Origin of the sequence: Flavobacterium sp. 5 (assembly GCF_002813295.1) — a bacterium.
Lineage (GTDB): Bacteria > Bacteroidota > Bacteroidia > Flavobacteriales > Flavobacteriaceae > Flavobacterium.
Map to the genome: position 1 here is coordinate 2,537,545 of NZ_PHUE01000001.1, position 230,686 is coordinate 2,768,230.

Here is a 230,686-nt window from a genome sequence, read left to right on the forward strand (position 1 = left end):
ATACTAGTGAAATTTATTTAACTCCTGCTGAAATACATCTAATTGAAATTTGCGATTTATCCTCAAAAAAACAGTATGAACTAACTCGATGTATGTTTCTTTTCAGTTGTTATACTGGAATGCGTTTTAGCGATGTGGTTGCTCTAAAAAAAGAAAATTATAAAAATGGAATTATTACACTAAAACAAGTTAAAACTAACGTTGATTTAAAAGTACCTGTTAATTTACAAGCTAAAAAAATTATATGTAGGTTTTATAGCAAGAGGAAAGAAGACGAAAATATTTTTCCTAAAATTGAAAACCAAACTGTAAATCGATATTTGAAAAAAATTGGTGAAATTGCTAAAATAAAAAAAGAGCTTCATTTTCATATTGGTCGTCATACTTTCGGTACTACTCTTCTAAATAATAATGTAAACGTTTTTTATATTTCTAAAATGATGGGGCATAAAAAATTAAGCCAAACTTATGCTTACACTGGTGTAAATGTTGGTAAAATGAAAGATATAATGACTAACGTAAATTTTAGTTCAAAAAAATGAAAGCAACTAATTTAAAAAATTGCAAGAGCTTTTAAGATTTAAAATACTGACTAGAATTTTACTAATATTTTTTCAAATAATAATAAATGGAAAGGTTTGAAATTATAAAAAAATTCAACTAAACAAAGGCAAGCTAAAATAAATATAAAGCGGAATTAGATAACACGAAGAAAGTTATTTAGTCCGCTTTATTAGTTTAACTTTGAGAAAATTACCTATATTTATCAGTTATAACCTTATATTGTAAAAAAATGAGTAAAGCTGTTAAAACTATATTGATAATTATTAATATCGTAATGATTCTACTTTCTATAAAGTGGTATTTAAAAAATTATGAAGACGAACCTTTAATTTCGGCTTTAGGTCAACTTTCTACCCTAATAGTACTTTTACTAGAAGGCAAAATAAATTCTGCTTTAAAAGTTAATAAAAATGTTAGAACTAAATTAGATATGGATGTATCTAAAGGTGATACAATAAAAGCTAATAAAAATAAAGATTCTGAAATAAAAATTAAAACAAGAGATTAAGTTAATGGATTTGAATTTTTTTAAGAAAATAAGATTACCAAATATTAAAATAATTAATATTAATAGGAACAAAAACTCTAAAATTACTCTTGTAGAAAATCAAACTATAATTGAGAAAAGAATAATTTTGAAAGATGAATTAATTTCTGCTTTGAGAAATCAAAACGAAGCTCAACTTGATGCTCAAATTAATTCTGGTAAATACTTAAAAAATACTTTTTTGGAAGTTGGTAATCAAAAAGATTATTTAAGATATTCCTGTTCCCCAATTTTTTATTTAGATAAAATATTTGACGTAATTGAGGTTTTAGACTTTAGGTATTTGAATTTAATTCTTGAAAAAAAATCTGAGCCTCCTTTTTCATTAGAGATAGAACATTTTTTAAAAGAAAAGGAGAATTTAGAAATAAATAATTCACTTGATTTTTTTAATCGCTTACATCAGCATTTGGAATCGAAAAAAGACTTCATTGGAAACCATCTCAGATTAGGAAATATAAGAAGTCAGTTTGAATCTAAAATAAGAGATTTAGTTGATGATTTAATATATTTTAAATCTAAAGTAATTCTGATAATCGAAATGGCTGGGCAAGGAAAAACTAATTTCTTATGTGATTTTGTAGAGAATTTTCTTTTGAAAAAAAATGTCCTCACTGTCTTTTTAACTGGTATTGAAATTAAATCTGATGATATAAGGCAATCAATCATTAAAAGGATTTTCCCTGATGACGATAATATTACTTTTTTAGATATTTTAGATGTTGCGGAAGAAATTTGTAAAGAAAAGAATGAATATTTTGTAATTATTATTGATGGAATAAATGAAAACTACAACACCAAAATTTTCTCTACTAGTTTAGAATTGTTTATTTCTGATATGCAGAAATATGAATTTGTAAAAATAGTTTTAAGTTGTAGAAGTGAATATTACAAAGATAATTTTATAAACCTCGAAAATTCTAAATTTTCTAATACTTTAACCATTATAGATTCACTTATGGAAAGAAATCTTGATGGCAAAATATTAGATAAATTCTTCAATAATTACATTGACCATTTTAATATTAATTATCAACATATTAATAAAGGTGTAAAAGGGCAATTATTATCAAATTTTTTATTATTTAGAATATTTTGTGAAACATACGAGAATAGTGATTTAGATATTATTGACAATATATACAAAGAAGAACTATTTAATAATTATTATACAAAAAAGACTGCCGAAATTAATAATCGTTTAAATAATTCTAATGGTTCAAGTCTTATAGGTTCGTTTGACATTAGAAACTTTATTAAAAAAGTTGTAAAGAGGATGATTGAAAAAAAACAATATACAAATATTGTTTTAGATGAAATTTTAGACTCTCGAGATGATAAGGAACTATATGTTCGTTTTTTGGATGAAAATATTTTAATTAAACGTGATTTGATTGATTATGGTAATTCCATTTTTGGTTCTAGTGAAGTTGTAAATTTTACTTTTGATGAATTTAGAGATTTTTTAATTTCTGATTTCCTAATCCATGATGTATATGTTAATTCTAAAAAAGAATTTACCGACTTTCTATTAAATGAGGTAAAAAAAGATTCTCCATTAATGGAGGGTTGTAGTACATTTTTATTTTATAAATCAAGAAAAAGTACTAATTCCGATTTAAAAAGTGCCATAAGTGCTCAAATATGGTTTAAAAATGTGTTTGCTAAATGTATTTTCAATGTAAACGATGAGGATATTTCTGTAGAAGATAAAGACACCCTAAAAGAAATGTTATTTGATGCGTCTATTCCAAAAAAGAAAATTATTATGAATCTAATAAATAATGGAAATGTGAAAAATTTAAACATTGATTTTCTATTTGATTCATTATTAGAAATGAATGAAGACGAGTATAGACTAAATTTCTCAGAAAATTTTGGAACATCAAATTATAGATATGATAAAATTGACCAAGATGATATTTTAAGTTTTTTAACGGAGAAATTATATTCAGGATGGGTTAATAATGAAAATAGACATAAGCTATTTGAATTATTAATTTATATGTTTTTAAACGATAGAAGTTATAGTGTAAAAGAACTTTTTGAGAAATATTATTTTAAGAATGTTGAAATAGCTACTCTTAAATTGAGAAAAATAATGAATGCTAAAAATGAAGTCTTAAAAAATGAAATAACTAAATTTATTGAAAGATATGGTATTAGCTTATGATTTTTATAAAGCTTTTTGGTTATTAAATCCAAAATTATCAAAAGAAAAATTCTTAGAAATTGTTGGAGCGAATAAGGGGTATTCTCTTGATATGTTTACAAGAATTCATAATTCTATTTATTCTGAATTAATTGATGTAGAAAATGAATATGAGAAATATTATTCTTTTGAATATAAAACTTTTGAAGTTTATTTATTCAAAAAATATAACTTAGAGTTTAAGGAAATTAAAAAACTTATTAAAAAGAAAAACAAATTTCCTAATTGTAAAATATATAGAAAGGATGACCATTCCTATGGGGATTATTCAATACCTACATTTATCACTTCCGAAACTATGTATAAAAGAATTACTAAAATTTTAAAGCAAGAAATATGAAAATAAGATATGATTTTGTAACTAATAGTTCATCTACTTCATTTGTAATTATTTCTGATGGAGAATTCAATCTTAAAGAATTTATTGAGGCTGTAGGTATTAATAATGATTCTGAATTTGTAGATATATATCGAGAATTATTTTATTCTTTTAAAAATGATATGACCCCAATAAGAGAACTTTATGAAAATCATCATAAAAGTTATGATACTTTTGAAGAATTTGTTAAAGGTTATTTTTGGAAAAATGGAGAGGAAATGCTTCCTTTAATTTTGGAGGCTGAATCTAATGATAAAAAAGTATATTCAGGGCAATTAAGTAGTGACCATAATGATATAGAGAGTTTCTTTTGTACTGATGAATTTATTATTGAAAGCAATAACTTATATATAAATGCACAAGAAGATGGTTGGTAATCCAAATGTAGTTTTTAAAAAATATCCAAAACAAAACTATTCAGTAATTTTTAATAAAAAAACTGGCTATTTTGTTAGAGCTGAAGATAAAGGCTTTCCTGAACCTCTTTGGGCTGAACATGGACCTGAACTTTTAGATATTAGTATTACTAATTGGTGTGATCAGGGATGTAGTTTTTGCTATAGAAATTCTACTCCTAAAGGAAAACATATGCTTTTAGAAGATTATGAATTAATAATGAAGCAAGCTAAAGAACTTGATGTTTTTCAAGTCGCTCTTGGCGGAGGAAATCCAAATCAACATCCTGAATTTATAAAAATATTAGAGACTACTGTAAAATATGGTATTGTTCCTTGCTATACAACTAATGGTAGAGGGTTAACCCCTGAAATTCTTAAAGCAACTAAAGAGTTATGCGGTTCTGTTGCTATAAGTGCTTATGAACCTTATTCAGATTTTAGAAAATATCTTGAAAAATTATTTGAATATGATATTAAAGCTAATGTACATTTCGTAACCGATAGTAAAACTATTGATATAGCAATTTCTTGGTTGGAAGAGACACCTAAATTTCTTGAGGGTATTAATTCACTAATTTTTTTAAACTATAAGCCTATCGGCAGAAAACCTGATTTATCTTTATTGCTGAAAGATACTGATAAGATAAAAAAGTTTTATGGTCTCGTAAAAGAAAATAAGAATGTATTAAAAATAGGTTTTGATAGTTGTAGTATTTCGGGAGTTGTAAAATATTTAGATGTAAACTCTAATTTTTATGAGGGTTGTGATGCTGGAAGATTTTCTGCTTTTATAGATGAAAATTTAAGGATGATGCCTTGTTCGTTTATGACAAATAATAATTGGTTTGGAGATTTAAAAGAACATAGTATGCTAGATATATGGAAAAATAATGAATTTTTTAAAAAGTATAGAAATAATATTCTAGATAATGGATGTAATTCTTGTTCCTTTCAAAAAACTTGTATGGGAGGTTGCCCATTTATAGAAGAACTATCTCAATGTGATTGGAAAGATGAGAGATTAGGATTTGACTTCAAGAATAATAAATAATTACCCCTATAAATAAAAGAATATTTTGATTGAGTTACAACACTAAATTTAAGAATTATTTTTCCTAAAACGCTTGAAAACCCGCTAATAGCGGGTTTTTTATGGATATTATTCGACTTTAATGGTCAATAATAGACACTTAAATTCCTCCTATAATTCTACTTTGTAAATAAAAAAACGTTTATAAGTCATTAAAGAAATCTTTCAAGGATATTTTATGTATTTCTAATATTTTGATTAAAGTTTTTAAAGTTATATTTCTTCCTGATTCTATCCTCCAGTACTGTACTCTATTTAATTCATTTTCGTAGGCAAATGTTTCGTAGCTAGTATAACCCTTTGATAGTCTGATTTCTTTTAGCTTTTGTGAAATCTGATTGATTTTTAATTCGATATTTTTATCTAAATCTTCCATAAGCGGAAAATTGTAAATAATACCGCTTAAAATTTACCGCATATATTATACAATTTTATTATTTTAGCTGTTAACTAACTTATAAATAAATTATAACCCAAATCCTTATGGAATACACCGAAGTAATAGTTAAATGGGGAGCTTTGCTCCTAGTACTTTTTGTAATTATTTTTATGATAATCCCTCTTTTCATTATTGCGGAAATAGCAAGTAAAAAGGGAAGAAATACCACATTATGGATTTTATATTCCCTGATAGTTTCTCCTTTATTAAGCATCTTTTTTCTACATGTACTTGGAGAAACTGACGAAAAAAGAGAAGAACGAATTATTGAAGAAGAAAAATTAAAAAATCTATACCGAAATCCTATTAGTCAAAATCCTGAAAATAAATTAGAAAAATGGCTAATTGAAAATCCTGGAAAAACTGTTAATGATTATTATAGGTAGTTTAAGTATGAAAAGCAAAAATATTGTATCCGTTTTTATTTTTTTAATCCTATTTACGGCTTGTAAAAGGGAAGATGCTACAAAATTTCTCGAATCCATTAAATCAGCAAAATCTACACTTGTTAATAGCGATACGCTTGTTGAAAATAGTTTTAATAAAACTATTTTTAATGATAGAGCTGAAGAATTAATCTATATCAGAGAATATTTAAAATATAAATTACCCTTATTGTTAATAAAAAAAGACCTTGATTTGGTAAAAAAAGCTCAATATACATTAATCGCTAATGGAGAAAATCCAAGTTCAACTGACGCTGCTAAAAGAACTATTGTTTATAGCAATAAATATGAAGGTTATATGTCATTAATTACGTCTGAAAATATGAGTTTTAAAGAAGTAAAGAATCAATTGGAAAGTAAAGGTAAAATTGATTTTAATTTAGAAACTCTACCTACTAATTTCATTAGAGTAAAAAATGAAACTGTGAATGAGGAAGACACTTTAAACGTTGTAAATTCTAAATCTAATTATTCTTTTCCTAATTATTTAATTAACTTAAATCATTATTCTCCTAAAATTAGTGGTATTTGTGAAGACCAAGGTTATTCGGATTGTTTTAGAGACGTCACTAGTTTCGTAAAGGATTTAGTCGATATAAGAAAAACACATCTAAACAATAAATATAATGAAGATTATTTATCATTTTATAAAACGAGCAATGCACTTAAAGATAATCGGAGTTGGGGGAAAGACGCATTAGACATTGATAAATATATTGTTGAAAATATAAAAAGATATGATGATGCAGTAAAAAGTTGCGATTGTGATGATTACGATTGGTTTAAAAAGATGCCAAAAGACCTATACCAGTATTTTAATTTGAATAAAAAAGAACTTCTTAATAGTATTGAATATTGATTAATTAAAAAAATATTTTTTCATACAGCGACCTAGAAATAGGTCGCTTTTTTTGTCTCAACAACTACGTGATTTGCTGATGATTGAAAAAAATTTGACTTTTTCCAATAAAAAAAAATAGCTGGCGCCTATTATGTAAATATGTAACAACTAAAATATAAAAAACATGAATGCTAAAATTATGGTAGAAAGACGAGTTTATAGTAACCTTATAAAATTTGTCATTGAAACAAGAAAAATGTTGGCGGATTATTCTGAGAGACCAGAATTTAAAAAAGAATGGTTATCTATATCTGATATAGAAATTGAATTTGGATTAAGTCGAAAAATTATAGACGGATTTAGAAAAAAAGGTTTAAAGGCAAATCAAAAAATAGCTAATGGAAAAATTCTAATTAGTCGAATCGAATTGGAAAAATATATAATTAAAAAGTAAACCGTCATGGATAACAACACAACATATATTGATAATTATGTTACGAATAGGATTAATGTTGAAGAATGGATTCAATACCATCCTAAACCCAAAGAGGGTAAAAAAGCTTTACCTAAAAACTACCATTACTTTAGAAAAAAATTGTATGCTGAAAAAAGTAGAAGCTTTTTGTTACTATCATTGCGGTATGACGATGAAGAAGATATATTTAGATTAAGAATTAATGGAAGTTTGAAAAAATGGTATTTAAATGGAAATACTCTCGAAGAATTAACTAAGCCACAATATGAGGAATGCTATAAGAAAATAGCTAAAAAAATTGATGTTTTATATGAAGATTTACTTTTAGGACGAAATACTAAAATAGAATCTGGTATAACAATTCGCTTAAAGATTAAATTTAACGATTTATTGAAATGTTTTGTTTGGTACAAAGATTTTGAAAGAGTCGAAGAAAGTGATACTACTCTTTATTTTAGAGGGAAATATTACAGCTTTATTCTTTATGAAAAAGAGATTGAAATTAAATCAAAAAACCGTTATCATAAAGGCAGATTTATTAAAGCTGATAAACCTATCCAAGTGACGAACTCATATTTAAGATTTGAAGTAAAAGTAAATTCTGTTTGCGGTGTTTCTTTTTATAAAGAGAAAGCAAACACTGTTGGGAAAATAATTCAACATTGGGACGAAATTATCATCCAAATTCAGAAATTTTTTGAACGTATTGAATTTATTAATTTTAATGAAGCCAAAGTAGAACTTGAAAATATGACTTTCTCAGAATTAAAAAAATTCTTTATGACTGAAGGCTTTAAAACTTTTGGAATTTATAAAATAATTGACTTGCTAAATAAAATAAAAACTGGAACCAATAAGACAAAGTACCGTAATGAAATTTTTAGTCTATTAAGAAGTCATATATCTACAAATCTCAGTTTGAGAGAAGAACTTTTATATGAATTTGAGAAGAAAATTAATAATTTAATTTATAATAAGCTTAATACTTATTCTAATAGTAATAAACTTTTGATAGAGGATTCCTAAACATAAACAAGGTAAACTATAAGCAATAGAACCCAAATAAGCCAAAGTAAGCTGATAAATAAAGTAAAGCGGAATTAAATAACACAAGGCAAAGTTATTTAGTCCGTTTTATTTGTTTTATAAATGAAGTGTTAGTGATTATTATTGGCTGTATGGTAATTAATAAGCAAAATATTTGATTTAAGAAACTTTACTCGATTATTCTTAAAGTTATGAGTCAACTTAAATTTAAATGCTTTAAAACGCTTTGTTTATTATTATTTATTTTCGATTAAATAAACCAATTCCAATTTATTTTCGATTTGTAAAACCCAAGGTAACGGATTAGGGGATAGAATATGGGCGAATAATGGCAAAAGAAGTAAAAAGAATTTCTCCAAAATTAAAAATTGAAAATTCTATAATACAAAAAGGCTTTATTTATTTTAAGGACATTTTTCATTGTCTAAATGCTAAAAGTGAAATATTTAAAGCTGTACTCTAAACAATACAAAGAATTTAGAAAACTTATATCCATAAAAAAAGCCTTTCCATTACGAAAAGGCTTTCCCAATTTAAGCGGTCTGGACGGGACTCGAACCCGCGACCCCATGCGTGACAGGCATGTATTCTAACCAACTGAACTACCAAACCCTGCTTTATTGCGGTTGCAAATGTACAATTAATTTTTGTTTACGCAACTATTTTATAACATAAGATTTTAAAAAAAATAATCTCTTAAAAATCAAAAAAGCCATCCGTAGATTCCGAATAAATTCAGAAGCATTGGAAAGCTTTTCATTGGTCTAACTACAAACCGATCTCGTTCTAAACGAGAAAACAACACAACTAGCTTTAGATACCGTATTTGGGCAAAAAAGCCTTTCTGTTACGAAAGGCTTTCCCCAATATTGCGGTCTGGACGGGACTCGAACCCGCGACCCCATGCGTGACAGGCATGTATTCTAACCAACTGAACTACCAAACCTCTGCTTTATTGCGGTGGCAAAGATACAATAGATTTCCGTTTACGCAAGCCTTTTAATAGAGAATTTTAAATTTTTTTTAGTTCGTTTATCCAAAGTTTTGTTTTTCAACTAAGTATGCTGTCAAAATTTTGTCAAAACTTTCGTCAACCCCAACAGGAATGTACTTTATTTTGTTTTGAGCGCAGGTTAAAGCAAGCTTTTTGAAGTAATCACCCACTCTTTTTTCGTATTCTTCCTTTACATTATCTGCAAAAAGTACTACTTCATCACCTGTTTCGACATCAATAAACTTCCTTGGTGAGTTGTCAAAATCAAATTTTAGTTCTGTTTCCTTATCAATGACATGAAATAAAACTACTTTATGCTTGTCGTGTTTCAGGTGTTGCAAGGCATTAAACAGCGCTTCTTCATTTTCTGACTGAAACATATCTGTAAACAAAATAATCATCGAACGCCTGTGAATCTTCTCTGCAATTTGATGTAAATAGGTAATAGTATCCGTATTCTTTTTCTCTTTTGGCTGTTCCAGAAGTCCTTCGAGAGTATTCAATATCATTCTGTGGTGACGGTCACTTCCTTTTTCGGGAGCATAATACTCATAACTATCCGAAAACACACTCAAACCAACAGCATCACGTTGTTTCTTCAATAAATTCATTAAAACAGCAGAAGCCAATACCGAAAAGCCAATTTTACTTTCATAAAATTGCTGATTCTCCTTCAGTTTAGGATAATGCATCGATGAAGAATTGTCAATAATAATATGACATCTCAAATTCGTTTCTTCTTCAAAACATTTTGTATACAATCGATCCGTTTTGGCAAACAACTTCCAATCGATATGTTTGGTGCTTTCTCCGGTATTATACACTTTGTGCTCAGCAAACTCAGCCGAAAATCCATGAAACGGACTCTTATGCATGCCCGAAATAAACCCTTCCACCACTTGATTGGCTAATAATTCCAAGTGCTGAAAACTAGCTATTTTTTTTATTTGCGTTTCAATCTTCATCTCCCAAATGTATTAAAAGATTAAATGATTTAAAAATTTAAAAACACACACCATAAGTTCTTATAGTATATTCCATAAAAAAAGGCCCGACTTTCGCCAGACCTTTTTAAACTTATTTCAATTTAGATTACAACAAAGCATCCAAACTATCTGCATACGTTTGTTTTGGAGCAACTCCAACTTGTTTTCCAACAACTTCTCCGTTATGAAAAACCAAGACTGTTGGGATATTTCTAACACCGTATTTTGCAGCAAATTCTTGGTTTGCATCAACATCAACTTTCCCTACAACAACTTTTCCTTCATACTCGCTGCTTAGTTCGTCAATGATTGGTCCTACCATTCTACAAGGTCCACACCATGCTGCCCAAAAATCTACCATTACCGGTTTATCTGATTTCAAAACTACTTCATCAAAAGTAGCATCTGTTATTGCTAATGCCATACTATTTTTATTTTATGTTTAAATGCTTATTTCTTAAAACTAGAGTACAAATTTAGAAATTTAAAACCAACCAAACGTCATTACCAAATTAGTTTTCATTATAAATGTATTACTAATTGTTATTCTCAGTTAATTTGGAAGCTATTCCTGCTGTCATTCCAATCTTTTTATTTTTAAAGGAAAAATAAAAAGGATTTTCCCTTCCATCAGGGCTAGGGCATCTGTCTTCATAAGAGGAATTGGAGTTTTTTTAGTTTTTTAAAAATGGTTTTTAATTTTGTAAACTAGCCGACCTATTTATCTTTTTTTAATTACGTCTATATTGTAAAGTTTAAACATTAACGATGTTAAAATCGATAATTTGATAAAAAGGTACGTTAAAAAATAGGTTTTCATTAAAATTCTAGCGTTTTTTTGTATTTTGTAAGCTGCAAAGTACTCTAAAAGATCATCAAATTAGATCTAAAAATCGCTAAATTAAGCCTTGTTTTTAATTTTTTCTAGTTTAAACAAGAAGCGAAATCGATAGAAATCACTTGTTATTTATTCTCTAAATAAATTATAGGTTTAACTGTCAAATATCAGTCTTTTTGAGGTGCTAATTCGTTAAATTTGAGAGTAAAATTAACAATTACATTTATATGGAAATAGTTGCAAAACCAAACAAATATGAACTGGGAGAAATGCTCCTAGAAATAGGTTCTTTACTGATAGTAGCTGGAGCTAATACCGAACGGGTCAAGGTCACCATTAATAGAATATCTGGAGCCTTTGGATGTTGTTCAGATTTAATGATCACCAATCATGCCTTAATGATTACTTTAACGTATAAAGATCAAATTAAAACGTTTACTAGTGTAAAATGGGTACCCAACATGCATCTTAATTTTAATCTCATCTCTGATATTAGTACCATGAGCTGGAAAATTGTGGAAGAAAAATGGTCAGTAGAGCGAATAAATAATGAACTAACACTACTTGATCGAAAAGCCTTGTACCCAAGATTTGTTGTTTTGTTTTTGGTAGCTTTGGCAGGAGCTTCCTTTTGTAGATTGTTTGGTGGAGGATTAACCGAAATGATTCTTTGTTTCTTGGGGAGTTTCTTAGGGCTTTTTGTGAGACAGGAAACTATGAAACTTAAATTTAATTTTTACCTGTGCATCTTTTTTGCATCCTTAACGTCTTCTTTCTTGGTCGGTTTGTACTCTTTTTTAAATCCTGATAGAGAATTTATACATGCATTATCGACTTCTGTTTTGTTTTTAATTCCTGGAGTGCCTATGATTAATTCTTTCTCCGATTTTATTGACGGAAATATATTAAATGGAACCACCAGAGGTGTAAATGTTTTGGTTATTGCTTTTGCTATTGCACTAGGGTTAATGGTTTCATTATTAATTTTTAAATTACACTAAAATGGATTTTACATTACTAGAAAAAGGAATATGGTTAGGTTGTGCAGGGATTGGTTTTGGGGTATTGTTCAACGTTCCTCGTCGTACTTTAGGAGCTATTTATATCATGGCAGCACTTGGTGGATTGTTGAAGTTTTATATAATTTCGCTTGAATTTGGATTAGTTTTTGCGACTTTGTGTGGTGCAAGTCTTGTTGGGTTTTTAAGTGTTTTTGCGGCTCATTACCGTAAAGCCCCGCCAATAGTTTTTTCAATTCCCGCATTAATCCCTATGATTCCAGGGTTTTTTGCTTACAAAGCAATGGTAGGGGTTGTGAAATTAACCGCTGAAAAGAATCCTGATGTTTATCCTAAGCTTTTTTTCGAAACAGCAAATAATGGACTTTCGGCTTTGTTTATCATTTTGGCGTTATCAGCTGGAGTTGCAATTCCATTATTGATTGCTAGAAAAGAAACCGTTAAAAGAATTAAAACCGATAAAGCTTTAGAAAAACAATTTGAGGGTTTAGAAGAAGAAAGTTAAAATAAACCTTTTCATTTTATAATGTTTTACTAAAAGAGGATGGTATTCGATAATAATTTTTAACTTTGAGATATAGCCAAAACGCTATAAAAAAAATAATGTGAAATGAGCTGTTAGAATGCTGGTTTAATCAAACCATTTATGATAAGCAAGTTCATATGGGACCTCTAATAAATAAATTTTTATAATTATGAAAGTACAAATCAACACAGACAAGAATGTAGAAGGTAGCGATAGATTGGAAACTTATTTTTCTAGTGAAATAGAAAGAGTATTATCCCGTTTTGATGATAAAGTGACTCGTATAGAAGTGCATTTTGGAGATGAAAACAGTGCTAAGACTGGTTTTGGCGACAAACGTTGCCTTATTGAAGCAAGACCAGCAAATATGCAACCAATTGCCGTTACAGAACATGCCGATTCTATCGAAAAAGCCTTTCATGGTGCTTTGGATAAAATCAAGAAAGCATTAAATACGACATTCGATAAACAGAAAGTACACTAAGTAATAAATATAAATCATAACAATATGAGGCTGTCTTTTGGGGCAGCCTCTCTTGTTTTTATTTCTTTTCTAAATATATTTAAATCATTTTGAAAACTGTATAGTATGATAGTTTTATGTTTTACGTTTAGAATAAACATAAAAAATGCCTTAAAGCAATAACTTTAAGGCATTTTTCAGTAATAATAAATTTAGTTATTTTTCTTTAGAATTGAAAAGCAGCTCCTATTTGAAAAACTTGATTTTTACCTGAATCAAAAGTATTATTTAAACCATTCTTTACTTCGAAATTATCGTTTAATGCAGAAATATATCTAGCGTTTATAGATAATCCAAGAGGAAGATTAAGAGATGCTCCAAAAGCCCAAGAAGGCACAAAGTCCTTTACATCAGCAAAGGTTTTATTAATATTATCACTAATTTTAAACCCAAACTGAGGTCCAGTTTCAAAACTTACTATTTTGGCAACATAAATTTTTGCTAAAATAGGCACAGTTAAATAATCTATTTTCGTATCCTCAACCCCCTTAGTTTTAAAACCCTCTTGAGAATATTGTACCTCAGGCTGGATAAATAATAAACTTTTTATTAATGGAATTTCTTTGTAAATACCAACATAAAGTCCTGTTTTACTTGAGGTGTCCAATCCATCTACATTAACATCTGAAATGTTGGCACCAGCTCTAATTCCCCATTTTTGTGCTGAAACTGTATTAGAAACTAACATTATAAAGGCACCTAGTAATACGATTTTTAATGATTTCATATTTTTTCGTTTTAGATTAAAACCTCTTTTTGAGGTTGATTGTTTCAAAAGTACTACAAAATTTTAATTCTTAAATAATCATAATGCAAAAAAACAAGAAACAAATGTTTAAATTTATGTGAAAAATACTGTTTAATTGTTTTGTTTATAATTAAGTAAAGAACTAAAACATTTAATATAACGTCGATTTTTGTAAATATATTATGTTAACTTTGAAAAGAAGGAGATCTATTTGGTTCTCAATTCAGTTTTTTAAATTCATAATGCAAACATTTATTTAGTCATAAAACAATAAATATCTACACATGAATAGACTTATTCAAAGAGTGAATGGATTTTTAAAAACAAAAATCTTCAAACTAATTAAAATTTTCTTTATTTCATTATTAGCATTACTTCTGGCTCTTTTTATTGGCTTACGTATTTATTTTGAAAAGAATAAAGCCGATATAATGACTGATATCAATCAAAAAATTAATGAAAATATTTCCGGACATGCAAATATTGGTAATGTTGGATATAAATTTTTGATTGGTTTTCCCAATTTTACTGTGGTTTTAAATAAAGTAGAATTACAAGATAGTTTATATGCTATTCATAAAAGAAGTGTTCTTAAAGCTGGTGAAATTGAGGTACGCTTGAATGTTCTTAGCTTGTTGCATAAAAAAGTCAAAATCGAAAAAATTGTATTGATTGATACAAAAATTGATTTGTTCAAAGATAAAAATGGAGTTTCCAATTCAAATATTTTAAAGCCAAAACCAAAAACAAATAAACCAAAGTCTAAAACAGATACCGAAATCAATGAGATAGATTTTAAAAACGTGGTATTTATTTCTCAAAATTTGCAAAGAAATAAACTGTTTCATTTTGAAGTTGCTTCTTTAAAAAGTAAAATAAATTATACAGATGATGGTTGGGGTACTAATTTGTTTCTTGATGTTTTTGCCAAGAGTATGGCTTTTAGTACCCTTAAAGGTAGTTTTATAAAAGACAAAAGAATAAAAGGGAAGTTAGCGGTACAATTTTCTAAAGCAAAAAATAAAATTGAAGTACTTACAGAAGGATTAGGAATAGGTGAGGATGATTTTGATATCAAAGCGAGTTTTGGTTTAGAAAAAGAACATCCAATAATGAATATCAATATTACTACTAAAATTTTGTGGTTAAATGCTGCCCGTTTGTTAGATCCACACTTGTTTAAAATACTAAATCATTTTAATCTAACAAAACCATTAGAGGCAAATTGCAGCATCATAGGTGACATGAATGCTGCGGGTGACCCCGAAATCATTGTAGTAGGAAAAATAAAAGACAATGTATTGGTCTCAGGAGAAGGCGAAACCACAGATTGTAGTTTTGTTGGGAAATACACCAATAATTTTAAAAATGGTTTAGGAAACGTTGATGCTAATTCAGCTGTAATCATTAAAGATTTCAAAGGAATTCATGAAGGAATTCCAATAGAAATTCCAGAGGCTGCAATTATTAATTTGGAAAAGCCTATCGCAACTGGAACATTACATTCCAAATTTGAAGTGGAGAAATTAGGGAATGTTTTTGGAGAGGATTTTATTAAATTCAATGGAGGTACTGCCAATGTTGATTTGAAATTTAATGTTGATATTGTTTCTCTACGTATTTCAAAACCTCGTTTTACAGGAAAAGTCAATATAGAAAAAGCGAATATGCTGTTCAAAGCTAAAAACCTAACTTTTCAAACGAATGTTCTTCTTGATTTTACAGAGGAAGCCTTGTTTATCCGAAATATTAAATATCAAAGCAATAAAAACATTGTGTTTGTGGATGGGAAAATAGATAACTTCCTTAATCTCTATTATGATCAGCCCGAAAAAATGGTTGCTGTTGTCAATATAAAAAGTCCTTATATGGATGTTAAGAAGTTTATGGGAGTTTTGGCTTATAAGGAAAAGGGTGCAGAGGTTAAAAAAGCACCGGCTAAAAAAGTTGATACTAAAAAAAGAATGGCTCTAGTCAAAAAATGTCAAGTCGTTTTAAATTTGAATCTTGACAAAATGGTATATTCGAATTTAACGGCCAAAAATGCAAAAATCAATATAGTACTGAGTAATAGACGTGCTTTTATTAAGCAAGGTGTAATTGAAACTTGTGGTGGCAAGATTACATTCAATTCTCAAATGATTCCTGAGGGAGAATCATTTAATGTAAAAACAAATGTAAATATCAGTACGGTCGACATTCCTCAGTTTTTAACTTCTTTTAAGAATTTCGGAATTACATCTTTTCAGCCTAAAAATATTAAAGGAAATCTTTCAGCTAAAGCCGATTTGAATATAAAAATGAATCAGAATGGTGATTTGGTGGATGAATCTGCTAAGGGAAATTTATTTTACGAAATTAAAAATGGATCATTAACTGATTTTAAACCAATTATGAAAGTTGGAAAATTTGCTTTTCCTAATCGCGATGTAAAAAATATTGTTTTCAATGATTTGTCTGGGCAATTAAATATAAGCGGAAGTATTGTGAATGTTGACTATTTTAAAGTGAGTTCGAATGTGTTGAATTTTGATGTAGAAGGAATTTATTCATTTAAAAAAGGTACAAAATTAGGCTTAGTTATTCCATTAAGAAATCCAGAAGATGATTTTAAAATAAAAGATAAAAATGAACGAGAGGCTAAACGTTATAAAGGAATAGTGGTTCGTTTGCTAGTCGTGGATGGAAAAAATGGGGAGATGAAAATAAAATTGGGAAGTTTGAAGGATAAAAAATAAAAAGTATGAAAGTATTTATTCTAAGTTTAGTAGCGTTAATCTTAATTAGTTTTCATCCTTTGCAGTATAAGGAATCTGATGAAAAAGAACAAGTAAATAGAACACTAGATGCCTGGCACAAAGCGGCGGCAGAAGCTAATTTTAATAATTATTTCGGAATGATGACCGAAGATGCGATTTTTATTGGAACAGATCCAACTGAAAACTGGAACAAAAAGGATTTCAAAGCCTATGCAAAGCCGCATTTTGATAAAGGAAAAGCTTGGGATTTTAAAGCAATTGAGCGTCATGTTTATTTTGATAATTCTGGTAAACTTGCTTGGTTTGATGAACTTTTGAATACGCAAATGAAAATTTGTAGAGGTTCTGGTGTCCTTGTAAAAATAGGAAAGGAATGGAAAATAAAACAGTATGTTTTGTCTATGACCATTCCAAATGATAATACTAATGAAGTGATTAAAATCATTGCACCCATAGAAGATGTTTTACTTCAAAAAAGGGATTCTAAATGATAATTTTTGATTTTTTCGATACTTGAGCCATCATTCTTATATAATTCCTTAATTTTGCCGAAATCGTAATCATATCGTGGGAAGTAAAAATAAATTAAAAAGGTTCAAAGAAAACGAAACATTCAATAATGTTTTTCAACCAACAAGAGAAGAAGTCGTTGGAGATTTATTTCCACTAAGAGGGAAATGGAATTCAGATTTTTTTAAAAATAATAACCCATTAGTACTTGAATTGGGTTGTGGAAAAGGAGAATATTCTGTTGGTTTGGCTGATAGATACCCTAATAAAAACTTCGTTGGAATTGATATTAAAGGTGCTCGTTTTTGGCGTGGTGCAAAAACGGCTGTAGAAACAGGACTGCATAACGTGGCATTTATTAGGACTCAAATCGAATTAATCAATCATATTTTTGCCGAAAATGAAGTTGATGAAATTTGGATTACTTTTCCAGATCCTCAAATAAAATACAAGAGAACTAAGCATAGAATGACCAATTCTGAATTTCTACAGTTGTATAAAAAAATCCTCAAAAAAGAAGGTGTTGTTAACCTGAAAACCGACAGTGAATTCATGCATGGTTATACACTTGGGTTGTTACATGGTGAAGGACATGAAGTTTTGTATGCCAATCATAATGTATATGTTAATGAAGGAAGTCCAGAAGAAGTTACTGCTTTTCAGACTTTTTATGAAAAACAATATTTGGAAATTAACAAAGCAATTACGTATATTCGTTTCAAGATAAAATAGTATTTGGATTACATATTTATTTTTATTTGCATTGGTAGATAACATTGGATGAAAATTGAAATCTAAGACTAAAACCGAAGCTTTGTTTAGGGATTGATTAAAAACAAAAGATGGCATTATTATTACCTTTTTTTCTCGGATTTATTGTTGCGGCTATTGGTATTACACCTCCTGGTTTGATCAATATGACGGCTGCAAAAGTAAGTTTGAAAGACGGTAGAATTGAAGCTATTTTTTTTGCAATTGGTGCCACTGTAATTGTTTTTTTTCAAACTTTTTTAGCTTTATTGTTTGCAGATTTTATTAATAGTCATCCTGATGTAATTAATAAATTGCAAGAAATTGGATTGTTTATTTTTATTGCCCTGACTATTTATTTTTTCTGGAAAGCCAAAAGGCCAAAGTTACCCAAAGAGGAAATTAAAATACGTAGTAAGACGAACCGATTTTTTTTAGGAATGTTACTATCGGCTTTGAATTTATTTCCTGTTCCGTACTATGTTTTTGTATCTATCACACTTTCTACTTATGGCTATTTTTATTTTATAGATTCTTTTATTTACGCATTTGTATTTGGTGTAGTAACGGGTTCTTTTTTAGTTTTTTATCTTTACATCGTATATTTCAAAAAAAGAGAAGCCAAATCTTCTTTTTTGATGAACAATGGAAATTATATTATTGGAGCCATTACCGGACTCGTCTCTATAGTTACACTCTTTAAACTTGTTAAAGGATATTTTTGAATAAGAGACAATGGAGGCAAATGAAAATTTTTTTGAAAAAGTCTATGCTGTCGTTAAGCAAATTCCATATGGAAAAGTTACTTCATATGGAGCTATTGCCAAAGTTTTAGGTGCTGCAAGGTCTGCCAGAATGGTTGGTTGGGCTATGAATGCTGCTCATAATTTAGAAGATGTTCCAGCTCATCGAGTGGTAAATAGAAAAGGATTACTCACAGGTAAACATCATTTTGATGGAACCAATCTCATGCAACAATTACTGGAAAGCGAAGGGGTTGTTGTTGTAAACAATCAAATTATGAATTTTGAGACTGTATTCTGGGAGCCAGAAATTAAAAAGGAACCCTGAATTAGAGGGTTCCTTTTTTAATTTTAGTCTAAATGTAATGTTTTTGCAAGGCGTTCGTCTCGGCTGTAAATATCGTTGTAAAAACTTATTTGTCCGTCGTCATGTACCCAAGCGGTATAATAGCCAATGTAAATTGGGATTTTATTTTTAAGAACACAAGGTGTTTCTACTTTCCCGCTCATAGCTTTATTAATTTTGTCTACTGGCCAATCTGGATCATCTTCTAAAAGGACAATGGCTAATTCTTTTGCCTTTTGTACATTTATACATCCGTGACTAAAGGTTCTGGATTCAGAATCGAACAAGCTTTTGTCAGGAGTATCATGCATGTAAATATCGTTAGGGTTTGGAAACATAAATTTTACTAAACCTAATGAGTTATTCGGACCTGGTTTCTGTCTGTAATGACCATTATTATTTTCTAAATTATTTTCGGCAAGGTAATTTGGGTCTTGTGAGGCTTTAAATTTTAAAACATTATTTACGATGCTTGAAGGGACATTCCAGTATGGACTAAACACGATTCGTTCAATTTTACCACTAAAAATAACTGTTTCAGTCATTCGCGTACCGACAAAGACATTTGATTCAAACCTATATTTACCATCTTTAACATAAATCAGATGGAAAGATGGAATATTAATCATTACATACTTTTTGTCTTTCTCTAAAATTGGAGGAATCCAGCGACAGCGTTCCATATTGACTAAAAGGGTACGGATTAGGTCGCTTATTGGAGTGTTCATTAGGCTGATATGTTGTGGTTCAATGGTACTGTTCATTGTTAAGCCATTACGTTTTTTGAAATTTAAGACTCCAGCCATTAATTCATTATCATATATCGGTTTTTTCGAGTCTTCTTTTAAATCACCATATATAAATAAACGATTTCTTATTTGAGCAATAGTAATTGAGCTATCATTTGGGTTGAATTCTTTGTAAACTGATGCTGAGTCAATCCTTTTCCATTCGTAATCCCTTTGGATAGTTCTGTATTTTTTTAAAGCATCTTGTAGTTTGTAGTATTGGCTAAAAAATGCAGATTTGTCCTTGTTTATTAGGGTTGGTGTAATAAGTAATGAATCTAGAATTTTTTCATATGAGATTTCCTTTTTAGGTAAATACCATCCTAATTCTTTTACTTTTTTTTCATCAAGACCATTATAAACTTTGTCTGCATAATAAATATACATACAAGTGAGTAGGATTTCGGAATCTTTCTTTGATGGTTTTTTGTCAGCAGTTTCATTAAAGATAAGATCAATATCGTTTAGATAAGGAATGTCGGATTTTATATCTTGATCTTCTGCTAGTAATTTTGCTTTATTATATAAAAAATGCCCTAATTCTCCAATAGATCTGTCATCATACCAAATAGTACTGTAGTTTCTGTTCTTGTATAAAGTTTCAGTAGCTGTTAAGTAGTTTTTATATTTGGGATATTTTTTTAAAAAAACATCAAAATAAGTTTTATCTAGATGAAAAGTTGAGTCTTTTCTAAAAGTTATATTTTCAACATTCATAAAAATAGAGTGTTTGTTTATATGCTCTTTTACTCTTATTGGCTTAAACGAACAAAACGCAAAAAAAGCCAGTAATATATTTAGTGTTAAAGTGATTTTTTTCATTTTTTCATTTTTAGATCTAACTATAGGTTTCATTTTTCCGGATTCTAAAAGCTTAAATAGGAATATAGCTAAAATTAGTAGTATAAATGTATCTAAAAAAATATTAAACGCACAATGTTTGTAACGTTTTGAATCATTTTTTTGATGAAAAAATGCAGATATCTATCTTTTAATGAAAAATATACAAGTTTTAAATTCAAATTTTATAAAATCTAGATCATTACACTTTTTACTCGGTGTCATAATTTATTTCATAAAAGAGAAACTAAGTTTTCTTTTTTGATGAACAATTGAAATTGTATTATTTGGTGCAACTCGATTAATTCCCATGGCTAATTCTTTCAAACTTATTCAAAATCTATAAAACTGTTTAATCCATTACGACACTAGTGTTTTGCAATTGTTCAGTATTAATATCTTTACCGTAGATATCATCAAAAAAACTAATTTCTCCATTATCATCGCTTACCCAAGCTGTAAAATATCCGATATATACAGGGATTTTATTTTTCAATTCATAAGTTGTTTCTTTTTCACCACTCATTGCATTATCTATTTTTTCGATTGACCAATCTGGATCATTTTTTAAAATGGACTGTGCTAAACCTTTGGCGTCTTTTATATTTATACATCCATGACTAAAAGTACGTTTCTCAAATAAAAATAAACTTTTCGAAGGTGTATCATGCATATAAATATCATATTGATTTGGAAACATGAACTTAACCAATCCTAAAGAGTTTTTGGGACCTGGTTTTTGTCTAACGCGACCTCCGTTCCATTCCATGTTGTTTTCTTCCAAATAATTTTTGTCTGCAAAAATCTTTAATTTTAATTCATTATCTATTATACTTTGTGGAATATACCAATAGGGACTAAACACAATTTTGTCCATCATACTAGTGAAAGTTTCAGTTTCGGACCATTTTGCGCCCACAAATACATCTGATGCAAACTCGTTTTTCCCATCTTTAATATAAAATAATCTATACGAAGGGATGTTTACCATAATATACTCTGATGCATTTGCAAGGTTTTCGGGTATTTCACGACAGCGTTCCATATTTAGTTTTATGGTTTTTATTCGATTACTTATAGGTTCGTTCATTTGATTTATGTGTTCTAAGGTTAACTCATAATTTAAGGTCAGTCCATATCTTTTTTTGTAATTTAAAACACCTGCCATCAATTCTTCATCATATATGTTACTTTTAGAGTCTTGTTTCAAATCACCAACAATAAATAAACGTTCTCTAATTTGTTTTACAATTGTTCCACTGTCAGTAGGTTTTAAATTTTTGTAGTTTGCAGGATTTATATCAATTCTTTTCCATTGATTGTTTTTTTCAATAGTTTGATATTTTTCAAGAACTTTTTGGAGTTTGTCAAATTGAGTTGATAAAACATATTGACCTTCTTTTAGAACTTCAGATTTTGCTTTAATTGAATTATTACTTAAAGGCTGAACTGTAAGTGTGCTATCAAGAAATATTTTAGAATAATTATTTTCAAGATGTAAAGTGTTTTCTTTTGAAGATAAATTATCATTAATGGATTTTATTTCTTTACTGGCATAGCAAAAAGGTGAGAATAAAAAACCAATCGCTGTAATAATTAATAAGGAATTAAGATTTTTCATGACTTTATAATTTTAAATATTTTTCCAGAATGACTTTAATATTTTAAAAAAAGAGTGAAAACAGATTAACATATATGTAAAATAAGTGTCCATTTTCTTTTTGTAAAATGCTATGAATCAAAAATTTATGATATTCAAAGTTATTAAATACTGATAGCAGTTGATTTATATAATATTGTCAACGTATATCAAAATTTACATGTAATAGGAAGAAACTACAGAAACTAATAAAACCAAAACAGACTACTTTGTTAGAACATGAAGAGAGCCCAAATGAATAGTATCATTTTGAATAATTTCAATATCAACAAATCCAATACAAATCCTTTAGAATAAGAACTTAATGAGTTATCTTTGCAATCTAAAATTAGTTTAAATAAAACATGCTTTTTAAAAGCATAAACAGATAGAAGATTAAAAATGAAATTAGATAAAAATAACATTCTTAAAGCATTAGAAACGATTACTATTGCTGGTGAAGGTAAAAATATGGTAGAAAGTGGTGCTGTTACAAACATAGTCACTTTTGGAGATGAGGTTATTGTAGATTTGTTATTGCACACTCCAGCAATGCATATTAAGAAAAGAGCCGAAGATGATATCAAAAAAACTATACATGACTTGGTTTCGGCAGATGCCAAAATTAAAGTAAACATAAAAGTAGAAGCTGCTGCGGCTGAAAATCCAAACCAAATCAAAGGGAAAGCAATTCCAGGAATAAAAAATATTATTGCTGTTGCTTCTGGAAAAGGTGGCGTTGGAAAATCTACTGTTACGGCAAATTTAGCAGTAACATTGTCAAAAATGGGTTTTGCTGTTGGTGTTCTTGATGCCGATATCTATGGTCCTTCCATGCCAATTATGTTTGATGTAGAAAATGAAAAGCCTATTTCTATTGAGGTTAATGGAAAATCAAAAATGAAACCTGTAGAAAGTTATGGTGTTAAAATGCTTTCTATTGGATTTTTCACATCTCCAAGCCAAGCTGTTATTTGGAGAGGTCCAATGGCTTCTAAAGCATTGAATCAAATGATTTTTGATGCAAATTGGGGAGAATTAGACTTTATGTTAATTGATTTACCTCCGGGAACTGGTGATATTCATCTTTCGATTATGCAATCTTTGCCTGTTACAGGAGCTGTTGTGGTAAGTACCCCTCAAGCTGTTGCTTTGGCAGATGCAAAAAAAGGTATTTCTATGTTTTTATCAGAAGCTATAAATGTTCCTGTTTTGGGAATTGTAGAGAACATGGCCTATTTTACACCAGAAGAATTACCTAACAATAAATATTATATTTTTGGAAAAGAAGGAGCTAAAGATCTTGCACAAGATTTAGGAGTTGCTTTCTTAGGAGAAGTTCCAATTGTTCAATCTATTCGCGAAGCTGGAGATTATGGTCGTCCTGCTGCATTGCAAACAGGTTCTGTTATTGAAAATGTTTTCGATGAGATTACACGTAATGTTGTAAGTGAAGTTGTTAGTAGAAACGAAAATTTAGAGCCAACTGAAGCTATCAAAATTACGACAATGGCTGGATGTTCAGCTGTTAAGAAATAATTATGAAGCTTGAATATTAATTCAAATGCTATCGATGGATAAAATTGAGTTGAAATTACATCTAGTAATTTTGATAGAACTAGAAGATAGCAAACAATAGATACCAATTTATGAAAACAGAAGAATTAACAAATAATGTTTTGAAAGCGCTAGATGAAATCAGACCTTTTTTGAATTCAGATGGTGGAGACATTAAGCTCATTTCAATTGATGAAGGAAAACATGTAAAAGTACGACTTGAAGGAGCTTGTACTAGTTGCAGCGTTAACCAAATGACTTTGAGAGCAGGGGTAGAAACTACAATTAAGAAGTATGCTCCTCAAATAGAAACAGTTATTAATGTTTTGTAAATAACATTAGCGTTAAAAGCAGTTAAGTTTCGTGTTTAAGAAGTTTTGGAGTGTTTTTTAGTCAAAGAAAAGTAGTTATTGTATTATAAGAATCGCTATTTGGTTTGTCAAATTAGAATCTCTTACTTGTTAAAATGCAATAAAAAAGGGTTTTTTAAAAGAATATTATTAAGGAATTGCCAATAAAACAGCTGTTTTTTTTGTTATGTATAAAAAACAGTGTAAATAATTCAAATTATTTTTATTTGATTTTTCAAATAAAAATTTACATTTGTAACACTAACTTACAACTTTGAATTATGAAAAAACTGTATTTATTACTCGTTTTATTTTTATGTCTTTATAAAACTTATGGACAAGAACCAATACAAGAAGCATTTGTTACTAAAACTTATGTGAATGTTGATGAGACATGGAGTGAAATAAATTTCAGCAAAATGGTTGATATTTATTCTAACAGAAATGGTCAATTAAAGATTTCTAATGCCGAATTTTTGACTGAACTTAGCGGTGGTAAGGCAAATATGTTAGACAATAGTGCCTATGTTACTGCCGAATTTACTTCGCAGATACAAACCAAAAATAAGACTGATAAAAAAGGCTTAGTAAATTTAACCTATGAAGGAAAGTTGGTGTTTAAAACCCATGACGGGGCTTATGCACCAAATGCAGTAGTTACTTTTATTATCAATCAGGCAGATATTATTGGTTTAAGAATACTGAATAAAGAAAATCATAAAGAAATGGCCGTTGACCTTGAAATAAAGGGGTAATACGATTTGGAACGGCTTTTTTTAATAAAATAAATTAGCACAAAATAAAATAATAAATGGACGTTTTAATAAAAATTAAAGATAGAGAAGGAGTAATTCATGATTTACAAGCGCCTACTGATATGGCGATGAACATAATGGAACTTTGCAAGGCTTATGAGCTTCCTGTTGAAGGAACCTGTGGAGGAATGGCGATGTGCGCATCTTGTCAATGTTATGTTCTTAATGATGTAGTTTTGCCAGAAAAGGGCGATGATGAGGAAGCTATGCTTTCTGAAGCATTTTATGTAAAATCAAATAGCCGTTTGGGTTGTCAAATTCCTATCACTGAAAGTCTTGATGGATTAGAATTAGAATTAGCTCCAGAGAATTAGAGTCTTAATTTTTACTAAATGAAGATTAGAAACAATAAAAAATGGGGTCTTTAAACCCCATTTTTTTATTTAAGCCATTTTTCTAATTTGGATTAAATTATTTAAATTACGATTATACTTTTTCTGGCTAAACCATTTCAGGTTTTAGAATAATTTGTTCTTCGATAGCATCCCAAAGCGCTATTCTTTTTTCTAAAGCTAAGATGGAGATGTTTTGTACTTCTGACCATTTTTTTTGGTCATCTCCGCAAAGTTCATTTATCATAGTCATTGCCATTGGACCATGTTCATCTGCATCTAATTCAATATGTCTTTCAAAATAATAAAGAAGTTTGTTTAATTTATACGCTGGAAATTTGGATTGAAATTGTTTCAAAATTTCAGTAAACATATTTGGAATCAGATCTTCTCGACCAAAAGTAAATGCCGCTGCTATTTCATGAGGCTTTCCTTCTTCAATAACTTTAAATGTAAAATCGAGAAAGGCTTTGATATTTGGATGTAAATTACTTTTTTTAATAGCTACAAATATATTCTGAAGTGAATCAACCTCTCTTAAAAATTGTTCAATATGAGTTGTTTTTGCCGCACAATCTTGCATTGCTTCCAGGTACATTTCAAAATGGCTCAAACGTCTGCCATCAATGTTTAGATCGCTTTCTTCTGCTAATACAATTTCATTGATTAAGTATCGTGTTTCAGGATATGGGGTGGCAAACCAAGGTGTTGTTGTGCATGTTAGTTTGCTTTGCAATGCTTTTAATAGTGACATAAAATCCCAAACAGCATATACGTGATTTTCTAAAAAGCAATGTAAATCATCAATGGTATTGATTTTTTTGTATAATGAATGATTTAATAATTGTTGTTTTTGAGTTTGTATGTTAATGTTGATTGTTGCGATATTCATAAGGGGGTATTTTTTTGTAAAAATAAAAAAGCTTCCTGTTTTCAAGAAGCTTTGATATCAATTTTATAATTATTTTAGTATTTGTATGATTTTTATTTAAAAGCTGGAATTCCGGTTACGTCCATTCCCGTTATTAATAAATGGATATCGTGAGTTCCTTCATAAGTAATTACAGATTCCAAATTCATCATGTGACGCATGATTGAATATTCGCCAGTTATTCCCATTCCACCAAGCATTTGTCTGGCTTCACGTGCAATATGGAGAGCCATATCTACATTATTTCTTTTAGCCATAGAAATTTGAGATGTTGTTGCTCTGCCTTCATTTCGTAAGACACCAAGTCTCCATGTTAATAATTGTGCTTTGGTTATTTCAGTGATCATTTCTGCCAATTTCTTTTGTTGCAACTGTGTGCCTGCAATCGGTTTGTCAAATTGTATTCTTTCTTTAGCATATCGCAAAGCTGTATCATAGCAGTCCATTGCGGCACCGATTGCTCCCCAGGCAATTCCGTATCGAGCCGAATCTAAGCAACCAAGAGGCGCACCTAATCCAGATTTATTTGGTAATAAATTTTCTTTAGGGACTTTAACATTATCAAAAATCAATTCCCCAGTCGATGATGCTCGAAGGGACCATTTATTATGGGTTTCTGGAGTTGTGAAACCTTCCAGGCCACGTTCTACAATTAATCCGTGTATTCTTCCTTCCTCATTTTTAGCCCAAACTACTGCAATATCTGCAAAAGGAGCATTGGATATCCACATTTTGGCACCATTCAAAAGATAATGGTCTCCCATGTCTTTAAAGTTGGTAATCATACTTCCAGGATCTGACCCGTAGTTAGGTTCTGTTAGTCCAAAACAACCCATTAATCCTCCTGTGGCTAATTTTGGCAAATATTTTACTCTTTGTTCTTCGTTACCATATTTCCAAATTGGATACATTACTAATGAAGATTGAACTGATGATGTAGAACGAACACCAGAGTCCCCACGCTCTATTTCTTGCATGATTAAACCGTAAGAAATCTGATCTAAACCAGCACCTCCATACTCGACTGGAATATAAGGGCCAAAGCCACCTATTTCTCCCAAACCTTTTATGATTTGTTTAGGGAATTCTGCTCTTTGTGCATATTCTTCTATAATAGGTGAAACTTCACGTTTTACCCAAGCTCGAGCAGAATCACGAACTAGTTTGTGTTCCTCACTTAATAAATCATCTAGATTGTAATAATCTGGGGCTTGAAATAAATCGGGTCTCATGTTATCTTTTTTATTATTGATACAAATCTACGTAAAGAAATATAACAAAACTAATATGTATTGTTGTATTTTCACAATCTAACATACTGGTTTGATACTAATTGTTACCTCTTGATTATTGTTGAAATATTGTATTTAATATATTATTTTAAATATTCACTGAGAGACAAAAAAAAATAGTTTGATTGTTCTTTTAGTTGTTTTGTGCTTAATGTTATTTAATACAGAAAAGCGTAATAAAATATTTGATTAAATGCAGATTATTTGTTTTTACCATATCCACCATTCTACTTTTGCTCCTAAATATTGTCCCCAGCTTTTGCTGCCACTTTGTGCGAGATAGGGAGAATAGAGGTTGTCTGTTGCAAATTTATTGTAATGAGCAACACTATATACTAATCTAAAGTGAGGTCTAGCCCAAACATCTCGAACGGCAGTTGGTACAAATGTAGGTGCAATAGTAAATTTTGTCATCTGACCAAAGTCTTGTGTGCCATCTTTTCTCCAGGTTAAATCTAATTCATGCAGTAAATGAAACCAGTCTTTGATATACCACGTTCCTCTAGCTCCAAATGCAATATCTTGTTTTCGGTTAAATAACAATTGTTTGTTTAGGTAATCTGGAGCTTTATTTAGGCTGTCACTAGCTCCTCTGCTTTTAGTGTAAATTGCATAACCATTTAGTGAATAATTTTTGCTGAGATTAAGTAAAAAAGTTTCTGTTATAGCCAAAGAATAAGCTTTCTTAAAACTGTTGGTTTCTAGATTAGGTGCTCCATATGTGACGTAGGTTCGGCTGCTACCGCCATCTCCTCCATTGGCAATACCAGTACCATAACGAGCACTCACGGCATTAAAAGATCCAGGAAGTTTAGAATTGATGTTTTTAAAATATTTTGCTCCAACAACATATCCGTTATCAGCAGGATAATTATAAAAAGTATCTGCGCCTTGAGCCGTGCCTGAGGGTAGACGCTGATATTCACCAAGTAATTTCACGTATCCATTGTTGGTTGTTATTGTGTGTTCTATGATAGAAACGTATCTATTACGTAACCCTAAAGTAGGAGTGCCATTTACGATATTGAGGTAAAAGTTTGGTGGTAATGTTGATGTTGTGTCAATTGAACCAGTAAAAATTTCTGAAAATTGTGTGTTTTTGTATTTTATACCAACTCCTTGCCCTGAATGATCATCAAAATAATAATGATCAATAATATGAATGTCATCGCCACGAAATAGTCTTGCTCCCATCCATATACTCCAATCACTACCCATTATATTGTTAGCTTCGGCATATAGTTCAGGTAGAGCGGTTGTGATTCCGCCTATTGACTTATTAGAAACGTTACCTATTAATTGGCCTTGAGTGGTATAAAAGGAAAAGCGAGCCTGTACATTGATTTTAGTTTTTTCTTCACCCGCAATAGCTGGATTGAAGTGTAAGGCAGTAACTAATTCAAAATAGTCATTTTCTTCAAAACGACCTCCAATGGACCCCATTCCATTTAAATTTAGTGATTGTGGGAAATCACTGTTTGAAGCTCCTAAGGCATAAGCTATTCCTGCTCGGCCATAGCTACCAATAGAAAAATTTTTGTTAGATATTGTTGGAGACTGGGCTAATAAATTTAATGAAAACAGAAAAAAGAAGGTGAGGGTAAATACGTGTTTCATAGTTTCAATTTTTAAAGGTCAAATCAAATGTGTTTAATTGAGCGTAAACGCATTAATTAACTTAATTTGATAATCAAATTTAATTATTTTTTTGTAATATTTTTAGCTTTAATGTAATGAATAATATTTGCTTATATTTTTTTGTTGAGCAGCCCTTTAATTGCAAAATTTAATCTTTAAAATTTAATTTTCTTGTTGAATTTTTAATCTAAAGGTTTTGAGTCTATTTATTGTTGTGATATTACGGATATGCGGTATTTATTATTTTTTATGATATAGCAATAATTATTATTTTTTTTGATTTTCGGGAGGTTTTTAGTAGTGTTTATTGTATTTTAGAATCACTTTTAAAGTAAATTAGTATTGATGTTATCTTGTATTCAAAGATAAAACTGACAATAAATTGAAGTAAGAAAGTGGGTCATTAGAATTGGATAGAACTATGTAATTTTGTAATATTGTTGACTAAAATAATAGAACCCAAATCAACCTTTATTTATCACATTAACAAAACTTCAATTATGAAAAAACAAGTACTATTTCTTTTTATTTTATTATTTATAACTGTATTGGGGCATTCACAAGCTTTAGATTGCAGTAAATTAAAGAATATCAAAGCATTTGATCCAGACTATCCGAATAGAACCTTTATATTAAAAGGAGCAACTCAAGAAAGCTATGAAAACGGTGTACTTCGCTTGGTTTGGAGTGTTAAAACGATTAGTGACTGTGAATATGAAATCACTTGCGTTAAAAAACTGGGAGAATCACAAATGGAAGTAGGTGACAGGATTACTATGACTGTCGTGAGTATTGATGACAATTGTTTTACTGTTAAGAGGACATTTTTTTGTAAAAATTTCCCAGAGGGAGATATTGATCCAGGAAGTACCTACTGTATAGGAAAGTAATTTGTAGCTAAATTTTAAGATTTATACCAGCCAAATTAGTCATTTTTACTGATGATTAATTTGGTTTTTTTGGCTTCTTATTAAAATATATTGTACTGAAAATGATTTAAGTATTTATAAATCGTGTAAAATGTGAATTACATCTTCAAATAAAAATCTTTTGTCAGTTCAATATATTCAGGAGTGTAAATATGTCGTTCTGTTTCGATAGTCAATTCATCAATATGGAAGTGATGATTTTCTTTTCGATTAAAAGCTAAGAGAGAACGTTTAATTTCGGTTGTTGGTGTCCCTTTAACTCTGGTGATTTTTATAGGATATAATTCGTATTCTTTAGCAATAGCTATAAAATTTTCTTCTTCTTTAAAAGGGATAATAACGGAGAAAATTCCGTTTTCAGAAAGTAATAAATCTGCAGCTTCAATCAATTGTCCAAAAGGCATAGAATCTTGAAAACGTGCTAAATCGCGTTGATCGTCATTTGATTTGTAATCTTCACTATAAAACGGAGGATTGGAAATGATTAAATCATATTCGTCTTCTGGATCTTCTACAAATTCATCTAAACCAGCATGGAAACAAAATAAGCGATCGTTCCAAGGGGAATTTTCAAAATTATCGGTAGCTTGTTCGAAGGCATTTTCTTCAATTTCTAAGGCATCAATTTGTTCGGCTGAACTTCTTTGTGCTAACATTAGTGCAATGATTCCGGTTCCGGTCCCAATGTCTAAAATGCTAAATGTTTGATTGTTAATTGGAGTCCATGCTCCTAATAAAACGCCATCGGTTCCAATTTTCATTGCACATCGATCTTGCTCTATTGAGAATTGTTTGAATTGGAATTTTGACATGCAGATTTTAGATTGTTAAGAAATAATCAAATAAACGATTAATCGAATAAGCTTATCTTATTAAAGGTACATTTCAATTAAGCCTTCAGGTAAATCCATAATGACTTTTTTATTTTCTCTGTCAATTTTAACTAAGAAATGATCAATCATAGGAATTAGTATTTCGGCATCTCCTTTGAGAACTTCAAAAAGAGGCTGTGCGGTGGTGTCGTTGATAGATTGGATTTCTCCAACATAACCAAGACGTTTGTCTTCTACTTCAAAACCAATTACTTCGTGAAAGTAGAATTTGTTCCCTGTAAGTTTAGGTAACATTTTTAAAGGTAGATAAAGGTCGTTGCCTAAAAGAGCATCTGCATCTTCTTCTGTATTTATATCTTCAAAACGAATTCGAAGAAAATCGTTTTTGTGAAGAGAACTGTTTTCAATAAAAAAAGGAACCAAGTGTTTGTTGCATTCAACAAACACTGATTCCAAGTTTTGATATAACTCAGGTTCGTCTGTGTCTAAATAAGCTAAGACTTCCCCTTTGAAACTAAATTTTTTGGCAATTTTACCTAAATAGAAACAATCTTCTTTACGCATCGTCGCCTACTAAAATTATGCTTCAGTTGTTTCGTTATTTTCTTCTGCAGCAGGAGTTTCCTCAGCTTCAGCAACAACTTCTTCTTCAACAGCAGGAGTTGCAGCAGCAATTGCATCAGCTTCTGCTTGAGCAGCATCAGCTAAACGTTTTGCGTTTACAGCTTGTTCTGCTTTAAAAGCTTTAGCTTTAGCATCAGCTTGTACTTTAGACAAACCATCTTTTTTAGCATCAACTTTTCCAGCTTTAGCTTCTAACCAAGCAGCTAATTTTGCATCAGCTTGTTCTTGAGTTAAAGCACCTTTACGAATACCTCCATCAAGGTGGTGTTTCAATAAAGCTCCTTTGTAAGAAAGAATAGCTTTTGCTGTATCAGTAGGTTGAGCACCATTGTGCAACCATTTTACTGCGCTATCCAAGTTTAATTCGATAGTTGCAGGGTTTGTGTTTGGATTGTAAGTACCAATTTTTTCTAGGTATTTACCATCTCTTTTTGAGCGTGCATCTGCAGCTACAACCCAGTAAAAAGGTTTTTGTTTTTTACCGTGTCTTTGTAATCTAATTTTTACTGACATAATCGTATGATTAAATTTTGAGGTACTCGACCTCGATTAATTAAGGGTGCAAAGATACATTTTTTATCCAAACAATCTAATAAGTTTATTGTTTTAATGTGTAATGGATTGTTAGCTATGTTTTTGCAGTATTTTGAATAAGAAAATACATTGATTAATTTGAAAACCTTTATTTTTGTGTTCCAAAATTAAATGATATGCGTAGTTTTTTTTTAGTTATAGTTCTGTTTTTTGTTTTGACTTCTTGTGAGGATCAGGTAAAGTTTAATAATCCTGCGTTTCAAGGATTAAAAGATAATGTACTTTGGAGATCTACTTTGTTTAGTGCAGTTCAAGCTCCCGATGGTTCGTTGGAGATAAAAGCTTATCAAAACAGGGACATTTTATATTTGAACACCGTAAGCACAGCAGTTAAAACTTATAAGTTAGGGATTGACGATATTAATAGTGCTAAATTAGAAGAAATACAAGGAGATATTGCTACTTTTTTTTCAACTGGGGAAAATAAAGGAGATGGTCAAATTATAATTACAGAATTTGATGCTGTAAATCATACTATTAGTGGCGAGTTTAAGTTTAACGCCGAAGGGATACCAATACTTCCTTTATCAGAACCTAATGTGAGTTTTACAAAAGGAATTTTTTACAAAGTACCAGTCACTATTGCTACAAAATAGTTGATTTATTTTATATATTTTTAAAGGACAATTAAAAATATATTGAGTTGTATTTTTATTCAGTAATCCTAATTGAGTTGATTCTTAAATTAATAATACTGAAAAAGATGTTTTTTATTGTTAAATTGAGAAGAGAACAATATAATGAAATAGCATGTTTTCATAAATTATCTGATAAATAAGCTAATTTATAGTTGATTAGAAAAAAAATAGAGTACATTTGTTTCAATTATTATAAATAAGTACTTATGAATATTTTTGTTGGAAGCCTTCCATTCAGTATTGAGGAAGCAGATTTAAGAGAGTCTTTCGAGGCTTACGGAGCAGTTGATTCAGTTAAAATTATCACAGATAAATTTACAGGAAGAAGTAAAGGATTCGGTTTTGTTGAAATGACAAATGATGATGAAGCTCAAAAAGCAATTGACGAATTGAACGGAGCTACTGTTCAAGGACGTGCAATCGTTGTAAACAAATCTGAACCAAAACCAGAAGGCGAAAGAAGAAGTTTTAACAACAACCGTGGAGGTGATTCTCGTGGTGGTTATGGTGGAAACAGCCGTGGTGGAGATAACCGTGGTGGTGGAGACAGAGGAGGAAGATATTAATATTTTTTTCAATCATATATTAAAAAGGTGTCAATGTAAATTGACACCTTTTTTTATTTCCAAAGAAATATATTTTACAAATTAGCAACCAACCAGTCACCAACTTCGCTAGTTTTGTATGCTTTAGCACCTTTTGAAGCTAAATCTTCGGTAACAATTCCTTGTTCTAATGATTTGTTTACAACGGCTCTGATTGCTTCAGCTTCTTCTTTTAATCCAAAAGCATCTTCAAACATCATAGCTGCAGATAAAACAGTTGCCAATGGATTAGCAATATTTAATCCTGTAGCTTGTGGGTAAGAACCGTGAATTGGTTCATACAATGAAGTGTGCTCTCCAACAGATGCAGATGGCATTAATCCCATAGAACCTGAAATTACAGACGCTTCATCTGTTAAAATATCTCCAAATAAATTTTCAGTAATCAATACGTCATAAGAGTTTGGCCATTGTACCAAACGCATAGCAACTGCATCAACAAATTCGTAAGAAACAGTAACTTCTGGATAATCTTTTTCCATAGCCTGTACAGTTTCTCTCCATAAGCGTGAAGTTTCCAAAACGTTTGCTTTGTCTACACAACATAATTTTTTAGAACGTGTCATTGCTAATTCAAAACCTTTTTTTGCTAAACGCTGTACTTCAGCTCTAGTGTAAACACAGTTGTCGAAAGCAGTTTCTCCACCGTCTTTTCTTCCTTTTTCACCAAAGTAAATTCCACCCGTTAATTCTCTTAAGAAAACTAAATCTGTTCCTTCGATTCTTTCTCTCTTTAATGGAGAATTATCAATCAAAGAAGGAAAAGTAAAAGTTGGACGTACGTTAGCGAACAAACCTAATTTTTTACGCATTAGCAATAAACCTTGTTCTGGTCTAACTGGTGCACTTGGATCGTTATCATATTTTGGGTGTCCGATAGCTCCAAAAAGAACAGCATCAGCAGCCATACAAATGTCATGAGTATCATCAGGGTAAGGTACTCCAACAGCATCAATCGCACAAGCTCCAGTAAGTGCAGGTGTCCAATTGATTTCATGATTGAATTTTTTAGCAATGGCATTCGAAACTTTTACTGCTTCGTTAACTACTTCTGGTCCGATTCCGTCTCCGGCTAAAAGGGCAATATTGAATTTCATTGTTTTTTATTTTTTAATTATATTTTTAATTGAAATTTATTTTTTAAATAGACACTACATTCAGCATTTTTTGTGTTGCAATAATTGCAGCTACTGTTTGGTCTGAATCTAATCCTCTTGTTTTAAATTCTTTTCCATTGTTTGTCCAGGTGATAATGGTTTCGCATAATGCATCCGAGCTGCTGCCAGGAGGTATACGAACTGCATAATCAATCAATTTTGGCAAAGTCATTTTTCTGCCTTTATATATTTTAGAAAGTGCATTCATAAAAGCGTCAAATTGACCGTCTCCTTGAGCATTTTCTTCAAAAATTTCACCGTCAATTTTTAAACAAAGAGTCGTAGAAGGGCGTAATCCTTTAGCATGAGATAATAAATACGATTCCACTGTAATTTTTTCTTCATAAGTCTGACTGTCCAAAACATCCGAAATGATGTATGGCAAATCTTCTTTGGTAACTGTTTCTTTTTTGTCGCCCAGCTCAATGATTCTTTGAGTAACTAATTTTAAATCTTCAGGGTTTAGTTTTAATCCTAATTCTTGAAGATTTTTTTCGATATTAGCTTTACCGGAAGTTTTTCCTAAAGCATATTTTCGTTTTCTTCCAAAACGTTCTGGAAGCAAATCATTAAAATACAAATTGTTTTTGTTGTCACCGTCAGCATGGATTCCTGCAGTTTGTGTAAAAACATTGTCTCCTACAATTGGTTTATTGGCGGGGATTCTGTAACCAGTAAAAGTTTCAACTAGTTTGCTTACCGAGTATAAAGATGATTCTTTGATGTTGATTTCTACCTCTGGCATAAAATCATTGATTACTGCAACTGTACTTTCAAGAGGTGCATTTCCAGCGCGCTCTCCCATTCCGTTTACCGTAACGTGTAATCCGCTAATGCCCGCTTTTATTGCTTCCATCACATTGGCAACACTCAAATCATAGTCATTGTGTGCATGGAAATCAAAATGAATAGTTGGATATTTTGTTGTGATTTTAGAAATAAATTCAAAAGTATCAGAAGGTATCAATACACCCAAAGTATCAGGTAATAATATTCTTTTAACAGGTTGAGTTACTAAAAAATCCAAATATTGAAAAACGTATTCAGGTGAATTACGCATTCCATTACTCCAATCTTCTAAGTAAACATTGGTAGCAATTCCGTTTTCATTTGCTAAAGCAATAGATTGGGCGATTTCGGAAAAATGCTGTTCTGGTGTTTTTTTTAATTGATGTGTCAAGTGATTTAAAGAACCTTTGGTCAATAAATTTTGAACTTTAGCTCCTGCTTTTTTCATCCATTCGATAGAAACGCCTCCGTCTACAAAAGATAGGACTTCGATTCGATTGGTATAGCCTTTTGTTGATGCCCAGGACATAATCCCTTTTACTCCTTGAAATTCACCCTCACTCACACGAGCTGATGCAATTTCAATACGATCAATATGTAATTCTTCAAGCAATAATTGCGCAATGGTTAATTTTTCTGCTGCCGAAAAGGATACTCCCGAGGTTTGTTCACCATCTCGAAGTGTCGTATCCATTATTTCAATTTTTCTTTTTTCCATTATTGTTTAATTATTGACTTATATTTTTTGTGTCAATTTTGGTTGTCAAAAGCTTATATTCTGCCTCGTACTTCATTTAATTTCATAGTCATAGAAATTGCTTCGGTTTCTATCCATTGGTTGTATTCTTCAATGGCTTTCAATCGCAAATCATTTTCTAAATAGCCTTCTTCCACCATTTGAAGCGAACCAGCTACTTTAGACCAAATACCTATTTTCGATTTATAATCTTCTTTTTCTTCATTATAAAATTCATCAGAATTGATTTTTTCAATAGAATGAAAACCTATTTCCTCTAATAAACTTGGTAAATCTTCTGCAATTTTATTGTTCATTCCTGCTTCTTGTCTCCATTTTAAGAATGTTTTGTAAAACTCTTGCATGCTTTCAGGAGGCAATGGATTCCAGTTTAAATTGGTGTGATCGTAGTCCAAAATCGAAATTTGACCGTTTGGTTTCAGCAGCGATTTCATTTTTACTAAAGCCTCTTTTGGATTGCTCAACCATTGTAAAACTCTAGCCGAAATAACTAAATCAAATTTTTCTTCTGGGTTAAAGTCAAATAAATCAGTATGGATTAACTCTAAATTAGGTACGTTTTGATGTGATTCTTTTCCGCTCAGAATTAAACTTTCGGTATTATCAATTGCCGTAACTTTTCCATTTTCACCGACTAATTTTGCAATATCTTTTGAAATAAAACCAGTAGCACATCCAATATCTAGAACTTTCATTCCAGGTCTTAAAATAGAAGACAAATGTCTGTAGTCATTTGCTAAACTTCTATCATCATATATTTTAGTTGCTTCTTGTCCGTCTCTTTGAATGTGTTTGTTTGCTTTCATCTTTTGCGTTAAAATTATTTTTTATTTTCAAAAACCATTTCATAATGTTCTACAACTGGAAACGGATTATAATAATGATGTAACAATTTTTTCCATTCTAAATAGGCTTCAGATTCTCTAAATCCTACAGTATGATTTTCTAGTTTTTCCCAGTTAACTAATAATAAATATTTGTTTTCTTCCTCTATACATTTTCTCAAACTATGACTTGCATAACCTGGAATGGATTGTATAAATTGACTGGCGATTGCAAAATCTTTTTCAAAATGAACTTTTTCTCCTTTTATTACCTGTAGAATAGCCATTTCTAAAACCATACGTATTTTATTTATAAACCCGACAGATCTTTTTAAAACCTGTCGGGTGTTATTAAAATTAACTTGTAACCTTTATTGTTTTAGTAAGGAAGTTTGTCGGCAAAAGCTACAATGTCTTCTTTAATGTTTTGTAAATAATCAATATCATCAAAACCGTTGATCATGTTGTTCTTTTTGTATCCATTGATATCAAAAGATTCTTTTTCACCAGTACTTAATAAAGTAATTGTTTGATTAGGTAAGTTGATTTCCAATTCTGTTTTTGGATCAGCTTCGATTGCTTTGAAAATAGTTTCTGCAAATTCGGGGCTAATTTGAACTGGTAAAACACCAATATTCAAACAGTTTCCTTTGAAGATATCTGCAAAGAAAGAAGAAACCACAGCACGGAATCCGTAATCATAAACTGCCCAAGCAGCATGCTCACGAGATGAACCAGAACCAAAGTTTTTTCCTCCAACCAAGATTTTTCCTGAGTAAGTTGAATCGTTTAAAACGAAATCTGCTTTTGGAGTATCATCTCCATTGTATCTCCAGTCACGGAAAAGATTATCTCCAAATCCTTCACGCTTCGTAGCTTTCAAGAAACGAGCTGGGATGATTTGGTCAGTATCTACGTTTTCTATTGGTAGTGGCACTGCACTACTAGTAAGTATATTAAATTTATCGTATGCCATTTTTATTTGTTTTTGGCAGTCGGCTTTGGGCTTTGGGCTTTGGGCAAAAACTGCACTAATTTTATTGATTTAATTTTAGTCTTAATTGATAAATCTGTTTTCTAATTTGAATTACTTTGCTTTCTAAATTTTGATGAATTTCAGGGTTTAAATATTTCAAGTCAGAAGTCAGTAATAATAAATATTCAACTTCTGAACAGGAAGCAATTGCAATATTCAAATATCTTCCAAATTCTTTTTCGGAATTAGAGCCACAACCTTCAGCAAAATTTGTTGGAATAGAAGAAACTGCTCTTCTCAATTGACTTGTTAATCCAAATAACTCTTCTTTTGGAAATTCTTTCGTTGCTTGATAAACTTCAAGTGTCAACAAATGACTTTCTTGCCAAACATTATAATTTCTAAAATCTCTCATCTTTGGGCTGTCGGCTATGAGCTTTCGGCAGTGGGCTCATAGCCGACAGCCGACAGCTCAAGGCTTTCTAAAACAATTCTCTTGGATCAGTTAATTTTCCTGTAACCGCTGCTGCTGCTGCCATAATTGGAGAAGCTAACAATGTTCTTGAACCAGGACCTTGACGACCTTCGAAGTTTCTGTTTGAAGTACTTACTGCGTATTTTCCAGCAGGAACTTTATCATCATTCATTGCCAAACAAGCAGAACATCCTGGCTGACGCAATACGAAACCTGCTTCAGTTAAAATATCCAAAATACCTTCTTCTTTAATCTGTGCTTCAACTACGTGTGAACCTGGAACTAACCAAGCTGTAACGTTGTCTGCTTTTTTGCGGCCTTTTACAATTTCTGCGAAAGCTCTAAAATCTTCAATACGTCCATTAGTACAACTTCCCAAGAAAACATAATCGATTGTTTTTCCAATCATCACATCATCTTCGTTGAAGCCCATGTAAGCTAACGATTTTTTATATGTTTCCGCACCACCTTCAACTTGATTGGCGTTCGGAATATGTTTAGTGATACCAATTCCCATTCCAGGGTTTGTACCATAAGTAATCATTGGTTCGATATCTTCAGCTTTGATATTTAATTCAGTATCAAAAATTGCATCCGCATCGGTTTTCAAAGTTTTCCAGTATTCAACTGCTTTAGTCCAAGCTTCACCTTTTGGAGCATATAATCTTCCTTCAAGGAAATCAAAAGTAGTTTGGTCAGGAGCAATCATACCTCCACGAGCACCCATTTCGATACTTAAATTACAAACAGTCATACGGCCTTCCATTGTCATTTCTTCGAATACATTTCCTGCATATTCAGCAAAATATCCTGTACCTCCAGAAGTAGTTAATTGAGCAATAATATAAAGAGCAACGTCTTTTGGTCCCACACCTTTACTTAATTTACCATTTACGTTGATACGCATTTTCTTTGGTTTTGGTTGCATGATACATTGTGTAGCCATAACCATTTCAACCTCAGAAGTACCAATTCCAAAAGCAATCGCTCCAAAAGCACCGTGAGTAGAAGTATGTGAATCTCCACAAACAATAGTAGCACCAGGCAAAGTAATTCCGTTTTCAGGACCTACTACGTGTACAATTCCATTCTTTTGATGACCTAATCCCCAGTGAGAAATTCCGTATTCTGCTGAGTTATCTTCTAATGCTTGTAATTGATTAGCAGAAAGGGCATCAGCAACAGGTAAATGTTGGTTTATAGTTGGTGTGTTGTGGTCGGCAGTAGCAAAAGTACGTTCTGGGTATAAAACCTTTACGTTTCTAGATTTTAATCCTAAAAAAGCAACTGGGCTCGTAACTTCATGAATGAAATGACGGTCAATAAAAAATACATCCGGTCCATCTTCAATTTTACGTACAACGTGTGAATCCCATACTTTGTCAAATAATGTCTTACTCATTTTATTTTTTTTTAATTGTAATTTCTATAACCACAGTAACTTCATGTCATTATAATAGAAGTTCAAAATTAAAAAAAGATATTAAAGTGTCAATTTCGATATTTTGTTTTATACGATACCCAAAAGAATTATGTTTTTTGGATCGCAAACAGTTGTTCTTTATTTTAAAAAGAACAATCGATGGGAAACACATTTTTTTTTTAATTAGAACAACAGAAGTTTATTTTACGGTTGTTTTTAATAATTTGCAAATTTACCGCTATTGTGCTATAAAATAAAGGTTTTTGGTTTAAAAAATGTAACAATTTGATTTGAAATAGTAATTATTGTTAGATTTTGATATTGGATTTCACCATGATTTAAATAAAATTTGTTTCTTTTATTTGGATTAATTCTAGTTATAAAAAAGTATTTTTTTTATAGAAATACTACGACATCCAAAAAATGATATTTAGATTTTTTAAGAAAAAATGCCCTATCACCTTTTTAAAGAAAAATGCCCTTTTTTTATTTGCTCATCGCTAAATTTTGCCTCAAACCAATAATCATCAGAAGGTAATGAAGCATTATTATAGATTCCGTCCCAAGAAGGATTATTTTGTGTTAGTTGCTTTAAAAGTTTTCCATATCGATCAAATATATTTATCGAATAATTTTTGAAAGCTGAACCTTTCAATTGCCAAGTATCGTTGTATCCATCACCATTTGGTGTGAAAAATTTAGGATAATTTAGGAATGAAATTTTTTCTTCAAGAAAGCCACATCCGCTTGTTTCTTTAGCAAAAACTGTATAATCTCCTCCTGGCAAATTATTAAATATGTTTTCTTTTTGATAATTAATACCATCTAATGAATATTTATATTGCAAGGTCGTATTAATTAGGACCTCAATGGTATTATAATTATCAAAATCAGTTGTCTTTATTTTGTAATCTGGAATAGTGGACTGTTTTGTAACAAGTACCGAAATTTCTGCTGAGTCACTACCGCATTTTTCATTGTCTAATTTATATATATAGGTTCCTGGATTATCAATTGTGGGATTAAATAATCCCGTTCCACTTGATAAACTCGGACTCCAAACACCTCCTTTATCTGGATTTTCTTTTAAATAATCTAATAAATCTATAGGGTTACTCTCTACACAAATTGATACATTATTGTTTTTACCTGCATTTGGCAATTTAGACACATTAACAATTACTTCAGAAAAATCACTCTGACATGATGTATTAGTAACGGTGTACTTATAAGTTCCAGAAAGATCCGTATTAGGATTAAAAAATCCTGTTCCGCTTAATAAATTTGGACTCCAAGTTCCTCCATTATCAGGAGAACCTATTAAAATATTAAATAAATCAAATGACGCATCATCTTTGCAAACTGATAACGTGTTGTTTTCTCCAGCATTGGGAAAAGAATCTACTTGTATTGTTATTTTGGCATTGGCGTTTCCGCATTGTGCATTTGAAACAGTATAGGTATAAATTCCAGAAACATCTATTTTAGGGTCAAACATTTCATTACCACTTGATAGATTTGGGCTCCAGACACCTCCACGATTAGGTATTCCTTTTAATTTATCAAATAAATTTATTGGAGCGCTATCTATGCAAATAGATATACTGTTATCTTCTCCAGCATTCGGTAATAAATCTACATTGACAGTCACCTCAGCAACATCAGTTTGGCAAGATCCATTTGTAACGGTGTATTTATAAATCCCTGAACGATCAATTTTTGGATCAAAGAATGAAGTCCCAGTTGATAAAGACGGAGTCCATTTACCTCCATTGTCGGGTGTATCACTTAAAATACTCAATAAATCAATAGGATTATTATTAATACAAATTGATAAAGTACTATCCCCTCCTGCATTTGGAGTTACATCTATATTTACAGTAACTGTAGCGCTTTTGTTGCATTTACCGTTAAAAACGGTATAGGTATAAATTCCAGACAAATCTATTGTAGGGTTAAATACTCCGTTTCTACCTGATAAAGTTGGAGTCCAAGTCCCTCCGATATTTGGAGTTCCTTTAAGAGAATCAAATAAATTTACAGGAGCACTAATATTACAAATAGATAAATTTCCATTTTCACCAGCATTTAAAATATTTGCTGTCTGAAAATCAAAAACACCATCATTGTTAATGTCTATTGGAACTATATAACCACCTGTATATCCAGTTATTAAGCCATTTAAATCAACTATGTCAGGAGAGTTTCCTAATGTTCCATTTTGATCATTATCAGTAAAACCAGCCTCAATTACATCGGAACAGCCATCATTGTCACTATCTAAATCTCGAGAGTCAGAAAGTCCATCTCCATCAGTATCTCTGTTTAGAGTTCCATTATCTTCTACTGTATCTAAAATGCCATCATTGTCATCATCAAGATCAAAATCGTCAAGAATACCATCTCTATCAAAATCGGGTATGCATTGTTGTTCAAGTTCAAATTGACTACTGCATTTAGAAGGGTTATCAAAAATTTTAATTATACCCATATCCCTATCTGACGATAGTAAATTACAAATAGCTGAACAGTCAGTTAATGAAGAATTACTGTCGATTTCGAGTGATGGGTCAGATAATGATGAAAAGTCTATGGTTGTAAGAGATTCTAGACCCGTTAGGGAAATTAAGGAAGAGTTGCCGCCAATAATAAGTCTTCCTACACTTAGCAATTGATTAAAACCTTTGATGTTTTGCAATTTAGTATTTACTTTAATATCTACCACTCCATAAATGTGGTTCAGATTATTAAAACCATCAATTGTGGTAAGTTCATTATTTTCATACATTATAAACCATTCTCCTATTGATTTGAGATTATTGAAACCTGATATACTCGTTAAACTAGATCCCGAAATCGTTAATCCAGCTCGAATTAATTCTAAATTGTTAAATGAAGGCATGATTTTCAATGAGGGACTAAGTATTTCAAAAAATCGTGTAATTTCTTTTAATTTGTTAAAACCTTGCATTGAAATTAATGAGGAATTACCAATTTTTAAGTCCCATCCTATGGTTTCCAATGCATCAAAACTATCAATGATTTCTAGAGAATCATTGTTTTCGATTACTAAACTGTTTCCAAGTGTTTTCAAACTTTCAAATTTTGGGAATGTAATTAATGATGGATTTCCAGAAATTGAAAAATATTTTTGAACCTCAATCAATTTATTAAATCCAATAATGCTTTTTATAAAATAATTACTAATTTGAAAATCACCCATAATACTTTCTAAGTTTTCAAATCCACTAATCGTTTCTAACGGGCCTCTATAGTTGTTTTCATGAATTTCTAAACTACCATTTATTGTTTTTAATTGACTAAAACCGTTTAAATTTTTAATTGCAGTGTTTCTAATTATTAAATCGCCTCCAATAAATTCTAATTTAGAAAAATTAGACACATCAGATATATTAGAGTATTGCATGGTAAGACTACCCTCTATTCTCTTTATAGATATAAGCTTTGAAAAATCATTAGCATCGCCAGAAATAAATAAATTACCAGAAATAATTTCGCAATTAGGATATGTTGCTACAAAATTGTCAACACTTAATTGACTACTTAAGGTGATATTGCCTGATGGACATTGAGAAAAAACTAAGTTGCAAAAGAAAAATAAAGACAAAAAAAATATTTTTTTTAACATGTATAGGTTTACTTAGATGATTGCCAAATATAATTTTAAATACTACGACATCCAAAAAATCATATTGGTTTTAAAAATTTAAAAAAAATCAAAGTTTTCAGAATTGTCTGAACCTATTTACTGTTGATAAATTAAACTGAATTACCTCAAAAAAATCCCTAATTTTGAAATTCACTTTTTGTAATTTTAAAAAATTACAATCACTTCATTTGCAATTATGTACTTAATATTCGATACCGAAACTACTGGATTACCCAAGAACTGGAATGCTCCAATAACCGATTCTGACAACTGGCCTCGTTGTATACAAATCGCTTGGCAGCTGCATGATGAGATGGGAACGCTTATCGAACATCAGGATTATTTGGTACAGCCAGATGGTTTTAATATTCCGTATGATGCTGAACGTATTCACGGTATTTCGACCGAATTGGCTCAAGCCGATGGTATTTCTTTGGCCGAAGTTTTGGAGAAATTCAATATTGCATTGAGTAAAACCAAATTTATTGTAGGTCAGAATTTAGGTTTCGACGTCAATATTATGGGAGCTGAATTTCATCGTGCTGGAGTAGATTCGCCAATGAGTTCGATGCCAGTTTTGGATACGTGTACCGAAGTTACTGCTTCATTATTAAAATTACCCGGAGGTCGTGGAGGAAAATTCAAATTACCAACATTGACCGAATTACATAGTTATTTATTCAACGTTCCTTTTTCGGAAGCGCACAACGCAACTGCCGATGTTGAAGCAACTACACGTTGTTTTTTAGAATTAATAAGAAGAGAGGTTTTTACCAAAGAAGAACTTGATGTACCAAAGGATTATTTTCAAACTTTTCAGAATAAAAATCCTCAGGAAATACCTTTAATTGGATTAAAACACATCAATCTTAAGAAAGCTTCAGATGCCATTAGAGAGCAATTAAAAGCATTAGTTTCTGATGATGTTCAAACTGTTATTTCTGATTCGGATAAGCAAGGTTTAAGCGAAGCGAAGTTTGCACATTTACACAATCACACACAGTTTTCGGTTTTACAATCGACTATCGGAATTGGGAATTTAGTTTCGGCTACAGCCAAAAATAAAATGCCAGCCGTTGCAATGACTGATACAGGAAACATGATGGGAGCTTTCCATTTTGTGAGTGCGGTAATGAATCATAATAAAGGGGCTTCCGCCAAAAATAAAGCTTTAGTTGAAGAGGGAGCAGAACCAACTGAAACAGAAATCAAACCAATTGTAGGGTGTGAGTTTAATATCTGTGAAAATCATAAAGATAAGTCCAAAAAAGACAATGGTTATCAGGTTGTTTTATTGGCTAAAAATAAAAAAGGATATCATAATCTTGCTAAAATGGCTTCCATCGCTTATGTGAATGGTTTTTATTATGTACCAAGAATTGATCGAGCCGTAGTCGAGCAGTATAAAGAAGACATCATGGTGTTGTCTGGAAATTTATACGGAGAGATTCCGAGTAAAATTCTAAACATCGGTGAAAACCAAGCCGAAGAAGCTTTGATTTGGTGGAAAGAGCAATTTGGAGATGATTTTTATCTCGAAATCATGCGCCACCAACAAGAGGACGAAAACCGAGTTAATAAAACCTTGATTGAGTTTTCACAAAAGCATAATGTTAAGCTGATTGCAAGTAATAATACTTTTTATTTAAATAAAGAAGATGCCAATGCGCATGATATTTTGTTGTGTGTAAAAGATGGTGAAAAACAGGCTACGCCAATTGGTCGTGGTCGTGGTTACCGTTATGGTTTACCGAATCAGGAGTATTATTATAAATCGCAAGAAGAGATGAAAAAACTCTTTTCCGATTTGCCTGATGCGATTATCAACATTCAGGAAATTGTAGATAAGGTCGAAATTTACTCGCTCTATCGTGATGTATTGCTTCCAAAATATGACATTCCTCAAGAGTTTGTCAATCCCGAAGACGAAACTGACAATGGGGTTCGTGGAGAAAATGCCTATTTGAGGGATTTGACCATGATAGGCGCCAAAAAACGATATGGAGATATTACAGAATCTATTCAGGAACGTTTAGACTTTGAGTTACTTACGATTTCGAATTCAGGGTATCCAGGTTACTTTTTGATTGTTCAGGATTTCATTGCCGAAGCTCGAAAAATGGATGTTTCAGTAGGACCAGGCCGTGGATCGGCTGCGGGTTCTGCGGTGGCTTATTGTTTAGGAATTACCAATATTGACCCGATTAAGTACGATTTGCTTTTTGAGCGTTTCCTGAATCCCGATCGTGTGTCGATGCCCGATATTGATATCGATTTTGATGATGAGGGTCGTGGTCGTGTAATGGATTATGTAATCAAAAAATACGGTGCCAATCAGGTGGCGCAGATTATCACTTATGGTAAAATGGCAACCAAATCGGCTATTCGTGATACTGCTCGTGTGCTAGATTTACCTTTGTTCGAAGCGGATAGAATTGCCAAATTAATTCCTGCAATGATGCCAGGGAAATGGAATCTAGCTCGTTTCCTTTCTGAATCAGAAGACGATGTAAAAAAAGCATTAAAAGGTGCTGATGAATTTGAACTTGTAAAAGAATTAATCGCCATTGCCAATGAAGATGATTTGGCAGGAGAGACGATTCAGCAGGCAAAAATTTTGGAAGGCTCGATGCGTAATACAGGTATTCACGCTTGTGGGGTGATCATCACGCCATCGGATATTACCAACTATGTACCTGTTACTACCGCAAAAGATTCTGATTTATATGTGACGCAGTTTGATAACTCCGTTGCCGAAAGTGCGGGATTACTAAAAATGGATTTCTTGGGTCTTAAGACCCTTACTTTGATAAAAGATACAGTCAAATTAGTAAAGTATCGTAACAACATTGATCTCGATCCAGATACTTTCCCGATTGATGATGTCAAGACGTATGAGCTTTTCCAACGTGGAGAAACGGTTGGAATCTTCCAATACGAGTCACCCGGAATGCAGAAATACATGAAGGATTTGAAACCTACTGTTTTTGGAGATTTAATTGCCATGAATGCTTTGTATCGTCCAGGACCAATAGAGTATATTCCGTCTTTCGTTCGAAGAAAAAATGGGGAAGAGGAAATTAAATACGATTTAGATGCTTGCGAAGAATACCTAGGAGAAACCTACGGAATTACTGTTTATCAAGAGCAGGTAATGCTTTTGTCCCAATCTTTAGCGGGGTTTTCAAAAGGTGATGCCGATGTTTTGCGTAAGGCAATGGGTAAGAAGCAGATTGAGGTTCTAGATAAAATGAAACCAAAGTTTATTGCGCAAGCTGCAGAGAAAGGACATGATGCCAAAATTTTAGAGAAAATTTGGAAAGACTGGGAAGCCTTTGCGAGTTATGCCTTTAATAAGTCACACTCTACTTGTTATGCTTGGATTGCCTACCAAACGGCTTATCTAAAAGCTCATTATCCTGCCGAATATATGGCGGCGGTACTTTCGAATAACATGAATGATATCAAACAAGTATCATTTTTTATGGAAGAATGCAAGCGTATGGGATTACAGGTTTTAGGACCTTGTGTGAACGAGTCGTTTTATAAATTTACGGTAAACGATGAATATGCAGTTCGTTTCGGAATGGGGGCTATCAAAGGGGTAGGTTCTGGTGCGGTTGCGACCATTGTTGAAAGTAGAAAAGATGCCAAATACAAATCTATTTTTGATTTAGCAAAACGCATTGATTTGCGCGCAGCCAACAAAAAAGCCATCGAAAACTTAGCTTTGGCAGGAGGTTTTGATTGTTTTACTGACACACACAGAGCACAATATTTTCACACTGATGGTGATGGAATTACCTTTTACGAAAAAGCCATCCGTTATGGTTCGAAGTTTCAGGAAAACGAAAATTCATCGCAGGTAAGTCTGTTTGGAGAAAGCAGCGATGTGCAAATTGCAGAACCTGTTGTACCTCCTTGCGAAGACTGGAGTACGATGGAGAAACTTGCCAAAGAGAAAGAAGTTGTTGGTATTTATATTTCTGGGCATCCTTTGGATGATTATAAATTTGAGATGAAATATTTTTGCAACGCCAGACTTGAAGCCTTGAAAAATATGGAACAGTATGTAGGTAAGAATCTAACTTTTGGAGGAATTATTACCAACGTACAACACCGTGTAGCGAAGAACGGAAAAGGGTGGGGAACCTTTGTCTTGGAAGGTTATGATGAGAGTTTTGAGTTTAAAATCTTTGGAGAAGAGTATTTAAAGTTCAGACATTTCTTCATTCAAAACAACTTTACCTTCATGAAGATTTTGATAAAAGAAGGTTGGGTAAATCAGGAAACAGGCAAAAAGACCGATCCTAGAATGCAGTTTGTTTTGGTACAATATTTACAGGATGTTTTGAGTACGTTTGCCAAAAAGCTAATCCTTCTACTAAATATTAAAGATATTGAAGCTGAGTTTATTCATAATCTGAATCGTTTGTTTCAAGAATACAAAGGCGATAATACAGTGTCTTTTGAAATCATGGAACTTGAAAAAATAAAGAGGATTGTTGAAACAACTCCCGAATTTGAAGAAACGGATGATACTTTTGTTGAAGAAACGGATGAAACTGCTGAGGTTGTAGAAACGAAACAAGTTACCGAAGTGGAAGAAATAAAAGTAGTTACCAAACTAGCCATGCCAAGCCGAAAATTGAAAGTTCAAATTTCTAATGAATTATTGTTTGAACTGGAAAAAATGCAAATCAATTTCAAGTTGAATTAAATTCAATGTTAAGAACTCATTTGGTTTGTGAATAAGTCAATTAGACAATCTCAATAAAATTTCTCCACCTTTGTTAAATAGAAATTACAATTATGGGGGGAATTGCAACTAATGTAGAAATACAAATTCAAAAGCTTACTGATAGAGGTCTGGAATTGGATTGGGGACTGGAGAAAACAAAAGAAATTTTGCTAGATATTGGTTACTATCGATTAGGTTTTTACTGGAATCCTTTTGAAATTGACAAAAATCATAATTTTAAAAAAGGAACAAAATTTTCGGATGTAGTTAAATTGTATTATTTAGATGTAGATTTAAAAAATATTTTAAACAAAGCAATTAACAGAATCGAAATTAATTTAAGAACTCAATTAATATATAGTGTTTCAAATAAGTATCCTGAATATCCAACATGGTTTGCAAATAAAAAGGTAATGTATCCTAATTTCGTTGATGATTTCCCAAAATATTATACTACTAAATTTAAAGAAAATAACAAACCAATTAAAAAACATCATGCTAATTATCCAAACGATATTTATGCACCTGCTTGGAAAACTTTAGAATTTTTATCATTTGGAAGTATTTACACTATGTATAATGCCTTACGGAATGAGGATTTAAAAATACAAATTGCAAATTATTATGGTGTCAAAAAAGTAAAAGTGTTTTTAAATTATTTCAAAACCATTATTTTTATAAGGAATATTTGTGCTCATAGTGGTTTGTTATTTGATTGTAATACTCCAAAAGAGATAGAGACTACGCCTTTAATTCAATTTAACAACAATAACAGGCATTCGTTAGATTCATCAATAAAAGTAATTTTATATTTTCTTGAAATAATTTCAACTGATAGGAAAATTAAAATTGAACAAGAAATTATAGACTTATTTAAAAGCCATGAAGACAATGTTTTGATAATAAGTATTATAACTAAAAAAATAGGGTATGTGAAAAAATAAATTTGATTGTTTTGATTTAATAATTTAAAAGCATTACTTTTGTACCATAGTGCCCAGCTAGTCATTTGCATTAGTGCTGCACTCAAAAAAAGTAAACATAACCCAGACAAGCTCTGGGTTTTTTTATTCCCAAAAGTGAAAATAAAAAAATATAATATAACCTGTTCGTTCGAATAGCTATCTTAGGCAAGTGCGAGTTTCTGGTTTGTATTCACAACAAGGAATGCATAAAACAAATTATAACCCTAAAAAATGTAGTTTTTTGTTTTGTAGATATTTATTAGAAAGGTAAAACTGTAAAAATGGAGTATAACAACAATAATATAGAGATCCCAAAAATAGACTTCGATGCAAACGGAGAATTTATAATTACAGCATCAGCAACATCTTCAAACCGTGACTTTGACTTTTTTGAAGGGAAGTGGAAACTTCGCAATAAAAAATTAAAATCAAAACTAAACAATTGTAAGGAGTGGATAGAGTTTGAATCGACACAGGAAATGTATAGTATTTTGAATGGGATAGGAAACATTGACAATTTCCTTGCGACATTTGATGGAGTACCATTTGAAGGAATGACGGTTAGACTTTTTAACCCAAAAACAAAATTGTGGAGTATTTATTGGGCTGACTCAAATGAAGGGATTTTGCAGCCACCAGTTGTTGGCTCATTTGATAATGATGTTGCGCATTTTTTTACTAAAGATACTTTTGAAGGTAAAGATATTTTAATTGTTTTTCGTTGGGATGCCAGAGACAAAGAAAATCCAATTTGGAGTCAAGCGTTTTCTGACGACAACGGTAAAACTTGGGAATGGAATTGGTATATGTATTTTAGTAAATTCCACAAGGAGTAAAATAAATCCAATCAATCAGTTCTTAATAAATTATAAAAAGCAAGCCTCGTTTTAAGCAATTAGAATGAGGTATTTTTGTTACTAAGTAGCCCCATCAAAATCATGGTTTACCATGATTTTGATAGGCACGCCTACCCAAACCATAGGCACGCCTACCCAAACCATAGGCACGCCTACCCAAACCATAGGCACGCCTACCCAAACCATAGGCACGCCTACCCAAACCATAGGCACGCCTACCCAAACCATAGGCACGCCTACCCAAACCATAGGCACGCCTACCCAAACCATAGGCACGCCTACCCAAACCATAGGCACGCCTACCCAAACCATAGGCACGCCTACCCAAACCATAGGCACGCCTACCCAAACCATAGGCACGCCTACCCAAACCATAGGCACGCCTACCCAAACCATAGGCACGCCTACCCAAACCATAGGCACGCCTACCCAAACCATAGGCACGCCATACTAAAACTATACCGCGCCTAAACAATTAATATGTACTACCTACCGAAATTAAAGGCAAACCTTTAAAAAGACTAGGTTTACCTGCCTTTTTTAAAGGGGAGACCTATTAAATCTAAAGGCTCGGCTGCGAATGTTAAAGGCTTGCTTAGCCAAAACGTAGGCTATACCTGCAAAATTGAGAGGTGAGCCTTAATATTAGTATGGCTTAGTATTTCATACAAGAAAAAGTAATTGATTTTAGTGTTTCGATTTAAATACTTTACATCTTTAAAAAGTAATAATATGCGAGTATTTAGTACTCATTGAATTAGTTATCTTTTAACGTTTTTTGATGTTATCATAATCCTTTAGTAACGTGTACTTTTCTTGATATTCTCAATTTTACAGAAAACTATAAATAGATATGGAAGCATCAAAAAATGGCAGAAGACAGTTTATTCGAAACACATTATTGGCAACTGGAGCAATTATTTTGGCTCCAAACTTTATTAGTTGTAGTGATGATAACAACGATAATGAGGAAGATAAAATTAATGCTGCCGATTATACAAAAATAAATTTTAATCAGGGAGTGGCTAGTTTTGATCCTACAAAATCTAAAGTAATCATATGGACTAGATACAATAGCCCTGACAAAAAAATACTTTGGGAGGTTTCGAAAGATATTAATTTTAGTAAAATCCTTAGAACTGGTACTATCACCACAGAATATTCGCGAGATAATACTATTGCTGTCGAGTTAACAGAACTTGAAGAAAATCAAAAATTATATTACCGTTTTAGTAATAAAGATGACAAAGCGATTTCGGTTATTGGAGAAACCATTACTTTTCCAGAAAATGCTTCTAGTATAAAGTTGGCAGTTTGTTCTTGTTCGAATTATCAGGCGGGTCTTTTTAATGTTTACAATGCTATGGCAAAATCTGAAGCTGATGTTATTGTGCATTTAGGAGATTATTTTTATGAATATGAAGCTGGAGGATATGGGGCCAATACTCAAAATGCATCTTTAAACCGTTTTCATCAACCTACACATGAAATTCTTTCTTTAGAAGATTATAGAACCCGATACAAACAATATAGATCGGATACCGATTTGCAATTAGCCCATCAGAAAAAACCATTTATATGCGTTTGGGATGATCACGAAGTAGCAAATGATGCGTATAAAGAAGGAGCAGAAAATCATTCGGCAGACGAAGGCAGTTATGAAACTAGAAAGCAGAATGCTTTACAGGCTTATAGTGAGTTTTTACCATTTTCGAGATTAGAAGCAAACAATCAAAGTCTGATTTATCGAAATTTCAATTTAGGAAATTTGGTAAATCTTACGATGTTGGATACTAGAATTATTGGCAGAGACAAACAGTTAAATATGAATGATTATATAACTGCTTCGGGTTTTGATGCGGTAAAATATCAAACAGATATCACCAATCCATCAAGAGGCCTATTAGGGACAACACAACGCAATTGGCTGGCACAAATAGTGGATTCAAATACGGCTAAATGGCAAGTATTGGGACAACAAGTATTAATGGCTAAAATGTATGTTCCTGCAGAAATGTTAACTGCTTTTGGATCACCAAATTTCACTTCTATTTTGACCGAATTGGTTACCCTAAAAGTAAGATTGCTGAATAATGACCCTTCACTAACGCCTCAAGAAATAGCGAGAATTAGTACTGTATTACCCTATAATTTGGATGCTTGGGATGGATATCCTATAGATCGTGAATTGATGTATAATACATTTGGTAATAAAAAAATCATAAGTTTTGCAGGTGACACTCACAATGCTTGGAGTAGTAAATTAACTAAACAAGATAAAACAGAAGTAGGGATTGAATTGGCAACTTCTGGAATTACTTCTCCCGGTTTTGAAGTCTATTTAGGAAATCCTAGTGCAGAAACTCTTAAAGCTTTTGAGGGTGCTTTAACAACTCTGGTTGACGATTTAAATTATTTTGATGCCTCCCGCAGAGGTTATATTTTAACAACTTTTACCAATAGTAATGTAAAAGCAGAGTGGGTATTTGTAAGTACTATTTTGTCTTCTTCATACTCAACATCAATAGGTCATACGGTTGTTTATTCTTAGTGGTTAAACTTGTGATTTGTAAATATAAAAAAGGGAAACTACTTTAGTTTCCCTTTTTTAATAGTAGTGTTCTTTTCTTAAAGAATGATTATTGTGTATTAAAGAGTCTGTTTTTGTCTTTCTAAAAATCCATTAGATTGGAGTTCCAGTAATTCTTCAGCATTTTTACGTTGCAAGTCGTAGAGTCTTTTGTCTTGTACAATGTCTTCATAAACCTTATCATGCATCAAAGCACTGGTTTTAATCAACAACTCACGTTGGTATTTATTTTGATCTAAAGTAGCTTTGAGAGCCGTTTCCAAATCTTCTAGTTTAAAATCATATTCTCCTTTGGGAGATAATAATTTAGCAATAATAGGCGAAGTTTCTATCGCTAAAAACAATAGCATTATGAAGAATGAAGGAATCCAAGGTAATTTATTCAAAGCATTTATTCTAGCCATCAAACCATCAAAACCATCAATAATAGGCTGAGTATCGGTTACTTTTTTGTCTAAATCAGTTTGTAATGTTTTGGTGCTTTTTTCCAGAACAGCAATTTTAGCCAAATTGTTTTTTCGGATAGTATCGAGTTCGCTGGAAGCTAAATTGTATTTGGAAATTTTTTCTTTAAAAATAGGACCTTTACCCATTTTTTTGGTGCCAGCTGTTCCTTCAGCTTCTTGAATATAGGCTTGATAAAGTGTGCTTAATTCCTTTTCTTTATTGGTAATCTCAGTTTTTAGATTTGTGATTTCAGATTTGTTTTTATCTAAATCAGATTTGAAAAAACTAGCAACTTCCTTCTTGTTATTCAAAGCCATTGCATTTTTTTCTTTCAATAAAACAGTATTGATTTCCTTCTCGAAAATTTTAATTTCCAATGGTTTCGAAATTACAATAGCAATAATGATGGCTAGAATTATTCGCGGAGTCGCTTGCAGAAATTCACTAGCAAAATTGTTCCTTTTTCGAATAGTAGAAACGATAAAGCGATCCAGATTAAAAATAAGTAAACTCCAAACGAACCCAAAAAGGAGTGCGGGAATAACATTGTCGAAAACGGTAAAAAGAGCGTAAGCACTGGCAATAAAAGCCATAACTGCAGTAAAAAAAACAGTAGCGCCAATACCAACATATTTTGTTTGTTCGCCTTCGGAACAACCTTCCAGGAGTGGTTTGTCAGCGCCTGAACACAGGATAAAAAATTGTTTTAACATGATTGAATGATTTTTGATTGATTGATGATGCAAATTTAACGCCAAATTTTTGATTCTCAAACTAATAGTTATTTTGTTTTTATTGGTTTAAAATATCCAGCAGGCTATAAATGTTATTTTAACATTAATAAGTTCGTCTTTTACTGATAAATCATAACACTATGTTAATTTTTCTTGATGAATTTAGTAATACTTAGGTTCTAGTTTTGCAACCAAATCAAACAAAAAAACAATGAAAAATTTTTATTTAGTAGTAACGCTCTTTTTATTAACGGCATCAGGTTATGCTCAGAAATCAATACTATCCGGAAAAGTATTAGATGCCGATGACAAACTTTCTTTGCCAGGAGCAATGATTCAAATTGTAGGCGAAAACAAATACACTACATCGGATTATACTGGTCATTTTGAATTTCTTAATATTAATGCAGGTACTTATCAAGTAACAATAAAATATATTGGTTATACATCAATAACCCAACAAATAACTGTAGAACAAGGGAAAAATAATGTACTTGATTTTGCTCTTAAAGTTTCGGGAACTGAGTTGAACGAAGTGGTTGTTGGAGACAATTTAAAGGGCCAAGCTAAAGCATTAAATCAACAAAAAAATAATAAAAATATTGGAAACGTAATCTCGTCAGATCAAGTTGGACGTTTTCCAGATGCCAATGTTGGAGATGCACTAAAGCGTGTTCCAGGTATCACGATGCAAAATGATCAGGGTGAAGCCAGAAATATTATCATTAGAGGTTTGGCTCCATCATTAAACTCAGTTACTTTGAATGGTGATAGAATTCCATCTGCCGAAGGCGATAACAGAAATGTACAGATGGATTTAATTCCGTCTGATATGATTTCTACAATACAAGTTAGTAAAACTCTAACTCCAGATATGGATGCAGATGCTATTGGAGGTTCCGTAAATCTAGTAACAAGGTCATCTCCAAATGGTGAAAGAATCTCTGCAACTCTTGCGGGTGGTTATTTACCAATACGTGATCATGCAAGTTTAACGGCGGGATTAGTATACGGGAATCGTTTTTTTGACAAAAAATTAGGAGCAATTTTCAGCGGTTCATATAACAATGTGGATTATGGTTCTGATAATATCGAAGACGAATGGACAAAAGATGATTTTGGAAATCAATATTTACAATCTTCAGCAATCAGAGAGTATGATGTACAGCGTATTCGTAGAAGTGCTTCTGTTGCTTTAGATTATAAGTTTAATGAAAATAACACCATTTTCGCTAACGCAATTTACAATTGGAGAACGGATAGAGAAAATCGTTTTGCGACTGTTTACGATGATATCGAAGCTGTTTATGATGCTGCTGATGAATCAAAAATTCTTCGTTTTGAGGGTCGTGGAAGACGTCAGACAAAAGGCGGTGTGGATAACGATAAAAACAAAAGCAGAAGATTAGAAGAACAACGCGTGCAAAACTACTCGCTTCGTGGTGAGCATTTAATTGGTTCAAATTTAGATTTAGATTGGTCTGCTAATTATTCGAATGCAAGCGAATATACTCCGGAAGAACGTTATATTGAATACCGTCAAAAAGGATTAGATTTGACTCAAGATTTATCTGATTCGAGATTTCCTTTAATTACGTCTAAAGGGGAATCATTGGATAAATATAAATTTAGTTCTACTACTGAAAATACTGATGATACAAGCGAAAGTGAGTTTGGAGCAAAAGTAAATATTCGTTTTCCGTTTACTATTTTTCCATCAGAAAAAGGAAGAATTAGAACAGGGCTTAGACTTCGAATGAAAGAAAAAAATAGAGATAATAATTTCTATACTTATACACCGTCGAACAGTGATATTGCATTACTTTCACAAGTTCCGACAACTTATTTTGACGGAAATGGATTTAATCCAGGTGACCAATATGTTGCAGGAGCTCTTCCTTCGGCAAACTTTTTAGGAAATTTAGATTTGAATAATGCCTCATTGTTTGATAAAGAATCTGATCCATCAAAGTACTTAACAGATAATTATAATGCCAAAGAAAATATCTATGCAGCTTATGTAAGATGGGATCAGGATTTTAATGATAAATTATCTATGGTTGTAGGTTTCCGTGTCGAAAACACTCATATAGATTATACTGGAAACCGTGTTTTAGATGAAGAAGAATTAGAATCAACAATCAACACTACAAATTCGTATACAAATGTATTACCAAGTCTTACTTTGGAATATAAAGCAACAAAAGATTTGATTTTAAGAGCTGCAGCAACGACAGCTTTGGCAAGACCCGATTATTTTTCACTAGCACCTTATGTAAACAATATCGCTTCTGATAAAGAAATTACGGCTGGAAATCCAAATCTGGATGTTACTTATGCATACAATTATGATTTCATGGCTGAGAATTATTTCAAATCTGTTGGATTAATCTCAGGTGGTGTTTTTTATAAAAAACTACATGATTTCATTTATAATTATAGCGATAATCAATACACAACTGAAAAGTTTGCAACTGATTTCCCAGAGCAGATTAATCCAATTCCAGCTGGTGAAAAATGGTCGTTTGTTCAGCCAAAAAACGGAGATAGTGTTAATGTTTATGGTTTCGAATTTGCCTTCCAACGTCAGTTAGATTTCTTTGAAAGTAAATTTTTAAAAGGATTCGGAATTTATTTAAACTATACTTTTACTAAATCTGAAGCTAAAGGAATTGCTGATGAAGATGGAAACGAAAGAAAAGATATTAGTCTTCCAGGAACTGCTCCACATATGTTTAACGGATCTTTATCTTGGGAAAATAAACGTTTTTCTGCTAGAGTTTCTACAAACTTCACATCAGATTATTTGGATGAATTGGGTTCTGAGTCTTATAACGACAGTTATTATGACAAACAGTTTTTTCTAGACGCAAATGCTTCTTATAAAATCACTTCCAAACTTCGTGTTTTTGCAGAAGCGAACAATTTAACAAATCAGCCATTGCGTTACTATCAAGGTGTTAAAGATCATACTAAACAAGCCGAATATTATCAAGCTAAATTCAATTTAGGTTTGAAGTTCGATTTGTAATAATCAATTTATATAATTCTTAAATTAGACAGAATGCAACGGTTCTGTCTAATTCTATTAAAACGAAATCATAATGAAAAATAAATCTATACTGACTATTTTACTTTTAAGCGTTTTATTCGCGGCTTGCAAAAGTTCTAAATTAGCTCCAGTTGCCAAAAGTGCTGTAAAACCAACTATTGTTACCGAGACTTTACCTCACGACACCGATGATCCTTCTATTTGGATTAACCCAACGGATGCTTCAAAAAGTATTATTGTGGGTACTGATAAAGATACTGATGGTGGTTTATATGCTTTTGATTTGAATGGTAAGATTCTAAAAAAATCAATTCCGTTAAAACGTCCAAACAATGTTGATATCGCTTATGGTTTAATAATCGATGGAAAAAAAGTAGATGTTGCTGTTACTACGGAGCGAGAAAGTAATAGAATAAGAATTTTTAGTTTGCCTGATTTGGAACCAATAGACAATGGTGGAATTCCTGTTTTTGAAGGAGAAACTTTGCGTGATCCGATGGGTATTGCTTTATATACACGTCCAAGCGACAAGAAAATTTTCGCAATTGTTGGAAGAAAATCGGGGCCTTCAGGAAGTTATCTATGGCAATATGAAATTTCAGGTTCTGGAAAAATCGCTACAGCAACTGTTGTTAGGAAATTTGGAGAATATAGCGGTAAGAAAGAAATTGAAGCTATTGCGGTTGACAACGAGTTAGGAACAGTTTTATACTGTGATGAGCAATTTGGAATCAGAAAATACATTGCCGACCCAGCTTTAAATGATAATAAAGAATTGGCTCTTTTTGGCAAAGGTGATTTTAAAGCAGATAATGAAGGAATAGCTATTTATAAAACGACTGGAACAACAGGTTATATTTTGGTGTCCAATCAACAAGCCAATACTTTTATGGTGTATCCAAGAGAAGGAGCAGATGGTAATCCAAACAATTATCCTTTATTAGCAGAAGTTCCAACTTCTACCATTGAATGTGATGGAGCAGATGTAACCAGCGTAAATTTAGGGGGGGCATATAAAAATGGACTTTTTGTAGCAATGAGTAACGGAATGACTTTTCAGTATTACTCATGGGATTTGATTCAGGAAAGAATTAATCAGGCAAAAAAATAAATTTTAAAAAACAAAAAAGCTGTTCATAACGAACAGCTTTTTTTTAGTTGAATTAGTAAATTAAAATTAACCTATGCAATTGGCGCTCCTGCTAATATTTCAGTATTGGCAAATTCTTTAAATTTTGTAAAATTCTCCTCGAATTTATGAGCTAATTCGATAGCTTTTACATCGTATAATTTTGGGTTTTCCCAAGTATTTCTAGGATTTAAAATTTCTGATGGAACTTCTGGACAAGATTGTGGAATTGCAATTCCGAATACGTCATGGTTTACAAATTCTACTGAATCTAATTGTCCTTTCAAAGCTGCAGTAATCATCGCACGAGTATATTTCAATTTCATTCGGCTTCCAGTTCCGTAAGGTCCTCCTGTCCATCCTGTATTGATTAACCAAACTTTTACATCGGCATCTTTCATTTTTTTACTCAACATTTCTGCATATTTTGTTGGATGCAAAGGCATGAACGGAGCACCAAAACAAGCCGAAAAATTAGGTTGAGGTTCCGTAACACCTGCTTCAGTTCCAGCAACTTTTGCAGTATATCCAGATATAAAATGATAAGCAGCTTGCCCAGCGGTTAGTTTAGAAATTGGAGGCAAAATACCATAAGCATCTGCAGTTAAGAAGAAAATGTTTTTCGGGTTTTTTCCAATAGAACCAGGTTGAATATTATCAATATGATCAATAGGATAGCTTACTCTTGTGTTTTGAGTTATAGAGATATCTTCAAAATCTACTTCATTAGTACCTGATTTAAAAACTACATTTTCTAGAATAGCTCCTTTTTTGATCGCTCTAAAAATGTCTGGTTCATTCTCTTCAGTAAGATTGATTACTTTGGCATAACAACCACCTTCAAAATTGAAAACAGTATTTTCATTTGTCCATCCATGTTCATCGTCACCAATTAGTTTTCTGTCTGGATCTGCAGATAAAGTAGTTTTTCCTGTTCCAGATAATCCAAAGAATATAGCTGTATCTCCATCTTCTCCCACATTCGCACTACAGTGCATTGGTAAGGTATTCTTGAAAACAGGTAAGATGAAGTTCAATGCAGAAAAGATTCCTTTTTTCATTTCACCAGTATAGCCTGTTCCTCCAATTAATGCTATTTTTTTAGTAAAATCCAGGATAGCAAAATTACTTTGACGTGTTCCATCAACAGCAGGATCTGCTAGAAATCCAGGGGCACAAATAACAGTCCATTCAGGAGTAAAATCCACTAGTTCTTCATTAGTTAGTCTCAAAAACATGTTGTGACAAAATAAATTGGCCCAAGCCGTTTCAGTAATTACACGTACATTTAGTTTGTAATTTGGATCAGCACATACATAAGAATCCCTAACAAAAATTTCTTTATTCGATAAGTAGGCAGTCACCTTTTTGTAAAGTGCATCAAAAGTTGTTGGTTCAAAAGGAATATTTACTTTCCCCCACCATACTTTGTCCTCTGTAATACTGTCTTTAACTATAAAACGATCTTGTGGAGAACGTCCAGTAAACTCGCCAGTATTTATTGCTAATGCGCCAGTATTGTTTTCAAGTCCCTGTCCAGATTGGATTGTAATTTCGTGTAACTCATTAGGGGTTAGTTGATACTTAATTTTTGCATTTTCAATTCCTAGTTCTTTTAACGAAATCGATTTCGTAAACAAAGCGTAATTGTCCATAAAAATAAATTTTTGTGAGTGTTGTTTATTTCACCGCAAAAGTATAATTTTTTTTTACAACCACATTATATTTTATATTTCTTTTTTAAAGGTTTTATTAAGTCAAAAAATAGTAAGAACCATGAAATAATAAGAAATACCCCGCCAATTGGAGTAATGAAGCCAATTACTTTAAAATCAAATGAAGTCAATGAATTGGTTGCCAAAAGATAAATAGATCCTGAAAAAAATAAAACACCAATAATGGTCAAATTAAGGATAGTCTTTTTTAATTTTTGATTGATTAAAGTAGTTGTTCCTATAAATAATAAAAACAAAGCATGGTACATTTGATAGCGTACTCCTGTTTCGAATGTGGCAAGTTGTTCGAGAGTGAGAACTTTTTTTAGAGCATGTGCTCCAAAAGCGCCTAAAATTATTGCAATCATACCAAAAACAGCTGCCGTTGAAATTATTTTCTTATCCATTTCGTTTTATTTTATATAAGACAAAAGTATTTCATAAATGTTTAAACTGAAAGCATTTTTTATATGACTTTTGCAGTACTTTTTTAGTAATTAAATTCGCTTAAATTTTTATTTTAAAAGATATTTCGATCTTTAAAAGATAAAAGTTTTCAAAACACTTGTTATAAATAAAACAATATCATAAGTTTGTGTTATATTTTTTTATTTCAAAATATAACGCGCGCTTAAAATAAAGATAAAAATATCTTGTTTAAGTAGAAATTATACTGAAATGTCAACTGTTTGGATTTTGAATTAAAACAACTTATGAGAACAATTCTAATTATAGGAGCAGGTAGATCCGCTTCATCTTTGATACAATACCTTTTAAACAAATCGGTAGCTGAAGACTTGCATCTTATTATTGGAGACCTGTCTTTGGCTTTAGCTGAAAAAAAGACAAACAATCACCCCAATGCAACTCCTATTGCTTTAGATATATTTGATGAAAATCAAAGACAAACTGCTATTCAAAAAGCAGATATTGTTATTTCGATGTTACCTGCTCATCTGCATATAGAGGTAGCAAGGGATTGTATTGTATATAAAAAACATCTTGTGACGGCTTCATATATAAGTGATGCGATGCAAGAATTAAATGAAGCTGCTAAAGCAAATAATTTAATCTTCATGAACGAAATTGGTCTTGATCCTGGAATTGATCACATGAGTGCCATGAAAGTAATTGATGAAATTAGAGAACAAGGAGGAAAAATGTTGTTGTTTGAATCTTTTTGTGGAGGACTTGTAGCACCAGAATCAGATGACAATCTATGGAATTATAAATTTACCTGGGCACCAAGAAATGTTGTACTTGCGGGTCAAGGAGGAACTGCCAAATTTATACAAGAAGGAACTTATAAATACATCCCGTATGTGAATTTGTTTCGTAGAACCGAATTTTTGGAAGTAGAAGGATATGGTAAATTTGAGGCCTATTCTAACAGAGATTCGCTGAAATACCGAAGTGTTTATGGTCTTGATGATGTACTTACTTTATATAGAGGAACTATTCGAAGAGTTGGTTTTTCTAAGGCTTGGAATATGTTTGTGCAACTTGGAATGACAGACGATAGTTATATCATGGAAAACTCTGAAAACATGAGCTACCGACAGTTTGTTAATTCGTTCTTACCATACCACCCAACGGATTCAGTCGAAATAAAAATGCGCTTGATTCTAAAAATTGACCAAGATGACATCATGTGGGACAAACTTTTAGAATTGGATTTATTCAATCGCAATAAAAAGGTGGGATTAAAAAACGCTACTCCTGCACAAATTCTTGAAAAAATACTTAGTGATAGTTGGACTTTAAAGCCACATGATAAGGACATGATTGTAATGTATCACAAATTTGGATTTGTCCTTAATGGTGAAGAAAAACAAATTGACTCAAAAATGGTTTGTCTTGGCGAAGATCAAACCTATACAGCGATGGCAAAAACCGTGGGATTACCGGTAGCTATGGCAACCTTACTAATTTTGAATGGAAAAATAACAACTCCAGGAGTGCAATTGCCAATTCGTAAAGAAGTGTATCTCCCAATTTTGAAAGAGTTAGAAGAATATGGTGTTGTATTCAATGAACAAGCAATGCCTTATGTAGGATATAATCCTGACAAGGTTTTTAATTAATTTTTTTTAGATTTTTATTTAAAGCCGTATTTTTCAATGCGGCTTTTTTTTTTAAAATATTAATCTGCTGTTTGAATTGTTATAGGAAGACTGTATAATGTCCTAACGGGTTTGTTCTTGATTTTTCCTGGATTCCAATTAGGGCATAATTTTAAAACTCTAATAGCTTCTTCACCTGTTCCATATCCAATATCCCTTATAACTTTTAATTCTGATAACGAACCGTCTTTTTCTACTACAAATGTCACATAAACTTTTCCTTTAAGACCTTCTTCTTCTGGGGCTTTATAATTTTCACCTACAAATTTGTAAAACTGTTCAATTCCACCAGGAAACTCTGGTTTTTGTTCTAATCCAGCAATACTTCTTACAGTGTCATCTTCATCAGGAAATGTTGATTTTTCTTCTACACCAACACTACTTTTTTCAGTTTCACTTTGTTTTTTTGTGTTATTTTCTTCAGGATTATCTTTACAGCTAAATACAAATAATAATAAGCTGGAAATAATTCCAATGCTAAATACTTTTAGAATTATTCTCGCGGGTGATTCTTTTTTTGTCATCATAAGAAAACGTTTTTTAGTTATTAAATAGTTAATGTTACTTGCTAAAATTATATTTGTTTTATTAGATGCAATCTCAAGTAACAAAAATTGGTATTTTTTAACTTCTCCAAATTGGTTGTTTACCGCATCATCTGCTAGGAATTCATGATTAAGTTTAATAGCTTTTTTATAAAGAACTACTAATGGATTAAACCAAAAAATGATTTGAAGAAACTCAATAAACAGAATGTCTAAAGTATGTTTTTGGTCTAAATGTGCTTTTTCATGGGCAATTAATTCAGATGAGATTTTTCCATTTTTAAATTCCTCTTTATTAATAAAGATGAAATTCCAGAAAGAATGTGGTAAGGTAGATTCATTGACCAAAATGATTTTTTCTCCATTTATAAATTGCATTTCGCTTCTTTTTGCTTTTTTATAAAATGAAAGCAAATTCAAAAGAAAACGAATAGTAAGTACTAAAACGACTATTGAATAAATAGAAAGTATGATATTGCCTAAATTTAGATTTTCAAGTATAGATTTTAAGTTTTCACTACTTTTCTGTATTACAACTTCGTCTAATTGTACTGTTATTTTTCGAGTAGAATCATATGATTGAAACGAAATAAGTTGCAATGGAACTACAAGACTAAAAACAAAAGTTGTAATTAAATAGACACGATTAAAACGAAACATTTTTTCGTTTTCTAGCCATAATTTGTAAACTGCATAAAAAACTAAAAGCAGTAATCCTGATTTTAAAAGATAGGTTATCATTTTTTCTTTTTTTGAATTTGTGAATCAATTATTTTCTTAAGTTCTTCTAATTAGGATAAATTGGTAAGCTAAAACGTCGTGCTGATATGCCATTATTTTTTTATGAATTCAAATATTTTATTTGCAATTTCATTTTGTCCATTTTGGCTTGTTATGTAGTTCCGGTCATTTTCGTTCGATAAATAACCAATTTCCACTAGTAATGCAGGGCATTTTGAGTTTCTCAGTACAAAAAAGTTTGCCTCTTTAACTTCTCCTTTAGCCAGTTTTTCGTTTGAGATTTCATCAACTAACTTTTTAGCACTTTCCAATGACTTTTCATAAAAGACATTTTGTTTTGAAGCATAAGCATTTACTCCATTTTCATTTATATTTTTTGAAGTATTTATATGTAAAGAAATTACTAAACTCGGATTTATTTTGTTTATTTCCGATACTCTTTCACTTTGAGCAATAAAACTATCATCTTTTCGAAGTAAAATAATTTCAATTTTATCTTTACCATTCAGTAAACTTATTTTATTTGCAATACTTTCTACAATTTTCTTTTCTTGCTCGGCACCAATTTGTGCTCCAGAGTCCATTCCTCCGTGTCCAGCATCAATTACTATTGTTTTTTTGTCTAACTGTACTGGTTTGAATGAAAAGAGCAAAAAGATTGCTAAAACACCAAAAACGGCTAAAAATTTTATTGCTGTAGTTCTTGATTTTGAGGTAATTTTTGTCATCATAATAAGTCGTTTTTTTGTTGCTAAAAAATTTAAATTACTAGCTAATGAGAAAGGTTTGGAGATGCTTATTTTGTTTAATAAAAGGCTTTGATAAAAAGTCAGATCCCGATGTACTGCTATTACGTTTTGATCTGCTAAAAATTCATGATTAAGCTGAATGGCTTTTTTGTAAAAAATAAAAATAGGGTTGAACCAAAACAATGTTTTCAAAACTTCAACTAAAATAACATCGAGTGTGTGTTTTTGTTTCACATGGGCAATTTCATGTGTAAATAATTCTTGTTCGATTTCTCTATTTTCATAATCGTTCCTGTTCATGTAAATTGTGTCCCAAAAAGTATAAGGCAAAGTATCTTCTGCAAGCAAAACTATTTTTGTGTTTTTGTGTGTGATAACTTTAGATGCCTTAGCTTTAGAGATAATTATGTATATGTTTCGAATAAACCGAAAGCTTAACACTAATGTAATTACGACATAAGTTAACCATAAAAGCGGGAGCCAATAATTGATTTGTTCTAAAGTATTTATATTTGTCACTTCGGTTTGAATAGAAAGATTGTCTGCAGTTATCACCTGTTGTGGGATTATTTTATTGGTGATAATTGGAATATCTTGTTCAATTTCAAAAGATGTAAACGGAACAGCTAATGAAAACAATAGACTGACTAATAGAAAGTATCTATTGAAATGGAACATTTTTTCCTTTTCTAATATCAAATGATAGAAGATCAAAAGAGCCAACAGGCTAATGGAAGATTTGATTAAAAAGTCTATCATTTTCTCTTTTTTTGAATTTGAGAATCAATTATTTTTTTAAGTTCTTCTAACTCGGATGTTGATAAATTCGTTTCCGTAGTAAAGAAAGAAGCAAACTGTGAAGCCGAATTATTAAAGAAATTACTAATCAATCCGTTTACGTGTTTCGAGAAATAGTCAGTTTTTTTGACTAAAGGATAATATTCTCGTGAATTTCCAAATTCATTGTATGCAACAAATTTTTTGTCAATCATTCTTTTTAATAAAGTAGCGACTGTAGTTGTTGCTGGCTTTGGTTCTGGATAGGCTTCAAGTAAGTCTTTCATAAAAGCTTTTTCTAGCTGCCAAAGGTGTTCCATTAATTGTTCTTCTGTGTTGGATAGCTGCATATTGTTTCTTTTCAGTTTTTTATTTTTGTTTCTGATATAAATTCACCGTTTTCATATTTTTTTATAGAAATGAGTTTTCCATTTTGATCGTAATATTTCCAATCTCCAAAATAAAACCAATGGGCGTATTTATCATTGTTTTCCAATTTGGTATTCCCTTTTGATTCTATTTTACCATTTTCATGATATACTTTTACGAGACAGATTCCGTTTTTGTATTTTTCAATTTTATACTTTTTTCCGTTTATATACGATTTCCATTTCTTTATTGGTTCATCATTTTTATAAAATTCAAATGATTTGTATTCAATACTGTCCTGAATATTAGTGATAACCCATTTGCCTTCTTTCTTTTTGTCAATTTTTTGATTAATTAATTGTGGCTTACATGCAAAAAATGAAAGTATCATTATTATATAAAGTGTTTTTTTATTCATTTTGCTCTACATTTATAGATATTGCTCTACAAATGTAGAATAAAAAATAACATAACCAAATTTTTCATTACTTTTTTTAATGATATCTTTAGAAAATCAGTCACTTATGAAGACAAAATCCCTAGCCCTGATAGAAGTGGAAATCCTTTTTATTTTATTTTTTAAATAAAAAGATTGCAACGAATAGCGGGAATTAGCTCCAAATACTTAGATAAAGGATAAAAAAAATCCGCTCATTACTGAACGGATTTAGAATTTTATATAACCTGAAGCTATTTTGAAAGCTCTACAAAATATTTGTAAAACAACGGAATAGTTTCAATTCCTTTTAGGTAATTAAAAATCCCGAAATGTTCGTTTGGTGAGTGAATTGCATCACTGTCAAGACCAAAACCCATTAAGATAGTTTTGCTTTTAAGTTCCTTTTCAAATAAAGCCACGATAGGAATACTTCCTCCAGAACGTACTGGAATTGCAGGAATTCCAAAGGTTTCTGTATACGCCATATTGGCCGCTTTGTAACCAATGCTGTCTATAGGAGTGACATAACCTTGACCACCATGATGTGGAGTAACTTTTACAGTAACGCCCGCTGGAGCAATACTAATGAAATGCTTGGTAAACAAATCGGTTATAGCTTCCCAATCCTGGTTTGGAACCAAACGCATAGAAATTTTTGCAAATGCTTTGCTGGCAATAACAGTTTTTGCACCTTCTCCAGTGTATCCTCCCAAAATTCCATTAACATCCAATGTTGGGCGAATCGAATTTCGTTCGTTGGTTACATATCCTTTTTCACCATAAATATCATTTAAGTCTAATGCTTTCTTATAATTGTCAAGATTAAAAGGAGCTTTAGCCATTTCAGCTCTTTCTTCAAGAGAAAGTTCTTCGACATTATCATAAAAACCAGGAATGGTGATATGATTATTTTCGTCGTGTAATTGGGCAATCATTTTGGCCAAAATATTAATAGGGTTGGCAACAGCACCTCCGTATAAACCAGAATGTAAATCACGATTTGGTCCAGTCACTTCAACTTCTACATAACTCAATCCTCTAAGACCTGTAGTAATAGATGGCTGTTGATTGGATATCATTCCAGTATCCGAAATCAAAATCACATCGTTTTTTAGCTTTTCGGTATTGTTTTCTACAAACGTTTTAAGATTAACACTTCCCACTTCTTCCTCGCCTTCAATCATAAATTTCACGTTGCAGGGCAGAGTATTGGTTTGAATCATGTATTCAAAAGCTTTTACATGCATGTACATCTGACCTTTATCATCACAAGCTCCTCTTGCAAAAATGGCGCCTTCAGGATGAATATCCGTTTTTTTGATAACAGGTTCAAAAGGAGGAGAAGTCCATAATTCTAATGGATCTGCAGGCTGTACATCATAATGTCCGTAAACTAGAACAGTAGGTAGTTTTGGGTCGATTGTTTTTTCACCATATACAATTGGATACCCTGCAGTGTCGCAAATTTCGACAAAATCGCATCCGGCTTTTTCTAAACTTTCCTTTACGGCTTCGGCTGTGTCAAGAACATCTTGAGAAAAAGCAGAGTCTGCACTTACAGATGGGATTTTTAAAAGTTCTATTAATTCGTTGATAAACCGATCTTTGTGTTTTGTAACGTATTGTTTTATATCTTCCATTAAATCAAAATTTTTTGTGTATCAAAAATACAAAAAATAGAATAAATATTTTTTTTAAAAAATCCTTTGTAAATTGGAAGATATGATTATCTTTGCACCCACAATTACGCGGATATGGTGAAATTGGTAGACATGCCAGACTTAGGATCTGGTGCCGCAAGGCGTGTAGGTTCGAGTCCTATTATCCGCACAAAAAAAGCTTCTCAATTTGAGAAGCTTTTTTGTTTTAGTATCATTTCGTTCTTGAAAGATACATTTTTTGCAAAATCCTTTATATCTTAGTGTTACGTATTTTAGCATGGCTAAATAGAGTTAAAACTACCTGCATTTTTGTTCAAATTGAAATGGTAATTACATGAAAGATATAGCAAAACGTTTTCCCGAAAACCCATTACTCTCCCCCTCAGATATTCCGCCTAGCCATAAAGACCTGCAAATAGCCTGTATTCTTAATCCAGGCGTGTTTCAGTTTGACAACAAAACATGGATGATTCTTCGTGTAGCCGAAAGACCAGAACAAAAAAAGGATGCAATCTCATTTCCAATACTAACAGAGACAAGTAGCGAGGTTATAGAAATTTCTAAAAACGATCCGGAATTAGATTATACAGATGCAAGAGTCATCAATTATAAAGGAGCCGATTACCTAACGACACTATCACATTTAAGATTAGTTTGCAGTGACGACGGGATTAAATTTTATGAACCCGAAAACTATCCTCTATTAATAGGTCAAGGTATATTCGAATCATTTGGAATTGAAGATTGCCGCGTGTCCTATATAGAAGGAATTTATTATTTAACCTACACCGCAGTATCTCCCAATGGCGTTGCAGTAGGTCTTCGAACAACTGGCGATTGGAAAAACTTTCAATCGCACGGAATCATTTTGCCACCACACAATAAGGACTGTGCAATTTTTGAAGAAAAAATCAATGGAATGTTTTATGCCTTGCATCGACCAAGTAGTGTAGCCATTGGAGGAAATTTCATTTGGATAGCCTCCTCTCCCGATGGGATTCATTGGGGAAATCACCAATGCATTGTAAAAACAAGAAAAGGACTTTGGGATAGTGCAAGAGTTGGGGCAGGAGCGTCGCCTATAAAAACCGATAAGGGATGGCTCTCAATATATCATGGAGCCAACGAAAATCATCAATATTGTCTGGGAGCATTTTTAATGGATCTCGAGAATCCAACAAAAGTAATTGCCAGAACCCATGAACCTATTATGATGCCAATCGAAGAATATGAACTTTCGGGATTTTTTGGCAACGTTGTTTTTACAAACGGCCATATAATGCATCCTGACAAAAATACTGTGACCATTTATTACGGAGCATCAGATGAATTTGTTTGTGGTGCCGAATTTTCAATAAAAGAAATCTTTTCGCTTTTACAATATAGTTAGGAGCTATTTCCTGCTATCCGCTCCAATCTTGTGGGCCGAACCCCGGCCCACAAGGATTTCCACTACTATCAGGGCTAGGGCATGAGGTTTCATAAGAAAGATTTGTCTTTTAGATATACCTATTATATATGTATAGCATCTTTTTGATGCAAGCCCCCCATATTCTGAACCCTTCAGAATAACAACCCAACCATATTTTAGATTAAAAAGCAACCACCGCATCTAAAACCAATGATATTATACGTTTTATATATAACATTTATATAAAACATATAAATGATTTGTATAAAAAGTATAATTGTTTTATACAAAACGTATAATTGTTTTATATAAAAAGTATAATTGTTTTATATAAAAAATATAAATGATTTATACGAAAGGTATAATTGTTTTATATGAAAAGTATAAATGATTTATACAAAACGTATAAATGATTTATATTAAAGGTATAATTGTTTTATACGAAAAGTATAATTGTTTTATATAAAAAGTATAAATGTTATATACAAAAAGTACATTATATAATAAGTACAGCCAAAAACGATGCTTCTATGTACTTAAAACAATAAAAATTTAGAATCACCACTCAGTACCTATATATAGTATAGCGAATAAACCCTGTATTATTCCCAAAGAAACCTCCAAAACCCTTCAAAATCCCATACTCAAATTCAAAAATCATCAAAAAGTGACTTTGTAACCTACCTTAAACCAGTGTATTAAAAAATAAACAAAAAATAGTTAAGAAAAGCCATTGCAGAAACGAATAAACGTGGTACTTTTGCACCCGCAACAGCGAATAAGTTCTTAAAAAATCTGGCAAGTAATTCAAAATCAAAACGAAAATTTATTTTCAAAAAAGATTCAGAAAAGCTTGTGAGAAACAAAAGAGTTAGTTACTTTTGCGCCCCGCTAAATTAGCAACGATCTTTGAAATACTGATAAGAAAACGAGAAGCAAACGAAAAAGAAATTTTTCTAAAAAAACTTCAAAAAGTTCTTGCCAGTTAAAAAGAAATTGCTACTTTTGCACCCGCTTTGAGAAACAAGCGAAAGACAAAAAGACACGTTCCTAGACATATTGAATTGACAGCCGTTTTAAGAGAGATCTTAAAACAAATAAAATAAGAGTAATAGAATCGTATAGATTTGAATAAACACCGATAGAAACTGAGTCGAATAATAATTAGAACTTTTAAAGTTCAAACAATATACGATGAAGAGTTTGATCCTGGCTCAGGATGAACGCTAGCGGCAGGCTTAACACATGCAAGTCGAGGGGTATATTTCTTCGGAATTAGAGACCGGCGCACGGGTGCGTAACGCGTATGCAATCTACCTTTTACAGAGGGATAGCCCAGAGAAATTTGGATTAATACCTCATAGTATTATGAAATGGCATCATTTTATAATTAAAGTCACAACGGTAAAAGATGAGCATGCGTCCCATTAGCTAGTTGGTAAGGTAACGGCTTACCAAGGCTACGATGGGTAGGGGTCCTGAGAGGGAGATCCCCCACACTGGTACTGAGACACGGACCAGACTCCTACGGGAGGCAGCAGTGAGGAATATTGGACAATGGGCGCAAGCCTGATCCAGCCATGCCGCGTGCAGGATGACGGTCCTATGGATTGTAAACTGCTTTTGCACAGGAAGAAACAACATTACGTGTAATGTCTTGACGGTACTGTGAGAATAAGGATCGGCTAACTCCGTGCCAGCAGCCGCGGTAATACGGAGGATCCAAGCGTTATCCGGAATCATTGGGTTTAAAGGGTCCGTAGGCGGTTTGGTAAGTCAGTGGTGAAAGCCCATCGCTCAACGGTGGAACGGCCATTGATACTGCTAAACTTGAATTATTAGGAAGTAACTAGAATATGTAGTGTAGCGGTGAAATGCTTAGAGATTACATGGAATACCAATTGCGAAGGCAGGTTACTACTAATGGATTGACGCTGATGGACGAAAGCGTGGGTAGCGAACAGGATTAGATACCCTGGTAGTCCACGCCGTAAACGATGGATACTAGCTGTTGGGAGCAATCTCAGTGGCTAAGCGAAAGTGATAAGTATCCCACCTGGGGAGTACGTTCGCAAGAATGAAACTCAAAGGAATTGACGGGGGCCCGCACAAGCGGTGGAGCATGTGGTTTAATTCGATGATACGCGAGGAACCTTACCAAGGCTTAAATGTAGATTGACCGGTTTGGAAACAGACTTTTCGCAAGACAATTTACAAGGTGCTGCATGGTTGTCGTCAGCTCGTGCCGTGAGGTGTCAGGTTAAGTCCTATAACGAGCGCAACCCCTGTTGTTAGTTGCCAGCGAGTCATGTCGGGAACTCTAACGAGACTGCCAGTGCAAACTGTGAGGAAGGTGGGGATGACGTCAAATCATCACGGCCCTTACGCCTTGGGCTACACACGTGCTACAATGGCCGGTACAGAGAGCAGCCACTGGGCGACCAGGAGCGAATCTACAAAACCGGTCACAGTTCGGATCGGAGTCTGCAACTCGACTCCGTGAAGCTGGAATCGCTAGTAATCGGATATCAGCCATGATCCGGTGAATACGTTCCCGGGCCTTGTACACACCGCCCGTCAAGCCATGGAAGCTGGGGGTGCCTGAAGTCGGTGACCGCAAGGAGCTGCCTAGGGTAAAACTGGTAACTAGGGCTAAGTCGTAACAAGGTAGCCGTACCGGAAGGTGCGGCTGGAACACCTCCTTTCTAGAGCCTTAGTTGTTAGCAAGCAATTGCACGCTAGGGAAAGAAGACGAAGAATCTATAGGTTACAAATTAAAGATTATATTACTCTTGCTGTTAATTTAAAAAATAAAGAATAAAAGTAGAGGCGTTGCAGTGCAACGACTAATACAATTTAAGAATAAAGAGTGTCTCGTAGCTCAGCTGGTTAGAGTACTACACTGATAATGTAGGGGTCGACAGTTCGAGTCTGTCCGAGACAACTATTTTAAGAGTTATAAGTCATAAGTTATGAGTTATAAGTTTAAAAGAATTGAAATTCTTAAAAAAAGGAAATTTTAGAAGTTGAGCGTTTATGAGCAAATTCATAACTCATAATTCATAACTCATCATTTAAAAATGGGGGATTAGCTCAGCTGGCTAGAGCGCCTGCCTTGCACGCAGGAGGTCAACGGTTCGACTCCGTTATTCTCCACAATCCGGTAGAGACGTTGCATTGCAACGTCTCTACTAAGGAAAAAGTTCATTGACATATTGAGATAAGAAATAATAAAAAGTAGAAAGCGTTTTTTACTATTTATAGTAAAAGACAAAAAAAAACGGTCTTAATTAATTTTAAGATTGGTACAATAAGCAAAATAAGGGCGTATGGGGGATGCCTTGGCTCTCAGAGGCGATGAAAGGCGTGATAAGCTGCGAAAAGTTACGGGGACGAGCACACATCGATTGATCCGTAAATACCTGAATGGGGCAACCCACTATGTTGAAGACATAGTACACCGATAGGTGGGCAAACCCGCTGAACTGAAACATCTAAGTAGGCGGAGGAGAAGAAAACAAAAGTGATTCCGTAAGTAGTGGCGAGCGAACGCGGATTAGCCCAAACCAATGTTGTTACGGCAATGTTGGGGTTGTAGGACCACGACATTTCTTGCATAAAGAATTAGAATCTACTGGAAAGTAGAGCCAAAGAAGGTGATAGCCCTGTATAAGTAATGAATGTAAAGGATAGTGGTATCCTGAGTAGGGCGGGGCACGTGAAACCCTGTCTGAATTTGGCGGGACCATCCGCTAAGGCTAAATACTCCTGAGAGACCGATAGTGAACCAGTACCGTGAGGGAAAGGTGAAAAGAACCGTGAATAACGGAGTGAAATAGATCCTGAAACCATACGCTTACAAGCGGTCGGAGCCCTTTTGTGGGGTGACGGCGTGCCTTTTGCATAATGAGCCTACGAGTTAACGTTGCTGGCAAGGATAAATGGTTAAGCCATGGATCCGTAGCGAAAGCGAGTCTGAATAGGGCGCTTTAGTCAGTAGTGTTAGACGCGAAACCGTGTGATCTACCCATGGGCAGGATGAAGCGCTGGTAACACAGTGTGGAGGTCCGAACCGGTTGACGTTGAAAAGTCTTCGGATGACCTGTGGGTAGGGGTGAAAGGCCAATCAAACTCGGAAATAGCTCGTACTCCCCGAAATGCATTTAGGTGCAGCGCACGGCGTAAAGTTATATAGAGGTAGAGCTACTGATTGGATGCGGGGGCTTCACCGCCTACCAATTCCTGACAAACTCCGAATGCTATATAATGTTTCCGTGCAGTGAGGGCTTGGGTGCTAAGGTCCAAGTCCGAGAGGGAAAGAACCCAGACCATCAGCTAAGGTCCCCAAATATATGTTAAGTTGAAAGAACGAGGTTTGTCTGCCCAGACAGCTAGGATGTTGGCTTGGAAGCAGCCATTCATTTAAAGAGTGCGTAACAGCTCACTAGTCGAGCGGACGAGCATGGATAATAATCGGGCATAAACATATTACCGAAGCTATGGATTTGTAATTTATTACAAGTGGTAGGGGAGCATTCTAACAGGGTTGAAGGTGTGTTGTAAAGCATGCTGGACTGGTTAGAAAAGAAAATGTAGGCATAAGTAACGATAATGCGGGCGAGAAACCCGCACACCGAAAGACTAAGGTTTCCACAGCTATGCTAATCAGCTGTGGGTTAGTCGGGACCTAAGGCGAACCCGAAAGGGACAGTCGATGGACCACGGGTTAATATTCCCGTACTACTAATTACTGTGATGGGGTGACGGAGTGATGAAAGCGCCGCGAACTGACGGAATAGTTCGTTGAAGTACCTACCTATAAGCTGCGCAGGCAAATCCACGCGGCTTGGGGAAATACGATAGTACTCGGAGTCTTCGGACAAAGAGATAGTGCGCCTAAGGGCTTCCAAGAAAAACCTCTAAACTTCAGGTAATTAGTACCCGTACCGCAAACCGACACAGGTAGTCGAGGAGAGAATCCTAAGGTGCTCGAGAGATTCATGGCTAAGGAATTAGGCAAAATAGACCCGTAACTTCGGGAGAAGGGTCGCCCCGAGTAATCGGGGCCGCAGTGAAGAGGTCCAGGCGACTGTTTATCAAAAACACAGGGCTCTGCAAAATCGTAAGATGAAGTATAGGGCCTGACACCTGCCCGGTGCTGGAAGGTTAAGAGGAGATGTTATCTTCGGAGAAGCATTGAATTGAAGCCCCAGTAAACGGCGGCCGTAACTATAACGGTCCTAAGGTAGCGAAATTCCTTGTCGGGTAAGTTCCGACCTGCACGAATGGTGTAACGATCTGGACACTGTCTCAGCCATGAGCTCGGTGAAATTGTAGTAACGGTGAAGATGCCGTTTACCCGCAGTGGGACGAAAAGACCCTGTGCACCTTTACTATAGCTTAGTATTGACCTTGGATAAATGATGTGTAGGATAGGTTGGAGACTGTGAAGTGGCGTCGCTAGGCGTTGTGGAGTCATTGTTGAAATACAACCCTTTGTTTATCTGAGGCCTAACCCCGCTTTGCGGGGGACATTGCTTGGTGGGTAGTTTGACTGGGGTGGTCGCCTCCAAAAGAGTAACGGAGGCTTCTAAAGGTTCCCTCAGTACGCTTGGTAACCGTGCGTAGAGTGCAATGGCATAAGGGAGCTTGACTGAGAGACATACAGGTCGATCAGGTACGAAAGTAGAGCATAGTGATCCGGTGGTTCCGCATGGAAGGGCCATCGCTCAAAGGATAAAAGGTACGCCGGGGATAACAGGCTGATCTCCCCCAAGAGCTCATATCGACGGGGGGGTTTGGCACCTCGATGTCGGCTCGTCACATCCTGGGGCTGGAGAAGGTCCCAAGGGTTGGGCTGTTCGCCCATTAAAGTGGCACGCGAGCTGGGTTCAGAACGTCGTGAGACAGTTCGGTCTCTATCTACTGTGGGCGCAAGAAATTTGAGTGGATCTGATTCTAGTACGAGAGGACCGAATTGGACAAACCTCTAGTGTATCTGTTGTCCCGCCAGGGGCACCGCAGAGTAGCTACGTTTGGAAGGGATAAGCGCTGAAAGCATATAAGCGCGAAACCCACCACAAGATGAGATTTCTTTTAAGGGTCGTGGGAGATGACCACGTTGATAGGCTATAGATGTAAAGGCAGTAATGTCATAGTCGAGTAGTACTAATAACCCGTAAGCTTATGTACACCCTTTTCCCGAGTCGCAAGACTCGGGAAGAAACTTTCTAATACACTTTTTATATTCTTTATCTCAGTATGTTAAGATATTGTTGCAATGCACGAGTTCTAAATTAGGAATTACGACTTGCAAGATGATTGTCCAAAGCAATTATAACTTCTTAAGGTGGTTATTGCGGCGGGGCTCACCTCTTCCCATCCCGAACAGAGTAGTTAAGCCCGCCTGCGCAGATGGTACTGCAGTTATGTGGGAGAGTATGTCGCTGCCTTTTTTTATAAAAACCCTGTTTCGATAAGAAACAGGGTTTTTTGTTTTACAAAAAACTCAGTTTATATAAAAAACGGACTATGGTATATTGCCCCAAACAGTTACTGAATTACCATAGAGGTGGATATATCGTTTTCGTGGAGTTAAAATAGCACTTATATTAGAGAATGTAGTTGTGTTTTTATAGGAATTATGAGACTACTTTAGCTATAGAAATAATTACTAATTTAAAACGCAGTATCATGAAAACGATTTTAAAATTCAGTTTAGTAGTATTAGTAGCAATGACTACAATGAGTACTTATGCAATCAATGGTGATTTTTTACTTAATGTAAAAAAGGGAGAAGGTAAAGAAATTAGTTTTTCGGTAAATGAGATTCAGAAAGCTACTGTAACAATTTATGATGAGTCCCATAATGTGATTTATAATGAAACAGTAACGGGTAAAGGTGGAATAACAAGAGCGTATAGTCTTGAGGAATTTCCAGAGGGGGTTTACTTTTTGGAGGTAGAAACTAATTTAAAAAAGGTAACTCATGAGATTGTAGTTGCTGATACAGCCACTACTTTATCCAGAAAAGCAATCGCTGAAGTCTATAAAGGCGACTTGAAAATTAAAAATGAAAATGTGGTTACGGTAAATTAAAGATTTAGGATTTTTTGAAACCACTTGCTTCGAATGTTAAGAAACAGCTCTTTGGGGCTGTTTTTTTTGTTTTAAAGCCTTTTAAAACCTCAAAATGTTCTTCATGAAGCTGAATTTGCATGAGGGATGGAAATGGCATCCTTTTGTTTTGCTTCTTTAGCAAAACAAAAGATAGAATGGACAGCCCGACCCTTGCGGGCATGCACAAATAATTTTAATAAAAAAGCCATCAAAATTTGATATGATGGCTAATTACAATTAAACTAATTCAAAATAATTTATTGTTTGATGAATTTCATCACCTTTATTTGGTTGTGTTCGTTGTAAATTTTAATAAAGTACATTCCGTTATTTAAATCATTTATACTGTATTGGTAATCTTTGCTATGTGGTTTGTTAAACGATTTAATTAATTGCCCAGTTGCTGCATAAATTTGTATTTTGGCTGCATCTGTATTCAACGAAAAATAATTTGAAGCTGGATTTGGTGAAATGGAAACAATTTTCATTGTTTCAAAATCAGTAATTGATAAAATAGTAGCTTTATTTCCGTAGATTCTAAATTCACCAGGTTGTAAATTAATGGTAGCATTAACATCTGTCACGGTGTAAGGAGAATTATCCATTAGATTGTACCATGATCCAGTATATGGAAAACCCGTTGCTACATTCTTGGCAATTAAATCAAAATTAGCAATGATAAGAACATCTTTTAGCTCTGTACTTGCTAATGAACCATTGGTTATTTTAATGTTTGGAGTTAAAGTGACAGCAGATGGAATTGTTGCTGTTCCTGAAAAAACAGGTTCAGTCGTTTTTAAAGCAATCATTCTTGCCCAATCATAATAGATTTTATTTCTTGAGTCATTCTCTAACCAATTATTGATCCATTGGGGTTGTGGTTTGGTAGACAATTTGCAATCGCCTACAATTGTTGATGTATTATCGTTTACTGTGTTATCTGTGCAAGTATAAATTGAGGAGTTCCATCCTAGTTCTCCAAAAATCCATATCATTTTTGGACCTGGAATGAGTAAGGAAATAGCTCCTATTGCTGACATTCTAGACAATGCCGTATTTAGTGTTTTTACGTTGTATGAACCGTTTGTATTTCCGTATTGTACATTTTTATACATCAAACGTTCTTCGTCATGACTTTCAGCATATCCCATAACTCGATTTCCTTGAAAACCAATATGGTTTAAAGCATACATTCTTGAGATATCATTAGTCGTATTGTATCCCATAGACAATTGATTGTAATTATCTGTCATTTTGCCCCACATCATTACTCCTTTACTTGGTGATTCTGCAAATCTGTAATTTGCCCATTCTTTTTCCTCGACATCACTACCTAAATGTTCAAAAATTGTATAATGTGTTGGATCCAAAGACCAAGAATAATCTGCATACCCTTTTAAAAGATCTACTCTGTCCTGTTGATATCCATTGGTGCATGTTTCATCCGAAGCTGTACAGTTTTGGGTAAATCCTTTTGTTAAATCCCAACGGAAACCATCAATTTTGTATTCTTCTATCCACTGCTTGATTACTCTTTTTACATAATTTTTAGTTAATGCAGATGTATGATTGAAATCTTCACCTACACTATAAGAGTGTTTAGCAACTGTATTGAAATATGGATTTTCAGTAGTTGGGGAGCCATATCCATCTCCGTCTGGATCATTCATCCACATACGAATCATTGGATTTCTTCCGAAGGCATGATTTAAAGCAACATCCAGAATTACGGCAATACCATTTTGATGGCATATATCGATTAACTCTTTTAGTTTGGTCGAAGGGCCGTAAAATTTATCAAGAGCCATGTGAAAAGAAGTATTATAACCCCAGCTTTCATTACCTTCATATTCCATTACCGGCATTAATTCAATGGCATTAATTTTCAAATTTTTGAAGTAATCTATACGGTTTATAATGTCTTGATAATTCCTATTGGCATCAAAATCCCGTACTAATAATTCGTATACAACCAATTTATCTTTTTCGGGCTTTACAAAATCGGTTGTTGATTGACTCCAATTGTAAGGAGTTTGTCCTGTTTGTAATACAGTTACTTCAAAATTCTGACCAGCTGGATAAACAGGCATACTAGGATAGGTTGTAGCTGGAATTGTAGGGTCGTCATAAGGAGATAATAATAATGTTGAATATGGGTCTGCAATTTTTACAAGCGCAGGAGAATTAGCAATTGGAGTCAATTCTCCTACCCAATATTGATAAGTATAATTTGTTCCTGATACAAGTCCAGTAATCTCTAACCAAAATTTTGTTGAGCCTGATGTTGCATCTTTTTTCATAGCATAGGTATTATCTGGTTGCCAGTTATTAAAACTTCCTGCTACATAAACAAAGTCTTTCAATGGTGCATCAAGTACCAAAATTGCTTTTGAAGGATCTGCTGAATTATAATTTATTCCTTCAACCATACCAGGAGGAATTGCTTCACTTATAGTTGTTGGATTAATTATCGCTGCAAATTTTTTGGTTATAGTAGTTGCTCCTTGTGTTACATCCAATTCATAATTTTGATTTTCTGTAATATTAGTATGAGTATAAGTATAGCTTGAAGTACTTGCATTAGAATTGATGCTGAGACCATTTGATTTTAAATTATAACTAGCAACACCATTTGTATTATTAGCTGCAATTGAAAGATTTGCTCCAGAAGATAATATAGTGTTGCTGTTTTGTAAAGGAGAGGTTAGATTTACTTGAAAAGTACCTACTTCTGCAAGTATATCTTGTGATTGTCCGCTACCATTTTTGTTTTTTATAAGAAAACCTATTTTACCAATTCCTGTAGTGTTATAATAGGTAGTAGGGGTTATGGTTTTTGTATAAGTGTCATTTCCTGAATTATATATGAATACACTCGGATCACTTGAAGCTGTCCAGGCCCCATTATTAGGTGTTCCTTTTTGAGTAGTGTCATCAATGTCAAAAGCCCATGCCCATAAATATAAAGTATGATTTGTTACGTTCCAAGTTGTTTCGTTTATACTACTGCCGTTTATAGTAATTGTAATTGGATCAGTTTCAGCGAAAGTTGATGGGCTAATGCTGTATGTAACTGTTTGTATTTGAGCAGTACTAACAATAGAGAACAAAAACAAAAATATATGTATAGTTTTTTTCATAGATTTAATTTAGTTATTGATAATTAGAGTTATTAAAGTTATACTTAATTATTAAGGACTAAATATCGAGAATTCTAATCGCTATTACGAAAACGTTATAGTGTTGAAAACTTTTAAAAAAAATATACGTATTTAAGTGTTAAACTGTTGTTTTGTGAATTTTCATGTACTTCGAATTATAAAAATGTTTTTATATAATAAAGCTATTATGTTTTGATTAATTTTCTGAATTGATAAAATACACGTTCAATCAAACGCATTTCATCAGTAATTATATCAGCATTACCAGTTAACTCTTTGTCAAATTTTATATCTTTTCCATAACTTGTTTTTAGCCCTTTTGGCATGGCAACTTCTATGAAATAATTTCCGTCTTTATCCGTTATTGTTGACATGGATTGAATTCTGCCTTCTAACATTCCATATTCTTGGTATGGAAAATTGTCTAATTTGATTAGCACTTTTTGATTCTGTTGAATTTTTCCAGAGTTTTGCAAAGGAACTTTTAAATTGCCTAAATATTGCCCTTGATTTTCAGGTAATATAGTTGCAAATAAGTCTCCTGTTCTTATGAGTTGATTTTCTTTCCATGAATTTTGAAATCTAAAAATTCCATCGTAGGTAGCTACAAATAGATAGTTTTGTTTCCAAACATGGATACTTTTTTTTAATTCGTCTAAGGCTTGAAATAAAGTGCTTAAATCGGTAACATCTGCTTTTTCTTGTGAAATCTGACTAGCAACAACTTGCTTTTTGGCTTGATTTATAGCTTCCTTTTGTTGAGAAATGGAAGAACTTATTTGGTCATAGTTTTGTTTGGCTTGCAAATTGCTCGCTTTTTGAAGATCTAAATCATATTTTGAAATGATTCCTTTTTCGAAAAGTTGCAAAGATCGTTTGTATTGGATATCATTTAAAGACAACTTTATTTTTTCTAACTTTTGTTGTTCATATAATGAACTTAATCTATTGCTGTTTTCAGTTTGGGAACTTTTGCCAGCATTTATTTCTTCAGAATAGGGATGAAGCTTTTGATTTAACTCATTCTCAATATAGGCTTTATGGAATTGACTATACGAAGATTGAATGTCACCAAGTTGTAAATTATTCATCTCTTTAAAAGGAAAATAAAACGTTTGATAATCCGAAGGAATTGATGTTATAAATTTATTTAGTTTTAAAACATCTTCAAAATTGGCCGTACTTTCTAAAATCGCAATTATTGTTTCCTTTTTCACTTTTGAAGAATTGGCAACGCAAAGTTTTACAATTCTTGAATTAACTTTCGATTCAAATCGTTCAGGAGGATGATGAGAAGTAATTACCGCTTTTGCTATTATTACATCAGGGTATTTTACAAGCCAACAACCAATAGCAAAGACTATTAGTAAGCTAAAAATGATTGAAATACCATAGCGAACAATCCAAGCAGGAGGATTAGACAATACTTCCTGAACAGATTCTGAACGTAGTTCGATGTCTTCTAAATTATTTTTTTTTGCCATTTTATGTTCTTTATTAAAATAATTAATTTCCTAATTCTAATTGGTTTTTTACTAATTCAAAGTAATTTCCTTTAAGAAGAATTAAATCTTTATGTGTTCCAATTTCTACTATTTTTCCTTTCTCTAAAACTACAATTTGGTCTGCATTTTTAACAGTTGAAAGACGATGTGCGATAATAACGGCTGTTTTGCCTTTTAGAAATTGATTAAGATTTTCCATGATTACCTTTTCATTATTGGCATCAAGTGAAGAAGTAGCTTCGTCAAAAAATAAATAATTAGGATTTTTGTAAACTGCTCTAGCAATTAAGAGCCGCTGTTTTTGTCCTCCAGAAATTCCTGTTCCTTCGTTTCCAATTTTGGTATTGTAGGAGAGAGGTAAGCTTTCTATAAACTCTTTAATATTTGCGGTTTCAACAGCGTGTAAGAGTTTGTTTTTATCTACATAATCATCTCCTACGGCAATATTATTTGCTATGGTATCATTAAAAATGAATCCTTCCTGCATTACAACACCACAATTTGATCTCCAGGCACTAGGTGAAATGTTATCAAATTTGATGTTTCCTAGAACAATTTCTCCTTTATTTGGCTCATAAAACTTCATTAAGAGTTTTAATAGTGTTGTTTTTCCGCTCCCGCTTGTACCTACAATTGCGGTAGTTTTTTGTTTCAGAATGTGTAAATTTAAATTCTCTAAGACATAATCCGGGTTTCCTGTATATCGAAAAGATAAATTTTTTATACTAATGTCTGAATGTTGCAAATCATGAATTTTAGGATTTAGTACATCTTCTTCATCTTCTTTGTCGTGAATTTCTCCTAGTCTTTCCAAGCTGATTTTGGCATCTTGAAGTGAACGAACGAATTCTACCATCTGCATTAACGGACTATTTAATTGGCCAATTATATATTGTACCGAAAGCATCATACCAAGGGTTAATTCCCCTTTTACGACTAATGTTGCAGAGAAAAAAGTAATCAATAAATCTTTTAGATGGTTAATGAAATTTGAACCTACTGATTGCCATTGTTCCAAAGTAAGAGATTGCATACTGACCTTAAAAAGGCGAATCTGTACAAATTCCCATCCCCAACGTTTTTGCTTTTCGGCATTGTGCATTTTTATTTCTTGCATTCCATTAATGAGTTCCATGACCTTGGATTGCTCACTCGCCACTTGTGAGAAACGCTTATAATCTAACTCTTTTCTCTTTTTCAAGAAGAATAATATCCATGCTAGATAGACAATACTTCCTATAATGAAAACCATGAATAGTTGAATGTTATAAAAAGCAAGAACAAAACTAAATACTACTAAATTCACTAATGAAAATATTACATTGAGTGAACTTCCTGTGAGTAATTGTTCTATTCTATGGTTGTCACCAATACGTTGCATAATATCACCCGTCATCCTACTGTCGAAATAACTGATAGGTAATTTCATTAATTTTATAAAAAAATCGGAGACAAGAGAAATGTGAATTCGGGTGCTCAAATGTAGCATTATCCATGATCTAAGTACTTCAATCGAAGTTTGTCCAGCGAATAGCATTAGTTGTGCTAAAAGCATTAAATAAATGAAATTTAAATCTTGAGTTTGAATTCCAATATCTACAATACTTTGAGTAAGAAAAGGAAACAGTAACGAGAATAAACTTGCAGCTGCTAAACCCACTATTAGTTGAGTAACCAGTCCTTTGTAACGAAACAAATACTTGGTTAAGTAACTAAAACTCCGTTTAGAGTCGCCTGAATCCCATTCGTTTTTATGAAACTCAGGTGTAGGCTCTAGTAAAAGAGCTATGCCTTCTTCTGTTTTTTCATGAGCGTTCTTGCCAATCCAAAATTTAATATAATCCTCTTTTGAATAGGTTATTAAACCATGACTAGGGTCGGAGATGTAAATGGTGTTGTTCTTAATCTTATAAACAACTACAAAATGTTGGTTATTCCAATGTACAATACAAGGGAGTGGAGATTCATTTTGCAAGGTTTCGAAACTTACTTTTATACCAAGAGTCCGAAAACCTAATGCTTCTGCTGCATCACTTAAACCTAATAAACTACTGCCTTCTCTAGTGGTTTCGGAAAGATTTCTAATTTGTTGTAATTCAATGATTTTTCCATAATATTTAGCTATGATACGCAAGCAAGTTGGTCCGCAATCTTTGGAGTCAGGTTGTTTGTAGAATGGGAAGTTTTTAATTTTCAATGTACGAGAGTTTTTCTTCAACTAATTCATCGATAAAATAATTGAGGTCATTAATTTGATATTCATTGGGCATAATATGTCCATTGAGAATAATGGCAGGTGTATAATAAATGTCATTCTGTAAACACCAATTATATTGATTAGGTATCATTTTGGTCGAATATTCTAAATGATCACTTTCCCATTTGTATTTCCATTTTTCTAAATCCATTCTTTCTACATGCCAATCATTTAATGAACTTATTGTTTTATGAACTTCTCCAGACCAATAATAGTTGAAAGCTTGCTTATAAATTAAATTACTTGGGTTTTCTGAATTCTCAATATTGATATTAAAAATGAGTTGAATCTTTATTTGATCAGGGCTTTTTTTCATCAATTTAATTGCTTTTTCATAAGCTGTATGACAATGCCCACATGATGCGCTTAAGACTAAAAATAATGTAACTGGCGATTCTATTTTACCAATTATAATCGTTTTTAAACTATTTAAATGGTCTTCATCAATTTTTTTATTGTTTTTTAATAATGTATTAAAAACATGATAATTATTTTTTAATTTATGATATTCTAATTCAATATTCTTGTTTTTATTAATCTTAACAGCTCTGTTTTTAAATTGATATCCCAAATAGTAAAGTAGGATAATAATAAATAGCCCTGAAAAAAATGAAATAATAGTTGTAGAATTAAATTTCAATGAGAAATTAAATGAAGTTACGACTAGTTGTAATAGTAATATAGCATCAATACCCAAACAAAGAATACACCATTTTTTTATCACAAATAATTGATAGTAAATAGAGTAAAGGATAACGGGAAGGCTGAAAAAGCCAATTATTGTATAAATAGTACTATTTAACACAAAGGAACTAAGGACAAAAAATAATGTTAACGAACTAAAATAGAGTATTGAAATATCACTTAAACTTATATTTTTAAAAACTTTGGCTCCATTAGAAGACAATACCTCTTTACAACTAGTTTTTTCGGTGACATTGCATATTTTCGAAATGGAATCATTGTGTAAACCCATTTCTTCGCGTACTAAAATTACACTAATAGCAAATCCAGTTAATAACAGTAAATAATAAAATACTGCTGTAGTTAAGTTCTCTTTGTTTTCTAAATACAATAAAATTAATGATACAATTAAAAATGTACCGACAATATTGTATTTATTATATGATACAATTTTTGTTTGGGCTATTTGATTTTCTTCAATGATAACCACAATAGAATTCCAACCTTCAAGATATTCCGAATTGGTTATCGTTTTTTTAAAACTATTAGAAAATTGTATTTCAATTTTGTCGTTTAGTTTTTTAGTATAAACAATTTCGCTTCCAGTTTCTGTGAGATAAACAGAGATAAAGGTTTTTGGTAATTTGTCAAAATCACTTTTTTCTAATCGTGTTGCGATATTATCAATTCCAAAATAATTAAAAGTATCTACAATAGCTATTAAACTTGGATAGTCAGGATGTGATTCTAATGAAATTAAAATTTCTTCTTCAAAATCATAGTACTTATTTTCTCGGAGGTATTTTTTTAGATAAAAAAAGTCTGTCATCTTTATGAAATTAAATCTATTTCTTTTTCTTTTGCTTTTAAAAAAAGTACTTTTTCAACTATGAAAAATCGTGTTCTATTCTGAATCAATTCTATAAAATTCGTTCTCCCTTCATTGTCGATATCTTCTTCTAAATAAGTATTCATTTTTAGTATAAATTCTTCATAAAGTATTGGGTGTTCTAGTTCTTGTAAAATAAGTTCATCAATCTCATCAATACTTAAAAGCGAAATTTTCTGACCGAATTCTGGGATAATAACGGATCTTACATTTTCATTTAATTGCTCATTGAAATAATCTCTAATTTCAATTTCAGCAAATTTCAATAATTCAAAAGAATCCTTGTCAGCAATTAATTGATCGAATTCTTGTGGGAATTCCAATGACATAAAATTTCTCCCTGTGATATATTCATTCGAAAGCTCCTGAATAATCTTTGGAGTGTTTTTTAATTTAAAATTATCTTTCAAATCTTGATTTTTAAACTTATCAAAAGACATTTCATAGTGTGAAAAATGAGTAGGAAACAATTTTCTTAATCGCTCAAAATATTCTGGATATTCTTTAATAACGTAGGTTTCTAAATTATTACAAATACGCTCACTTTTTTTATAGGTTCCAAGTAAATGGAGGTAGTTTTTTTGATTAGGCACTTTATCAAAATCTCCAAAACCAATATAATCATTGTCATTCGGAGTATCTGAAAACATGCAATTAACTTTTTCCGAAGATTCTTTTATCATGTTATAAAATAGTACTTGTTCGAAAAAAATATTAAAATTAAATCCATTAATAGAATTCCAAACGGATTTATTATTATCAACAAATTCTAAAGATATTGCTGCATAATGCTTAAAGTACTCGTAATTATTTCCTCCAATAATTCCCATATTATAAGCATAACTATTGGAGTTATTTATGTAATCTTTCATTTCATTTGGCACAAATACCAAATTAGGATAAATTTCTTTCCACATTTCTTCATAATATTCGGTTGTGATTTCTAAATTCTGAGTAATAAAATCTCCATTTAATAATTCATCCGAAAATTTTTCCCAGATAAAAACATCACCATCAACATGCAAAAAAGGTTCATTTTGAAGACTATAAGTTTTAATTTTAGGTATTGCCCAAAGGCTTTTATGATAATGATTAAGTTCGTCTAAAACAACATGAACTTTATGATAAGGTAATTGAAGTTTATCAATTAATATTTCATATCCTTTTTGATCTGTATATAGTTCTACTTCATAAAATTTGGCTAATTGATTAGCACTTAATATCCAGCTTAACCAATTATGAGGTTCAGAAAGCCAGCCGTAATTTTCGGTTAATGGATTTGTTAGATTTTGAGACCAAAAGGATTGAACTATTTTCATTTTAATTTATTGATTTGGTATATTTAATTATGTTTCCATCAAGAAAAACTTCAGAGAAACTGTTTTTTTCGTTTTTATAATATTGTTTGGTAGATTTATTAAAAAAATAGTTTTTGTGCAAACTCATTTTAATTAAATCATATTGATAATCAATATCTTCATAGTATAAATAATTTTGTTTTTTTATGTTTTTACCAATAAAAATGTGTCTATTCATATATGAATATTGACCCGTTTCTAAATCAGGTATAACTTTTGCTTTAAAAAATTTAGAACATAACATATCCATTTTAAAAAGATAATTTCTAAGATTAGGCTTTACGCAATCAGTCCATTTAGCAGAAATGCCCCAATTTGAATTCTTCCTAATATTATACTTGTCGATATAGTATGACTTAGGTATATTTTTCCATTTCTTTATTGTTGAAAAAATATTATTCTTGTAACAACTAAAGTGATAGAGTAAAACTTCGTATTCGTCTTTATAACTTAAAATACCATTTTCCCATTTGATTTTGCCTGGTGTACCTTCGATAATGAACAAATCAAAATGTACTCTAATATTATTTTGTTCTTTAATTAAAACATGATGAATACTTTCTGTCTTTGTTGATGTTTCCAGGATATTTTTTCCTAAAACAACATCATCATAAGCACCTCCGCATTCATCAAAACAATAATTTTCGTTTGATGTAAAAATATAAGCGTAATCCTTACTTTTTTCATATAAATGATTTACGGTTGTACTATTTCTAAAAAGTAGAAAATACCCAGATGGGAAAGAATCTTTTACTGAAATCACATCATAATTATCCAGTAAGTCGTCGGTCATAAACTCCCTGATTCTTCCAAAAACAAGATCGATGTCGCAAACTCCCCAAAAATCATAATTAGAAATTTCATCTTGAAAAATAATTCCAAAGGCAGGTTTGAAATCACAAATTTTATAAGCATTAGCAATTTTAATATCGAGATTAAGTTTTTGTGAAGCAAGTAAATTAAATGCCTCTATAGAGAACTTTACCAATTTTACATTTTGTGGTATGTCTCTTTTTTTTTCATCATTTGAAAAGATGATAAAATCAATGGTTGGGTTTGTTTCACATGATTTTAAAAAAAAATCAAAATACCAGGGTAGTCTTCCTAGATAACAATTTAACAGTACTATTTTATTCATTAGATTAAAATAAAAGACTATACTATATAATTTAGTATAGTCTGTTTATAAAATAATTTAGGCGATTATTAACGGCAAATTCCTGTATAAGGATTTCCAGAAGTTTGTTGATCAGAAACGCACTTTAAATTTGGAGCACAATTAAAAATTCCATGATTTAAGTAGCAAAAACTTCCTGCTCCTGCACCGCAACCTGAACCTCCTTGAATCATTCTCATTTCGTCTCTTTTTAAACCCTCTGTAATGTTTTTTAAACTAATTTTTTTCATTTTAATAATTTTTAAATTTTGTATGTCTACTCGTAAGCTTTTCGACTTCCGCTTTATTATTGTTTAAAGGATATCTTGCTTTTGTAATTAAAAAAAAGATTTAAACGCAGATTCCAGTATATTTATCTCCTACATATTGAGGTGATGGAACACATTTTAAACCTGAAGCGCAATTAAAGATACCATGATTTACTTCACAATATCTTCCTGCAGGATTCCCACAACCAGACCCCCCTTGAATCATTCTCATTTCGTCTCTTTTTAAACCCTCTGTAATATTTTTTAAACTAATTTTTTTCATTTTAATAAATTTTTTAAATTTTGTATGTCTACTCGTAAGCTTTTCGACTTCCGCTTTTGGATGATTGAAGTACAGCACGTTTTTGAAATTTAAAATATGATCTAAATAATTTCAAGTGCAAAACATGAAGATTCAACTAATTTTTTTTTCATTAGATAAAAAAAAATGATTTTCAAAATTTTTATTGAACTCCTAAATAGTCCCATAAGGATTTTTTAGATTAACCACAGATTCCAGCAGTTTGGCCGTTGCTTGAAGTAGCAACTAACGCTGGATTTATAGGTATGCATTTTAATCCTGTGGCACAATTAAATACGTAATTATTTGTTATACAGCTTCTTCCTGTTCCGCATCCGCATCCTGACCCACCTTGTATCACTCGCATTTCTTCTCTTTTCATTCCTTCAGTGATATTCTTTAAACTAATTTTTTTCATTTTAATGATTTTTTAAATTTTATATGTCTACTCATTAGCTTTTCGACTTTCGCTTCTCTAATTTTAAAATCATATTTTAAAGACTTTAATTTTGATTTCGGTCTTAAGTTGCGCAACTTGTTTATTTAAAAATCTTTTAATTTGTATTTGCAACTACAAGCTAATCAGATGAATAAATCAAAACAAATATTATTTGGGCCATCAAAAATTCATTTAATATCTTAAAAATATAAAAAATATCTTATAGATTTATAATTGATTTCGCGAAACTAATCCTACAACGTTGTAGTGTTAATAAAAAATAATAATAGTATATAAATGGATTAAAAATTATCATTTTAATTATTTTAAAATAATTTTATTAGAATAATTTAAAGTTATAGTTAATTAATTAAAATAAAAAGATAAGAATAGTTTGACTTTCTTTTATGTTTCTAAAGCACCCATTTTTTTCTTTTTTTTTCAAAAAAATATAGTCTTCCGAACCATAATATAAATATTACAGTGTTCCATATATTCATGTTTGAGTTGATGATTTTTCTATCATTTTACTTAATGCTTTATTGAGATATCAAATTAAAGCTATTGAGGGGCTTTCTTTTTTTGTTGGCAATTGTGCTGTAATAACATAAAAAGAACTTGTATAATCTCTTCATTTTTTATCTCTAAGCGCTTTGCAATTCTTAATATTGTTACAGATAAAAACGGAAAAAGAATTTAAATATATTGTAATTCGCAAAAAAGGTCTTTAAATAGGAGCTTGCAATCTCGAAGATCGCATAAAGTTATCGGCTTATTTTATGAGGCTTCTTGTCAAATTTATTCTTGTCAAGAATAGTTGAATATTTTGCTAGATTTAAAAAGCAGATTTAGATTGTTTGTAGAATATGTTGAGGATAAAATTAAAAGGCGCTATATTTTGTAGAAAACAGGGTGAATTTAGAACTCTTAATAGTTAGAATTTAAATAAAAAAAAGCCACCAAAACTTAATTTGATGGCTAATTTAGTAATTAAAGTATTGTGATTTAGACTAAAATACTGTCTAGATCGATAACCTTTTTGATTTTTATTCTAAAGTGATAGTCTTTGCAGTATTATCAATTGTTAGTGTTCTTTCTCCTGTAGGACCTGTGTATTGGAAATTACTGTCACCATCACCTGCATTTATCAATTCCGGATCAATAGTAAATCCATTAGAAGAATAGTATGTGTAATTATGGCTAGCATCCCAGTTACCACTACTTGTAAAATTATTTCCTAAAAATTCTCTGAAAGCTGCATTCTGAGTTAACACAACTGTTACTTTATAAACATCTGTTTTACCTGAAACTAATGGAAATTCTGTTTCAGCATCACCATCCCATGTCCAACCACCTGGTGTAGCAGCTCCAACTAACCAATGTGAAGAAGCTAGAGGTGTATGGTATGGTGTAGCTTTAAAAGTGTGAAAATTTGAATATTGTGCTTCTGAACCAATACCTACAGTCGCTTTGATACGAATATCAACACTGTTTTCTTGTTTCTCAATAAAGCCACCATTTACTAAAGCTGAGTTTAATTCCATTACTGTCAAAGCTCTATAGTGTTCAGTAGTTGTTGTTACTGCAGTAGGAGCAGCGAAATCAGTTCCTGCCTTTGCAATTTCTATAGTATAGTTCACTACTGTTTGTGTGCCATCATATTTAGCATCTTCCCAAATTACAGTTGTAGCAACTTCGTTTTCATTTTCTTTTGTTAAAATAATATTAAAGTCATTTTGAGGCGTAAGTAAAACTGGCGCTAAAACTGGCTCTATAACAGGTCTGTTTTCTACATCATCTGCATTACATGACACTACTAAGATACCTATGAATGCGATTAAAATTTTATATATATTTTTCATTTTATTATTTTTTATAAATTAGTTAGTATCCTGGATTTTGTTTTAAGGTTGGGTTTGCCTGAATTGTTCTTGAAGGAATTGGCATTAAGTCTTTGTATGACTCGGTAGCGCTACCATTTTTAACACCACCTTTCCATTGCCATATTTTAGATCCTCCTGTAAATTTACCAAAACGAATTAGGTCGGTTCTTCTGTGGCATTCCCAGAACAATTCTCTCGCTCTTTCATCCAAAATAAAGTTAAGTGTCAGGTCTGAATTTGAAATGGTACTAGAACCTGCTCTTGTTCTAATTTTATTTATGTAACCTACAGCAGTTGCAATATTACCAGATGAAGCACCCCTAAGTGTTGACTCGGCATACATTAAATAGACGTCTGATAATCTATACATTGGAAAATCTGTATCAGGGATATCAGTTCGTTGTGCTGTTGAACCATCAGAATTTATATTGGTATACTTAGTAACTGCATATCCATTACTAAATTCTCCAAATTTTTCAATATCTAAAGTCTGACCATTTGTATAGAAAGTACCTCTTTTATCTGCAGTTGCAGTTGCATCAGGAAATAGTTGAACAAATTCTCTTCTTGTTCGAATACCACCCCAGCCACCATTCATGCCTTGTGCCGCAGCATTCATAGTTCCTCCAATAGAGGCGTGTAAAATAAAACTCATACCACCACCAGTGGCTCTAATGGCAATACCATCGCTAACAATTGGGAATATTACTTCATTTTGAGCTCCATTTCTATCATTGTCAGCAGAAAATAAATATTTATAAGGAACATCTGCAAAAGTATACCCAGAATTTGTTATAATGTCGTTACATAATATAGCAACCTCATTATTTTTATCTACACCAGTATAAACTTTAGAATTTAAATAGATCTGAGCCAATAAGAATTTAGCGGCCGTTTTATCTACTCTGCCATATTCATTGGCTCTTGAAGCAACTAAACTATTGTCTAAATCTTTTAGTTCTGACTCAATAAAAGCAAAAACTTCTGCTCTTGTTTTTTGTTCTGGATAAAAGAAACCAACTTTGTCATTTTCTGTCGTTATTGGAACATTTCCAAACAAGTCCATTAAGTTATAATATGAAAAAGCTCTTAAAAAACGTGCTTCTGCTCTAAAAGTAGCAATTTCAGCTTTCATAGTGGCATCAACGCCTCTTGCAGTTAATTTTTCATCTGTAGTCTGTCTTAAAAATTCATTAGCAACACTAATTTGATAAAAAGCTCTAGAAAAAGTCCCATACAAAAACTGGTTACTAGGACTCCATGTTTGACCATTTAATGCTGGTAAACCATCATCATTCCAAGCTATAATAGCTTCGTCAGTTGGAAATTCCTGTGTAACAAAAAGCAATCGTAAATAACTACTAAAATCACCAGTAAGACCAGCAATATCTGCAGTACCATCTCCATCATTACCACCTACATAGAGACCTGCGTACATTTTTGCTAATACTTGTTTGTAAGATGTTGGATCTTTGTAAAAAGCATCCGAAAGAAACTCATCATCATCTGTTGGAGTCACATTTAAGTCATCTGTACACGATGTAAGTGTCATATTTAATCCTAGAATAAATAGGAGGAAATAAGATATATATTTAAATGATATTTTCATTTGTTTATTTTTTTAAATTTTATTTTTCTATTAGAAATTTGCATTTACTCCAAACAAAAATGTTCTGGCTCTCGGGTAGACGTTATTGTCTATTCCGTTGAATTTCTCAGGATCTAAACCATTATACTTTGTAAGAACAAAAACATTTTGTACTCCTCCAGTAAATCTTAAAGAAACGTCTTTTAATATTGTTTTATCAAAAGTGTAACCTACTACAACATTATCTAATTTGATAAAAGAAGCATCTTTTACATAATAATTAGAATAATTACGTACTGTTCCATTTGAATTGCTTTCTGTCGTAAAACCAGTATTGTAATAATCGGAACTAATGTTAGATAAATCTGACTGCCTTCTTAAGCCTGCTTCTGAATATCCTTTATCCGAACTTACGTTATCGTAAATATAGTTTCCTAAACTACCTCTCCAGTTCATTGAAAAATCAAACTTTTTGTAGCTTAAAGTAGAGAATAATCCAAAAGTGTAATCCGCTGTCGGTTTGTGAAATTTATAACGGTCAGCATCAGTAATAGCTCCATCACCATTTCTGTCTGCATAAGCACCTTGGATTGGCTTTTTGTTGGCATCGTACAATTGCTCAAAAACAAAAAATGTATTTGGAGCATATCCTTCAGAATTAATTAATATTTGATTTCCTGAACCTCCAGCAATTACATCTCCTGTAATATATCCTTGGAAACCTGGAACCGTAACTCCTAAATCGGAAATTTTTTGATCAATATAAGTTGCATTAACAGCAAGATTCCAAGTTAAGTTGTCATTTTTAACAATATCAGACTGAAGGCTAAATTCATACCCTTTTGTTCTTACACTACCAATATTACTATACCCTTGATTTCTTATATTTGCTCCATCAGGAATTGCAATAAGAGCCAAAAGGTCATTTGATTTTTTATCAAAATAGTTAATAGTACCTGTTATCCTGTCGTTAAGAAATCCAAAATCTACTCCTATGTTCATTTCTGCTAAATCTTCCCATTTTATATCTTTATTATAACCTTCAGGTCTAGCGGCTTTGTAAATAACACCATCAAAAACGTATTGTGTATTTGTGGTACCTAAAGTAACTCTTTCTAAATAATCATATGAAGGGGGGATATCTTGTTGCCCAGTAGTTCCATAACCAGCTCTTAATTTTAAGCTAGAAAGAGTCGAATTGTCTTTTAGGAAATCTTCTTCAGCCACATTCCATGCAAAAGCTCCTCCAGCAAAATTTCCCCATCTGTTATCTTTAGAAAAACGAGAAGTTCCATCTCTTCTATAGTTTACAGTTAATAAATACCTGCTGTCATAACCTAAATTTAGACGCCCAAAATAGGATTGTAGGTTAATATCTGCGTCAGTAGCTACATCCGCTCTGTCAAGTGTTTCTGTTGTTTGACCAGAATTATATCCTTCTCTTTGAAATAATTGGTAGTTGTAACCTGCCGTTGCATCTATTTTAAATTTCCCTAATTCTTTAGTATAATTAAAATAAGTATTTAAGTTTTTATTTTGACGATTGTCTGTATAAGATGTATAAGTTCCTAAATTTACCCAGTTACCGTCACTAAATAAATTTGGTTGATAGCCTATAGCACTTTCTGTACTAGATTGGTTATAGCCATTACTGTCAAACTTATCAATACCCCCCTCAGCTACTATTTTTAAATCCTCAAAGAAGTGTAATTTATATTCAAGTCTTATATTTCCCCATTTTCTTGTAGAAGTAGCTCTTCTTTCTTCCTGATTTATTCTTGCTACTGGATTTCTTGCAGGTAATAAAGGTAAGTCTCCTGATCCGTCTAACCATTCAAAATATCCTCCGTAACGAGAACCTTCCTGATAAATAGATTGTGTTGGGTCAAACGTTATTGCACTGCTGATTAACGCAGATTCATCTTGAAATTGATTTTTTCCGAAAGATATATTTCCGCTAATGTCAATTTTTAAATGATTGTCAAATAATACTGGATTTAATGACAACGATGTTGTAGTTCTTTCAAATGAAGTATTTCTTAATATTCCTGGATTATTAACATTTCCAACAGATAATCTTACGGGTAATTTGTCAAATAAAGCACCACTTGCAGATATATTGTTGTTTGTTGTTACAGCTGTATTAAAAATTTCGTCCTGCCAATTTGTATTTGCTGTACCTAGTAGTGCTTTTTGAGTAGCAGTACCTTTTTCGTTTACTACAGCGCGAAATTGATCTGCGCTTAAAACATCTACTGTATTAGCTACTGTATTAATACCCACTTGAGAGTTAAAGTTAATTTTCACTCCTCCTTTTGTTCCTTTTTTAAGGGTAATAACAATTACTCCATTTGCTGCTCTAGAACCGTAAATTGCAGCTGCAGAAGCATCTTTTAAAACTGTAAAAGATTCAATATCGTTTGGATCGATTGTAGATAAGACACTTGTTGATCCATTAGGAACTGCATTACTCATTGGAAGACCATCTATTACAATTAAGGGTTCATTAGAAGCACTCAATGAAGACCCTCCACGAATTCTAATATCCGCTTTAGCACCAGGAGCACCTCCTCCAACAATATTTACGCCTGAGATACGACCGCTAATTAAGTTTTCAGGAGTTACACTAATTCCTTTATTGAATTCTTTTGCAGAAATTTGTGAAACGGAACCTGTTGCATCTTTTTTCTTAACAGTACCATATCCTACTTGTACAACTACCTCTTTTAATTGATTGGAATCTTCTACAAGTTTAATAGTTAATGAGCTTTGTGATCCAACCGTAATGGTTTTAGTTTGGTATCCCACAAAGCTTATGGTCAATACATCCGTAGATTTTACATTGGCCAATAGGAATTTACCATCAAAATCCGTTGATGCTGAACCGCCACTTTCTCCTATTTTTACATTTACTCCCGGAATTGGTTGTCCTGATGCACTATCAAGTACCTTTCCTTCAACTTTGTTCTGAGCAATAGCGCAAAACGGAAGTAGGAGCAATAAAAATAACAACTTTTTGTAAATTGTTTTCATACTTTTTGTTTAAATTAATTGTTTTTTTGGTTAAGTTTTGTTTAAGTTTTTTTTACTTCGAATTTCAAAATTAAGAATTAATTAACACGCCCGACAAGACGAAAAATTACCAGCCTTACGAAAACGTGATAGTGTTGAAAACTTTGCTTTTTATATTCATTTTTATGCGAATATTTACAATAAATAAAAAATTATGTTATCTTTATTACGAATTGAATAGTACAATGAAGTAATACCACTTTAATATGAAGAGAAAAATAACGTTAAAGCAAATTGCCAAAGAATTAGATGTTTCTATTTCAACTGTCTCAAAATCACTTAGAAATAGCCCTGAAATTGGTGAAGAAACACGATTAAAAGTTCAGGCATTTGCTAAATTTTATCACTACAAGCCGAATAATATTGCACTTAGTCTTAAGAACCGAAAAACTAAAACGATTGGAATTATTATTCCCGAAATTGTACATCACTTTTTCTCTACAGTAATTAATGGTATTGAACAAATAGCTAATGAAAATGGATATAGTGTAGTTATTTGTTTGTCTGATGATTCTTTTGATAAAGAAGTTCTAAATATGGAGCTTTTGGCAAATGGGAGTATAGATGGTTTTATAATGTCTTTGTCTAAAGAAACTCAGTATAAAGGAGATTTTCATCATATTACCGAAGTAATAAATCAAGGGATGCCCGTTGTAATGTTTGATCGTGTAACCAATGAAGTGTTATGTGATAAAGTGATTATTGATGATAAACAAGCAGCATATGAAGCCGTTCAAAGTTTAATTGATAAGGGGCGAAAAAAAATTGCGCTGGTTACTACAGTAGATTATGTGAGTGTTGGTAAATTAAGAACCGATGGTTATATAAAAGCTTTGTTGGATAATGACTTGCCCTTTGATGAAAGTTTGATTATAAAAATTGAAGACATAGATACTTGTGAAATAATTATTGGAAAATTATTGGAAGATGAAGCTATTGATGCTGTTTTTGCGGTAAATGAAATTTTTGCGGTAACGTGTATAAAAACAGCTAATAAGATTGGTTTAAATGTGCCTAAAGATCTTGCAGTAATTGCTTTTACAGATGGAATGATTTCTAAATATTCAACTCCAACTATTACCACTGTCAGTCAAAGTGGTGTTAAAATGGGGAATCGTGCGGCAAAAATAATTATAGACCGTTTGGAATCAGAAGATGAATCTGATGAAGAAAATTATATGACGGAAGTTATAGAAACCTATTTAGTAGAGAGAGAGTCAACAAATTAAAAAAAGACAGTTGTATTATTAAATATATTAACTACAGGAAGGGAATATATTGTTCTATTGGGATTTTGTTTAAAATATAAATCGAATGGGTTTTAAATCCATTCGATTTTTTTATTGTGTTTTGCTAAATATGAAATATTTTGCAAAAAAAACGCTTAATTTATTAACAACTACAACCTTGTAGTAAAAAAAATTGATTGTTTTTGAGTTTTATTAAATATAAACCAAAAACTATTTTATATATTTACTCCCCGTTTATAGCTTTTCTTTTACTTCGAAAATAAGATGAGTTTTTTTATAACGAAAATTTTCATGCTATAATTTTTTTAAATGCGATGAAGTATTTAAAAAATGAATTCATGAATTTTATAATGATTAATGAATTTTATAAGTGTATTGTTAATGATTTATGTGAGTCCATTTATGGGTTTTTCTTTAGCGACACTTTAAATTGCCTCAGAACAAAAATTTTATTAGAAACAATGAAATAGATTTTAGTTTTTTTCAGAAATAGCCAAGTTTGTTATTATGAAAAAGAGTAACTAATTTGTTTGTATATGAAAATTGTTTTGAGAGTAATGATTTGAACCCAATTTCATTTTGTATTATTTGTATTTTCATTATAAATTGTATCAGATATAATAAGAAAATATAGGTAGACAGTGTGTTTACCAAATAAATATTTAAATTTTTAATAATGGGAAAACCGAAATTAAGTTTTTGGCAAATTTGGAATTTAAGCTTTGGATTCTTAGGGGTTCAAATTGGATATTCTTTGCAAAATGGAAACACTAGTAGAATACTAGAAGCATTGGGAGCTGACGTTCACAGTATTGGTTATTTCTGGCTGGCAGCACCTTTGGCTGGTTTAATTGTACAGCCAATTATTGGTCTTTCAAGTGATAAAACTTGGACCAAACTTGGTCGTCGTATTCCTTTTATCTTTTTTGGTGCAATTGTATCGGCATTAGCAATGTTTTTTATGCCTAATGCGGAGTATTTTACCTATTTGTTGCCTCCTTTGGCTTTTGGAGCTGTAATGTTATTATTAATGGATACATCATTTAATGTTACTATGCAGCCATTTAGAGCTCTTGTTGGCGATATGGTAAATGATGAGCAGAGAAATTTAGGATATTCACTTCAAAGTGCATTAATTAATTTTGGAGCTGTTTTTGGATCATTATTGCCTTGGATCTTAGTAAAAATAGGTTTGTCAAATGTACCAGCTGCAGGAGAAAAAGTAGCAGAATCTGTAATTTGGTCTTTCTATATTGGAGGAGCAATATTATTGGCAACGGTTCTTTGGACTGTTTTTAGAACCAAAGAATATGCACCAAAAGAACATGCAGAATACAATAAAATTGACTTGAATGCTTCTGAGAATAAACCAAGTGAAAATGTTCTTAAATTAATAGGAAATGCCCCGAAAATATTTTGGCAATTGGGTATTGTTCAGTTTTTCTCATGGTTTGCATTGTTTTTAATGTGGGTTTACACAACGAGAGCTATTGCAAATCAAGTATGGGGACCAACTGCTCTGGATGCCAAATCAATTGGGTTTAATGAAGCAGGAGATTGGACAGGAGTTATGTTTGCTTTTTATAGTGCAATAGCTGCATTGTATTCTTTACTTATTCCTTCTATTGCTAAATCTATTGGTAGAAAGAAAACATATAGTTTCTCTCTAATATTGGGTGGATTAGGATTAATATCCATGTTTGTTGTTGAAGATAAAAACATGTTATTGCTATCTATTTCAGGAGTTGGTTTAGCATGGGCTGCAATTTTAGCGATGCCTTATGCAATGTTATCAGGTTCGTTGCCTGCAGAAAAAATGGGAGTATATATGGGGCTTTTCAATGCAACGATAACCATACCTCAAATAACAGCAGGAGTGTTAGGAAGTACTTTGATTATGCTATTTGGAGGGAATCCAATGACTATAATTGTAATTGCTGGTATATCCATGTTAATTGCTGGTTCAGCTGTATTTTTTGTTAAAGAAAAAGTACAACACTAAAATAAATAATAAGTAGAATTTATAATGAAAAAGAGAAAAGGATTTATTTTTGATTTAGACGGTGTAATTGTAGACACTGCCAAATATCATTTTTTAGCGTGGAAAAAAATCGCTAATGAATTAGGAATTGATTTCACATTAGAACATAACGAATTATTAAAGGGAGTGAGCCGAGTTCGTTCCTTAGATATTATTTTGGAATTAGGAAATGTTGCAGCTTCTCAGGGAGATAAAGATAAATGGTTAATTCAAAAAAATGAAGATTATCTTTCCTATTTAGTAGATATGGACGAAAGCGAGATTTTGCCGGGAGTAATGCCCGTTTTAAATTTTCTGAAAGAAAACAATCAGCCAATCGCTTTAGGATCAGCAAGTAAAAACGCAAGACCTATTCTTGAGAAAACTGGAATTCTACCTTTTTTTGACGCTATCGTTGATGGAAATGATGTAGTTAATGCAAAACCAGATCCTGAAGTTTTTCTTCATGCTGCACGTTTATTGAATGTAACTAACGAAGATTCAATTGTTTTTGAAGATTCTGTAGCAGGAGTTCAAGCTGCAAACATTGCCGAAATGTTGAGTATTGGTATTGGAGAAGAAGAAACACTACACGAAGCTCAGCACATTTTTAAAGATTTTACCCATATGGATTCTGCTTTTTTGGAATCGTTAATAAACAAATAACCAATAAATATAAGGTCAAAGTGGAATGAAGCAAGGAGGTGTTTCGTTCTTCAACTTCAAACCTTAGGCTTAATTTAAAACAAAAAATGAATCAAGATTATATAAAACCAGATAATTGGTCTATCATTGAAGAAGGATTTGATAGAGAACAAGTAAAATCTTCTGAAAGTTTATTTAGCATCGGTAATGGTGCTATGGGACAAAGAGCCAATTTTGAAGAAAATTATACAGGAGAAACTTTTCAAGGTAGTTATATTGCTGGAATCTATTATCCAGATAAAACTAAAGTAGGTTGGTGGAAAAATGGGTATCCTAAATATTTTGCCAAAGTATTGAATGCTCCAAATTGGATTGGAATCGATATTGAAATCAATGGTGAAAATTTTGATTTGAATACATGTACAGAAGTATCAAATTACCGTCGTGAGTTGAATATGAAAGAAGGTTGGTATCACCGTTCTTTTCATGCAACACTTAAAAACGGAACACAAGTGGCTGTTGATGTACGTCGTTTTTTATCATTAGATTTAGATGAAGCAGGTATAATTAATTATGAAATCACACCTTTAAATAAAGACGCCAAAATCATCTACAAACCTTACGTTGATGCAGGTGTGACAAATGAAGATACAAACTGGGAAGAAAAATTCTGGGAGCCTTTGGATGTTAAAAAAGCAGGAAACGAAGCTTTTGTTACAGCTCAAACCTTCAAAACACATTTTAAAGTAACCACCTTTATGCAAAATACAATTTTTGCAAAAGGAGAAAAACAAAATCTATCCCCAACTTCTGTTGATACAAAATCTGATAAAATTTTATTTTATTATGATGTGATTGTTGCTAAGGGAGAAAAATCGGGAATTCAAAAAATTGGAGGTTATACCGTTTCGTTAAATCATGAAGATACAATTTTGGCTGCCGAAAATGTTATTCAAGCTGCTTTAGCAAAAGGATACGACCAATTATTGCAAGACCAGATTGATGCGTGGGCAAAGATTTGGGAAATGTCAGATATCACTATTGATGGTGATGTAAAAGCACAACAAGGTATTCGATTTAATATTTTTCAATTGAATCAAACCTACTTAGGAAAAGATTCTCGTTTGAATATTGGACCAAAAGGGTTTACAGGAGAAAAGTACGGAGGTTCTACTTACTGGGATACCGAAGCATATTGTATTCCATTTTATATGGCTACAAAAGATCAACAAGTTGCTCGTAATTTATTGACATATCGTTACAATCAATTGGACAAAGCAATTGAAAATGCCAAAGATAATTTAGGGTTTACTAACGGAGCAGCTTTGTATCCAATGGTTACCATGAACGGTGAAGAGTGTCATAACGAATGGGAAATCACCCATGAAGAAATTCATAGAAACGGAGCTATTGCTTTTGCAATTTATAATTACTATCGTTTTACTGGTGACTACTCTTATATTCCCGAAAAAGGTCTGGAAGTATTAATTGGTATTGCCCGTTTTTGGCACCAAAGAGCTTCTTTCTCTAAAAACAAAAATCAGTATATGATTTTAGGAGTAACTGGACCAAACGAATACGAAAACAACATCAACAATAATTTCTATACCAATTATATTGCTAAATGGTGTATTGATTATGCTACGGAACAAATTCAAAAAGTTTCTTTAGAATATCCTTCTGACCATAAACGTATTATCGAAAAAGTAAAACTTTCTGAGGCTGAATTACAAGAATGGAATAAAGTAGCTGGTAATATGTATTTTCCAAAATCTGAAGAATTAGGAATCTACTTGCAACAGGATGGTTTCTTAGACAAAGATTTAGTTCAAGTAAAAGATTTAGATCGTTCACAACGACCTATTAATCAAAAATGGTCTTGGGACAGAGTATTGCGTTCACCTTACATCAAACAAGCTGACGTTTTACAGTGTTTCTACTTTTTCGAAGATCATTTTACTAAAGATGAATTGGAACGTAATTTCGATTTCTATGAATCATTTACTGTACATGAAAGTTCGCTTTCACCATGTGTACACTCCATTCAAGCTGCTTTGTTAGACAAAATGGATATGGCATATGCTTTTTACTTAAGAACTTCTCGTTTGGATTTAGATGATTACAATAAAGAGGTTGAAGAAGGTTGTCATATTACATCAATGGCAGGGACTTGGATGAGTATCGTTGAAGGATTTGGTGGAATGAGAGTGAAAAATGATACACTTCATTTCTCACCAAAAATCCCTAAAGAATGGGGCGGTTATTCCTTTAAAATTAACTTCCGAAATCAGATTGTAAAAATCTCGGTAGATCATAAGGAAACAAAATTATCCTTAGAAGGAACTGCAGCCCTTACTGTTTATGTAAACGGCACAGCAATTTTGGTTCAGCCAAATAACTAGATCAATTATTATAAACCCTTTCTTAGTACTACTTCGAAAGGGTTTTAAAATTTTAGGCATATCATTTTTTAGACATAAACTGTAACTCGATTATTTTTTTGGAGCATTAGCATAAAGCATTTTTTGTTAATATGGTTCCTGCTCTCCGCTGCAATCTTTTTATTTTTAAAGAAAAAATAAAAAGGATTTTCACTGCGATCAGGGCTAAAGGGAGATATAGTGTTTTTTTTGCTATTATTTACAATTACAATCGAAATCAGGTTATTAACAGTCTGTTGGTTGCTAAAATATATTCTAACAAAATCAATTTTCACAAACATGAAAAAATTAATCATTCTTTTATTCTTCTTTTCTGCATCAGTTTTTGCTCAAATAGATAGAGTTGAGCCTCCGTTTTGGTATGCAGGAATGCACAATCCGGAGCTTCAAATTATGTTTTATGGCAAAAATATCGCTCAAAATGAAGTATCAGTTTCTAATAACATTGTAATTGCATCCGTTAAAAAGACCGAAAATCCAAACTATCTTTTTGTTACAATTGATACTAAAAATGTAACCGCACAAGATTTTGTTTTTTCTTTTTCTAAAGATAAGAAAATCAATTTCACCAAAAAATATAGTTTAAGACAAAGAAGAGAAAATTCAGCTTCAAGAAAAGGGTATGATGCTTCCGATTTGATTTATCTTATCATGTCTGATCGTTTTGCTAATGGGAACCCAAAAAACGACAGCGATAAATCAGTTGTTGAAAAAGGAAACAGAGCACTTCCTGGCGGAAGACACGGTGGTGACATTGCAGGTATGATTCAGCATTTAGATTATATTAAAGAATTAGGAGCTACAGCACTTTGGCCAACGCCACTTTGCGAAGACAATGACAAAACTTATTCGTATCATACTTACGGACAATCTGACGTTTATAAAATAGATCCACGTTTTGGAACCAATGAAGAGTATGTACAGCTTTCTGCAGAATTACATAAACGGGATATGAAATTGATTATGGATTATGTAACAAACCATTGGGGAGCCGAACATTGGATGGTTAAGGATTTACCTTCTCAAGATTGGTTACATCAATTTCCAGAATTTACACAAACCAATTACAGAATGACAACTCAGTTTGATACCAATGCTTCTGAAATTGATGCTAAAACATGTATGGATGGATGGTTTGTAAAATCGATGCCAGATTTAAATCAATCCAATTCTTTAGTAAATACCTATTTGAAACAAAATGCAATTTGGTGGATTGAATACGTGAATTTAGATGGTTTTCGTGTAGATACTTATTCGTATTGTGACAAAAAGGGTATTGCCGAATGGACCAAAGCAGTAACCGATGAATACCCTAATTTCAATATTGTTGGGGAAGTTTGGATGCATGATCAAGCCCAAATGGCATATTGGCAAAAAGATAGTAAAATAGCGGAGATAGAAAATTATAATTCGTACTTACCCTCGGTAATGGATTTTACCTTCACAGAAACTTTAGGGAAAGTATTTAATGAAGATAATGGTAAGTGGAATGAAGGAATGGTAAATGTTTACGAGAACTTTACCAATGATTTTTTATACCCGAATATCAATAGTATTATGACTTTTGTAGAAAATCATGACACCAATCGGTTTAATGAAATTTATCAAAAGGATTTTTCAAAATATAAAATGGCAATGACATTATTGGCAACCGTTCGAGGAATTCCTCAAATTTATTATGGTTCCGAGATTGCAATGGCCGGAAACAAAGATAAAGATGGAGATGCTGCAATTCGTCAAGACTTCCCTGGTGGTTGGGATGGAGATAAAAATAATGCTTTTGAAAAAGCAGGAAGAACGGCAGAGCAACAACAGTTTTTTGATTTTTCGGCTCAATTATTTAATTGGAGAAAATCGAACGAAACCGTGCATTTTGGAAAAATGAAACATTATGTTCCAGATAATAATGTTTATGTGTATTTCAGATATACTGATACAAAATCGGTGATGGTGGTTATCAATAATAATAAGGAAACTAAAACTTTTCCAACTAATCGTTTTCAAGAAAGTATATTAAATTATAAATCAGGAAATGATGTGCTTTCAGGAAAATCAATTGATTTGAAAAATGATATTACTATCGAAGGAAAATCCGTTTTGATTTTAGAATTGAAGTAAGAGAACTGATGATTATGAAAAAATTAATTTTAGTTTTATTTATAACTAGCCTTTCTTTTGCTCAAAATGCAAACAGAAAATATCAAAGCTATAGCCTTGTAAATAATATATTAGAAATAAAAACATCGGATGGGAATTATCTTATAAAACCCTATTCTGATAAAATAATAGAAACCTCTTTTTTGCCAATAGGAGAAAAATCAAATTCTAATTCTCATGCAGTAGTTTTAGTGCCTGAAAATGTTACTTTCAAGGTTAAACAATCCGAGAATATGGTTGTTTGTTCAACTAAAGGTATAACAGTTTCTATTCAAAAAAGCCCTTTTCAAATATCCTATTTGTACAATAATAAAGAGGTGATTTCAGAAAAGAATGGATATGTAAAAAGAGGTACAAACAGTAAGGAACAGCCGCAAGAAACAATTGAGTTTAATTTGGAAGCTACCGAATCACTTTATGGCGCTGGTGCGCGTGCATTAGGAATGAATCGTCGTGGAAACCGTTTGGAATTATACAACCAAGCCGATTATGGATATGGAACGCATTCCAAAAAGATGAATTTCTCTATTCCGCTCGTGATGTCTTCCAAAATGTATGCTGTTCATTTTGATAATGGAGCAATCGGTTATTTGGATCTTGATAGTAAGAAAGACAATACGCTGGTTTATGAAACGATTTCTGGTAGAAAAATATATCAGGTTGTTGTTGGTGATACTTGGGCAGATTTGACTTCGAATTACACATCGTTAACTGGAAGACAGCCACTTATTCCTCGTTGGGCTTTAGGGAACTTTTCTAGTCGATTTGGCTACCATTCTCAAGCGGAAGTAGCAAAAACAATTGATAAATATTTGAAAGATGAAATTCCTGTAGATGCCATAATTCTTGATTTGTATTGGTTTGGAAAAACGGTTCAGGGTACCATGGGAAATTTGGATTGGGATAAAGATAATTTCTCTGATCCTAAAAAAATGATTTCAGATTTGAACAGTAAAGGTGTCAAAACGATATTAATTACAGAACCTTTTATTTTGACCACTTCCAGCAAATGGCAAGAAGCGGTTGATAAAAAAGTATTAGCAACAGATAATCTTGGAAATCCATTTAAATATGATTTTTATTTTGGAAACACAGGACTTGTAGATGTTTTTAAACCAGAAGGGAAAACATGGTTTTGGAATATTTACAAAAACTTAATCAATCAAGGAGTTGGTGGTTGGTGGGGAGATTTGGGCGAGCCAGAAGTGTTTCCATCAGCAGCATTTACATCTCAAGGAACAGCTGACGAAGTGCATAATATTTATGGGCACAATTGGGCAAAAATGATTAACGAAGGTTATAAAAAAGATTTTCCAAGTCTGCGTCCTTTTATTCTAATGCGTGCTGGATATTCGGGTTCGCAACACTATGGAATGATTCCATGGTCTGGAGATGTAAGTCGTTCTTGGGAAGGTTTACAATCTCAACCCGAAATTGCATTACAAATGGGAATGCAGGGGATGGGATATATGCACTCGGATTTAGGAGGTTTTGCTGGAGATTATTTTGATAATGAATTGTATGTTCGTTGGTTACAATATGGTGTTTTTCAGCCTATCTATCGTCCACATGCACAAGAAGATGTTCCTTCTGAACCTGTAAATAAAGATATTGTAACTAAGGGCAAAGCCAAAAAACAAATAGAATTACGGTATCAAATGCTGCCGTACAACTATACATTAGCCTTTGAAAATAATAACAAAGGATTACCATTAATGCGTCCGTTATTTTTTGAAGAGCCTACGAATGAAAAGTTGCTGAATTCTTGTGATTCTTATTTGTGGGGGAATGATTTTTTAGTAACGCCTATTACCAAAGCAGGTGTTACTAATACAACTATTTATTTTCCAAAAAACAATAATTGGTATGACTTTTATTCAGATGCTAAATATGAAGGAGGAGTAGCAGAAAACGTTGTTGTTTCGGCAGATAATATACCTGTTTATGTACGTGGTGGGGCTTTTATTCCAATGATAAAAACGATTCAAAACACTACAAAATATTCATTATCTTCGTTTGATTTGCATTTTTATTATGATGAAAAAACACCTTCAAGTTTTGGAAAATTATATAATGATGACGGAATAACACCAAATGATTTTGAAAAAGGAGCTTACGAAATTTTGAATTTTTCGAATAGTACAAAAGACAAAGTGATTACCTTAAAAATGAATACTACTGTTGGTAAATCATTTGTTAGTAACGATAAAAATGTTACGGTATTGGTTCACAATATCGCTGTAAAACCGAGTAAAATTACTATTAACGGCAATGCTGTTGATTGCAAAATGAATGCTAAAACTCTTGAAGTTCCTGTAATATTAAAACAAGGAATGGACAACGAAATTAAAATACAATTATAAATTATGAAAAATAGAAGTCTAGTAGTATCAGTGATTCTTTTATTGGCTACCACTTTCGTAGATGCACAAGTAAAAAAAGATTCAGAGATAAAACATAATAAAATGAAAACCGAAAAAACACCTTTTGTTTGGGAAGGTGCCAATTTATATTTTTTGATGACCGACCGTTTTAATAATGGTGATAAAACAAATGATGTCAATTTTAATAGAACTAAAACTGCTGGAAAACTTAGAGGATTTGAAGGAGGAGACATTAGAGGAATTATTAAAAAAGTGGATGAAGGGTATTTTACAAAATTAGGTATCAATGTAATTTGGTTTACTCCAGTTGTAGAGCAAATTCATGATGGAGTAGATGAGGGGACAGGTTTTAGTTATGGATTTCATGGCTATTGGGCTAGAGATTGGACAGCTTTAGACCCTAATTTTGGAACTAAAAAAGATTTAGCAGAACTGGTTAAAAAAGCACATGGCAAAGGAATTCGTATCATGCTAGATGGTGTAATCAATCATACAGGACCCGTTACAGAGATTGATAAGGTTTGGCCAGAAGGTTGGGTTCGTACAGAGCCGCAATGTCAATACAGTAATTTTGACAACACTACTGCTTGTACGTTGGTTGCTAATTTGCCAGATGTAAAAACGGAAAGTAAAGTAGAAGTAACAGTACCTCCTTTTTTAGTCGAAAAATGGAAAGCAGAAGGAAGATATGATAAAGAAGTGGCTTCTTTGGACGCTTTTTTCAAAAGAACGGGTTACCCAAGAACACCAAAATATTACATTATAAAATGGTTGACGGATTATATCACAGAATTTGGAATTGATGGATATAGAGCCGATACTGTAAAACATACTGATGAAAGTGTTTGGGCCGATTTTAAAACGCAATGTGATTATGCATTTGCCAATTGGAAAAATAATAATCCAAATCAAGTGTTAGATAATAATCCATTTTACACCATTGCCGAGGTGTATAATTACAATATTAGTGCTGGAAAATTATTTGATTTCGGAGATAGAAAAGTCAATTATTACGAGAATGGTTTTACAGCCATGATTAATTTTGAATTCAAAAGTGATGCTCAAAACGGGTATTCTACTTTATTTTCAAAATATTCCGATTTGCTCAATAATGAATTAAAAGGAAATAGTGTTCTTAATTATTTATCCTCACACGATGATGGTGGACCCTTTGATGCAAAACGTACAAAAAGTATCGAAAGTGGAACAAAGTTATTATTAACCCCAGGAATAGCTCAGGTGTATTATGGTGATGAATCTGCTCGTTCTCTTGTAATAGAAGGAACTCAGGGTGATGCCACATTACGTTCATTGATGAATTGGGACGCGATTAAAACAAATCCCGAAACTCAAAAAGTACTTTTGCATTGGCAAAAGTTAGGTCAATTTAGAAAAAATCATCCAGCAGTAGGAGCAGGAGTAAATGTCGAGATTTCGGCAAAACCTTATGTTTGTTCCAGAACTTTTACTAGAGAAAAATACTCGGATACAGTAGTAATCGGATTGGATTTAGCAAAAGGGAAAAAGGAAATTGGTATTGGTAACGCTTTCAAAAATGGAGCCACTGTAAGAGATGCTTATTCTGGTAAAACAGCAATAGTATTGAATGGAAAAGTAACGATAGACACTGAATTTGATATAGTGTTGTTGGAACTAAAATAATAATTTTAGCTAATTAAAATCGAAAACGCCTTTATTTCTAAAGGCGTTTTTTTGTGTTCTATCATTACTTCCTTTACGTTAAATATAATTTTAAATAAAAATAATAGGGTATGCTATAATTTAAAACTTAATCAAAAAGAGAGAGATCATATCGATTGTATATTCAGTATAGTACGTATTTCGGTATTTTCAAAAGCTAAATGGTATTATATTTGATATCAATTGAAAACTAATTCTAAAACCAAAATGAGCAAAATTCTCAAAATAGGACATCGCGGAGCCAAAGGATATGAACCTGAAAACACTTTAGTTTCTTTTGAAAAAGCAATAAAAATGGATGCCGACGGTATCGAACTGGACGTGCATTTAAGTTTGGATGGTCATTTGATTGTCATCCATGACGAAACTATCGACAGAACAACTAACGGAAAGGGGATTGTTAATCATCTGACTTTAGACGAATTAAAATCTTTTAGAATTAATGAAAAGTTCGAAATACCAACATTAGATGAGGTTTTGAATTTGGTTAATCAAAAGTGTTTTGTGAATATTGAACTGAAAAATCAAGATACAGCCGAGAAAGTAGTTGAGCTAATTGAACGTTATATTTCAGATAAAAAATGGCAGCATAGTGATTTTATAGTTTCAAGTTTTGATTGGAATGCATTGCAACAGGTTCGGTTTTTAAATGATGATATCCGAATTGGGGTTCTAACTGAAACGGATTTGGATTTGGCTATTTCTTTTGCCCGATTCATGAAAGCTGAAGCATTACACCCCGATTATCAATTATTAACTAATGAATATGTTTCTACAATAAAAAAACATGACATTAAAATTTTTCCTTGGACTGTCAATGACTCAGAAGCTATTCAAAAAATGAAATCATTTAAAGTGGATGGAATAATTACTGATTTCTTGGATAGAATTTAAACAAGTTGGAACAGACATTCTTTCAAAAACGAATGCTTACCTTTGCAAAATAATTCAAAAAACAACTTTTTACCATATAAGGTATATAAGTACATATAAGTTTGAGTGCATTTCCTTTAAATGTCCTTATAAGCCTTATATGTTTAAGAAAAAAAACTAAATTTTCAATCTCTACTCGTAATCATGAATCAAAATTTCGATATACTAATAGTTGGTGGTGGTGCTGCAGGTTTTTTTACAGCTATCAATATTGTAGAGAAAAACCCAAAAATAAAAGTGGCAATTCTCGAAAGAGGTTCAGAAGTGTTGGGCAAAGTTCGTGTGTCTGGCGGTGGGCGATGTAATGTAACGCATGCCTGTTTTGAGCCCAATGAATTAGTGAAATTTTATCCTCGTGGCGAAAAAGAATTGCGAGGTCCTTTTCATCAATTTTGTTCGGGAGATACAATAGAATGGTTCGAAAAACATGGAGTAGAACTCAAAATTGAAGAAGATGGGCGTATGTTTCCAGTTTCGAATTCTTCACAAACTATTATAGATTGTTTTATAAAGACGACTCAAAAATTAGGTATTGCTGTACTCACAGGACAAAGTGTACAATCCATTTTTAAAAAGGATAATTTTTGGAAAGTTGAAACTCAAAACGAAAATTATATCGTAGAGAAATTGGTTCTTGCCACAGGAAGTAATCCTAAAATTTGGGAAATGCTTCAACAACAAGGACATGCTATTGTAAACCCTGTTCCTTCATTATTTACGTTTAATATAAAAGACTCCCGAATAAAAGAATTGCCAGGCGTAGCGGCACAAGTTACGGTTAGGGTAAAAGATACCAAATTAGTTTCGACTGGGCCTTTGTTAATCACCCATTGGGGAATGAGTGGTCCGGCGATTTTGAAGTTGTCGGCTTGGGGAGCCCGTATTTTGCACGATAAAAATTATCAGTTTACCATTTTTGTAAATTGGCTTAATGATGTTGATGCCGAAGATACTGAGAAAATTCTAAAAACTGTAAAACAAGAAAATGCAAAAAAAGCAGTTTCCAAAAAGTCTCCATTTGAGTTCCCAAACCGTTTGTGGGAGAGTTTGGTTTTGGCTTCTAATATTGAAAGCGAAACAAAATGGGCTGATTTGTCTAAAATTCAATTGCAAAATTTAGTGAGCCAACTAATCAATTGTACTTTTCAAGTCAATGGGAAAAGTACTTTTAAGGAAGAGTTTGTAACAGCCGGCGGAATTGATTTAAAAGAGATTAACTTTAAAACCATGGAAAGTAAACTGCATGAGAATCTTTATTTTGCTGGCGAAATAGTAAATATAGATGCAATAACTGGAGGATTTAATTTTCAAAATGCTTGGACGAGTGGTTTTATTGTAGCGAATAATATTGATTAAAGCAGTAATTAACAAAAAATTACATCTATTCTAAGTTTTTATTAATGACTATTCGTATATATTTACTTTCAGTATAAAACCAGAAAATGAACGTAAAATTACTTTTAGTATTATCCTTATTTGTTTTCCAATTCGGTTTTTCACAAACGAGAGAGTATCTTTCGGGAGTGGTGTCATCTGAAAATTTTTTACTTCAAAATGCAGATGTAATCAATAAGACTTCACAAAAAAGTACTACAACAAATGATCGAGGCGAATTTTTAATTGCCGTTAAAGCTAATGATAGTCTCCTTATTTATGCAAAAGATTACGATTTAAAAAGGTTAAAAGTATCTGCAGTACAGATTGAGGTTAACAATCTACAAGTTATAATGATTAAAAATGCCGAAGTATTAGATGAAGTTTTAGTTACTAAAATAAATAAGATTAAGTTAAGTTCAAACAAATGGCACGAACAAAGTAAACGTGATGAAATTACTGCAGAAAAAAATCCCTATACTGAAAACAAGATCGTAATGGTTAGAGGAGGGACATTTGTTAATGGCTTGAATTTTGCTGCAATTGGTAAAAAGATCATAGATTTATTTAAAAAAGAAAAGGAACCGGGAAAAGAAAAACCAGCTGACATTGAATTTGCGACTTTGGCAAAAAAAACTTGTGATGAAAAATTCTTTACTCAAAATTTAAAATTAAAACCCGAAGAAATTGAACTTTTTCTTCAATTTTGTGATGCCGATCCGAGGTCGAAAAAAATAAATGATTCTAGTAATGTTCTCGATATGATGGATTTTTTATTAATTAAAAATATCGAATTCCAAAAGATAAAATAATTCATTTTTTTACCTATTCAACCACCAAATTGCTCCATTTAAAACCGTAGCAAAACTTACCCAAAGTAAATAAGGAATAAATAAATAACCTGAAATTTTGTTGATTTTAGAAAATTGAATATAAGTTTCATAAATCATTAGCCATAAAATAATTATTTCCAGTCCAGCTAGCATTGGATTTTTTAGTCCAAAAAACAAATACGACCACAAGGCATTTAGAGCCAATTGAATGGCAAAGAATTGTAATGCTTTTTTAACGATTTCTTTTTCAAAATCTATTCTGTCCCAGACTAAACCTGCAGCAATTCCCATCATAATATAAAGCATACTCCAAACGGGCGCGAAAACCCAATTAGGAGGATTAAAGCTTGGTTTAATTAAAGTTGGATACCATGTTGTTATTGCAGTTCTGGTCACTATTCCTGAAAAATAACCCACAACAAGACAAGTAACAACTATCGATAATATTTTGGTAAGCTTATTCATTTTTTTGTTTTTGAGAAGTCAAAAGTACTTAAAACTTTTTTAAGTTTCTAAGTTTCTGAGTCGCTTAGGAACTCAGCGACATAGAAACTTAGAAACTTTCTATGTAAACGATTTAACCAAAAAAAGTATCTTTGCCGAAAATTTGTATTTATGTTTGAAGTTGACCATTTTATTCCATTAGAATATAATAATTCGATAGACCAAGGCAGTTTTTCTTGGAGTGCGCCTAGTAATATTGCGTTGGTAAAATATTGGGGAAAAAAAGAAAATCAGATTCCTGCAAATCCATCCGTTAGTTTTACTTTAAACAATTGTAAAACGATTACAACTTTGGCTTTCGCCAAAAGGCAAAACGATGGAAATTTTTCTTTCGATTTACTTTTTGAAGGAAAATCTAAGGAAGATTTCAAACCTAAGATTCAAAAATTCTTAGAACGAGTAGAGCGATATTTACCTTTTTTAAAGGATTATCATTTTACAATTGACACTCAAAATACATTTCCACACAGTTCAGGAATTGCTTCATCGGCATCAGGAATGGCAGCTTTGGCGATGAATTTTATGAGCTTGGAAAAGAAATTAAATCCAGCAATGACTGACGATTATTTTTATAGTAAAGCATCTTTTTTGGCTCGATTAGGCTCTGGAAGTGCTTGCAGAAGCGTAAAAGGCCAAGTAGTAGTTTGGGGAAGTCAAGCGAATATAAAAGGCAGTTCAGATTTATATGGAGTTGAATATCCATATACAATTCATTCAGTTTTTAAGAACTATCAAGATACTATTTTATTAGTAGATAAAGGAGAAAAACAAGTTTCGAGTACAGTTGGTCATGATTTGATGCACAATCATCCTTTTGCTGAAACTAGATTTGCTCAAGCGCATACTAATTTAGATCAATTAATTACTATTTTTGAAAGTGGTAATCTCGAAGAATTTATCAAAATTGTAGAAAGTGAAGCCTTGACTTTACATGCTATGATGATGACCTCTTTACCGTATTTTATTTTAATGAAACCCAATACTTTGCAGATAATTAATGCGATTTGGAAATTTAGAAATGAAACTAAAATCCCTATTTGTTTCACTTTGGATGCAGGTGCCAATGTGCATGTTTTATACCCAAATGAGTACAAAGAAAAAGTGTTGCAATTTATTACAGCAGAATTAGTTGGGTATTGCCAAAATGGTCAGTATCTTTGCGACGAAATTGGGAACGGTGCTTTGTTGAGTTGATTCTTTATTTTTGTATATTTAGATTTTAATTGTCACAATCATGGATTTGAATGCTGAAAAATTAGAGTTAATAAAAAAGTTAGTTGAAACTAAAGATGCCCTTCTTCTGAAAAAAATAAAAGCTATTTTTGATGAGGTTGAAAAAGAGGTTTGGGAAGAGTTAACCCCTGAACAACAAGAAGAAATAAACATAGCAATACAAAACGAAAATCGTGGCGATGTAGTCGATTTTTGACAACATACAATTATCAACCCCAAGTGGATAATTTTTTGAAATATTTATGAAAGGACCCTTATTTTACTCAAAAATATTACTCTTTGGAGAGTACGGAATTATTCGTGACTCAAAAGGGTTGTCTATACCTTATAATTTTTACAATGGGGCTTTAAAGAAAGATACTAATCCTTCGGCTGAAGCGATACAATCAAATGGACACTTGAAAAGATTTGTTGTTTATTTGGAAAATCTGCAACAAGAACAACCTGAATTGGTAACATTTGATTTAGAGACTTTAAATAACGACGTTCAGACAGGAATGTATTTTGATTCGAGTATTCCTCAAGGATATGGAGTTGGTAGTAGTGGTGCTTTGGTAGCTGCTATTTATGATAAATATGCGCAACATAAAATTACTGTTTTAGAAAATCTAACCAGAGAAAAATTATTGACTCTGAAAACAATTTTTTCCCAAATGGAAAGCTTTTTTCATGGAAAGAGTTCTGGACTTGACCCATTGAACAGTTATTTGAGTATTCCAATTTTAATCAATTCAAAAGATAACATTGAGGCTACAGGAATTCCAACTCAAAGTTTGGACGGAAAAAGAGCTGTATTTTTATTAGATTCGGGAATTGTGGGGGAGACAGCTCCAATGGTCAATATTTTTATGGAAAATCTAAAAGATCAAGGTTTCCGTACGATGTTAAAAAATCAATTTGTAAAATATACTGATGCTTGTGTAGAGAATTTTCTAGGTGGAGATATAAAGTCATTATTTGAAAACACCAAACAATTGTCTAAGGTCGTTCTTAATAATTTTAAACCAATGATTCCAGAGCAATTTCATGGAATCTGGCAAGAAGGAATCGATTCAAATGATTATTATTTGAAATTGTGTGGTTCTGGTGGTGGTGGTTATATCTTAGGTTTTACCGAAGATTTAGAAAAAGCAAAAGCATCATTGAAAGATTTTAAATTGGAAGTAGTTTATCAGTTTTAATATTTAGATAGGGAAATTATTAAAAGCCGTTATAAATTCTAAACAAATTACATGTTAAGCAGAAAGCATAAACTATTTATATTAAAAATTATCAGTTTATTCTCTGTTGTTAGGGGTTATAACATACCTGTTATTGCTTTAGCTCAATATTTATCGGCTATTTTTATATTGGCTCCAGAGCAAAGGGCTTTGTCTATATTGTTAGATTTTCGTCTTTTTATTATTGTTATGTGTTCTAGTTTGACTATTGCTTCTGGCTATATTATCAATAGCTTTTACGATAGCAAAAAGGACCTTATTAATCGTCCCAATAAATCACAATTGGATCGTTTGGTGAGTCAAAAAACGAAACTGCAGGTCTATTTCAGTCTCAACCTTTTTGTTGCTCTGATCGCTTTTTTTGTTTCATTTAGAGCTGTTTTATTTTACTCGGCTTATATCTTTTTGATTTGGTTTTATTCTCATAAAATCAAAAAATATCCTTTAATTGGGAATTTAATGGCTGCATTTCTAGCAGTCCTTCCTTTTTTTGGAATCCTGTTGTATTATTATTTACAAATGCCCCTGTATGAAATCGAAAACAATAGTAGTAAACTTGCGGTTATCCTTTCACACGGTGCTTTTTTATTCCTGTTAATTTTAATCCGAGAAATGATAAAAGATTTGGAAAATCTAAAAGGAGATTTTGCTAATAATTACAAAACTATTCCAATTATTTATGGAGAAGAAATAGCCAAAAAAATAATTACAACATTGACATTATTGACGGTTATCCCTGTTTACTTTTTGATCAATATTTATGATGTTGGCTACATGGATATTTATTTTTATTTTGGATTTATAATTTTAATTTTTTTTCTGCTATATTTATGGAAGTGGCAAACTAAAGCTCAGTACGTAATGCTTCACAATGTACTTAAGTTTCTCATTGTTGCTGGAGTTTTTTGTATCGTTCTTATTAATCCTTCTGTATTATGGCATGGTAAAAAAGTGTTAATGACAATTTAGTGATGAATATTTTTTGGAGCAGAAACATTAGGTGCTTTTAGGAAACATGGTTCCTGCTCTTCACTATATCTTTGCTTTTTTAAATAAAAAAACAAAGGATACCGTTTCGATCAGGGCTAAATATAAACATTAGACATTTTATTATCTTCAGCTTAGAATCAGATTACGAACTAATTTTAAATGTTTTAAAGAGCATTAAATTAATGAGTTAACGTTTTCTAATTATCAAAAATCGTTTCTCAATTATATAAATAGTATCTTTGCACCAAATTATAGAATATTATGAATAATAAGGACGGCAATAATAAAAGAAGTGGTGCTAGACCAACGAGTTCTAGACCAAGTTCAAATAAGCCAAAACCTGCGATGCAAAAAAGGGCTCAGGGGCCTAAAAAAGTAAAAGTAAACACTAAAGTAGCCGAAGCAGAGGCTAATAAAGTTGAAAAAAAACCAAATCAAGCACCTAAAAGACCTAAAGTAAAAGATGAAATTCGTTTGAATAAATATATTTCAAACTCAGGTACTTGTTCTAGACGTGATGCTGATATTTATATTCAATCAGGAAATGTAAAAGTAAACGGAATACCAGTTACCGAAATGGGATACATGGTAAAACCAGGAGATGTTGTGAATTTTGATGGTGCAGTTTTAACTCCAGAGAAAAAGGTATACATCTTATTAAATAAGCCTAAAAATTTTACTACTGCACTTGATGAAGGTCAGGAGTATCGTAATGTTTTAGAATTAGTAAAAGGTTCTACTACTGCTAAAATTGGTGCTATTGGTAGAATGGATAAGAATACAACAGGTTTATTAGTTTTTACTAATGATACTGATATGATTCGTAAATTCACATTACCAAGTCAGAAATCTACTAAAATCTATCAAGTTTCTTTAGACAAAAATTTAAAATTTGAAGATTTAGAAAAAATTAATAAAGGGCTTGTATTAGATGGACACCGAGTTTCGGTAGACGAAGTAAGTTATATTGATGGAGAATCTAAAAGTGAAATTGGGATTCAATTAAAATCCTCTAATATAAAAGTAGTCCGTGCAATATTTGAACATTTCGAATATAATGTCCTTAGAGTTGATCGTGTGGCTTTTGCTGGTTTGACAAAGAAAAACCTGCCAAGAGGGAATTGGAGAATGCTTACAGAACAAGAAGTTATCAATTTGAAAAACGTATAATTTTCTTTAAAATAATAATTTTAAATCCCTTTCAAATCAAATTGTAAAGGGGTTTTTTAATTTAAAACAGTACTAAATGACACCAGAAAAATTACAATCGATAGCTTTTAAATGGTTTGATGCCTTTAATAGTCATAATTTAGAACAATTATTGTCTCTTTATGATGACGAAGCCGAACATTATAGCCCAAAATTAAAAATACGCATACCTGAAACTCAAGGTTTAGTAACAGGAAAAGAAGCGCTTAGAAGTTGGTGGCAAGATGCTTTTGATCGATTACCTAGTTTACATTACAGAGTCACTTCTCTAACGGCCAATGCGGATAGGGTTTTTATGGAATACGTGCGAACAGTAGATGGGGATGAAGAGATGCTTGTTGCTGAGGTTCTTGTTGTAAAGGAAAATAAAATTGTAGCATCCAGAGTCTATCACGGATAAGATTTTAAGTAAAAATTAACAATTATATTTATATTAATAATTAGTTTTATAAAACCTTAAAATGCAACAAATATGAAGAGAATTACATTTTTTATAACAGCAGTTATTGCGTCGATTGTATTAGTTAATTGTAAATCAAATGAGAATAAACAAGATTTTTCATTATTTACGAAAAACTATTTTGATGATAAAAATATACTGGATCCTTTAGGAGCGACCCAAAGCGGTCAAATTGGTTACAATGATCAGTTACAATTTGAAATGACTGATAGTTATAGAAAAAAACAACTTGAGTTCTTAAATAAATATGAAACTGGATTAACCGCATTTGATGAAAAACAACTATCTGAAGAAGAGAAAAATAGTTATGAAATCATAAAATGGGAAGTTGAAGTTGGAAAAAAAATACTAGAACAACCTACCAATCTGATGCCAATTCATCAGTTTTGGGGAACTCATTTAACTATGGGGCAATATGCCGGTGGTACTAGCGGACAACCTTTTAAAACAGAAAAGGATTATGCTGACTTTTTAAAGAGAATGGATAAGTATAGTTTTTGGATCGATTCGGCTATAGTATATATGAAAAAAGGAATTGAAAAAGGAATCGTTTTACCTAAAGCATTAACAGAAAAAGTAATTCCTCAATTTGCTGAAATGCCAACTTCAAAAATCGAAGATAATCTGTTTTATTCTTCTATAAAGTTGATGCCTGCAACATTTTCAGAAGAAGTAAAAAAAGACTTAACAGCTAAATACACTGCTGAAATAAATGACAAACTGATTCCGAAATTTAAAAAAATGGCTGATTTTCTTAAAAATGAATATTTGCCTGCATCAAGATCTACTAGTGGAATTGGAAGTTTGCCTTCTGGAAAGGAAATGTATGCTGCATATGTAAAATACTGGACAACGACAGATATGACTCCTGAAGAGATTCACGAATTGGGATTAAAGGAGGTTGCTCGTTTGAATGTAGAAATGGAAAAAGTAAAAAATCAGGTTGGATTTAAAGGTACTCTCATTGAATTTTTTGACTATGTAAGGAATAAACCGGAACTAAAACCATTTAAAAAGCCAGAAGAAGTAATTGCTAATTTTGAAAGAATTTATAGCGTCATAAAACCAAATGTTGATAAGCTATTTTCATTACAACCTAAGACAAAATTTGAGATAAGAAGAACTGAAGCTTTTCGCGAAAAAACAGCTAGCGCTGAATATATGCAAGGATTAGCAGATGGGTCTCGTCCAGGTGTTTTTTATGTTCCCATTCCTAATGTAAAAGAGTACAATGTATATGGGGATGAAGATTTGTTTTTGCATGAAGCTATTCCTGGGCATCATTTTCAAATTTCATTACAACAAGAGAATTCAGCCTTACCTGATTTTAGAAAGTTTAATTGGTTTGGTGCTTATGGTGAGGGTTGGGCATTATATACAGAGAGTTTGGGTAAAGAATTAGGCTTGTATCAAGATCCATATCAGTATTTTGGGATGTTAGGAAATGAAATGCATAGAGCCGTTCGTTTAGTAGTTGATACCGGATTGCATAGTAAAGGATGGACTAGAGAGCAAGCTATTAAATATTCTATGCAGAATGAGGCTGAAAGTGAAGCAGGAATTACTGTCGAAATCGAACGTTATATGGCTATTCCTGGACAAGCTTTGTCATATAAAATTGGGCAACTTAAAATTCTTGAACTTCGTAAAAGAGCTCAAGATAAGTTGGGAGCCAAATTTGACATTAAAAAATTCCATGAAAAAGTATTAGAATCTGGTGTAATGCCATTGGCTTTATTAGAAAATAAAATTGATTCTTGGATTAAAGAAGAATAGTCGGGAAAAGAAGTTTGACAATATAAATATGTTGTTGAGAATTCAATATTTGGAGTTTTAAATAAAAATAAAAAAGAGGGGAGTTTCACTAGTGAAACTCCCCTCTTTTTTAAAATAAATTGATTATTGTATTTTGAAAATTTTGCTTAAGAAATGCAATTTTAAATCTGTTTTTATCAAAGTATTAGCGCTAAAGGCGTCTTCATATTCGAAATTTGGATAGCCAAGAATTACTCTAATGCCTTCAGGAACTGTATTTAAGATTGCTTTTTTTTCGGAGTTCAAATCATTTTGTATTTTTTTTGTTTTTTGCTTTTCATTTTTAAAATGTGATAGTATCAGCATAACAGCAAAATTTAGAATAGCCCCTGCAGTTTCGCTTTTAACACCAACTTCATTGGAGATCATTTCGGATATACGTCCTTTTTTAACCGAAAAAATTAAATTTAAAGGAGTAAAACCTTCATGTTCAAATGAGTAATTTATTGAAGATAATTTCCCATTGTCATATTCAATGGTTTTGTAAAATTCAGTGAAAGTTATAGATTCAATCACTTTATCATATAATGAACTATTGTCGATTATATTATCAAGACCAATAAGTACTGTACAGATACTCGTGTCAATTGATTTTCTTAGTAAAATTTCATTTTCTTCAAATTTTTTACAAAATTTAAAAATTAATGGAGAAGTAATTACACTTCGTAGTTGATTAAGTAAAATGGGGGTCATATTTTATCTTTTATCAAGCAAATTTTCTATTTGCATTTATTTTAAATAATCGACTAAGTGTGTTCTTTTTCCGATTATCTGATAAATATATATAAAAAAATATAACAAATAACAAAAAAAATATTTTTTTTGTTATTTGTTATATTTTAATTCAAAATTTTAATTATTTTATTTGTATAAGTGGTCTATTTATATCGTTTTTTGATTAGCTAATTGGTGTTGATTAAAAAAGTAAAGACTACAATTTGATTAGTATGGGAAATATTGGTCCATTATACTTGTAAGACCTTCGGGAGTTAGTATTTTACTCTGAAAACCTGTAATTGCAGAGAGTTTTGATGCTCTTTCTTTATCATCGGGATTAAGTGAGCTTGTTAACATTATAATTTTAGCATCTCCTTTTTGGTTGGATTTCAATCCAGAAAAGGCTTCTGCAAATTCCCATCCATCCATAACTGGCATATTAATATCAAGAAATATTAGCATAGGCTGTGGATATACATCATCTGATTTTTCGTATTTACCAGAGTTTGTTAAATAATCTAATGCTTCCTGTCCATTCAATACAGTTTCAATATGATCTGTTATGTCTGCTTTTTTAATGAGCATTTTGGTGATAAAATTAGTAGCTTTATCATCATCGATTAGTAATACAGTGTTTAATTTTTTCATTTTTATTATTTATTGATTTTCTCATAACTATTATAAGTTATGAGATTTCATTGATGTTAATTTTTGGTATGGTAAAAAATATAGTAGTGCCATGACCAAATGAAGATTCTGCCCAAATATTCCCTCCGTGTAAGGCGATAATTTTTTTACAAATTGCGAGACTTAGTCCTATTCCAGAGTATTCTTCCCGATTATTTAAGCGTTTAAAAATTATAAATATTTTTTCGAGATTATGTTCTTCAATTCCAATCCCATTGTCTTGTACAGTGATTTGCCAATTATTGCCAACTGGTATTGCACTTATATTGATTTCTAAAGGGACTTCTTTTTTTCTGAATTCTATAGAATTGGCTATTAAGTGTTTGAATAATTGGATTAATTCTACAAAGTATCCATTTACTGTTGGTAGTTTATCAATGTGAATATTTGCTTTCGTTTTTTCGATACTATTAGTCAACGTTGAGATAGCATTATTTACTATTTCATTACAATCCTCTTTTGAAATTTCAACTTGTTTTCCTATTCTGGAATAGTCTAGTAGTCCTTTAACAAGCTTTTGCATTCTATCAGATGACTCAAAAATAAAATTTAGATATTGTTCTTGTTCTTCTTCATTATGGTCTTTTAGATGATCATTCTTGAGAAGTTCTGTAAAATATTTTAAAGTTAATAAAGGTTCTTGTAAATCATGGGAAGTTATATAGGCAAATTGCTCTAATTCTTTGTTTTGGATTTGTAATTTTTGGTTTTGTGATGCAATTTTTTGTTCATTTTCTTTTCTTTCTGTAATGTCTTGTGCGATAGCATCTATATGGTCGGGAGTGCCATCTTTGTTATAAATTAATTTTGCATTTAAAGAAATTGTTTTTAATAAACCAGATTTGGTTTTAATCATTTTTTCGTGATTAATTAAATTCTTTTTTTCGGTAATTATATAATGAACTAAATCAGTATCATCGTCATCGATGTCTAAAATTCGTGAATGTCGGCCTATTAACTCTTTGGGTGTGTATTCTATAATGTCTTTTACTGAAGGACTTATGTTTAAAAATATACTATTGAGGTCTATTTGAAAAATAACATGTTGAATGTTTGTGAATATGTCACGGTATTTTTTTTCACTGTTTATTAATGCCTCTTCGATTTTTATTTTTTCTGTGATATTGGTTGAAATTACGGTTGCTCCAATTATTTCTTCGGCTTCATTTATAATAGGACTGGTTCTAAATTCCCAATAACTGCCGTTGAAATCAAATTGTCTTATAGTTGTGACGCTCTCCCCAAGAAAAACTTTGTCCAATACTGCTACCGCATCATTAAGTTCTTCTATATTGACTAAGCTTTCCTGTAGTGTCATACCTAGGGTAATTTCGATACTATTCATGGCCTTTATATTGTTTTTATGGAGGCTGTTGAAATTTAGATATTCGTAATTTCGGCCTATCGAATAAATACTCACATCTTTCGGGCTTTCAATAATGGATTCAAGGATGGATTCACTTTTTTGTAGTTTTTTTCTGCTTATTTTAGTTAAGTTCTTAGCTCTTTGACGTTCATCTAAAATCGATGATAAAAAAAGACTACATATAGCGGTGAAACACAGAAATAAGTCTAATGATAAAATTGAATTATTGATACTGTCTTTGCTAAATGGACCAATTCCTTTGACTGTTGTTATGATTGCAAATGAAGAAATTATTAGAATAATGAGCGTTGTGATTTGTGTTCCAAAACGATAAACAGCCCAAAACAGAATAGCAATAATGATGTACTTTAGATCAAAATGTTTAAAAAATACTATGTAACAAACAAGGACAACAACAGCTCCAAATAATAGTAATTCTAAGATTTTAAATTTTTTTTTCTCAAAAGAATCTTTTAGATACCAAGATAAAAAAACGGGGGTAACTAAAATGATCCCAACAATGTCTCCAAGCCACCATGTTTGAAAAACATACCAGTGTTCTTTGGTTATAAAACCGCCAATAGTTAAAGTAATTACACCTATTGATGAAGTGATTGTGGCGTAAGTAATAGAGCCAGAAATAAGTAGTATTAATATATTTTTTCCGTTGTATAATGGATGATTCTTCTTATTTGTATTGATTATTATGTATTTGCTAATGATTGATGCGATTACGTTCCCAAGGCCAATGAAGAATCCGGCAAAGATTATAGTTAGTAAATGTTGATTGTTTAAATTTTGGACATTTAAATTATTTAAAATATTTGATAAAAAAGCGCCAATAAAGATTCCTGGTAAAGCTCTGTTGCCTAAAATTAAGACAGCTGCCAATGATAATCCTGAGGCTGGAAATAGTGGGCTAACTGCCAAAAAAGCTATTGATAATAAAAAGCTGAGTTTGGCAAGAAGAATATATAATGCTGCTACTAAAAGAATAACGACAGGTGTGGACCTTAAAAAGGTTGGCTCTGAATAGAATGAAGTTAATGAATGATTAGATTTCATTATGTTTTGATTTCTATTTGCGTTAATATTAGAAATTAACAAGAACTGTCGTTATTAATAAAGGTTTCTTAATTCTCAATATTAATAGTTTAAATGACTAAAAATGTACGTTTTTGGATATGAATTTATGAAAATTAAATTAAAGTTTTTAATTTCAGTTGTTTTATTTCTCTAATTGAGGACTAATTAGTTTGTCTTTTTTTCTGATTCATTTGAAGAACTTGTTTTTTCTTAGCCTCTGTTTTTGAGATAGTCACGTTTTTTAGCTTAATAAATAGGTAAGGGGTAAAAACAAAAAACCCACTAATTTCTTAGTGGGTTTTGTGGTACCTCCAGGGATCGAACCAGGGACACATGGATTTTCAGTCCATTGCTCTACCATCTGAGCTAAGGTACCGTGCTAATGCGGGTGCAAATATAGGATCATTTTTAATTTATCCAAAACAAATTTTAAAAAAAATCAATTTGTATCTTCGCAATGTTAAAGATAAATTATGATTCTAGCAATTGATGTTGGGAATACCAGAATTAAATCTGCTGTATTTGAGGGGACTACCATTTTGGAGAGTTTTGTTTTTTTGAAAACTGAGCTTGAAATAAATATTCAAAATATTCTAAAAAAGTATAAAAAAATATATCATTTGGTAGTTTCTTCTGTTTCGGATATAGAAAAACAGTCTTTTTCAAACTTTGAAAGTCGGGTAAACATTCATTTCGTCTCCCGTAATGATTCCTTTCCGTTTGTCAATCGTTATAAGACGCCAAATACTTTAGGTGTTGATAGGATGGTGCTTGCAACTGGCGCGACACTTCAGTTCCCAAATCAGAACCGACTAGTTATCGATGCTGGGACTTGTGTCACGTATGATTTTATCGACGAATCAAATAATTATCTTGGTGGTGCAATTTCTCCTGGGCTTCAGTTAAGATATAGCGCTTTACATAATTTTACGGCAAAACTTCCCTTATTAGAATTGGAGAATCCGGAATATTTTATAGGTAAATCAACTTCAGAATCGTTACATTCAGGAGTTGTAAACGGATTGGTCTATGAAATTGATGGTTTTATAGAGGAATATAAGGCATTACATCCAAACTTTATAATAATTTTAACGGGTGGAGATGCAGTTTTTTTGGCTAAACGATTAAAAAATACCATATTTGCCAATTCAAATTTCCTATTAGAGAGTTTGAATCAAATTTTTCAATATAAAATAGAAAATGATTAAAAAAATTATTGTTATTGCATGTTTCTTTTTTTCACTAATGTCTAATGCTCAAAGTGGAACTGCATCTCCTTATTCTTTTTTCGGAATAGGAGAATCCAGATTTAAAGGAAATCTTGAAAATCGTTCCATGGGAGGGCTTGGTATCGAGCAAGACAGTCTTCATATGAATATTTTGAATCCAGCGAGTTTTGCTGCTATGAGGTTTACGGCTTTTACAATAGGAGGAAATTATACGACTACCAATTTGAAAACTGACTCCAGAAGTGAGAAATCTCAAAGAACAACTTTGGATTATTTGGCAATTGCTTTGCCTTTAGGGAAAATGGGTGTTGGATTTGGTTTGATTCCTTATACTTCAGTAGGTTATAATATTCAATCAACTGACGATAAACCCGATGGTGTTAATAATGTGATGAAAGGTACGGGAGGTTTAAATAAAGCTTTTTTATCATTTGGATATACTGTTATTCCAAATTTATTAGTTGGTATTGATATGCAGTATAATTTTGGAAGGATTAATAACTCAAATTTAGAATATTTAACTGGTGTAGTGGTCGGAACACAAGAAACAAACAAAGCTGATTTGAATGGATTTGCAACTAATATAGGTGTAATGTACAAGCATAAAATCTTTGAAAAAACAAATTTTTACAGTAGTTTGACCTATACTCCTAAAAGTAAATTATCCTCTACAAATACCAAAACTATTTCAACCGTAAATTATAATTCAAATTATGATGTAGCTATTATTGATCCTCAGGATGAAAGACAAATTAGAACAGATTTGACAATTCCAGATAAGGTATCTATCGGTTTCGGAGCAGGTAAGACCAAAAAATGGTTGTTAGGAACTCAATTGGTTTTTCAAAATGTTGGAAAGTTGACAGATGACTTCAATACATTAAGTAATGTTACTTATGGTAAATATTCAAGTTATAGTTTAGGAGGTTTTTATGTTCCTAATTATAATGTTTTTTCAAGATATTTTCAAAAGGTGGTGTATAGAGGAGGTTTGAAATATACGAAAACAGGAACCATAATTTCTTCTGAAGAAATTGATGAGAAAGCGGTAACTCTTGGATTTGGAATGCCTATTATTGGAAGTCTTTCTAATTTTAACTTAGGATTAGAATATGGGACAAGAGGGACTACTTCTAATGGATTGGTTAAAGAAAATTACTTTACTCTTGCCGTGAGCTTTTCTCTTAATGATAAATGGTTTGGACATAGAAAAATTGACTAATTATAAGTCAAAGAAATTGAGTTTCTGTATTGTTTAAATGTTTACTATGAATTTTTTTAATAAAGATATTTCTTTTTTTTTGTCACTTTTCATTATTGTAAGTGTGCTTTTTGGTTGTGAAAGTAATTTTAAAGAAGTTCATAAAAATGACTATTCTGAATTTGTTCCAAGTGGCGATGCAGATGATGTGAATTTAAAATATACCGATTCAGGAAAAATAAAATCAATATTGGTGAGCCCTAAAATGTTCGATTACGCCAATGTTGAGTTTGCCTTTACAGAATTTCCAAAAGGGGTTGATGTAACAGTTTATGATAATAACGGAAAAAGAACTTTCATTCGTTCGAATTACGCGGTTTCCTATAAACAAACTAATATTATAGATTTACAGGGTAAAGTAAAAATTACTTCGGAAGCAGGACAAGTATTAGAAACTGAGCAATTATTTTTTGATCAAAAAAATCAATGGTTTTATACTGAAAAGAAATTTAAATTGACTGATGCCGCAAACAGTTCTACTGGGCAAGGAATTGATTTTAGTAAAGATTTTAAAACCATTAATTCGCAAAGAATACAAGGGGAAATAGAATCAAAAGAATAATAAAAAACAAAAAACATGAATTTTTTAAAATATACCTCTTACCTATACTTAGCTTTTGGAATCTATTTTTTATATGATGGTTATACAAAATGGAGCACCAACGAAACTCCTTTGCTAAGTTTTATTATTGCAGGACTTGCCATTTTTATGTTTTTCTTTAGAAGGAAGTTTGCAAAAAAGTTTGAAGATAGAAATAAACAATCTTAAATGAAATGGAAATAGGTATCATAATATTGTGCTTAATACTATGTGCTTTTTTTTCTGGAATGGAAATAGCGTTTATCTCTTCGAATAAAATTTATCTTGAGTTAGAAAAAAAACAAGACAGTTTTGTTTCCAAAACACTTACAAAGCTCACAGAGAAACCATCAAAATTTATTGCCGCAATGCTTATCGGTAACAATATAGCCCTTGTTGTTTATGGGTTTTTTATGGGTGAGTTGTTGATGAGATGGTTGTTATTGTTTGATTTGCATTTTTCGAATTTCACTAGTCTTTTGATTCAAACGGTAATTTCGACTTTTATAGTTCTAATAACTGCAGAATTTCTTCCCAAAGTTTTTTTTCAAATATATGCCAATTTACTAATCAAGTTTTTTGCCATACCGTCTTACTTCTTTTATAAATTATTCTATTTTATTTCTACTTTTTTGATTTGGATTTCTGATTTTGTTTTGAGGAAATTTTTTAAAACTGAAGGAGATCAAGTGCAGCTTTATTTTAGTAAAATAGAGCTAGGGAATTATATTGCCGAACAAATGAGTACAGTTGAGAATGATGAAGAAGTAGATTCAGAAATACAAATTTTCAGAAATGCTTTAGATTTCTCTGCGGTTAAAGCTAGGGATGTTATGACTCCACGAACTGAAATTGCAGCAATCGATGTTTTAGAATCGATAGAGAATCTAAAAGCGTTATTTATAGAAACTGGTTATTCTAAAATGGTGATTTATCAAAATTCATTAGATGACATCATTGGCTATGTACACTCTTTTGACTTGTTTAAAAAACCTTCCAGTATTAAGGAAATAGTTATTGCAGTAGAATTTATTCCAGAAGCAATTTTTGTAAAAGATGCTATGAATTTGCTGACTAAAAAGAGAAAAAGCGTGGCGGTAGTATTGGATGAATATGGTGGTACATCAGGGATATTAACTATTGAAGATATTGTGGAAGAGCTTTTTGGTGAAATAGAAGATGAGCATGATTTGGATGAAGAATTAATAGAAAAAGAACTGGGTGATAATTCGTTTTTATTTTCAACTCGTTTTGATGTAGAGTACTTAAATCAAACGTATAAGCTGGAAATTCCCGAGAGTGATTCTTATGGTACACTTGGAGGATTTATAGTAGGTTTTACTAAGGAAATTCCTCAAAAAGGAGATGAAATTACTATAGAAAATTATCATTTTGTCATTGAAGAAGCAACAAATAAGAAGATTGAATTGGTTAAAATGACAATCAAAGACTAGGATTGCTTTTTTAATTTAAAAAAAAACAAAAAAAAAACAGTAGTTCTATAATTATTAATTAGATAATTGTATTTTCGCAAACAAAATTTTAAAATAAACAATAATATACAATGGCAGTTTTATCAAAAATTAGACAACATTCCGCTATAATGATTGGAGTTATTGCTCTAGCATTATTTTCATTTATCATACAAGATCTTTTTACGAAAGGGAATTTTGGTAAAAGCTCAAAAGATGTTGGAAGCATCAATGGAAAGGATATCGCATTTGAAGACTTTAGACTTAAAGTAAGTAATGTTGAGAAAAGTGGACAAGGAATTTCTTCTACAGAAGCTTCTAGAAGAGTATGGGATCAAGAGGTGACTATCGCTTTGCTATCTGCTGAATTTGATAAATTAGGATTAAGAGTAGGAGAAAAGCATATCATGGATGTTCTTACAGCTGATCAAAATATTGGTAAAAATCCAATGTTCTTGAATGCTGCTGGTATGTTTGATATCGTTAAATTTAAAGAGTATTTTAAATCAAACCCTGAACAGGCTCAATATCTAAAAGATAGAGAAAAAGATGCAGAATTGAATGCAAAATTTCAAATCTACAATACTTTAATTAAAGGTGGTATTTATACAACTGAAAGCGAAGGAAAATTTAATTACGAATTAGGAGCAAACAAAGTGAACTTTGATTATGTAGCAGGTTTGTTTTCGACAATTAAAGATAGTGAAGTAAAAGTTACTGATGCTGATGTTTTGGATTACATGAAAGCTAGTCCGAAAAAATTCAAGTCTGATGAAACTCGTAATGTAGAGTATGTTTTGGTTGAAGATAAAGCTTCTCCTGCAGATATTAATGATGTTAAATCTAAACTTACTTCTTTATTGTCTGGAAGTGTTGTTTATAATCAAGCTAGTGGTAAAAATGATACTTTAGCGGGATTTAAAAACACTAAAAATGTAGTTGAATTTGTAAACTCAAATTCTGATGTACCTTACGATTCTTCTTATGTAGCCAAAAAAGATTTGCCAGCTGTAGATGCTGATAAATTATACAACTTAGCACCTGGAGAAATTTACGGACCTTATGTTTTTGGTAAATATTACTGTATTTCTAAATCATTAGGAAAAAAAGCAGGTGTAAATGCTAAAGCAAGTCATATTCTTATTAGTTATGAAGGAACTCAAGTTCCTAATAAAAAAGAAAAAAGAACTAAAGAAGAAGCAAAAGCAAAAGCTGAAGCTATTTTAGCTCAAGTAACTGCAAATCCAGATAGTTTCATGATGTTAGCTTTTACAGCTTCTGATGATTCTTCTTCTCAACAAGGAGGCGATTTAGGTTATTTTGGACAAAATCAAATGGTAAAGCCTTTTAATGATTTTGTTTTCAATAACGGAATTGGAAAAATTGGATTGGTAGAAACTCCATTTGGATACCATATTATTAAAATTACAGACAAACAAGATGGTGTTCGTTTAGCAACTGTAGCTCAAAAAATTGAAGCTTCAGAAGCTACTTCTGATAAAGTTTTTGAGCAAGCAACTAAATTTGAAATGGCTGTTGCTGATAAAGATTTTAATAAAGTTGCGAAAGATTTAGCTCTTACTGTTGCACCAGCTGTTTCAGTAAAAGCAATGGATGAAAATTTTGGACCTTTAGGAGCTCAAAGAACTATTGTAAGATGGGCTTTTGAGAAAGATACTAAAGAAGGATCTGTTAAAAGATTTGAAGTTGCTAACTTAGGTCATGTAATTGCAAAAGTGAAGTCTATTGATAATTCTGGATTAGTTCCAGTTGAACAAGCAAGACCATACGTAGAGTCGATTCTTAAAAACAAGAAAAAAGCTGAATTGTTAAAAGCTAAAATGACAGGAAGCTCATTAGAAGCTATTGCAAAAGCAACAGGTTCTACTGTTCAAAAAGCAGCAAATGTTACTTTAGAAAATCCAGTTTTACCTGGAGGTGTTGGTCAAGAAGCTAAAGTTGTTGGAAACGCATTTGCTTTGGCAGCTAATAAAGTGTCAGCACCAATCGAAGGAGTTACTGGGATTTATGTTGTAAAAAATACAAGTACAGTAAAAGCACCAGCTTTGAAAAGCTATGCGGATAATGTTGCTAAATTAAAAACACAAAGCGCATCAGAGGCTAACAGAGTATTGCCTGCTTTAAAAGAAGATGCTGATATTCAAGATAACAGAAAAGATTTTAATTACTAAACAGTAATTAATTGAATAACAAAAGCCCGATACTTTTAAACTGCGAGTATCGGGCTTTTTGTTTGAATATTTTGATTGTGTTTATCTAATAATATAGTTTTTAGTTTGAGGTTAAATTATAATGCAAAATCTAGATAATTATGAAAATGTATTTTATTGTTGTAAAATCATGCTGTTAAAAGTTTATTTTGGTATATAATCTAAACAATTTGGGTTATAAGAAAAATTAGCATTAATTTGTCATCGGATTTTAGTAGAAATTATCTCCATATTAATAATTTTATTTTATAAATGAAAATGTATTGCTTAAATATTTTAATTAATAATAATTTGTATGTTTAGTTTTTTTAGAAAAAAGCCTAAAGTGTATTCCAAAATTGAAAATCATATTTTTGGAATAATTACAGAGTTATTGAAACTTAGCGTTACAGATATTAATTGTGACGAATTAGGAGGTAAATATTATTTAAGTAATGAAGAACAACATTTTAGAGTTACTATCTTTAGCAATGATGCAGTTATTAGATTAACTAATACGAGAGACTCTGTTGCAGAGAAATATGATAAAATATTTGTTGAAGATGTTTTAAGAGCTGTAAAAGAAGAGAAACATCGTAGGATGGAATTAGTTTGTGATTCTATTACAATTAGTATTGAAAAAATGGCGGAGCGTTTGCACAATACTCTTATAGAATCAAATGAACAAGCAGATCATACAATTCAACTTATAGAATCTGTAAAATATTCTAAAAGCAAAAAAGCTAATTAATTAAATGTTTTCATTTGATGTTTTTCATGCCTTTTCTGTTATAATTTACAAAATCATATCTTTATACGTAATAATTGTTTCATAACCTTTGTCTAAAAAGTATGACTGTGGGTTTTCTTCGGAAATAATCAATACAAAATCACCACCCCAAGCGCCAAGGCTTTTTATGGTCCCGTTAAAATCTGGAAATAAAGTTTCTTTGACTGTTTTTGTTTCTAGAATAGTACTCAAAGTTTTTTCGTGATTTTCTAATAGTTTTGCAAAAATGGTTTCATTTTCTGCGTTTAAAACTTTTAGCGTTATTTGGTTTATAACTTCTTTTTGAGCTTCTAAATTATTTTTCTTCTCTTTATAAGAGGCTATTGCACTTTTGCTGTTTTGTTTTTGATTGAGATAAACAAAGTATATATTTTTTGTAAAAGAAGGGTTGAATTTGACTATTTCAACAATGGGTTTTTGCTGTTCAAGATGATATAAAATAGGAAAATTATTTTGAGCGCAGGCAATGTCATAACCACTGCCACCAAAACTATTTTTAAGCAATGTAAAGGCGTCAATTTGGAACCATTGAGCAATATTGTTTATTAACGTAGAAGATGTGCCAAGTCCCCATTTTCTTGGAAAACTCAATTGTGTAGTAACGATGTATCCTTCAGAAGTTGATAGCTTATTTGGATTGAGCTGATGGGCAACTCTTAAAATAGTAATTAAGGTGTTTTTTATAGATTCAGATTCTAAAGTAGTTTTGGAGGTGATAGTTGAAATAGGAATAGTTTCATTAAACCAAATACTTTCATCAGCATCATAACTCATCCATTTTATTTCTGGATTATTACTTTTTTCAACGACAAGATTTTGGCCAAATTTTGTTGGCAAGGCTAATGCTTTTGCACCATCAAGAACCAAATATTCTCCAGTTATTAAAAGTTTGCCGTTGCTGTAAAAGGTTTTTTTCATTTTGAAAAAGAATAAATAAAAAAGAATCTATGTTTCCTGAAAATCGTTCTGTTTATTGTAGCCCCGATAGTAGTGAAAATCCTTTTGTCTCGTTTTTTAACGAGACAAAAGATTGTAACGGATAGCGGGAATAGCTCCTGAAAAAATTAATTAGTTCCTTAATTTTTCTAAAAAATCAACTACTGCGCTGTGTGAAACTATATTGTGTTTGAAGTGTTTTTTGGTCAAAATACGTTCTTCTTCATTGGCTTCAAACTGGTTGAGAATATTATTTAGATGCATTTTCATGTGACCATCCTGAATTCCAGTAGTAGTGAGGGAACGCAAAGCAGCAAAGTTTTGGGCTAAACCAGCGACTGCTACTATTTGCATTAGTTCTTTAGCAGAAGGTTTTTCTAGCATTTCTAATGATAGTTTTACCAAAGGATGTAGTGATGTTAAACCTCCGACTGTTCCTAAAGCTAATGGCATTTCCAACCAAAAACTAAAAATTCCGTTTTCTATTTTGGAATGGGACAAGCTGGAATATTGACCATTTTTTGAAGCGTAAGCGTGGACTCCTGCTTCAATCGCTCTAAAATCGTTTCCAGTAGCTAGGACAACCGCATCAATTCCGTTCATGATTCCTTTATTATGGGTTACTGCGCGGAAAGGTTCTACTTCGGCAATTTGAACGGCTTGTATAAATTTGGCAGCAAACTCGTGTGGATTTTCAATGTGTTTTTCGACTAAATCTTCGATAGGACAAGATACTTCGGCACGAACAATACAATTAGGGACATAATTTGAAAGAATGCTCATAACGACTTCTATATTTTTTTCTTCTTCTGAAAATAGTTCGAAATCTGAAGCTTCTTCCTTTAATGTTTTGGCAAATACTTCCAAACAGGAGTTAATGAAATTAGCCCCCATACTATCTTTTGTTTCGAAAGTAGCGTGAAGCTGGTAGTAATTTGGTAGTAAATCAGTTTTGTCTTTCAGTATGATATCCAAAATACCACCACCACGTTTTTGCATGTTCTTGGTGATGTTTTCGGTAGAATCGAATAATTTAGATTTTAATTGTGAAAAGAATATAGCTAATTTTGAAGTGTCTCCTTTATAGATAAAATGAACCTGTCCAATTTTTTCAGTATTAAGAACTGTTGCTTTAAAGCCACCCCGGGTTGACCAAAATTTAGCTGCTTTGGAAGCAGCAGCAACGACAGAACTTTCCTCAATAGCCATTGGAATCGTATAATATTTTTCGTTTATCAGAAAGTTAGGGGCTACTCCAAGTGGAATATAAAAATTGGATATAGTGTTTTCTATGAATTCATCGTGCAGTTTTTGGATTTTTTCATCAGCATTCCAATAGTTTTTTAGTAATGTGACAGCCTCACTTGGAGTTGAAAAATAGTGATTGGCAATCCAGTTTATTTTTTCTTCTTTGGATAGTTTAGAAAATCCGGCAACTACGTTATTCATAGAGTATAAATTATGGCTTTATTACAGCAAAGATACACATTCATTTATTTTATTTTTGGATTGATGTTGTTGAATTAAATCAGACTAAATTTTAAAATGAGAAGTTTTATTTTGTTCGATAAAATGGAGATTCTTGTTTAAGAATATCACTAATAACATATTCGTTCACATAGAATAAAAAAAAATACTTTCTATTGGTGTTTTGTGTGAAATTTTAAATATAACATATTTTATAAGAACAATGATTGACCTTTATTTAATTATTGTGAAACATTCATGTGGACTGTTAAAAATATTTTTTTATAACATTTAACAGCGCAATAGTGTTTTATTTGTAAAAATTTCACTAAAATTGTCGCTTTTATAACTTTATCTATATTATGAATTCGAATAAGATTACTGCGTTACTTTTCTTTTTGTGCATATCTGTATTTGGTCAGCAAAAAATTACGGTTGATGAGATTTTTACAGGCGCTTTTAGTCTTAATGGAATGGCCGAGTTGCAATCATTACAAAATACCAATCAATATACTGTATTGAATTTTAATAAAGCAACGAGAAGTATGCAAATCGACCTTTATGATTTTGCAACATTAAAAAAGGAATCAAACTTAATTGATACCAAAAATTTTGCAGCGCTTGCTTACGGAATTGATAGTTATACGTTTGATGCTTCTGAAAAAAAGATATTGATAGCTTGTAATTCGGATAAAATTTTCCGCCATTCTTTTACTGCAGATTATTTTTTATATGATCTTACAACTAAAACCCTAACTAAGCTTTTTGATTTTAAGGTACAAGAACCAACTTTTTCTCCTGATGGGACTAAAATTGCTTATGCTGCAGCAAACAATTTATATGTTTATGATGTAGCTACCAAAAAATCAACAGCGATTACTACCGATGGAAAGAAAAATGCAGTAATTAATGGTATTACGGATTGGGTTTATGAAGAAGAATTTGCTTTTGTACGGGCATTTGATTGGAGTAAAGACAGTAAAAAAGTAGCCTATATACGTTTTGACGAAAGTGAAGTCCCTGAATTTTCAATGTCTATTTTTCAAAAAAGTTTGTATCCAACGATTGAAACTTTCAAATATCCTAAAGCAGGAGAAAAAAATTCTTTGGTTTCGTTGCATATATATGATGTAAATGCAAATACTGCCAAAAATATAAATTTAGGAAACTACACAGATTTTTATATACCTAGAATAGAATGGACAAATGATGCGAATGTTTTATCTGCAAAAGTATTCAATCGTCATCAGGATAATTTGGACTTACTGTTTGTTGATGCTACAACTGGAACAGCTAAAGTAGTTTTGAACGAAAAAGACAAAGCATATGTAGATTTTGTAGATACTGACAATCTTACTTTTTTACAAGATAACAGTTTTATCTGGACCAGTGAAAAAGACGGTTTTAATCATATTTATGTGTATGATAAAACAGGAAAACTTAAAAATCAAGTTACAAAAGGAAACTGGGAAGTTACTTCATACTACGGTTTCGACGAAAAAACAAAAACCATTTATTATCAATCTACAGAAAATGGTTCTATTAACAGAGATGTGTATCGTATAGGATTAGACGGAAAAAACAAAGTACGTTTGTCTAAAAATACGGGTACAAATGTGGCTACTTTTAGTCCTAATTTCCAATTCTTCATTAATACTTTCTCAAGTACTTCTCAACCTACTACTTATACGTTAAATGAATCTAAAGCAGGGAAAGAAATTCAAGTTGTTGAAAATAATCAGGCAATTACATCAAAATTAGTGTCTTATAATTTACCGTCTAAAGAGTTTTTTGTTTTAAAAACGGCTAAAGGCAACGAATTAAATGCTTGGATTATGAAGCCTAAAGATTTTGATGCTTCAAAAAAATACCCTGTTTTTATGTATCAATATTCTGGTCCAGGATCACAACAAGTGAATAATGATTGGAATAGTGCAGATGATTATTGGTTCATGATGTTGGCGCAACAAGGTTATATCGTTGCTTGTGTTGATGGTAGAGGAACGGGTTATAAAGGTGCAGATTTTAAAAAGGTAACGCAATTGCAATTAGGTAAATACGAAGTAGAAGATCAAATTGATGCTGCTAAAGTGTTAGGAACTTATCCTTATGTTGATGCTTCAAGAATTGGAATTTTCGGTTGGTCTTTTGGTGGATTTATGGCATCAAATTGTATTTTTCAAGGAGCCGATGTCTTCAAAATGGCTATTGCAGTAGCTCCAGTTACCAACTGGCGTTTTTATGATAGTATTTATACAGAAAGATATATGCAGACTCCACAAGAAAATGCTAAAGGATACGATCAAAATTCTCCAATAAATCATGTTAGTAAATTGAAAGGGAAGTTTTTATTAATCCATGGTTCTGGTGATGATAATGTACATGTACAAAATTCAATGGAGATGATGGAAGCTTTGATTCAGGCTGATAAGCAATTTGACTCTCAGATTTATCCAGATAAAAATCATGGAATTTATGGAGGGAAAACTAGAATTCAATTATATAATAAAATGACTAACTTTATAAAAGAAAATTTATAACATAATTCATAAATACCAAACACAAATACCAAAAAAATGACTGAAAATCAAACGAAAACTGCACATCCAAAAGGGCTTTGGGTGTTATTTGGAACCGAAATGTGGGAACGTTTCAACTTCTATGGAATGCGGACCCTATTAACCTTGTTTTTAGTTAATTCCTTATTAATGAAGGAAGAAGATGCTTCTTTGATTTATGGAGGTTTTCTAGGACTTTGTTATTTGACTCCAATGTTGGGAGGTTTTATTGCAGATCGTTTTTTTGGAAATAGAAACTGTATCATGTTGGGTGGATTATTAATGGCTATAGGGCAATTATTATTATTTACCAGTGCCAGTGTTTTTGGTGATAATATAGGGTTAGCAACAGCAATAATGTATTCTGGTTTGGGTGTAATCATTTTTGGAAATGGTTTTTTTAAGCCGAATATCTCCAGTATGGTTGGAAGTTTGTATCCAAAACAAGAAAAAACTAAATTGGATACTGCCTTCACCATTTTTTATATGGGAATCAATATAGGGGCTTTTTTAGGTCAATTTATTTGCCCATTAGTAGGTGATGTAAAAACGGAAGGAATTAGAGATATTCATGCTTTCAAATGGGGATTCCTTGCTGCAGCGATTGCGATGGCCATAGGAACATTGGTATTTTATTTCTTGAAAAACAAATATGTGGTTACTCCAGAAGGTAGACCATTAGGAGGATTACCTTCTAAAAACGAATCATCTGATTATGAAGAAGGAGAAGCTCAAAGTGCAGTTTTTTCTACTAAAGCATTATTAGTTTCTGTAGTAGCTTTTGTTGGAATGTTCTTTTTGTTCCATTTTTCGGTAGATGGAGACAATGTTGTTAAAACAATTATTTACCCAATTATTTATGCCTGTGGTATTACTTTGGCGGGTTTAATTTTATCTGACAGTTCATTAACTAAAGTAGAGAAAGACCGAATTTGGGTTATTTATATTATTTCATTCTTTATTATTTTCTTTTGGGCAGCATTCGAGCAAGCGGGTTCTTCGTTAACTTTTATTGCGGATAACCAAACGGATAGAGACTTTTTTGGTTGGCAGATGCCAGCATCAATGGTTCAGATTTTTAATGGATTATTTGTTGTCGCTTTAGCAGTTCCATTCAGTATGTTATGGGATAAACTAAGAGCTAAAGACAAAGAACCAATTTCTCCTGTAAAATTGGCTTTCGGATTATTAATAATTGCTATAAGTTTCTTTATGATCGCCAATCAGGTAAAAGATTTAGGAAGTTCAGGATTGTTGGCTGTAAAATGGTTGATTTTATTGTATTTATTGAATACTTGTGCAGAGTTGTGTTTGTCACCGATAGGATTGTCATTGGTAGGTAAATTATCACCAAAACGTTTCTCCTCTTTATTATATGGAGTGTTTTTCTTGTCGAATGCCTCAGGATATGCTTTAGCAGGAACTTTAGGATCGATATTGCCAGCAACTGGAGATAAATTTACGAAAGCAAAAGAATTAGGAATTGATTTGCAAGCAGTATTAGACAAAACGATAAAGCCTACTGCAGAGCAATTGCAATTATTAGATAAACATCAAATTATGGATCATAACCCTATTTTTGCAGGTTTTGAAATTCACAACTTATTTGAATTCTTCATGGTTTTTGTGAGTTTGACTGGACTTGCGGCATTGTTATTATTTGCATTAACGCCACTTTTGAAAAAAATGATGCATGGTGTCAGATAATTTAATGAAATAAAAATATACTTAAAACATCATCCTTTTGATTCAATCAAAAAGATGATGTTTTTTATTTACCTACTTTAAAAAAATAAATTTATAATGGAACAAAATTTAAGTTTAGAACAAATACAAAAATTTGAAGGGAAATATCCAAAACAATTGTGGTACTTGTTTACTGTAGAAATGTGGGAGCGGTTTTGCTTTTACGGAATGCGAGGGGTTTTAACCTTTTTTATGGTAGATCAGCTTTTGCTTAAAGATGGTGCTGCCAATTTACAATACGGAGCTATTCAGGCATTTGTGTATGCCTTTACGTTTATTGGAGGTATTTTTGCAGATAAAATTTTAGGCTTTAGAAAATCTTTGTTTTTCGGGGGAATCGTTATGATTCTGGGAAATTTACTTATTGCTTTTGCTCCACAGCAAATGTTTTATTACGGTTTGGCATTTTCTATAATTGGAACAGGGTTTTTTAAACCAAATATTTCTTCGATGGTTGGTGAACTTTATCATGAAGGTGATCATAGAAGAGATGCAGGTTACGGAATGTTTTATGCAGGAATTAATATTGGTGGTTTTTTTGGAGGAATCCTTTGCATTTATTTAGGTAAATACTACTCTTGGCAATTGTGCTTCCTTTCTGCAGCTATTGTCATGATGTTTGGATTGCTTACTTTTTTGTTTACCAAAAAACATCTTGGGCCAATTGGGGATTCTCCATTGCTACATTTGGAACCAACTAAAAGAAAACTTAGAGAAATAGCCGTTTATTTGGGGTCGTTATTAAGTATTCCATTTATTTTTATAATGGTAAAAAATACCGATTATACCGATTATTTCATGTACACAATTGGTATAATCGCGGTAGTTTATTTTACATACGAAGTGATAAAGCTGGGAGATGTAAAGTTGCAAAAAAAGATGATAGCGGCTTTTACCTTCATTTTCTTTTATTTAGTATTTAATGCAATCTTTGAGCAAAGTGGAGGTTCATTGTCTTTGTTTGCTAAAGACAATTTAAGTTATGATTTACTTGGATTCAGGATTGATCCTAATGCGGTAAACAACAGTTCAAATACTTTGTTTGTTGTTGTTTTTAGTCCTTTAGTAGGATTGCTTTGGCTTTGGTTAGCAAAAAAGAAAATAGAGCCTAATACTTTGATTAAATTTGGTATTGGATTTTTATTTTTATCTGCTTCTTTTTATATTTTTTATTACACTAAGTTTTTTGCAGATGCTAACGGAATCACTTCCTTGAATGTATTCACATTTGCTTATTTGGTAACCACAATTGGTGAACTTTGTTTAGGCCCCATTGGAATGTCGATTATCACTAAACTTTCACCAAAAAGACTCTTCGGGATGATGATGGGATTGTGGTTTTTGGCAAGTGCATTTGGTCAACTATTTGCAGGGAAATTGGGTGCCGAAATTTCTAAATCAAATACCGGAACTACTTTGATGTCTAAGTTGCAGTCCTATACAGACGGGTATTATCAATTGGCTATTTATTCCTTGATTGCTGGTGTGATTTTGATTGCGATTTCACCATTAATTAGAAAATTAATGCAAGAAGTAAAGTAGCCGACAATTTTTGGTATTATTTTTGTATAAATTTGCAAATAAGAAATATGTTTTTGAGTTAATAAAGTTTAGTTTTTTATAAATTTGACTCTGCTAAAAAAATTAATAAATAGAATAGATGAAAAAAGTAGTTTTAATTGCATTCTTTTTTATTGGGATAAGTGTTTCTCAAGCTCAAGAATTAAAATGGTACACTGATGTAAAAGAAGCTATTACAGTTTCAAATAAAGAGAAAAAACCATTAATGTTGTTTTTTACAGGAAGTGATTGGTGCGGATGGTGTATTCGTTTGCAGAAGGAAGTGCTTACAACACCTGAATTTAGTAAATGGGCCAAAGAAAGTGTTGTGCTTGTAGAATTAGATTTTCCTAGAAGAACGCAGCAAGACTCAATTGTTAAAAAACAAAACAACGAATTGCAACAAGTGTTCGGAATACAAGGTTTCCCGACAGTTTATTTTGCAAGAGCAACAGTCAAAGACGGGAAAACTAATTTTGAAGGTTTAGGAAGTACTGGTTATGTCGCTGGTGGCCCTGCTGCTTGGATTGCTACGGCAGCACCTTTTGTTCCAAAACCTGTTTCTACCGCTAAGGCAAAAACTAAAAAGCATAAGTAAAGCTTAATTAATTTTATAGAATCCCTTTTCGTTCGTTGAATGGAAAGGGATTTTTTGTTGGGAACAAGTAGCTGCCCATTTTTTTTGAATTGATTTATAATTGGATGCATCTGCAACAATGATTTTTGGCTTTATAGTTTGCAACAGTCGGTCAAGGTTGAGCTTAGGGGATTGTATCAATAGTAAAACGTCAGGATGAATATTTGTGGGATACACTTTCGAACTGTCAATCAAAAGTATTTTACGGCCTTTAAAATAAATTAGATTTTTCAATTTAGACTGCTGTTCTAAAGTACAGAAATTAGCTGTGAGATAAGATGCTAGCAAAGTATTGTTTTTACTGTTTTTCAGGATTGCATCATTAGTATATATAGTTGCTTTAGTTCCATTCCGTTCTATGAGTTGTGTTTTTTTGGAAGTATTTAAAACAATAAATTCAATTTGATTTTGAACTTCCCATTTGGTACCAATAGATGATAATTGAAGAATTATAATAGCTGTTAATACTCCGAATACACTTTTTATATTTTTCTGTTGGAATGCAATAATCAGCGTAATAATTACCAGATAACAGCTTATCAAAAGAGGAAGGTTTAAAGGAATGTTTTTTATAATAAATTGTTCCAATGAGGCAATGCAACCAATTATTTTATCCAAATAATAAATACTTAATTCCAGAGTTTTTGCTGGGTAAAAAGGCACCCAGTCGAATGCTGCCAAAAGCATTACAAGAACTCCTAAACTCATTATGAAACCTAGAAACGGAATCACAATTAGATTCGTAATGAAGAATAATCCAGGGAATTGATGAAAGTAATAAATACTAAGTGGTAAAGTACCAATTTGTGCCGCAAAGGAAACCGTTAGTATCTCCCAAAAGTAGTAGACAATTTTATTTTTTGGCTTCCAAATATTCGCAAATAAAGGCTGTAACCACATTATAAAAAACAGCGCTACGTAGCTTAGCTGAAAACCTACATCGAATAAAAAGGAAGGTTGAAACAATAAAATAAGCAAGATCGAAACCAGTAAAGTATGATAAATATTAGTACTTCTTCGTAAGTATTGCCCAATGGCTACAAATGAAAACATGGTTACAGATCGCACAACCGAGGGTGCCAAACCTGCCAAAACCCCAAAAAGAGACAAAGAGATAAGTATAATGACTAGTTTTACAAAAGAACTTCTTTTGGTATTTGGAAAAGGTTTCAGAAGAAAAGTAACAAAAAGGAGTATGAATCCAATATGTAATCCCGAAACGGATAGAATATGAACAGCTCCCGCATATTGATAGTCTTGTGTAATTTCGGGGTCAATATCTTGTTGTTGCCCCATAATTAAAGCCACAGCAACATTGAGTTCTTTAGTTTTAAATTTACTTTTTTCTAAATTTCGAATAATCTTAGTTCGTAAGGCAGCGGTATAATACCAAATGTCTTTCTCAATTTTCGAACCGATTTGTATCTCATTTGGAACCGCATACAGTTGCGCGTAAATTTGTTTATTTTCCAGATATTTTGAGTAATCAAATTGATTTGGATTTTTTTGAGCCGTATTTTGGTTTAATAAACCATTTATTTTCAATTGATTTCCAATGATAAAAGAATCAGTTAGGCTGTCCTTGTAAATGTTCAGCAGAATTCTGCCAGAGGTTTTTTCTCCATCAATCGAATTTAGTTGAGCAATATAACGTTTATTAAAAGCCGTGTTTTTCAATTTCTCCCTCAAGGTAAGCGTGAAAGTATGAGTCGTATCAAAGACGTTTCTGTAATGCGTATAATTGTTTTGCTGAAGAGAATCTGTATGAACAGTTAGTGTTGTGGCACCGACGCAAAAGGCAAGGAGGTACGTTGTTATTCCAAAGAGGGAAGCTGATTTTGAACTTGACTTGAATGCATAATAACTTCCTATAAAAAACAGCGTACTTATACCAAGCATAATGAATACTACCGATGGAATTGGTTTAAGAAAGTAAGAGAATAATATCCCTAAAATAAAGATTATAGTAATTTTTGTTAAGGGGAATTGTAATGTTTTCATGTATTGAAATTGTTTTTTATTCGAAACCGAAACGATTTCACAGCTTCTAAAATACAATTATTTTGTAAGAAATAAATTATTTATCTATTTAAAGGAATATTTGGGCGTGACCCCGTTGAGAAAAGGGGCTTCTTATAGCATCGGGTATACAGCCCCTTTTCACAACGGGGTCGGGCTATCCATGCTACTTCGGTAGCTTATTCCTATCCCTCACGCGAACACACAAACGTCGTAAAAGAGAAATCAGACTGAATTATTTTAGGTAATATAAAATGTAAAACTTACCTGCCAAGCTATCCGAAGATTGTAATTGGAACTCAGAAGCACCTTCGATGCAGTCAGAAATAGGTTTAATGGCAACGGAAGATAATTTGTAGGGAGAGGAAGACCTTTTGAAGGTAACGGAAGATGATTTGTAGGCAACGGAAGATGATTTGCAGGCAAGGGAAGATAATTTGAAGGGGGGGGAAGGCCTTTTGAAGCCGACGGAAGATTATTTGAAGGCATTCTTTTTTTTCGGAAGCCCTATTTTACTGGGCGGAGTAGAAAAACAGCTGAAATAACCATAAAATACGGATAGCGGTTAGCGATTTTAAATTTCTATATTTGAAAGAAGGAATAAAACGAAACAAAGTTTTTTAATTTGACCTATTTTGGGTGTATATGAGAAAGTTTGTATTGTATATAAATGAATTAGTAAACATTTTGTATGAACGACGAGAAAATTGAACATTTACTAGAACTTCTTCAAGCTGAAGAAAATAATGATATTAACACAATGATAAGTCATTTTGAACTTATCACAAATTCTTTAATGACTTTAGCGCAAAGTTTATTTGAGAATAAAGAAACTATTAAATACCATCAAAAAGAAATTGAAAGTAAATTTTTCCGGTTCGGGTTTGCTAACTTCAGTCTGATTAATTTAATGAAAGGAAATGAATTTTCTATTAATAATAGTCAATTGAAAATTGTCGATATTTTTTCTTTAAATAGTATTACAAGAATGCAAATTGAATCTTTTTTGATTATATATTATCTTTTTTTTGATAACGTAGATGAACTAACTTTTAATTTTAGATATGATATTTACAAATTACATGGATTAATAAAACAATTAAACTTTGAAATCAAAACTGATATTCCTGAAAAAGAAATTCAATTAAAAAAAATGGAAGATGAAAAAGTAAAAACTATTTTAAGTATTAAAGATTCAAACATCTATATAAATGCAAATCAAAAAGAGAAAGATACTTTTTTAAATCCAAAATTTGCCAAACTAATAAAAAGTGAAATTCTATTTGAAAAAAGTGGAATAAATAATATTGGAATTAACAAAATTTGGCAACTTTATTCAAATCATGCACATTCCGAACATATAGGTGATAGACAATATAACAGCTATAGAATGAATGACTTTAAAGAAAGTAATGCATCATTAATAATTAACATAAATACTATGTTAAGTGCTAGATTAATAATATTCCTAATTAATTCTTTTTCAAGCATCAGAACTAAATATATAGAAATATCAGAAAAAGAACGAACTCATATTGAAATGTGGGGAAAAATCGGAAATAATTAAAAAAAACGTTTGCTAACTAGCCGTTTTCCGAGGTTGGTTTTTTGTAGACTTAAAGTTTTTTATTCGTATTACGGAGTTTCTAGCGGAGATTCCTCCTTCGTCGGAATGACAATATTGTAGAAAAGAAGTACGGTAAAAAAGCATAAATTGTTTATGATAAAATATTTTTAAGCAAAATAATTACACAAAGTAAACACAAGAAACTCTTCATTTTTGTCATTCCGACGAAGAAGGAATCTTCGCAAGTGGCTCAACAATCTTTCAAATTATAATTAGAATGTGATTGCAATTATTTCAAAGAACCAACGATTAACTGAGCTGTTTTTTTGCTAGCTCCAATTCCACCAAGTTTTTCTTCTAGTAAATCGTAATTTTCTAATAGTGTTTTGCGGTAATTAGATTCAAGGATTTTGGTTAATTCTTCACGGATGCGTTTGGTAGAGCAATCATCTTGGATTAATTCGGTTACGACTTCTCTATCCATAATTAGATTAACAAGAGAGATGTATTTTAGAGTGATAATTCGCTTCGCAATCTGATAGGATGCCCAACTTCCTTTATAACATACTACTTCGGGAACTTTGAAAAGTGCCGTTTCTAAGGTTGCAGTCCCTGAGGTAACCAATGCAGCGGTCGAATTGCGCAACAAAGCATAGGTTTTATTGGAGATGAATTTTATGTTTTCGCTGGAAATAAATTGCTGATAAAATGTAAAATCTTGACTTGGTGCTCCTGCAATTACAAATTGATAATCTGGAAAATCACGAACGACACTTAACATTACCGATAGCATTTTACTGATTTCTTGTTTTCGACTTCCTGGTAATATGGCAATAATTGGTTTTTCGGATAAGTGATTTTCGGTTCTAAAAGCATTAGTGTCAATACTTGATTGATTGTGAATCGCATCAATTAGAGGATGTCCCACAAAAGTAACAGGGAAATGATGTTTGACTTCGTAGAAATCTTTTTCAAAAGGCAATATCACATACATTTTATCCACATCGTGTTTGATGGCCGTGATTCGGTTTTCCTTCCAAGCCCAAATCTGAGGAGAAATATAGTAATGGTTTTTATAGCCTATTTGTTTAGCCCATTTAGCTATTCGCATATTAAAGCCTGGATAATCAATGTATATAATAACATCTGGATTGAATTGTGCTATGTCTTTTTTGCAGATTTCTATGTTATTCAAAACAGTTTTCAGATTGAAAAGGACTTCAACAAAACCCATAAAGGCCAAATCGCGATAGTGTTTTACTAAAGTACCACCTACATTTTGCATCAAATCACCACCCCAAAAACGGATATCGGCCTGAGGATCTTCTTCGTAGATTGCTTTCATTAAATTAGATCCGTGTAAATCTCCTGAAGCTTCTCCTGCAATAATATAGTATTTCATTTTTTTGCTTTTTATGATATAATTCAAATCGACAATTGCTGATTTTTGGGTAAACAAATATAGTATTTATTCTTTTTTGTATTTGGCAGCTACTAAGTTTTTGAGATTCTAAGTTGCTAAGGTTAGAATCTCAGAATTTTAGTAGCTTAGGTGCTTTTTCTAAAGAAACAAAGTGGTAATGGTCAAGGAAATAACTGCCAAAACAACACCTCTTGCCATAAGTTCTTTATTCATCTTTAGTAAAATTCCAAAAGCTATTAAATCAAGGATAGATCCTAAAGTAACAATTTTACCTAGATGACCTTCGCTTTTCATTGCCTGCATTCCCACCATAAAATCTGAATGGGTTATAATTGTGATGTACAGAAACATTCCTAAGATTGAAGCAATGATTCCAATTATAAAGCCTATGAGTAAGTCCATTTTATTCATTCCAATTTCTTTTAGTTAAATTTTGTATTGCGTGATGTGCCGTTAGGTCAAATTGTACAGGAACTATGGAGATAAAACCGTTTTTTAAAGCCCATTCATCAGTGTCTTCACCTTTGTCTTGGTTGACGAATTCTCCTGTAAGCCAATAATAGTCTTTGCCCTGAGGGGTTTGTCGTTTATCAAATTTTTCTGTCCAAAGAGCATTTGCCTGACGGCAAATTTTAATTCCTTTGATTTCTTTTTCTTTTAATTTTGGAAAGTTCACATTCAAGATAACACCTTCTGGCAGTTTATTTTCTAAGACTTCAAGGGTTATGTTTTTAATATGAGACTTAATTTGAGTGAAATCGGCATTCCAATCGTAATCTAATAATGAAAATCCGATTGCCTGAATACCTTCTATTCCTGCTTCTACAGCGGCACTCATAGTTCCCGAATAAATAACATTTATAGAAGAGTTGGAGCCATGGTTAATCCCAGAAACACATAAATCTGGTTTTTGCTTAAGGATTTCGTGTACTGCAATTTTTACACAATCTACAGGTGTGCCAGAACAACTATACTCTGTTATTGCATCTGTATCTTTAGATATTTTATTGAGATATAAAGTGTCATTTATGGTAATGGCATGACCCATTGCACTTTGCGGTTTGTCTGGAGCGACAACAATGACATCTCCTATTGTAGACATTACTTCTATTAAAGTTCTGATTCCTGGAGCCGATACGCCATCATCATTTGTAATGAGTATTAAAGGCTTTTTATTTTTCATTTGTAATTAAATTAAAAGAAAAGAATTATTGAAAAAAAAATGAGTTCATGAACAAATGTAGCAACTCAAAATCTTATATTGCGAACAAATAAAATATATTTTTTTGCATATGATTTTTAATGTTAAAAGTGCAATTTTATATCTTTAACAAAAAATTATATAGTGTTGTTGGGAGTTGGCATGGTTTTTAACGTAACTTAGTTTAAAAAATTGATGAATTCTATTATTAGCTTTATGAAAAGAAATTATAAAATACTCATAGCTGTGGTGTGCCTTTCGGTGACCTTATTTGCCTTTAATATAAAATCAAAGAAAGAAGTTGATCCAGATAGAGATAAGTTATTATTGGAGCTTTTGACATTTGTAATAGAGAAAGGGCATTATAATCCTGCAATTATTGACGATACTTTTTCAAAAGGAGTATACAAGGACTATATAGCGGCATTAGATCCTTCAAAGCGTTTCTTCCTGCAATCGGATATTAACGAGTTTTCTAAATTCGAATTAGAACTTGACGATCAGTTGACTAATAAAGATTTAACCTTTTTTAATCTTACTTATGATCGTTTAATGCTTCGTATGGATGAAAGCAAAAAAGTGTTTAAAGATATTTTGAGCAAACCTTTCGATTATAAAGTTGATGAGGATTTTAATGTTGATTACGATAAAGCTCCTTATTCTAAAAACACTACAGAATTAAAAGAAAAATGGAGAAAACAAATTAAATTATCGACTCTTTCGTCTTATACAGATAAGAAAAAAATGGAAGAGGATAAGAAATTGAAAGATCCAAATTATGTAATGAAAACAGATGCTGCTCTTGAAGCTGAAACTAGAGAGGGTTCTTTGAATTCTTTGAATGAATCTTTTGGTTTTATGAATGAATTGAAAAGAGATGATTGGTTTACATTGTATATTAATTCAATAATGTCACGTTTTGACCCACATACTACTTATTTTGCTCCTGAAGAGAAAGAGAGATTTGACGTAAGTATGAGTGGTAAACTTGAAGGTATTGGTGCGAGATTACAAAAGAAAAATGATTATACCGAAATTTCAGAATTAATTTCAGGAGGTCCAGCTTGGAGAGGAAAACAATTGGAAGCAGGAGATTTAGTGATGAAAGTAGCACAAGGAAATGGTGTTCCTGTGGATGTTGTTGGAATGCGTTTGGATGATGTAGTTAAAAAAATTAAAGGACCAAAAGGTTCTGAAGTTCGTTTAACAGTTAAAAAAGTTGATGGAACGATTCAGGTGATTTCTATAATAAGAGATATTGTTGAGATTGAAGAAACGTATGCTAAATCTAGTGTAGTTGAAAAAAATGGTAATAAATACGGGGTGATTTATTTACCTAAATTTTATATCGATTTTGAAAACAAAGACGGTAGAGATGCTGGAAAAGATATTGCTTTGGAAGTAGATCGTTTGAAAAAAGCAGGTGTAAACGGTATTGTTTTGGATGTACGTGATGATGGTGGAGGATCGTTGTCTACTGTTGTTGATATTGCTGGTTTATTTATTGAGCAAGGTCCAATAGTACAAATAAAATCAGCTGGTAAGAAAAAAGAAATTTTATATGATACCGATAAAAAAATTGAATGGGATGGACCATTAGTAATTATGGTAAATGAATTTTCTGCATCAGCTTCAGAGATTTTGGCAGCAGCTATTCAAGACTATAAAAGAGGGATTATTATCGGAAGTAAACAAACTTACGGTAAAGGAACTGTTCAAAATGTAATTGATTTGAATCAGTTTGTACGCAATAGTTCTGCAGGAGATTTAGGAGCATTGAAAACAACGACTCAGAAATTTTATAGAATTAATGGAGGTTCTACTCAACTTGAAGGAGTGAGCAGTGATGTGGTTATGCCGGATCGTTATGCTTATTTAAAAATGGGAGAACGTGATGAAGAAAATGCTATGAAATGGGATAAAATTGATCCAGCTCCTTATTCAGTTTGGAATAATAATTCCAAATTTGAACAAGCTATTATTAATAGTAAAAAGAGAATTGAAAACAATATTCAATTTCGATTGATAGAAGAAAATGCGAAATGGATTGATAGTAGAAGTACTGAAAATACATATAGCTTGAATATTGATAAGTTTAAAGTAGCTCAAAATCAAATTGAAGAATCTGCTAAAAAATTCAAACCAATTGTTGATTATAAAAACAATTTAAAATTCACTTCATTACCTTATGAATTAGATGGGATTAGTAAAGACGCTGTTTTAAAAGAAAAAAGAGAAAGATGGCATGAAAGTTTATCTAAAGACATTTATGTTGAAGAAGCTTTGAATGTTCTGGATGATTTACAGACTAAATCAATTGTAAAGAGTACTATTCCAGGAGATAAAAAAGGAAAGTTAGTTAAATCATAAATCTATGTAAGGATTTTTAAAAATAAAAAAAAACGCTTCAAATGCTATTTGGAGCGTTTTTTTATGGACAAAAGAAACTATTATAATTATTTTGAAGAGATAAAATAAATATTCAATAAAGAATAAATTATCTCTTGAAAATAGATATGTTTATTTTATTTAAACTAATTTATATATTTAACAAAATAGTATGCGTTTGCCTTCAGAAATGATTTTGATTTCAATGTAATTTAGATATATTTGAGGGATTCTATTATTAGAACTTTATGAAAAGAAATTATATAATATTTGTAGTTACAATAAGCCTTTCGTTTACCTTATTTGCCTTTACTATTAATTCAAAAAAAATAGTTGATCCAGATAGAGATAAATTGCTTTTGGAATTATTGACGTTTGTAATTGAGAAAGGACATTATAATCCTGCGGTTATTGATGATAATTTTTCAAAAGGTGTTTACAAAGACTATATCGCAGCTTTAGATCCGTCTAAACGTTTCTTCCTGCAATCAGATATTAATGAGTTTTCTAAATTCGAATTGGAGTTAGACGATCAATTGATTAATAAAGATTTAATTTTTTTTAATCTTACTTATGATCGTTTAATGCTTCGTATGGAAGAAAGTCAAAAAATATTCAAAGAAGTATTGAATGTTCCTTTTGATTATAAAAAAGATGAAAGTTTTAGTGTAGATTATGATAATACACCTTATGCCAAAAATACTAAAGCGCTGAAAGAAAAATGGAGAAAACAAATAAAGTTATCTACTCTTTCTTCATTTACTGATAAACAAAAATTAGAAGAAGATAAGAAATTAAAAGACCCAACATATGTTATGAAGTTGGATGCAGTCTTGGAAAAAGAAACAAGAGACAGTTCATTAACTTCTTTGAATGAATCTTTTGGATTTATGATTGAACTAAAAAGAGATGATTGGTTCACATTATACATCAATTCTATTATGTCTCAATTTGACCCACACACTTCTTATTTTGCACCCGATGAAAAAGAACGTTTTGATGAGGGTATAAGTGGTAAACTTCAAGGGATTGGTGCTTTATTGCTAAAGAAAAATGACTGCATTGAAATTTCAGAACTTGTTTCAGGCGGTCCTGCTTGGAGAGGGAAGCAATTGGAAAAAGGAGATTTGGTTATGAAAGTAGCACAGGGTAATAACGTTCCGGTGGATGTTGTGGGGATGCGCTTGAGTGAAGTTGTAAAAAAAGTTAAAGGACCAAAAGGTTCTGAAGTTCGTCTAACTGTTAAAAAGGCAGATGGTACAATTCAAATAATTTCTATAATAAGAGATATTGTTGAAATCGAAGAAACATATGTAAAATCGAGTGTTGTTGAAAAGAAAGGTTTAAAATATGGAATTATCTATTTACCTAAATTTTATATTGATTTTGAGAACAAAGGAGGTAGAGATGCTGGTAAAGATATTGCTCTGGAAATAGATCGTTTGAAAAAAGCTAAGGTTAATGGTATTGTTTTAGATGTACGTGATGATGGTGGAGGTTCTTTATCTACAGTTGTTGATATTGCGGGTTTATTTATACAAGACGGTCCTATTGTTCAAGTTAAATCAGCAGGTAAGAGAAGAGAAATTTTATATGATACCGATAAAAAAGTCGAATGGGAAGGTCCACTAGTAATTATGGTAAATGAATTTTCTGCCTCGGCTTCCGAGATTTTGGCTGCTGCTATTCAAGATTATAGAAGAGGAATCATTATGGGCAGCAAACAAACTTACGGTAAAGGAACTGTTCAAAAGGTAATTGATTTGAATCCATTTGTACGTAATAGTGTCAATAGTGGTGTTGGTGATTTAGGTGCTTTAAAAACAACTATTCAAAAATTTTATAGAATAAATGGTGGTTCAACTCAACTTGAAGGCGTAAGTAGTGATATAATAATGCCAGATCGTTATGCTTATTTAAAAATGGGTGAACGTGATCAAGAACATGCAATGCCTTGGGATAAAATTGATGCTACTCCTTATGCCGTTTGGAATAATACATCTAAATTTGATCAAGCTATTCTTAATAGTAAAAAGAGGATTGAAAATAATGCTCAATTTCAATTGATAGAAGAAAATGCGAAATGGATTGATAGTAGAAGTGCAGAGGATTTATATAGTTTAAATATTGATAAATTTAAAATTGCTCAAAATATAAAAGAAGAAGCTGCTAAAAAATTCAAACCAATTGCTGATTATAAGAATAATTTAAAATTCATTTCATTACCTTATGAAGTATTGAAAATTACTAAGGACCCTGTTCTTAAAGAAAAAAGAGAAAGATGGCATGAAAGCTTAGCTAAAGATATTTATGTTGAAGAAGCTCTGAATGTTCTGGATGATTTGCAACCAAAATCAATTGTGAAAACAAGTATTACTGTAGATAAAAAGAGTAAATTGGTTAAGTCGTAATAGCTTTTAATATTATTCGTTTAGATTTAGTATCGATGAATTTCTGTTCAAATATTGTTATATTAAGTAAATAGAGGTTTGAAAATGATAAGTTATACCCAGATTATTTCGAAATATCTTTTGATTCCTTTTTGTTTAATCTCATGTAAAGATTATAAGAAAGAAAAAATGCTTTCAGATAAAGCTTTTGTAAGTATAAGTGAAAAAGAACAATCAAACTTGTTATCACATTCTTTTCAAAAAGGTACTTTTGATTACTTGCCTACTTCAACAACAAATCAAATTATAAAGCATTTATATTATACCTTATCTTATAACGAAGATAAAGAGCAGGCCGAATGGGTTGCTTATGAATTAAACGGCTCAAATGATAAGAAAAATAAATTTGAGAGACCTTTTTTTATTAAAGATCCTAAAGTAACAAGTGGATCTGCCGATTGGAAAAACTACAAAAAATCTGGCTATGATAAAGGTCATCTTTGTCCAGCTGGAGATATGACTTTTGATAAAAAAGCGTATGACGAAACATTTTACACTTCGAATATTGCTCCTCAATTACACGATTTTAATGATGGTGTCTGGAATAAATTAGAACAGAAAACACGTTATTGGTCTGTGAAATATAAAAAACTATATGTAATTACAGGTGGAATATTATCATCAAATTTGAAGACCATTGGGAAAGAGAATGTAGCTGTGCCAAATTATTTTTATAAAATAATTGGTAGTGATCTCGGAGGAAAATTTAAAATGATTGCTTTTTTGGTTCCAAATGCAAAAAGTGACAAGCCTTTATATGATTTTGTTGTTTCTGTTGATACTATTGAAAAAATGACAGGAATTGATTTTTTTTCTAAGTTAGAAGATAAAATAGAAACTAATTTAGAAAAGAAAAACGATTATAAAGAATGGAGTTTTAATTAATAATTACCACTCATTCACTTTGTTAGCATCCATTTTGATAAAAATGAATAATAAAATTGTGAATCCCCACAAACCCGATCCTCCGTAAGAAAAGAAAGGCAAAGGTACTCCGATCGTTGGAAAAATCCCAATAACCATTGCAATATTTACAAAAAAGTGAGTAAATAAAATACCTGCAACACAATAACCATACACTCTGCTGAATTTGGTTTTTTGTCTTTCGGCAAGATAAATTACTCTAAGGAATAAACCAGTAAAAAGACCTATTACTACTAAACATCCAAGAAATCCCCATTCTTCTCCAACTGTAGTAAAAATATAATCAGTATGTTGTTCAGGTACAAAACCTCCTTTAGTTTGTGTTCCTTCAAGAAAACCTTTTCCCAGCCAGCCTCCGGAGCCAACTGCAATTTCAGATTGGTTGGTGTTATATCCAATACCTTTCATGTCTACCTCTTTGCCCAATAAGATATTGAAACGGTCACGATGATGTTGTTTGAAAACATTGGTAAAAACATAGTTTACAGATAAAACAAAGCCAGATATAATGGCAAAAAGAATGCCGCTCAATACAATGTTTCTATCTGCTATTCTTGATTTATAATGGATTAAAATAATTATCAAAAGTGATATCAAAATAACATATTCAGGCTCTAATACCAACGTTAACATAAACAGTAAAATAGTTATAAAACCTGTCCATACATACCAAGCAGGTAATCCTTCTCTAAATAAAACGATAATAAAAATACTGTAAATTAATGCACTACCAGGATCTGGTTGTGGTAAAATGAGCATAACTGGTAAGAAGACAATTGCTAATGCCTGTATTTGTCTATTTGTTTCTTTTAAGTTAATCTGTGTATCACTTAAATATTTTGCAATGGCTAAGGAGGTTGCAGCTTTTGCAAATTCTGATGGTTGTAATGTGAAACTCCCAAATCCATACCAACAGCGCTGCCCCGCTATTGTTTTTCCAAAAACAAATAAACCAGCAAGAGAGATAAGAGAAATCACAAATATAATACTGGCATATTTTTCATAAAATTTACCATCAATATATAACAAAATAAAAATTATAGGAATAGTTAAAGCAATGAATATGGCTTGCTTTTCATAAGTTCCCTCTGTAGAAGATAATGAGGATGAATATATATTTAACCAACCTAAAAACACTAGTGCTATATAGATAATGATACATATCCAATCAATATTGCTTGATAAACTTTGATTTTTCATTTGATATGAATGTATTATTTTTTGGTTTTTAAAGTATCTTTTTTTGCTGCAGCAAGTTTTGTTTTACTTTTTAAAATAGAATCTTTTATCCATAATTCTTTTTTAACTTCTTCTGAAAGTCCACCTAGTTTTGCGTAGCGTCCCTGTAAGCTAGTGTTCAATACACGAGTTTCTAAATCAGTTCTTGTGATTTTTTTTCTTAAGTATTTTTCAATCATTAAACTGGCAATAGGGCCCGCAATAGTTGATCCAAAGCCTCCATTTTCTACTAATATGGCTATGGCTATTTTGGGATTGTCTTTTGGTGCAAATGCAACAAAAATGGAATGATCTTCTAGTTGTGTTCTTACTCCGTTAATTTTGGCAAAATTTTCAGCAGTTCCTGTTTTTCCACAAATATCTATTCCTTCTACTCTAAGGGCATAAGCTGTTCCTTTGTTATACACATCAAATAGTCCACTAATCATAGGGGCAAAATGTTTTTTGTCTATGGTAGTTACATGTTTTGTAGTGTACTTTTTATCTATTGTTTCCCCTTTTATTTTTTTAATAATGTGAGGAGTATAATAATATCCTTCATTAGCTACTGCCGACATCATATTCGCTAATTGTATAGGTGTCATCAATACTTCACCTTGTCCTATAGCGTTAGAAATAATTGTTGTACCTCTCCAGCCTCCATTCGGATATATTCTTTTGTATGTTTTTGAAGTGGGGATATTTCCTTTTTTTCCAGTAGGTAAATCATACCCCATAAATTGTCCTAGACCAAAACTTTTTATGTGATTGCTCCATACGTCTACTGCATACGCTGGTTTGTTGTATTTGGCAATAGTTCTCAGATATACGTTAGAGAAATAAGCATTACAAGATTTATAAGTACCAACATGTAAATCACGAATACCTCCACCACAGTGACATCTTTGAAAATGTCCTCTTGCGTAGGCAAAACCATGATTACATACAAAAGTAGTTTCTTCGTCTATTACTTCTTCTTGTAATCCAACAAGGCCAGTCATGATTTTAAAAGGGGAGCCTGGAGGGTATTCAGCTAGTAAAGACCTGTCGTAAAGTGGGTTTGCAATAGAATCGCGATATAATTTAGTATAGTTTTTAGAACGTTGTCTGCCAACTAAAATTCCTGGATCATAAGAAGGTGCGGTAACAAGTGCTAGAATTTCACCTGTTTTAGGTTCAATAGCAACTATTCCTCCTCGTTTATTTACCATTAATTGTTCGCCGTATTTTTGAATTTCGGCATCTATGGTCAGGTTTATATCTTCTCCTTGTAGAGCAATCGTGTCGTATTTTCCGTCTTTATAGGAGCCAATTTCTCTATTGAATTTGTCTTTTTGAAAATATTTAACTCCTTTTATTCCTCGGAGAATTTTTTCATAACTTTCCTCAACTCCTTGTTTTCCAATTAAATCACCACTTTTATAGTAATGATTTTTTTCAATAAGCTTTTCATTGGCTTGTGTTATAAAACCAAAAATATTGGCCCCATAATTTGCTTCATAATCGCGTAATGAACGTTTTTGAAAATAAAAGCCTTCAAATTTTCTAATTTTTTCTTGAAAAGCGGCAAATTCAGTTTTATTTAATTGAGCCAAAAATACTGATGGTAATCTAGGACTGTAAACTTTGGCTTTTTCTATTTTTTTAATAAAATCTTCTTTGGTAATATTCAATAATTTACAAAACTCCAATGTATCTGTTTTGTTTAACTCTCTTGGAATTACCATGATATCATAAGAGGGTTGATTGGCAACTAATAAAACGCCATTTCTGTCATAGATATAACCTCTCTCTGGATAATCATACTCTATTTTTATAGCATTATTTTCAGATTTTAGTTTAAAAGAATCATCAATAATTTGCAAGTAAAAAACACGAATGATTAACAAAGATGCCCCAATAATGATTAAAGCTGGCAACAAGATTTTTCTCATCGTTTATTTGGCTTTATTAAGTAAATAAGAATAATACAAGTTAAAATTGTAAATAGTGTACTTAAAAGAGTTCTAAGTAGAACGTCTAAAAGGAATGAGATTTGAAAAGATTCTAATAGAAATAAAGTAACATGGTGTGTTGTAACTGCCAATAAAATAAACGTAAATCGTTCTGGTGTTAATACATCATTTAATTTAATGGTTTGATATTCATAACTAAGGCCAAATGAAAATTTAAAAAAGAAAGGTCTTAAATATGCCAAGATAACACATGCAGTGGCATGAACACCCCCAGAATTACAAAATAAATCCATAATCAATCCTAGAAAAAAACTAGCAATAAGAAGATTGGCTTTGTTACCATTTACTGGATAAAGGATGATAAAAAGAATATAAGGAAAAGCACTTACATATCCTCCAAAATTCATATTATTAAAAACTAGAATTTGTAAAGCTAATAAGAGCACAAAACGAAAAATATTCACTAACAACGTGCTATTCATCTTTTCTTTGGTTTTCTAAATTTTTAATTTCTTCGCTGTTTTCAGTCTTTATGATATAAACGTGACCTAAATTGGTCATATCATTGAATAATTTTACAGTAATTGTGTAATAATGAGTCTCACTATCTGTTTCCAATTTAGAGATGGTTCCAATTCCAATATTTTCAGGAAATATAACAGATTGACCACCTGTTACAATAGTATCTCCTTTTTTTACGCTGGCTAATCTTGGGACATCTATCAACTGAACAAATCCAGTACTTTTTCCATCCCATTTCAAGGTTCCAAAATGGTCTGAGCTTTTAATTTTTGCGTTTATCTGCGATTTGGTATTAAGTATGCTTATTACAGTAGAGTAGTTGGTAGAAACATTATCGATAATACCAACAATACCTAAACTGTTAATTACCCCCATATCTGATTTAACTCCCTCTTTAGCACCAGAATTTAAAGTTAAGAAATTCTCATACACATTAAACGAGTTATGAATTACTTTGGAAACAATGATGTCTTTTGGTAAAACGCCTTTTAAACTGTCTAGATTTGGAATTTCAGCAGAATCTTTAGTCTTAAATAGTAAACTTTTTAGATTAGCATTTTCCAATGCTAACTGATCATTTTGTTCTTTTAAGTGAAAGTATTCTTCCATAGAATTGATTCTTTCATAAACGCCACCACTTAGAAAATTAGCAGAGCTAATAACTTTGCTTCTATGAAAAGAATGCGATTGAATGGTAAGAGATAATGAAATACCCAAAAGCAGCAAAAACAGTATTCTATTACTGTTTTTTATAATAAATGAAAATATTTGCTGCATTTTTTAATGGTATAATTAATGTTGAATAACTATAATGTTCAGTAAAACAATGTTTTACTTGATTAATATATTTTTAAATTTTGAAATGTTTTTCAGTGCCATTCCAGTTCCTCTTACAACAGCTCTTAACGGATCTTCAGCAATGTAAACGGGTAAATCCGTTTTTTGAGAAATTCTTTTATCTAGTCCTCTTAACATAGACCCACCACCTGCTAAATAAATACCTGTATTATAGATGTCAGCTGCTAATTCTGGAGGAGTTTGAGATAATGTTTCCATTACCGCATCTTCAATTCGTTGAATCGATTTGTCTAATGCTTTTGCAATTTCTCTATAAGATACTTCTACTTGTTTTGGCTTACCAGTCAATAAGTCTCTTCCTTGAACAGACATATCTTCTGGAGGAGTTTCCAAGTTTTCGATAGCAGCACCAATTTGAATTTTTATTTTTTCAGCAGTACTTTCTCCAACAAATAAGTTGTGTTGTGTGCGCATGTAGTAAACAATATCATTGGTAAAAACATCTCCCGCGATTTTAACAGATTTATCACAAACGATTCCTCCTAATGCAATTACAGCGATTTCAGTTGTTCCACCACCTATATCAACAATCATATTTCCTTTTGGTTGCATAATATCGATACCAATACCAATTGCAGCGGCCATAGGCTCATGAATTAAATATACTTCTTTACCATTAACTCTTTCACAAGATTCTTTTACCGCTCTCATCTCTACTTCGGTAATTCCCGAAGGAATACAAACTACCATTCTAAGAGCTGGAGTAAACATTCTTTTTTTCAATGCAGGTATGCTTTTTATAAACATACTGATCATTTTTTCAGAGGCATCAAAATCGGCAATTACACCATCTTTTAAAGGCCTAATTGTTTTAATGTTTTCATGCGTCTTCCCTTGCATCATATTGGCTTCTTTGCCAACTGCAATAATCTTGCCTGATATTCTATCACGCGCAACTATAGATGGACTGTCAATTACGACTTTGTCATTGTGAATGATTAAAGTGTTTGCTGTACCAAGGTCTATCGCAATATCCTCGGTCATGAAATCAAAAAATCCCATATGCCTTTTAAGGGTTAAAAAGTTATAAATAAATTACGCACAAAGTTAAACAAATTAATGTTTAAAATGACGAGTTCCTGTAAATACCATTGCAAGATTATTTTCATTACAATAATTAATGCTCAATTCGTCTTTGATTGATCCTCCAGGTTGAATTACGGCAGTTATTCCTGCTTTTTTTGCTATTTCAACACAGTCTGGAAATGGGAAAAAAGCATCACTAGCCATTGAAGCTCCTTCTAAACTAAATCCAAAAGCTTTTGCTTTTTCAATAGCTTGCAATAACGCATCAACTCTTGAAGTCTGTCCTGTTCCAGAAGAAATCAAAGTTCCGTTTTTAGCAAATACGATTGTGTTTGATTTGGTATTCTTACAAACCTTTGAAGCGAAAATCAAATCTTTAATTTCTTCTTCAGTTGGTGCTGTAAGCGTAACGGTTTTTAAGTCAGCTTTAGTATCGGTGATATTGTTTCTTTCCTGAATTAACAAACCATTAAGACATGTTCTTACTTGTTTTTGAGGTAATTCAACCTCATTTTGAATTAATATAATTCTGTTTTTCTTTTCTTGTAAAATAGCAATGGCTTCAGCATCATAAGATGGAGCAATAACTACTTCACAAAATAGTTTGTTTATTTCATTAGCTGTAGCAACATCAATAGTAGTATTTGCAATCAATACACCACCAAAAGCAGATGTTGGATCACAAGCCAAAGCCACATTATACGCTTCGCTAATAGTTTCTCTTGTAGCTAATCCGCAGGCATTGTTGTGTTTTAAAATGGCGAAAGTTGGGCCGTCTGTTTTAAATTCATGAATTAAGTTTACAGCTGCATCAACATCTAATAAGTTATTGTATGATAATTCTTTTCCGTGAACTTTGGTAAACATAGCTTCAAAATCGCCAAAGAAGAACCCTTTTTGATGTGGATTTTCACCATATCTCAATACTTGTCCGTTTTCTATACTAGATTTATAGATTGTTTCATCAGTATTAAAATAATTAAAAATAGCGCCATCATAATGTGAAGAAACATGAAAAGCTTTAGTTGCTAATAATTTTCTATCTTCTAAGGATGTTGCTCCATTTTGAGCAGTAATCATGTCCAAAAATAAACCGTATTGATCCATTGAAGCAACAATAGCAGTGTCTTTGAAATTTTTTGCGGCAGCACGAATTAATGAAATACCACCAATGTCAATTTTTTCGATAATATCACTTTCACTAGCTCCAGAAGCTACTGTTTTTTCAAAAGGGTATAAATCAACAATAACCAAATCAATTTGAGGAATGTTATATTCCTTCATTTGTTGTACATCACTTTCGTTATCTTGACGATTTAGGATACCACCAAAAACTTTTGGATGTAAAGTTTTTACTCTTCCGCCAAGAATTGATGGGTAAGAAGTAACATCTTCAACTGGAATAACAGGGATTCCTAAATTTTTAATGAATTCTTCTGTTCCTCCTGTTGAATAAAAAGTTACATTTTGCTCATGTAATTTTCTAACAATTGGCTCAAGACCATCTTTTGAAAAGACTGAAATTAATGCTGATTGGATTGTTTTTGTTGTGCTCATCGAGTAGTTATAATTTTAAAGTGCAAAAATAGTTTTTTTTGATAATATAATTCAATAAAAAAGATGTAACAATCTCTTAAAATATCATACCAATTGTTAAATATATTTTTTTAGGATTTTGAAATAAAAAGATAGAATTTTACAGTAATACAAATTTTAAAAATATGCTAGTTTACCTACGATTATTAAAAGAGAGTTTTGGTTTTGCTATGAATGCATTGCGAAGCAACAAATTGAGAACATTACTTTCATTATTGGGGGTTACTATCGGAATATTTTCTATAATAGCAGTACTTGCTGCGGTAGATTCTTTGGATAAAAAAATCTCTAAAGATTTAAGTAGTTTAGATAAAAATACTGTTTATTTATTAAAATTCTCTTTTGGACCTTCTGATATACCACAATGGAAAAGAGAACAATTTCCTAACGTAAAATATTCAGAATATATTTATTTAAAAAATGCCATGACGCATACTGCTGAATTGGGGTATCAAATTTTCACAAAGAGCGAATCAATAAAATATGAGTCTAATATAGTTTCTGATGTCAATATTGTACCAGTATCTCATGAATTTATTGATATTCAAGGATTAGAATTTGAAAATGGAAGGTTTTATAATGAGTCCGAAGCTAATTCTGGCGCTGCAGTGATTGTTTTAGGTGATGATGTTGCAAAATCACTTTTTGAAGGTGCTGAAGCTATTGGGAAAAATGTAAGATTGTACGGCCAGCGATTTACGGTTATAGGAGTTTTGAAAAAAGAAGGTTCAATGTTTGGAGGTGGTAATGACTCTTCAGCTTTTATCCCCGTTAATTTTGTTCGAAGACTATATGGTGATAATAATCCAAATTTAACGAATGTAATTATATTCAAGCCAGAAAAAGGAGTGGATATGGAGGAGTATAAAGGTGAAATAACACAAAAGCTTAGAAATTTTAGAGGACTGAAAGCAGGGGAGATTGACAACTTTTTTATTAATGTCTTTGCTGGTTTTTTAGATATTATCGATCAAATTTTAGGGTCTTTACGAATAGGGGGAATCTTTATAAGTTTTTTTTCTTTCTTGGTTGGTGGTTTTGGTGTTGCTAATATTATGTTTGTTTCTGTAAAAGAGCGAACCAATTTAATTGGTATTCAGAAATCATTAGGTGCTAAAAATCGTTTTATATTATTTCAATTTTTATTTGAAGCGATTATTCTTTGTGTAATTGGAGGTGCAATTGGATTGTTAATGGTTTGGGCAGTTTCTATACTTCTTACCAACTTATTAGATTTTGACTTTGTTTTAAGTATGTGGAATATTTTAATTGGATCAGGGTTATCGGTTATTGTAGGAGTTGTATCGGGTATCATACCAGCTATTGGAGCATCTAAGTTAGATCCTGTTGAAGCGATTAGAACAGGTATGTAATTGATTTTTCGTATTATAGTATTGTTAATTTAGTGTAAATTTTGGATGACTATAAATATTTAATTAGTTTTGATAAACATGGAATGATTAAATATTCATAGATGAGCTTTATTTTAAAAAATGTAGATATAGTTGACTCTATTACTAGAGAGGATTTTAAGAAAAACTATTTAGACAAAAGAAAACCTTTAATTATAAAAGGATTGACAAAAGATTGGCCTGCTCGCGAAAAGTGGTCAACTGATTATTTTAAAGAAATAGCTGGAGATATTGAGGTAAAGCTAGTTGATAATTCCAAAGCAGATCCAAATAAAGTAATTAACGCCTCTATTGCCAGTATGAAGTTTGGTAAATATTTGGATTTAATAAAAAGTGAGCCTACAGACTTGCGTATTTTTTTCTTTAACCTTTTCAAACACAGGCCAGAGTTAGTTAATGATGTAGTGGTACCTAAAGATTTAATGGGAGGATTTATTGAAAGTATGCCTGCTATGTTTTTTGGAGGATCTAAAGCAATCACTTTTTTACATTACGATATTGATTTACCTCACCTTTTTCATACTCATTTTGGAGGGCGAAAACATATTATATTATTTGACAATAAGTGGAAAAAACGCCTTTATTGTGTTCCTAATACGACTTATGCTTTAGAAGATTATGATGTTGCTAATCCAGATTTTGAAAAATTTCCGGCATTGAAAGGGGTAGAGGGTTATGAAGTTTTTCTTGAGCATGGAGATACTTTATTTATGCCAACAGGAATGTGGCATTGGATGCGGTATATTGATGGATCTTTTTCCTTGACACTTCGTGCGTGGGATCGGTCAATAAGCAGGAAAGCAGCTAGTGTTTGGAGTTTGTTTATGCATGGTGCAGTTGATAGTGCTGTAAAAGTGGTTTTTAAAGGGCGTTACGCAAAATGGCGAGAGCGATTAGCTTTTAAAATAGCTGAAAAAGAATTAATAAAAAACAGACCAAAATAGGTTTTTAGAACATATGTTAAGTTGTTGATATTCTATGGTTTTATTCTCGCTAATTTTATTTTTGTTTTATCCCATTTTATTTCATTTGAATAATAAAAATCATTGTTTTTCTTGTATTTTAAAACGGTATCTTCTTCTTGAGTTGTTTTCCTTATGTGATACGTTCGAATAAGACCTCTTTTTAAAAATTCCAAGAAGTATTTATTTTTGATAGTGTCATTTTGTGAAACAATTATTAAAATCTGTCTTCTTTTCTCTTTAGTCAAAATGTTTTCTGAAATAAAGTCATTTAAAGTTTTTTGTGGAATTTTAATAATATCTTTTGGTTGTAAATCGAGAAAATGTGTCATTCTCGGAACCGGTGCTACACATGATAGGACTATTTTTTGTTTGGTAGAAAAAAAAGTCGCCTTTTTTATCAATAACAAGCTGACTTTCTCCATAAAAAAAGCCTTTTGTTGAAGGAAGTTTGATTCTACTATTATTTCTTTTTAAGGAATCTGCATATTCTTGCATTTTTTGATCTTCAAATGAAATTATATAAGGTTTATTTGTTTTTGCAATCTCTTCTTTTTTTTTTGGAACAATTTAAAAATGACAAACAAAACACGAAAGCTATAAATGTTCTTCTCATAAAGTAGTTATTTGAAATAAAGATATATAAAAAAAATCCCAAGAAAATTTCCTTGGGATTTTGCAATTTAGATATTTGTAAATTATCTAATTGTATTATTTTGAATCAAATCAAGATATAAATTAATCTTGTCTTTCAATTCTTTTCTTGGTGTTATAAAGTCTAAGAAACCATGTTCTAATAGAAATTCAGCAGTTTGAAATCCTTCTGGTAAATCTTTACCAGTAGTGTCTCTTACTACACGAGGTCCGGCAAAACCAATTAATGCTCCTGGTTCTGAAATATTGATATCTCCTAACATGGCATAAGATGCGGTAGTTCCTCCAGTTGTAGGATCAGTACAAAGTGAAATATAAGGAAGTTTTGCTTCAGAAAGTTGTGCTAGTTTTACAGATGTTTTAGCCAATTGCATTAAAGAATAAGCGGCTTCCATCATTCTAGCTCCTCCAGATTTGGATATCATTACAAAAGGCAATTTGTTTTTGATAGCATGATCAATTCCTCTTGCGATTTTTTCTCCAACAACTGCTCCCATTGATCCGCCGATGAAGGCAAAATCCATACAGCAAATTACTACTTCTTTTCCTTTGGATTTTCCAACTCCAGTACGCACAGCGTCTTTAAGTTTTGTTTTTTCCATAACTTCTTTCAGTCGATCTGCATATTTTTTTGTGTCAACAAATTGCAGTGGATCTTTAGAAGTCATATTTTTGTCTAATTCAACAAACTCATTGTTGTCAAATAAAATATCAAAATAAGCTTCACTTCCAATTCTAACATGGAAACCATCTTCGGGACTTACAAATAAATTACGTGCCAATTCATCAGCGTCGATAATTTTTCCGGTAGGTGATTTGTACCAAAGCCCTTTTGGAATATCCATTTTGTCTTCGGTAGCCGTAGTGATTCCTTTTTCTTGTCTTTTAAACCAAGCCATATTTTTGTAATTATGAATTATAAATTATGAATTATGAGTTAAACTCATAATTCATAATTGGTAATTTGAATTTATAATGTATTCACATTATTTAAGTCAGCAAATGCTTGCTCAAGTCTTGCGTTGAATGTGCTTTCACCTTCACGTAACCATTTTCTTGGGTCGTAGTATTTTTTGTTTGGAGAATCGCTACCAGTTGGATTTCCAATTTGAGTTTTAAGGTAGTCAATATTGTTAACCATGAAGTCGCGAATACCTTCAGTAAATGCAAATTGTAAGTCAGTATCAATATTCATTTTTACTACACCGTAACTAATTCCTTCTCTGATTTCTTCCAATGTAGAACCAGATCCTCCGTGGAAAACAAAATCAACTGGATTGTTTCCAGTGTTGAATTTAGCTTGTACGAAATCTTGAGAGTTTTTTAAGATTTTTGGAGTCAATTTTACGTTTCCTGGTTTGTAAACACCGTGAACGTTTCCAAAAGCTGCAGCGATTGTAAATTTTGGGCTAACTTTTGATAATTCTTCGTAAGCAAAAGCTACTTCTTCTGGTTGTGTATATAATTTTGAGCTGTCTACATCAGAGTTGTCTACACCGTCTTCTTCACCACCAGTGATTCCAAGTTCGATTTCAAGAGTCATTCCCATTTTACTCATTCTTTCTAAATATCCTTTACAGATTTCGATATTTTCTTCGATAGGCTCTTCAGATAAATCAATCATGTGAGAAGAGAATAATGGTTTTCCAGTTGCTGCAAAATGTACTTCTGAAGCATCTAATAATCCGTCAATCCAAGGTAATAATTTTTTAGCACAGTGGTCAGTGTGCAAAATAACAGTTGCTCCGTATGCTTCTGCTAATGTATGAATGTGTTTTGCTCCTGCAATACCACCAGCAATAGCTGCTTTTTCTCCAGCATTAGAAAGTCCTTTTCCAGCATTAAATTGTGCTCCTCCGTTTGAAAATTGGATGATAACTGGTGCATTTAGTTTAGCAGCAGTTTCTAGTACTCCATTAATTGTATCAGATCCTATAACATTTACAGCAGGAAGCGCAAAACCTTTTTCTTTTGCATAATTGAATATTTCTTGTACTTGATCGCCTGTAGCTACTCCGGGTTTAATATTGTGTGCCATTGTAATTTTCTTTTAATTGTTTTTTTTAGTTTTTAGATTATAATTTGCAAAAATAAGAATTAATTAGCACTTAGAAAGGGTAATTGATCCCAAAATTAAATACAGAGTTTGCAAAATTATATTGGGTAAACCATCTTTCCCCGATTTCCTTGGCTGGATTGTAGGTTTTAAAGCCAACATCGAGTCTTACAACAAAGAAACTTACATCATATCGAATACCAAATCCTGTTCCTAATGCGATTTCAGTTAAATCTTTTATACTGTCAAATTTTGCTGCTTCATAGGTAACAGCATCAAGTGCATTCCAAATATTTCCTGCATCTGCGAATAAAGCTCCTCCCCATTTACCTGCAATTGAGAAACGATATTCACCACTAATGGCAATTTTCATATTGGCTTCGTTAAAGTCATTTGTAAAAGAACTACTTCCTGGGCCAAGATTATAGGGTTGCCAAGCTCTGTTGTCATTGGATCCCCCCGCATAGTAACTTTTTGAAAACGGCACTGTATTTGAGTTTCCGTAAGGTATAGCGATACCAAAAAAGGTTCGCATGGCAAATATGTTGGATTTACTAAGACTCCAATGTTTAATGAAATCAAATTCTGTTTTTATATACTCAGAATATTCTAAATTAAAAATTTCATAATTACCATTTTGATTTTTAGGAATATTTCCAATTTCTGATATTGCAGATAGCAAAGTTCCTGCGGACTCTATTTTTGTTCTAAAAGTATAAAAATCATTGTCTTGTAAATCTTTTTTGCTGGTTTTAGTGAAATTAAAATTGGTTGCCAAGATAAAATCATTGTCAGTAAGTCGTATTCTTTGTTGTTCAATACTGTTGACATTCTGGAATTCAGGATCATTTTGGGTTAATGTGGTTTGACCAGTTAAAACATCATTTGTAAAGCCTGTTGTTCCGCTTTCTATAATCAAATTTCCATTTGAATCTGCATAAGATGGATTTGTATTATAGGTTTTGGAAATGTTATTTAAAGCATCATAAGAACTTGTATAAACATGGAAATAATTTTCAGGATTTAGGTTTCGAATAAACTGAAAGTTTAAAAGATCCAAACGAGTGGTAGTGTTTTTCTTCGGTGTCCAATTGTATGAAAAGGAACCAGTAAAGTTTTCTTTGTCCAATCCAATATTGGTTTGTTTGGATAGACCAAGACTAACTATTGTTGAAGGAATCATACTTTTTGGGATGATTTTTTCTGTTTTGATTGGAAATAGTACCCGTGGAAAGTTTAATTTTGCATCTATACCATATTCAGACACATTGAAAAAACTATCATTTGCATTTGCAATATCCTTGGAAGCACCAATATTTCCTCTTGCTGAAAGTTCTAATGTTTCAGCACCATTAAATACATTTCGTACCGTTTCGGTAACACTTCCAGTTATCCCGAAATCTTCAATATTTGAATGTGTGAAATCTAAAGTATAGCCAAAACTATATTTTTTTCGTGGGGTTAAGTATATATTGGCAATCAAAGACTGTGAAGTTACATCCGTCTTGTCAACTTCATATTGTATAGTTGGGTAATTAAAAGTTTTTAAATTATTTAAGTACCTAGTAGATAAAACAGTTTTGTTATCATTGAATACTCCTCCTTTGGTGATAAAAATGGCATCGGTTATTGCATGTGGAGTGTATTTTATTTTTTTAAAACCATATAAAGTCATATTGTTGTAGGTCACACTGTCCTTAACAGGTTGATTGTGATTTGCAGTCGAGTAATCCGTATAGACTTTAATGTTGCTAATTTTATATATTTTAAAAGGCTCAGTTTTGATTGAGTCATTTTCTAGATAAGAATAGTTTTCAATGTTTAAAAGTACTGATGCTTTGTCTTTTTTATTGATGGTATCAATGTCAAAATTGATGTAATTGGGTTGAAAAAGATAAGCACCATGGTTTCTAAAATAGGTGCTAATATGATTTTTTTCATTTTCGAAATCTTCTGTTTTGTATTGTTTTCCTACTGTCAATGATGATTTAGTCTGTTTGTAAAGAGAATCTAAAACAGGAGTTTTTATTTTTGTTTTAATAGAATCAATAAAGTAAGGATTTCCAGTACTCAAAAAGTATTTAAATCGAGCTTTTTTTGGTGCCAAAGAATCCAATTTATAGGAGGCTTTTATGTTAAAATAGCCATTGTTGGAATAATAGCTCTTAAGTCTAGTTAGTGACTTTATAGATCTTAAAGTGTCTGCAATTACTGGTGCTTCTCCTGTTTCTTTTAAAAATTCATGAATGCCAAGATACCAAAAAGATTTGCGAAGTCCTTCTACTTGTTTTGCCGAAAGCCATTTAACTTCTCTATCGTACTTTTTTTTGTTATTTAAATATTTTAGATTGAAAGTTGAATCCGGATTTGGATTGGCTAAATTGTAGATATTCAATAGCATTCGGTATCCTAAAATACTACTGTTTGGTTGTTGATACAGCTGATCATATATAGTTTGGTTTTTGAGTAATTTGCCATTCTCAAAGATTTCATTTTTAACAAGAAGCTGTTTTCTAGCTGGAACTCTTTTTTCTGAATTACAAGCGTAGAAAAAAACACTAATTAGGATAAATAATGATATTTTTGCAAGACTATTTTTCTTCTTAAAAAGTATAGATTGCCTAAAATTCTCGGCAAAATTATTTTTTATAATAAAGGAAAAAAAACATTTATTCATCTGGGAATTCTTGTTGTAGAATATTTAATTCAAAAATACATTTTTTATGCTTAGTAAAAACCAAATAAAACTTATATCTAGTTTACAACAAAAAAAATATCGTTTTGCGAATCAATTATTTTTTGCTGAGGGTGTAAAAGTAATTCAAGAATTAGTAAAATCAAATTTTGAAATGGATCATCTTTATACAACGAAAGAAGATTTTAATGCGATTGCTTCTCATAAAAAGACGCTTATTGCTGAAAATGAGTTGAATAAAATTAGTGCTTTGACTACTCCAAATACTTGTTTGGCCGTATTTAAAATCCCTTTAGAAAATAAAATTATTGAATCTGGATTGATTGTTGCTCTCGATTCTATTAGAGATCCAGGTAATATGGGAACTATTCTTAGATTATGTGATTGGTTTGGAATTAAACAATTAGTTTGTTCAAAAGAAACTGTTGATATTTATAATCCGAAAGTGGTACAGGCTACTATGGGATCTATTGCTAGAGTAAATGTTAATTATGTTGATTTAGAAGATTTTTTGGAAAAAACTAAATTACCAGTTTTTGGAACATTTATGGATAGTGATACTATCTACAAATCAACTTTGCCTCAGGAAGGGATTATTGTTATGGGAAATGAAGCCAATGGAATATCTGAAAATATAGAAAAATTAGTCACAAAAAGAATTACAATTCCTCGTTTTGGAGATCTTCAAATTACCGAAAGCTTGAACGTAGCCACAGCTACAGCCATTATTTTAAGTGAATTTAGAAGACAAAGTTGAGGTTTTACTATTAATGAAACGTGAAATTGATTAAAATGGCTCTTGATTTCATAGATTCTATATTTCCAGTCCAAGGACTGTTTGGGTCTTTATCACGAATCAATTCATCAGAAATTCCAAATTGACCTCTAATCGAAGGAGAGAATATAAAATACTCCGAAAAAATATCAATACCAAAACCTATTTCATAATTAGTAGTCCACGTTTTTACTCTAAAACGTTCTTCGAGATTGTCATCAGGAGATTTTGAATTACTAGATAAATTTAAATTAGCGGATACACCTCCTAATAAGTAAGGACGTATATTTCCAGTTCTTAGTGCAGAAAATTTCAATAATAATGGAAAATTAATATAAGTGCTGTTTATTTCTCTTATAGCATCACTTGAGGAATTAAAATCTGAGTTTGGTGCATAATGTAAAGTTCTATCCGAATAATAAAGTCCTGGCTCAAAACGTAAGTCTAAATATTCTTGCAGTCTAAAGTTGGTTACTAATCCCACATTAAAACCTGTTGATTTGTCTGTCTGTATATCAGGGCCTACTGTTTTATAATCAATCTTGAAATCATAATTGTTGAATCCTAAATAAAAACCAAAATAGAGTTTTTTCTTTTGCCAATTTTCGAGATTAATTATCGGATCCTTACTAAAAATACTTTTAGATTGGGAGTTTCCTTTTATGGCAATGCTTAATAGAATTAATACAATTATTTTTTTCATATTTATGCTGAATATTTCAGTATTATTTTTTTGAAGCAGAGTAAATAGTTGCAACGCCAAATGTTTGAGGCAATGCATTCACCATTATAAACCCAGTTTTTCTTAAAATATTGTTTAAGGCTTCTCCGTAAGGGAAAGCAGCAGCAGATTCTGATAAATATCCATAGGCTACATTATCTTTTGAAAATAGTTTTCCTATCAGTGGTAGAATGTTTTTGCTGTAAAAATTATAACCTTGTTTATAAGGTGTTTTATCTGGAACCGAAGTTTCTAGAATAACAAATATTCCGCCAGGTTTTAATACTCTCAAGATTTCTGAAAGTCCTGTTTCAAGGTGTTCAAAATTTCTAACGCCAAAAGCTACCGTTATAGCGTCAAAATGATTATCTGCAAAAGGCATGCTTTCGGAATCTCCTAATACCATTTCAATAATTTGAGAGAGATTTTTTTCTTTAATTTTTTTTTCGCCTATTTCAAGCATTCCAGCCGATATGTCTAAACCTGTAATTTTTTCGGCTCCAGTTTGCGCCATTAAAATAGCAAGATCTCCAGTTCCAGTAGCAATGTCTAATATAGTTTTAGGATTAGTTTCTGCAACCAATTTCAAAACTTTTTTTCTCCATTTGACATCAATGCCAAATGAAATAACTCGGTTTAGGTTATCATAGTTTCCGGAAATGTTATCAAACATTTTGGCTACTTGTTCTTTTTTACTTAGAGAGGAGTCTTTATAAGGTGTGATTTCTTTTGGCATTTTTTTTATTTCTACAAATATAAACAAACTGCATAAACTATAATTGTGTTTTTTTTATTGAACAAAATTTTATTGTATCGTTGTTTTTGAAAATAATTTCTGAGTTCTGAGTGATTTTAAAAAAAATGAAAAATAATTGAAATATCACCAAAAGTGGGTATTGTGGAAATTGTTTTTATTACTGATGTTTGTACTTTAAAATTTAAATATTTTTTTTAATGATTAGACGGGAACTAATGACCCAAATCAAATGGATGCTTGTTGCGCTATTTATCTCATTTGTTCTTGTGTTGTTTTTTGAAGGTACTGTCACTAGTGGTAGTATTATTTTAAAAGCGCAAAATACGTTCTTAGGATTAAATTTGTTTTTGGAAATTTTAATTTTCTTCACCTTTAGTACCTTTGTGGTATTTGGTACTAAAGGTTTTTTTGAGTTGTACTCTCAAAAATTATCAAATTATATTGTCCTCATCTCGGGGGTAATATTGATATTTGTGATTTGTATATTATGTTATCAAATTGTAGTACAAGAGTAGGTCATTACCGCTAATCATTTAAAAAAAAGCATCCTAATTTAGGATGCTTTTTTTATTTTAAGAGTTATCTGAACTGAAGATTTTTGAAATAAATGTCAGTTAGATTTTGGTAAACGTTTGGTAAGTATAGGCAAATTGATGTTTATCATCTGCAGGGTTAAACTCGGTTTGAACTTCTTTCCAATCATTAGAATTGATTTCTGGAAAAAAAGCATCTGCATCAAAACTATGATGTACTCTTGTGATTTCAAGTTGATCAGCAAATGGAAGCCCTAAATTGTAAATTTCTCCTCCACCAATTATAAATGAAGTTTCATTTTCTGGACAAACCGCAAGAGCTTTTTCTATACTATCCACCACGATACAACCTTCAGGATTATAGTCTTTTTGTCTGGTTATAATAACATGCGTTCTATTAGGGAGTGGTTTTGGGAAGCTTTCAAATGTTTTTCTACCCATTATTATATGATGACCAGTAGTTAAGGATTTGAATCTTTTAAAATCATTAGGTAAATGCCAAACTAATTCATTGTTCTTTCCTAAGGCATTATTTTCTGCAACTGCAGCAATCATAATAATCATAATATTAGTGTTTATTTAGAATTATTGCTCTCAATTTTGGATTGTAATTGAGTAATTTTTTTTTGTTGTAAGGCTACAAGTCGGTCAATTTGATCTCTTTCCCAATATTTATTCATGAATCGATCGGTGATAAAAACCTTTATGAAATGCAACACAAAAATAAATAGCCATAAAGTAATAATCCAAATACACCAATTTAATTCTATTGCGGTTTCAAAAAAATAGACAGCCATAAATAAAAAAAGGCTGCACAATGTGAAGAAAACAAAATGGTAATACAATCTTTTCTTTTGCTTTATGCGGTTTCGGGCATATTCATATTGTTCGTGTAATTCCTTTTCCATAAAGTAGAATTTTGCTTATAAAGATAAAATTTATTTTCAAATGTAACTATTTTGATTGTCGAATATTTAATCAGAAATCGTTTTCTTGAACTGAAATTAATATTTAAGACATTCAATTTCTTTTTAATGACAAAAAAGAAGTGCTTTTTTTGTTAATATACTAAAAATGAGGATGTTTGTGTATGTTTCGAGATATTTTACTTACTTTGTTATAACCTAAAAATAAAATAGTTATGTCAGTAAAAAAACAATTTATAAAAACGAAACCTGTTTGTAAAGTTACTTTTTCTTTAGAAGCAAAGGAAGCTGATCAAGTGTCGGTAATTGGTGATTTTAACGATTGGAAAATTGAAGAAGGTGCTTTAAGCAAATTGAAAAATGGAACTTTTAAAGGGACTTTTGAATTAGATAAAGATTCAACATATGAGTTTAAATATGTAGTTGATGGTGCTTATATAAATGAACCAGAAGCAGATTCGTTCAAATGGAATGATTTTGCAGGAGCAGAGAATAGTGTATTAGTAGTATAGCAAAAAAAATCCGCTCATAGAAGCGGATTTTTTTATGTGTTATACAGCTACACTTCCTTTTATGAGGGCGTGTGGCTCATATCCCTCTAATGTAAAATCGTCGAAACCGAAATCGAAGATGTTTTTTATATTGGGATTTAATATCATTTTTGGCAACGGTTTGGGTTCACGGCTAAGTTGTAATTCAAGTTGTTCAAAATGATTGTTGTAAATATGGGCATCTCCAAAAGTATGTATGAAATCGCCAACTTCAAGATCGCAAACTTGTGCGATCATCATTGTTAGTAAAGCGTATGATGCAATATTAAATGGCACTCCAAGAAATATATCTGCACTGCGTTGATACAGTTGACAGGAAAGTTTTCCTTTGGTTTCTTCTTTAGCAGTATCTGGTGAGGCTACATAAAATTGGAAAAAAGCATGACAGGGAGGTAGGGCCGCTTTATTGTTAGCAACATTTTCCTCAAATGATTTTTTGGTGTCTGGTAATACAGATGGGTTCCATGCCGAAACAAGCATTCTACGGCTGTTAGGATTGGTTTTTAATTCGGTAATAAGTTCCGAAATTTGATCTATTTCTTCACTGTTCCAATTTCGCCATTGATGACCGTAAACAGGACCTAAATCACCATTACTATCAGCCCAAGCGTCCCATATTTTTACTCCGTTTTCTTGAAGATATTTTATATTAGTATCTCCTTTTAAGAACCAAAGCAATTCATAAATAATAGATTTAAGATGTAGTTTTTTGGTTGTTACCATTGGGAAACCTTCGCTCAAATCAAATCGCATTTGGTAGCCAAATACACTTTTGGTTCCTGTTCCTGTTCGATCGCCTTTTTGATTTCCGTTTTCTAAAACGTGTTTTACTAAGTCTAGGTATTGTTTCATTTTTAGGACTTTATGCTCTATGCTCTATGCTTTAAGCTTATTGCCTAATGCTTATTGCTTAATGCCTTTAATATTATCTTTTTGAAATTTCGTCTCGAATTTTAGCTGCTTTTTCGTAATCTTCTTGCTCAACGGCTTGTGCTAATAATTCGTTTAACTCCTGTAAACTATGATTAGAATAGGTATTACCTGATTCGTTACTCTCGGTACTGCCAAAAGTCTCTGGATTTGAAAGTATATCCTCTATTTCATTGGATGCTTCACTTTCAAGTGGATTGGCTTTTAAATAAATTCCAGCTTTGTCCAGTATGTTTTTATAGGTAAAAATTGGTGCGCTGAATCGAATAGCTAAAGCAATAGCATCTGAAGTTCGGGCATCAATTATTTCTTCGATTTTATCTCTTTCGCAAATAATGCTAGAATAAAAAACGCCATCGACTAGTTTGTGGATAATTACTTGTTTCACAACAATATCGAAACGTTCTGCAAAATTCTTGAATAAATCGTGTGTCAAAGGGCGAGGTGGCTTAATCTCTTTTTCTAAAGCAATCGCAATAGACTGGGCTTCGAAAGCTCCGATGACGATAGGTAATTTCCTTTCTCCATCAACCTCATTTAAAATTAACGCATAAGCGCCATTTTGAGTTTGACTGTATGAAATTCCTTTTATAGATAATTTAACTAAGCTCATGTTGGTATAGTGAGAAGTACAAAGTACTCTATTAATTTGTCTTTTTTCTAGTTCTAAATAAAGTGCAATTTTAATCAAAATTAATGGAACAAAAAAGCTACCTAAAGCAAAGATACAATTATCTTATTTTTAGGTAGCTTAATTTTATAAGAGAAATTAGATTTTAGGATTGTTGTTCCTTAAATGCTTTAAATTTGGCTATTAATTGAGGTACAATTTCAAATGCGTCTCCAACAACTCCATAATCCGCAACTTTAAAGAAAGGAGCTTCTGGATCACTATTAATAACTACTTTTACTTTAGAAGAGTTAATTCCTGCAATATGTTGTATTGCTCCAGAGATTCCAATAGCAATATATAAATTAGTTGCAACTGGTTTTCCTGTTTGACCTACGTGTTCTCCGTGAGGTCTCCATCCTAAATCGGATACTGGTTTTGAACAAGCAGTTGCAGCTCCAAGAACTCCAGCTAATTCTTCAATCATTCCCCAGTTTTCAGGCCCTTTAAGACCACGTCCTGCAGAAACTACGATATCAGCATCAGCAATTGAAACTTTTCCTGAAACTTTTTCTACCGATGTTACTTTTACTCCAAAATCACCATCTCCAATAGTTGGATTAAAATCTTCTTCGGTTAATGAAGAAGCACTTTCGAAAATACCATAAGAGTTTTTACCAATAGATAATACTTTTACATCAGTATTGATTTCTGTGATGTTGAAAGCTTTGTTTGAAAACGCATTTCTTTTTACTTGAAATGGTGAAGTACTTACAGGTAAGCCAACAACATTTGAAGCATAACCAGCCTCTAATGCTACTGCTACTAATGAAGCTAAGTAAATACTATCTGTTGTAGAAGATAATAAAACTATTTTGGTTGCTTCTTTTTGTGCCGCTTGCTTGATAACATCAGCGTATGCTTTTGCAGTAAAACCACTTAATTTATCATTATTTACTTTTAAAACTTTATCAACTCCGTATTTTGATAATTCAGAAACATCACCAGCATTTACGGTCACTGCTGTAACGGTTGTTCCTAATGATTCAGCTACTTTTTTTGCATAAGAAGCTAATTCTAATGCTACTTTTTTAAATTTTCCTTCTGCAGATTCTGCGTATATTAATATTGACATAATGATTTTAGATTTTAGATTTTAGATTTCAGGATTTAAAAAAAACTGACTACTAAAAACTGATTACTGAATACTAGATTACTTTCGCTTCGTTGTGTAATAAATTGATTAATTCATCCAGGTTATCTGCAGAAACTAATTTCACTGCTGATTTCGGAGCCGGTTTCTCAAATTTCACTGCTTTAGTATTTACTGCAGCATCAACTGGCTCAAGAATTGTTAACGCTTTTGTTCTAGCAGTCATAATTCCTCTCATGTTTGGAATACGTAAATCTTTTTCCTCAACAAGTCCTTTTTGTCCACCAATAATTAAAGGTAAAGTTGTAGCCACTGTTTCTTTTCCACCGTCAATTTCACGAACTGCAGTTACATTAGTACCATCAACTGTAATTGCAGTACAAGAGTTTAAAAAGTTATATCCTAAAATTCCAGCAAGCATACCAGGAACCATCCCTCCATTATAATCTAATGATTCTTTTCCTGCGATTACAATATCGTATCCGCCATTTTTAATTACTTCTGCTAATTGTTTAGCTACAAAAAATCCATCAGTTGGGTTTGTATTAACACGAATGGCTTCATTAGCGCCAATTGCTAATGCTTTTCTTAATGTTGGTTCGGTATCTGGTCCTCCAACATTGACAACTGTAACAGTAGCGCCTTGTTGTTCTTGAAACCAAATAGCACGTGTTAGACCAAATTCATCATTTGGATTAATTACATATTGAACTCCATTAGTATCAAAATCAGCATCTCCGTTAGTGAAGTTGATTTTTGATGTAGTATCAGGAACGTGACTTATGCAAACTAATATTTTCATAATTTATATATATTAAATTCTTTTTTTTCTCTGACAAATTTAAAATAATAAATTGAATAATTTACTATGCATGCATAATATTTTTTGTAACTATTACGATTTCGTAAGTTATTTGATGATAAGATTGTTTTTAATCAAAATTATTATAAATAACAGAAGGAATTTTGTGAATTATAACATTTTATGAATGTTGTCTCTGTTGTTGTAAATCATCATTTATAGTGAGGGTTACCTTTTTTTCGTGCGTTACTTTTGTTAAAGATGATAAACATGATAAAACTAAGTTAGTAATGAAAAAATATATTCTTCTTTGTTTTTTTGCATTCCAAGTAGTCACTTATGCACAATACACTACAATTCCAGATGTTAGTTTTGAAAACAAATTAATCTCATTAGGACTTGATACTGGTAATCCTGATGGGAAAGTGCTGACCGCAAGTATTGAAACAGTAACGGTTTTATATATTGATAATGCAAATATTTCTGATTTAACAGGAATACAGGATTTTGTAGCACTACAAGAATTGTATTGTTATTATAATGCTTTATCAACAGTTGATTTTTCTAAAAATACTGCCTTAACAATTTTGCAATGTTACCACAATCAATTGATAAATTTAAATTTTTCGGAGAATAGTAATCTGGAGTATTTAGATTGTTCTAATAATGGATTGTCTAGTTTAGATTTGTCTTTTAACACAGCATTGAAAACATTATATTGTGTTTCAAACCAAATAATAAGCCTAGAGTTTACCAAAAACCTAGCGTTGGAAAAAGTATTTTGTCATGGAAACCAACTGACTACTTTGAATGTTTCCCAAAATTCACTTTTGAACACTCTATCGTGTTATACTAATAGCTTGACAAGTTTGAATATCTCTAAAAATAAAGTACTAAATCGTTTGGATTGTTCTCGAAATCAGTTGAAAAACTTGGACGTTTCACAAAATATTAATTTGGATTATTTTGTTTTTACAAACAATCAACTAGTTTCTATAGATACTAAACAAAATTTAAAATTGACTTATTTAAGTTGTTCTTCAAATGAATTGACGGATTTGGACGTGTCTAAAAATGTAGCTTTAAAAAATTTATCCTGTTCTTCAAATCAAATTGCTTCATTGAATGTTTCCCAAAATAGTGCGTTGGAAACTTTAATTTGTGGTTCTAATGTATTAACAATCTTAGATCTTACCGCAAATGTTGCCTTGAATAATTTAATTGTTTCTAATAATCAATTGACTGTCATTAATGTTTCAAAACATACTGCTTTGACAAGATTGGAATGCAATAATAATTTGTTGACGGAGCTGGACGTTTCGAATAATAAACTTCTTGAATTCTTTAGATGTGATAGTAATAAATTATCTAGTTTGAATTTGAAAAATGGAAATAATACCAAGCTTTCTTTTAGTTATTCTAATTATCCCAATTTTACAAATAATACAGCTTTGAGTTGTATTTTGGTAGATAATACCTCTTATGCAGAGACCAATTGGGATAGTAAAAAAGATGTATCTGCAAGTTTTTCTGAAAACTGTAGCTTGGGTATAAACGATTCCTTTTTGAGTACGATTGCATTATATCCCAATCCTACAAATGGAGTACTACACATTGATAATGTATCATTGGAAAAAGCTATTGTTTATGATGCTTTGGGGCATACTATGAAAACTTTTTTGTTTCATAAGGGTTTAATAAATAGCAGTTTAGATTTGTCGAATTTGTCGAAAGGGATTTATTTCGTTTTATTAGAAAATGAAGGAGGGGCTTCTACTCAGAAAGTAGTAGTAGAATAAAATTCAAAAGCTACTAGAAACATAAAATCATCATAAATAGTGAGATCCATTAAATGGAATAGCCCGAATTTTGAAAAAAAAGAATGAATGCTGTCAATACTATTAAATACAACTGATTTAAAAAAGGAATTCGAAAGTGCACATTGGGTTCAAATAGTAGCAATTACCCCAAGTGATACTATTTATATTGCCTTATTAAATGTATGGATTACGGATAATTATCAATCTATTCAACAAGTAATTATATATTTTGAGGAGTCCAGAATAATTAAATTATATAAAAACATTCAGGAGAAAGAAATACGCTGGAAATGTATATTTAGTCTTGAAAATGGACAATATTGGTTAGGAAGTGGTTATTCTAGTTTTAATTCGGGAGCAAAATTGGCTTTATTCAAAGAAGATCAATTGTTAACATCTCGAATATTTAACAAAGGATATAGTACTGAGATAAACAAAATTGAAAATGGTAATAATGGTTCAATTCTTATAAATGGAAACTGGTATCAATGTGTGCCTGCAGGAGGGCACGATGATTTTTGGCCGGAAAGGTGGCAAACTAAAATATCAAAAGAAGGGCTTGATTTCATAGAGGTAGAAAATCCAGTAATTAAACAAAGCTATTTTTCATCTTCAGTTTTAGATTCAAATAATGAAAATTTTTATGTTCTAGAAAATCATGGTATTTCAAAATATTTGAATGAAGGGGAAATCATTTGGAACCAAGGATTGGGACATTTTGGACTAGAAGGCTTAATGCCATTGAATAAAATCGTTCCTTATTATAAAGTACATAATGGAATAACTGTTCATGACGGAGTTTGGTTTTCTGGCATAGATTATACGAATTCAGATAGATCGGTAGAAGATCCATTGTTTGGAAGAGTTACAGTTTGTGGGACTATACTTTCGTTTAATCATATCCTATATGATTTTCCCGAAATCTATAAAATTCACACTATAGTTTCAGGAATAGACAGCGATTGCCTATTGATTGGGGAAACATTACGCATAGGTGAAGGTACTGGATTGTTCCTCCTTCATGTACATTTTTCGAATGGTGTTTTTTCTACAAACATTAAATATCTGAACTGCAATGGCGATGATTTACAACTTTCTGTAAGTGATAGCCCATCGTTTCAGGAACGTTATTTAGATATAAAAGGGGTCTATCCTCAAAGTTCCAGTCTGGAAGATTTGAATGAAATTATAATTTTTGGTAATGTAAATTATCTGCGCAATAGAGACAATGGAATGGTTTGGTCAGTTAAAATTGATACAGTCTTTGAATAACTAAAAAGAAATAAGAATGTATCTTAAAAATAGAATTGATAATATTTATTTGCACCTAATTTTTTTAATTCTGAACACATTGTAAACAAGGCGCAGCAATTCACGCCTCTTATGAGCAAATGCAAAAACATAATTTGAATACAGATTTAGATATCCTCTCCGAAATACAATAATTAAATGATAAAAAATTATAGATCTTATCAAAAAACAAAAGAAGTTTATTTTAGTGGAGAGAGTGTCTTTCCTCTAGGATTAATTCTTATAGCCTCTGCTATCACTTATGGATTATTCTATTTTTTTGGAATGGGGATTGCCTTGTTTTTTAATGTGATCATTTCATGGTGTTCATATTTTTACGTGTATTATTATGGTAAGTCAAGTATCGGTATAACTTTTGATTTTTTAAAAGGAGTCTTTCTTATACTGGCGTTATTGATTTTTGTTGATTACGGAGTTTACACCCTTGTTGTCTATCAAAAAACAGGAGTATTTAATAGCCTTTATTTTAAACTTTGGACGTCTATTTTATTTGGAATTCCTACGTTGTATTACGTTTTTCAATATAGTAGTTATTATTTTTCTGAATGGAGAATGGCAACAAACTATCTGAAGGTATCATTAAAAATACATCATGATAGAGAATTGCTTACTCATATTGATACTATACAATTTGTAAGCATTTCAAAACGTACAATGTCTAATATTAAGTTAGAAAAAGCACCTTGTTTTTATTCGGAAAGGGAGTTGGGAAAAATGGAGGATAATAGTACCCGAAATTATTATTTAGAAAAAAGTGTTTTTAGTGATACCATACATTTACCTTTTGGGACAGACCATCTTTTTATGTCTTGGTATTCGATTGTGGAAGATAAATATTATGATATCGAATTGCCTTTTCCTTTTTATAAAATGATTCTTGAACGAGAAAAATACCCCACAAATGTTTCTGGGATTTTGAGAGGCAAAAAAACCAAACGACTAAATCTCCAAATTCACGCCAATGGAGGAATAAAACTTTTTAATAGTGACACTGTTTTGATTAACCATCTGGACAGTATTCCAACTTCAATTACTGAAGAAGTTCGAAATGAAAAAATAAAAAGGCATCGCTATTCACACGAATATTATAGTGAGCCAAAAGCCTTTTCGAGTTTGATAGAAAAGATTAAAGCTTCTGGAGGAATTGAAGAACGCTTTTTAATACAAAATAAATTAGTTCCTTGGAGTATGACTATTTCGGGGCTGGAGGGCAAAAATTACTTGGAGATATCTGATGTTTCTTTTAATGAGTATGAAACCGAAAAAGAAACTTTGGAACTATCGATGTTGAGGTTCTTGCCAAAAAAAATTGAAATTGTGTACAGAGGCGATTATTTATACCGTTGGCTCATTTTACGAATCAATACCCAAAAACTCTATCAATACATACAAAAACTCACTGAAGAGAATGAAGAGAATCCCATTTTATTTGATCTTGCTTTTCAAAATTCACCAAAAATAACAGACTTGAAATTTACGATTACTGCCAATGAAAAATCGATAGTTTTTCCTGGTTGGGAGATTCAAATAGATAAAGTTCGTAAAGAAAGTATGGATGATCATTTGCTTGACAAAAATGAAGACCAAACCAAACGTACTCTTCTAAAAGAAGCTTGGGCATTCGTTGGAAACAAACAATACGATTTGGCTCAGGAAAAATGTGATGCAATATTAGCAATCGACCCAAGGTATGGATATGCTTATTTTTTGGAGTCTCGATTAGTATGGTATAAACAAGGATTTGAAGCCTGCTACGCCAAAAGAGATTATTTTATTGCCAAAACAAAACATGAACCAAGTGCTTTGGCACATATTTATAATAATTACGGATGCCTATTAGATCAAGAACTACGATATGAAGAGTCTATATTATATTTTGAAAAAGCAATAGAATCGTATCCAAAAGAGGGGCTATATGTGTGTAATCTTGCTGAGATATATTGTAAACTAAGAGATGCTGAGAAAGCGCTCGAATTAGGAAAGAAAGCAGAAAAACTGGGATATGAATCGGAAACGCTAAATGCTATTTTAGTAAGTGAAGGTACTCATGATTTTACCTTGTTTGAAGAAAGAAAATAATTTAAAACGAATATGATGGGTGAAGATATTAGAGAATTAACGGGGATTTTGATAGTTTTTGTATTAATTATTGCTGCCATGCAGTGGTTTTTGCTGCGATTTACCCATTGGTCAGTTGCATTCGTTGTAACTGGTATTATTGCCTTCGTGGTTTCATTTTTGTATGTATCTCTCAGTAATGCCAGCCCAAATGGAGGTAGTACCGGACCCAATGTATCAGAGTTTATAACACCTACGCTTATCATTTTTGCATCTTTGCTTTGTGGACTGGTCTTGGTTAGTTACTTGACTCAAATTCGATTACCAAAATTAGTTTTTATACTTCCGCTTGTTCTTATTGCTGTGTTTGCCATCGCGCGGTATATGTATGGTTATATAGATGATGTGACGGTATATCGTGAAATTTTTAGTAGTTGTATTATAGAAATAGAAAACAACTCAGGAGAAAATCTAGTACACGAAATTAGTTTTCAAAACAAGTCTAACAGTCTCACGACGACTATCGATCCAAGCGAGAAGGAACCACCTTATCCGTTTATTCCAAGATCTGCGGATAAAATAATTTTTCGTTGTGTTTCCGTTAAAATGGATCGGATGTTCTTTCAAGATTTTCCGTTTGATTACAGTTTGTGTAAAGAAAAAGATGGAGAAAGGATGGGGCTTTGTTTTTGGCTTCGTCAGAAAGTTGTTTTGCCCATAAAAATAGTCTTGCAACCCAACAATAGAGTCGATTTGTATATTGATAATCATTTGGCAAATCAATATCAACTGCATAACCAGGATTTATCCATGACAGTAATGCATAAAGGCAAGTATAAATAGAAACATAATACGACGAAAATATAAAATATTTCAATATTAACGACCTCTTATTTGGAGAGTTATGATGTGAGGAATGTCCTTTATTAATAATAGTAACATGATTAAAATGATAAATTTTTATATACTAATTCCGGTTTTATTGATGGGATTCTTCCTTTTTGCACAACCCCGAAATTCATCAAAGTATAAATATCTGTTTCGCAATACAATATTAAGTAAGTCTAAAAAACACGAATTGGCTTCTGTACTGCGTGGACGCGTGTATTATCCACGTTATTTTTACATTCCATCCTTAAAACAATATATGGTCTATTCGGATCTGGACGAAACAGGACCTTTTAGAATGTCTCAAATGAAAAGCAAACCTGAAGGAAAGGCTTACTCGTTACTGGATGAAAATGGAAACAATGTTATTACATTCGAAACACCCTTGCGTTTTTCTTCCCGCAGCGGTAGTTTTTATGGAGCTTCATCATATATTCCGTTTTTAGAAACTGGAAAAAAAGAGACTCATTCTTATGATCAAATATACAATTCAACTTTAGACCTAAGTAGAAGAGAATTTGAAAAACTTTTTATACAATTGTATACATCATCCGAATATGTAGAGTTTATAAATCTTCGTACATCGGGGGATGATATTCATGAAGCAGGTGTTGTTTTTAAACGTCAGGACAAGGTTGAGGTTTTGCTTGCGGGATTGCGGGATAGTCGTATGATTCGCTATTTTCAGGAAGACAAAAAGATTAATAATTTTGATGATTATTACTTACCTGATATTAAAGATAAAGAAACCTTTCCACAATCGAAACCTTCAATTGAAATGATTTGGCTCGAAACGAAAGATACAAATCCTTTTGTTCATTGGCGAACAGGTTTAAATCATGAGTTTCGCATTAAAAAATATATCGGTACTTATGCTTCTGGCTGGAGGGGCATTATGAAGGTGGGTGGTATTCCGATTTATGCACCAAGCGAAACTTCAGGAACAGTGTATGTACGTTTTAAGACGAAAGGTGAAACTTTTAGAGTCAAAATCTTAGATGTCGAAAAGTTTGGACCAGCCTATAATTTAGGGCTTCGTACTTTTCAATTGCCTGCATCTATTCGCACAAAGAACTCATTGGTCTTTATGGAATCTGTGCAAAATTGTGGAGATAACCGTTTGGGTGGAGGAGTTTTCGTGGTTCGGCCAACTGCGAATACAAATTCATCTGCCGATATTCCATCAGACATGACAGAAGAACATTTTAATACTTTGCCTGTAACTTTACAAGAGGCATTATTGGATCCAAATGCGGTAACATCATTAAAAGTGTATGATGAAAATCGTAGAGAATGGATTCCCGAATTAGAACGATTAAAGAATCTTACCCATTTAGAAATAACCACTGCAATAAGCGAAATTCCAGATGCTATTTCAAAATTTCCTAAATTACAGGAATTGAGAATGGAACACTGTAACATTGATAAAATTTCGCCACAACTGGCACAACTGACTGAATTGAGAGAGTTAAATTTATTTTCAAATAAATTAACGGAGTTTCCTCTTGCTTTTTTGGAACTAAAAAATCTAAAGAGATTAAATATTGGTGCCAATAGAATTTCAAACTTACCGAGTAATATCAATGTATTGAATCAATTGGAATATCTGAGCTTAACATTGACAGAAGTAACCACTTTACCAGAATCAATGATTGGAATGAAAAAATTATATATCGACGACAGTAATGATCTTGAGCACAAAGTACCCAAAGAATACAAACATTTGTTTGTGTATACTAAAGAAAAATTGGAGGCTCATGATTTGTATTATCATCAACAAAAACAAAAATTACAACTAAATTATTAATTACAATAAATCATTAAAAATGAATAAATTAAAACAAATTATTGCCTTCCTTTTAATCATGACTAGCTTTTTTTCTTGTTCTAAAGAAGACAACGCTAAAGAAACTCCTGAAAAAGAAAGTATTAACAAAAAATGGATTGTTGGAAATTCAGCCGAATTCAAATCGATTGAATTTGATACTAATGGAAATTATATTATCACAAAAAATAAAATTGATGTAACCTCAAAAGTTAAAGAAGCTGAAGAAATTATTTTGCTAGGTACTTACGAAATATTAGATACGGATGTTTTTTTACTATCTGATTTTGGAACATTGAAATATGATGATAGTGACCCAAACCATATTAAATTTTCGGTTAAGTATGAAGGTTCTGATACCTACACTTATGAATTAAATGTGACTAAATCCGCTGAATTTACTAGTACACCTAAGACCGATTTACTATGTAATAATACTTGGAAATTTACTAGAAAAGAGCCTATTAAGGATACAATTAATTTAATAAATTTTTCTAAAGCAGGAACGTGTTTTACAAATTTCAGTAATAGTTCGGCAAACGTTTTGAATATAACACAGTTTGGTAAATGGAAATGGCAAGACAAGGAAGAAACTAAAATAGTAATTACACAGATAAAATATCCTCAGTGGATTATAGACAAAGATGAAGAAGTTGAGTTTGAAATAACTAAGCTCACTAGTACAAGACTTGAAATGAGTGAAGTTTTTAATAATGAGACTTATACTGTTGCGTTTGATACGATAAGAGTCTTAAAAAAATAAAGCAATTCCTTTTAAAAGAATATTTTTGTTTGTACTTTTTTTTAAGATGTAAAATCACTATAAATAGTGAGTGTTACTAAAAGCCTCAAGATTAGATTTGTATTATAAAGTTTTATAATTAATTAATAATAAAAAATTTAACCCATGGGATTAGCAGAAAAACGTACAGCAGAATCAATTAAAACAGAGAAACTTCCAGCTTTTGAAGCAAAACTAAAAGACAAAGCAGGTTATGATATTAAAGTAGATATCAACTGGGATACTTTTACCGCTTATGATCAATATCCGCTTTCAAGATTAGATATTGTTTTTGATGATTTAGAATCATTCGTTAAAAAAATATGTTCTGATGATATGGGTAAAGAGGCTTTACAGGACAAAATGTCAACTATTCAATTGACTAATTCTGATAATAATGATGATGTAAAAATGGAACTTAAAGATAATACATTGTCGTTGACAGTTCAATTGGTACAAGGGTCTTTTAGTTCTCAAACTGATTCACAAATTGCTAACTATGTAGAAGCATTGTTGTAATCATGATTGCATCATATCAAAAAAATCTATTCAAAGACTTTTTCAGTTGGTTTTCAGAACTCACTGATTTAGCTCAAAATACAGAAGATAATTCCAGTTTACCGAAACTGGAATTATTATTACATACAGGAAATTCAATTCGTGGTAGTATTATTCAATCTCGAAAAACTGCCAATGAGCATTTATTAATGATTCTTGAAATTCCTGATTCTTATTCAAAATCTGATATTACATTAGTTTCAAGCAGCCAAGTTGTAGCCATTACACTTGTTGAACCGAGTCATTATTTAAAATTTTTTGCCGCTCCGGAGAATACTGTGATAGTGGGAAGTTTGGAATTAAAACGAGCAGTCAAAAATACTGAAGCTGAATTGGAAAAAATCGTTGGAGAGAAAATACAATTCCTTTTGAATGTTGATGCATTTCCAGAAAGTTCTAGAAGCGATATATTGAGAACCATTAATTTTCTGCCTGCTATTTTTGAAACACTTACTGCGGATGAATTAGGTAGAAAAATAGTTCGAAGCACCATAAAAAATATCCAAATTACCGTCGCAACAACCAATGTTATTACACTAAAAGAGCAAACGTTGCATTTGGAAATACTTTCACCTTTGTCAATCTTGGAAGCAAAAGAGAAAGAGAGAATAAAAACTGCTATCGAGAATTTATTATAGCAAAAACAACTCCTTTATTTTTTTTTGAAAGTAAAATCATCATTTATAGTGAGGGATATGGTTTACTCAATCTATAGTTTTGATGCTTAATAATAAATGTAAAAATCAAAAAATTACATAATGATAAAGTATGCTCCTTTCAATCATAGAAAACAAATAGTTCAAGTAATTATAACATTTTGTTTAATTACTGTAAGTGCTTCTTCTTATAGTCAGAGCGGTTGTCTTGAGGTTCCAAAATCCATTCTAAACGGTACAAATGGTTTTTCTGTAGAAGGAAAAACAGCAAACGATGACTTAGGTGATGCAACTCAAAGTGCAGGTGACATCAATGGTGATGGTATTGCCGATATTATGATTGGTGCACCAGGAGTTGATTTTGGAGGACTGACCGATGTGGGTGAAATTTATGTGATTTTTGGAGGGACTGGTATTTCAGCAAGCACTTTTGATGTTACTACTCTAAATGGGACTAATGGTTTTGTAATTAGAGGAACTGTTCAGGATGAAAGATTGGGAGAAATGATAAGCACCGCTGGCGATTTTAATCATGATGGTGTTGATGATATTATTGTTGGGGACAATTTTAACCTAAATGGGCAAGGCACTGCTTTTATTTTTTATGGATCCAAAATGGGATTTTTACCAGTATATGATAAAACAACTCTAAATACTACTAATAGTGTCGTTATTACAGTTGATAATTTTACATATACTAAAGTTCGTGATGTGAGTTACGCAGGAGATATCAATAATGATGGTGTTGCTGATGTAATTATTAATATGTATGGAAATGATAAAGCAAATTACTATGTTGTTTTTGGACAATCGGGTATTAGCAATTTAAGTACTTCAGCTCTTGATGGAGTTAATGGATTTTATATTTTGGGTTTTACACAAATTTGGTCTGGACAAGAATCTACAGGAAGTAATGCAGGGGATATCAATAATGATGGAATTGATGATTTGGTTTTAGGATTGCCTGCTTATAACGAAGCAGGAGATGGTTATGCGGGAAGAGTCGTGGTATTATTTGGTAAAACATCTGGTTTTCCTGCTTTATTACAGATGGATAATATGTCGGCATCTGATGGATTTATAATTACAAACTCGGGATCTTATAGCCGTATGGGAAAATCGGTTGCAGCAGCAGGAGATTTTAATAATGATGGAATTGATGATATTATTATTGGTGCGTCAGGGAAAAAAGTTAATAATTTGCAAAATGCAGGAGAGGTTTATATTGTTTTTGGAAGAAGCACTACTTTTCCATTTACTTTTTCTGTTTCCAGTTTAACGGCTGCAACAGGGATTACTATACAAAGTAAAAGTGCTTATAGTAATTTTGGACAAGTTGTAAATGGATTAAAAGATGTAAATAATGATGGTAAGAATGATGTTATTATTGCTGCCCCAAACGGTGGAGGAAAAGCTAATAATGGTGTAGTATATGTAGTTTTTGGCAGTTCAATCCCCACGGCTACTATAGCTCAAGATATGATTTATGGTACAGTGGGTTATCAGGTTTATAATGATGTAAATTATTCTAGTGATTCTAATTTTGGAAATGATGCTGCCGGCATTGGTGATTTTAATAATGATGGAATCAATGATTTTATTGTTGGGTCTATTGGTAAATCTTCTTATTATTATAAAAAAGGTAATGCGTATATTTTTTATGGAGAAAAATTAGATCGAATTGATTCCGAAAAACCGAACATAACTTGTCCAACGGGACAAATGTTGTATGCAAATTCGACCTTACCCAATTATATTTCGTTTTTACCAACTGTAACTGATAATTGTACCGATAACATGGATTTGGTTTTTACACAAACCCCACCTCAAGGTAGTCTTTTTACTTCAGATACGAATGTAACCATAACAGTTACTGATAAATCAGGGAACACAAATTCCTGTTCATTTTTGGTAAAACTAAAAACAAATATCGCAGATATTAATTGTAGTACTTATTCTACTTCTGTACAAGATTTAAATGGAAGCAATGGTTTTACAATTTATGGAGAGAAAACAACTCGTGAGGCTGGTTCAAGTGTAAATACAGCTGGTGATATAAATGGAGATGGAATTACTGATTTTATAATAGGTGCTCCTGGAAATTACAGTCCATGGTATGGTCAATATCAAAACGAATATCGAATTATTAAAGGAGCTGCTTATTTAGTTTATGGTACTTCGGCTGGTTTTCCTCCTAATATTGATTTAGGATTCTTGAATGGAACAAATGGTTTTGCTATTCGTAACGATAATATAGCAGATAATTTCCCTGTAACAGGATATGATGTAGGAAGTGCGGGAGATATCAATGGGGATGGAATAGGAGATTTTATGATTAGTGATCCTTATCGACATTCTCCTTATGGATCAGAAGTGGGGCATACTTATATTGTTTTCGGAAAAACAACTGGTTTTCCATCTGAATTGCTATTATCTACGTTAGATGGAACCAATGGATTTTCATTAATTGGAACAGAAAATTACGGAGATGCGGGGATTAGTATTGATACAATTGGTGATATAAATGGTGATGGAATACAAGATATAGCTGCAATTACTGGTGGCTCTGGAGCAGGAAATGGAAAATGTTTTATAATATATGGATCTCATTCGGGATTTCCTGCAGTATTACGAACCAATCAACTAAATGGAACCAATGGTTTTACAGTAGAAGGTGATGCTACAATTGGCATCATAGGAAATTCTGTTTCAGGTTTAGGAGATATCAATGGTGATGGAATTTCGGATTTTGCAATGGGAAGTTACAACGGAACAGGCCAAGTACACAAATTTGTTATTTATGGACGTTTATCTAACTTTCCATTGACTTTAAATGTTTCAACTCTAAATGGTGCTAATGGATTTATTGTTGAAAATACAGCAGCTCCTTTGAATGCTTATCTTGGGGTGTCAAAAGTTGGAGATATTAATGGAGATGGATATAATGACATAGCTATTGTTAAGGATTATATACTTTTTGGAGGACCAACGATTCCTGCGAAAATGGATTTAAAAAATTTGGATGGTACCAATGGTTTTAAATTAACCGACGTTAGTTATGGAAATGTATTTGGTTCAGCGGGTGATTTTAATGACGATGGATTTGATGATTATGTTTTTCAGAACAGTACTGATTTTTATATTTTATTTGGAAAAAACAGTTGGACTCCAACGGTTAAAGTTAGTTGGCTCACCGCCAAGGATGGTCTGATGGTGCTCACTTCATCATCAAGTGATTATTCTGTAAATAATGCAGGAGATGTAAATAAAGATGGAATAAGCGATTTGATTATCGGTAATAGTTTTGATTCGTACGGCAGTAATTTAAAAGTTAATACTTCACCAGGATTTGCTTATGTTCTTTTTGGAAAGAAAATTACAGATACCGAAAAGCCTGTAATTACGAATTGCCCAACCAATAAAGCATTAAATATTGGTGATGCTATTCCAGATTATAAAACAGCTATTACAGTTACCGATAATTGTGACGATAATCCTGTAGTTACTCAAAGCCCTGTTGCAGGAACTATTTATACAGGAGGTACACAGTCTTTAACTCTTACCGCCACGGATGCCAAATCCAATTTTGCAACTTGCACTTTTAATATTGTGAGTACTGTCGATACCGAGTCTCCTGCAATCACGTGTATGCCAGATCAACAACTCAGCTGCGGAAGCTTAGTTCCTGATTATTTAGCGTTGCTAACCGTTACCGATAATATAGATACTAGTATTGATGTATATCAATCTCCTGGAGCTGGTTCGAAGTTTTATAATGGAATGGAAATTAAATTCACAGCAAAGGATGATGCAGGAAATGAATCAGAGTGTAAAATTAAAATTACAGCAACTGGGCCCGATACAGAGCCGCCAACATTTAATTGTCCAACTGGGCTTACATTAAATTGCGGAGATGTTCTACCAAATTATGCCGAAGACTCAATGATGAATCTGGCAGATAATTGTAGTGCCAACCTACATTACGTTATGACACCTCCTCCGGGGACTAAATTCTATGATGGTATATCAGTTCATATTGATTATTCTGATGTATCTGGAAATACAGATGGATGTACTTTTGTAGTTCATTCAGCAACAGTTGATAGTGCAAAACCTGTTATCTCTTGTATTGGAGACCAAACTTTAACATGTGGTAGTGTTTTGCCAGATTACACCCCATTAATCACAGCAACTGATAATTGCGATGCTTCGCCAACAATCACTCAAAGTCCTATAGCGGGAAGTCCATTTGTGGCAGGAATGACAGTAACAATAACTGTTAAAGACGTTTCAAATAATACAGAAGTGTGTAGTTTTTTGGTTAATGCTTCCGCAGATGTAACCAAACCAGTCATCACATGTATTGGCAATCAAACATTAAGTTGTGAAGGAATACTTCCAGATTACACCCCACTAATCACAGTTTCTGATAATTGTGATGCTTCGCCGACAATCACTCAAAATCCAATTGCTGGAAGTCCTTTTATCGCAGGAATGACAGTAACAATCACTGCTAAAGACGCTTCAAATAATACAGAAGTGTGTAGTTTTTTAGTTAATGCTTCCGCAGATGTTACCAAACCAGTTATCAGTTGTATAGGCAATCAAACATTAAATTGTGGAGCAAATCTTCCTGATTACACCCCATTAATCACAGCTACTGATAATTGTGATGCTTCACCATCAATCACGCAAAGCCCAATTGCGGGAAGTCCTTTTATCGCAGGAATGATGGTAACAATGACTGCTAAAGACGTTTCTAATAATACAGAAGTATGTAGTTTTTTGGTTAATGCTTCCGCAGATGTTGCCAAACCAGTTATCATTTGTATTGGCAATCAAACATTAAGTTGTGGAGCAACGCTTCCAGATTATACAGGATTAATAGTAGCCACCGATAATTGTGATGCTTCACCATCAATCACGCAAAGCCCAATTGCGGGAAGTCCTTTTATCTCAGGAATGACAGTAACAATGACAGCTAAAGACATTTCGGATAATACAGAAGTATGTAGTTTTTTAGTTAACGCTTCCGCAGATATTGCCAAACCTGTTATCATTTGTATTGGCAATCAAACATTAAGTTGTGGAGCAACTCTTCCAGATTATACAGCATTAATAGTAGCCACTGATAATTGTGATGCTTCGCCAACAATAACTCAAAGCCCAATTGCGGGTAGCCCTTTTGTAGTAGGAATGACAGTAACAATTACTGCTAAAGACGTTTCGAATAATACAGAAGTGTGTAGTTTTTTGGTTAACGCTTCCGTTGATGTAATTAAACCAGTTGTGATTTGTTCTGGAAATAAAAGTTTAGTTTTAGGATCGGTACTTGCTGATTATACTGCTACAGTTACAGTTAGTGATAATTGTGATGATTCACCTGTGGTTACTCAAAGTCCAATAGCAGGAAGTCCTTTTGTTAACGGAATGACAGTTGTTATTTCGGCAAAGGATGTTTCTGGTAATATAGGCTCTTGTTCTTTTGTTGTAAATGAAATTGTAGATACAGAACTCCCTAAATTAATTTGTTTGTCTGACCAAAATTTACCTTGCTCGACAACAAAAATCCCCGACTATACAAAACTAGTAACGGTTTCAGATAATCTGGACTCAAATCCAATTGTTACACAAAATCCTGTGGAAGGAAGTCCTTTTATAGCTGGAATGACAGTAACAATGACAGTAACAGATGCAAGTGGGAATAATGCAAAATGCAGTTTCAAATTATTTGAAAGTTCAGTTTCAGTAAATGCGGGTAGCGATATTTATATACAAGAAGGGGAAGAAGTCTCCCTCCAAGCTGTTGCAACAGGTACTGGAAGTTTTAATTGGAGCCCTACAACAGGACTGAATAACTCATCAATTAGTAATCCAATCGCAAATCCATTGGAAACCACTAGATATACTGTGATTTTCAAAGACAATGAGGGCTGTTCTGCAGAAAATTCTATTACCATTTACGTTGATCCAATACAAAAAGACGATACGAAATATGGTTTTTCACCAGACAATGATGGAATAAATGATTTTTGGTTTATTGATACGATTGATCAATTTCCAAAAAATGAAGTTTCGATTTTTAACAGATGGGGAGACTTAGTTTTTCAAATAGAAGGATATAATAACACTACTAATGTTTTTACAGGTGTTGCCAATAGGAAACGAAATTTTGGTGCCGATATACTTCCAGAAGGAACTTACTTTTTTGAAATAAAAACCGAAGCAACATCACATTTAAAAAAATACAAGGGTTTCCTTGTTTTAAAACGATAATTTAATGAATAAGAATTATTTTAAGCTAATCATTTTGATTGCTTTTGCGATGGTACCAAATAATGCTCAAAGCCAGCAAACACCAATTTTTACAAACTATAACTATAACACAGTCGTTCTTAATCCAGCCCACGCAGGATATTATGAAGATGCTGATATTACATTAATCAGTACAGGTAATTTTTATAATATTGAAGGAGGAGCAAGAGATACCCAATTGACAGTGAATACACCTTTGAGATCCAAACATGTGGGACTTGCTGCGGGGATATCCAGAGATCAGATTGGAGTTTCCAGTGTGACTAGTTTTTTTGGAGCCTATTCGTATAAGATTTTTTTTGATGAAGAGTATGGTCGAGGAAGATGGTGGGCATACGACCCTAACATTATTTCTTTTGGAATTACTGCTGGAGCTTCTATATATGATGAAAATTTATTGGAATTAGGAATTGAAAATGATCCTAATTTTCAGGAAAATATTCATACAATGGTGCCCAATATTGGAGTTGGTTTGTTGTATAATAAAGATCATATTTATATAGGTCTTTCAGCACCTAATTTATTTGGTTCTTCGTTGTCTTCTGAGAAGAATTTAAATATAAAAAGCAATTATTATGGGTATATGGGCTATCGTTTTTTTACCAATCAATTTGAAGAGGTGATGATTAATCCTAGTACTTTGGTAAAATATGTGCCAGGAGCTCCGCTACAAGTCGATTTGAATTTAATGCTAAATTACAAAAACACTGTTGAGGTTGGTGTTGGTTATAGAACCAGTAATGCAGTGAATTTTTTGGCGGGTTTTTATTTGTTTGATCATTGGAGACTAATGTATTCATATAATTACTCATTAGAGGATCATAGCATTAATAACACGCATAGTTTGGTACTGAATTATCGACTTGGAAAAGGGTTTGAAAGATAATATGTAATTTGGATTAATCTAGTAGTCCATATTCAATGGCATATTTTACTAATCCTGCCGTGTTTTTTACATTTAGTTTCGAAATTAAATTACGGCGATGAGTGTTAACTGTGTTGAGACTGATAAATGTTTTTTCAGCAATTTCACTACCCGTAAATTCTTGAGCAATGAGAATCAGAATTTCTTTTTCTCTGCTGCTTAATTCGGTGATGAAAAAAGTATTGTTTTTTATTTTTGAATTGTTATCATCATTTTTATCTAAGACTTCTTTGCAAAAATAAGTTTCTCCTTTTTTTATCGTATGTATCGCATGAAGGAGTTCTTGTTTTTCGGCATTTTTTAGTAAATAACCATCAGCTCCCATCCGAATGAGTTTGGCAATTATTTGGATATTACTATGAGTGCTTACAATCAATATTTTGATCGAAGGATATTTTTGTTTTATTATTTTGGTCACTTCGATTCCATCCATCTCAGGCATGCTTATATCCAGTAATATAATGTCAGGAATAGCATTTTCCATTATTTTAAATACTGCATTACCATTTTCTGCTTTCCCTAAAATGGTTATATTTTCTTCGTTTTCTAATAATGAAACAATACCCTGAAGAAACATAGTATGGTCATCGGCTATAATGATTTTGATTTTTTCCATGTTTTGTTTAGGATTTAAAAGGTGATTTAGTCAAAGGAATTTCAATGTTTATGATGGTTCCGCGTCTTAACATGGAGTCAATTTGCATAGAACCAGAAATTGTATTCAACCGGCTATTTATATTTTTGAAACCAATTCCGTGGGATTTCTTGTAAGAATCAAAACCAATTCCGTTGTCCTCAAATAAAATATTGAGATTATTTTCTATACAGTTCAGTTGTAGTTCAATAGTTGTTGCCTTGGCATGTTTGAGTGTATTGGTTACTAGCTCCTGAATGATTTTGTAAATTTCCATCTGTAAGCTTTCTGCAATCAAGTCAATTTGTGTTCTTGGGTAAGCGACAAAGGAAGTTTTTAGGTCGTTTATTCCAGCTAAATTTTTTTGATATTCTTCTAGAAGATTACAGAAATTATTTTGACTAAATTTTTCAGGAATCAAATTATGGGATAAATCCCGAACTTGTTGATAGGTTTCGTCCAATTGTTTTTGGATGATTTGAATAGCATCTGGTTTGCTTGCAACGGTGTTGAGTTGTAGTTTTATGGCAGCAAGATTACCGCCAATGCTGTCGTGTAGTTCTTTAGCAATTTTTGATCTGGCTTTGTCTTGACCCTTTACGGCAGCTTTTATTAATTTTAATTCTTGATCTTTTACGAGAGTAATTATTTTTTGTTCGCTAATTTCTTTTTCGTTTTGGTTTAATAATCGTTGAGTTTTTAGCCTTTGATAGTACAAAAAGAGTAAAGCAATAATTGGAATTAAAAGTATTGAAAATGCGATAAGAGTTATTTTTTTAGTCTCTTTTTGCCAATTGATTTCAGCAGTTTTTAATAATTGGTCTTTTTTTAGCGAGGTAATTTCACTAGCTTTTTTTTGAGAAATATTATTTAAGTTTAGTATTTTATTTTCGTTTTTCTTTTGGTTAATCTCTTTTTGCAGATTTAAGAAAGCAAGTGCTTCTTCGTTGTTTTTTAGCTCTAATATTTTGGCTTTGTTTTCAACTTGCAGTACTTTTATTTCTTTCTCATTTTGCCATGTTTTGTATTTTACTTCCAGTTCATTGATTTCTTTGTCTTTTTGGAGATGAGCAATAGAATCCTTTATTTTGGAGGATTTGTTAGTAAATAGGTATGCGTTTTTATAATCGTTTTGAGTTATAAAAATGTCTTTTAAATTGTCGTATATTTCGTTTTGTTCATGTAGGTATCCTAATTTTTCGGCATCATTTAAGGCGCTTGAAAAAATGATTTTAGCATCTTCTTGCTTTTTTAAATCCAAAAATATTTTTCCTAAATTAAGTCGAGCTGTTATTGCTATTTGAGGTAATTCACCTTTATCTGCCAATTTGATGGCTTCTTGATATAAAAGGGTTGCATCATTTAATTTTTTTTGAGATTGGTAATTGGAGGCAAGACCTATAGCAATCACGGATTTCCCTTGTATATTATTAGTTTTTTCGCATAATACCTTAGCCTTGTTGAAATAAGAATTAGATTTATCGTACTCTTTCAAGGAGCTGTAAATGTCACCAATATTGATATAACTGCCTAGTATTATTTCTTCTCCTTGTTTGTATTCAAGGCATTGTTTGAACAGTTTGAGCGCATTTTTATAATCACCAAGATCACTATAGGTTAAGGCAAGTCCGTGTACGTGAGTGTAATACAAATCAGTTTCATTGAATTTTTGAGAAGTCTCAATTCCTTTGATATGCCATTTTTTGCTTTCTTCTAATAATCCTCTTTTTTTATTGTTAATAGCTAGTAAATTATAGCTCAATGAATATGTTCGATAACGAAGAGAATCATTACTATTGGTATTAGATTTTAAAACTTGGTTAGTATAATAAAGAGAAGAATCTATTAAAGAGCGTTTGTTAAAATAGTAAGCCAAAAGCAAATTAATGTTGACTAAATTGAGTTTTGATTTATGGTTTTTTAATAATTGATGAGTAATTTTATAAGCCTTTTTGTCTTCGCCTTTGTTAAAGAGTATAAAGGCACCGTCTATTGATTTTTTCTCTTGGAGTTCAAAAGCCGAAATTTTAGGAATTGGATTTTGTTTAGGATCTATTTTTTGTGCATTCAAAACACAACAAAGACCTAGGAAATGTATGTAAATAAAATTCTTTAACAATTGAGGCATAAGCAAATGTATTCATTTTTTATTTTAAAGAAAAAGGCAATGTTGTTGGAAATAGTGAATTTTGTGCTAGCAAATGATTTTTTGAACAAAATAAATAGTAATTGTTTTAATAGTTGAAAGGATGTTTTATTTTGAAGAAAAAAAAATGTCTTTTGTATAATCGATTTTATAGACAAATAGTAGAGGAATCCTTTATGTGGTGGCTTTGGCTACATAAAGATATAGCGAATAGCTGGAAATAGCTTCTAAAAAAAAACAATAGTATAAAACCTTATTATTTTAAAGAGATTTATGCTTTTAAGTAATTTAAAATAATTATTTTTGCGTTTCTTAAATTACACACAGACTATATAAATATGAGAACGATACAATTTAGAGAGGCCATTTGTGAAGCAATGAGCGAAGAAATGCGTCGCGATGAGTCCATATACTTAATGGGTGAAGAGGTTGCAGAATATAATGGTGCTTACAAAGCATCTAAAGGAATGCTAGCTGAATTTGGTGAAAAAAGAGTAATCGATACACCAATTGCAGAACTTGGTTTTACTGGAATTGCAGTTGGATCTGCAATGAACGGTTGTCGCCCGATAGTTGAGTACATGACTTTCAACTTTTGTTTGGTTGGTATTGATCAAATTATTAATAACGCTGCCAAAATGCGTCAGATGACTGGTGGACAGTTTAACGTTCCTATCGTTTTCCGTGGACCAACTGCTTCAGCTGGACAATTGGGAGCTACTCACTCTCAAGCTATCGAGAACTGGTTTGCAAATACTCCAGGACTAAAAGTGATAGTTCCATCAAATGTTTATGATGCCAAAGGTTTATTGAAATCGGCTATTCGTGATAATGACCCAGTTATTTTCATGGAATCAGAGCAAATGTATGGTGATAAAGGTGAAGTTCCAGATGGTGAATATACTATTCCAATTGGTGTTGCAGATATCAAAAGAGAAGGAACTGATGTAACTATCGTTTCATTTGGAAAAATTATTAAAGAGGCTTATATCGCAGCCGATGAATTGGCAAAAGAAGGTATTTCATGTGAGATTATCGACTTAAGAACGGTTCGTCCAATGGATAATGCAGCGATTTTAACATCTGTTAAAAAAACAAATAGATTAGTAATTCTTGAAGAGGCTTGGCCTTTTGCAAGTGTATCTTCGGAGATTGCTTACCTTGTTCAAGAGCAAGCGTTTGATTTTCTTGATGCACCAATTCAACGTATTACAACAGCAGATACTCCAGCACCATATTCTCCAGTATTGCTGAAAGAATGGTTGCCAAATGCTGCCGATGTTGTGAAAGCGGTTAAGAAAGTTTTATACAAATAATTTTGAATATTACTATTTAAAAAGCTTCATCAATTATAATTTTGATGAAGCTTTTTTTTATATATCATGAAAAAAATATTAGCAGTTATCGTATTAATTTTTATTGCAACCAGCTCTATTTTTGGTCAAACAAAAGTGAGTGGTATTATTGTAGATAAACTCAAGCAGCCTGTTCCTTATGCGAATGTTGTTTTCAAAAATTCGAGCACTGGTACTGTGACTAATGAAGATGGAAGATTTTATATGGAATCTCCAAATACTTATACCACATTGCTAATTACATCGGTTGGTTTTGCTGATAAAGAGATTACACTTACCAAAACGGTTAATTACAATTTTACTATTGAATTAAGTGAACAGCAAGCTTTGAAAGAGGTAGTGATTTTTGCAGGCAAAACCTCCAAGAAGAACAATCCAGCACTCGATATATTACGAAAAATCTGGGAGAAAAAGCGTAAAAATGGATTGTATCAATTTGATCAATATCAAATGGAAAAATATGAGAAAGTGGAGTTTGATATCAATTCCATTGACAGTGCCTATAGAAAACAAAAGATTTTTAAAGGTATGGAATTTATTTTTGACCACGTAGATACTTCTAAAGTAACGGGAAAAACGTATTTGCCTATTTTTATTAATGAGGCATTGCTTGATGTGTACGGTGACAACAAAATACCAAAAGTAAAAGAAATTACGAAAGCTAATAAAACTTCAGGGTTTGAGGGAAATCAGCAAATTTTATCATTCATAAAAGATTTATATTCAGATTATAATATCTACAATAATTATATTGCTTTATTTGATAAAAGTTTTACGAGTCCACTTTCTAAAACGGGAATTGATGTATATAATTATGTGCTAAAAGACAGTGCTTTTGTCGACAAAAAATGGTGTTACAATATTGTTTTTTATCCAAGACGAAAAAATGAATTGACTTTCAAAGGGGATTTTTGGGTAAATGATACCACATTTGCTATAAAAAAAATCAATATGGCCGTTACCAAAAGTGCCAATATTAACTGGGTAAAAGATATTTATGTAGAACAGGAATTTGAGGTTTTAAGTGATTCTGTTTTTCTTTTAACCAAAGATTATTTGATGTCTGATTTTGCTTTTAATAAAAAAGAAAAATCAAAAGGGGTTTATGGTAAGCGAACAACGTATTATCAAAACCACAAATTCAATATTGAAAAACCTGAAAAATTCTATAAAGAAGAAGTCAATTTTGTAGATAATGAAATATATAAGAAAAGCGATGAATATTGGGAAGAGAATCGTTTTGAGAAGTTAACCAAAGACGAGCAAGGTGTTTATAAAATGCTCGATACCCTACAGACAGTTAATGCATTTAAGCAAATCACAAGTTTGGTAACTATGCTGGCGAGCGGTTATGTCAATTATGGTAATTTTGATTTTGGACCTATTTTTTCCACTTTTGGTTATAATGAAGTTGAAGGTTTCAAAGCTCGACTTGGAGCGAGAACCTATTTTGGTCCAAATGACCCTTGGCGTGTGCAAGCTTTTACCGCTTATGGATTTAAAGATCAAAAGTTTAAATATGGTTTTGCTGGAAAATGGATGATTGACAAGAAAAACCGAATTATTATTTCTGGAGGAAACAGGCGTGATATCGAGCAACTAGGATCTCAATTGACAACAACTAATGATATTTTAGCTAGAAATTATGGTTCATCGGCCTTTTTTACTACAGGATCCAATGGAAAATTAACCAATATAGGCTTGACCAACGCCTACATTGCCATAGAGCCTGTAAAAAACCTAACATTTCAAACTGGAGTGTCTTATAAAACACTAGAATCAGCATCGCCTGTCTTTAGTTTAGATTATTATACCACTTTACCGACGATTGCAAACCCGGAGGGAGTTGTAAAAAGCACTACAACTCAATCTGAATTTAATATCCAAGCGGAGTATACGCCAAATAGAAGAACAATTGCTTATGGTGTTGAAAGAAGTATAGCCAACAGTCCTTATTCGACTTTTTTTGTTAATTACAGCCAAGGATATAAGGGAGTTATGAATAGCGATTTTAATTACAGAAAACTTGAAATTTACTATAAGCAGCCTATTATTATAGGGCCTTTGGGTCGTACCAATTTAATTTTTGAACTCGGAAAAACTTTTGGAACTGTTCCTCTTGGATTAATGAGTATTGTACCTGGAAATCAGACTTTTTTCACCATCGAGAACACTTTTAGTAATCTTAACTATTACGAATTTGTAACAGATACCTATGCAACTATGCAATGGTATCATGATTTTAATGGAAGGTTGTTTGCCAGAATTCCATTTTTACGAAAACTCAATTGGAGAGAGATTATAGGAGTAAAAGGCGTATACGGAACTGTTAGTGATGACAATAAGGCTATAAATGCTTCTGGCTTAACATATACAGCACCAGAGAATGTATACTGGGAATACAATGCAGGAATAGGGAATATTTTCAAAATATTGCGTGTAGATTTCTCTTGGCGAGGTGGTTATCTTGATGTGCCAAATGCGAATAAATTTGCAGTAAAAGCATCAATTGGGTTCTATTTTTAGGAGCTATTTCCAGCTTTCACTACAATTTCTTGTCAAAACACTTTATTTTCAATTGTCCAAAAGGAGCTTCCGTTGGTCGCTCTTTTGGTCAAGAAAATAATAGTATTTTATTCTGCAAAATTTCCGCTACATCTGGGCTAGGGTATCAGGGATTAATGAAAATTTGAACTAAAAAATCAAACCATGCAACAAGCAATTGATTATCTTTTTCAAAAAGAAACTATATTCAAGGATATTATAGATATCTATGGATTACCTACAATTCCCCGGAGACCTCAAGGATTCGAAACATTAGTATTGTTAATTTTAGAGCAACAAGTTTCCATAGATTCTGCCAAAGCTACTTTTTTAAAAATAAAAGCAGAACATACTACATTCAAACCCGAAGTATTGATTACCGTTTCTGATGAAGAATACAGAGCCTTTGGTGTAAGCAGGCAAAAAACTACTTATATAAAAGCATTGTCATCTGCTATTGTAAATGAAGAAATAGATTTGGATAGTTTACCACAAAAATCGGCTCAGCAAGTACGCGAAGAGCTTATCAAAATTAAGGGAATAGGCAATTGGACAATTGATATTTACTTGATGTTTTGTTTACAAGAACCCGATTTATTGCCTCTGGGCGATGTAGCTGTAGTCAATACTATAAAAGAATTACTAAATATTCATGATAAGGCCATTATGGAAACTCACACTATTAATTGGAGTCCATATCGATCTTATGCTACATTTTTGCTGTGGCATTATTATTTAAAAAAGCGTAAAAGAACCATAGTCTATTAAAAATTACAATTAACAGAAACTTTATAGTCATATATTGTCTTTTTTTATTGTAAAAAAGTATTGTTTGATTACTTTTGCAATCGTTAATAAATTAAGAAAAGATAAAAGAATAATGACTGCAGACAAATTAAAAACTTTTGATGTATTAATTGAAATACCAAGAGGAAGTAGAAATAAATACGAGTACGATTTTGAAATAAAAAGAATGCGTTTTGATAGAATGTTATTTTCTTCAATGATGTATCCTGCTGATTATGGATTCATTCCAGAAACTTTAGCATTAGATGGTGATCCATTAGATGTTTTGGTTTTGATAAACGAGCCAACTTTTCCTGGTTGTGTAATGGAAGTGAAACCTATTGGAGTTTTCCACATGGCTGATGACAAAGGACCAGATGAAAAAATTATCTGTGTACCAGTTTCAGATCCAATTTGGAATTCGTTAGAAAACTTATCTGATATTAATCCACACTTATTGAAAGAAATTGAACATTTCTTCCAAGTTTACAAAGATCTTGAAAACAAACAAGTAGATGTAGAAGGTTGGGGAGATTTGAGTGAAGCATTTGCTATTATCGAAGAATGTACGCAACGTTTTAATGATATTCCAAATAAACCAGAGGGATTATTTAGTATTAAATAATTTTTACCCTCATATTTTGTAAAAAAAGCAACACTCCGTTAAGAGTGTTGCTTTTTTCGTTAAATTGCTATCGATTACATTTTTTTTATTAACGAACCAAAATGAATATTTATGAATTCAATTATGATTTATGTGCCAATTGTTATGGCAATAATAGGGCTTATTTTTATGGCTATCAAAAGATCTTGGGTGTTAAAGCAGGATTCAGGAGATGGCAAAATGAAAGAGATATCAGATTATATTTATGAGGGTGCTTTAGCTTTCTTAAAGGCAGAATACCGATTGTTGGCTATCTTTGTTTTAATCGCAAGTGTTGTATTAGCAGGTATCACTTTTTTACCAGGTGTTAAAACAAATATATTAATAGTAGTTGCATTTGTATTCGGAGCATTTTTCTCAGCATTAGCAGGAAATATGGGAATGAAAATAGCGACAAAAACCAATGTTAGAACTACTCAGGCTGCTCGTACTAGTTTACCACAAGCTTTGAAGGTTTCTTTTGGTGGAGGAACTGTAATGGGATTAGGTGTAGCCGGTTTAGCTGTTTTAGGGTTAACCGGTTTTTTTATAATTTTCTTTAACCTGCTTTCTGACGGAGTATGGAAAGATACAGAAACAATGACAGTTGTCCTGGAAACGTTAGCAGGATTTTCTCTTGGAGCTGAATCAATTGCTTTGTTTGCTCGTGTAGGTGGAGGAATATACACGAAAGCTGCCGATGTAGGCGCTGATTTAGTTGGTAAAGTAGAAGCTGGAATTCCAGAAGATGATCCTCGTAACCCTGCCACGATTGCAGATAACGTAGGAGATAATGTTGGAGACGTTGCAGGAATGGGTGCCGATTTATTTGGTTCGTATGTAGCAACGGTGTTAGCTGCGATGGTACTTGGAAATTATGTTATAAAAGACATGGGAGGAAACATCCAAGATGCTTTTGGCGGAATTGGACCAATTTTATTACCGATGGCTATTGCTGGTTTTGGAATTTTGTTTTCTATAATTGGTACAATGCTAGTTAAAATTACAGACGAGAACGCCAAGGAAGCTCAAGTTCAAAAAGCGTTGAATATTGGAAACTGGGTTTCTATTGTTTTAACAGCAATCTCTTGTTACTTCTTGGTTAAATACATGCTTCCGGAAACAATGAGCATGACTTTCTTTGGTGAAGGTTCCAAAGAAATTTCATCTATGCATGTGTTTTATGCAACACTTATTGGTTTAGTTGTAGGTGGAGCTATTTCATCTGTAACCGAATATTATACAGGATTAGGAACAAAACCAGTAATGGCTATTGTTCAAAAATCAAGTACAGGAGCAGGAACAAACGTAATTGCAGGTTTGGCGACAGGAATGATTTCTACTTTTCCAACTGTATTATTGTTTGCAGCAGCTATTTGGTCTTCTTATGCTTTAGCTGGATTTTATGGGGTGGCGTTAGCTGCTTCGGCAATGATGGCAACTACAGCGATGCAATTAGCAATCGATGCTTTTGGTCCTATTTCTGATAATGCTGGTGGTATTGCAGAAATGAGTGAATTACCAAAAGAAGTACGTACAAGAACCGATATTTTGGATTCAGTTGGAAATACAACTGCAGCAACAGGAAAAGGTTTTGCTATTGCTTCAGCAGCTCTAACCTCTTTGGCTTTATTTGCAGCTTATGTGACTTTTACAGGCATTGATGGAATTAATATTTTTAAAGCTCCTGTTTTAGCGATGTTGTTCGTTGGAGGAATGATTCCTGTGGTTTTCTCTGCTTTGGCAATGAATTCTGTTGGGAAAGCAGCGATGGATATGGTGTACGAAGTACGTCGTCAATTCAAAGAAATTCCTGGAATTATGGAAGGTACTGGAAAACCTGAATATGCAAAATGTGTTGATATTTCGACTAAAGCAGCGTTACGTGAAATGATGTTACCTGGTATATTGACGATTGGTTTTCCAATTGCAATTGTACTTTTAGGAAAATTAGTTTACGGAGATAACAATCAATTAATCGCCGAAATGTTGGGAGGTTATATGGCTGGAGTTACTGTTTCTGGTGTACTTTGGGCAGTTTTTCAAAACAATGCTGGGGGTGCTTGGGATAATGCTAAAAAATCATTTGAGGCAGGTGTTATGATTAATGGAGAAATGACATACAAAGGTTCTGATGCACATAAAGCAGCAGTTACTGGTGATACTGTCGGAGACCCATTCAAAGATACTTCTGGTCCATCAATGAATATTTTAATCAAATTAACATGTTTGATAGGATTAGTTATGGCTCCAATTTTAGGAAGTGGCGGAAGTACTATTGATGGAAATGGTTCTTGTCATATGAAAGAAATAAAGATGGAAAAATGTATCATGCATAAAGATGATATGATGATGGGGAAATGTGATATGTCTAAATGTGAAAAAATGACCAAAGAGGAATGTGCAAAAATGTGCGACAGCCTTAAATGTACTCCTGAAGAAAAAGAAATGTGTCTGTCTCATTATGATAAAGATGGAAAATTTGTTGCACCAAAAGGAAAAGCTTGTTGTGCTAAAAAACCAATGAAAATGGCAATGGATAATGAGATTAGAATTGAAAAAACAAATATGAATGGCAAAGTGAGTGCTACTGTTACGACCACGGTAAATGGAACGACAATGGTTAAGCAATTTAAAGGAACAGATGCTGAAGTGGATGCTCAAATAGAAGCTTTGAAATAAAAGAATAGTTAATTTTACAAAAAAAGCCTCGAAATTTTCGAGGCTTTTTTTGTAAAATTTTAATTACTTATTTAATATATTTGTGCCTTAAATTAAATTTATGAGAAAATTTTACACTTTTTTATTTTTATTGATTTCATTTTTTAGCGAAGCTCAAATTGTAAATATCCCAGACCCTGTTTGTAAAAGGTATATTTTATATTTTGCTCGTGCTAAAGATTTAGCAGGTAATCCAGTTCAGACTATAGACACTAGTAACGATGGTGAAATTCAAGAAGACGAAGCCTTACAGATTAGCTCTTTAACATTGAATAAGATTAATGGGGAATCAATGATTACATCATTAGAGGGAATCTCAAAATTTATTAATCTTAAATATTTTAGTTGTGAGGGTAATCAAATTACTTCATTAGATTTGACGAATGCTCCAAATTTGGAAGAGTTGAATTGTATATCAAACAAATTAACAACTTTAAAAATAGCAGGTTTAACTAATCTAAAAGTGGTAGATTGTTATTATAATCAGATTACAGAATTAGATCTAAACGGACTGGTAAATTTAAAAAAGTTAAACTGTTATGGTAATGAAATACCTGAGTTCAATTTTACTTCTAGTAGAGATCTTGAGTTTTTAGATAGCGGTAATAATAAAATGATTTCTTTAGATTTGAGTAATTTAACAAAACTTGAAACTGTAAGGGTCAAAAGTTGTGTAAACCTTATTTCCATTAATCTATCAGGTTTAATAAACGCTTCAATAATTGAAATTAATGATAATGCTCTCCAATCTTTAAATTTAACTGGGCTGGTTAATCTTAAAGGTTTAAATTGTAGATATAATCAACTTAGTTCATTAGATATTACAGGTCTAAATAGTCTTGTAACATTAGATTGTGCTTATAACAAACTTTCTTCTCTAAAGGTAAAGAACAGTGTAAATTTATCAGGATTAGATTGTAGTTGGAATGAGCTTGTCTCATTAGATTTACTAGGTCTTGAAAGTCTTGGTAGTTTAGATTGTAGAGGCAATTTGCTTACAAGTTTAGATGTAAAGGGTTGTGCGAATCTTAACAATTTGGGTTGTGGCAACAATAATTTTACCACTTTAGATGTAAACGGAATGAGTAAACTTACTATTTTCTCTTGTGGATATAATAAGAATCTTGTTTCGCTATATATGAAGACAGGTTCTACACTTTCTACACGAAGTGATTACACGTATGATTATTTTGAATTCGGATCAAATCCTAACTTAAGATATATTTGCGCAGACGAGAGACAAATATATGAGACTAAAAGGCATATGACTTCTTATGGGTATAAAAATTGTGAAATAAATTCATATTGCACCTTTACTCCAGGCGGGGATTATAATACTATCAAAGGAATAGTGAAATTTGATAAAAATGCTGACGGATGTGATGTTACTGATACGGTTGTTCCGAATTTAAAATTATTAATTGTGGATAGTTTTGGAAATACTAAAAATTTAATTTCGGATGATTCAGGAAACTATTTTATTCCTTTATTAAATGGAACTTATAAAATAACTCCGGTTTTCGAAGATTCTAATTATTTTATAGCTACACCACCAGCAATCGATGTTGATTTTCAAACTTTAACTAATACAATAACTCAGGATTTTTGCATTACACAAAATGCTATACATACAGATTTAGAAGTCGTTTTGATGCCTATTGAAGTTGCAAGGCCTGGCTTTGATGTTAAATATAAAATAGTATTTAAAAATAAAGGGAATACGATAGAATCAGGTACTGTTAATCTTAAGTTTGATGATGCTGTTTTAGATTTTGTAGGATCAAATATAAATTTTTCAGATCAATCTGAAAACAACATTTCATGGGGTTTTAGTAATTTGAAGCCTCTTGAGAAAAGAGAAATTGTAGTCACATTAAATGTAAATGCACCAACTGAAATGCCTGCTGTAAACAATGGTGATTCTTTAAAGTTTGCTGCTTCAATATCATCTCAAGAAACTGATGAAATGCCTGCGGATAATTTATTTCAATTCAATCATATTGTTGTAGGTTCCTATGATCCAAATGATAAAACTTGTTTGGAAGGTGCTATAGTTACTTCAAGTCTTATTGGTGATTATGTTCATTATATGATCCGCTTTGAAAATACAGGAAATTTTGCTGCAAAGAACATTGTTGTGACTGACGTAATTGACATCTCTAAATTTGATATTACAACATTAGTTGCAACAAGTTCCAGTGATGCTTTTATCACTAAAATTTCTGATGGAAATAAAGTAGAATTTATTTTTGAAAATATTGAACTTCCGTTTGATGATGCAAATAATGATGGTTATGTGTCTTTCAAAATTAAAACTAAACCTACATTGGCGGTAGGAAGTTCTATTTCAAATGAAGCTAATATTTATTTTGATTATAATTTTCCAATATTGACTAATAAAGCAACTTCAGTTTTTAAAACTGTGGCGTTAGGTAATCAGGATTTTACATTTTCAAATTATTTTGTTTTGTATCCAAATCCTGTGAATACAATCTTAAATATCAATTCAACGAAGGCAATACAAATACAATCATTATCGGTTTATGACATTTTAGGGAGATTAATTATTACTGTTCCAAATGCGGATTCGGTTTCTAAAATGGATGTTTCTAAACTTAAAACAGGAACTTATTTTATAAAATTAAATTCAGATAAAGGCAGTTCCAGTATCAAATTTCTGAAGAGTTAGGTCAAATGAATTATGTTTTAGAGTAAAGTATTCTGTTGAAAATATTAGATATAAAAAAAGCCTCGAAATTTTCGAGGCCTTTTTTTATAATATTAAATAAGAACTAAAATAATCCATTTAGTTCTGCATCGATTCGGTTGATGATATTTCCTAAATCTTCAGGATTGTCAACAAAATTTATATTGTCTACATCTATAATCATTATTTTTCCTTTTTTATAGGTTTGAACCCAAGCTTCATAACGTTCGTTAAGTCTGCTTAAATAGTCAATAGAAATGGTATTTTCATATTCACGGCCACGTTTATGAATTTGCCCAACTAAATTTGGAATAGAGCTCCTTAAGTAAATTAACAAATCGGGTGCTTCGACAAGAGATTCCATCAATTCGAACAGAGAAGAATAATTTTCAAAATCACGATTTGTCATCAACCCCATAGCATAAAGGTTGGGAGCAAAAATATGAGCATCTTCATAAATGGTTCTATCTTGAATTATTTTTTTACCACTTTCGCGAATTTGCATTATTTGACGAAAACGACTATTCAAAAAATAGATTTGTAAATTAAAAGACCAACGTTCCATTTGATGGTAAAAATCATCAAGATACGGGTTGTCTACTACTTCTTCAAAATGAGGTTCCCATTTAAAATGTTTGGCTAGCAAACGGGTTAATGTTGTTTTTCCTGAACCTATGTTTCCAGCTATAGCTATGTGCATTACGATATTGCGATTTTATAATTCATAATTTCTAAGATTGTAAAAATAGATAAAATTTAGATTTAGCAAAGGTATTTATCTAACGATTTTGAAATATTAATTTTTGGTTTTAAACGATTTTAAAAATCAAATAGAGGAAACCATAAATTGCAAGAAGAGGATTGTTTATTTTTTAGAATGTAAATCTGAAATTTCACTCTTTTTGGAGTATTAGAGATTAAGTCTTTGTGGGTGAATAGTCTTCAAAGCCTTTTGTCAGGAAATAAATGCGATCCATCTTTAAATTACAGCAGTTTGTATATTCAATTTTTTGAAGACATATATTGATTTTATCTTTGAAATGTTAGGTTGGTAGATATATGAAAGATTAATGAAAGAGTATTTGTAAAAATAGATTGTCAAGGCGTTTTTTTAAATAATAAAGACAATCTATTTAGTTCTAATCTTTTAAAATTGTTGTTGCAACAGCCTTTGCTTTTTTCTTTAGAAAAGAAAAGATTTAGTGAAGAGAAGAACCCATGTAACCAAAATGCCTAATACTATTGCTTTTGGAAATTAGATCGAAAGTAGATAATAATTGCCGTTACAAAAGCCTAATAAAAAACAATAAATAATCTCTTATGAAAAAAATAGTTTTCATTTTTACGATCATTGTAGCTACGATTCAATTGCATGCTCAAGAATTTCAAGGCATGGCAGTTTATGAATCCAAAACGAGTACTTCGGATTTTAAAAATAGAATGCCACCTAATAGAGATATTACTCCCGAAATGCAAAAAAATATGGAAGAAAGGATGAAAAAAATGTTTGAAAAAACATTTATACTGAATTTCGATAAATCGGCATCTATTTATAAAGAAGAGGAAAAACTTGAATCACCAGGACAAGATGGTGGTGGGGGAATGCGTATGATGAATTCTATGATGGGGAGCGGAGGAATTTTTTATAAGAATGTAAAAAATAAAGCGTACACAGTTGATAAAGAATTTATGGGGAAAGAATTTTTAATTAAAGATTCACTTCCTAATTTAAAATGGAAATTGGAAGGCGAAACAAAAGTTATTGGGGGGTATAATTGTTTCAAAGCAACCGCTGTTCGAGTAGTGAGTAAAACTGATTTTAGAAATTTTAGACCTAAAGATGACAAGAAAGATGATGAGAAGAAATCAGATGATATGAAGTTAGACGATAAAGACAAGAAGACTTCTTTTATGTCAAATATAGAAATACCAAAAGAAGTTATTGTCACGGCTTGGTATACTCCAGAGATCCCAGTTAATCAAGGTCCTGAAAATTATTGGGGGCTTCCTGGTTTGATTTTAGAAATAAATGATGGAAGAACAACTATTTTATGTTCTAAAGTAGTGTTGAATATTAAACAAAAAGTAGAAATCAAGGAATCTACAAAAGGTAAAGTAGTAAGCCAAAATGATTACGATGCAATTGTGATAAAGAAAATGGAAGAGTTGGCAGAAATGAGAGAGAGAAATAGAGGAAATGGTGGCGGAATGCCACCGATGAGATAAGAAGACATTCATTAATATATTAATTTTAGAAAGTATTCTAAATGAAAAAAAAATTAGCCTGCCTCATTTTATTATTTCTTACAACTGTTTCATTCTGTCAAAATATTAGATTGGATGGAGTTGTTTTGGGAGCTAGTAAAAATCCTTTGGAAATGGCCAATGTGATGGCTGTAAATACTGAAACCAAAGCTATGGATTCTTACGGTATCACTAATGACAAAGGAAAGTTTGTTTTGAATTTAAAACCGAATTCAAGCTATTCTATAAAGCTAAGTTACCTTGGAATGAAGAATAAGGAAATTACTCTAACTACTTTTAGTCAAAATATGACTCAAAGCATTGAAATGGATTCTGGCGGAATTGAGCTAGAAGGTGTCGAAATTGTTCGGGAAATGCCTGTTTCTATCAAGGGAGATACGATTGTTTATAATGCAGACTCTTTTAAATCGGGAACAGAGCGGAAGTTGGAAGATGTTTTGAAAAAATTACCAGGTGTTGAGGTAAATGCAGATGGAGAAATTGAAGTTGAAGGTAAAAAAGTTTCCAAATTAATGGTAGAGGGTAAAGATTTTTTCGATGGAGATACTAAACTTGGAGTAAAAAACATTCCTGCAGATGCTATTGATAAAGTCCAAGTGCTTAGAAATTTTAATGAAGTAGGTGCTTTAAAAGGGGTAGAGAATAACGAAGAAAATGTCGCTATGAATATCAAGCTCAAATCAGGAAAGAAAAACTTTTGGTTTGGAGATGTTAATATAGGTGCTGGTGCAGATGAAAGGTATGTTGTAAATCCTAAATTGTTTTATTATAATCCTAAATACAGTGTAAATTTTATTTCCAATTTTAATAATATAGGAGAGTTGCCTTTGACGATTCAGGATTATTTTAAGTTTACTGGTGGTTTCAAAAGTATGATGAAAAAAGGAGGAAGTAGTTTTGATGTTTCCTCAAATGATTTGGGAATTTCACTGCTGAAAAATAATAGAGCAAAAGAAATTACAACTCGATTTGGAGCAACAAATTTTGCCTATAATGTTACTAAATCTTGGAGTTTGAGTGGTTTTGCTATTTTATCTGAATCTAAGACGGAATTGGAAACAAAATCACAAACGAATATTCTGGATCCTAATTCAACGGATGTCTTTTCAACAGAAAATAGAGAAGAAAATGCCAATCAAAAAAGTCATTTGGGGCTGTTTAAACTAAGTTCAAGTTATAAGCCAAGTACAAAGTTTCAGTTTGATTATGATTTCCTGGCTAAGTTGTCTAAACAAGATGAAGTAAATAAAATTGTAAGTCAATCTATAGATAGTGAAGGGGAGACAATTCAGAATATTGATACTCACAAAATTCAAAACCCTACTTCTTATAATCAAAATTTAAGTTTGTATTATACTCAAAGTGATAAAAATGTTTTTGCTTTCGAAATGCAGAATTTATATCAAGAAGAAGATCCTTTTTATAATGCTATTTCACAGTATCAACCTTTTGTTTTGCCAGGATATGTAACTGGACAAAGCACTAACGACATTAATCAGAACCGATTTGTAAAAACAAATAAAGTGGATGCTAAATTGGATTATTACTATATGGTAACCCCAAAAAGCAATCTTGATTTTACTTTTGGGAATACCTATTCCTATCAAATTTTTAACTCAAGTATGTTTCAAATACTGGATAATGGCAATACAAATGAGTTAGTTGATCCTGCAGATAATAATAAAGTGAATTATAGTTTTAATGATACTTTCGTGGGATTGCATTATAAAATTTTGACTGGAAAATTCACGATTACTCCAGGGGTAAGCTTTCATTATTATAATATGACCAACTCACAATTGGGTGTAAGTTATACCAATAGTTTTACAAGATTGTTGCCTGATTTTTATGCGTTGTATCAAATAAAAAAAGCAGAGACTTTGACTTATAATCTGAGTTTTACAAATGATTTTACAGATATAAATAAATTGGCCGAAGGATATGTTTTGAATAATTACAATAGTTTGTTTAGTGGAAACAAGGTGCTATCCAATGCTACTTCTCAAGTACATTCTTTGCGATATTTCAAATACAATATGTTTAATTTTGAGAATATTTTCGCCAATATTACCTATTCAAGAGTAATGGATGCTGTAAAATCGAATGTAATTTTTGATGGAATCAATCAAACGGCGACTCCATATAATTCAAATGATTTGGATCAAAGTGTTTCAGGAAATGGAAGTTATGGACGTTCTTTTCTAAAAGATTACAAAGCATCTGCTAGTTTGAGCTTAAACTGGTCCAAATATCATAATATTCAAAACAGCGTATTGGCGGTTTCCGAAAGTTTTACTCAAAGCTATATGATAAAAGCATCTACAAATTATAAGGACTTACCAAATCTTGAAATAGGATATAATACGGTAATCAATGATTTCGGAAGTGATACTTTTTATACAGATAAACCTTTTGCAAAATTAGATTACTACTTTTTGAAAAATTTTTCATTTGTAACCGAATATGAATATTATCATTATTCCAACCAAGATAAGACTGTTAATAATGAATATGATTTTTTAAATGCAAGTTTGATTTATCAAAAGAAAGATAGCAAATGGGAATACAAAATTTCAGGGACAAATATTTTAAATACAACTTCCTTAAACGACGATAGTTTTTCTCAGTTCTCTACTAAGGTTTCAAGATATACTGTACAACCCCGATATATTGTTTTTTCTTTAAAATACAATATATAATGAATAGAAGCCAATGCCACTTTTTTGAGTAAATATGTATATTTCGTTGGTGATTAATTGTTTTTTTTTAATTCAAAAAAGGACTTCTATTCAAAAAAAAAAAACCATTCGATTATCGAATGGTTTTTTGTGTACTATATTTTGAGGTATTTACAATCCAAAAGCAGTTTTTACCTGATCTACAAAATCTAATTTCTCCCAAGTAAATAAATCAACAGTAACGGTTTTTGTTAATCCGCCAGGAGCAGAAAAAGTTTTGGTTATAGTTTCTGGAGTACGTCCCATGTGTCCGTAAGCTGCAGTTTCACTATAAATAGGATTTCTTAATTTCAAACGTTGTTCAATGAAGTATGGACGCATATCAAAAATAGCTTCTACTTTTTTAGCAATTTCACCATTAGTCAAATTCACTTTTGATGTTCCATAAGTGTCAATAAAAATACCCATTGGTTTTGCAACTCCAATTGCATACGAAACTTGTACCAAAATCTCATCAGCTACACCTGCAGCAACAAGATTTTTTGCAATATGACGTGTAGCATAAGCAGCGCTTCTGTCTACTTTACTTGGATCTTTTCCAGAGAAAGCACCACCACCGTGAGCTCCTTTTCCACCGTAAGTATCAACGATGATTTTTCTTCCAGTCAAACCAGTATCTCCGTGAGGACCTCCAATTACGAATTTTCCTGTTGGGTTAATATGGTATTGAATTTTATCATTGAATAAATGTGCGTGAGCAGGATTTTTTGCAATGATTCTTGGAATCAATATGTCTATAATGTCTTTTTTGATTTTAGCAAGCATAGTAGCTTCTTCGTCAAAATCATCGTGTTGTGTAGAAATTACAATAGCATCAATACGAGTTGGTTTGTTGTCATCGCTATATTCTAAAGTAACTTGAGATTTTGCATCAGGACGTAAATAAGTGATTTCGTTATTTTCACGTCTTAAAATGGCTAGTTCTTGCAATAATTTATGAGACAAATCTAATGCTAAAGGCATATAGTTTTCAGTTTCATTAGTTGCATAACCAAACATCATTCCTTGATCTCCAGCTCCTTGTTCTTCTTTACTTGCTCTGTCAACCCCTTGGTTAATATCTGCAGATTGTTCGTGAATTGCTGAAAGTATACCGCAAGAGTTCGCTTCAAACATGTATTCACTTTTTGTATAACCAATTTTGCGAATTACTTCACGAGCAATTTGTTGAACATCTAAGTAAGTATTTGACTTTACTTCACCTGCCAATATCACTTGACCAGTAGTTACCAACGTCTCACAAGCTACTTTTGAGTCAGCATCAAATGCCAAAAAGTTATCAATTAATGCATCCGAAATTTGATCTGCAACTTTGTCTGGGTGTCCCTCACTTACAGATTCTGACGTAAATAAATAAGCCATAATAAATATAAATTTTTAAAATTAATCGAGGAAAAACAATTGCGGGAAATACTAAAGGAGAGTTTCTGCTTTAGCATTTTTTATACTGAAGAATTTTCAGCATTCATAATGAAGTCGTTTCATTATGAAGAGGTTGCAATCAGTTCAAATTTTTCCTCTTGTATTCGGGTGCAAAGGTATGAAACCATTTTGAATTCCAAATTATTCTTTTACTTTTTTTAATTAATTAAGTGGAATTTAACATACTATATTAATTCTATAGAATATTTCAAATAAATTGATTTTCATTTAGTTGTTTCAAAAATGGTTTACAATTTGGCTTCAACAAACAGAAACAAAGTGAAATTAATCTCAAAAAATATGCCTTAAATGATGCCGGAAACTTCCATAGAGAGACTATTGTAGATTTTTTAAATATATAATATTGAACTTCTGCTAAACTGAAGAGTTTTTTTTGCTCAAAAAGAAATGTATAATCGGTAGCAGATAGTATATCAGAAATAATACTAATTAGTTTTCTTATCAGAGAGTAGTTGCGCAATATGGATTAAATGAAAATTTTTATTTTTTTTTAAGTATAATGTGTCTAAAGCTTAGTATTTACTGGGGTTTTTTAATAAATATAATTATTTCTCTAAAAAATTATTTCTTCTTAAATGTTAAATAATATTTTTTTTTTTGGTGGTTTGAAAACAGTTACTATATTTGTTCTATAAAATTAGTAGAATTAAAGATTAATTCAAACAAACTTTATAATTATGAAAACAATAGTAGATAAAATGAGGATGTGTTGTATGATGCGAAATTGCATTCCTAGTTGCTGTTGCCAAAAGTGAAAGATGAGTCTTTGTTATAGTTAAAACTATAAACCCTTTTGGCCAGTAAGCCAAAAGGGTTTTTTATTCCACACTTTTAAAAATTATAATTATGAAAATACTAGATAAAAATTCGAAAGCAATGCAGTCTTTATTAAAAAGAGATTATCGAAAAAGCATTAAATCGATACAAGATACCAAAACAGAAACAACTCGGCTAAATGAAGAGTTGCATTTAACAGGTCAAGAATCATTACTATTTAAAATGTATGATTTAGAAGAAGAAGATCTTTTTGTTTAAAAAAATAAAGCATTACTAATTCAATATACTATTTAACAATATTAAAAAATAAGAAAACATGAGCACACAAAACTTTGCAACAAACGCATTACACGCAGGACACGACGTAACTAAAAATGGTGGATCTAGAGCAGTTCCAATTTATCAAACTACTTCGTATGTTTTTAATAATTCAGATCATGCAGCCAATTTATTTGGTCTTGCAGAAGAAGGATATATTTATACGCGATTAAATAATCCAACAAATGACATTCTAGAAAAGCGATTAGCTGTTTTAGAAGGCGGTATTGGTGCTGTGGTTACAGCCTCTGGGGCATCAGCAATTTCGACAGCTTTGTTAGTGCTGTTGAAAGCTGGTGATCACATTGTAGCATCCAGCAGTTTATATGGCGGAACCTACAATTTATTCAAAGTAACATTGCCAAGATTAGGAATTACAACCACATTTGTGGATGCTACAGACCCAGAAAATTTTACACGTGCAGCTAAACAAAATACAAGAGCATTCTTTGTAGAAAGTCTAGGAAATCCAAAATTGGATGTACTGAATTTAAAAGCTATTTCGCAAGAAGCAAAAGCTTATAAGGTTCCTTTTATAGTCGATAATACGGTTGCTTCACCTTATTTATTGAATCCAATTGAGCATGGAGCTGATATTGTTATTCATTCTTTAACCAAATATATTTCAGGAAATGGAACTTCTTTAGGAGGTGTAATCATTGATGCAGGAAAATTTGATTGGTCAAATGGTAAATTTCCAGAATTTACCGAGCCATCTGCTGGATATCATGGTTTGGTATATCATGAAGCTTTAGGTAACGCTGCTTTTATTGCTAAAGCACGTATTGAAGGGCTACGAGATCATGGAGCTGCTTTGAGTCCTTTTAATGCTTTCCAGATTATACAAGGATTGGAAACGTTAGAAGTGCGTATCAGAAGACATAGTGAAAATGCTTTAGCATTGGCACAATGGCTCGAGGTTCAGAATCAAGTAGCTTGGGTAAACTATCCAGGTTTAAAATCGAGCAAGTATTATGTTTTGGTACAAAAATATTTACCAAAAGGACAAAGCGGCGTGGTAACTTTTGGTTTAAAAGCAGGTTTTGAAGCTGCCAAAAAAGTAGCCGATAATACGAAGCTATTTTCAATACTAGCCAATATTGGGGATACCAAATCCCTAATCATTCACCCAGCAAGTACAACTCACCAACAATTGTCAGATGAAGAACAAATCTCAACAGGAGTTACCAAGGATTTAATTAGACTATCAGTAGGTCTTGAAGATATAGAGGATTTAAAAGCAGATTTAAAAGCTGTTTTTGAAACCATTAAAGCACCACAATTAGCTTGATATTGTGTTTTTTTTGTTAGTAAAACTGCCTTAGCTACTTTGGATTGTTAGTCTAAGGTAGTTTTTACAAAAATGAAATTCAGGTTAAGTATTAATTTTTAAAAATATTCGAAAATGGAAAATTTAGAAAAAATAGATCTTTTTAATTTTGATTTAGAAATAGGGAAACAAAAGGCGTATCTGCCTTTGTTTTATCACATTTTTGGGAGACCATTAGGTAGTGCTCCCGTTGTAGTAGTGAATCATTCTTTGACAGGAAATTCTAAAGTTACTGGAGAAAAAGGATGGTGGAGTGGTATTGTTGGAGAAAACAAAGCAATAGATACGGATTATTTTACTGTAATTGCTTTCAATATTCCAGGAAATGGATACGATGATAATATTGATAATTTGATTGATAATTATCGCGATTTTAGTGTTCGAGATATTGCCAGAATCTTCTGGGAAGGCTTATTCTTCTTAAATGTGAAAAATGTGTATGCCGTTATTGGAGGCAGTCTCGGTGGAGCAATAGCTTGGGAAATGGCAGCATTACAGCCCGATAAAATAGATAATCTTATTCCGATTGCAACAGATTGGAAAGCTACTGATTGGGTTATTGCAAATGTTTTAATTCAGGATCAAATTCTAAATCACTCGGATGATCCAATAGTTGATGCCCGTTTGCATGCTACATTATTATATAGAACTCCCGAGTATGTGAACCAAAGGTTTAGAAGAAGCAAATTAGATGAATTATCAGCTCTTAAAATTGAGAATTGGCTGCTAGATCATGGTTTTAAATTGAAAAACAGATATCGATTGGCCGCCTATAAACTGATGAATCATTTGCTCAAAACAATTGATATTACTAGAAATAGGCCTGATTTTTTAGCAGTAGCAAATACCATTGAGAGTAATATTCATCTTGTAACAGTTGATACAGATTATTTATTTATTGCCGAGGAAACTCGTAAAACGTATCGAGAATTGACTAATAAAAAGCTAAATGTCTTTTATCATCAAATTCAATCTATTCATGGGCATGATGCTTATTTGATTGAGTTCAATCAGTTATCGGATATTTTAAAGCCAATTTTTAACTATAGTAAATACCAACTCTATGCCAGCGCTTAGAATAAATATAATCCTTTTTGGAATTGGAAGCGTGGGAAGCGCATTGATAAATCAAGTTATTGAGAGTCAGCAGTTTTTTCAAGAAAAAAGAAATATTGATTTGCGTTTCCCTGTTATCACCAATTCTACTTTGGCCTTTTTTGAAAAAGATGGAGTCAGAAATAGTTGGGAGGCCAATTTTAATCAATTAGCGTTTCCTTTCACTATAGCTGATATTATTGAGTTTGTCAAAAATAAAGAGCTTGAAAACATAATAGTAGTAGACGCTACCGAAAGTTCCGAATTAGTAAAACATTATATTCCTTTAATTCAAAGTGAATTTGATATTGTTGCTGCCAATCAAAGTGCAAACGTACTGCATATTGATTTTTATAAAGAGATACGAAGAAATCTAAAGAGGTTTGATAAGAGTTTTTTATATGAAACTAATATTGGAGCAGGAATTCCGGTTTTGCAAATCATCAGCGATTTGTATTATTCAGGGGAAAAAATAACTAAAATCAGAGGTGTTTTCTCAGATTCATTGAGCTATATTTTTAATAAGTTTTCATCAGAAAATGTGCCTTTTTCGACAGTACTAAATGATGCGGATAAAAAAGGTTTATTAAAAGCGGATTTTAAAGAAGAGCTTTTGGGGATTGGGGTAGCAAAGAAGTTATTGGTTTTGGCTAGAGAATTGGGTGAAGAAATAGAATTTTTAGATGTAAAAATTACTTCACTTTTATCACATCGTTTGGAGGAGTCAAATCTCAAATCTAAATTTTTATCCAATGCGACTGTATTGGATAAAGATTTAGAAGTTGCTAAAATTACTCAATCAGAAAATAAAGTGTTGCGATACATTGGTGAGATTTCGATTCCCGAAAATAGATTTGAAGTCAAGTTGGTTTCAGAGCCTGTTTCATCAGCAATTGGTCAATTGAAAGGAACTGAAACAGTCTATGAAATTTACACTCAATCTCGGGGAAATAATCCTATTGTAGTTCATGGTGACAGTTCAGGAAAAAAGGTAGAGACTATTGCTAGAGGGATTCTAGTAGATATTCTAAAAGTAAGCGAAAAAATAAAAATTAAAGAAACAATTTGGCTTTAAAGCAAATAAAAAATACCAAATGAAATTAAATTATATAGCCCTTGCAATTCCATTTTTTGCAATATTCATGCTTTTGGAATACTATATTAGTGTAAGAAAAAATAAAAAACTTCATCATTTTAATGAAAGTATTGCAAATCTTAACGTTGGAATTGCAGAGAGAATTGCTGATCTTTTGACTACAGGTACTTTTTTCTTCGTTTTTTCTTGGCTTAATGCAAATTTCGCGGTTTTTTCAATAAAATCAACTGCAACAACTTGGGTTCTTTTATTTTTAGCCACAGATTTGCTTTGGTATTGGTATCACAGATTTGGGCATACTATTAATCTTTTTTGGGCATCACATATTGTACATCATCAAAGTGATGATTTTAATTATACAGCTGCAGCAAGAATAACGGTTTTTCAGGCAGTTGCCAGAGGGGTGTTTTGGTGTGTTTTGCCAATTATTGGTTTCAATGCACAAATGATTACTGTTTTATTACTAATTCATGGGACTTATCCTTTTTTTACGCACACACAATTGGTTGGAAAATTAGGTTGGTTGGAATATATTATAGTTACGCCATCACACCATAGGGTACATCACAGTAGTAATCCAGAGTATTTGGATAAAAATTATGGTGACATGTTAATTATCTGGGATAAAATTTTTGGGACCTTTATTGAAGAGACAACAGAACCTAAATTTGGGTTAACAAAGTCATTAGGAAGTTATAGTTTTTTATGGCAACATTTTCATTATGTTTTGGAATTGACAGTAGCCTTTAGAATGGCTAAAACTGCGAAACAGAAACTAAAAGTAATTTTTGGAGGTCCAAATGATATTGATGCAAGGATACGATTACTCCTTGAAAGAAAGTTTTCTAAAAAAATAGTTGAAGCGGATGTAAAATATTCTAAGAAATTAACGAATTCAATTATTGCTAAAACAATGGTAACAATGACTGTACTATTCTTAACGATTCTTTTTTCAAAATATATAACAGCTTTCAATGTTTTTCTAATAACGGTCTTTATTATTTTGAGCGTAATAGCTACTGGGGCAATGTTGGATCAAAAAAAATGGATTTTTCATTTAGATTTTTTAAGGAGTATTATTATTGGTTATTTGAGTTTTTCTTTTTTTCCAAACCCACTTTTGCTCTTTGTTATCACATTGTTAGGTGCAATAGGCATTTTTTTTTACCAAACGATACACTCAAAGTACCAAGATTTTCTGTTTTCGACTTAATTTTTAGCTGTTTAATAGCTTAAAAATGAGAAAGTTTTGTTAAAAAATGAAAGAATTTATCAGTATATTTTTGCTTAAATGTCTTAGGTGGTTGATTTTTAAGTAGTTCGAATTTTAATTAAATATTTAGTAATCATTAAATTTACGTTTAGTGTTTGGAAAATTGAAAAAAAGTTTAGATATTTGTTAAACAAAATAAGAAAAGGAAATATGAAATTTAATTTATGTAATATGTCTAAACAAGCCATTCAGGTGAAAACCTGCAGGGGAAGGTATATATAACATTATTTTGAATTAAATAATATATAAAAAAACCTTCCAATCTTATTGGGAGGTTTTTTTTTAGTCAATTTTAAAGTCATTATCACCAAGGTTACAATAATAATTAAGATTAAGTAAAACAATAATTAAATATGCAACAACTCGACACTGTTAAGATTACAATTTGCAAAGCGAAGAAGATGAAGAAGATGATGCGTGTCAATGCCATGATGGTTGCCCGTATTTGTTGATTCCAAAAGAATAAGTGTATAGTACAACTTAAAACCCTTTTGGATATATGTCTAAAAGGGTTTTTTGTTTTTATGGTCTTACTAAATTTAAAAGTTAAAAAAAGAAAATAATGAGTTCTAAAAAAATAAAATCAAGTGTATTGCACGCAGCAAGTTTATCAACTTTTTTTTGTTGTACTAAACGAGAAAGCGTCCGGCGAGCTGTTTTTTTAGGAAACAGGTATATGAAGCCAAAAAATTAAACAGAATAAAACAATAAAATAATAAGTCACAAGAAAACTAACTATAAATATATATCATGAAAATTCTAACATATATCAAAAGCAAACTAGAGTTGTTCAAAAGGATAACTATAAGGACTATAAAAATAGAGCCATTCAATCCTAAAAACGAATTGAATCACCCAAGATTTGATGTGGATGAAAACTTCGATTTAAAAGAGAAAAGAGGTAATAGTTCTTTATTGTTTCATATGTACTCTAAAGAGAACGAAACTCTTTTCATTTGAAACATAAAACAGGGACTTCGGGAAATGTTCAGGTTAAAATTATTTGCCAAGAATTCCACGGATTAAAACGCGTCATGTTCTTTTAGAATTAAGAGAAATGCGTGAGAATAAGTGAATTTTTTGGCAAATTTTTTTTAAATCAGAAACGATTGTTTCTAAGAAGAGTTGAATAATTATTTGGTCGTTTCATAAAATTGTAGTTAATTTGCACCTTTAAGTTCAGAAACGTATTGAAATGTTATAAAGAAAGGCAGAGGGATTAGACCCAATGAAGCCTTAGCAACCCTTCGATTTATCGAAGAAGGTGCTGCATTCTACCACGCCAAACGTGGAAAGATAACACAAAGAAAATCATCTGATTTTTTTCTGCTTTCTTTATAATATTTCCGGTACAAATCAAAAAAATAAAGATTTGAAATTGGAAAATAAACCAACCACAATTATAATACAAAATTTTACTACCGAGAGTGGTGCTATTTATGCTTCAATCAATTTGAGTTATCAAATTTTTGGCTGTGCACTACATACCGCACCTATTGTTTTGGTGAATCACGCATTAACTGGGAATTCTCAAGTGGTAGGCTCAAAAGGATGGTGGAATGTTCTCATCGGTGAAAACAGAACAATAGATACGACTAAATATACCATACTGGCTTTTAATATTCCAGGAAATGGTTTTGATGATACTATTATCGAAAACTATCTTGATTTTACGGCTAGAGATGTAGCCAGACTTTTTATTGAAGGAATAAAAATACTTCAAATAGAACAGTTATATGTAATTATTGGTGGTTCTGTAGGTGGAGGAATAGCTTGGGAAATTTCAGCATTGGCTCCTAAAATCACAAAGCATTTAATCCCGATAGCTACCGATTGGAAATCGACGGATTGGCTAATTGCCAATTGTTTTCTACAAGAACAAATTTTAAATAATTCGGCTAAGCCAATTGAGGATGCCCGAATACATGCTATGTTGTGTTACCGAACACCAGAATCTTTTAAAGCGAAGTTTGATAGAACGATAAATGAAGAATTAGCAATTTTTAATATTGAAAGTTGGCTGAATCACCATGGTAAGAAATTGCAAAAACGATTTCAGCTTTCAGCATATAAATTGATGAATCAATTACTAAAAACAATTGATATTGCCAGAAACAGAGAGTCTTTTATTGCTGTTGCCTCACAAATAGAAGCAGATATTCATATTATCGGAATCAATTCAGATTTGTTTTTTACGGTAAATGAGAATAAAGAAACTTACGAATTATTGAAAGAACACAAAGCAAATGTTACTTTTCAAGAGATTGATTCGATTCATGGACACGATGCTTTCTTGATAGAATACAAACAACTGGACAGTTTTCTTAAAGAGATTTTTGTTTAAAATAGAATTTACACAGATAAAATAATAGTCAAAAAGGAATGTTTTGACTTAAAAAAATAAGATAATGAAGATATTGAAATTTGGAGGAAAGTCTTTGTCAAACGGAGACGGAATCAATAAAGTGGTCGCAATTATTGAGAGTAAAGTAGGAGCAGGAGAGCAAATTGCAATAGTAGTTTCTGCACGAGGAAATGCTACAGATGAATTGGAAAATATTTTAGCTTTGGCTTCTAAAAACGCAGAATACAAATCACTTTTTGAAGATTTTAAGCTTTATCAACAAGATGTTTATGTTGATGTAGATTTGTCTGTAGAGTTTAATAAGTTGGAGAAACTTTTTGAAGGTGTGAGTTTGATTGGGGATTACAGCGTAAAAATTAAAGATGAGGTACTTTCAAAAGGAGAGTTGATCTCGGCTAAACTGCTTACTGCGATTTTAATTAAAAAAGGCATAAATGCTCGTTTTACAGACACAAGAGAATTGATTAAAACCGATTCGAATTATGGTGATGCACAACCGGTAGAACAGCTTTCGAAGAAAAATGTTATCGCTTATTTTAAAGAACACAATGGAACAACAGTGAATGTTGTAACTGGTTTTATAGGTTCGAACAGTAAAAATGAAGCTACGACTCTTGGTAGAAATGGTAGTAATTATACGGCTTCGTTGTTGGCAAATTATCTGGATGCAAAAGAATTACAAAACTATACACATGTTGATGGTATTTATACTGCCAATCCTGATTTGGTTTTGGATGCGAAAAAAATAGACCAATTGTCGTTTAATGAAGCGAATGAGTTGGCTAATTTTGGAGCAACAATTTTGCATGCAAAGACTATTATTCCTTTGCTAGAAAAGAACATTCCGCTTCGTATATTGAATACTTTCAATCACGAAAACCAAGGGACGTTAATTACTTCTGGTTCGAATAAGGAAGGAATCAAAACACTTTCGGTTCTGGAAAATGTGGCTCTGGTAAACTTGGAAGGAAGAGGATTACTTGGAAAAACAGGTGTTGATGCACGTATTTTTAGAGTGATGGGTGATAATGATATTAGTGTGAGCATTATTTCGCAAGGTTCGTCTGAACGTGGAATTGGACTTGTTGTGAATGCTGATCAAGCTACAAAAGCAATGATTGAATTAGAAAAAGAATTTGAAAATGATTTTTATTCTAAAGACGTTAATAAAATTTCGGTAACCGATAATGTTTCGGTGATTTCGATTATTGGACAGGATTTGAGTACGTTTCATAAGCCTTATACGGCTTTGATTAAAAATAAAATTGTACCAATTCTTTTTAACAATACGGTTACGGGTAAAAACGTGAGTTTGGTTGTTAAAAAAGAAGAGCTGAATAAAGCTTTGAATGTAATTCACGGAGAGATTTTTGGAGTTTCAAAGAAAATCAATATTGCTATTTTTGGTCACGGATTGGTTGGAGGAACTTTGATTAATCAGATTTTAGAATCGCAAGACGCTATCGAGAAACGCAAAGGAATTAAGCTGAATGTTTTTGCCATTGCAAATTCTAAAAGCGTTCTTTTGAATAAAAATGGTGTTTCTCCAAATTGGAGAAATGAAATTCAGACGAATGGAAATTCGTATACAATTGAGGATGTTATTAAATACGCCAATGACAATCACTTGGAGAATTTGATTGCAATTGATAATTCAGCAAGTAAGGATTTTGTTGAAAATTACATCAAGTTGGCGGAGAATAGTTTTGACTTGATTTCGTCGAATAAAGTGGCGAATACATTGAGTTATTCGTTTTACAAGGAGTTAAGACAAGTGTTGGAAGACAATCAAAAAACGTATTTATATGAAACCAATGTTGGTGCAGGTTTACCTTTGATAGATACGATAAAATTATTGCATCTTTCTGGGGAGAATATCACGAAGATAAAAGGAGTTTTCTCAGGAACATTGAGTTATTTGTTTAATAATTTCTCTGCTAAAGATGCTCCGTTTAGCGAAATATTGAAAGAAGCTATCGATAACGGTTACACTGAACCAGATCCAAGAGAAGATCTTTGTGGAAATGACGTAGGTAGAAAATTATTGATTTTGGCAAGAGAATTAGACTTGCAAAATGAATTTGAAGAAATCAGTATTCAAAACTTAATTCCGGAACATTTACGTGAAGGAGAAGTTTCGGATTTCTTGAATAAATTGAAAGAGTTTGATCCAATTTATAATAAAATAAAAGCCGAACAAGAACCAAATCATGTATTGAGATATATTGGCGAATTATCAGGAGATTTACAAAACGATAAAGGAAATCTTGAAGTGAAATTGGTTTCTGTACCAAAAGATACAGCGCTAGGCGGATTGAAAGGTTCTGATTCATTCTTCGAAATTTATACAGAATCGTATGGAGATAGACCAATTGTAATTCAAGGAGCTGGAGCAGGTTCTGCTGTAACGGCAAGAGGAGTTTTTGGAGATATTTTGAGATTGTCAGATAAAGGATAAATATTTTTATAATTTTAGAATAAAGATAACCGTCGAACTCGCTTTTAAAAATAGGGTTATAAACTTTTAAAAAAATAACTATGGTAGAAGTTTTTAGTGGTTCTTATTTTGAGGCAATGAATGTTAGAAATTTATTGGAAGTAAATGAAATTTCAGTTTTTACTCAAAATGAATTTATGTCAAATATTGAACCTTGGGTAGTTGCTTCGGGAGGTTTAAATGCTGTAAAACTCCAAGTTGATCAATTGGATTTAGATGCGGCAAGAGTAATAATAGAGGATTATTTAAAAGGAATTAATGATCTAGTAGATATTGAAGATAAATGAAATAATTAGCTGGATTTGTATCTAAAAATCCTTGCCATCAGTTTACAGGAAGAGATGTTTTGAGATTGTAAGATAAAGTGATAGAATAAAAAAACAAATAAATTAAATTTTAGATTATAAAAGCCCCAACCTATTAAACCTATAAAAAAATAATGAAAAAAATCTTTTTCCTTTTGTGTTTAGTTTCTTTTACTATGCAGGCAAAGTATTATGAAGCAGTATTAACTTTTGAAAACGGAACTGTAAAAAAAGGATTTGCAGAGATGGTAGAAATTCAAGATTCTAAAGTTAAGTTCAGACTTACTGAGAAAGGAGATACAGAGAAAATATTGAGTGAAGACCTTAAGAAAATTGAATACACTGATAAAGATGGAAATAAATATGAGGCGGATAGATTGTTTATCCATACCGACAAAGGTGAAAAAGGTATAAAAAAAGGGACTAAAAAATATTGGTTGTACGTGGTTTATTCTAATGGAATTAAATTAGTAACAGATGCACTGCAATCTACTTTTAGATATAATCCGAGTAATGGAACGACTACAGGAGCTGCAGGTGCTACTCTTTTTTATTTAGGAAAAGAGAAAGAGGATGGTGTTTTTTTTGTTTTTATGTTGTCTTCTATGAATTCTATAAATATAGGAATGGATAAATCGGTTAGAAAGCATTGTGAACTTTTGTTTAAAGATTGTCCTTCTTTTTTGGAAGCGGTAAATAAAGAAAATTTTAAAAAGACAACTTTAATGAATCGCTTAATTGAGCTTTATGAAACGAATAATTGTAATAAAAAAGTAGAAATTAAGCCAGTGGCAAAACCAGGGATTAAGTCTAAGAAAAGCAAAAAGAATTAATAGTCGGAAACAGATAAGGATTTTAGATCCAAGCGATAGCGAACAGGCGAAATAATTTTGATTTCAGATTGAGTTGAGGATAATTAAAAAGCAATTGGTATGATATTTATTACCCAGTTTATATATGTAATTGAAGGTCAGGAAGCAGTTTTTAATGAGTTTGAATCTCTTGCAATTCCGATTATTGCAAAATACAATGGACAGCTTTTAATGCGAATTAGACCAGAAGAAAGTAATTTTATAGAATGCACAATAGAAAAACCGTATGAAATTCATTTGGTTTCATTTGCAACCGATGAAGATTTTGAAAATTTTAAACAGGATGAGGAGCGAAAACTTTTTTTACATTTAAAAGAGAAATCAATTCAATCTATTTTGTTTTTAAAAGGAATAAAACTGTAAATAATTAATTTAAATAGGGACTTACCTTCGGTCTTAGCTTCTTTTCTTTTGGGAAGGTTGGGAAGGGAATAACAATGAAAATAACATTAGACAGAGTAAACGAAAACTTCCACTTCGAATTAAAAAATGAGCGTGGACATATTGTAAATGTTGATGCCAGACCTGAATTTGGAGGGAATGATAATGGACCAAGTCCAATGGAATTAGTATTGATGGGTGTTGCAGGTTGTAGCGGAATCGATATGATTTCAATTCTGAAAAAGCAACGTCAGGAAATCACTTCTTTCAAAGCTGAGGTTGAGGGAGAACGCGTGCAAGTAGGAGAAGCAAAACCATTCAAAGATATTCATGTGGTTTTTTCTTTAGAAGGAAATATCAAAGAAGACAAAGCAGCCAAAGCGGCGCAATTATCTTTTGATAAATATTGTTCAGTTTCTAAAACAGTAGAGCCAACAGCAACTATTCATTATAAAGTGATTTTGAACGGAGTAGAATTGGCAAAAATTTAATTAAAGAATAAAATTATCATGAGCGAACAAGAATTCGGGTTTGAAACCCAAGCGATACGTACGCATTTAGAAAAATCTCAATTTCAGGAACATTCAACTCCTTTGTATTTGTCATCCAGTTTTGTGTTTGATGATGCTGAGGATATGAGAGCATCTTTTACCGAAGAGAAAGTACGAAATATATATTCTCGTTTCAGTAACCCAAATACAACCGAATTTGTAGACAAGGTTTGTGTAATGGAAGGAGCTGAGGCTGGTTATGCTTTTGCAACAGGAATGGCTGCGATTTATTCTACTTTTGCCGCATTGTTGGATTCAGGCGATCATATAGTGTCTGCAGGAAGTGTTTTTGGTTCGACCCACGCGTTGTTTATGACTTATTTCCCAAAGTGGAAAATTGAAACTTCGTATTTTGATATCAATAAGCCAGAAACTATTGAAAGTTTCATTAAGCCAAACACTAAAATTTTATATGTAGAAACACCAACAAATCCTGGTGTTGATGTAATTGATTTGGAACTGTTAGGACAAATTGCTAAAAAACACAATTTGATTTTTATTGTAGATAATTGTTTTGCAACACCATACATTCAGCAGCCTATTAAGTATGGTGCGAATATAGTTGTTCATTCCGCTACTAAATTAATGGATGGTCAAGGAAGAGTTTTAGGTGGAATTGCAGTTGGTGATGCCGATTTGATTCGTAAAATTTATTTATTCTCAAGAAATACTGGTCCAGCAATGTCACCATTTAATGCTTGGGTATTGTCTAAAAGTTTAGAGACTTTGTCAGTTCGTGTGGATAGACATTGTGAAAATGCTTTGAAAGTGGCTGAGTTTTTAGAAAGTCACCCGAATGTAAATAGTGTGAAATATCCATTCTTGAAATCGCATCCAAAGTATGAAGTAGCTAAAAAACAGATGCTTTTGGGAGGTAATATAATTGCTTTTGAAATCAAAGGAGGAATTGAAGCTGGTAGAAAATTTTTAGACAAAATCAAATTATGTTCGCTATCAGCTAATATTGGAGATGTTAAAACGATTGTGACACATCCTGCATCAACAACACATAGTAAATTATCTGTTGAAGAAAAATTAGCAGTTGGAATTACCGAAGGTTTAGTTCGTGTTTCTGTGGGTTTAGAAACTGTTAAAGATGTTATTGCTGATTTGGAGCAGGCACTTTCTTAAGTGAAATATTTTTAAAGTAAAAGGGCTGTTTGTTTAAAATAGCCCTTTTCTTTTTATAAATTTTGTGATTGAAAAATGAATCTTAGATTTAAATTATGGTAAAACCAAGATTACTTATCTTATCAGATTTGTTTGGAGGCGAAAGTCCACAATGGATAAAATACTATACAAAAGTTTTAGAATCTAAATTTGATATTCAGTATTATGATGTTCTAAAATTAGGAGAAATCGATACCTCTAATTGTAATGAAAAGAGCATTCATAATCAATTCCTAAATACAGGAATTGATAAAGCAGTTCAAAATTTATTGAATCTGGAAAGAGAGAAAGTTGCCGTTTTAGGATTTAGTATTGGCGGAACAATTGCCTGGAAAGCTTCTTTAAAAGGCTTAAATGTGTCTCAGTTAATTGCAGTTTCATCAACAAGATTACGCTTTGAAACCGAAATTCCAAATTGTGAAATCAAGCTGTATTTTGGAGAAAAAGATTTAAATATGCCAGACTTGCAATGGTTTTTGGATTTAAAAATTTTAAATCAAATTATTGAAAAGCAAGATCATCAATTGTATTTCGAAGAAAAGAATGCAATTGCAATTTGTGATGCTATTTTACAAATTTTAGATTGATTTTCTTTCTTTTGTCATTGTTCGATCAAAAATGTATATTTTTGTTTCAGATAAAATAAGTAATGATTTTTAAGAAATCGAATCTTAAATTAAATATCATAAATCGTATATAAAATCATGCTTTCAAAGAAAACAAAATACGGAATTAAAGCTTTGACATTTTTGGCTAGACGCGAGAACAACGAGCCAGTTGCTATTGCTGATATTGCCCAAAGCGAAAATATTTCGGTTAAGTTTTTGGAAAGTATTTTGTTATTACTTAGAAACTCTGGTTTCCTTGGAGCTAAAAAGGGAAAAGGCGGTGGTTATTACTTAATCAAAGACCCAAAAGATATCAGTATGGCCAAAGTGTACCGCATTCTGGAAGGTCCGATTGCATTACTTCCGTGTGCGAGTCATAATTTTTATGAAAAATGTGATGATTGCAATGATGAAACTACTTGTGCAGCCCGCCGATTAATGACTCAGGTCAGAGATAATACACTTAAAATTCTTGAAAGTAATACACTGGCAGATATAGCTTTCTAAGTCTTTGCTTTAAATCAAAATAATACAGTAAAAGATAATTTCGTTGTTTTTTTTAATGAAACAGTTTTTTATAATTAAATTAACGAACTGTTTTATAGTTAGTTGTAAGTTTGTGTGTCAGTTTTGTTTTATTGGCTTTGTTTCAGATACCTTTTTTAACTAGCTGAGGATTAATTGTTTTTTATAGTAAAAAATCCAAATTTTTATTTTGTTATTTAGAAATAAGTAGTATTTTTGCAAAGTAATCTAGTAACCCGATAGGGTAATAGATTTTAAAATAAAATAGAAATAATGGATTCAGCAATAGTAAATACTTTATTAGAAAAAACAGCCAATTTCTCGATTGAGGAAACTTTGGCTTTTTTAGCTACTGAATATCCAAGTAAAGTGGTTTTTTCTACTTCATTTGGGCAAGAAGATCAGGTAATCACAGCGTTAATTGCTAAAGATGATTTGCCAATTACCATTTTCACATTGGATACAGGGAGATTATTTCAAGAGACTTATGATGTTTTTCACAGGACCTTGAAAAAATATAAAAAACAGATTGAGGTTTATTTTCCAGAAGCAGCATCGGTTGAAAACTTATTAAAGGAAAAAGGACCAAATAGCTTTTACGAATCGGTTGAGAATAGAAAAGAATGTTGTTTTATTCGTAAAGTAGTTCCATTGAGAAAAGCTTTAGCAGGAAATTCAGTTTGGATTACAGGTTTAAGAGCAGAGCAATCGGAGAATAGAAATGACTTAGCTTTTTTTGAATATGATGCTAATTTTGATATTATAAAATTCAATCCATTGTTGAAATGGAGTTTAGAAGAAGTTCAAAAATATATTGATGATAATAATGTGCCTCAAAATGCTTTGCATAAAAAAGGATTTGTAAGCATTGGTTGCGCGCCTTGTACGAGAGCGATTGCCGAAGGAGAGGATATCAGAGCAGGAAGATGGTCTTGGGAATCTAGTCATAAAGAATGTGGTTTACACCAAAAATAAAAGTTTAATCGTTTAAGGGTTTATTCGTTTAGTCGAATCAACAAATAAACAAATTACCAAATAAACAGAAAGATGATAAGTTCAGTATTAAAAACAAATGCTTTAGAAAGCGAAGCAATTTACATATTCAGAGAAGTAATTTCTCAATTTGACAAACCAGTTTTGCTTTTCTCTGGTGGGAAAGATTCTATTACATTGGTACGTTTGGCGCAAAAAGCTTTTTTCCCAGCTAAAATTCCTTTTCCATTGTTGCACGTAGATACTGGACATAACTTTCCTGAAACTATTGCTTTTAGAGATAAATTGGTAGAAGAATTAGGATTAGAATTAATTGTTCGTAATGTACAAGATGCTATTGATTCAGGTAAAGTTGTTGAAGAATCTGGAAAATATTCAAGTAGAAACAGCTTGCAGACAACTACACTTTTGGATGCTATCGAAGAATTTAAATTTGATGCTTGTATTGGTGGAGCGCGTCGTGATGAAGAAAAAGCAAGAGCTAAAGAACGTATTTTTTCTGTTCGTGATGATTTCGGTCAATGGGATGAAAAAAACCAACGTCCTGAATTATTTGATTTATTAAACGGAAAAATTGAAAATGGTCAAAACGTTCGTGTTTTCCCAATTTCAAACTGGACTGAATTAGATGTTTGGAGTTATATCGAACAAGAGCAAATCGAAATTCCATCAATTTACTTTTCACACAAACGTAAAGTATTCTTGAGAGACGGTATGATTTGGTCACATTCTCCTTTTGTTTACCAAGAAGAAGATGAGGTAATCGAAGAAAGAATTGTTCGTTTTAGAACTGTTGGAGATATGAGTTGTACCGCTGCGGTTGATTCTTATGCAGCAACAATCGCTGAAGTTGTTGGAGAGATTCGTACTTCTACCATTTCTGAAAGAGGTGCTAGAATTGATGACAAACGTTCGGAAGCGGCGATGGAGAAAAGAAAGCAACAAGGATACTTTTAGTAGTTGATGGTTGATGGTTTTTGGTTGATAGTTTTGTTTCTGCCAATAATCATCTTTGAAAATCAATTAACTATATCTAATAAATAATTGTTGTTAGGTGATGAAATAAATGGGGAATTCCAACAACCATCAACTAACAACCATCAACTAAAATAAAAGAATGGAAGTTTTAAAAATAGCAACAGCAGGAAGTGTAGATGACGGAAAAAGTACATTAATCGGAAGATTATTATACGATACTCAATCCTTAACTACAGATAAATTAGAAGCGATTGAAAAAAGTAGTAAGCAAAAAGGATATGATTATCTTGATTTTTCTTTGGCTACTGACGGATTGGTTGCAGAAAGAGAGCAAGGAATTACTATTGATGTGGCACATATTTATTTTTCGACTGCGAAAAAAAGTTACATCATCGCTGATACTCCAGGTCACGTAGAATATACACGTAACATGGTTACAGGTGCTTCGACTTCACAAGTTTCAATTATTTTGATTGATGCTCGTAAAGGAGTTATTGAGCAAACGTACCGTCACTTTTTTATCAATAATTTGTTGAGAGTAAAAGATGTGATTGTTGCGGTAAATAAAATGGATTTAGTTGATTACTCGGAAGAAGTTTACAACAAAATTGTAGCTGACTTTCAAGCATTAAATGCAAAAAGTGCTTACAAAGAACAAAACGTAAGTTACATTCCTTTGAGTGCTTTAACAGGAGATAATGTTGTGGAAACTTTAGGAAAAATGCCTTGGTACACAGGACAAACTATCCTTCAACATTTAGAAGCTTTAGAATCTAAAGATGTTTACGATAACGGAAAAGCACGTTTCCCAGTTCAAACGGTTATTCGTCCAAAAACGGAAGAGTACCACGATTTCAGAGGATATGCAGGTAAATTATATGGTAATAATATCAAAGTTGGAGATGCTGTAACGGTTCTTCCTTCTTTGACAGAATCTGTAGTAACAAACATTCACTTTTTTGATCAAAAATTTGATGAAGCTAAAGCAGGTTCTTCAATTACTATCGAGTTAGAAAATGATATCAATGTGACTAGAGGGGATATGATTGTAAAATCAAGCGAACTTCCAAAAGTAGAAAAAGACATTACAACAACTGTTTGTTGGATGGACAGCAAAAAATTAGTAGCTGGAGCTAAATATTATGTACAGCATAATACGAATAGAGTTTTGGCAAAAATTGATAGTGTGAAAAATGTAATCGCTACGGATTATTCTGGTTCAAAAGAAGCTTCTCAGTTATCAATTAATGAAATTGGAGAAGTGACTATTAAATTGAGTAAAGCAATTTATTTTGATGCGTATAATGACAACAAATCAAATGGTGCTTTTATCTTAATTGATGCTACAACCAACACTACAGCAGGAGTTGGGTTTATTAAGTAAACTTGCTGTAAGCTTTAAGCTTTAGGCAGTAAGCAAATACAGAAAGTTCAAAAAGCTTAAAGCATATAGCCTAAAGCTTAAAGCAAAAATAACAAAGTCAAAAAGCTTAAAGCGTATAGCCTAAAGCCTAAAGCCAAGAAAAAAAATGGAAAGTTTTAGAACAGAAATAGAAAATCCGATAGTTCAAAAAGAGATTATCGATTTAGAAAAAAAGATACACTTATTCCGTGGAGGAAAAATTGATGACGAACGTTTTCGTAGTCTTCGTTTGGCTCGTGGAATCTACGGTCAACGTCAGGAAGGCGTACAAATGATCCGTATCAAATTGCCTTACGGGAAAGTGACGAGCGAACAATTAGTAAATATTACGAATGTTTCTGAAAAATATTCTACAGGACGTTTGCACATTACAACTCGTCAGGATATTCAAATTCACTACGTAAGTTTGGATAGAACTCCAGAACTTTGGGCAGATTTGGCTAAAGATGATATCACTTTGCGTGAAGCTTGTGGAAACACCGTTCGTAATATTACAGGAAGTGAATTAGCGGGTGTAGATGTAAACGAACCGTTTGATGTTTCGCCTTACGCACACGGATTGTTTCAATATTTGTTAAGAAACCCTATTTGTCAAGAAATGGGACGTAAATTCAAAATTTCGTTCTCTTCTTCTGATGAAGATACTGCTTTGAGTTATTTACACGATTTAGGATTTATTCCAAAAATTGTTGATGGTCAAAAAGGATTTAAAGTAGTTTTTGGTGGAGGTTTAGGTTCACAGCCAGCTCATGCCGAATTGCTTTCAGAATTTATTCCAGTAAACGAAATTATCCCAACGGCGGAAGGTATCATTCGTATTTTTGATAGATACGGTGAACGTGCAAAAAGAATGAAAGCGCGTATGAAATTCTTAATCAAAGAAATGGGAAGAGATACTTTCTTGGATTTGGTTGCGAAAGAGAAAAAAGCAATCGCTTTTGAAACATACGAAATAGATACAACTGCTTTTGAAGGTGCTATTCCAGCTCCATTATTAGAAGTACCTCAAGTTACAATTGAAGATGCAGAAGCTTATGAAGCTTGGAAAAAATCAAATGTAATTGCTCAAAAACAAGACGGTTATTTTGCTATTGGAGTAAAAGTTTTATTAGGAGATTTTTATATTGATAAAGCGAGATTATTAGCAGATTTAATCAAAAATTACGGAGCTAATGAATTGCGTTTTTCATTGCGTCAAAACATAGTAATTCGTCATATAAAGGAGGAAAATTTACCTTTCTTCTATCAAGAATTAGCCAAATTAGAAATGGTTTCTTTAGGTTATAATACTATTGGTGATATCACGGCTTGCCCAGGAACTGATACTTGTAACTTAGGAATTGCGAGCAGTACTGGTATTGCAGACGAATTAGAAAGAGTAATCAAAGCAGAATATCCACAATACAGCGACAACCGTGAAATTGAAATCAAAATCAGTGGTTGTATGAATGCTTGTGGGCAACACAATATGTCAGCAATTGGTTTCCAAGGAATGTCAATCAACTCAGGAAAATTAGTAGCGCCAGCGTTGCAAGTTTTATTAGGTGGTGGACGTTTAGGAAACGGTGAAGGTCGTTTTTCTGATAAAGTTATTAAAGTGCCTAGTCGTAGAGGACCAGATGCATTGCGTACGATCTTAAATGATTTTGATGCCAATGGAAACGGACAAAAATTCCTTGATTATTATGATGCTAAAGGAGAGAAATATTTCTATGAAATTTTAAAACCTTTCGCTGATGTAACTAATCTTACCGAAGCTGATTTCGTAGATTGGGGTAATGCTGATAACTACGTAAAAGCAGTTGGAGTAGGAGAATGTGCTGGTGTTGTTATTGATTTAGTAGCTACTTTATTATTAGAAGCTAAAGACAAATTGACTTTTGCACAAGAATCTTTCGACGAAGGAAAATGGTCTGATGCTATTTACCACGCTTACGCTGGATTTGTAAATGGTGCTAAGGCATTATTACTTTCTGAAAACGAAAAAACAAATAATCACGCAGGAATTGTTGATTTATTTGACACTGTTTTTATTGGAACAAACAAAATTGAATTAGCTTCTTCTTTCAGAGAATTAGTGTACCAAATCAATGCAGTTGAGCCTTCAGAAGCTTTCGCAAAAAAATACATTCAAGAAGGAATTGCTTTTTTTGAAGTTATCGAAAAATATAGAGCCAAAGATTTAGCTGATGCCTAATCCCATTCAACCCAAAGTAACTTTAGTAGGAGCTGGTCCAGGTGACCCAGACTTGCTTACGGTAAAGGCTGTAAAAGCACTTGCTAAAGCGAATGTGGTTTTGTATGATGCTTTGGCAAACGATGAAATATTAGATTATGCTCCGCAAGAAGCTATTAAAATTTTTGTTGGAAAAAGAATAGGAAATCATGCATATACGCAAGACCAAATCAATCAATTGATTGTTGATAATGCGCTTACGTATGGACATGTTGTGAGATTAAAAGGTGGTGACCC

181 protein-coding genes, 6 tRNA genes, 3 rRNA genes and 1 riboswitch (2 of these 191 running past the window's edge) are annotated in these 230,686 nt (G+C 31.9%); of the genes, 114 read left to right on the forward strand and 76 right to left on the reverse strand.

The features are described from left to right. From CLU82_RS10380 to CLU82_RS10405, 6 genes are all read left to right on the forward strand, one after another. A protein-coding gene (locus tag CLU82_RS10380; protein WP_100843029.1) for a site-specific integrase crosses the window boundary here: on the forward strand, positions 1 to 542 show its end. Its footprint begins 613 nt before the window's first position; the window shows 542 of its 1,155 coding nt (coding positions 614-1,155); its start codon lies beyond the left edge, outside the window; its stop codon occupies positions 540 to 542. 251 nt (positions 543 to 793) lie between these two features. Further along, positions 794 to 1,072 carry a hypothetical protein gene (locus CLU82_RS10385; protein WP_100843030.1) on the forward strand — a complete coding sequence of 93 codons (279 nt, stop codon included), beginning with the start codon at positions 794 to 796 and terminating at the stop codon, positions 1,070 to 1,072. 4 nt (positions 1,073 to 1,076) lie between these two features. Next, entirely contained in the window at positions 1,077 to 3,284 is a 2,208-nt protein-coding gene (locus tag CLU82_RS10390; RefSeq protein WP_100843031.1) for a hypothetical protein, read from the forward strand. Next, the gene (locus tag CLU82_RS10395; RefSeq protein ID WP_100843032.1) at positions 3,268 to 3,663 is read left to right on the forward strand and encodes a hypothetical protein; all 396 of its coding nucleotides are present in this window, start codon (positions 3,268 to 3,270) and stop codon (positions 3,661 to 3,663) included. Before CLU82_RS10390 ends, CLU82_RS10395 begins: the two co-directional genes overlap by 17 nt. Further along, entirely contained in the window at positions 3,660 to 4,079 is a 420-nt protein-coding gene (locus CLU82_RS10400) for a hypothetical protein (protein ID WP_100843033.1), read from the forward strand. The genes CLU82_RS10395 and CLU82_RS10400 overlap by 4 nt, the downstream gene beginning before the upstream one ends. After that, positions 4,069 to 5,151 (forward strand): radical SAM/SPASM domain-containing protein, encoded by a 1,083-nt coding sequence (locus tag CLU82_RS10405; protein WP_232735239.1) that lies wholly within the window; start codon positions 4,069 to 4,071, stop codon positions 5,149 to 5,151. Before CLU82_RS10400 ends, CLU82_RS10405 begins: the two co-directional genes overlap by 11 nt. Before the next feature lie 181 nt (positions 5,152 to 5,332). Here the strand turns inward: CLU82_RS10405 and CLU82_RS10410 are convergent, their stop codons facing one another. Next, positions 5,333 to 5,566, reverse strand: coding sequence for a helix-turn-helix domain-containing protein (locus CLU82_RS10410; protein ID WP_100843035.1), 234 nt, complete (start codon positions 5,564 to 5,566; stop codon positions 5,333 to 5,335). 107 nt (positions 5,567 to 5,673) lie between these two features. Here CLU82_RS10410 and CLU82_RS10415 point away from each other — a divergent pair, with 107 nt between their 5' ends. From CLU82_RS10415 to CLU82_RS10430, 4 genes are all read left to right on the forward strand, one after another. Continuing rightward, positions 5,674 to 6,015: a hypothetical protein gene (locus tag CLU82_RS10415; protein WP_100843036.1), complete on the forward strand. Its 342-nt coding sequence runs from the start codon at positions 5,674 to 5,676 to the stop codon at positions 6,013 to 6,015. Between the two features lie 7 nt (positions 6,016 to 6,022). Further along, positions 6,023 to 6,934: a hypothetical protein gene (locus tag CLU82_RS10420; RefSeq protein WP_157813344.1), complete on the forward strand. Its 912-nt coding sequence runs from the start codon at positions 6,023 to 6,025 to the stop codon at positions 6,932 to 6,934. A 166-nt stretch (positions 6,935 to 7,100) separates the two neighbouring features. Then, complete coding sequence (locus tag CLU82_RS10425; RefSeq protein ID WP_100843038.1) at positions 7,101 to 7,370, forward strand: hypothetical protein; 270 nt, start codon at positions 7,101 to 7,103, stop codon at positions 7,368 to 7,370. 6 nt (positions 7,371 to 7,376) lie between these two features. After that, positions 7,377 to 8,417 (forward strand): hypothetical protein, encoded by a 1,041-nt coding sequence (locus CLU82_RS10430; protein WP_100843039.1) that lies wholly within the window; start codon positions 7,377 to 7,379, stop codon positions 8,415 to 8,417. A gap of 559 nt (positions 8,418 to 8,976) precedes the next feature. On the opposite strand, the gene CLU82_RS10435 is transcribed toward CLU82_RS10430, so the two are convergent. The 4 genes from CLU82_RS10435 to trxA all read right to left on the reverse strand — a co-directional run bounded on the left by CLU82_RS10435 (position 8,977) and on the right by trxA (position 10,842). Next, positions 8,977 to 9,050 (reverse strand) — tRNA-Asp (locus CLU82_RS10435). A 260-nt stretch (positions 9,051 to 9,310) separates the two neighbouring features. Further along, a tRNA-Asp gene (locus CLU82_RS10440) sits at positions 9,311 to 9,384 on the reverse strand. A gap of 86 nt (positions 9,385 to 9,470) precedes the next feature. Beyond that, positions 9,471 to 10,397: a DUF58 domain-containing protein gene (locus CLU82_RS10445; protein ID WP_100843040.1), complete on the reverse strand. Its 927-nt coding sequence runs from the start codon at positions 10,395 to 10,397 to the stop codon at positions 9,471 to 9,473. A 127-nt stretch (positions 10,398 to 10,524) separates the two neighbouring features. Next, positions 10,525 to 10,842, reverse strand: a complete 318-nt coding sequence (gene trxA / locus CLU82_RS10450; RefSeq protein ID WP_007805142.1) for a thioredoxin — start codon at positions 10,840 to 10,842, stop codon at positions 10,525 to 10,527. A 641-nt stretch (positions 10,843 to 11,483) separates the two neighbouring features. Between trxA and CLU82_RS10455 the strand changes: the two genes are divergently transcribed. The 3 genes from CLU82_RS10455 to CLU82_RS10465 all read left to right on the forward strand — a co-directional run bounded on the left by CLU82_RS10455 (position 11,484) and on the right by CLU82_RS10465 (position 13,285). Continuing rightward, a complete protein-coding gene (locus CLU82_RS10455) occupies positions 11,484 to 12,257 on the forward strand; it encodes a threonine/serine exporter ThrE family protein (protein ID WP_100843041.1) in 774 nt (257 codons plus the stop codon). Position 12,258: 1 nt separating this feature from the next. Next, positions 12,259 to 12,780: a threonine/serine exporter family protein gene (locus CLU82_RS10460; RefSeq protein ID WP_100843042.1), complete on the forward strand. Its 522-nt coding sequence runs from the start codon at positions 12,259 to 12,261 to the stop codon at positions 12,778 to 12,780. Positions 12,781 to 12,970: 190 nt separating this feature from the next. After that, positions 12,971 to 13,285: an HPF/RaiA family ribosome-associated protein gene (locus CLU82_RS10465; protein ID WP_100843043.1), complete on the forward strand. Its 315-nt coding sequence runs from the start codon at positions 12,971 to 12,973 to the stop codon at positions 13,283 to 13,285. Positions 13,286 to 13,490: 205 nt separating this feature from the next. On the opposite strand, the gene CLU82_RS10470 is transcribed toward CLU82_RS10465, so the two are convergent. After that, positions 13,491 to 14,051 (reverse strand): porin family protein, encoded by a 561-nt coding sequence (locus CLU82_RS10470; RefSeq protein ID WP_100843044.1) that lies wholly within the window; start codon positions 14,049 to 14,051, stop codon positions 13,491 to 13,493. 305 nt (positions 14,052 to 14,356) lie between these two features. Here CLU82_RS10470 and CLU82_RS10475 point away from each other — a divergent pair, with 305 nt between their 5' ends. The 5 genes from CLU82_RS10475 to CLU82_RS10495 all read left to right on the forward strand — a co-directional run bounded on the left by CLU82_RS10475 (position 14,357) and on the right by CLU82_RS10495 (position 19,162). After that, complete coding sequence (locus CLU82_RS10475) at positions 14,357 to 16,810, forward strand: AsmA family protein (protein WP_100843045.1); 2,454 nt, start codon at positions 14,357 to 14,359, stop codon at positions 16,808 to 16,810. A gap of 5 nt (positions 16,811 to 16,815) precedes the next feature. Further along, entirely contained in the window at positions 16,816 to 17,322 is a 507-nt protein-coding gene (locus tag CLU82_RS10480; RefSeq protein ID WP_100843046.1) for a nuclear transport factor 2 family protein, read from the forward strand. Positions 17,323 to 17,398: 76 nt separating this feature from the next. After that, positions 17,399 to 18,073 (forward strand): tRNA (guanosine(46)-N7)-methyltransferase TrmB, encoded by a 675-nt coding sequence (gene trmB / locus CLU82_RS10485; protein WP_100843047.1) that lies wholly within the window; start codon positions 17,399 to 17,401, stop codon positions 18,071 to 18,073. 110 nt (positions 18,074 to 18,183) lie between these two features. After that, a complete protein-coding gene (locus CLU82_RS10490; RefSeq protein WP_100843048.1) occupies positions 18,184 to 18,816 on the forward strand; it encodes a LysE family transporter in 633 nt (210 codons plus the stop codon). Positions 18,817 to 18,826: 10 nt separating this feature from the next. Beyond that, positions 18,827 to 19,162: an MGMT family protein gene (locus tag CLU82_RS10495; protein WP_100843049.1), complete on the forward strand. Its 336-nt coding sequence runs from the start codon at positions 18,827 to 18,829 to the stop codon at positions 19,160 to 19,162. A gap of 23 nt (positions 19,163 to 19,185) precedes the next feature. Here the strand turns inward: CLU82_RS10495 and CLU82_RS10500 are convergent, their stop codons facing one another. Together CLU82_RS10500 and CLU82_RS10505 are read right to left on the reverse strand one after the other, a co-directional pair. Then, positions 19,186 to 20,790 (reverse strand): murein L,D-transpeptidase, encoded by a 1,605-nt coding sequence (locus CLU82_RS10500; protein ID WP_100845005.1) that lies wholly within the window; start codon positions 20,788 to 20,790, stop codon positions 19,186 to 19,188. Positions 20,791 to 21,160: 370 nt separating this feature from the next. After that, positions 21,161 to 22,429: a L,D-transpeptidase family protein gene (locus CLU82_RS10505; RefSeq protein WP_100843050.1), complete on the reverse strand. Its 1,269-nt coding sequence runs from the start codon at positions 22,427 to 22,429 to the stop codon at positions 21,161 to 21,163. 420 nt (positions 22,430 to 22,849) lie between these two features. On the opposite strand from CLU82_RS10505, the gene CLU82_RS10510 reads away from it, so the two are divergent. The 4 genes from CLU82_RS10510 to CLU82_RS10525 all read left to right on the forward strand — a co-directional run bounded on the left by CLU82_RS10510 (position 22,850) and on the right by CLU82_RS10525 (position 25,483). Further along, the gene (locus tag CLU82_RS10510) at positions 22,850 to 23,986 is read left to right on the forward strand and encodes an Mrp/NBP35 family ATP-binding protein (RefSeq protein ID WP_100843051.1); all 1,137 of its coding nucleotides are present in this window, start codon (positions 22,850 to 22,852) and stop codon (positions 23,984 to 23,986) included. A 110-nt stretch (positions 23,987 to 24,096) separates the two neighbouring features. After that, positions 24,097 to 24,336 (forward strand): NifU family protein, encoded by a 240-nt coding sequence (locus CLU82_RS10515; RefSeq protein WP_100843052.1) that lies wholly within the window; start codon positions 24,097 to 24,099, stop codon positions 24,334 to 24,336. Between the two features lie 299 nt (positions 24,337 to 24,635). Further along, on the forward strand, positions 24,636 to 25,109 hold the full coding sequence (locus tag CLU82_RS10520; RefSeq protein ID WP_100843053.1) for a hypothetical protein: 474 nt from the start codon (positions 24,636 to 24,638) through the stop codon (positions 25,107 to 25,109). A gap of 56 nt (positions 25,110 to 25,165) precedes the next feature. Next, a complete protein-coding gene (locus tag CLU82_RS10525; protein WP_100843054.1) occupies positions 25,166 to 25,483 on the forward strand; it encodes a 2Fe-2S iron-sulfur cluster-binding protein in 318 nt (105 codons plus the stop codon). 127 nt (positions 25,484 to 25,610) lie between these two features. Here the strand turns inward: CLU82_RS10525 and CLU82_RS10530 are convergent, their stop codons facing one another. From CLU82_RS10530 to CLU82_RS10540, 3 genes are all read right to left on the reverse strand, one after another. After that, entirely contained in the window at positions 25,611 to 26,393 is a 783-nt protein-coding gene (locus CLU82_RS10530; protein WP_100843055.1) for a DUF3050 domain-containing protein, read from the reverse strand. 92 nt (positions 26,394 to 26,485) lie between these two features. Further along, positions 26,486 to 27,664 carry an acyl-CoA dehydrogenase family protein gene (locus tag CLU82_RS10535; RefSeq protein WP_100843056.1) on the reverse strand — a complete coding sequence of 393 codons (1,179 nt, stop codon included), beginning with the start codon at positions 27,662 to 27,664 and terminating at the stop codon, positions 26,486 to 26,488. A 270-nt stretch (positions 27,665 to 27,934) separates the two neighbouring features. Beyond that, positions 27,935 to 29,341, reverse strand: coding sequence for a carbohydrate porin (locus CLU82_RS10540; RefSeq protein ID WP_100843057.1), 1,407 nt, complete (start codon positions 29,339 to 29,341; stop codon positions 27,935 to 27,937). 521 nt (positions 29,342 to 29,862) lie between these two features. Between CLU82_RS10540 and CLU82_RS10545 the strand changes: the two genes are divergently transcribed. Continuing rightward, complete coding sequence (locus CLU82_RS10545; RefSeq protein WP_100843058.1) at positions 29,863 to 30,252, forward strand: hypothetical protein; 390 nt, start codon at positions 29,863 to 29,865, stop codon at positions 30,250 to 30,252. A gap of 137 nt (positions 30,253 to 30,389) precedes the next feature. Here the strand turns inward: CLU82_RS10545 and CLU82_RS10550 are convergent, their stop codons facing one another. Genes CLU82_RS10550 through CLU82_RS10560 form a run of 3 tightly spaced genes read right to left on the reverse strand, consistent with a single transcriptional unit; the run spans position 30,390 to position 32,261 of the window. Next, on the reverse strand, positions 30,390 to 31,103 hold the full coding sequence (locus CLU82_RS10550) for a tRNA1(Val) (adenine(37)-N6)-methyltransferase (RefSeq protein WP_100843059.1): 714 nt from the start codon (positions 31,101 to 31,103) through the stop codon (positions 30,390 to 30,392). A 60-nt stretch (positions 31,104 to 31,163) separates the two neighbouring features. Continuing rightward, complete coding sequence (gene rimM, locus CLU82_RS10555) at positions 31,164 to 31,688, reverse strand: ribosome maturation factor RimM (RefSeq protein WP_100843060.1); 525 nt, start codon at positions 31,686 to 31,688, stop codon at positions 31,164 to 31,166. 15 nt (positions 31,689 to 31,703) lie between these two features. Beyond that, positions 31,704 to 32,261 carry a 30S ribosomal protein S16 gene (locus CLU82_RS10560; protein ID WP_100843061.1) on the reverse strand — a complete coding sequence of 186 codons (558 nt, stop codon included), beginning with the start codon at positions 32,259 to 32,261 and terminating at the stop codon, positions 31,704 to 31,706. A 197-nt stretch (positions 32,262 to 32,458) separates the two neighbouring features. On the opposite strand from CLU82_RS10560, the gene CLU82_RS10565 reads away from it, so the two are divergent. Both CLU82_RS10565 and CLU82_RS10570 read left to right on the forward strand, forming a co-directional pair. After that, positions 32,459 to 32,938 (forward strand): DUF6252 family protein, encoded by a 480-nt coding sequence (locus CLU82_RS10565; protein ID WP_100843062.1) that lies wholly within the window; start codon positions 32,459 to 32,461, stop codon positions 32,936 to 32,938. A 248-nt stretch (positions 32,939 to 33,186) separates the two neighbouring features. Next, a complete protein-coding gene (locus CLU82_RS10570; protein ID WP_077374089.1) occupies positions 33,187 to 33,546 on the forward strand; it encodes an RNA-binding protein in 360 nt (119 codons plus the stop codon). A 74-nt stretch (positions 33,547 to 33,620) separates the two neighbouring features. Here the strand turns inward: CLU82_RS10570 and leuB are convergent, their stop codons facing one another. The 8 genes from leuB to CLU82_RS10615 form a co-directional block, all read right to left on the reverse strand. After that, complete coding sequence (gene leuB / locus CLU82_RS10575) at positions 33,621 to 34,682, reverse strand: 3-isopropylmalate dehydrogenase (RefSeq protein WP_100843063.1); 1,062 nt, start codon at positions 34,680 to 34,682, stop codon at positions 33,621 to 33,623. 43 nt (positions 34,683 to 34,725) lie between these two features. Next, positions 34,726 to 36,249, reverse strand: a complete 1,524-nt coding sequence (locus tag CLU82_RS10580) for an alpha-isopropylmalate synthase regulatory domain-containing protein (RefSeq protein ID WP_100843064.1) — start codon at positions 36,247 to 36,249, stop codon at positions 34,726 to 34,728. Between the two features lie 53 nt (positions 36,250 to 36,302). Beyond that, complete coding sequence (locus CLU82_RS10585) at positions 36,303 to 37,094, reverse strand: methyltransferase domain-containing protein (protein WP_100843065.1); 792 nt, start codon at positions 37,092 to 37,094, stop codon at positions 36,303 to 36,305. A 14-nt stretch (positions 37,095 to 37,108) separates the two neighbouring features. Further along, positions 37,109 to 37,411: an antibiotic biosynthesis monooxygenase gene (locus tag CLU82_RS10590; RefSeq protein WP_100843066.1), complete on the reverse strand. Its 303-nt coding sequence runs from the start codon at positions 37,409 to 37,411 to the stop codon at positions 37,109 to 37,111. A gap of 80 nt (positions 37,412 to 37,491) precedes the next feature. After that, on the reverse strand, positions 37,492 to 38,088 hold the full coding sequence (gene leuD / locus CLU82_RS10595) for a 3-isopropylmalate dehydratase small subunit (protein WP_100843067.1): 597 nt from the start codon (positions 38,086 to 38,088) through the stop codon (positions 37,492 to 37,494). A 61-nt stretch (positions 38,089 to 38,149) separates the two neighbouring features. Then, on the reverse strand, positions 38,150 to 38,503 hold the full coding sequence (locus CLU82_RS10600) for a four helix bundle protein (protein ID WP_100843068.1): 354 nt from the start codon (positions 38,501 to 38,503) through the stop codon (positions 38,150 to 38,152). 67 nt (positions 38,504 to 38,570) lie between these two features. Continuing rightward, positions 38,571 to 39,965 carry a 3-isopropylmalate dehydratase large subunit gene (gene leuC / locus CLU82_RS10605; protein WP_100843069.1) on the reverse strand — a complete coding sequence of 465 codons (1,395 nt, stop codon included), beginning with the start codon at positions 39,963 to 39,965 and terminating at the stop codon, positions 38,571 to 38,573. Between the two features lie 478 nt (positions 39,966 to 40,443). Further along, positions 40,444 to 43,614 carry a T9SS type B sorting domain-containing protein gene (locus CLU82_RS10615; RefSeq protein WP_198520214.1) on the reverse strand — a complete coding sequence of 1,057 codons (3,171 nt, stop codon included), beginning with the start codon at positions 43,612 to 43,614 and terminating at the stop codon, positions 40,444 to 40,446. A 238-nt stretch (positions 43,615 to 43,852) separates the two neighbouring features. On the opposite strand from CLU82_RS10615, the gene dnaE reads away from it, so the two are divergent. From dnaE to CLU82_RS10630, 3 genes are all read left to right on the forward strand, one after another. Further along, on the forward strand, positions 43,853 to 48,376 hold the full coding sequence (gene dnaE, locus CLU82_RS10620) for a DNA polymerase III subunit alpha (protein ID WP_100843072.1): 4,524 nt from the start codon (positions 43,853 to 43,855) through the stop codon (positions 48,374 to 48,376). 92 nt (positions 48,377 to 48,468) lie between these two features. Further along, a complete protein-coding gene (locus CLU82_RS10625; RefSeq protein ID WP_100843073.1) occupies positions 48,469 to 49,341 on the forward strand; it encodes an Abi family protein in 873 nt (290 codons plus the stop codon). A gap of 302 nt (positions 49,342 to 49,643) precedes the next feature. Then, a complete protein-coding gene (locus tag CLU82_RS10630; protein WP_100843074.1) occupies positions 49,644 to 50,198 on the forward strand; it encodes a hypothetical protein in 555 nt (184 codons plus the stop codon). Between the two features lie 81 nt (positions 50,199 to 50,279). Here CLU82_RS10630 and CLU82_RS10635 read toward each other — a convergent pair whose 3' ends face one another. Next, positions 50,280 to 50,657, reverse strand: a complete 378-nt coding sequence (locus CLU82_RS10635) for a hypothetical protein (RefSeq protein ID WP_157813345.1) — start codon at positions 50,655 to 50,657, stop codon at positions 50,280 to 50,282. Between the two features lie 415 nt (positions 50,658 to 51,072). On the opposite strand from CLU82_RS10635, the gene CLU82_RS10640 reads away from it, so the two are divergent. Beyond that, on the forward strand, positions 51,073 to 52,770 hold the full coding sequence (locus tag CLU82_RS10640; protein WP_100843075.1) for an alkaline phosphatase: 1,698 nt from the start codon (positions 51,073 to 51,075) through the stop codon (positions 52,768 to 52,770). 98 nt (positions 52,771 to 52,868) lie between these two features. On the opposite strand, the gene CLU82_RS10645 is transcribed toward CLU82_RS10640, so the two are convergent. Next, positions 52,869 to 53,969 carry a DUF4407 domain-containing protein gene (locus CLU82_RS10645; protein ID WP_100843076.1) on the reverse strand — a complete coding sequence of 367 codons (1,101 nt, stop codon included), beginning with the start codon at positions 53,967 to 53,969 and terminating at the stop codon, positions 52,869 to 52,871. A gap of 232 nt (positions 53,970 to 54,201) precedes the next feature. On the opposite strand from CLU82_RS10645, the gene CLU82_RS10650 reads away from it, so the two are divergent. Both CLU82_RS10650 and CLU82_RS10655 read left to right on the forward strand, forming a co-directional pair. Then, complete coding sequence (locus tag CLU82_RS10650) at positions 54,202 to 57,021, forward strand: TonB-dependent receptor (RefSeq protein WP_100843077.1); 2,820 nt, start codon at positions 54,202 to 54,204, stop codon at positions 57,019 to 57,021. A gap of 73 nt (positions 57,022 to 57,094) precedes the next feature. Then, the gene (locus tag CLU82_RS10655; protein ID WP_100843078.1) at positions 57,095 to 58,153 is read left to right on the forward strand and encodes a phytase; all 1,059 of its coding nucleotides are present in this window, start codon (positions 57,095 to 57,097) and stop codon (positions 58,151 to 58,153) included. Between the two features lie 71 nt (positions 58,154 to 58,224). Here CLU82_RS10655 and pckA read toward each other — a convergent pair whose 3' ends face one another. Both pckA and CLU82_RS10665 read right to left on the reverse strand, forming a co-directional pair. Next, positions 58,225 to 59,826, reverse strand: coding sequence for a phosphoenolpyruvate carboxykinase (ATP) (pckA, locus tag CLU82_RS10660; protein WP_100843079.1), 1,602 nt, complete (start codon positions 59,824 to 59,826; stop codon positions 58,225 to 58,227). A 65-nt stretch (positions 59,827 to 59,891) separates the two neighbouring features. After that, on the reverse strand, positions 59,892 to 60,293 hold the full coding sequence (locus CLU82_RS10665; RefSeq protein WP_100843080.1) for a DUF423 domain-containing protein: 402 nt from the start codon (positions 60,291 to 60,293) through the stop codon (positions 59,892 to 59,894). 306 nt (positions 60,294 to 60,599) lie between these two features. Here CLU82_RS10665 and CLU82_RS10670 point away from each other — a divergent pair, with 306 nt between their 5' ends. After that, on the forward strand, positions 60,600 to 61,970 hold the full coding sequence (locus CLU82_RS10670; protein ID WP_100843081.1) for a saccharopine dehydrogenase family protein: 1,371 nt from the start codon (positions 60,600 to 60,602) through the stop codon (positions 61,968 to 61,970). A gap of 59 nt (positions 61,971 to 62,029) precedes the next feature. Here CLU82_RS10670 and CLU82_RS10675 read toward each other — a convergent pair whose 3' ends face one another. The 5 genes from CLU82_RS10675 to CLU82_RS10695 all read right to left on the reverse strand — a co-directional run bounded on the left by CLU82_RS10675 (position 62,030) and on the right by CLU82_RS10695 (position 67,269). Beyond that, positions 62,030 to 63,295: a M56 family metallopeptidase gene (locus CLU82_RS10675; RefSeq protein WP_100843082.1), complete on the reverse strand. Its 1,266-nt coding sequence runs from the start codon at positions 63,293 to 63,295 to the stop codon at positions 62,030 to 62,032. Between the two features lie 92 nt (positions 63,296 to 63,387). Beyond that, complete coding sequence (locus tag CLU82_RS10680; protein ID WP_100843083.1) at positions 63,388 to 64,803, reverse strand: N-acetylmuramoyl-L-alanine amidase; 1,416 nt, start codon at positions 64,801 to 64,803, stop codon at positions 63,388 to 63,390. Continuing rightward, positions 64,800 to 65,171, reverse strand: a complete 372-nt coding sequence (locus tag CLU82_RS10685; RefSeq protein WP_100843084.1) for a BlaI/MecI/CopY family transcriptional regulator — start codon at positions 65,169 to 65,171, stop codon at positions 64,800 to 64,802. Before CLU82_RS10685 ends, CLU82_RS10680 begins: the two co-directional genes overlap by 4 nt. Before the next feature lie 11 nt (positions 65,172 to 65,182). Next, positions 65,183 to 65,608, reverse strand: a complete 426-nt coding sequence (locus CLU82_RS10690) for a hypothetical protein (protein ID WP_100843085.1) — start codon at positions 65,606 to 65,608, stop codon at positions 65,183 to 65,185. 272 nt (positions 65,609 to 65,880) lie between these two features. Continuing rightward, a complete protein-coding gene (locus CLU82_RS10695) occupies positions 65,881 to 67,269 on the reverse strand; it encodes a dipeptidase (RefSeq protein ID WP_100843086.1) in 1,389 nt (462 codons plus the stop codon). Positions 67,270 to 67,377: 108 nt separating this feature from the next. Between CLU82_RS10695 and CLU82_RS10700 the strand changes: the two genes are divergently transcribed. From CLU82_RS10700 to CLU82_RS10740, 8 genes are all read left to right on the forward strand, one after another. Then, a tRNA-Leu gene (locus CLU82_RS10700) sits at positions 67,378 to 67,459 on the forward strand. A 165-nt stretch (positions 67,460 to 67,624) separates the two neighbouring features. Continuing rightward, a complete protein-coding gene (locus tag CLU82_RS10705; protein ID WP_100843087.1) occupies positions 67,625 to 68,680 on the forward strand; it encodes a glycoside hydrolase family 130 protein in 1,056 nt (351 codons plus the stop codon). A gap of 1,212 nt (positions 68,681 to 69,892) precedes the next feature. Beyond that, positions 69,893 to 71,406: ribosomal RNA gene (locus CLU82_RS10715) — 16S ribosomal RNA — on the forward strand. A gap of 165 nt (positions 71,407 to 71,571) precedes the next feature. Beyond that, positions 71,572 to 71,645 (forward strand) — tRNA-Ile (locus CLU82_RS10720). Positions 71,646 to 71,783: 138 nt separating this feature from the next. Continuing rightward, positions 71,784 to 71,857, forward strand: a tRNA-Ala gene (locus CLU82_RS10725). 152 nt (positions 71,858 to 72,009) lie between these two features. Continuing rightward, positions 72,010 to 74,893 (forward strand): 23S ribosomal RNA (locus CLU82_RS10730). A gap of 153 nt (positions 74,894 to 75,046) precedes the next feature. After that, positions 75,047 to 75,156 (forward strand): 5S ribosomal RNA (gene rrf / locus CLU82_RS10735). Together the 16S, 23S and 5S rRNA genes with 2 tRNA genes alongside form the textbook arrangement of a ribosomal RNA operon. A 238-nt stretch (positions 75,157 to 75,394) precedes the next feature. Continuing rightward, on the forward strand, positions 75,395 to 75,799 hold the full coding sequence (locus CLU82_RS10740) for a DUF3244 domain-containing protein (RefSeq protein ID WP_100843089.1): 405 nt from the start codon (positions 75,395 to 75,397) through the stop codon (positions 75,797 to 75,799). A gap of 278 nt (positions 75,800 to 76,077) precedes the next feature. Here CLU82_RS10740 and CLU82_RS10750 read toward each other — a convergent pair whose 3' ends face one another. The 12 genes from CLU82_RS10750 to CLU82_RS10805 form a co-directional block, all read right to left on the reverse strand. Continuing rightward, the gene (locus CLU82_RS10750) at positions 76,078 to 78,960 is read right to left on the reverse strand and encodes an alpha-amylase family glycosyl hydrolase (RefSeq protein WP_100843091.1); all 2,883 of its coding nucleotides are present in this window, start codon (positions 78,958 to 78,960) and stop codon (positions 76,078 to 76,080) included. 206 nt (positions 78,961 to 79,166) lie between these two features. Then, positions 79,167 to 80,465 carry an HlyD family efflux transporter periplasmic adaptor subunit gene (locus tag CLU82_RS10755; RefSeq protein ID WP_100843092.1) on the reverse strand — a complete coding sequence of 433 codons (1,299 nt, stop codon included), beginning with the start codon at positions 80,463 to 80,465 and terminating at the stop codon, positions 79,167 to 79,169. Between the two features lie 22 nt (positions 80,466 to 80,487). Then, entirely contained in the window at positions 80,488 to 82,677 is a 2,190-nt protein-coding gene (locus CLU82_RS10760; protein WP_100845007.1) for a peptidase domain-containing ABC transporter, read from the reverse strand. Further along, positions 82,673 to 84,256 (reverse strand): vitamin K epoxide reductase family protein, encoded by a 1,584-nt coding sequence (locus CLU82_RS10765; RefSeq protein ID WP_100843093.1) that lies wholly within the window; start codon positions 84,254 to 84,256, stop codon positions 82,673 to 82,675. Before CLU82_RS10765 ends, CLU82_RS10760 begins: the two co-directional genes overlap by 5 nt. 2 nt (positions 84,257 to 84,258) lie before the next feature. Continuing rightward, a complete protein-coding gene (locus CLU82_RS10770; protein ID WP_100843094.1) occupies positions 84,259 to 85,635 on the reverse strand; it encodes a DUF6734 family protein in 1,377 nt (458 codons plus the stop codon). Between the two features lies 1 nt (position 85,636). After that, positions 85,637 to 86,812, reverse strand: coding sequence for a DUF6625 family protein (locus CLU82_RS10775; RefSeq protein ID WP_100843095.1), 1,176 nt, complete (start codon positions 86,810 to 86,812; stop codon positions 85,637 to 85,639). A gap of 68 nt (positions 86,813 to 86,880) precedes the next feature. Continuing rightward, the gene (locus CLU82_RS10780; protein WP_100843096.1) at positions 86,881 to 87,081 is read right to left on the reverse strand and encodes a hypothetical protein; all 201 of its coding nucleotides are present in this window, start codon (positions 87,079 to 87,081) and stop codon (positions 86,881 to 86,883) included. Positions 87,082 to 87,181: 100 nt separating this feature from the next. Continuing rightward, positions 87,182 to 87,382 carry a hypothetical protein gene (locus CLU82_RS10785; protein WP_100843097.1) on the reverse strand — a complete coding sequence of 67 codons (201 nt, stop codon included), beginning with the start codon at positions 87,380 to 87,382 and terminating at the stop codon, positions 87,182 to 87,184. Between the two features lie 220 nt (positions 87,383 to 87,602). Further along, on the reverse strand, positions 87,603 to 87,818 hold the full coding sequence (locus tag CLU82_RS10790; protein ID WP_100843098.1) for a hypothetical protein: 216 nt from the start codon (positions 87,816 to 87,818) through the stop codon (positions 87,603 to 87,605). A gap of 1,067 nt (positions 87,819 to 88,885) precedes the next feature. Beyond that, positions 88,886 to 89,701 carry a SusE domain-containing protein gene (locus CLU82_RS10795; RefSeq protein ID WP_100843099.1) on the reverse strand — a complete coding sequence of 272 codons (816 nt, stop codon included), beginning with the start codon at positions 89,699 to 89,701 and terminating at the stop codon, positions 88,886 to 88,888. Positions 89,702 to 89,723: 22 nt separating this feature from the next. Beyond that, entirely contained in the window at positions 89,724 to 91,331 is a 1,608-nt protein-coding gene (locus tag CLU82_RS10800) for a RagB/SusD family nutrient uptake outer membrane protein (RefSeq protein ID WP_100843100.1), read from the reverse strand. A gap of 30 nt (positions 91,332 to 91,361) precedes the next feature. After that, on the reverse strand, positions 91,362 to 94,343 hold the full coding sequence (locus tag CLU82_RS10805) for a TonB-dependent receptor (protein WP_100843101.1): 2,982 nt from the start codon (positions 94,341 to 94,343) through the stop codon (positions 91,362 to 91,364). A gap of 245 nt (positions 94,344 to 94,588) precedes the next feature. Between CLU82_RS10805 and CLU82_RS10810 the strand changes: the two genes are divergently transcribed. From CLU82_RS10810 to CLU82_RS10860, 10 genes are all read left to right on the forward strand, one after another. Continuing rightward, a complete protein-coding gene (locus tag CLU82_RS10810; protein ID WP_100843102.1) occupies positions 94,589 to 95,611 on the forward strand; it encodes a LacI family DNA-binding transcriptional regulator in 1,023 nt (340 codons plus the stop codon). Between the two features lie 697 nt (positions 95,612 to 96,308). Then, entirely contained in the window at positions 96,309 to 97,634 is a 1,326-nt protein-coding gene (locus CLU82_RS10815) for an MFS transporter (RefSeq protein WP_198520215.1), read from the forward strand. A gap of 24 nt (positions 97,635 to 97,658) precedes the next feature. After that, positions 97,659 to 98,318, forward strand: a complete 660-nt coding sequence (gene pgmB / locus CLU82_RS10820; RefSeq protein WP_100843104.1) for a beta-phosphoglucomutase — start codon at positions 97,659 to 97,661, stop codon at positions 98,316 to 98,318. A gap of 86 nt (positions 98,319 to 98,404) precedes the next feature. Beyond that, positions 98,405 to 100,699, forward strand: a complete 2,295-nt coding sequence (locus CLU82_RS10825) for a glycoside hydrolase family 65 protein (RefSeq protein ID WP_100843105.1) — start codon at positions 98,405 to 98,407, stop codon at positions 100,697 to 100,699. 318 nt (positions 100,700 to 101,017) lie between these two features. Continuing rightward, the gene (locus CLU82_RS10835; RefSeq protein ID WP_100843107.1) at positions 101,018 to 102,856 is read left to right on the forward strand and encodes a glycoside hydrolase family 13 protein; all 1,839 of its coding nucleotides are present in this window, start codon (positions 101,018 to 101,020) and stop codon (positions 102,854 to 102,856) included. 14 nt (positions 102,857 to 102,870) lie between these two features. Beyond that, positions 102,871 to 105,258 (forward strand): TIM-barrel domain-containing protein, encoded by a 2,388-nt coding sequence (locus tag CLU82_RS10840; protein WP_232735240.1) that lies wholly within the window; start codon positions 102,871 to 102,873, stop codon positions 105,256 to 105,258. A 3-nt stretch (positions 105,259 to 105,261) separates the two neighbouring features. Further along, complete coding sequence (locus tag CLU82_RS10845) at positions 105,262 to 106,941, forward strand: alpha-amylase family glycosyl hydrolase (RefSeq protein ID WP_100843109.1); 1,680 nt, start codon at positions 105,262 to 105,264, stop codon at positions 106,939 to 106,941. A 246-nt stretch (positions 106,942 to 107,187) separates the two neighbouring features. Next, entirely contained in the window at positions 107,188 to 107,874 is a 687-nt protein-coding gene (locus CLU82_RS10850; protein ID WP_100843110.1) for a glycerophosphodiester phosphodiesterase family protein, read from the forward strand. A 183-nt stretch (positions 107,875 to 108,057) separates the two neighbouring features. Next, the gene (locus tag CLU82_RS10855; RefSeq protein ID WP_100843111.1) at positions 108,058 to 109,269 is read left to right on the forward strand and encodes an NAD(P)/FAD-dependent oxidoreductase; all 1,212 of its coding nucleotides are present in this window, start codon (positions 108,058 to 108,060) and stop codon (positions 109,267 to 109,269) included. A gap of 86 nt (positions 109,270 to 109,355) precedes the next feature. Beyond that, on the forward strand, positions 109,356 to 110,099 hold the full coding sequence (locus CLU82_RS10860; RefSeq protein WP_100843112.1) for a hypothetical protein: 744 nt from the start codon (positions 109,356 to 109,358) through the stop codon (positions 110,097 to 110,099). 9 nt (positions 110,100 to 110,108) lie between these two features. On the opposite strand, the gene CLU82_RS10865 is transcribed toward CLU82_RS10860, so the two are convergent. Then, positions 110,109 to 110,585, reverse strand: coding sequence for a TspO/MBR family protein (locus tag CLU82_RS10865; RefSeq protein WP_100843113.1), 477 nt, complete (start codon positions 110,583 to 110,585; stop codon positions 110,109 to 110,111). A 150-nt stretch (positions 110,586 to 110,735) separates the two neighbouring features. On the opposite strand from CLU82_RS10865, the gene CLU82_RS10870 reads away from it, so the two are divergent. From CLU82_RS10870 to CLU82_RS10900, 7 genes are all read left to right on the forward strand, one after another. Further along, the gene (locus CLU82_RS10870; protein ID WP_100843114.1) at positions 110,736 to 111,818 is read left to right on the forward strand and encodes a diphosphomevalonate/mevalonate 3,5-bisphosphate decarboxylase family protein; all 1,083 of its coding nucleotides are present in this window, start codon (positions 110,736 to 110,738) and stop codon (positions 111,816 to 111,818) included. Positions 111,819 to 111,858: 40 nt separating this feature from the next. Then, positions 111,859 to 112,053, forward strand: coding sequence for a hypothetical protein (locus CLU82_RS10875; protein WP_100843115.1), 195 nt, complete (start codon positions 111,859 to 111,861; stop codon positions 112,051 to 112,053). 46 nt (positions 112,054 to 112,099) lie between these two features. Beyond that, positions 112,100 to 113,038: a mevalonate kinase gene (locus tag CLU82_RS10880; protein ID WP_100843116.1), complete on the forward strand. Its 939-nt coding sequence runs from the start codon at positions 112,100 to 112,102 to the stop codon at positions 113,036 to 113,038. Between the two features lie 51 nt (positions 113,039 to 113,089). After that, positions 113,090 to 114,046: a geranylgeranylglycerol-phosphate geranylgeranyltransferase gene (locus CLU82_RS10885; protein ID WP_100843117.1), complete on the forward strand. Its 957-nt coding sequence runs from the start codon at positions 113,090 to 113,092 to the stop codon at positions 114,044 to 114,046. 282 nt (positions 114,047 to 114,328) lie between these two features. Continuing rightward, positions 114,329 to 115,237, forward strand: a complete 909-nt coding sequence (locus CLU82_RS10890; RefSeq protein WP_100843118.1) for a pseudouridine synthase — start codon at positions 114,329 to 114,331, stop codon at positions 115,235 to 115,237. Between the two features lie 76 nt (positions 115,238 to 115,313). Next, complete coding sequence (locus tag CLU82_RS10895) at positions 115,314 to 115,676, forward strand: nuclear transport factor 2 family protein (RefSeq protein WP_100843119.1); 363 nt, start codon at positions 115,314 to 115,316, stop codon at positions 115,674 to 115,676. Between the two features lie 72 nt (positions 115,677 to 115,748). Beyond that, positions 115,749 to 117,512, forward strand: a complete 1,764-nt coding sequence (locus CLU82_RS10900) for a DUF885 family protein (protein WP_100843120.1) — start codon at positions 115,749 to 115,751, stop codon at positions 117,510 to 117,512. 123 nt (positions 117,513 to 117,635) lie between these two features. Here the strand turns inward: CLU82_RS10900 and CLU82_RS10905 are convergent, their stop codons facing one another. From CLU82_RS10905 to CLU82_RS10920, 4 genes are all read right to left on the reverse strand, one after another. Further along, the gene (locus CLU82_RS10905; RefSeq protein ID WP_100843121.1) at positions 117,636 to 118,244 is read right to left on the reverse strand and encodes a hypothetical protein; all 609 of its coding nucleotides are present in this window, start codon (positions 118,242 to 118,244) and stop codon (positions 117,636 to 117,638) included. A gap of 249 nt (positions 118,245 to 118,493) precedes the next feature. Further along, the gene (locus CLU82_RS10910) at positions 118,494 to 118,916 is read right to left on the reverse strand and encodes a response regulator (protein ID WP_100843122.1); all 423 of its coding nucleotides are present in this window, start codon (positions 118,914 to 118,916) and stop codon (positions 118,494 to 118,496) included. Positions 118,917 to 118,953: 37 nt separating this feature from the next. Beyond that, the gene (locus CLU82_RS10915) at positions 118,954 to 121,386 is read right to left on the reverse strand and encodes an MASE1 domain-containing protein (protein WP_100843123.1); all 2,433 of its coding nucleotides are present in this window, start codon (positions 121,384 to 121,386) and stop codon (positions 118,954 to 118,956) included. Positions 121,387 to 121,710: 324 nt separating this feature from the next. Beyond that, positions 121,711 to 121,783, reverse strand: a tRNA-Phe gene (locus CLU82_RS10920). A 97-nt stretch (positions 121,784 to 121,880) separates the two neighbouring features. Here CLU82_RS10920 and CLU82_RS10925 point away from each other — a divergent pair. The 7 genes from CLU82_RS10925 (at position 121,881) to CLU82_RS10955 (ending at position 128,910) form a co-directional block, all read left to right on the forward strand. Next, positions 121,881 to 122,615 carry a type III pantothenate kinase gene (locus CLU82_RS10925; RefSeq protein ID WP_100843124.1) on the forward strand — a complete coding sequence of 245 codons (735 nt, stop codon included), beginning with the start codon at positions 121,881 to 121,883 and terminating at the stop codon, positions 122,613 to 122,615. Then, complete coding sequence (locus tag CLU82_RS10930; RefSeq protein ID WP_100843125.1) at positions 122,608 to 123,858, forward strand: hypothetical protein; 1,251 nt, start codon at positions 122,608 to 122,610, stop codon at positions 123,856 to 123,858. Before CLU82_RS10925 ends, CLU82_RS10930 begins: the two co-directional genes overlap by 8 nt. Before the next feature lie 46 nt (positions 123,859 to 123,904). Next, positions 123,905 to 124,459: an LPS export ABC transporter periplasmic protein LptC gene (gene lptC, locus CLU82_RS10935; protein WP_100843126.1), complete on the forward strand. Its 555-nt coding sequence runs from the start codon at positions 123,905 to 123,907 to the stop codon at positions 124,457 to 124,459. A gap of 15 nt (positions 124,460 to 124,474) precedes the next feature. Next, positions 124,475 to 124,666, forward strand: a complete 192-nt coding sequence (locus CLU82_RS10940) for a hypothetical protein (RefSeq protein ID WP_100843127.1) — start codon at positions 124,475 to 124,477, stop codon at positions 124,664 to 124,666. A 5-nt stretch (positions 124,667 to 124,671) separates the two neighbouring features. After that, a complete protein-coding gene (locus CLU82_RS10945; protein WP_100843128.1) occupies positions 124,672 to 125,931 on the forward strand; it encodes a hemolysin family protein in 1,260 nt (419 codons plus the stop codon). Between the two features lie 110 nt (positions 125,932 to 126,041). Continuing rightward, positions 126,042 to 128,141 (forward strand): peptidylprolyl isomerase, encoded by a 2,100-nt coding sequence (locus tag CLU82_RS10950; protein ID WP_100843129.1) that lies wholly within the window; start codon positions 126,042 to 126,044, stop codon positions 128,139 to 128,141. A gap of 334 nt (positions 128,142 to 128,475) precedes the next feature. Beyond that, entirely contained in the window at positions 128,476 to 128,910 is a 435-nt protein-coding gene (locus CLU82_RS10955) for a hypothetical protein (RefSeq protein ID WP_100843130.1), read from the forward strand. Positions 128,911 to 128,955: 45 nt separating this feature from the next. On the opposite strand, the gene CLU82_RS10960 is transcribed toward CLU82_RS10955, so the two are convergent. Together CLU82_RS10960 and CLU82_RS10965 are read right to left on the reverse strand one after the other, a co-directional pair. Further along, positions 128,956 to 129,867: a GYDIA family GHMP kinase gene (locus CLU82_RS10960; protein WP_100843131.1), complete on the reverse strand. Its 912-nt coding sequence runs from the start codon at positions 129,865 to 129,867 to the stop codon at positions 128,956 to 128,958. 150 nt (positions 129,868 to 130,017) lie between these two features. Then, positions 130,018 to 131,334, reverse strand: a complete 1,317-nt coding sequence (locus CLU82_RS10965) for a hydroxymethylglutaryl-CoA reductase, degradative (RefSeq protein WP_100843132.1) — start codon at positions 131,332 to 131,334, stop codon at positions 130,018 to 130,020. 380 nt (positions 131,335 to 131,714) lie between these two features. Between CLU82_RS10965 and CLU82_RS10970 the strand changes: the two genes are divergently transcribed. The 4 genes from CLU82_RS10970 to CLU82_RS10985 all read left to right on the forward strand — a co-directional run bounded on the left by CLU82_RS10970 (position 131,715) and on the right by CLU82_RS10985 (position 137,814). Beyond that, on the forward strand, positions 131,715 to 133,892 hold the full coding sequence (locus CLU82_RS10970) for a S9 family peptidase (RefSeq protein ID WP_100843133.1): 2,178 nt from the start codon (positions 131,715 to 131,717) through the stop codon (positions 133,890 to 133,892). A 36-nt stretch (positions 133,893 to 133,928) separates the two neighbouring features. Next, positions 133,929 to 135,617 carry a peptide MFS transporter gene (locus CLU82_RS10975; RefSeq protein WP_100843134.1) on the forward strand — a complete coding sequence of 563 codons (1,689 nt, stop codon included), beginning with the start codon at positions 133,929 to 133,931 and terminating at the stop codon, positions 135,615 to 135,617. A gap of 96 nt (positions 135,618 to 135,713) precedes the next feature. Continuing rightward, the gene (locus CLU82_RS10980) at positions 135,714 to 137,198 is read left to right on the forward strand and encodes a peptide MFS transporter (protein WP_100843135.1); all 1,485 of its coding nucleotides are present in this window, start codon (positions 135,714 to 135,716) and stop codon (positions 137,196 to 137,198) included. Positions 137,199 to 137,316: 118 nt separating this feature from the next. After that, entirely contained in the window at positions 137,317 to 137,814 is a 498-nt protein-coding gene (locus CLU82_RS10985) for a thioredoxin family protein (RefSeq protein WP_100843136.1), read from the forward strand. Between the two features lie 3 nt (positions 137,815 to 137,817). Here the strand turns inward: CLU82_RS10985 and CLU82_RS10990 are convergent, their stop codons facing one another. Then, positions 137,818 to 139,854, reverse strand: coding sequence for a ComEC/Rec2 family competence protein (locus CLU82_RS10990; protein WP_100843137.1), 2,037 nt, complete (start codon positions 139,852 to 139,854; stop codon positions 137,818 to 137,820). 709 nt (positions 139,855 to 140,563) lie between these two features. Between CLU82_RS10990 and CLU82_RS10995 the strand changes: the two genes are divergently transcribed. Next, positions 140,564 to 141,439: a hypothetical protein gene (locus CLU82_RS10995; RefSeq protein WP_100843138.1), complete on the forward strand. Its 876-nt coding sequence runs from the start codon at positions 140,564 to 140,566 to the stop codon at positions 141,437 to 141,439. Between the two features lie 289 nt (positions 141,440 to 141,728). Here the strand turns inward: CLU82_RS10995 and lpxB are convergent, their stop codons facing one another. The 3 genes from lpxB to surE form a co-directional block, all read right to left on the reverse strand. Further along, a complete protein-coding gene (lpxB, locus tag CLU82_RS11000; RefSeq protein ID WP_100843139.1) occupies positions 141,729 to 142,841 on the reverse strand; it encodes a lipid-A-disaccharide synthase in 1,113 nt (370 codons plus the stop codon). Between the two features lie 159 nt (positions 142,842 to 143,000). Then, positions 143,001 to 143,273 (reverse strand): hypothetical protein, encoded by a 273-nt coding sequence (locus tag CLU82_RS11005; RefSeq protein WP_100843140.1) that lies wholly within the window; start codon positions 143,271 to 143,273, stop codon positions 143,001 to 143,003. Beyond that, entirely contained in the window at positions 143,266 to 144,045 is a 780-nt protein-coding gene (gene surE / locus CLU82_RS11010) for a 5'/3'-nucleotidase SurE (RefSeq protein ID WP_100843141.1), read from the reverse strand. The genes CLU82_RS11005 and surE overlap by 8 nt, the downstream gene beginning before the upstream one ends. 213 nt (positions 144,046 to 144,258) lie before the next feature. On the opposite strand from surE, the gene CLU82_RS11015 reads away from it, so the two are divergent. The 3 genes from CLU82_RS11015 to CLU82_RS11025 all read left to right on the forward strand — a co-directional run bounded on the left by CLU82_RS11015 (position 144,259) and on the right by CLU82_RS11025 (position 149,786). Continuing rightward, positions 144,259 to 146,433 (forward strand): carboxy terminal-processing peptidase, encoded by a 2,175-nt coding sequence (locus CLU82_RS11015; protein ID WP_100843142.1) that lies wholly within the window; start codon positions 144,259 to 144,261, stop codon positions 146,431 to 146,433. A gap of 266 nt (positions 146,434 to 146,699) precedes the next feature. Further along, positions 146,700 to 148,862, forward strand: coding sequence for a carboxy terminal-processing peptidase (locus CLU82_RS11020; protein ID WP_100843143.1), 2,163 nt, complete (start codon positions 146,700 to 146,702; stop codon positions 148,860 to 148,862). Positions 148,863 to 149,030: 168 nt separating this feature from the next. Next, a complete protein-coding gene (locus CLU82_RS11025; RefSeq protein ID WP_100845008.1) occupies positions 149,031 to 149,786 on the forward strand; it encodes a DNA/RNA non-specific endonuclease in 756 nt (251 codons plus the stop codon). 3 nt (positions 149,787 to 149,789) lie between these two features. On the opposite strand, the gene rodA is transcribed toward CLU82_RS11025, so the two are convergent. Genes rodA through purH form a run of 6 tightly spaced genes read right to left on the reverse strand, consistent with a single transcriptional unit; the run spans position 149,790 to position 156,961 of the window. Beyond that, positions 149,790 to 151,025, reverse strand: a complete 1,236-nt coding sequence (rodA, locus tag CLU82_RS11030) for a rod shape-determining protein RodA (RefSeq protein ID WP_100843144.1) — start codon at positions 151,023 to 151,025, stop codon at positions 149,790 to 149,792. Positions 151,026 to 151,039: 14 nt separating this feature from the next. Next, positions 151,040 to 152,977, reverse strand: a complete 1,938-nt coding sequence (mrdA, locus tag CLU82_RS11035; protein ID WP_100843145.1) for a penicillin-binding protein 2 — start codon at positions 152,975 to 152,977, stop codon at positions 151,040 to 151,042. Then, the gene (locus tag CLU82_RS11040) at positions 152,974 to 153,480 is read right to left on the reverse strand and encodes a rod shape-determining protein MreD (protein ID WP_100843146.1); all 507 of its coding nucleotides are present in this window, start codon (positions 153,478 to 153,480) and stop codon (positions 152,974 to 152,976) included. Before CLU82_RS11040 ends, mrdA begins: the two co-directional genes overlap by 4 nt. Next, entirely contained in the window at positions 153,473 to 154,297 is an 825-nt protein-coding gene (gene mreC / locus CLU82_RS11045) for a rod shape-determining protein MreC (RefSeq protein WP_100843147.1), read from the reverse strand. Before mreC ends, CLU82_RS11040 begins: the two co-directional genes overlap by 8 nt. Before the next feature lie 54 nt (positions 154,298 to 154,351). Continuing rightward, on the reverse strand, positions 154,352 to 155,380 hold the full coding sequence (locus CLU82_RS11050; RefSeq protein ID WP_100843148.1) for a rod shape-determining protein: 1,029 nt from the start codon (positions 155,378 to 155,380) through the stop codon (positions 154,352 to 154,354). A 54-nt stretch (positions 155,381 to 155,434) separates the two neighbouring features. Further along, positions 155,435 to 156,961: a bifunctional phosphoribosylaminoimidazolecarboxamide formyltransferase/IMP cyclohydrolase gene (gene purH, locus CLU82_RS11055; protein ID WP_100843149.1), complete on the reverse strand. Its 1,527-nt coding sequence runs from the start codon at positions 156,959 to 156,961 to the stop codon at positions 155,435 to 155,437. A 164-nt stretch (positions 156,962 to 157,125) separates the two neighbouring features. Here purH and CLU82_RS11060 point away from each other — a divergent pair, with 164 nt between their 5' ends. After that, positions 157,126 to 158,373: an ABC transporter permease gene (locus CLU82_RS11060; protein WP_100843150.1), complete on the forward strand. Its 1,248-nt coding sequence runs from the start codon at positions 157,126 to 157,128 to the stop codon at positions 158,371 to 158,373. Between the two features lie 101 nt (positions 158,374 to 158,474). Further along, positions 158,475 to 159,356, forward strand: a complete 882-nt coding sequence (locus CLU82_RS11065; protein ID WP_100843151.1) for a cupin-like domain-containing protein — start codon at positions 158,475 to 158,477, stop codon at positions 159,354 to 159,356. A gap of 32 nt (positions 159,357 to 159,388) precedes the next feature. On the opposite strand, the gene CLU82_RS11070 is transcribed toward CLU82_RS11065, so the two are convergent. The 4 genes from CLU82_RS11070 to CLU82_RS11090 all read right to left on the reverse strand — a co-directional run bounded on the left by CLU82_RS11070 (position 159,389) and on the right by CLU82_RS11090 (position 164,761). Next, entirely contained in the window at positions 159,389 to 159,799 is a 411-nt protein-coding gene (locus CLU82_RS11070; RefSeq protein WP_157813346.1) for a hypothetical protein, read from the reverse strand. A gap of 273 nt (positions 159,800 to 160,072) precedes the next feature. After that, positions 160,073 to 160,927 carry an acetyl-CoA carboxylase, carboxyltransferase subunit beta gene (gene accD / locus CLU82_RS11080; protein WP_100843154.1) on the reverse strand — a complete coding sequence of 285 codons (855 nt, stop codon included), beginning with the start codon at positions 160,925 to 160,927 and terminating at the stop codon, positions 160,073 to 160,075. A gap of 71 nt (positions 160,928 to 160,998) precedes the next feature. Next, entirely contained in the window at positions 160,999 to 162,066 is a 1,068-nt protein-coding gene (gene fbaA / locus CLU82_RS11085) for a class II fructose-bisphosphate aldolase (protein ID WP_100843155.1), read from the reverse strand. 70 nt (positions 162,067 to 162,136) lie between these two features. Then, positions 162,137 to 164,761, reverse strand: a complete 2,625-nt coding sequence (locus CLU82_RS11090) for a BamA/TamA family outer membrane protein (protein ID WP_100843156.1) — start codon at positions 164,759 to 164,761, stop codon at positions 162,137 to 162,139. A gap of 46 nt (positions 164,762 to 164,807) precedes the next feature. Between CLU82_RS11090 and CLU82_RS11095 the strand changes: the two genes are divergently transcribed. Continuing rightward, positions 164,808 to 165,536: an RNA methyltransferase gene (locus CLU82_RS11095; protein WP_100843157.1), complete on the forward strand. Its 729-nt coding sequence runs from the start codon at positions 164,808 to 164,810 to the stop codon at positions 165,534 to 165,536. Positions 165,537 to 165,546: 10 nt separating this feature from the next. Here the strand turns inward: CLU82_RS11095 and CLU82_RS11100 are convergent, their stop codons facing one another. The 4 genes from CLU82_RS11100 to CLU82_RS11120 all read right to left on the reverse strand — a co-directional run bounded on the left by CLU82_RS11100 (position 165,547) and on the right by CLU82_RS11120 (position 168,473). Next, positions 165,547 to 166,257: a porin family protein gene (locus CLU82_RS11100; RefSeq protein ID WP_100845009.1), complete on the reverse strand. Its 711-nt coding sequence runs from the start codon at positions 166,255 to 166,257 to the stop codon at positions 165,547 to 165,549. 22 nt (positions 166,258 to 166,279) lie between these two features. After that, positions 166,280 to 167,011, reverse strand: a complete 732-nt coding sequence (gene ubiE / locus CLU82_RS11105; RefSeq protein WP_100843158.1) for a bifunctional demethylmenaquinone methyltransferase/2-methoxy-6-polyprenyl-1,4-benzoquinol methylase UbiE — start codon at positions 167,009 to 167,011, stop codon at positions 166,280 to 166,282. Positions 167,012 to 167,646: 635 nt separating this feature from the next. Beyond that, positions 167,647 to 168,129 carry a dihydrofolate reductase gene (locus CLU82_RS11115; protein WP_100843159.1) on the reverse strand — a complete coding sequence of 161 codons (483 nt, stop codon included), beginning with the start codon at positions 168,127 to 168,129 and terminating at the stop codon, positions 167,647 to 167,649. Positions 168,130 to 168,140: 11 nt separating this feature from the next. Continuing rightward, positions 168,141 to 168,473 (reverse strand): 2TM domain-containing protein, encoded by a 333-nt coding sequence (locus CLU82_RS11120; protein WP_100843160.1) that lies wholly within the window; start codon positions 168,471 to 168,473, stop codon positions 168,141 to 168,143. Positions 168,474 to 168,706: 233 nt separating this feature from the next. Here CLU82_RS11120 and CLU82_RS11125 point away from each other — a divergent pair, with 233 nt between their 5' ends. Beyond that, positions 168,707 to 169,003 carry an isoamylase early set domain-containing protein gene (locus CLU82_RS11125; protein ID WP_100843161.1) on the forward strand — a complete coding sequence of 99 codons (297 nt, stop codon included), beginning with the start codon at positions 168,707 to 168,709 and terminating at the stop codon, positions 169,001 to 169,003. A gap of 39 nt (positions 169,004 to 169,042) precedes the next feature. Here CLU82_RS11125 and CLU82_RS11130 read toward each other — a convergent pair whose 3' ends face one another. The 4 genes from CLU82_RS11130 to CLU82_RS11145 all read right to left on the reverse strand — a co-directional run bounded on the left by CLU82_RS11130 (position 169,043) and on the right by CLU82_RS11145 (position 172,537). Continuing rightward, a complete protein-coding gene (locus CLU82_RS11130; RefSeq protein WP_100843162.1) occupies positions 169,043 to 169,894 on the reverse strand; it encodes a thymidylate synthase in 852 nt (283 codons plus the stop codon). A 73-nt stretch (positions 169,895 to 169,967) separates the two neighbouring features. Beyond that, a complete protein-coding gene (locus tag CLU82_RS11135; protein ID WP_100843163.1) occupies positions 169,968 to 170,585 on the reverse strand; it encodes a bifunctional nuclease family protein in 618 nt (205 codons plus the stop codon). A 163-nt stretch (positions 170,586 to 170,748) separates the two neighbouring features. After that, positions 170,749 to 171,717 carry an electron transfer flavoprotein subunit alpha/FixB family protein gene (locus tag CLU82_RS11140; RefSeq protein ID WP_100843164.1) on the reverse strand — a complete coding sequence of 323 codons (969 nt, stop codon included), beginning with the start codon at positions 171,715 to 171,717 and terminating at the stop codon, positions 170,749 to 170,751. Positions 171,718 to 171,790: 73 nt separating this feature from the next. Further along, positions 171,791 to 172,537, reverse strand: coding sequence for an electron transfer flavoprotein subunit beta/FixA family protein (locus CLU82_RS11145; protein ID WP_100843165.1), 747 nt, complete (start codon positions 172,535 to 172,537; stop codon positions 171,791 to 171,793). Positions 172,538 to 172,827: 290 nt separating this feature from the next. Between CLU82_RS11145 and CLU82_RS11150 the strand changes: the two genes are divergently transcribed. From CLU82_RS11150 to CLU82_RS11195, 10 genes are all read left to right on the forward strand, one after another. After that, entirely contained in the window at positions 172,828 to 174,336 is a 1,509-nt protein-coding gene (locus tag CLU82_RS11150) for a T9SS type A sorting domain-containing protein (protein ID WP_100843166.1), read from the forward strand. 87 nt (positions 174,337 to 174,423) lie between these two features. Then, complete coding sequence (locus tag CLU82_RS11155; RefSeq protein WP_100843167.1) at positions 174,424 to 175,629, forward strand: hypothetical protein; 1,206 nt, start codon at positions 174,424 to 174,426, stop codon at positions 175,627 to 175,629. Between the two features lie 177 nt (positions 175,630 to 175,806). After that, a complete protein-coding gene (locus CLU82_RS11160; protein ID WP_100843168.1) occupies positions 175,807 to 177,747 on the forward strand; it encodes a hypothetical protein in 1,941 nt (646 codons plus the stop codon). 12 nt (positions 177,748 to 177,759) lie between these two features. After that, a complete protein-coding gene (locus tag CLU82_RS11165; RefSeq protein ID WP_100843169.1) occupies positions 177,760 to 178,569 on the forward strand; it encodes a hypothetical protein in 810 nt (269 codons plus the stop codon). 106 nt (positions 178,570 to 178,675) lie between these two features. Then, the gene (locus tag CLU82_RS11170) at positions 178,676 to 180,421 is read left to right on the forward strand and encodes a leucine-rich repeat domain-containing protein (RefSeq protein ID WP_100845011.1); all 1,746 of its coding nucleotides are present in this window, start codon (positions 178,676 to 178,678) and stop codon (positions 180,419 to 180,421) included. 19 nt (positions 180,422 to 180,440) lie between these two features. After that, on the forward strand, positions 180,441 to 181,202 hold the full coding sequence (locus CLU82_RS11175; protein WP_100843170.1) for a hypothetical protein: 762 nt from the start codon (positions 180,441 to 180,443) through the stop codon (positions 181,200 to 181,202). A gap of 144 nt (positions 181,203 to 181,346) precedes the next feature. Beyond that, positions 181,347 to 181,739 carry a hypothetical protein gene (locus tag CLU82_RS11180; protein WP_100843171.1) on the forward strand — a complete coding sequence of 131 codons (393 nt, stop codon included), beginning with the start codon at positions 181,347 to 181,349 and terminating at the stop codon, positions 181,737 to 181,739. A gap of 2 nt (positions 181,740 to 181,741) precedes the next feature. Next, positions 181,742 to 182,416, forward strand: a complete 675-nt coding sequence (locus tag CLU82_RS11185) for a hypothetical protein (protein WP_100843172.1) — start codon at positions 181,742 to 181,744, stop codon at positions 182,414 to 182,416. 120 nt (positions 182,417 to 182,536) lie between these two features. Continuing rightward, positions 182,537 to 188,710 (forward strand): HYR domain-containing protein, encoded by a 6,174-nt coding sequence (locus CLU82_RS11190; RefSeq protein ID WP_100843173.1) that lies wholly within the window; start codon positions 182,537 to 182,539, stop codon positions 188,708 to 188,710. Positions 188,711 to 188,714: 4 nt separating this feature from the next. Further along, a complete protein-coding gene (locus CLU82_RS11195; protein ID WP_100843174.1) occupies positions 188,715 to 189,635 on the forward strand; it encodes a type IX secretion system membrane protein PorP/SprF in 921 nt (306 codons plus the stop codon). Between the two features lie 13 nt (positions 189,636 to 189,648). Here CLU82_RS11195 and CLU82_RS11200 read toward each other — a convergent pair whose 3' ends face one another. After that, entirely contained in the window at positions 189,649 to 190,290 is a 642-nt protein-coding gene (locus CLU82_RS11200) for a response regulator transcription factor (protein ID WP_100843175.1), read from the reverse strand. 7 nt (positions 190,291 to 190,297) lie between these two features. Further along, positions 190,298 to 192,436, reverse strand: coding sequence for a tetratricopeptide repeat-containing sensor histidine kinase (locus tag CLU82_RS11205; protein WP_100843176.1), 2,139 nt, complete (start codon positions 192,434 to 192,436; stop codon positions 190,298 to 190,300). Between the two features lie 356 nt (positions 192,437 to 192,792). On the opposite strand from CLU82_RS11205, the gene CLU82_RS11210 reads away from it, so the two are divergent. The 6 genes from CLU82_RS11210 (at position 192,793) to CLU82_RS11235 (ending at position 203,192) form a co-directional block, all read left to right on the forward strand. Next, positions 192,793 to 193,770 (forward strand): pyruvate dehydrogenase complex E1 component subunit beta, encoded by a 978-nt coding sequence (locus CLU82_RS11210; protein WP_100843177.1) that lies wholly within the window; start codon positions 192,793 to 192,795, stop codon positions 193,768 to 193,770. Between the two features lie 66 nt (positions 193,771 to 193,836). Then, positions 193,837 to 196,335 (forward strand): DUF5686 and carboxypeptidase-like regulatory domain-containing protein, encoded by a 2,499-nt coding sequence (locus tag CLU82_RS11215; protein WP_100843178.1) that lies wholly within the window; start codon positions 193,837 to 193,839, stop codon positions 196,333 to 196,335. 183 nt (positions 196,336 to 196,518) lie between these two features. Next, on the forward strand, positions 196,519 to 197,121 hold the full coding sequence (locus CLU82_RS11220) for a DNA-3-methyladenine glycosylase (protein ID WP_100843179.1): 603 nt from the start codon (positions 196,519 to 196,521) through the stop codon (positions 197,119 to 197,121). A 112-nt stretch (positions 197,122 to 197,233) separates the two neighbouring features. After that, on the forward strand, positions 197,234 to 197,764 hold the full coding sequence (locus tag CLU82_RS11225; RefSeq protein WP_100843180.1) for an inorganic diphosphatase: 531 nt from the start codon (positions 197,234 to 197,236) through the stop codon (positions 197,762 to 197,764). Positions 197,765 to 197,875: 111 nt separating this feature from the next. Further along, the gene (locus tag CLU82_RS11230) at positions 197,876 to 200,464 is read left to right on the forward strand and encodes a sodium-translocating pyrophosphatase (RefSeq protein WP_100843181.1); all 2,589 of its coding nucleotides are present in this window, start codon (positions 197,876 to 197,878) and stop codon (positions 200,462 to 200,464) included. A gap of 100 nt (positions 200,465 to 200,564) precedes the next feature. Next, positions 200,565 to 203,192, forward strand: a complete 2,628-nt coding sequence (locus CLU82_RS11235) for a T9SS type A sorting domain-containing protein (RefSeq protein ID WP_100843182.1) — start codon at positions 200,565 to 200,567, stop codon at positions 203,190 to 203,192. A gap of 103 nt (positions 203,193 to 203,295) precedes the next feature. On the opposite strand, the gene CLU82_RS11240 is transcribed toward CLU82_RS11235, so the two are convergent. Then, positions 203,296 to 203,910 (reverse strand): deoxynucleoside kinase, encoded by a 615-nt coding sequence (locus CLU82_RS11240; protein ID WP_100843183.1) that lies wholly within the window; start codon positions 203,908 to 203,910, stop codon positions 203,296 to 203,298. Between the two features lie 620 nt (positions 203,911 to 204,530). On the opposite strand from CLU82_RS11240, the gene CLU82_RS11245 reads away from it, so the two are divergent. Together CLU82_RS11245 and CLU82_RS11250 are read left to right on the forward strand one after the other, a co-directional pair. Then, positions 204,531 to 205,436, forward strand: coding sequence for a GLPGLI family protein (locus CLU82_RS11245; protein WP_100843184.1), 906 nt, complete (start codon positions 204,531 to 204,533; stop codon positions 205,434 to 205,436). A 41-nt stretch (positions 205,437 to 205,477) separates the two neighbouring features. Further along, complete coding sequence (locus CLU82_RS11250) at positions 205,478 to 208,174, forward strand: carboxypeptidase-like regulatory domain-containing protein (RefSeq protein WP_100843185.1); 2,697 nt, start codon at positions 205,478 to 205,480, stop codon at positions 208,172 to 208,174. A gap of 150 nt (positions 208,175 to 208,324) precedes the next feature. Here CLU82_RS11250 and metK read toward each other — a convergent pair whose 3' ends face one another. After that, entirely contained in the window at positions 208,325 to 209,575 is a 1,251-nt protein-coding gene (gene metK / locus CLU82_RS11255) for a methionine adenosyltransferase (RefSeq protein WP_100843186.1), read from the reverse strand. A 927-nt stretch (positions 209,576 to 210,502) separates the two neighbouring features. Between metK and CLU82_RS11260 the strand changes: the two genes are divergently transcribed. The 20 genes from CLU82_RS11260 to cobA all read left to right on the forward strand — a co-directional run. Next, positions 210,503 to 210,691, forward strand: coding sequence for a hypothetical protein (locus CLU82_RS11260; RefSeq protein WP_100843187.1), 189 nt, complete (start codon positions 210,503 to 210,505; stop codon positions 210,689 to 210,691). Positions 210,692 to 210,749: 58 nt separating this feature from the next. Further along, positions 210,750 to 212,042: an O-acetylhomoserine aminocarboxypropyltransferase/cysteine synthase family protein gene (locus CLU82_RS11265; RefSeq protein ID WP_100843188.1), complete on the forward strand. Its 1,293-nt coding sequence runs from the start codon at positions 210,750 to 210,752 to the stop codon at positions 212,040 to 212,042. Positions 212,043 to 212,156: 114 nt separating this feature from the next. Beyond that, complete coding sequence (locus CLU82_RS11270) at positions 212,157 to 213,158, forward strand: alpha/beta fold hydrolase (RefSeq protein WP_100843189.1); 1,002 nt, start codon at positions 212,157 to 212,159, stop codon at positions 213,156 to 213,158. Then, on the forward strand, positions 213,145 to 214,251 hold the full coding sequence (locus CLU82_RS11275) for an aspartate kinase (RefSeq protein WP_100843190.1): 1,107 nt from the start codon (positions 213,145 to 213,147) through the stop codon (positions 214,249 to 214,251). The genes CLU82_RS11270 and CLU82_RS11275 overlap by 14 nt, the downstream gene beginning before the upstream one ends. Positions 214,252 to 214,270: 19 nt before the next feature. After that, complete coding sequence (locus tag CLU82_RS11280) at positions 214,271 to 215,485, forward strand: sterol desaturase family protein (protein ID WP_100843191.1); 1,215 nt, start codon at positions 214,271 to 214,273, stop codon at positions 215,483 to 215,485. Positions 215,486 to 216,295: 810 nt separating this feature from the next. Continuing rightward, entirely contained in the window at positions 216,296 to 216,505 is a 210-nt protein-coding gene (locus tag CLU82_RS11285) for a hypothetical protein (RefSeq protein ID WP_100843192.1), read from the forward strand. Between the two features lie 235 nt (positions 216,506 to 216,740). Further along, positions 216,741 to 216,848: riboswitch (SAM riboswitch) on the forward strand. 69 nt (positions 216,849 to 216,917) lie between these two features. Next, positions 216,918 to 217,889: an alpha/beta fold hydrolase gene (locus CLU82_RS11290; protein ID WP_100843193.1), complete on the forward strand. Its 972-nt coding sequence runs from the start codon at positions 216,918 to 216,920 to the stop codon at positions 217,887 to 217,889. 64 nt (positions 217,890 to 217,953) lie between these two features. Beyond that, positions 217,954 to 220,368 (forward strand): bifunctional aspartate kinase/homoserine dehydrogenase I, encoded by a 2,415-nt coding sequence (gene thrA / locus CLU82_RS11295; protein ID WP_100843194.1) that lies wholly within the window; start codon positions 217,954 to 217,956, stop codon positions 220,366 to 220,368. An 80-nt stretch (positions 220,369 to 220,448) separates the two neighbouring features. After that, the gene (locus CLU82_RS11300) at positions 220,449 to 220,694 is read left to right on the forward strand and encodes a putative signal transducing protein (protein WP_100843195.1); all 246 of its coding nucleotides are present in this window, start codon (positions 220,449 to 220,451) and stop codon (positions 220,692 to 220,694) included. Positions 220,695 to 220,846: 152 nt separating this feature from the next. Next, the gene (locus CLU82_RS11305; RefSeq protein WP_157813347.1) at positions 220,847 to 221,545 is read left to right on the forward strand and encodes a hypothetical protein; all 699 of its coding nucleotides are present in this window, start codon (positions 220,847 to 220,849) and stop codon (positions 221,543 to 221,545) included. Between the two features lie 99 nt (positions 221,546 to 221,644). Continuing rightward, on the forward strand, positions 221,645 to 221,947 hold the full coding sequence (locus tag CLU82_RS11310) for a DUF1330 domain-containing protein (RefSeq protein ID WP_100843197.1): 303 nt from the start codon (positions 221,645 to 221,647) through the stop codon (positions 221,945 to 221,947). A 74-nt stretch (positions 221,948 to 222,021) separates the two neighbouring features. Further along, the gene (locus tag CLU82_RS11315) at positions 222,022 to 222,456 is read left to right on the forward strand and encodes an OsmC family protein (protein ID WP_100843198.1); all 435 of its coding nucleotides are present in this window, start codon (positions 222,022 to 222,024) and stop codon (positions 222,454 to 222,456) included. An 18-nt stretch (positions 222,457 to 222,474) separates the two neighbouring features. Further along, on the forward strand, positions 222,475 to 223,647 hold the full coding sequence (locus CLU82_RS11320) for a PLP-dependent aspartate aminotransferase family protein (protein WP_100843199.1): 1,173 nt from the start codon (positions 222,475 to 222,477) through the stop codon (positions 223,645 to 223,647). Positions 223,648 to 223,742: 95 nt separating this feature from the next. Beyond that, a complete protein-coding gene (locus CLU82_RS11325; RefSeq protein ID WP_100843200.1) occupies positions 223,743 to 224,273 on the forward strand; it encodes an alpha/beta hydrolase in 531 nt (176 codons plus the stop codon). Positions 224,274 to 224,390: 117 nt separating this feature from the next. Next, positions 224,391 to 224,801, forward strand: coding sequence for an Rrf2 family transcriptional regulator (locus CLU82_RS11330; protein WP_100843201.1), 411 nt, complete (start codon positions 224,391 to 224,393; stop codon positions 224,799 to 224,801). Between the two features lie 291 nt (positions 224,802 to 225,092). Next, on the forward strand, positions 225,093 to 225,794 hold the full coding sequence (locus CLU82_RS11335; protein WP_100843202.1) for a phosphoadenylyl-sulfate reductase: 702 nt from the start codon (positions 225,093 to 225,095) through the stop codon (positions 225,792 to 225,794). Between the two features lie 75 nt (positions 225,795 to 225,869). After that, positions 225,870 to 226,769, forward strand: coding sequence for a sulfate adenylyltransferase subunit CysD (gene cysD / locus CLU82_RS11340; RefSeq protein ID WP_100845012.1), 900 nt, complete (start codon positions 225,870 to 225,872; stop codon positions 226,767 to 226,769). 160 nt (positions 226,770 to 226,929) lie between these two features. Further along, positions 226,930 to 228,174: a sulfate adenylyltransferase subunit 1 gene (locus CLU82_RS11345; protein WP_100843203.1), complete on the forward strand. Its 1,245-nt coding sequence runs from the start codon at positions 226,930 to 226,932 to the stop codon at positions 228,172 to 228,174. 145 nt (positions 228,175 to 228,319) lie between these two features. After that, on the forward strand, positions 228,320 to 230,410 hold the full coding sequence (locus CLU82_RS11350) for a HEPN domain-containing protein (RefSeq protein ID WP_100843204.1): 2,091 nt from the start codon (positions 228,320 to 228,322) through the stop codon (positions 230,408 to 230,410). Next, a protein-coding gene (gene cobA, locus CLU82_RS11355) for a uroporphyrinogen-III C-methyltransferase (protein WP_100843205.1) crosses the window boundary here: on the forward strand, positions 230,403 to 230,686 show its start. 493 nt of this gene lie beyond the right edge of the window; only the first 284 of its 777 coding nucleotides appear in the window; it begins with the start codon at positions 230,403 to 230,405; its stop codon lies beyond the right edge, outside the window. Before CLU82_RS11350 ends, cobA begins: the two co-directional genes overlap by 8 nt.

Coding starts and splice junctions, on each gene's coding strand:
- CLU82_RS10385 (WP_100843030.1), top strand. CDS start 794: ATGAGTAAAGCTGTTAAAACTATATTGATAATTATTAATATCGTAATG.
- CLU82_RS10390 (WP_100843031.1), top strand. CDS start 1,077: ATGGATTTGAATTTTTTTAAGAAAATAAGATTACCAAATATTAAAATA.
- CLU82_RS10395 (WP_100843032.1), top strand. CDS start 3,268: ATGGTATTAGCTTATGATTTTTATAAAGCTTTTTGGTTATTAAATCCA.
- CLU82_RS10400 (WP_100843033.1), top strand. CDS start 3,660: ATGAAAATAAGATATGATTTTGTAACTAATAGTTCATCTACTTCATTT.
- CLU82_RS10405 (WP_232735239.1), top strand. CDS start 4,069: ATGGTTGGTAATCCAAATGTAGTTTTTAAAAAATATCCAAAACAAAAC.
- CLU82_RS10410 (WP_100843035.1), bottom strand. CDS start 5,566: ATGGAAGATTTAGATAAAAATATCGAATTAAAAATCAATCAGATTTCA.
- CLU82_RS10415 (WP_100843036.1), top strand. CDS start 5,674: ATGGAATACACCGAAGTAATAGTTAAATGGGGAGCTTTGCTCCTAGTA.
- CLU82_RS10420 (WP_157813344.1), top strand. CDS start 6,023: ATGAAAAGCAAAAATATTGTATCCGTTTTTATTTTTTTAATCCTATTT.
- CLU82_RS10425 (WP_100843038.1), top strand. CDS start 7,101: ATGAATGCTAAAATTATGGTAGAAAGACGAGTTTATAGTAACCTTATA.
- CLU82_RS10430 (WP_100843039.1), top strand. CDS start 7,377: ATGGATAACAACACAACATATATTGATAATTATGTTACGAATAGGATT.
- CLU82_RS10445 (WP_100843040.1), bottom strand. CDS start 10,397: ATGAAGATTGAAACGCAAATAAAAAAAATAGCTAGTTTTCAGCACTTG.
- trxA (WP_007805142.1), bottom strand. CDS start 10,842: ATGGCATTAGCAATAACAGATGCTACTTTTGATGAAGTAGTTTTGAAA.
- CLU82_RS10455 (WP_100843041.1), top strand. CDS start 11,484: ATGGAAATAGTTGCAAAACCAAACAAATATGAACTGGGAGAAATGCTC.
- CLU82_RS10460 (WP_100843042.1), top strand. CDS start 12,259: ATGGATTTTACATTACTAGAAAAAGGAATATGGTTAGGTTGTGCAGGG.
- CLU82_RS10465 (WP_100843043.1), top strand. CDS start 12,971: ATGAAAGTACAAATCAACACAGACAAGAATGTAGAAGGTAGCGATAGA.
- CLU82_RS10470 (WP_100843044.1), bottom strand. CDS start 14,051: ATGAAATCATTAAAAATCGTATTACTAGGTGCCTTTATAATGTTAGTT.
- CLU82_RS10475 (WP_100843045.1), top strand. CDS start 14,357: ATGAATAGACTTATTCAAAGAGTGAATGGATTTTTAAAAACAAAAATC.
- CLU82_RS10480 (WP_100843046.1), top strand. CDS start 16,816: ATGAAAGTATTTATTCTAAGTTTAGTAGCGTTAATCTTAATTAGTTTT.
- CLU82_RS10490 (WP_100843048.1), top strand. CDS start 18,184: ATGGCATTATTATTACCTTTTTTTCTCGGATTTATTGTTGCGGCTATT.
- CLU82_RS10495 (WP_100843049.1), top strand. CDS start 18,827: ATGGAGGCAAATGAAAATTTTTTTGAAAAAGTCTATGCTGTCGTTAAG.
- CLU82_RS10500 (WP_100845005.1), bottom strand. CDS start 20,790: ATGAAAAAAATCACTTTAACACTAAATATATTACTGGCTTTTTTTGCG.
- CLU82_RS10505 (WP_100843050.1), bottom strand. CDS start 22,429: ATGAAAAATCTTAATTCCTTATTAATTATTACAGCGATTGGTTTTTTA.
- CLU82_RS10510 (WP_100843051.1), top strand. CDS start 22,850: ATGAAATTAGATAAAAATAACATTCTTAAAGCATTAGAAACGATTACT.
- CLU82_RS10515 (WP_100843052.1), top strand. CDS start 24,097: ATGAAAACAGAAGAATTAACAAATAATGTTTTGAAAGCGCTAGATGAA.
- CLU82_RS10520 (WP_100843053.1), top strand. CDS start 24,636: ATGAAAAAACTGTATTTATTACTCGTTTTATTTTTATGTCTTTATAAA.
- CLU82_RS10525 (WP_100843054.1), top strand. CDS start 25,166: ATGGACGTTTTAATAAAAATTAAAGATAGAGAAGGAGTAATTCATGAT.
- CLU82_RS10530 (WP_100843055.1), bottom strand. CDS start 26,393: ATGAATATCGCAACAATCAACATTAACATACAAACTCAAAAACAACAA.
- CLU82_RS10535 (WP_100843056.1), bottom strand. CDS start 27,664: ATGAGACCCGATTTATTTCAAGCCCCAGATTATTACAATCTAGATGAT.
- CLU82_RS10540 (WP_100843057.1), bottom strand. CDS start 29,341: ATGAAACACGTATTTACCCTCACCTTCTTTTTTCTGTTTTCATTAAAT.
- CLU82_RS10545 (WP_100843058.1), top strand. CDS start 29,863: ATGAAAAAACAAGTACTATTTCTTTTTATTTTATTATTTATAACTGTA.
- CLU82_RS10550 (WP_100843059.1), bottom strand. CDS start 31,103: ATGTCAAAATTCCAATTCAAACAATTCTCAATAGAGCAAGATCGATGT.
- rimM (WP_100843060.1), bottom strand. CDS start 31,688: ATGCGTAAAGAAGATTGTTTCTATTTAGGTAAAATTGCCAAAAAATTT.
- CLU82_RS10560 (WP_100843061.1), bottom strand. CDS start 32,261: ATGTCAGTAAAAATTAGATTACAAAGACACGGTAAAAAACAAAAACCT.
- CLU82_RS10565 (WP_100843062.1), top strand. CDS start 32,459: ATGCGTAGTTTTTTTTTAGTTATAGTTCTGTTTTTTGTTTTGACTTCT.
- CLU82_RS10570 (WP_077374089.1), top strand. CDS start 33,187: ATGAATATTTTTGTTGGAAGCCTTCCATTCAGTATTGAGGAAGCAGAT.
- leuB (WP_100843063.1), bottom strand. CDS start 34,682: ATGAAATTCAATATTGCCCTTTTAGCCGGAGACGGAATCGGACCAGAA.
- CLU82_RS10580 (WP_100843064.1), bottom strand. CDS start 36,249: ATGGAAAAAAGAAAAATTGAAATAATGGATACGACACTTCGAGATGGT.
- CLU82_RS10585 (WP_100843065.1), bottom strand. CDS start 37,094: ATGAAAGCAAACAAACACATTCAAAGAGACGGACAAGAAGCAACTAAA.
- CLU82_RS10590 (WP_100843066.1), bottom strand. CDS start 37,411: ATGGTTTTAGAAATGGCTATTCTACAGGTAATAAAAGGAGAAAAAGTT.
- leuD (WP_100843067.1), bottom strand. CDS start 38,088: ATGGCATACGATAAATTTAATATACTTACTAGTAGTGCAGTGCCACTA.
- CLU82_RS10600 (WP_100843068.1), bottom strand. CDS start 38,503: ATGAGAGATTTTAGAAATTATAATGTTTGGCAAGAAAGTCATTTGTTG.
- leuC (WP_100843069.1), bottom strand. CDS start 39,965: ATGAGTAAGACATTATTTGACAAAGTATGGGATTCACACGTTGTACGT.
- dnaE (WP_100843072.1), top strand. CDS start 43,853: ATGTACTTAATATTCGATACCGAAACTACTGGATTACCCAAGAACTGG.
- CLU82_RS10625 (WP_100843073.1), top strand. CDS start 48,469: ATGGGGGGAATTGCAACTAATGTAGAAATACAAATTCAAAAGCTTACT.
- CLU82_RS10630 (WP_100843074.1), top strand. CDS start 49,644: ATGGAGTATAACAACAATAATATAGAGATCCCAAAAATAGACTTCGAT.
- CLU82_RS10635 (WP_157813345.1), bottom strand. CDS start 50,657: ATGGTTTGGGTAGGCGTGCCTATGGTTTGGGTAGGCGTGCCTATGGTT.
- CLU82_RS10640 (WP_100843075.1), top strand. CDS start 51,073: ATGGAAGCATCAAAAAATGGCAGAAGACAGTTTATTCGAAACACATTA.
- CLU82_RS10645 (WP_100843076.1), bottom strand. CDS start 53,969: ATGTTAAAACAATTTTTTATCCTGTGTTCAGGCGCTGACAAACCACTC.
- CLU82_RS10650 (WP_100843077.1), top strand. CDS start 54,202: ATGAAAAATTTTTATTTAGTAGTAACGCTCTTTTTATTAACGGCATCA.
- CLU82_RS10655 (WP_100843078.1), top strand. CDS start 57,095: ATGAAAAATAAATCTATACTGACTATTTTACTTTTAAGCGTTTTATTC.
- pckA (WP_100843079.1), bottom strand. CDS start 59,826: ATGGACAATTACGCTTTGTTTACGAAATCGATTTCGTTAAAAGAACTA.
- CLU82_RS10665 (WP_100843080.1), bottom strand. CDS start 60,293: ATGGATAAGAAAATAATTTCAACGGCAGCTGTTTTTGGTATGATTGCA.
- CLU82_RS10670 (WP_100843081.1), top strand. CDS start 60,600: ATGAGAACAATTCTAATTATAGGAGCAGGTAGATCCGCTTCATCTTTG.
- CLU82_RS10675 (WP_100843082.1), bottom strand. CDS start 63,295: ATGATAACCTATCTTTTAAAATCAGGATTACTGCTTTTAGTTTTTTAT.
- CLU82_RS10680 (WP_100843083.1), bottom strand. CDS start 64,803: ATGATAGACTTTTTAATCAAATCTTCCATTAGCCTGTTGGCTCTTTTG.
- CLU82_RS10685 (WP_100843084.1), bottom strand. CDS start 65,171: ATGCAGCTATCCAACACAGAAGAACAATTAATGGAACACCTTTGGCAG.
- CLU82_RS10690 (WP_100843085.1), bottom strand. CDS start 65,608: ATGAATAAAAAAACACTTTATATAATAATGATACTTTCATTTTTTGCA.
- CLU82_RS10695 (WP_100843086.1), bottom strand. CDS start 67,269: ATGGAAGATATAAAACAATACGTTACAAAACACAAAGATCGGTTTATC.
- CLU82_RS10705 (WP_100843087.1), top strand. CDS start 67,625: ATGAAAGATATAGCAAAACGTTTTCCCGAAAACCCATTACTCTCCCCC.
- CLU82_RS10740 (WP_100843089.1), top strand. CDS start 75,395: ATGAAAACGATTTTAAAATTCAGTTTAGTAGTATTAGTAGCAATGACT.
- CLU82_RS10750 (WP_100843091.1), bottom strand. CDS start 78,960: ATGAAAAAAACTATACATATATTTTTGTTTTTGTTCTCTATTGTTAGT.
- CLU82_RS10755 (WP_100843092.1), bottom strand. CDS start 80,465: ATGGCAAAAAAAAATAATTTAGAAGACATCGAACTACGTTCAGAATCT.
- CLU82_RS10765 (WP_100843093.1), bottom strand. CDS start 84,256: ATGACAGACTTTTTTTATCTAAAAAAATACCTCCGAGAAAATAAGTAC.
- CLU82_RS10770 (WP_100843094.1), bottom strand. CDS start 85,635: ATGAAAATAGTTCAATCCTTTTGGTCTCAAAATCTAACAAATCCATTA.
- CLU82_RS10775 (WP_100843095.1), bottom strand. CDS start 86,812: ATGAATAAAATAGTACTGTTAAATTGTTATCTAGGAAGACTACCCTGG.
- CLU82_RS10780 (WP_100843096.1), bottom strand. CDS start 87,081: ATGAAAAAAATTAGTTTAAAAAACATTACAGAGGGTTTAAAAAGAGAC.
- CLU82_RS10785 (WP_100843097.1), bottom strand. CDS start 87,382: ATGAAAAAAATTAGTTTAAAAAATATTACAGAGGGTTTAAAAAGAGAC.
- CLU82_RS10790 (WP_100843098.1), bottom strand. CDS start 87,818: ATGAAAAAAATTAGTTTAAAGAATATCACTGAAGGAATGAAAAGAGAA.
- CLU82_RS10795 (WP_100843099.1), bottom strand. CDS start 89,701: ATGAAAAATATATATAAAATTTTAATCGCATTCATAGGTATCTTAGTA.
- CLU82_RS10800 (WP_100843100.1), bottom strand. CDS start 91,331: ATGAAAATATCATTTAAATATATATCTTATTTCCTCCTATTTATTCTA.
- CLU82_RS10805 (WP_100843101.1), bottom strand. CDS start 94,343: ATGAAAACAATTTACAAAAAGTTGTTATTTTTATTGCTCCTACTTCCG.
- CLU82_RS10810 (WP_100843102.1), top strand. CDS start 94,589: ATGAAGAGAAAAATAACGTTAAAGCAAATTGCCAAAGAATTAGATGTT.
- CLU82_RS10815 (WP_198520215.1), top strand. CDS start 96,309: ATGGGAAAACCGAAATTAAGTTTTTGGCAAATTTGGAATTTAAGCTTT.
- pgmB (WP_100843104.1), top strand. CDS start 97,659: ATGAAAAAGAGAAAAGGATTTATTTTTGATTTAGACGGTGTAATTGTA.
- CLU82_RS10825 (WP_100843105.1), top strand. CDS start 98,405: ATGAATCAAGATTATATAAAACCAGATAATTGGTCTATCATTGAAGAA.
- CLU82_RS10835 (WP_100843107.1), top strand. CDS start 101,018: ATGAAAAAATTAATCATTCTTTTATTCTTCTTTTCTGCATCAGTTTTT.
- CLU82_RS10840 (WP_232735240.1), top strand. CDS start 102,871: ATGAAAAAATTAATTTTAGTTTTATTTATAACTAGCCTTTCTTTTGCT.
- CLU82_RS10845 (WP_100843109.1), top strand. CDS start 105,262: ATGAAAAATAGAAGTCTAGTAGTATCAGTGATTCTTTTATTGGCTACC.
- CLU82_RS10850 (WP_100843110.1), top strand. CDS start 107,188: ATGAGCAAAATTCTCAAAATAGGACATCGCGGAGCCAAAGGATATGAA.
- CLU82_RS10855 (WP_100843111.1), top strand. CDS start 108,058: ATGAATCAAAATTTCGATATACTAATAGTTGGTGGTGGTGCTGCAGGT.
- CLU82_RS10860 (WP_100843112.1), top strand. CDS start 109,356: ATGAACGTAAAATTACTTTTAGTATTATCCTTATTTGTTTTCCAATTC.
- CLU82_RS10865 (WP_100843113.1), bottom strand. CDS start 110,585: ATGAATAAGCTTACCAAAATATTATCGATAGTTGTTACTTGTCTTGTT.
- CLU82_RS10870 (WP_100843114.1), top strand. CDS start 110,736: ATGTTTGAAGTTGACCATTTTATTCCATTAGAATATAATAATTCGATA.
- CLU82_RS10875 (WP_100843115.1), top strand. CDS start 111,859: ATGGATTTGAATGCTGAAAAATTAGAGTTAATAAAAAAGTTAGTTGAA.
- CLU82_RS10880 (WP_100843116.1), top strand. CDS start 112,100: ATGAAAGGACCCTTATTTTACTCAAAAATATTACTCTTTGGAGAGTAC.
- CLU82_RS10885 (WP_100843117.1), top strand. CDS start 113,090: ATGTTAAGCAGAAAGCATAAACTATTTATATTAAAAATTATCAGTTTA.
- CLU82_RS10890 (WP_100843118.1), top strand. CDS start 114,329: ATGAATAATAAGGACGGCAATAATAAAAGAAGTGGTGCTAGACCAACG.
- CLU82_RS10895 (WP_100843119.1), top strand. CDS start 115,314: ATGACACCAGAAAAATTACAATCGATAGCTTTTAAATGGTTTGATGCC.
- CLU82_RS10900 (WP_100843120.1), top strand. CDS start 115,749: ATGAAGAGAATTACATTTTTTATAACAGCAGTTATTGCGTCGATTGTA.
- CLU82_RS10905 (WP_100843121.1), bottom strand. CDS start 118,244: ATGACCCCCATTTTACTTAATCAACTACGAAGTGTAATTACTTCTCCA.
- CLU82_RS10910 (WP_100843122.1), bottom strand. CDS start 118,916: ATGAAAAAATTAAACACTGTATTACTAATCGATGATGATAAAGCTACT.
- CLU82_RS10915 (WP_100843123.1), bottom strand. CDS start 121,386: ATGAAATCTAATCATTCATTAACTTCATTCTATTCAGAGCCAACCTTT.
- CLU82_RS10925 (WP_100843124.1), top strand. CDS start 121,881: ATGATTCTAGCAATTGATGTTGGGAATACCAGAATTAAATCTGCTGTA.
- CLU82_RS10930 (WP_100843125.1), top strand. CDS start 122,608: ATGATTAAAAAAATTATTGTTATTGCATGTTTCTTTTTTTCACTAATG.
- lptC (WP_100843126.1), top strand. CDS start 123,905: ATGAATTTTTTTAATAAAGATATTTCTTTTTTTTTGTCACTTTTCATT.
- CLU82_RS10940 (WP_100843127.1), top strand. CDS start 124,475: ATGAATTTTTTAAAATATACCTCTTACCTATACTTAGCTTTTGGAATC.
- CLU82_RS10945 (WP_100843128.1), top strand. CDS start 124,672: ATGGAAATAGGTATCATAATATTGTGCTTAATACTATGTGCTTTTTTT.
- CLU82_RS10950 (WP_100843129.1), top strand. CDS start 126,042: ATGGCAGTTTTATCAAAAATTAGACAACATTCCGCTATAATGATTGGA.
- CLU82_RS10955 (WP_100843130.1), top strand. CDS start 128,476: ATGTTTAGTTTTTTTAGAAAAAAGCCTAAAGTGTATTCCAAAATTGAA.
- CLU82_RS10960 (WP_100843131.1), bottom strand. CDS start 129,867: ATGAAAAAAACCTTTTACAGCAACGGCAAACTTTTAATAACTGGAGAA.
- CLU82_RS10965 (WP_100843132.1), bottom strand. CDS start 131,334: ATGAATAACGTAGTTGCCGGATTTTCTAAACTATCCAAAGAAGAAAAA.
- CLU82_RS10970 (WP_100843133.1), top strand. CDS start 131,715: ATGAATTCGAATAAGATTACTGCGTTACTTTTCTTTTTGTGCATATCT.
- CLU82_RS10975 (WP_100843134.1), top strand. CDS start 133,929: ATGACTGAAAATCAAACGAAAACTGCACATCCAAAAGGGCTTTGGGTG.
- CLU82_RS10980 (WP_100843135.1), top strand. CDS start 135,714: ATGGAACAAAATTTAAGTTTAGAACAAATACAAAAATTTGAAGGGAAA.
- CLU82_RS10985 (WP_100843136.1), top strand. CDS start 137,317: ATGAAAAAAGTAGTTTTAATTGCATTCTTTTTTATTGGGATAAGTGTT.
- CLU82_RS10990 (WP_100843137.1), bottom strand. CDS start 139,854: ATGAAAACATTACAATTCCCCTTAACAAAAATTACTATAATCTTTATT.
- CLU82_RS10995 (WP_100843138.1), top strand. CDS start 140,564: ATGAACGACGAGAAAATTGAACATTTACTAGAACTTCTTCAAGCTGAA.
- lpxB (WP_100843139.1), bottom strand. CDS start 142,841: ATGAAATACTATATTATTGCAGGAGAAGCTTCAGGAGATTTACACGGA.
- CLU82_RS11005 (WP_100843140.1), bottom strand. CDS start 143,273: ATGAATAAAATGGACTTACTCATAGGCTTTATAATTGGAATCATTGCT.
- surE (WP_100843141.1), bottom strand. CDS start 144,045: ATGAAAAATAAAAAGCCTTTAATACTCATTACAAATGATGATGGCGTA.
- CLU82_RS11015 (WP_100843142.1), top strand. CDS start 144,259: ATGAATTCTATTATTAGCTTTATGAAAAGAAATTATAAAATACTCATA.
- CLU82_RS11020 (WP_100843143.1), top strand. CDS start 146,700: ATGAAAAGAAATTATATAATATTTGTAGTTACAATAAGCCTTTCGTTT.
- CLU82_RS11025 (WP_100845008.1), top strand. CDS start 149,031: ATGCTTTCAGATAAAGCTTTTGTAAGTATAAGTGAAAAAGAACAATCA.
- rodA (WP_100843144.1), bottom strand. CDS start 151,025: ATGAAAAATCAAAGTTTATCAAGCAATATTGATTGGATATGTATCATT.
- mrdA (WP_100843145.1), bottom strand. CDS start 152,977: ATGAGAAAAATCTTGTTGCCAGCTTTAATCATTATTGGGGCATCTTTG.
- CLU82_RS11040 (WP_100843146.1), bottom strand. CDS start 153,480: ATGAATAGCACGTTGTTAGTGAATATTTTTCGTTTTGTGCTCTTATTA.
- mreC (WP_100843147.1), bottom strand. CDS start 154,297: ATGCAGCAAATATTTTCATTTATTATAAAAAACAGTAATAGAATACTG.
- CLU82_RS11050 (WP_100843148.1), bottom strand. CDS start 155,380: ATGGGATTTTTTGATTTCATGACCGAGGATATTGCGATAGACCTTGGT.
- purH (WP_100843149.1), bottom strand. CDS start 156,961: ATGAGCACAACAAAAACAATCCAATCAGCATTAATTTCAGTCTTTTCA.
- CLU82_RS11060 (WP_100843150.1), top strand. CDS start 157,126: ATGCTAGTTTACCTACGATTATTAAAAGAGAGTTTTGGTTTTGCTATG.
- CLU82_RS11065 (WP_100843151.1), top strand. CDS start 158,475: ATGAGCTTTATTTTAAAAAATGTAGATATAGTTGACTCTATTACTAGA.
- CLU82_RS11070 (WP_157813346.1), bottom strand. CDS start 159,799: ATGGAGAAAGTCAGCTTGTTATTGATAAAAAAGGCGACTTTTTTTTCT.
- accD (WP_100843154.1), bottom strand. CDS start 160,927: ATGGCTTGGTTTAAAAGACAAGAAAAAGGAATCACTACGGCTACCGAA.
- fbaA (WP_100843155.1), bottom strand. CDS start 162,066: ATGGCACACAATATTAAACCCGGAGTAGCTACAGGCGATCAAGTACAA.
- CLU82_RS11090 (WP_100843156.1), bottom strand. CDS start 164,761: ATGAATAAATGTTTTTTTTCCTTTATTATAAAAAATAATTTTGCCGAG.
- CLU82_RS11095 (WP_100843157.1), top strand. CDS start 164,808: ATGCTTAGTAAAAACCAAATAAAACTTATATCTAGTTTACAACAAAAA.
- CLU82_RS11100 (WP_100845009.1), bottom strand. CDS start 166,257: ATGAAAAAAATAATTGTATTAATTCTATTAAGCATTGCCATAAAAGGA.
- ubiE (WP_100843158.1), bottom strand. CDS start 167,011: ATGCCAAAAGAAATCACACCTTATAAAGACTCCTCTCTAAGTAAAAAA.
- CLU82_RS11115 (WP_100843159.1), bottom strand. CDS start 168,129: ATGATTATTATGATTGCTGCAGTTGCAGAAAATAATGCCTTAGGAAAG.
- CLU82_RS11120 (WP_100843160.1), bottom strand. CDS start 168,473: ATGGAAAAGGAATTACACGAACAATATGAATATGCCCGAAACCGCATA.
- CLU82_RS11125 (WP_100843161.1), top strand. CDS start 168,707: ATGTCAGTAAAAAAACAATTTATAAAAACGAAACCTGTTTGTAAAGTT.
- CLU82_RS11130 (WP_100843162.1), bottom strand. CDS start 169,894: ATGAAACAATACCTAGACTTAGTAAAACACGTTTTAGAAAACGGAAAT.
- CLU82_RS11135 (WP_100843163.1), bottom strand. CDS start 170,585: ATGAGCTTAGTTAAATTATCTATAAAAGGAATTTCATACAGTCAAACT.
- CLU82_RS11140 (WP_100843164.1), bottom strand. CDS start 171,717: ATGTCAATATTAATATACGCAGAATCTGCAGAAGGAAAATTTAAAAAA.
- CLU82_RS11145 (WP_100843165.1), bottom strand. CDS start 172,537: ATGAAAATATTAGTTTGCATAAGTCACGTTCCTGATACTACATCAAAA.
- CLU82_RS11150 (WP_100843166.1), top strand. CDS start 172,828: ATGAAAAAATATATTCTTCTTTGTTTTTTTGCATTCCAAGTAGTCACT.
- CLU82_RS11155 (WP_100843167.1), top strand. CDS start 174,424: ATGCTGTCAATACTATTAAATACAACTGATTTAAAAAAGGAATTCGAA.
- CLU82_RS11160 (WP_100843168.1), top strand. CDS start 175,807: ATGATAAAAAATTATAGATCTTATCAAAAAACAAAAGAAGTTTATTTT.
- CLU82_RS11165 (WP_100843169.1), top strand. CDS start 177,760: ATGATGGGTGAAGATATTAGAGAATTAACGGGGATTTTGATAGTTTTT.
- CLU82_RS11170 (WP_100845011.1), top strand. CDS start 178,676: ATGATAAATTTTTATATACTAATTCCGGTTTTATTGATGGGATTCTTC.
- CLU82_RS11175 (WP_100843170.1), top strand. CDS start 180,441: ATGAATAAATTAAAACAAATTATTGCCTTCCTTTTAATCATGACTAGC.
- CLU82_RS11180 (WP_100843171.1), top strand. CDS start 181,347: ATGGGATTAGCAGAAAAACGTACAGCAGAATCAATTAAAACAGAGAAA.
- CLU82_RS11185 (WP_100843172.1), top strand. CDS start 181,742: ATGATTGCATCATATCAAAAAAATCTATTCAAAGACTTTTTCAGTTGG.
- CLU82_RS11190 (WP_100843173.1), top strand. CDS start 182,537: ATGATAAAGTATGCTCCTTTCAATCATAGAAAACAAATAGTTCAAGTA.
- CLU82_RS11195 (WP_100843174.1), top strand. CDS start 188,715: ATGAATAAGAATTATTTTAAGCTAATCATTTTGATTGCTTTTGCGATG.
- CLU82_RS11200 (WP_100843175.1), bottom strand. CDS start 190,290: ATGGAAAAAATCAAAATCATTATAGCCGATGACCATACTATGTTTCTT.
- CLU82_RS11205 (WP_100843176.1), bottom strand. CDS start 192,436: ATGCCTCAATTGTTAAAGAATTTTATTTACATACATTTCCTAGGTCTT.
- CLU82_RS11210 (WP_100843177.1), top strand. CDS start 192,793: ATGAGAACGATACAATTTAGAGAGGCCATTTGTGAAGCAATGAGCGAA.
- CLU82_RS11215 (WP_100843178.1), top strand. CDS start 193,837: ATGAAAAAAATATTAGCAGTTATCGTATTAATTTTTATTGCAACCAGC.
- CLU82_RS11220 (WP_100843179.1), top strand. CDS start 196,519: ATGCAACAAGCAATTGATTATCTTTTTCAAAAAGAAACTATATTCAAG.
- CLU82_RS11225 (WP_100843180.1), top strand. CDS start 197,234: ATGACTGCAGACAAATTAAAAACTTTTGATGTATTAATTGAAATACCA.
- CLU82_RS11230 (WP_100843181.1), top strand. CDS start 197,876: ATGAATTCAATTATGATTTATGTGCCAATTGTTATGGCAATAATAGGG.
- CLU82_RS11235 (WP_100843182.1), top strand. CDS start 200,565: ATGAGAAAATTTTACACTTTTTTATTTTTATTGATTTCATTTTTTAGC.
- CLU82_RS11240 (WP_100843183.1), bottom strand. CDS start 203,910: ATGCACATAGCTATAGCTGGAAACATAGGTTCAGGAAAAACAACATTA.
- CLU82_RS11245 (WP_100843184.1), top strand. CDS start 204,531: ATGAAAAAAATAGTTTTCATTTTTACGATCATTGTAGCTACGATTCAA.
- CLU82_RS11250 (WP_100843185.1), top strand. CDS start 205,478: ATGAAAAAAAAATTAGCCTGCCTCATTTTATTATTTCTTACAACTGTT.
- metK (WP_100843186.1), bottom strand. CDS start 209,575: ATGGCTTATTTATTTACGTCAGAATCTGTAAGTGAGGGACACCCAGAC.
- CLU82_RS11260 (WP_100843187.1), top strand. CDS start 210,503: ATGAAAATACTAGATAAAAATTCGAAAGCAATGCAGTCTTTATTAAAA.
- CLU82_RS11265 (WP_100843188.1), top strand. CDS start 210,750: ATGAGCACACAAAACTTTGCAACAAACGCATTACACGCAGGACACGAC.
- CLU82_RS11270 (WP_100843189.1), top strand. CDS start 212,157: ATGGAAAATTTAGAAAAAATAGATCTTTTTAATTTTGATTTAGAAATA.
- CLU82_RS11275 (WP_100843190.1), top strand. CDS start 213,145: ATGCCAGCGCTTAGAATAAATATAATCCTTTTTGGAATTGGAAGCGTG.
- CLU82_RS11280 (WP_100843191.1), top strand. CDS start 214,271: ATGAAATTAAATTATATAGCCCTTGCAATTCCATTTTTTGCAATATTC.
- CLU82_RS11285 (WP_100843192.1), top strand. CDS start 216,296: ATGAAAATTCTAACATATATCAAAAGCAAACTAGAGTTGTTCAAAAGG.
- thrA (WP_100843194.1), top strand. CDS start 217,954: ATGAAGATATTGAAATTTGGAGGAAAGTCTTTGTCAAACGGAGACGGA.
- CLU82_RS11300 (WP_100843195.1), top strand. CDS start 220,449: ATGGTAGAAGTTTTTAGTGGTTCTTATTTTGAGGCAATGAATGTTAGA.
- CLU82_RS11305 (WP_157813347.1), top strand. CDS start 220,847: ATGAAAAAAATCTTTTTCCTTTTGTGTTTAGTTTCTTTTACTATGCAG.
- CLU82_RS11310 (WP_100843197.1), top strand. CDS start 221,645: ATGATATTTATTACCCAGTTTATATATGTAATTGAAGGTCAGGAAGCA.
- CLU82_RS11315 (WP_100843198.1), top strand. CDS start 222,022: ATGAAAATAACATTAGACAGAGTAAACGAAAACTTCCACTTCGAATTA.
- CLU82_RS11320 (WP_100843199.1), top strand. CDS start 222,475: ATGAGCGAACAAGAATTCGGGTTTGAAACCCAAGCGATACGTACGCAT.
- CLU82_RS11325 (WP_100843200.1), top strand. CDS start 223,743: ATGGTAAAACCAAGATTACTTATCTTATCAGATTTGTTTGGAGGCGAA.
- CLU82_RS11330 (WP_100843201.1), top strand. CDS start 224,391: ATGCTTTCAAAGAAAACAAAATACGGAATTAAAGCTTTGACATTTTTG.
- CLU82_RS11335 (WP_100843202.1), top strand. CDS start 225,093: ATGGATTCAGCAATAGTAAATACTTTATTAGAAAAAACAGCCAATTTC.
- CLU82_RS11345 (WP_100843203.1), top strand. CDS start 226,930: ATGGAAGTTTTAAAAATAGCAACAGCAGGAAGTGTAGATGACGGAAAA.
- CLU82_RS11350 (WP_100843204.1), top strand. CDS start 228,320: ATGGAAAGTTTTAGAACAGAAATAGAAAATCCGATAGTTCAAAAAGAG.